Raw genomic sequence first — 230,686 nt, forward strand, 5'->3', positions numbered from 1 at the left:
TTGCGTCTTTTGTAGACTGCGCGTCCGGCCTCGGTCTTCAACTTATGTTGCATTTGTTCTCGTGCCGTTGCATCTGACGGGGCTTCACCACAGGCTATCTCCGTTGGATCACTATGTTTGTCGCGGCCTGTGGCGATGTATAAGTCGATTTCAGCTACCGTTGCGTCGGTCACATTTGCTTCGCTGAAGTAGCCGGTATCAGCGCTGACTTTCTCGGGCTTTTGGGCAAGATTCTTTTCGATCTGTGCCACCATCGGCAGTAATTGTTTTTTGTCGTTCGTCTCCTGCGTAACCGCGGCGGCCACGATTACCTGCGCGATGGAATCGACCGCGATCTGCGCATTATAAGCCTGTAAAAAGCTGCCTTTATTGGCGCCATCCGGCATGATGCGGCTCTCCGGATCCGTGAAGTTGCGCTGATCCTTGTCTGCGGGTTTTGCCTTGTCCGGATCAGGGGGATTCGACTTGCGACCACGTTTCTTTTTGCCCGCGCGACGATCTTCTTCCTCGTCAGCCTGTTTCTTTTCTGCTTCAGCAAGTTTCTGCTCAGCCTTCTCGCGGGCCTCGTCTTCGAGTGCCTGCTTCGCTTCGCGAATCTTCTGCAACCGGCTCTCGCGTCGCTGTAACTCGTCGGGAAGTTCTTCGCCGTTCCGATCCTTGCCGTACTGCGCGTCCTCGTCGGCATCCGCTTTTTCCGCAGCAGCCAACAGAGCGTTGATTTCCTGCTTCAGGCGCGCCTCGCTCTCGGTCATGCGCTGGTAGCTCATCGCCTTGTGCTTGCTGGCGTTCGCCCTGATCTTTGTTCCATCGATCGACACATGACCCAGCTTAACCAGACCGGCTTTTGCGCACAGCAACAAGGCCTGCGTGAACAGTTCGGACAGCGCAGCCAGATGCCGTTTGCGAAACTCGGCCAGCGTGGCGTGGTCCGGATGCTGGTCGCCGGAAAGATAGCGAAATGCCACGTCTTCCCAGGTATGCTTCTCAAGCCTGCGTGAGCTGTAAACGCCCGTGGCATAACCGTACAAAAGAAGGCGAACCATCATCTCCGGAGCATAAGCCGACTGGCCGCGACCATCCTTCTCGCGATACGAAGCATAGATCGATTCAAGATCCAATGCCGAAACCACATCCACGACAAAACGAGCCAAATGGCCGTCAGGTAGCCAGTCGTGAAGGCTGGGTGGAAACAGAAGCGTCTGGTTGACCGTGTCTGGAAGGAAGTTCTGGCCCATAACAAAATCGTAATCTGCTGGGCCTGGTCTGGACCAGGACCTCGGGCAATTCTATGGGCGACAGACTCCTAGAGCAAAAGGAGCAGGCAATGCCGATCAAGAATCCGCCCCACCCGGGAGATTTCGTCCGTACGGAACTGGTGGAAGCCATGGGGCTGACCATGACGGCAGCAGCAGTTGCTCTGGGTGTTTCGCGGCCTGCACTTTCGAGTTTGCTGAATGGAAAAGCAGATTTGTCTGGTGAGATGGCCCTGCGCTTGGAAAAGGCTTTTGGGGTAAAGATGGATACGCTGATGCGGATGCAGAGTGCCTACGACATTGCCCAGATCCGCAAGCGAGCGCCGCTGATCGATGTGGAGCGCATTGCCGCCCAACCGGCCCGCTGAGGGGCCGGTTTTTTGTGGACGGTCAGGCAGAATCGTTACACAGCCAGTTCGGCGCGGATGGCGTCGGCAATGGCGTCGGCGTGGCGGCGCATGGCCTCTTCGCTTTCGGCTTCAATCATCACGCGGGCCAGCGGCTCAGTGCCGGAGTAGCGAATGACCACGCGGCCCGAGTCCTTCAGCTCTTCCTCGGCGGCCTGAATAGAGGCCACAACTGCGGGGAAATTTTCGAGCGGCTGCTTTTCGCGCACCTTCACGTTGACGATTACCTGCGGAAAGACCTTCAAGTCGCTGGTCAACTCGTCGAGTGAGCGGCCGCTGCGGGCTACCAGATCGAGCACCACCAGGGCCGTCAGCAGGCCATCGCCGGTGGTGGCCAGGTGCGGTAGCAGAATATGGCCGGACTGTTCGCCGCCCAGCGCTGCATCGTGCTGCAGCATCTGTTCGAGCACGTAGCGGTCGCCCACCGAAGCGCGCAGCATGCAAATGCCGCTGCGCTTGAGCGCAGCTTCCAGGCCCATGTTGGACATGGTGGTGGCCACTACCAGATCACCCGTCAGCAGGCCGCGCGCCTTCAAATCGCGGGCGGCAATGAGCAGAATCGCATCGCCATTCACCACATTGTTGTTGGCGCCTGCAAGCATGCAGCGGTCAGCGTCGCCGTCGAAGGTCAGGCCGATCTGCGCGCCGTGCTGCTGGGTTATGGCAGCCACGCGCTTCGGATGCAGAGCACCGCAGTCGGCGTTGATATTGCGGCCGTCGGGCGCGGTGTGCAGCAGTTCGATGGTGGCTTCGCCGGTGGGATCCAGGCGGCGGAAGAGCTCGGGCGCGATGGTTGCGGCCGCGCCATTGGCGCAGTCGGCCACAATGTGCAGGCCAGCAAGCGAGAGGCCGGGAACGCTGGCGATCAGGAAGTCGATGTAGTCGCTGGCGTAGTGGGCATTGTCTGCAATTGTGGGCAGAGTGGCTGGGTCGGGCGCGTCGATCAGCGCGGCATGGCGCAAAATCTCCTCTTCCATGGCCAGTTCCAGTGCATCGGCCAGCTTGAAGCCGTCGCCGCCAAAGAGCTTGATGCCGTTATCCTGCCAGGGATTGTGCGAGGCCGAGACGACTACACCGGCCTGGAACCCGTGTTTGCGGACGAGAAAGGCCACGGCAGGCGTGGGAAGAATTCCAGCGCTCTCCACTTCGGCTCCGCCAGCCTTGAGTCCGGCGGCGAGCGTGGCCGTGATCCATGGACCCGACTCACGTGTGTCGCGGCCAATCAGTACGCGGGGCGCGCTGCTGGTGGGGGCGAGCGAGTGGGCCAGCGCCAGACCTACAGCGTAGATGGTGGTGGCGTCGAGCGGCGGCTGGCCGGCGATGGCGCGAATGCCATCGGTGCCAAAAAGCTTGCGTGCGGTTGAACTCAATTTTTTCCTCGTTTGGGTTGAGAGCTTTGTATGGATTCCACGCGGCTGGTAATGGCTCCGTCGGCCAGTCGCGTTGTTAGATGATCGCCGGGCGTAAGCTGCGTGGCTGAGCGCACTACCGCGCCATCTGCGGCCAGCACCAGGGCGTAGCCGCGATCAAGCACGGCCAGCGGCGAAAGCGAGTGCAGGCGGGCATCGAGCGCGGTCAGCCGCGCAGAGTAGCTCTGCAAGCGGCGCTCCAGCACGTGGGCCAGTTGTTGGCGCAGCGCGGCCAGCTTGCCCTGGGCTTCGGCCAAACTCTGGCGCGGGTCGGAGTTCAGCACGGCGGTGGCAAGTTCGGCCAGATGGGTGCGGTGCTGGCGCAGCGCTGCGTGTACCGCCGCTTCCATGCGGAAGCCCAGTTCGTCCAGACGCTGGGCCTGCCGGTGGAGGTGCGCGGAAACGCGGGCCTCCACGCGGCTGACCTCCAGCCGTGCCAGCCGCTGGCGGGCCTGCAAAAGTTGATAGCGCGCCGCCCGTTCCAGACGATGATCGAGCCGCGCCAGCCGGTCGGCAATGGTGTGCTGCGCCTCGGTGATCAGCTCGGCTGCGGCGGAAGGCGTGGGGGCGCGCAGGTCAGCAACAAAATCGGCAATGGTGAAGTCGGTTTCATGCCCGACCGCGCTTACCACCGGCAGATGGCTGGCGGCAATCGCCCGCGCTACACGTTCGCTGTTGAAGGCGGCCAGGTCTTCGAGCGATCCACCACCCCGTGCCACCACAATCAGGTCAGCAAAATTAGGGCTGGCCTTGACGGCGGCGTTGATCGCTTCGAGAGCGCTGGAAATTTCCGCGGGAGCCTGATCGCCCTGCACCGAAACCGGGTAGAGCAGCACGCTCAAGCCCGCATGGCGACGGCCTGCCACGTTCAAAAAGTCGCGGATTACAGCGCCGGTGGGCGAGGTAATGATGGCTACGGTGCGCGGAAAGGCAGGCAGCGGACGCTTGCGCTCCGGCTCGAAGAGTCCTTCAGCCTTGAGCTTGGCCTTGAGCTGCTCAAAGGCCATCTGCAACGAACCTGCGCCAACAGGCTCCATGGTTTCCGCTACCAACTGCATCTGGCCGCGCTGTTCGTAGACGGTAACGCGCCCACGCACGAGCACATGCAGGCCGTCTTCCGGACGGAAGCGCAGCAACTGGGCCTGACGGCGGAAGAGCACGATGGGCAGCTGCGCGCCCGCATCTTTGAGTGTGAAATAAACGTGACCGCTGGGCGCTGGGCGGTAGTTGGAGATTTCACCCTCCACCCAGACGTCGCCGTATTCGTTTTCCACCAGATTGCGTACCTGGGCAACCAGATCGCCAACCGGCCAGACGCGGCGGCTCGAACGCGGTTCCTCAAAGTTCAGACCGAGTTGTGGCTCGTAGGGATCGAACAGGGCCATTGCACTTATGAGTTTAATCGTTTGGGTGCGGGCGTGGGGAGCGGCGTGGCAGAAAGCCTTGCAGATGGGAAGGGCGTACGGAAGAGGGAAGCAGGAATCCAGGCAGCAATGGCGTTTTTCTGCGCAGGGAGGACAGAGCTTCCGCTCAGTAGAGCGGCCAATGCTTCGCCGCGCCGTGCAGCAGAGGAGGAAGGTTCTCCAGTCGGAAGGCATCCCGTTCACTGGAGGGGGCTGACTTCGCCCGCACCTGCGCTTCATCCCCGCTGCCCGGGGCTTGCTCTTATTAGAGCATCTCTCCTGATGCTGTGAAGTGGCAAAAGTCTTGCCAAGTTGCCGCTCCCTGGGGGTTCGCGTCAACGATGCAGCATCGACTCGCTCTATACCTTCAGGAGAGATGCTCTAGATGGCGCTGGTAATCAGTTCGTCGATGGTGGGGGGAGGAACAACCTCAGGCAGTGGCGCATGGACCGGGTTTCCCTTGGCCACATCGGCGAAGACCCTGTTGACCGTATCTTCCGTGCGGGTGGCTGGAACGTGGAGCTTTTTGGTCGCACGCATCACGGTGGAAGCCAGCAGGAAGCGGTTCACAATTTTATCTCCGGCATCAAATACCAGTGTCGATCGCATAATTTCCCTCGATTCTAGAATTGTGGGACGATTGGACAAGAAATCGAGGTGTCTCTGCTTCCTTGCGGTACTAGAGCCCAAATTCTTGTTTCTTCGGATGAAGAATATGGTGCGGGACGTTGGCGGAGGCTTTGGTAGGGTCTCCGTAACGGAAGAAGGATGGAATCCTCCTCTATTGAGCATACGCTGATTGAGTCGATCCTCCTAATTCTGCCCTATTTAGATACAGGGGGGATTCCTTTCCGGATGAGTTTGAGTCAGGGCAGGACGTCATGAGTCTGGGTGCGACTTCAGTCGTACCGTAAGTGCTGTGAAATGAGCGGAGGCTTTACAGGGTGCGAGTTTTTCAGCAGTCCTGAAAGCAGTTCTCGCAAAAAAAAAGCAAGGCAGATGCTCCATTTGTTTCTACCTGTGCTATTCTCTGTTCAGGTCGTTGAATCTGACTTGGTGTTATTTGCCTGTTCTGCTTTTTGCTTGACACGCAATCAATTCCACATTGAGTTCTGCGATAGATCAAGTAAAGAGGGACATGTTATGGAACAGGGTACTGTGAAGTGGTTTAACGATGCCAAGGGTTTTGGTTTTATCAGCCGTTCGAATGGCGAAGATGTCTTCGTGCATTTCTCGGCGATTCAGTCGGGCGGCTTCCGTTCGCTCCAGGAAGGTCAGACGGTCCAGTTCAATGTGACCAAGGGACCGAAGGGCTGGCAGGCAGAGAACGTTCAGCCTGTTTAGTTCGGAATCCTGACTGGACAATCAGTTTTTTCCTCCCTTGCTTTGCAAGTCGGATGGAACGCAAAATCCAGTTTGGTAAAAGGAGCTGCTTCGGCAGCTCCTTTTACGTTTTGCCCCGCTTTTTATGGCTCATGTTTCTTGCCCATCGGGCCTGTTGGGATCAAGCGAACAATCTGACGTTTATGTTTCGCCTTACTTTGCGGGGATTTGTAGCAGAACCGCTAGATATTGCCGTACTTTAGAGACCAGAAACTCTGGAGCTTTGGAATGGAACTCCGCTCTGCGCCCGACCCAATCGAGGCTCTTTACCTGGTCAACCAATACAGCGCCGTCCACCTTGCCAACCGTCACGGGCAGGGTGAATGGATAAGGTTTGACCTTTGAAGTGAGTGGGCAGACAATCGCCAGACCGCTTGCCCGGTTGTAACGTAAATCCGTTAAAACCAGAGCGGGACGTCTTTTGGCCTGTTCCCGGCCAATTTGAGGGCCAAAATCAAGAAAGACAATGTCCCCCGTGTCTGGGACGTAAGAGGCTACCATTCAACCACTTCCATTCCAGTTTCCGGTCCGGATGACACTTCGGAGTATCTGTTTTCCGGGGTGATCTGCGCCACGAGTTCGGCGAGTGTGGGCACATCGCTGATCCGATGCAACTGCACAACGCCATCGGCATTGATGGCAATTTCCAGAGGATCCCCTAGCTGCAAACGAGCGCTCTCTGCCACGGGTCTGGGAATTCTGACCGCTAAACTATTACCCCATTTCAATACTTGCGCCTGCATGAGTCCCTCCTGTATCTACAATGTATCACCGTTCGAAGGCCAAAGACGTCTTCGTGGATTTCCCGGCGATTCAGTCGGGTGGCTATCGCTCGCTGCAGGAAGGGACAGACGGTCCAGTTCAATGGGACCAAGGGAGCGAAGGGCAGGTAGAGAATGTTCAGCCTATTTCGTTCGGAATCCTGACGGGGTAATCAGTTTTTCCTCCCTTGCTTTGCAAGTGGGACGGAACGCAAAATCCAGTTTGGTAAAAGGAGCTGCCGAAGCAGCTCCTTTTACGTTTTGCCCCGCTTTTTATGGCTCATGTTTCTTGCCCATCGGGCCTGTTGGGATCAAGCGAACAAAAGATCGGATCAGGAGAAGCCGCAGGAAATCGAGCCCGCATCCCGCGAAGAGCTCTTCCTGTCGATCAGCCGCTTATAACAAGCAAACCAAGCTTGATGAGCGCATTGGGCTGTTAACCGGCCAATCTCTGCCCATTTTCATTCAGTCTGTGTGAAGTTTGCGTATTTCGGCGAGGATCTTGGTGAGGCGGTTTGAGAGCCGGTCGAGGCGTGAGCGCTCGTTGTCAATCGGAAGTGATCGACGGAACATCTCCATGACATGTTGGGTAGCGAGCAAGGAATCGATGAGGCCATCAAGGCCGTTGCGCGCAGGTGCGGAGGAGGTTTTTGGCTTAGGAGCCAGATGCCTTGGTTTGAAGCGGAGCAAGACCGTTCAGGCGGGCTGTCGCCAATCGAAGGCCACGGTGCCTCGTTGCGGCGGCGTTGGTGGTGTTCTGTTTCAGAGCGCTCCTGTTTCTTGTCCCAGATTTGTTCTGCAACAAAATACATTTTCATTTCTTTCTGGGCGAATTTTTCAATGCGGGGTGAAATGGAGTAAGCCATTCTGGGTGTGGGATATGCCCAAACGTCGTGTTACAAAAGAAGCAGGAAAATGAAAAAACAAATGATGAAGATTTCCAGAAAGACGTTGCCCATGCGGGCCTTGAACGTGTGTTTGTGGGGCCTGTTCGGCGTGAGTGTTATGAGTGCATCCGCCTTCGCGCAAGACAGGAGCACGGCAAAGAACCATGCAGTGGATGCAACCAGTCCAGAAGCCGGGCAGGCATCGAGCGCCGCGCGGATGACGGCGCTGCTGGATGCGCTCGAGAAAAAGGGCGTGCTAGCGCCTGCGGAAGCTAGTTCGATCCGCAGCGCATCCCCTGACGCCGGATTGCAGCTTCTGGTGGACGTGCTCACGCGCAAGGGTGTACTGAGCGCAATGGATCTGTCTGCTCCTGCGGCTCCTGCCGTTCAGGCTGCAGCGCCTGTGCCGGTTGTGCCGGTGCAGAAGGTACAGACCAAGATTGCTCCGGTTGCTCCGGCTGCCCTGGCTGTGGCTCCGGCGGCTGCGCCGTCGCGCGCCCTGGCCATTGATTCGCCCAAGCCGGGTGGTTTGGTGGGCATCAAGATTGGCGCAATCACCTACTCTCCCTTTGGCTTTATCAAGGGAACCGCGGTGCAGGACAGCAGCTCGCCGAATGGCGATGACTTTCCCATTCCGGCGGGTCTTATGTTGCTGCCGGGTAGCAACACCGGTCCTAATGCCGATCCTGAGTTCCACATGAGGGCGCGTCAGAGCCGCATCGGCATCAACCTGGAGTGGCCTGCGCTTTCGGGCAGGATGGTTCTTACCGGGCGCATGGAAGCCGACTTTGAAGGCAACTTCAACGAGTCCGACAACGCCGACGTTACTTCGATTCGCAATCCCAATTTGCGTATGCGTTTGGCCTATGTGCGCATGGATTACCGCGCCACCGACCGCACCAGCCTGTTCTTTGTTGGCGGTCAGGATTGGACGCTCTTCGGCTCGAAGGCGCTGCCCAATATGCTGGACACCACATGGAACGCGGCCAGCTACGGTGCCATTTACAACCGCTCGCCCCAGTTCCGCTTTGGCGTTGCGCAGCGGGTTGGCCACTCGGATCGCGACTTCAAGATTGTGCCCGAATTTGCTCTCATGATGCCTAGCTCCGGTCAGGTGGAAAAGCTCACCTTCTGCTCGCTGGCCGGGGTGGATTGCGTCAATGGCGCTTCCTCTGCGTCTGGCTTCATGGGTCAGGTGGGTGAGGCTGAGCGCGAGGGCGCTGACTCGGACCGTCCCGAGCTGAATGGCGGTCTGACGCTGCAGTTCCAGCTTGACAAGGCTGCGGCTGTTCCTCCCGCGCAGATCTTCTGGACGGGTATGTACGGCAAGCGCCGTTCGATTGTAGGCAACAACGCGGAAGATCTGGAAGACAATGCGTACCCCACTGCTTTGCTTGCAGGCACCTCGCTGGCCAAGGGCTTTACCGCCAGCAGCGCCATGTATGGCAATCAGGTGGCCGTGCAACTGCCCACCCGTTGGGCCACGCTGGTGGTCAGCGGCTATCGCGGCGCGGATCTGCGCCAGATTCTGGGCGGTGAGCTGACGACCAACTACACCGATACGACAGGCCTCTACAAGATTCCGCTGACCAATGCCGACAGTGGCGATAGCGTCAAGTCGTACTACATGGGCACGGGTATTGATAACGTCGCCGGCACGCTCTCCGGTTTTGCTCTGCTGGGCTGCAAGACCAACCCCGGCAGCGGAAGCTGTGCGGGCAGCAACGTTGTTGTAGCGCCCGAGCATGGCGTGCGCGTCTATGGCGGATTCGTTGAAGTCGGCCTGCCGCTCTCCCGTTGGTTCAACGCCAACCCGAAGGGCTACAACGCTGGCTGGCAGCTCTATCTGCATGCGGGCAAGGATCAGCTTGTACACCGCGATGCGGCCATGCAGCTTGGTCTGCTTGATGCTGCTGGTCCTAACCAGAACGGCCAGGGCCTGGGCATTCCCATGATCGGCAGCGAGTTCATCGGTGCCACCCTGAACTACAAGATCAACCCCTGGTGCACCTTCAGCTTTGAGCAGACGCACTACGGCTCCCGCGCGGTTCCGGAGCTGGGCAAGTTCTGGACGATTGCCGGAACGCCCTCCCGCATCTGGCAGGATCAGCGCTCGGAATTTGGTCCGGTCTTCAACTTCTAACTTATTCACTGACCGCGTAGCAGCGGTCTACAACCAAGATGGAAAATGCCCTTGAGCGCTCAAGGGCATTTTTCTTGGGCGCATACTTTTCCGAAGGGGCTTTCAGTCCGCAGCAAACGCAAGAAATCTTCTATTGGATGCGGTGATTCGTAACGCACAGGCGGCCATTTGCATGTGCCTCGCGGCAGAATGCAGCAGGCTTTCCTCTTTTTGACCAGGCGGCCGTACGAAGGTTTTTTACCCGTGTGTTGCACTGGGCAAATGCGGAAATGCTGCTGCTTGTGCCCAGTGGCTCTCGATAAGCGCGCGCAATTCGGCAACCAGCTTGGCGAGCTGCTCGGCGTCATCGGCGATGGGCGGATCGAAGGCGGAAAAAAGTATCTCCAGATCGTGGGCCAGAACGGTGCCGCGGGTCAGGCCGAAGGTGCCGAGAGAACCGGCCAGCTTGTGGGCTGCATCGTGGGCCTGCTGGCACTGGCGGTAGCTGAGCCGGTTCTGGGCGCAGGCCTGCGCGGAAGTCTCAAGCGACTCAAGCCGTTCCTGGATCTGGGGCAGAAATTTGATCCAGAGTTGGTTGAGCGCGGAGGAGAAACCGGGATGTGTGGCTGTGTTCATAGTGTTGGCCCAATGCGAATCGTGTAACATGCTACCGCAGTCGGGCGGGGCGGAGAAAGGCCAGAGTAAAATTACTGGCGTTGCCCGGCGGAGAGCGGAGAGCGTAGCCTTATTTCCAGCCGAGCACGGTGGCGATCTGGGTGGAGAGCGTCATGGGGTCAAAGGGCTTGGAGAGCACGGCGCGCACTCCCAAACCGGCAAAGCGCTGCCGGTCGCTGGTTTGAACCTTGGCGGTGAGCAGCAGGACGGGAATGCTGGCTGTGGCCGGGTTGTTTTGCAGTGCGCGGAAGGTGGCTGGACCGTCCATTCCCGGCATCATCACATCGAGCAGGATGGCGTCCGGTTGTTCTGTAAGGGCGGTATCAATGCCTTTATGGCCGCTTCCGGCGGTGTAGACCTCCCAGCCCGCAATGCTTTCCAGGCTGAGTGCGGCCACTTCGCGAATGTCTTCCTCATCGTCGATGATCAGAACTTTGCGGGGCACGGGAACCTCCCGGTTCAGCGCCGGAAAGTAGCCGGCGTCAGAAATTTGTAACGATTCTATTCGCTCAGAGCAGAGAAAAACAGAGGAATCTCTCTCCGAGGCATGACTTGAAAAGACGGCTCAACCCGGAGTCGACCGCTCATAAAAGGAGGGGTACTTTGGTTTGTAGCCGTGAGGAAAAAATCAGGCGCTAGAGCAACATCAGGAAAGGTCGCTCCAGAAAAATCGTGCAAGGTTGCCGTTCCCTGAGGGTCACGGCAACTTTTGACCTGTGGCTTGCTGGTACAGCATCCCTGATTTTGCTCTAGCCGGAAGTGTTCTGCTGTTTTGTAAATGCTAGGGAGCGGGTTGAAGCGGAAGCGAGAGGTGAAGACAGGAACCGTGCCCGGCATTGCGCTCGGCCCAGATGCGGCCGCCATGCTGCACGACGATGGTGCGGCAGATGGTAAGGCCGAGTCCGCTGCCGCCTTTTTGGCGGGCATCGGTGCTTTCCACCTGCTGGAAGCGGTCGAAAATACTCTCCAGTTTGTCGGTGGGAATACCACGGCCTTCATCGAGAACAGAGATTTGGACCTCTTCCGGGCCGGCGGCGGCGCGTATGGTTACAACACCGTTTTCTGGCGAGAATTTGACGGCGTTGGAGAGCAGGTTGGTGAGCACTTGCAGGAGGCGGTCGGGGTCAGCGACAAGCTGGACCGGCGGGCATTCCGAAAGGAGCCGGACGTGGACGCTGTCGGCTACCGGGGTAATGCCGTCGATAGCCTGACGAACCAGATCTTCCAACTGCATGGGGCGGAAGTCGAGCGGTTCGCGGCCGTTCTGCATGCGTTCCAGGTCGAGAATGTCGTTGATGATGCGCAGCAGGCGTTCGGAGTTGTTGAGGGCAATGAGCAGCAGCTTTGTGGCCTTTTCGCTGAGTGGGCCGAGCATGCCGCTGGACAAAAGCCCGAGAGCGCCGTGAATGCTGGTGAGTGGCGTGCGCAGCTCGTGGCTGACGGTAGCCACCATGGCGCTGCTCTTCTTCAGATCGGAAACTTCCCCCGATGTTTCGGCCGGGGATGGGTTCGGCTTCAGGGGTGTGGATGTGGCCATCAAGCCGCGTGCCGAGCCGTCTTCATCGCGTATGGCGGAGATGCGTAGCTCTGCCCTGATTCTTGCGCCGTCCTTGCATCGCAGGTGGACGATAAATGCAGGCAACTGGCTGGGGGGCAGGGTGCGAACACAGTTCAGGTAGGCCTGAGCGCGGCGCAGTGCTCCGGTGAATTCTCCGGGCGGATGGCCGCAGATCTCTTCCATCTCGGCAACAATGCGCTGGCCTTCTTCCACGGAGAGCAACTCGGGCTCACCCCATGGTCCCATCAGTTCTACGGCGGAGTAGCCGAGCATGTGTTCGGCTGCCTCGTTGACGTAAAAAACATTTCCTTTTTCATTGATGGCCAGAATGGCGGGCGCGGCGGAGTTGAGCAGCAGCTTGTAGAACTCATTGGATGCGGAGTGGAACGTCTCATTGCGCAGGTCGGCGTATCGCGTCAGATGCAGGCTTATTCCCAGGATGGCCAATCCCGTGGCGGCGATCAGCAGGGTGTCAGCGTCCGGGCCAAAGACCATGCGTGCGGCCAGCGCGATGGCGCACACGACCAAAACTACAGCGGAAAAAATCAGCTGGTGGCTGTGCCGTCCAGTGAAGCTTGCTTTGCTGCGTGCGCCTTTGCGTTTGCGCAACCGTGAATCGTTCATGCCACGGCCTTCTCTTGCAGGGATTGTTGCGGGGGAGTGTCGCGAGTTTGCAGGTAGTATAAGCCTGCGGATGGGACTCCTGTCTCCGTGCCGTATCCACAAAGGTACGGGGGAAGGCGTTGGTGTTGGGAATACGGCAGAAGATCCAGCCGATCGGAACCGTATCTAAGGTACGGCTTCCGTCTTATACTGAACCCATGCGAATTTCCCTTGCTTTTTTCCGTTCTGTTTCTGCCGCTGGAGTTGCGGCGCTTGCTCTTGCCCTGGCCCCGGTTGCAGCGCATGCCTGGGGGAACGAAGGGCACAGAATGATCAACCGCCTGGGTGCGGCCACGCTGCCGGCGGATGTGCCGGCCTTTCTGCATACCGAACAGGCACTGAACGAGATTGAGTATCTGGGGCCCGAGCCGGATCGCTGGCGTTCGCCGAGCGAGCCGGAACTGGTGGCGGCGCAGGCTCCCGAGCACTTCATCGACATGGAACTGGCTGATGCGCTGGGGCCGTTGCCGCGCAAGCGTCTGGATTTTGAGGCCAAGGTCTTTGCCGCTGGTCAGCGTCCGGAGAAGATCGGCCTGCAGCCCTGGCAGGCCACCGAAGTCTGGGAGCGGCTGAAGTCCTCCCTGCGTGAGTACCGCGTGCTCTCAGCCCAGCATGCCGACACCAAGCCGGTGGAGCAGGCGATTCTGTTTTACGTGGGCTGGCTGGGGCATTATGTGGGCGATGCTTCGCAGCCGCTGCACACCAGCATCCAGTACAACGGATGGACCGGACCGAATCCCCACGGCTACACCACGGAGCACAAGATTCACTGGCAGTTTGAAGGCCCGTTTGTGGGCGCCAACATCAAGCCTTCCGAGGTGCAGGCCAAGATGACCCCGCTCAAGCCGGTTGCGGGCGACATCTTTGACCAGTACGTGGCTTACCTGCGCACGACCAACACTTACGTCGAGAAGGTCTACCAGTTGGAGAAGGCGGGCGGCTTTGTGAATGCAGGCACGCCGGAGTCGCGGGCTTTCACCGCCGAGCGTCTGGCCGCTGGCGCCAGCATGCTGCGGGACATGGTTTATACGGCCTGGCTCGACAGCGCCAAGCCGGTCGACAATCCCTATGCTGGGAAGTGATTTTCCTTCATGGGACAACAGAAAAGCCCTACGATCTTCGTGGGGCTCTCTGCGTGGAGGGGAATGTATTTTGCGGTGGGGCAGCCACGCCGATGTTGATTTTCCAGGTACAGGATGCTTCCTGCTTGGCACAGTTTGATCGTGACAAGGGGGGGTGAGAAAACAGTATGATCTCGAAGACTCGTCTATACCGTCCTCCTTGCTGTTAAGAGCGGGCAAGGAGGGAGTTCCACAGCTTCTTTGGAGGAAGAGTGGGGCACTTGACGTGAGAAGCGGCATCGGGCCACTTTAGAGCAAAATCAGGAAAGGTAGCCCCAGAAAAATGGTGCAAGGTTGCCGTTCCCTGGTGGTCACGGCAACTTTGGAGCTGTGGCTTGCGGGCACAGCATCCCTGATTTTGCTATAGAGCATTTTTGGAATACACGTAGACGCCAGCTTTCGGTCTACAGCAATTCCGAAAATGCTATCGGCCGAGAAAGGCACAGAGAGATGAAATACATCGTTACGCTCGAAGAAGCATCCGCATTGATCCTGAGCGGCAAGCGGCTCTTTGTGGCTGGAGATGAAAGCCTGCTCGCAGCCTTACCGCGTGGTCAATGGATTGGTGGAACGATTCCCTACTTCATGAGTGAAGAGGGAGGCCTATGCACCAACGCCAAAATTGGAGTGGCTCCTCTGCCTGAATTTGTTACCGGCGCGGAAACTCGCTTCTACTCAATCGACGATCTGGAAAAGATTCCAGACGGTTATAAACGCAATGGCTTTACGCGTCTGATTCTTCCTGCCGGGACAAATATTCATCAACAGTTTGCGCGGAATTGCGCGCACATACCAGGCATCCTTGGTCAGCCGCTCATCGGTTGGATTGCGGGTGTCAATCTGACGGATTTGGGCAGGATCCAGCCCAAGGTTTTTGATGGAAGTACCGGTAAATCCTCCGCGGAAGATGCCGTTGCCATGCATGTGGAACTTCCCGAAACCATCGTGGCCAAGGCAAACATCCTGAACATCTTTCAACGCGGGGCAGGTGATCCGATTCTCTTTCTCGAGGAAGGCTTTACCGCTACCGATTGTCTGGTGAATGGGGAAAAGAAGAATTTTGCCGCTTATGTGAAAGAGAAACAGATTGATACCAAGCTGCCCCTGGTTGCCGAATATGGGGGAACCAGAGTGAATGTCAGCTTCCAGAATGTCGATGAGGAGCAGGGAATCGTTTCTTTTTATGCGCCTGTTTTCCCGGGCGTGGAGTACAAAGTGGCTGCCCCGGTGGAGGACTACGAAGCCGCATTTAAAAGAGAACTTTCTTCTGGCAAGGCACAAGCTTACTTCACCTGCAACTGCATTTTGAACTACATGTATGGTGGACTGGAAGGCAAACATACAGGCAACGTGGTTGGTCCCATCACCTTTGGTGAAATTGCCAATATGCTGTTGAATCAGACCATGGTTTATCTGACGTTTGAAAGCTATGCCAGCTAGGAGTCTGTCGCTCATAGCGTTTGCGATTTTTGCAGGAGATGTCGGCCTGGCTGCGCAGTACTGGATTTGTCTGTTGCTGTCAGTTTTTCTCTACCGCACCGTATCTTTGAGGCGCGACTCTGATTCGGATTCTGATCTTTCGTTGTTTTTACGCGTTTTGCAGTGCCCATCCGGAGCGAAAGAGCTTCAACAGATTGCTGACCGCGCACACCAGCCTCCACTCTCCGCTCACATTCTGTTTGCCGCGCATGCTGAAGCGACGAAAACCGCGGCACTCCTTGATTTGTCCAAAGACCGGTTCCACGATCGCCTTGCGTCTTTTGTAGACTGCGCGTCCGGCCTCGGTCTTCAACTTATGTTGCATTTGTTCTCGTGCCGTTGCATCTGACGGGGCTTCACCACAGGCTATCTCCGTTGGATCACTATGTTTGTCGCGGCCTGTGGCGATGTATAAGTCGATTTCAGCTACCGTTGCGTCGGTCACATTTGCTTCGCTGAAGTAGCCGGTATCAGCGCTGACTTTCTCGGGCTTTTGGGCAAGATTCTTTTCGATCTGTGCCACCATCGGCAGTAATTGTTTTTTGTCGTTCGTCTCCTGCGTAACCGCGGCGGCCACGATTACCTGCGCGATGGAATCGACCGCGATCTGCGCATTATAAGCCTGTAAAAAGCTGCCTTTATTGGCGCCATCCGGCATGATGCGGCTCTCCGGATCCGTGAAGTTGCGCTGATCCTTGTCTGCGGGTTTTGCCTTGTCCGGATCAGGGGGATTCGACTTGCGACCACGTTTCTTTTTGCCCGCGCGACGATCTTCTTCCTCGTCAGCCTGTTTCTTTTCTGCTTCAGCAAGTTTCTGCTCAGCCTTCTCGCGGGCCTCGTCTTCGAGTGCCTGCTTCGCTTCGCGAATCTTCTGCAACCGGCTCTCGCGTCGCTGTAACTCGTCGGGAAGTTCTTCGCCGTTCCGATCCTTGCCGTACTGCGCGTCCTCGTCGGCATCCGCTTTTTCCGCAGCAGCCAACAGAGCGTTGATTTCCTGCTTCAGGCGCGCCTCGCTCTCGGTCATGCGCTGGTAGCTCATCGCCTTGTGCTTGCTGGCGTTCGCCCTGATCTTTGTTCCATCGATCGACACATGACCCAGCTTAACCAGACCGGCTTTTGCGCACAGCAACAAGGCCTGCGTGAACAGTTCGGACAGCGCAGCCAGATGCCGTTTGCGAAACTCGGCCAGCGTGGCGTGGTCCGGATGCTGGTCGCCGGAAAGATAGCGAAATGCCACGTCTTCCCAGGTATGCTTCTCAAGCCTGCGTGAGCTGTAAACGCCCGTGGCATAACCGTACAAAAGAAGGCGAACCATCATCTCCGGAGCATAAGCCGACTGGCCGCGACCATCCTTCTCGCGATACGAAGCATAGATCGATTCAAGATCCAATGCCGAAACCACATCCACGACAAAACGAGCCAAATGGCCGTCAGGTAGCCAGTCGTGAAGGCTGGGTGGAAACAGAAGCGTCTGGTTGACCGTGTCTGGAAGGAAGTTCTGGCCCATAACAAAATCGTAATCTGCTGGGCCTGGTCTGGACCAGGACCTCGGGCAATTCTATGGGCGACAGACTCCTAGAGCGGTTCTCCAATATGTGTAGCCCCTGTCAGACTGTGCAGGGTGCCTTTTTCTTGAGGAAAAAGCCACTCAGCGGCAGTGGCTTCGGTGTACAGCAATTGGAGAACCGCTATAGACCGCATTAAGTTGTACCTTGGTTCGTGCTTTCCCAGGTCCCAAAAGCGGGACCTGGGGCACCCAGAGTGGGTACAAATTCAAACAGTCAAAGCTCTAGCTGGCCGATTCCTGGGCCGCGACCACGGGAATGCGGCGCAGCATGGGCGTCAGGCACAGGGTCAACAGTACGACGGCGGGAATGGCAAAGACCAGCCAGGCCAGCAGCGCTTGCAGGGCTATACCGCCCATTTGGGTGGCGATGGTGAAGGGCGAGCCGTGCAGCAGGGCCGAGGCGGAAGCCGTAGCATGGTGTGAGCGCGAAAAGAGCACGCCGCCCAGCCGGACAAAGGGAACCACCAGCAGCAGTTGGGCAGGCATGGCCGCATAGTTGGCGGCCTGAATGGCAGGCTGATTCAGCCCCAGCGCCAGCGCCAGCCCGGCGCAAAGCATCGTGGGAAGGCCCACCAGGGGAATGCAGCCGACTGCCCCGCCCAGTGCCAGCGTAAGGGCCAGGCGGCGGGGAGAGATTCCCTGAAGAAGCCAGGGGCGAATCTTCTGCATCATCGAGGCGCGTGTCATGGGGGGAAACCTGCTTTCACCACCATTATGGCGTGAAACCAAATTCTCTGGTTGCGTGGCGATGAATTTTTCCTGCGAAATCGTAACAGGCAAGAGAACTCCATGTGCAAAGTTCTGGCTGCTAAGGCGCGCTATTGCTTGATTCTGCCTATATTTCCCCATGCGGTACACTGAGACGCAATGCGAATCTTTGGTGTAGATTGTGGTACGGAAATTACCGGCTTTGGGGTGGTGGAAAGCGATGAGAGCCGTCGTGGGCTCGTTTGTCTGGCGAAGGGGGCCATCTTGCTGAGCAAGAAAAAGTCGCTGCCGGTACGGTTGGAGCAGGTTTTTCTTGAACTTAGCGAGCAGATGGCGCGTTGGCAGCCGGATACGGTGGCCATTGAAGAGGTGTTTTATTCGGTCAATGCCAAGTCAGCGCTGAAGTTGGGGCAGGTGCGCGGCGTGGCTCTGCTGGCGGCCGCCTGCCAGAAGCTGCCGGTGGCTGAATATGCGCCACTCAAGATCAAATCCAGCGTGGTGGGCTACGGACTAGCCAAAAAAGAGCAGGTTCAGTTCATGGTGGCGCGGTTGTTGGGGCTGAGCGAACTACCGGAACCGGCCGATGTTGCCGATGCATTAGCTATTGCCATCTGTCATATACACACGGCACAGACTGAACTGGCGCAAAAACGTTGATTCTTTGCATGGCCAGCAACTTTCCGGCGTCTGTCAGGGGTGATGCAGGATAGGCAGCCGTGCCGCAGGAAAGGCCTGGGGCAGAAGCAGGGAAGGAATGAATCAATGAAGAGAAGAGCGGAAGCAGGCAGAGGTTCTGGACGCGGGCTGGCGTGGCTGGCGGCGTTCCTGCTGCTCTTCGGTCCGGCGCTGCTGCGGGCGAGCGGTGTGGTGTTGGGGGCCCCGGCTGCTCGGTTAAGTCAGGTGATGGGCGCGGTGCAGGTTCTGGAGGATGGCCAGACCGTGCTGGACCACGCAATCGCCAACCTGCCGATGACAGAAGGCACTGAAATTAGAACCGGCGAGGATGGGCAGGCCGAGGTTCAACTGGAAGATGGCAGCATCGCGCGCATTGCGCCCAACAGCACACTGCTGCTGGCGTCTTTGAAGGGGCCGAGCGGAGCGGATCTGGTGCTGGGGCGCGGTCTGGCTTACTTTGAGTTGCAGAACGACCAGAGCTGCGTGCACTTTGGTACAAGTCAGGTGATTCCACAGGGTTTTACAGTCTTGCGCATCCGCATGGATGCGCCGCCGGGAGAGCTGGCCGTGTTTTCTGGCGCAGCGCAACTGGCGTATGGCGATAAATACAACCTTGAAGTGGAGGCCGGCGAGAGCGTCGTGATGAATAAAACCGATCTGGGCCACTATTTTCTTGCTCCGACGATTGATCCTGACTCCTGGGATGGATGGAACAGCGATCGCGATCTGGCCCTGAATGGTCAGATGGACAATCAGACGCAGGTGGCCAATGGCTATGAGAGCAGCGATGCGCCTAGCCCTGCCTGGAGCGATCTGGACGCCTACGGTAGCTGGTTCGATCTTCCCGGGCAGGGCTACGTGTGGTCGCCCATCGTGGCCGCTGATCCGGACTGGCAGCCCTACGGCTGCGGCCGCTGGCTGTGGACGCCGCAGTGGGGCTACATCTGGGTTTCCTGCGAGAGCTGGGGCTTTCTTCCCTACATGTGCGGCAACTGGAACTATTACGACAGCTTCGGCTGGGGGTGGTCACCGGCTCTTGGTTGCGGCTTCGGCTGGGGAATGCGCAGCTTTGCCTCGGTGCGGATTGGCAATGTGCCGCGAGACTTTGTGCCGGTGCGGCGTCCGCTGCCTGGCCCCCGTCTACCGGGCAAACCCCGGCCTAAATCGATCCTTGTAGACAGAACGAATGTAGGCAACTCCATGGTGGGCAGGCAGAATCTGCTCCGGGCGGATTCAGCGTATGTTGAGCAGCCTCCACTGGCGCGGCGTCAGGTGGTGACGGTGGGGGGCGCGAGGTTGCAGGCGCTGCGGCCAGAACCTGTTGCCCATGGAACTTTTGGAGGAGAAAGAAGCCTGTCGGTAGGCGTTGCCGGCAATCAGTCGCGCCCGACCGGCGGAGTTGGAGAGCCTCGATCCAGCGGTGTGACCCGCTATGGCGATAACGTGCGCATGAAGTCTGAGGGCATGCCGAATCAGACGCAGAATCGGGCAGCTAGGTTAGGCTATATGCCGCGTGTGTCGCAGGGCTCAATCTTGCCGCCGGGTACAACGGTTCCAGGCCAACCGGGGCGTGGTTCCTGGCAGAGAGCTCAGCCGCCGCATGCGGAGGGTGGAAACAGCGAGCGCCAGAGTGGGCCGCATGTCAGCAACAGCGGCGGTGGAGAAGCCGGGCCATCGCACTCCAGCGGCAATGGTAGAGAAGGCTCACGCCCCAGCAGTGGAGGCAGCAGCGGAGTCAGTCCGTCCACCACACGCAAATAGAAAAACGCGGCGATGAACTCGCCGCGTTTTTCTTTTTAGCTTCCAGCTTCCAGCTCAGATGTACTTGGAGCTTGGAGCTAGAGGCTGGTACTTAAATCTCCCAGCGCAGCAGGGTAGCTCCGACTGAGAAGCCAGCGCCTACGGCTGCCAGCAGGACCAGATCGCCCTTTTTCAGCTTGCCTTGTTCGACGGCGGTTTCCATGGCTAGCGGAATGGTTCCTGCCGAGGTGTTTCCGTACTTTTCAATGTTGATGATCACGCGATCTTCCGGCATGCCCAGGCGGTCCGCCGTGGCCGTGATGATGCGCTTGTTGGCCTGATGGGGAATGAAGCAACCCAGATCAGCGCCGGTCACGTTGTTGCGCTCCAGCAGGCGGGTGGTGGCTTCAGCCATCTTGCGGACGGCGAACTTATATACAGCCGGGCCGTCCTGATAGATGTAGTGCATGTGCTTGTCGATGGTCTCGTGGCTGGCCGGATTCAGGCTGCCGCCGGCCTTCAGGTTCAGGCTTACGCCGCCTGCGCCGTCCACTTCGTGCACAAAGTCGATAAAGCCGATCTCGTCCCCTTCGGCGGGTTCCAGAAGCACCGCGCCGCAACCGTCGCCAAAGAGCACGCAGGTGGTGCGGTCGGTGTAGTCGGTCATGCGGGAGTTGGCGTCGCCGCCGCAAACCAGCACCTTTTTGTGCGCGCCGCTCTCAATCATCTTCACGCCGGCCTGCAGGGCATACACAAAGCCGGAGCAGCCACCGGAAACGTCAAAGCCCCAAGCTCCGACTGCACCAATCTTGTTCTGCACCAGGCAGGCGGTGGAGGGGAACATCATGTCGGGCGTAACCGTGCCCACAATGATGCACTCGATCTCGCTTGGCTGAATGCCGCGCTGGGCGATCACTTTTTTGGCCGCCTCGGTGCACATGTCGCTGACGCCCTTGCCCTTTTCCAGAATGTGGCGGGTCTTGATGCCGGTACGTTCCACGATCCACTGATCGTTGGTTTCAACCAGCTTTTCCAGATCCTGGTTGGTCAGCACTTGCGGCGGAACATAGGTGCCAAGCGCCGTGATTTTGGCGCGGGTGCCCACAATGGGACGAACGGTCAGACTCAATGCAGATCTCCTTAAATGTCTTCCCCTTGCTGGCACGCGACCAAACCAAGAAAAAGACCCACGAGGGCAATCATAAAACGTTGGGGCGGGGAGCGCGAACGCGCGGTGTGAAGACAGCAAAAAAAGCGCAGAAAAACAAAAAAGCGCCTCGAAGGCGCCTTTCAATGATTAGTACCGGGTGACCTACTGCGCCCGTACTAGCCCGTTACCGTTGCTTCCTTCCGGACCTGGCGGGGTTGGCGGGATTACGTCGCGTAGGACCCGGCACTTCTTGATTTTAACATCAGCTTCGGGTTGCTTGTCGAATGGGTGGCTGAGGAAAAGTCATAACCCCAGGAGAGTTACGCCCTCTGCCTTGGCTGCAGTGCGTAATTCCGCATCAAGCGTGGCCAGCGACAGTCCGCGACGTAGCGCAAGTTCCAGATAGGCAGCATCGTAGAGTGTGAGTCTGTGGCGGGTGGCAAGCTGGAGCGTAGCAGTCCAGGCCTGCGCATCGGTTTCACCGTCGGTACGAATATTGAGCAGAGCCAGATCGGCCAGGGTTGCGTCACGAAACTCTGCCGTGGTTCGGCCACGGCGCACGCCCATCTCCAGTACGTTGGCCACTTCCAGTCGCCAGAGCGCGGGAACCCATGCGCCACGGGTAAGAATGCCTTCGAAGACGTCGTGTGCGGTAGCAGTTGTCTCTTCGCTATAGACCCATGCCAAGGCCATGGAACTGTCAAGAACGAGACTCATGGACGGTCCCCGTCACGGTCGGCCTTGAGTGCGGCCCAGTCAAAGCCACCAGCAGTGCGGGCGCGTGCCAGTATGCGTCCGGCTGCGGCACGGGCTAGGGCATGGCTGGGAGCGGAATCGTTGGGGATAAGCCGGGCCACGGGGCGACCATGGCGCGTTACCAGCACTTCTTCGCCTTGTTCCACCCAGTCAAGTAGGGTGCCGAAGGTGTTTTTGGCTTCAAAAGCTCCGACGGTGCGCATGATGCCTCCTGATATAAGCTAGCTTAAGCTAGTTTGATCCTGTTCTGTACTTCTTAAGGCAGGAAATCAACTTCCCGGTAAAATAAGAGAGTGAAAAAGTCTTCCCCCAAGCAGAACCCCACGGTGGGTTTCGTTTCTCTGGGCTGTCCGAAGAACCTCGTTGATTCCGAGGTGATGATGGGCATGCTCGACTCGGCTGGTGCGCGGCTGATTACCCGGCCGGAAGAGGCTGAGGTGCTAGTCGTTAACACCTGTTCGTTCATCGATACGGCCAAGCAGGAGTCGATTGACACGATTCTGGAGATGGCGCGCCACAAGACCGAGGGCCGCGCCAAAAAACTGATCGTGGCTGGCTGCCTGGTGGAACGCTATCGCGACGAGATCATGAAGAGCATTCCCGAGGTGGACGCGGTGGTGGGCACCGGTGAGCTGGAGTCGATTCTGGCCGCCTGCGGTGTGCAGCCGAAGCCGGCCTCGCCCTTCAACATTCTGGGCGGAGACGCCTCGGCGGTGGTGCAGGCCAGTGTGGAATCGCAGTCCGGCACGCATAAGCATGGGCATGAGCCAGTGCCGGGCCGCGCAGAGGGCCTCGTCCGCGAAAAGCAGGGCCGCTTCAAGCGCGATGACTGGGACGGCGCAACCCACGAGTTGCCCACCTACCTTTACGACGAAACTACGCCCCGTCTGCTGGCCACCGGCCGCACCTCGGCCTACATCAAAATTGCCGAGGGTTGCGATCATCCCTGCACCTTCTGCGTGATTCCCAACCTGCGTGGTCGCTTCCGCTCGCGCCGTCCGGAGAGTGTTCTGGCCGAGGCGCGGCAACTGGTGGCGCAGGGCGTGCGTGAAATTACCCTGATCGGGCAGGATACGACCTGCTACGGCGAGGATCTGGGGCTGAAGGACGGCTTGGCCATGCTGCTCGATGAAGTAGCGCAGATCGAGGGCTTGCGCTGGCTGCGCTTCCTCTACGCCTACCCCAACCGCGTGACGACCAAGCTGCTGGAGACGATCGCCAAGCACGAAAACATCTGCAAATATCTGGATGTGCCGTTGCAGCATGCGGCTCCCGAGGTGCTGAAGCGCATGAAGCGTGGCGGCTCGCCCGACATCTTCCTGAAGATGCTCAAAAAGGCCCGCAAAATCATCCCCGGCGTGGTGCTGCGCACGAGCTTTATTGTGGGCTTTCCCGGTGAATCGGTCGAAGATCTGGAGATTTTGGAGCAGTTCATCACCGACGCGCAATTTGATTGGCTGGGCGTCTTTAACTACTCCGACGAAGAGGGCAGCGGTGCCTTTGCGCTGGAGCTGAAGGTGCCCAAGCGCTCGATTGAGGCGCGGCGCAAGCGGGTGATGAAGCTGCAGCAGAAAATTTCGAAGAAGGCCAAGCAGCAGTGGGTGGGCCGAGAAGTTCTGCTGCTGGTGGAAGGCCCCAGCGAAGAAACCGAGCTGCTGTGGGAAGGCCGCACCCAGTTCCATGCCCCCGAGATCGACGGCAAGGTCTACATCAACGACTTTGGCGATCTGGAAGCACTGGAGCCGGGCCGCTTCTACCGGGCCGAAATCACCGAAGCGCATGAGTATGATCTGGTGGCTAGGATTCTGGAATAGTAAAGCGTGATGGAGAGAACAAAAGCGATCTTTTGTTCTCTCAGAAACTGGAAAGTAGCTCTAAAATTGTAAGTTATAGTAAGCCCCACGACAGGAGCCTCACATCATGTTGGAGTATATGAAGCTGGAACAGGTCGGACTCGCGCCCGAACTGAGAGTGGATTGGGCGAAACGAATTAATCTGATTGCTGGGGATAATGGCCTGGGCAAAAGCTTTTTGCTGGATATTGCCTGGTGGGCACTTACAAGAACATGGGCAGGGCCAGCAGCCTTGCCCGACTCCAAATTCAAAAAGCCGGTCATTGAGTATTGCATTCAAGGAAAGACCAAGAAATCTCCTCCTGTTATTGCACCTTTTCGCCGTGCAGATCAGTCTTGGCACATTCCACCTTCCAGGCCCAACATGCCGGGCATTGTTATTTATATCCGAATCGATGGAGGTTTTTCTGTATGGGATCCGGCACGGAATTATTGGCGCAATGATCCTGGACGGCCGTCTGCATATCATTTTGATGCGAAAGATGTCTGGGACGGTCTAGACATAGATGGCAAACGCGTTTGCGAGGGGCTGGAAAGGGATTGGGTAAACTGGCAGGGGGGGAAAAAGAAGCAATTCAATGCACTTGAAGCGGTTCTGAAGGTATTGTCTCCGCCCCAGGAACAGCTTCGAGCCGGACCGCCCCAAAGGCTGTTTCTAGGGGAAGGGCGAGAGCGTCCGACTCTAATGCTCGGGTCGCAGACGATCCCTGTGGCGTTGGCTTCTGCGGGGGTGCGTCGCATTTTGGCCCTTGTGTACTTCCTGGTGTGGGCTTGGTATGAACATCGCGCAGCTGCAGAGTTGCTTGGCAAAGCTCCAGAGGAGCGAATGGTGCTGCTCTTTGATGAACCGGAGACCCATCTACATCCCCGTTGGCAGCGTACAGTGATTCCCAGCCTGATGGAGGCTTTGGATGTACTGCGCGGAACCAGTAAAAAAACTCAGTTTCCTCAAATGATGATCGCCACGCACTCGCCTCTCGTAGCAGCGTCTATCGAGCCTGTTTTTGATGCAGAGTTGGATGATCTCATTCACCTGACGGTCAATGCCAGTGGAACGGTTGCTATTGAGCAAGGAGGGTGGGCCACGCAGGGCGATGCCACGAGCTGGCTGACCTCTCAAACCTTTGGTCTGGAACAAGCTCGTTCGGTAGAGGCAGAAAAGGCGATTGAAGCTGCAGATGCTTTGATGCGCGGAGAAAGACCTATCCAAGCGGGGCTCAGGAGCAAGACGGAGATTGACAAGGCGCTTAGACGATTGTTGCCTGCAAGTGATCCTTTTTGGCCACGATGGGTAATTCGAACGAGGATGCCTAAGCGGGGCACTGGAGAGAAAAAATGATTCCAGTGCAAAAGGTTAAGAAGCCTGTTGTGTTTGAACGCGAGGTCGGTATTCCAGGAAGTGCATGGCTCAGCAGGAATCGCAGCTCAAAAAGTAGGCCGCCTGCGCATTGGAATAAGGTTAAGTCCGAGTTAAAAAAAGGATTTGATGATCTTTGTGCCTATGCAGCGATGTACGTGTCCAATGATGGGACCGTCGATCATTATTTGAGTTGCAATACGCATCGAGATCTGGTTTACGTATGGGATAACTACCGATTTGCCTCCGGAGAGATGAACTCCTGTAAGCAAAATGCGGATGACTCGATTTTAGATCCCTACGAGGTGGAGCAAGGGTGGTTTGAAATACTGCTCCCATCTTTGCAAATGCGCGTAACGGAGGCTGTCCCGGAAGATTTTCGCAAGAGAGCGAAATATACCCTCAAGCGGTTAAAGCTTGAAAATGGTGCGCAGGTCATCCGATGGCGTCGGTCCTGGTATGCAATGTACGAAAGTGGAGAGTTGACTTTGCAGGGTTTACAACGCGTAGCGCCATTGATTGCAGAGGCCGTGAAGAAGGAATCCAAAAAGCATAAATAAAGTTTGTAGGCGTGACTGAAAAGGGGACTTTGAAGGCAAACAATGGCTACGAAGAAAAAATCGAAGAAGGTGTTGCACTGCCCGAGCTGTGGCATGTTGGTGCAGATCTCGGACGAGGATTTTCCGTTCTGCTCAGACCGTTGCCGCAAGATCGACTTGGGCAAGTGGGCGATGGGTGTGTACAAGATCAGCTCGCCGGTGCTCGACCCGGAGGTGCTGGAAGACCTGGGCGGCGCGGGAACCACGCAAAGGACGCAGGAATATGAGTCATAACACCAACAAGAAGGCCACCTGGCGCGATGTGAAGACGACCTGGGCCTTTCTTGTTTCCACCTTTTTTGGCGCAGGCTGTGGCAAGCCGGGGCCGGGCACATGGGGCTCGGTGGCGGCGATGCTGCTTTGGGCGCTCTACGCCTATTTTGCGCACCCTTCGGCCATGGCGCTGCTGGTTGCGCTTGCCATCGGCATTGTGCTGAGCATCGTGCTGGGCGTGCCGGCTTCTACTATTGCCGCGCGCGAGGCGGGTTCGGAAGATCCCAGCTTTGTGGTGGTGGACGAAGTGGCCGGCCAGTGGATTGCCCTGCTCTGGTGCCCTTTTGACTGGAAGCACGGCCTGCTGGCGCTGTTTCTCTTCCGTCTTTTCGACATCACGAAGCCGTGGCCGATTCGCAAGTTTGAAGAGTTGCCCGAGGGTTGGGGCGTGATCTTCGACGATGTGGCGGCGGGGTTGTATGCTTTGGCCATAGGATCGCTTGCACGGTTGTGGTTCTAAAAGCTAGGGTTGAGCATCCAACACGATGATGGCTGAAAACAAAGATAATCCGGAAACAACGGCAGCGCCCGCGCCGCGCATCGACGATGTGTGGCCCGCGGCGGCAATGGTGGGCGGCGAGGTGGAGCTGAAGGGTGCGTCCCTGGGGCCGAACGATGTGGGTCCGCCTGAAGTGCTGGTGGACGGCAAGGGGGCGCATGTGACCATGAGCCGCGCTTCCCGGCTGGCCTTTCGGGTGCCAGAGGCGGCGGAGACGGGGCTGGTGCTGGTCCACGGCCAGGGCGGAGCATCGAATGCGGTGCCGCTGCGTGTGGCGCGGATGCTCTCCGATGGTTTGCATCCGGTGACCAGTCCGGCGGTCGGTCCGTCGGGCAATGTTTATGCCACCATCTCGGGTTCCCGTGGCAAGCTGACGCCGGTTTCAGTGGTGCGCGTCAGCCCGGGCGGTCAGGGTGCGACGTTTGTGGAAGGCATTCTGAACGCGACGGGGCTGGCCTTTTCACCCGAGGGTGAGCTGTACGTGACCTCGCGGGCCGAGGGAACCGTCTACCGCGTGGATGCGGGCGGCGAGTACGAAACCTACGTGGAAGGCATGGGCACGGCCACCGGCGCATGCTTTGACGCCGACGGCAACCTCTACGTGGGCGACCGCAGCGGAACCGTCTTCAAGATCGACAGCAAACGACAGATCTTTGTACATGCCACCTTGCCGCCATCGCCCGCGGCCTATCACATGGCGGTGAATGCACAGGGCACGCTCTTTGTGACTGCGCCATCGCTCAGTTCCAATGAGTCGATCTGGGCGGTGGAACCGAATGGCGACGCCTATGCGTGGTTCCGTGGCCTGGGGCGTCCGCAGGGGTTGGCGCTGGCCGACGATGGCAGTGTGTATGTGGCTGCTTGCCTGCACGGGCGGCGCGGTCTGGTGCGCATCTCTCCGCAGCATGAAGCCGAACTGGTGCTGGCCGGCAACAATCTGGTGGGCGTGGCTTTTTCTCCGCTGGGCACCACCATCCTGAGCACTAGTGAAGCTGTGTACGCGGTGGACCTGGGCGTGGAAGGGCTGCGTTTGTTTTAAGCTAGGCAAGAGGGAAATAGAAAGAATGAAATCCGAGATCATCGCCATCGGTTCCGAGATGTTGACTCCCCACCGTCAGGACACCAACTCACTGTATCTGACTGACAAGCTGAACTCGATTGGCGTGACGGTACACTTCAAGACGATCGTCGGCGACCGGCGCAAGGATCTGGTGAATGCCATCCGCATCGCGCTCGGCCGTGTGGATGTGCTGATGATCATGGGCGGACTGGGGCCCACCGAGGACGATCTGACGCGGGAGGCCGTGTCTGAGGCGCTGGATTTGACCATGCAGCGCGATCCTGGACTGATTGAGGCGCTGAAGATACGCGCGACCACCTGGCGGATACCGCTGCCGGAAAACAACCTGAAGCAGGCCGACGTGATTGAGGGCGCAGTGGTGCTGCCGAACCCCAACGGCAGCGCCGTAGGCCAGTGGCTGGACGTGATTTACAAGGACTACCGCAAGCTGATCGCGCTGTTGCCCGGGCCGCCGCATGAGTGCAAGCCGCTCTTTGACGCCGAGTGCCTGCCGCGCCTGAAGGCTTCCGTGCCCACTCGCTCGATTGCCAAGCGTACCCTGCGTGCCGCCATGATTCCCGAATCACAGGCCGACAAGTTGCTGGCACCTATCTACACGCAGTACGCCGATGTGGAGACGACGATTCTGGCCCACGCAGGCGACATTCAGTTGACCATGGAGTGTGCCAAGGCCGACGGCAGTGAGGCGCGGCAGCGGGTGGATGAGCTGACGAGCAAACTGGAAGAGGCGCTCGATGAGTGGCTGTACTCCTCGGAGGGCGATTCGCTCGAACAGATTGTGCTTTACTTCCTGGGCTTCCGGCAGGCTACGCTGGCCGTGGCCGAAAGCTGCACGGGGGGCATGATTGCCGAACGCATCAGCGCGATTCCGGGGGCTTCGCGCTCCTTTCTGGGGGGAGCCGTGGTCTACTCCGACGCCTTGAAGACCAGCTTTGCCGCTGTGCCGGCGGAGCTGATTGCCGCCTATGGCGCGGTTTCGCCCGAGGTGGCTGCGGCGATGGCCGAGGGCATTTGCGCCCGCACTGGCGCAACGCTGGGGCTGGGCGTAACCGGCATTGCTGGACCTACGGGCGGCACCGAAACCAAGCCGGTGGGTCTTGTTTACATTGCGCTGTCTGACCAGAATAAAACTGAAGTCATGGAAAAAACCTTCCGTGGCGACCGGCAGCGGGTGCGGGAGTGGACGTCGCAGCAGGCGCTCGACCTGATCCGCCGCCGTTTGGTACAGATGGGCTGAATGTCGTCGCAGGTTCTGCGGAAATCAAAGAAAAATATGTGAATTGCGGAGAGACAGTCCTCTGCCGCAAAAGAACAGGCCCGGCGTAAAGCTGGGCCTGTTCTTTTGCGGTGCGTTCAGAGGAAGGGGTTCGGGAAGGGGGATTTTCCCGCTTTGTAGTGCGCTGGTGTGGCTTGGCAGGTGAGAAGAAAGATTCTCCTGTTTTTCACTTGACCAGCTTTGGCCTATACTGTGCTTCTCCACCCCGGCTTTCTTTCGCCGGTTCGAGGTTCCGGCGTCGGGGGCTGTGGAGACGGTGGAACGCGCCTTGGTCTGGTGCGTTCGGGACTGGTGCTCACCATGAGTCTTCAGTCTGACTAGATTCGAGCATCAGGAGTGCAGCAGAAAACTGCGTCTGGCTGAGCTGAATACCGTCCAGCCGTGGCGCAACGCGGAGGCTGACCATGGAAGTGGAGTTCACCGCCCGTCAAGGAAAGATCTCTAAGGCTTTGCGTACGCAGGCAGAAGAGGGCTTGGAACGGATTGGCAAGTTTCTTGGCAAAACTGCTCATGCAAGTGTGACCTTTAGTATTCAGCGCCATCTTCAGATTGTGGAGTTGACCGTGCAAGCGCGGGCGCAGAAGTTTGCGGCCGCAGGCAAGGCCGACAGTCAGGAAGCGGCGCTTCGGCAGGCCATAGAGCATGCTGAGAATCAGGTGCGGCGCGCTCGGGACCGGAAGATGGGCAAGAAGCGACTGCCCACAGAGGAAAAGGTGCTGACTGCGCTCCCCGTAGCGCGGCCCAAGACCCGAGCGTCCCAGCCGGCCGAAGAGGGATCAGCGCCCAAGTCCACCAAGAAGGCCCGCGCGTCGATCGCCGTTCATTCCTTCCCGGCGAAGGCCACCGTGGTTGAGCCGCACATCGTCAAAAACGGCGATTCTGTCGCCCTCAAGCCCTTGACCATCGAGGAAGCGGTGAAAGATACCGAGTTCCGCGATCGCGACCTGCTCATCTTTCAGACCCCTGCCGGAGAGCGCTATGTGTTGCACCGTCGCCGGGATGGTCAGATGGAGCTGGTTGAACTGCCGTAGCCAGACCTGATCCGGCCGAGGCCCGGAAGATCTGTGAATTTGCAAAGGGGACGGGCTTAGAGCATTTCTCCGATACACGTGCCGTGTCGAATTGCGTGCAAGGTGGCGTTTTCTCAAGGAAAAAGCCACTCGGCATCCAGCTTTCGCTCTACAGCAATTGGAGAAATGCTATAGCCTGTCCCCTTTGTTGTGTTGCGCAAGCAACAAAAGACGGCCACAGAAAATTCAGAATTGCTGTAGAGGGAGTTGATGGATCAAGGTGCCGTTTTCCGCAAGAAAACGGCACCTTGCACACTCTTTCAGACTCCACGATCATTCTGAATTTGCTCTAGGATGGCCCTGGAAGTACGCAAAGGCAACATTCCTTAAGGAAAACGTTGTAGCATGAAGGCCATGACGACGAAGAAGAGAGCCGCTCAAACGGCCGCCCCGGTCCGGCGCAAAGTCTCCGCCGTGGGCAGACATGAACCGAAAGAATTGGTCATCGTGACTGGAATCTCCGGCGCGGGCAAAGCCTCGGCGCTGAAGGCATTTGAAGACCTTGGTTACCACTGCGTGGACAACCTGCCGCTGGAGCTGTTGCCTGACTTTGCCAACCTGGTGAGCAAGTCGGCTGGAATGGAGCGGGCGGCCATCGTGGTGGATGTGCGCGAAGGAGCCACGCTTGACCGCCTGCCAGAGATTCTTAAGGGCGTGCGCCAGTTGCTGGCAACGCGTGTCGTCTTCCTCGACGCGCAGGATGCCGCGCTGGTGCGCCGCTACTCCGAGACCCGCAGACCACACCCGCTCGGCAGTCAGGAGACGGTCTCGCGTTCCATCGTTGAAGAGCGCCAGTTGCTGGACCCGATCCGCAACGTAGCCGATACGCTGATCGACACGTCCAACTTCAATGTGCATGAGTTGCGCGCACACATTCAGAGCCGTTTCAGCCAGGACGACCGCTCCAAGCATCTGCTGGTCAGCTGCCTCAGCTTCGGCTTCAAGAATGGTGTGCCGCTCGACGCTGATCTGGTCTTTGACGTACGCTTTCTGCCCAATCCCCACTTTGTGCCCGAGTTCCGCAAGCAGACCGGGCTGGACCCCAAGGTGGCCGCCTATGTGCGCAAGTTCGCCCAGACCCGCGAATTTCTCGACAAGGTTACGGACATGATCCTTTACCTGTTGCCGCACTATGTGAGCGAGGGCAAAAGCTATCTGACCATTGCCTTTGGCTGTACCGGCGGTCAGCATCGCAGCGTGATGATGGCTGAAGACGCAGCCAAACGCCTGAAGAAGTCCGGCTATCACGTCAAGGCGGTGCACCGGGATATTCCGAGGAGCGGTGGCCAGAGAGCAGAGAACAGAGAACAGAGGACAGAGGGCAAAGCGCAGAAGACGGTGCGCAGAGTAGGCAGTCGAGCCAAGCAGAGCTGACGGGCTGGATTGCACCGGGAAAGATTAAAAAAGCAACGAGCAGAGCGCAGGCCAGAGAGCCTGCGCTTTTTTTGTGCGCAACTGTAGAAGTTCAGTCCTCAGCTTTCAGCTCTCATCCCTCTGCTTTCATCCCTCTGTCCTCTGCTCTCTGTTTACTGTCCTCCGTCCTCATTGCCCAAAACATGCAGCATTTAGGCTCAAAAAGCAGGAAAAAGGGCTCCATTCCGGGAAAACAGGCGGCAAAGAGATTTTTGGGGCGAGTTTGTCTGGAGAGTGGCCCGGGGGGATATTGGAATGGCTTTTTTCTATTTCATTTAAGTTCCGCAAAATGAGGGCGCAAGGTGCTAAATTCGCCGCGGATAGAGTGCCCGCTCAGGCCGCGGCCTGCCCGATTCTTTAAGCCCTTCCAATGATTTCTCCTCAAAAAACTCAAGGTAATTGCACGTTGGAGGTCGATAACAGCTGGGTCAACACCTTGGTCCTGATCGGGCCGCAGCGGGGCGTGTGGCCAGAGTCCGGAGGCTTCAAAACTTGACCATGGAAATCCATAAGGGCGATGGGATGGAAGCAATTCGGCTGGAGGGCGCGGTGGATATTGCCGTGGCCTCGGAACTGCGGCAGGCGCTGCTGGACGGCCTGGAGCATGGTGGCCTGCGGCTGACGCTGGCTGCCGGGACAGCGCTGGATGTGACGGCGGTGCAGTTGCTCTGCGCCGCTGGCAGTCAGGCGCGGAGCATGGGACGGCGCTGCGAACTGGTGGGGACTCTGCCGGAGGCGCTTCGGCTGCAGCTGGTTGCCGATGGCTTTGACGTGGAGCAGGTCTTTGCCGACTACGCTTTGGCGGAGCCGGAGGCTGCGGCCTGGGCAGAGGCGGCTCCGGCGGAAGAAGCGTCCATGGGCAAAGGCGGAAAGAACCCCCGGCAAAAGCGGGAAGGCGGCCACAAAATGGCAGCCAGAGCGGAGAAGCGGGTACATTGACCATGCAAAAAACGATGCTGGGCGGAAATGAGCAGTTCAAACAGAGCTTTCGCGAAGAGGCACGCGAGATTCTGGTCGATCTGGAATCGGCGCTGCTGGAGCTGAATACGGCAGGCGGAGACATGGAACTAGTGGGCCGGGTTTTTCGTGGCCTGCACACCATCAAGGGTTCGGGGTCAATGTTTGGCTTTGAGGAACTGGCCAGCTTTACCCACAATCTGGAGAGCGCCTTTGACCGGGTACGCAACGGCGAACTGGCGGTGACGCCGCCCCTGGTGGATCTGACGCTGGGCGCGCTTGACCAGATGAAGGCCATGCTTGAAGAGGAGCCGGAGGCAGCGCACAATCCGGCGACCACGCAGGTGCTCGAACAACTGCGCGCATTGATTGGTTTGAGCAGTGCGGCAGAGGGAAACCCCGCCGTAACCCCACCCGGAAAACCGGCAGAAAAGCCCGCCGAAGCGCCGCCCGCGGCCTCCGCAACCGAATCGGTCGCACTGCGGGAGTGGAAGGTTGTTTTTACGCCGGGTGCCGAGCTGATGCTGAACGGCACCAATCCGGCGTTGCTGGTGCGGGAGTTGGCGGGCCTTGGTGAATCGAGCGTGCAGGCCAGTCTGGCGCAGGTGCCGCCGTTGGTCGAGATCAATCCGGAGCGTTGCTACGTCAGCTGGGAGGTGCAGCTCAGGACTCCGCTCGGACGGGAGGCGATCCGCGATGTTTTCATCTTCGTGGAGGATTGCTGCGATCTGCAGATTGAAGCGGCGGTGGAGGCGTCCTCTGTTGCCGATGCCTCTTGCGTGGCCGATCTGGTAGCCCGGGGTCTGGAGGATCAGCGTGCGTCGAGCGGTGGGCGGCGCAATCATGACAAGCCCGACAACGCTTCCAGCCTGCGTGTGCCGGCTGTCAAGCTGGATCAGTTCGTGGATCTGGTGGGCGAGCTGGTGACGGTGCAGGCGCGGCTGAGCGAGCTGGCAGGCAAGCGCGACGATCCGGAGATCAGCGCGGTCTCGGAAGAGATTGAGCGGTTGAGCGGTGCCCTGCGTGAGAACTCGATGAACATCCGCATGACGCCCATCCGCAGCACCTTTGAGAAGTTTCGCCGTCTGGTGCATGATCTGGCCCGCACGCTGAACAAGGACGTGGAGCTGACGATCGAGGGCGCCGAGACGGAGCTGGACAAGACGGTGATCGATCAGCTGGGTGACCCGCTGATGCATCTGATCCGCAACAGCATGGACCACGGCATCGAGTCAGTGGGTGAACGTGCGACGGAGGGCAAAAGCAGCGTGGCGCAGATTCACCTTTCGGCGCGTTACTCGGGCGCCAGTGTGTTGATTGGCGTCTCGGACGATGGCCGCGGCATCAACGCCGGGGCGGTGCGGCAGAAGGCCATCGAACGGGGGCTGATTAACCCCGAAGCGCAGCTGAGCGAGTCGGAAACCTATCAGCTGATCTTCCAGCCCGGCTTTTCGACCGCGGCCCAGGTGACGGACCTGAGCGGGCGCGGCGTGGGCATGGACGTGGTGCGGCAGAAGGTGGAGAGTCTGCGTGGCTCGATCGACGTACTCAGTCGTCCGGGCGAGGGGACCAGCGTGACGCTGCGTCTGCCCCTGACGCTGGCGATCATCGACGGACTGCTGGTGAGCGTGGGCGATGCGCTGTATGTGTTGCCGCTCAACTCGATACTCGAGTGCATCGAGCTGACCGAAAACGATGTTCAATTAGCCAACGGCAAACGGGTGGTGAATGTGCGCGGCTCGATTGTGCCTTACATCCGCCTGCGCGAATACTTCCGTGTGGCTGGCGAGCGCCCGGTCATCGAACAGATCATGGTGGTTGAGTCCGAAGATAGCCGCTATGGTTTTGCCGTCGATCAGGTGCTCGGCGATTGCCAGACCGTGATCAAGAACCTGGGGCGCTTCTATCGCCATGTGCAGGTAGTGAGTGGCGCGACCATCCTGGGCGACGGCACGGTGGCGCTGATTCTGGACCCGCAACGGTTGGTGCAGGAGGCTCTGCGCTCGGCCGCACAACACCAGCGGGCACGTCCGCTGGCTGCCCTGCGCGAGCCGGCCCGAGCGGCTCCAACGGCCTAGCACCAGTTGCACATTGAGGGCTCGCTCCTTCTGCTCAAGCCCACGCTCGGACGAATTCTTTTTCTGTTCACCGAAGATTGGCAGGCGTTGCCGCAAAGCGCCGAAGGAGAAACCTGGTTATGAGCCATGCAATATTGACACCTGTTCACGAGCCCGGCGGTCGACGTCATCGTGCCACCAGCCAGACACGGCCGAGCGTGGGGCCATCGCCGCATCTCTTTCAGAGAGCGCTCGACAGCGTTCCGTTCAACGTCATGATGGCCAACAAGGATTTTGAGATTGTGTATCTGAATCCGGCCTCGCTGCACACCCTTGAGAAGATAGAAAAACATCTTCCCGTGAGTGCCGCCAAGGTGCTTGGTTCGAATATTGATGTCTTTCACAAGTTCCCGCTGCAGGTGCGCAGAATTCTGATGGATCCACGCAATCTGCCGCACACGGCGCATATCAGGATCGGCGAAGAGGACGCGGTTCTGAACATCGAAGCGCTGATGGATAACGGCGAGTACGTGGGCCCGATCGTGACCTGGGATCTGGTGACCGAGAAGCTGAAGCTGGAGGCGGCCGACAAGGAAAATTCCGCCACCATTGCCGCCTTCAAGACCTTCATCGCGGATCTGAACCACATGTCGAGCGAACATAATCGCGGCGATCATGATGTGGTGATTCCTCCCGAGAAGTACGACGGCGATCTGCGTCTGGTGGCGGAGAGCGTGAATGCCATGGTGGGAAGCCACATCTCCGGCATTCTGAAAATCCTCACATGTCTTGGAGAGTTTGGCAAAGGCAACTTTGATGCCCCGCTCGAACAGTATCCGGGCAAGAAGGCGGTGGTCAATGAGGTGGTGGAGAAGCTGCGTTCGAATCTGAAGAATTTCATCGCCGCCATGAAGCATATGTCGGAGGAGCACAATCTGGGCGACATCGATGTAGCGATTCCGGTGGAGAAGTTCGAGGGCTCGTTCAGTGCCATGGCCGAAGGCGTGAACAGCATGGTAAGCGGGCACATTGCGGTGAAGAAGAAGGCGATGGCCTGCCTCGCGGAGTTTGGACGGGGCAACTTCGATGCGCCGCTCGAGCAGTTCCCCGGCAAGAAGGCCTTCATCAACGATACGATCGAGCAGGTACGGGCGCACCTGAAGGCGCTGATTGCCGACATGAGTCTGTTGTCGGAGGCGGCCGTCGAAGGTCGGCTGTCAACGCGTGCCGATGCCAGCAAACATCAGGGCGACTTCAGTCGCATTGTCAAGGGTGTCAACGATACGCTCGATGCGGTGATCGGCCCCTTGAACGTCTCAGCGGACTACGTGGACCGGATTGCGAAGGGTGAAATTCCGGCCAAGATCACCGACACCTACCGTGGCGATTTCAACACCATCAAGAACAATTTGAATGCCTGCATCGACGGCCTGGGTGGATTGGTGGAGGCCAACCGGATTCTGCAGAAGCTGGCCGTCAATGACTGCTCGATCAAGGTCGAGGGCAGCTACCTGGGCATTTTCGACGAGGTGGCCAAAGCCACCAACGGGGCGCAGGACCGCTTCCGTCACGCCATCAGCGTGGTGGAGATGATCGGTGCGGGCGACTTCCGTCAGGAGATGGCCTCGCTTGAAAAAACCGGCAAGCGCTCGGAGAATGACATTCTGGTTCCGGCCCTGGTTCGTACCATGCGCTCGATCGATACCCTGGTCAATGACATGACCCTGTTGTCGAATGCGGGCGTGGAAGGCAAGCTGGCGACGCGCGCCGATGCCAGCAAACATCAGGGTGACTATCGCCGCATTGTGGAAGGCGTGAATGCGACGCTGGACGCGGTGATCGGGCCTTTGAACGTCTCTGCCGATTATGTAGACAAGATCGCCAAGGGCGAGATCCCCGCGAAGATTACCGACACCTACAACGGTGACTTCAACACCATCAAGAACAACCTGAACACCTGCATCGATGTGGTGAATGCTCTGGTGGCGGATGCGTTGATGTTGTCGAAGGCGGCAACGGAAGGCAAGCTTGCGACGCGCGCCGACGCGAGCCGGCATCATGGCGACTACCGCCGGATCGTGGAAGGCGTGAACGATACGCTGGACGCGGTGATCGGCCCGCTGAATGTGGCGGCTGACTACGTGGCCCGCATCTCGAAGGGCGATGTGCCGGAGAAGATCACCGACACCTACAACGGCGAATTCAACGCCATCAAGAACAATCTGAATACGCTGATCGGGGCGATGAACGAGATTACTCACGCCGCCGAGCAGATTGCGGGAGGCAATCTGACGGTGGAGATTCGCGAGCGTTCGCCCGAGGACAAGTTGATGAAGGCCCTCGGTGCCATGATCAACGGCCTGACCCAGACGGTGGTCGACATTCGCTCCATCGCCGGTGAGGTCTCCGGGGCCAGCCAGTCGATTTCGACAGCCTCGGTTCAGGTCTCAAAGGGCGCCAGCAGTCAGGCGGCGGCGGCCGAAGAGGCGTCCAGCTCGATGGAAGAGATGGTCTCGAACATCAAGCAGAACGCCGACAACGCACAGCAGACCGACAAGATTGCCACCAAGAGCGCGAAAGATGCGCAGGAGAGTGGCAAGAGCGTGGTCGAGGCGGTTTCGGCGATGAAGGAGATCGCCGACAAGATCTCCATCATTGAGGAGATTGCGCGGCAGACCAATCTGCTGGCTCTGAATGCAGCGATCGAGGCGGCCCGCGCCGGGGAACACGGCAAGGGCTTTGCGGTGGTGGCGGCTGAGGTGCGCAAGCTGGCCGAGCGCAGTCAGAAGGCGGCCGGCGAGATCAATCAGCTTTCCTCCACAACCCTGCGGGTGAGCGAGAAGTCGGGCGAGATGCTGGATAAACTGGTGCCCGACATTCAGCGTACCGCCGAGTTGGTGCAGGAGATTACCGCGGCCAGCAAGGAGCAGGACACCGGAGCCGAGCAGATCAACAAGGCGCTGCAGCAACTGGAGCAGGTGATTCAGCAGAATGCTTCGGCAGCCGAGGAGATGGCTTCGACTACCGAGGAACTGACCAGCCAGAGCGATCAACTGCTGAGTGCGCTCAGCTTCTTCCAGACAGGTGAGGAGCGCAACAGTCGCTCGCTGCACAAGCTGGCGCGTCCACTGGTAACGACCTCGTCGCGTTCTGAAAAGCTGGTGGAGGCAGCGGTGGCGGCCAGGCCGAGCGCGAAGGGCAGTGGTGTGCGGCTGCGCTTGAGTGAGAAGCACGACGATTCGGACAGCGAGTTCGAGCGCTACTAGAGCATTTTCGGAATACACGTAGACTTTTTAAGGGGCTTTCAAGGTGCCTTTTTCTTGAGGAAAAGGCACCTTGCATCCTGCTTTCGGTCTACAGCAATTCCGAAAATGCTATAGGCCTTTGACCGCATAAAGTTATACCTTGGTCCGTGCTTTCCCAGGTCCCAAAATCGGGACCGGGGGCACCCAGCATTGGTACAAATTCAAACGGTCAAAGATCTAGAAGTTGGAATGAGCGCGGCTTCCCCGGCGGATGTGGCCGGTCCCGGAGTGTAGCGAGCTGAACCACGGGACCCAGGCCGCATCCGTAAGCCGCAGAACCAGAGGAGGCAAACGATGAGCGTAGTAGAGATCACGGAGACGCGCCAGTACCTGACCTTCAAGCTTGGCAACGAGGTTTTTGCGACCGATGTGGCCCAGGTGCGGGAGGTGATGGATCTGACGTCGATTACCGAGATACCGCGCACGCCTGAGTTCATGGCCGGAGTGATCAATCTGCGTGGCAGTGTGGTGCCGGTGGTTGATCTTCGCCTGTGCTTTGAGATGAGTAAAACGGAGAGCACACGCAACACCTGCATCGTGGTGGTGGAGGTGATGCTGGATGGCGAATCGACGGTGATAGGCGCGCTGGCCGATTCGGTGGAAGAGGTGATCGATCTGGAGCCGGAGCAGATTCAGCCTGCGCCGAAGATCGGTACGCAGATCCGCACCGACTTCATCAAGGGCATGGGCAAGCGGGAGAGTGGATTCATCATGATACTGGATATTGACCGCGTCTTTTCGGCCGAGGAACTGGCCGTGGCACGCGGCGTGGAACAGAAGGTTCTGGCCGAAGTGGCCGCATAAATCCGCAATCGGAATAGAGTCGGCCGGAGCAGTGCAGATGCGGCTCCGGCCCTTTCTTCCTCGTGGAATCTCTTCTTGCGCCATGAAGGTGCGGAAGGTTTTTTCGGGCTGACGCCCGCGTTTTTTGACGGATGATTATGCCAGCAAGCAGTGAGACGATTACATCCCGCGATTTTCAACGGTTACGTGTGCTGATCTACGAAAAGATCGGCATCAAACTGGGAGACGACAAGCGCACCATGCTTGAGGTGCGCATCAAGCGGCGGCTGCGTGAACTGGGCCATGCCAGCTACAACGAGTACTGCGACTATCTGTTCAGTCACACCGGGCAGATTGAGGAACTTGAGCACCTGTTCAATGTGGTGACGACCAACAAGACGGATTTCTTCCGCGAGCCGCGTCACTTCGATTTTCTGCGGGAGCAGGCCTTGCCGGAGTTTGAGGCCAGGGTATTGGGAAGGCCGTTTCTGATCTGGAGCGCGGCCTGCAGTTCGGGCGAAGAGCCCTACACCATGGCCATTGTGCTCAGCGAGTACGCGGCGCAACATCCGGGTTTTCGCTTCCGGATTCATGCCACGGATATTTCCACTACCGTGCTTGAGAAGGCACAGTCAGGCATCTATACCAGCGAGATTATTGCGCCGGTGGAGGAACCGCTTAAGCGGAGATACTTTTTGCGCAGCCGCGACCGGGGATCGGACCGGGTGCGGGTGGTGCCGGAGCTGCGTCAGGCGGTTGACTTCCGGCGGCTGAACTTCATGGACGAAGACTACGGGATGATGGAGAAAGTGGATGCGATCTTTTGCCGCAATGTGCTGATCTACTTTGACCGGCCCACCCAGCAAAAGATTCTCTCCCGTCTCTGCCGCTATCTGCATCCGGGTTGTTATCTGTTTGTGGGCCACGCCGAGGCGCTGCACGATCTGCGTCTGCCGGTGACGCCGGTGGCTCCGGCGCTTTACAGGAGAGTAGATGCAGGCGTTTGACGGCCAGCTTCCGGAGATTTTTGTGCAGCCAGGCGAGTCGCATCTGGTCGAGGAGCCAACGGTGCTGCGCACGGTTCTGGGGTCTTGCGTGGGCGTGGCCTTCTGGCTTCCGCAGCAGAGCATTGGCGCGCTCTGCCATCCGATGCTGCCGCAGCTGCCGGTCAAGAGTCGCACGCCGCATCCTCATCACGAGCACAAAGAGCGCTATGTGGACTTTGCCATTCGCGATTTGGCCAGAAGGCTGGATAACTACGGGTTGGCCCGCAACAAGATTCATGTGAAGCTGTTTGGCGGAGCCGATGTGCTGCTGGTCAGCGATGACCGGGTGCGGCCCACGGTAGGACAGATGAATTGTCAGATGGCCATAGAGGTGCTCGAAGAGCAGGGCTTCAACGTTACGGCCTCCAGCCTGGGAGGGACGCATGGGGTGAACATTTTCTTTCATACCGGAACCGGTGAGGTGTTGTTGCGGCGTTTGTGCTAGAGAGCATGAAAAGGAGAAGAGCGTGAAGAATGGCAAGATCCGAGTGCTGGTGGTGGACGATTCTGCCGTGGTGCGGCAGACGCTGAACGAGATTCTGAACTCGGACGACGAGATCGAAGTGATTGCTACGGCAGGCGATCCATTTGTTGCCTCGGATCGTATTGCCGAAGAAGTGCCCGACGTGATCACGCTCGACATTGAGATGCCGCGCATGGACGGTCTGACCTTTCTGAAGAAGATCATGAGCCAGTACCCGATTCCGGTGGTGATCTGTTCCAGTCTGGCCGGCGATGGCACCGAGAGCGCTTTCAAGGCCCTGGAATACGGCGCGGTGGACATTATCACCAAGCCGAAGATGGGCACCAAGCAGTTTCTGGAAGAATCGCAGATAGAAATCTGCGATGCGGTGAAGGCAGCAGCGCGGTCGCGTCCAAGTCGAGCCAAGCCCAAGCCGAGCATGCTGGTGCAGCCCAAGCTGACGGCGGATGTGATTTTGTCCGCGGCCTCGACGCAGGCCATGGTTGAAACCACTGAAAGAGTTGTGGTGATTGGGGCCAGCACCGGTGGCACCGAGGCGCTCAAGACCTTGCTTGAAGCGTTGCCGGCCGATACGCCGGGGATCGTGATTGTGCAGCATATGCCGGAGCTGTTTACCCGCGCTTTTGCTGAGCGGCTCGACGGACTGTGCAACATCACGGTCAAGGAGGCGGCCAATAACGATACGGTGCTGCGTGGCCGTGCGCTGATTGCGCCCGGTAATCATCATCTGCTGCTCAAGCGCAGCGGCGCGCGCTATTACGTAGAGGTCAAGGACGGGCCGCTGGTCTGCAGGCACCGGCCTTCGGTGGACGTGCTCTTCCGTTCGGCGGCGCGCTATGCGGGGCGCAATGCCCAGGGCGTAATTTTGACCGGAATGGGCGACGACGGCGCGCGCGGCATGCTCGAAATGAAGCAGGCCGGAGCCAGGACCATCGCGCAGGATGAGGAGACGTGCGTGGTTTTTGGCATGCCCAAGGAGGCGATCAAGCTGGGCGGCGTGGACAAGATCCTGCCTCTGGGGGCGATTGCGCCGACAATTCTATAGAGCGGATCTCCAATAGAGGTAGCCCTTTCGAGACAGTGCAAGGTGGCTTTTTCTTGAGAAAAAAGCCACACCGCTGCAGGGGGTTCGTTTTAGAGCAATTGGAGAACCGCTCTAAAACGATGGAGAGGCTGGGGCTGGGGGAGGGAATTGCTGGCTTTCTGAAAATTTGCCCAGGGGAAGCGGCGCGATTTGTGCGATCGCGCCGTCTGTTCAGGCAACAGGGAAGCTGCGTATTTATGAGATGTCCGAAGTGGACTGAAGGATTCCTAAATCTTCATAGATTGGGCGAATTTCGCGACGAACCCCCCGGAGCTGCGTAAAGAACCATAACGCCCCCAGAACCACCACCGAGCCGTTGAGGGCAACCGTCAGCGGTGCGCCCATCCGGTGGGCCATGGCTCCGGCTAGCAGGCTGCCAAAGGGAGCCATGCCGACGAAGGCGATGGTGTAGTAGCTCATGACGCGCCCCCGCATCTCTTCGTTCACAATTGTCTGGATAATGGTGTTGCTGCCGGCCATGCCCTGCATCATGCCCATGCCGGCAATCAGAACACTTATCAGCGAGAGCCACAGGGTGTGCGAAAGGCCAAAGCCGATCAGCCCGAGCCCGAAGGTGAGCGAGGCAAAGGGAATCATGCCGACCAAGCCGCGCACCGACTTGCGGGCGGCCAGCGACAGAGCCGAAATCAGCGCTCCCACGCCCATGGCACCCATCAGAAAACCGAGCGTATGCGCGCCGCCATGCAGCACCTGGGCGGCAAAGATCGGCATTAGCACCACGAAGGGCATTCCCATCAGGCTGCAGACGGCAAACATCAGCAGAATGGTGCGGACGGGCACGAAGCCTGCCACGTAGCTCCAGCCCTCGCGCAGGGCGGTGAGGGTGCTGCTGGGTTTGCGTCCGCCTTGCTGTTGCGCAATGTGCATGGCCAGTAGCGAAACCAGCACGGCACTGTAGCTGATGCCGTCGATCAGAAAGCACCATCCCTCGTTGGTGGCGGCAATCACCAGTCCGGCGATGGAGGGGCCGATCAGCCGGGAGAGATTGACCATCGAGGAGTTGATGGCGATGGCGTTGCTCAGGTCAGTGCGGTCATTCACCATTTGGATCATGAACGACTGGCGAGCCGGCATATCGAAGGCATTGACGACGCCCTGCACCAGACTGAGCCCGAGCAGCACCGGAATGTTGATGTGGTGTGTCAGCGTGAGCCCGGCCAGAACCAGCGCCTGCACCATGGCAATGGCCTGCGTCCAGAGCAGCACCTGACGGCGTTCCAACCGGTCCACCCACACGCCGGCGAAGGGCGCGAAGAGGAATGTGGGAATTTGGCCGCAGAAGCTGACGGTGCCCAGCATGAGCGCTGAGCCGGTCAGCCGGTAGACCAGCCAACTGGTTGCCACGCGGGTCATCCAGGTGCCCACCAGCGAGATCGTCTGCCCGGCAAAGAAGAGCCGGAAGTTGCGATGGCGCAGGGCTCGCCAGGCGTGCGAAATGCTGCTGCCTGGGGTCTTTGTTGCCTGATCCGCAGGGGCGGATGAGGAGAAGTTGGCTTGAACTTCGGGAACGGAACGATTGCTGCCGGGGGAATTTGATGGGTTCACAATAGGCTGCCTACAGTCTAAGATATTTGGCAGTGAAAGATGGACGCAATTATGTACGTGTAAATTTATTCTGAGCACGGCGAACAGATTTTTAGGCTTAGGCAAAGATCCAGGTAAATTCGAGTGTTTCAAATGGCTTTTTAGTAATTTTTATCAATTTAGTTTCCATCGATTCGTAGAGTCGCCACGTGGCGATATTCAAAATAGAGGAGATTGCATTGTCTATTTCCTATAGAGATGAAGTATCCGCAGGACCAAAGAAAAAATCTTCCAGAATCGCAGGAATGGACAGCGTGCGTTTTGTGAGCGCCAGCGTGGTCGTGCTTGGCCACTTTGGCCTTCTGGTTGGATTGTCGCCCGCGCACAGCATGATGACGCGCGTACTTTACAGCCTGATGTACTGCCTGTTCAACGGTCCTGCAGCGGTTATCGTGTTTTTTGTGGTCAGCGGTTTTTGCATTCACTTTCCCTTTCGCAAAGCCGAACAAATCAATCTGGCCGAGTACGTTACGCGCCGCATTGTCAGGATTGCGCCTCCTTGCGCAGTGTTTGTCCTGTATTTCCGACTGGTTCTGCAGGATGCGGGGCCGATGGGGAAGACCGTGTTGTGGAGCGTTCTGTGCGAGGGCATCTATTACCTGCTCTATCCGGCCTTGCTGGTTGGCCGTCGCAGGTTTGGCTGGGGCAGGCAGATTGTGGCAACCGCTGCAATCGCGGTCATGATTGCATTTTTCTGCGCGGCAGAGCTGGTTGAGTACAGGAATTCCTATGAGGCGTTGGGGATCAGTCGGACCTGGCTGATCGGCCTGCCATGCTGGATCGGTGGTTGCTTGCTTGCCGAGCAGTTTGAGAAGTTCAAGGCGCTGAGCACGGAGCGGATCTGGCTTTTGCGTGGCGCAGTCTTTGCGGCCAGCGTGATTTTGCGGCTGGTGAAGTTCCATGTGGAGGTCTTCTGGGCCAGCAATTGCTTTACGCTGAACCTCTTCGCTGTTCTGGTTTACTTTTGGCTGGGATATGAGCTGGTGTATTTTGCACAATGCAGAAAACCCTGGCTGGATGGGGCGGGAAAGTGGAGCTACTCACTTTATCTGGTTCACACCCTGTTTGCGGGCACCATCGGCTTGCTTGGGTGGGGGGCGGCGGTGGATGGCTCATTACCGTGGCACTTTGTTTTCCTGCTGGGGGTTTATCTTGCCTCCTATATCTTCTATTTCCTTGTGGAGCGGCCTTCGCACCGTCTGGCGATGTTTGCAGGCAGAAAGATCAAAGCCCTTCTTCCGTCGACGCTGAAGCTGCGTACAGAACAGGTGCAATTGGTTGGATGAAGTGGGTGTTTTACGGGGTGATCGGATTGCTTGCCGCCGTAGATAGAACAAATAGCGGCTTTGCCTTCAAGGGGCGCTTCAGGTGTTGCCGCGCTGCTGCGTGCGCGTGACCCCGCCCGGATTGATAGAGTGGTAGAGGAGCGTTCGCGCTCCAACTTGACCACAAAGCCTCCCACGTTGAAGAAAATCTCCCATTCCGATCCCTTGCTTGACCTCTTGCAGTCTGTCTTTGGCTTTCCCGGCTTTCGTCCCGGGCAGGAGGTGGTCTGCCGCGCTGCCGTCGAGGGCCGCGACCTGCTGCTGGTGATGCCCACTGGTGCGGGCAAAAGCCTTTGCTACCAACTTCCGGCGCTGGCGCGGGGCGGAACGGCGCTGGTGATTTCGCCGCTGATTGCGCTGATGGACGATCAGGCAGCCAAGCTGGCCGCGCTGGGGCTGAAGGTGGCGCGCATTCACTCCGGGTTGGACCGCTCGGTGGCTCGTCAGGCCTGCGTGGACTATCTACGGGGCGACTTGCAGTTTATGTTCATTGCTCCGGAGCGGCTGCGGGTTCCGGGTTTTCCGGAGATGCTGGCCAAGAAGAAGCTGGCTCTGGTGGCCATTGACGAGGCGCATTGCATCTCGCAGTGGGGCCACGACTTCCGCCCAGATTACAGAATGCTGGGCCAGTACTTGCCGGGGCTGCGTGGCGAGGGCGATCCGACCCCCGTGGTGGCCATGACGGCTACGGCCACACCCAGCGTGCAGGCCGACATTCTTTCGCAGTTGGAGATGGTGCAGCCGGCCCAGTTCATTCACGGCTTCCGGCGCAACAATCTGGGCATTGAGGTGGTGGAGCTGCCGGTGCCGGAGCGGGCTGAGGCGATTTGCAGCCTGCTGGCGGAAAAGGATCGGCGACCGGCCATTGTTTACGCCACATCGCGCAAGCAGGCGGAAAAGCTGGCCGAGGAGTTGGCGCTGCGACTGCGTGCGGCGGCCTACCATGCGGGCATGGATCCAGAGTCCCGTGAGCGTGTGCAGACGGCTTTTCTGGGCGGTGAACTGGAGGTGATCGTGGCTACGATTGCCTTTGGTATGGGCATTGATAAAGCCAATATCCGCACCGTGATTCATGCCGGACTTCCGGCAACCCTTGAAGGCTATTACCAGGAGATTGGCCGCGCCGGACGCGATGGAGCGCCCAGCCGCACCTACCTGATGCACAGCTATGCCGACCAGCGCACGCACGACTTCTTCCTGAACCGCGACTATCCGCCCATCGAGCATCTGAATCAGGTCTTCAAGGCGCTGGACGAAGAACCGCAGGCCTTTGAGCAGCTCTGCGAAGAGTCGGATCTGGATGCGGAAGCCTTCGAGAAGGCGCTGGAAAAGTTGCAGATTCATGGCGGAGCGCAGGTGGACTTTGGCGGCATGGTCACGCGCGGCGGTCTGGGCTGGCGCAAAACCTATACGGTGCAGGCCAAACACCGCGCTGAGCAGTTTGAGAAGGTGGTGCGTTTTACCGAGTCGAATGAGTGCCGCATGGGTGCTTTGGTGCGCCACTTTGGCGACAAAAGCGACGCCAACCGTCCCTGCGGTCAGTGCGACGTCTGCGACCCGGGAGGCGCCGTTCTGCGGCAGTTCCGGCGGGTCAGCAGCTACGAGCGCGAGCTGGTGCAGGAGATCATCGACGACCTGCGTCCGGTGGACTACAAGGCCACCGGAACGCTGCAGCGGTCGATTGCCAGCCTGAGCGGGCTCAGCCGCGAAATCTACGACGATCTGCTGCACGCCATGGTGCGGGGCGGGCTGATCGAGATGGAAGACGCCGAGTACGAGAAGGATGGCGAAACCAGACGCTACCGCAAGGTGCGCTTGACCGAGTACGGGCTGGAAGTGCGCGGGAATACGCCGCTGGATCTGCTGCTGAACGACGGTATTGTGGCCGAGTTCGGCGGTGGAGGCGGGAAGAAGACAGCCCGCAAACGCAGCTCATCGGCTTCGGGTGCAACGTCTGGGCGGAAGGCTGCTATGGAAGAGCCGCTGAAGCTGAACGCCGCAGGCGAGACGCTGGCCAGCAAACTCCGCGAATGGCGCTCGGCCGAGGCCAAAAAGCTGGGCATTCCGGCCTTCATGGTGCTGCACGATCGCACCCTGAACGGCATTGCCGCCATGCGCCCCAAGACCCCCAACCAGTTGCTGGCAGTCAGCGGTATGGGGCAGACCAAGGTGGACCGCTTTGGCGCGGCGCTGCTGGCCGTTTGCGTTGGCTGAGTTGCTATAGTCGCCGACTGTGCGGGATCAAGTATGAGCGGAAAAAGCTTTTGAGAGCCTGTTGGCTCTCAGAAGCTTTTTCCTGTTGGGAAGGTATCTAGAAGCGGAAGAGGTGGCTGATCTTGAAGAAGATCTGCTGGTCGGTTGAGGTGGAAGGGTCGGTGATTCGCCGGAAGGAGGGGGTGGCCTCAGCATCCCAGCTTATGTTTTCGAAGGCATTCGAGTACCCAAGGTAAATCGCTGTTCCTGGGTGTGGCAAGTAGGTGAACAGCAGCGTTGAGTCTGCAATTTTGGCGTAGTTGTCGGTAATCAGGGCGGCGTTGGGCAGGTTGGCGGTGTAGTCCAGAATGGCGCGGAAGGAGTAGTCGCGCGTGAACTGGTAGTTGATTTTGGAGCGGATCAGGTGGTTGGTATAGACCACGCTGTTGGCTGAGCCGCTCTGCCGTGTCTGTGCCTGGTCGGCGGCCAGGCGTGTGTAGTAGTAAATGTTGTCCATACGCAGATTGTGGCGGGCGTAGAGCGTGAGCGTGGTGTAGCCGTAGTTGTATTTACCGACGAACGGGCTGAGCGGGCTGGCAGCGTCGTAGTTGGGCTGGCGGCCCCAGGAGTAGGTGCTGTAAAGCTCCATCCACTTGGACCAGGAACCATCCACTACCACGCTGTTGAGGCTCTCGCTCAGGTCGGTGTTGTTGTAGCGTTCATAGGCGTATGTGTTGCTGAGTCCGATGTAGGTTTGGCGCGGCAGGGTAAAAGAGAATCCAGGTGAGATCAGCCAGTTCTGCAGGATGTGGTTGTGGTCATAGATCCGCTGGGTGTCGATGCCCGGCCCAAAGGCCAGCAGCGCGCAGTGCCGGGGCTTCCACTGGTAGTTGGCATACTCTTCCCAGGTGCGGATGTTGTTGCGGTCCAGATAACCGAGGCTGGCCACCATGCCAGGACTGCGGTCAGTGTAGTAGCTGCCGAAGGTCAGATGATTATCGTTCTTGATCAGGCTGGCAAAGTAGCCGGGGCCGGCTTGATAGCCGCTGAGCTTGTTCCGGTACTGTGTGGTGGTCGCTTGCCCCTTGAAGGCCCAATTTTTGGCAAAGAGCAGGCGGCTGTCGAGCGAAGCCACGCGGTTGTAATCGCTCTCGTACGACGTGTTGCTCAGCAACAGGCCCACGTGTTGCTGGCTGCCGAATTCGTGCTCGATGCGTGCCAGCTGATCGTGGGCGTGGTCACCGCTTTTGTACACGCCATCGGTGGTGGTTTCGCCCGGGGCACGGTCGTTGGCTACAAGAGCGCCCAGGCTCCAGCGGTCCTTGCTGCCGGTCAGCTTCAGGCCATACTGTGGATCGATGATGCGGCGCGACAGAAAGAGCGTTTCTGGCGTGAGAAAGGCTGAGGCGTTTTCGAGGAAGAAGGTTCGGCTTTCCGGGTAAACAACTTCATAGCGTTGGTTGACGGTGACCTTGGGATCGTCGGAGCCGATTTCACTGAAGTCCGGGTTGAGTGTGCCGTCCAGTGTGAAGGCCCCACCCAGCACCATCTTGCCGTCCAGGCCGGGATGATGTTCGTACTGCTGCTGGAAGCCGGAGCTGGGGTCGAGATAGTGTTCACTCGAAGCGAGACCGTAGGGAATCATCTGCAGATTGTGGCCGGGCACAATGTCGTCGTCAATCTCAATGGGCGCAAACTGGCCCACGAATTGTGGCAGTCGATTGTGGGTCATGGCTGGCCAGAACGACATTTCGTTGGAGCGCATGATGAAGCGGCCCAACATGATGTTCCATACCTGATGTCGACCGTGTGGAAAGCGCAGGGTGCGGAAGGGAATGGTTTCAAGTACTACATAGCCGTCGGAAACAATGCGGCCTTCGGTGTACCAGAGGCCTTCCCAACTGTTGTCATCGCCGATGCCGTCGGTTGTGCGGCCGTCGAATTGCACACCGTAGGGATTCACGTCGAACCAGTAGGCGTGTTTGCGGTCCTGAAAGGTATCGATGTTGATTGTCACACGATCGTCGGTGTCAATCTTCTTGCGTGGAGCAATACGGGCGCGGATCAGTGTCGGATCATCCTTGCAGATCCAGCCAACGTAGAGGTTGAGGCGGTCATAGGAGAGATAGGCTGTGGTGGGGCGGCTGGCAGGCGTGCCGTCATGTGGATCGAATTGCGTAAAGGTTGCGACAGCAACTTCCGCCTCGCGCGGACGGCCCAGAAGAAAATCCTCCAGACGCGGAGCGCGGGACACACGCGGAATCCTCAGCGGAGTGGGCTCCGCCGACAGTTTTTCCGTACAGAACCAAGGCAAAATGGCCAGACAAACACTAAAAAATAGTATGTGTCGGCCAGAAAAAGTACCCAGCATGAAAAGCCTCTTTTTTGTAGTAGCCGAAGTGTAGCGCAGGGTGCCAAGTGGTGACCATCGGCCGGAAGTCGGAGGCAGGAAGTTTTTGTGGCATACAAAAAGCCCCGGCCTAAGCCGGGGCTTTTCTTTCAACTTGAGCCAGAAAACTAGGCGACGCGCTCGATGACCAGCGTCTCGATGGAAATTTCCTTGCGAGGCTTGTCCATGGCGGCGGTGGGAGCCTTGGAGATCTTGTCGGCCACGTCCTGACCCTCGACAACTTCGCCGAAGATGGTGTGGTTACCGGTCAGCCACGGTGTGGCGGCCACGGTGATGAAGAACTGGCAGCCATTGGTGCCGGGGCCGGAGTTGGCCATGGCCAGCTTGCCTGCCTTGTCGAACTTGTAGGGTGAGCCCTTGGTCTCATCCTCAAAGCGGTAGCCCGGGCCGCCCATGCCGGTGCCCGTCGGGTCGCCGCCCTGGATCATGAAGTCGGGAATCACGCGATGGAAGATGGTGCCGTCGTAGAGCTTGTCGGTGGTCTTGGCGCGAGAGACGGGGTTCGTCCACTCCTTGCTGCCTTCAGCCAGCTCGATGAAGTTCTTGACGGTGATGGGGGCTTCCGTCTCGAAGAGACGAACAGTGATCTTGCCTTCGGTGGTGTTGAAGACAGCGTAGGTGCCTGCGGCCAGTGCCATGAGAAAACTCCTGAATGCGTTTGGCCGGGGACGTCTGCCGGGGCCAGGGTCTATTGTTTCATACTCCAGAGAACAGAAAGCCCCGGAGCAGGCGGGTGGTCCATGTCTGGATTTTCAGAACTGGGATACCTCACAGCTGGAGTTCATGTTCTCCCAGGTTTCAAAAGCGAGACCAGAGGCTCCCACTTATTTTGGGTTGGTCAGAGATGGACCTGCTTAGTTGACCTTGGGCAAGGGTGGAAGCGGCTTGCCTTCGGGGACGATGGTCACCTTGTCGAGCAGGACGGGTGACTTGGGCTTGTCTTCGCTGTCACGGTCTACGCGGGCGATGGCCTTTACCACGTCCACGCTGGCGTCGTCGCACTGGCCAAAGAGCGTGTAGTGCTGGTTGAGCGAGTCGTAGGCCTGCTCGGTGATGAAGAACTGGCTGCCGTTGGTGTTGGGGCCGGAGTTGGCCATGGCCAGCTTGCCGGGCTTGTCAAAGTTCAGCGCCGGGTCAATCTCGTCGTCGAACTCGTAGCCGGGACCGCCGGTGCCAGTGGCCGTCGGGTCGCCACCCTGAATCATGAACTCGGGAATGACGCGGTGGAAGGCGGTGCCGTTGTAAAAGGGCTTGCCGTGTACCTTCTTGTTGGTCTTGGGGTCAACGTAGTCCTTGGTGCCGGTGGCTAGCTGGATGAAGTTCTCCACTGCACGCGGAGCCTGCTTCTGGTAGAACTGGCAGGTGATGCGGCCCATGGACGTATCCATGACAACGATAGGGCCATTGGGCACGGTGAGCGCGGCGGCGGTGGCCATGGGCGCGTCGGGCAGGTCGTCCATCGAGACGGGCTTTTGCGCCGGAGCCGAGGATTGCTGGGCCAAGGCCGGTACTGCGGCCATGGCCGCCATCAGAGCGGAAAGAAGTGCTGCGTCCTTGAGTTTCATGACGATTCGAGGTTAAACCAAGGGGCGGGGGCGCTGCCAGTGGATTCCTTGCAAAGGCCGGGCATGAAGATTGGAATGGCAGACGAGGTAAGCGCGGTTTTGAAAGGGCATGGCTTTACAGGCAGACATCCAAAGTAGGAAGTAGAAGAAATAGCCCGCGCCTAAAGGTGATACTGGATGCATCCACTCTTCGGGGGCCTGAAGGCCCCCGCTCCCTCCGCAGATATAAACCCATACCGCTACGAGTTTTTCTGCAGCCACGTCCTAGAAGCCCCTGAGGGATGTTTTTGAAGTAATTGATTCGGTCCGAAAAGAGTTTTCTTGCTTTCCCACCCTAGCCGCAAAAACAAAGGCGTGGCGAGGGGCACCCGAAGTTTCACTGGATTCTTTTATTCCCCGCTGATTCCTCAGCAATTATGCTGAAGTACATGAAAGCTTCCCGTCTTTCCCGTGTTTCCAGCGTGCTTTGCCTTGCCCTGCTTGGCGGTGTTGCTGCCACCAGCCTTGTGGCCCAGCCCGATAAGCCTCCCGCTGCGCCCGACAAGCCCGCAGCCGACAACAAACCGGCATTTCCGCCGCTGCCCGCCGAGGCGCATACCGCGCAGTCGATCCAGTTGAACGGCAAAGCTCTGCACTACACCGTGACTGTGGGCGCGCTTCCCGTGCGCGACAAGGACGGCAAGGAAGCCGGTCAGGTGGTGGTGACGGCCTATACCGTCGAGGGCGAAAACCGTCCCGTCACCTTCGCGCTGAATGGCGGACCGGGCGCGTCGAGCGTATATCTGAACCTGGGCGCCATCGGCCCCAAGCACATGAACGCCGGCAATGACGGCGACAGCCCGTCGGATGCGCCGGTGATGACCGACAATCCGGGCACATGGCTGGACTTTACCGATCTGGTTTTCATCGATCCCGTCGGCACCGGCTTCAGCCGCGCCACGGTTCCCGAGGATCAGGCCAAAAAACTGTTTTTCTCCACCAACGCCGACATCGACTACCTGTCGCGGGTGATCTATGACTGGCTGGTGAAGAACGGCCGCATGGGATCGCGCAAATATTATGTGGGCGAAAGCTATGGCGGTTTCCGTGGTCCGCGCATTACATACACGCTGCAGTCGGAGCTGGGTGTGGCGCTGAATGGCGTGGTGCTGGTTTCGCCGTATCTGAATCCCTTCGCCTATGAAGAGGGCGATCTGTCGCCGCTGCCGTGGATGCTCTCCCTGCCGTCGATTACGGCGGCCAATCTGGAGCGCAAGGGCAAGCTGACCCCCGAGGCAATGGCCGACGTGGTGGCCTACACCCGTGGCGAGTACGCGACCACCCTGCTGAAGGGCCGCAGCGATCAGCCTGCCACCGACAAGATGATTGCCCGTGTGACGGAAATGACGGGGCTCGATCCGGCCTTTGTGAAGTACTCAGGCGGACGCATCGACACGGAGGCGTACCTGCGTGAGGTGCATCGCGAAGAGGGCAAGCTGGGCTCGGTCTACGACTCCAACGTGACGGCCGTCGATCCGTTTCCGTTCTCTCCCGACCAGCGCTCCAGCGATCCGATGCTGGCCAGCATTGTGGCTCCGTTGACCACCGCCATGGTGGACTTTGTGACCCGCACGGTGGGCTGGAAGGTAGATGCCCGCTACAACGCGCTCAGCTATGATGTGAACCGCATGTGGGATCGTGGCGAGGCGGAACGCGAGGGCTCGGTTCCGGAGCTGCGCAAGGCCGTTTCGGCCGACCCCAAGCTGCGGGTGCTGATTGTGCATGGATGGAATGACCTGTCGTGCCCGTTCATGAGCTCGATTCTGAGCGTGGATCAGATGCCGGTGATGGGCGACCCGAGCCGCGTTGCGGTGCGCGAGTACTCCGGCGGCCACATGTTCTATACCCGCGAAGCCAGCCGCCTGGCCCTGCGCAAGGACGTGCAGGAGATGTACGAGAAGCACTAAAAGCAGCTGCTAGCTTCCAGCCTCTGGCTTTCAGCTGTCAGTAAAAACGAAAGGCCATGCGGGACGAAGACGTCGCGCATGGCCTTTTTGGGGCGTATGTGGTGCTTTACTCGCAGCCTTTTTTACAGCGGGCCATGATGGCCGAGTGCAGGCGGTCGCGCAGGCTTGAGGGCAATTCGTACAGTTGGTTAGAGCGATAGATTTCAATCGTCTTGCGCGTGGTGTTGTAGACCACCTCGCAGTGGCTGCAGTCGCGCAAATGTGTTTCCAGTTCGGCTCGCGTATTGCTCGTGACCGTGTTGTCAATCAGATCATCGAGGCGGGCCATAAACTCCGTGCAGGTCATTGCTCAACCTCCGCATCGGATTGACCCTCAGACTTGTGCCCCATCGTAGCTTTCCCCTTTTTATGGCGGAAGTAGCGGCTAAGCCGCTCACGCAACTGAAGACGCGCTCGCAAAAGCCGCGATTTGACCGCCGGCACGCTCAGGCCGAGTGCCTCGGCGGTGTCTTCGGTCGAAAGGCCCTGTACGTCGCGCAACTCGAAGACGATGCGGAAGCCCGGAGGCAGTCCCTTGATCGTTTTTTCGAGAATGCCAGCCAGCTCAGACTGCGAGTAGTTTTGCTCCGGGTCGGGGGACCAGTCGGCAACATCGCGTGGCACCGAACCATCTTCGGTCTCCACGTCCTCGTCGATTGAAACCATCTTGCCGGTACGCCGCTTGCGCAGCCGCATCAGGCTTTCGTTCACCGTGATCCGGACCAACCACGTGTAAAACTTCGAGTTTCCCTGGAACTGATCCAGCTTTTCGAAGGCCTTGAGGAAGGCGTCCTGCATCACATCCTCGGCGTCTTCGCGGTTTTGCGTCACGTGCTGCGCAATCCGGAAGATCTGGCGTTCGTACTTGCGGACCAGCGTGTCATAGGCCGAGATGTCTCCGCTGCGTACCTGTGCTACCAGGGCCACGTCGGGGTGTTGCTCGATCTCGCCTTCTACGGATTGGATGGTCGTCATTGGAGTTGGTTGCGAAAAATCCTCGCCTTTCTTCAAAGCTGGAATTTCGGGGTTAACCAGATTGTAAATGAGGGGAGCTGACTGCACCAAACCAAATCGGAATCCTCGGGCCGGTGTTTGAGGGGATGGGCATGCGAGGTTACAGCGTTGGTTCCTCAGGGCAGCCGTCTGCACGCAAAGCGGGCTAAAGTGGAAATATGAAGTCCTTTTCGGTGTTGCAACGCTCTGTTTCCTTGTCGATTCATGCCGTATGGTTGATCTGTCTTCTTCTGCCGCTGGTGGTGCCGTCCATCAGCATGGCGGCGGTGCAGGACGATGCGACGGGCCAGCCGCAAACGGCAAAACATGCGAAGAAAAGCGCGGCAAAAAAGAAGGCGAAGAGTGCCGCGAGCAGCGAGAAGGATTCTGCGGCACCGGCCAAGGGCGCGAGTAAGGCCGCGAGTAAGACCGCGAACAAGACCGGGAGCAAGGCTGCGCCGAAAGATGAACCTTCCGCGAAGGGAAAGCACGCGCCCAAAGAGGCGTCTGCAGAGAAAACAAAGACGGAGGAAGACGCGCGCAATACCGCGCCCGTCAGGGGGAAAGCCGCAGGCAGAGGCCGAAGGAGCCACAAGCCGGTGAGTCGTCACGCGCCTGCCAGCAAAGAGGTGCGCACAGCGCAGACGGCAGCGATTCGCAAGGCGTTTACAGCTTCTGCCGAGTTGCGGCCGATGGCCCAGCAACTGGCCACGTTGCGCACGCCGGAGGGCTATGCAGGCGTGGCAGCCTATGCCCGCAACCACACGGGCGATGCGGCAGCGGCGGCCTATCTGGCGCTGGGCAATGCCTATCTGCTGGACCGGCGCTTTGCCGAGGCCGAATCAAATCTGCGGCAGAGTAAAGAAGCTGGCAGCCAGCTAGCCGATTATGTAGATTTTTTGAGCGCGCAGGCCGCGCATGCGGCAGGCAATAACGAGGCAGCCGAGGCATTGTTGCACGGCTTTACCGAGCGCTACCCCGACAGCATCTTTGCCGCTGAAACCCCTGAGCTGGAGGCCAATGTGCTGCTGGCGCTGAACAATGCCACGGCGGCGCAGAAGGTGCTCTCCGATGCGCATGGTCTGGCGGCCGAAGATCGTACCGGCTTTCAGCTGGCCAGTGCCGAAGTGGCCTATGCGCTGGGGCAGCGGGATGAGGCGGAACGGCTCTACAAACAGATTTTGATCACGCATCCGCTCTCCGGCGAGACGCAGTCGGCGCGCACACGGCTGGCGCAGTTGGGTGTGGAGTCGAGTTTGAGCGTGGCTGAGCGGCGCAGTTTGGCTGATGCCTACTTCAACGGTAAGCGCTTTGGCGATGCGGCGGAGCAGTACCGCCTGCTGGCTCGCTCGCCGGAAGTGGGCGATGCGGAGCGCAACCTTTTTCTGGCGACGGCAGCCGAATGCGACTGGAAGCTGAAGCGGCTGAACCGCACCGAGGCCGAGGCGCTGGCCAACAGCGATGACGATGCCGGTGCTCTGCGCATGTATTTGCTGATGGAGCTGGCCCGCGACCGCGAGAGCGAGAACGATCAGCACCAGATTGTGGCGGAGATGGAGACGCGTTTTCCGCGCAGTTCGTGGCTGGCCGAGGCCTTGTTTTCGAGCGGCAACATGTACCTGCTCAAGCGCGATTATCCTTCGGCCATCGAGTATTACAGCACCATGGCGGAGCGCTTTCCGAATGCCAAAAACGGTTCGCTGGCCCACTGGAAGGCAGCCTGGCTGAGCTACCGGCAAGGGCTTTTCGACGAGGCTGCCAAGCTGATGGAAGCGCAGATCCGGCTCTATCCCTCGGCTCCTGAGACGGTATCGGCGCTTTACTGGCGCGGTCGTTTGTATGAACTGCGGGATCATAATCCGGCGCAGGCGGCGGCGAATTATCGCGCCCTGTTGCGCAGCTATCCGCACTACTTTTATGCGCAGATGGCCCGTCAGCGGCTGGAGGCGCTGGGCAATCAGCCTGCGGCCAGTGATGCGAAGCTGGACGGCTTTCAGCCGCACCAGGAGCCGAATCTGATTGAAAGCTTTCCCGAGGCCAGTCCGCACCTGGCCAAGGCGCGGCTGCTGGCCAATGCTGGCCTGAACGATTACGTGGCGCGCGAGATCAATGCCGATCCTGACTTTGCCAATATGGGCGATCTGGCAGCAGCGCGCATCTACGCCTCCTATGGGGAGACCTTCCGCGCCCTGCGCATGGCCAAGCGGGCGCTTTCCTACTCGGCCTCGGCTTCCATGCAGTCGATTCCGCTGGCTTACTGGCAGATTCTCTATCCGCAACCCTACTGGGCCACGATCAAGGCTGAAGCCGCCAAGAAGAATCTGGACCCCTATCTTGTGGCCTCGCTGATCCGCCAGGAGTCGGAGTTCAGCCCTTCCGTGATCTCCTATGCCAACGCCTATGGTCTGATGCAGTTGCTGCCCACGACCGGCAAGATGATGGCCCGCGAGGAGGGCATTGGCGCAGTGCAGCCCTATCAACTGCTGGATCCGGAGACCAACATCAAGCTGGGCACGCGCTACCTGCACCAGTTGCTGGAGAAATTCGGCGGGGTGCAGGAGTACGCGCTGGCCGCCTACAACGCCGGCGATGGGCGCGTAGTGGATTGGGAGGCCGCCGGACCCTATCGCGGCATGGACGAGTTTGTGGAGTCGATTCCGTTCACCCAGACCCGCGAATATGTTGAGGCGATTCTGCGTAACGAGGAGATGTACCGGTTGGTGGATGCGATGGCCAACGGTCGTCTCCAGCCCAATTCGGAAGAGACACATTAATCCTGTGTTTCACGCTGCAATTTGGCCCGGTTTTTGATTGACATGCAGGGCCGAAGCGGAAAACACTGTCAGAGAGCATGGTTCTTCCCATGTTCGCCATTCGCAGCCTGCTGTTGTTCGACCCTGCCGGAAGTTTCGGCAAGGAAGCATCACCCATGGAGGGCACGATGTCAGCCGACTTGCAGTTTCTGGGAGAATGGATTCCCGAAAGAATGGACCCTGGCACAATCTTTGTTTTAGAGAATCAGGCCAAGATGGGGCAGGAGCAGAATCCGTACGTTGCGGTGATGTCCTGTCCGCGTTGTGGCACCATGGGCCTGATTACGCGGCGGCAGATCAACGGTGCTGAGGCGATGATCTGTGGCGGCGATGAGTGCTCGGCCGAGTTTCAACTGGATGGAGAACGCATCTGCTTTCGAGCCGCGCAATAGCTCCGCATGAGAACTGCGGACGATTCCAGTAGCTGTTTTGTAGAAAACCCCGAATTTCTCCTGCGTCTGACACAGGAGAAATTCGGGGTTTGTTTTTTGAGTCACCCCACTGGGGCGATGCGATGGGTCAAAGCTGTTTTTTGCAGGATTTCACAGCGCCCCTCGGGGGCGCTCCATCTCTCAGAGGCAGCAAACCCCGGGTTTCCCCTTCGACTTCGCTCAGGGTCCACCCGGGGTTATTTTCGCTTTACCCCTCCCGGGGTGAAAAATGATCGGTACGACCATCGCCGTGAACGTCAACAGCCCCTAAGAAGGCGGGCCACAGCGGAAGACGTGCTCTAAAGCCTCAGGCGCAGCCGGTTACTGCATCTTGGCGGCCACGGCCACCGGATTCCAGTGGTCGGTGCCGGCCAAAAAGTTCTGCGGTTCAAAGCTCTTGGCTTCGGCAGCGGTCAGCTTGTGCGCCCACGGAACGCGGCCTGCCGGATCGGCTCCCGCGCCGGTGTTCTCGTACTCACCGTAGAAGATGTTCTTGGTGTCCTTGTCCCAGTCGTTCCAGCCACGTGGATCAATCGCGGCGGGCAGATCGGTGTGGATGAAGACGGTCAGCGCATAGGGACGCCAGGCGCGGCCCAACAGGATCTTGCGGGGATCGTTGCCACTGTCGGCCGTCACACGGGAGTTCAGAATCACGTAGCCGGTTTTCTGCTGCGGACTGGTGCGGGCCTGGGCGGTCAAAAAGCCGCCGCGCGTGGAGTGAATCTCGCTCTTGTCAAAGACCGCGGCGGCATTGCCGAAGATGAAGTCCACGGCGCCCTCGATGTAGGAGTCCACATAGTACTGGCGGCCGTACTCGGCATAGACCGTGTCTTGAAAGCCGATGAAGCGGCAATGCTTGAAGATGGCGCGGTCGGCGGTGACGGTAATGGCCAGCGCCTGTCCGGTATTGCCCGCGGCGTTCTCAAAGGTCAGATTGTCGGCCTGGAAGTCTTCGGCCAGAATCTCCGCCGTCTCGCTGAAGAAGGTGCTCTGCGCTGTTTTGACGTTCTGCGCGGCGGTAATTACCACCTTGGAAGGATCGCTGCCCATGCCCAGCAGCGTGGTGCGCGGACGGAAGTTGGAAACACTGATGCGCTCACTGTAGGTGCCGGGGGCAATATGAATGTAAAGGCGGTCGCCCGGGGCCACGTCCGGCGCATGATCGAGCGCGTTCTGGATGGTAGGAAAGTGGAAGCTGTCGCTCGCGCTCATTTTGTATTGCGGCGAAACCTGTACGTGAACATCCTCAGCCTGACCGGCGGCAACACCTGCCACTGCCAGACCCAACAGAACGGTAGAAAGACGCATTTTCATGGCATGTACTCCAGGATATTTATTTTAAACGCACAAAATTGCCCTCGGCTGTGGCCTGCTTCACCGCTGGAGCAGAGAGACGGAGCGCCCTGGAGGGGCGCAGCGAAATCCTGCGGAAAACAGTATTGATCCACTGCATCGCACCGCCCCTCCGGGGCGGATTTCTATGCCTGCAAGCCTACCCAGGGTTCCCCCTTCGACTTCGCTCAGGGTCCACCACCCTGGGCTATTTTCGTTCTGCCCCTTGCGGGGCATTCCGCAGGCCTGTGCCTTTTATGCTGAAGTGACTCAATGTGCTTTTTCATGCGGGAAGTTGAAAGCTCATTCCGCGATTCAAGCACAGAATCCAATTTTCGATACAGCTTAGTGCAGATGTAGCCGCCAGAGCGTGTAGCTAATCATCTCGTGGGTGATGCGGCTGAACTGGACAGTGTCACCGCCCACCAGCACACTGGGGCGGGGCGAGGTGAGCACGTTCAGCCCTTCGGCCTGGCAGAGGTCGTGGATGCGGAAGAGGTGGGTGCCGTCGCTGACGATGATCAGCCGCCGCAGAGCGTTGGCGCGGGCAATCACGGCCACGCGCTCGGCGGACTCCTCGGTGTTGCGGCTCTCGGTTTCGGCAATAATGGCGTCTTCTGGAACGCCTGCACCCATCAGGTAGCTCCGTCCCACCGAGCCTTCGCTGTGGTCGTCGCCACCGTTGCCACCGAGCGTAATCACGAGCGGAGCCAGATTGCGATGGTAGAGCGCCAGGGCATGGTCCAGACGGGCACGCAAGACGGGCGAGGGGTGACCGTCGTATTCAGCCGCGCCAAAGACCACAATGGCGTCGGCGGGGGCAGCTTCATCGTGGGTGGCGTAGTGCTGGATTTGGCCGTAGACCCAGTGGCCCCAGGCGAACGTGAGCACTGTCGCAGCCAGCCCCAAGGCCAGCGCGACACCCAGCAGCAACCTGCGCACACAGGGATGCAAACGGCTCATGGGCTCCATCTTAACTCTAAGACTATAAAAACGCAGTGTATTGTGGAAGGCTATTTTAAAGCAATGCTCTTATGCTCGTGGAGTTACTGAGCCTGTTCCATGTGCCATTTCTTGAGAAAAACGGCACTCAACCGCTGTGGCTCACGCTACACCGAGAGGAGAGATGTTCCAGAGCATCTCTCCTGATGCTGTGAAGTGGCAAAAGTCTTGCCGGGTTGCCGCTCCCTGGGGGTCGCGTCAACGATGCAGCATCGACTCGCTCTATACCTTCAGGAGAGATGCTCTAGCGTTCCAGCACCATGACAATTTCGTGGGTGGGAATGGCTCCCTCGCGCACAATCTCCCAGCGCGTTGGCCCCAGAGACAGGTCGACGATGGTGGTGGGCTGAGCCCGGCCGGTCGGTCCGCCGTCGATGATGAGCGGAATGCGGTCGCCGATCTGGTCGCGCACGGCTCCGGCATGGGTACACTCGGGCGCACCCTGCAGATTGGCCGAGGTGGCGGTGATGGGCAACCCGAAGCGCTCAACCACGGCGCGGGAAATGGCCGCATCGGGGACGCGCAGGGCCACGTTGCCGGTGTTGGCGGTGGAGCGCAGCGGCAGTTTTGAGCCGGCCCGCACAATGATGGTCAACGGACCGGGCCAGAACTTTTCCGCCAGCTTGTCGAGCCGTGGATCGCTGTCGCGGGCCAGCGTATAGGCCTGGGCCAGACTGGCAATCAGCAGAGAAAGCGGCTTGTGCTTCTGGCGCGTTTTGATCTGGTAGATTTGTTCGACCGCATGCAGATTCACCGGGTCCACGGCCAGACCGTAGAACGTGTCGGTGGGCAGTGCGACAACATCACCCTTCTGCAGGCAGGAGACGATATAGTCGATCCGGTCCGGCTGGGGTTCATCGGGATGGACGCGTAAAATCTCCGCGGACAAAAAGAGCTACCTCGGTATGGATGTGAGACGCTTTAAGTTCGGAAACTATCATAGCCCCTTTCTTGGTGCAAGTCCGGACTTGCACCAGAGCCCATTCCAGGGAGGGTATTCTTCCCGCACAGGGAATTTTTCTTGCCGATAGGCTGTCGCGGGATTCCGCCGGTTTCGTAGGCGGAGGCGGATTCGCACAGGCCGCTTTTTGCCAGAAAGCTTAAAATGAAGCTGGCAGGACAGGAAAAACAGTGAAGACGCGCAGCATTGAAAGCAAACAGAATCCGCGGCTCAAGCAGCTGCGCCGGGCGCTTACGCATCCGGCCCAACGGCCGGGCGAACTGGCTGGCATTGAGGGGCCGAATCTGGTGGAAGAGGCCCTGCACGCAGGCTTGCGTGTCGATTCCATCTTTGTTGCCGATGGCCATGAAGCTCTGCTGGAGCCTCTGCCGCTGGACCCGGAGACGGAAGTGCTGTTGCTGGACCGCGCCCTGCTGAACTCGGCGCTGACCACAGAAGCTCCGCAGCCGATTGCCGCGCTGGTAGAGCCGCCCTTTTTTGGCTGGGAAGATCTGCTGCCTGCGGGCAAAACGCCGTTGCTGCTGGTGCTGGCCGGTGTGCAAGACCCCGGCAATCTGGGCACGATTCTGCGTTCGGCCGAGGCCTTTGGCGCCACCGGCGTGGTGGCTTTGCCGGGAACCGTCAGCCCCTGGAACACCAAGTCGATTCGCGCTTCCGCAGGCAGTTTCTTCCGTCTGCCGTTTTTGACCTGCTCCGTAGTGGAATGCTTTGCCAAGTTGAATGCTGCTGGTGTGCACATCTGGACGACCGACGTGCGGGAGGCGCAGCCCGCGCCTGCTGCCGATCTGGCCCAGCCCACCGCCATCCTGATTGGCAACGAGGGCAACGGTGTGCCTGCCGCGATTGCCGCCCGCGCCCATGCGGCGCTCACCATTCCGTGCCCCGGACCGGTGGAGAGCCTGAACGCCGCCGTGGCGGCCAGCATCCTGCTCTACGAAGCCAGTTGCCAGCGCGCCACAGGCAAAAAGAAGGGCGCGCGATGAACCTCTTCGACGATCCCTCCGCAGAACCGCAGAACTCCTCTAAAATTTTGTCCCGCGCAGTGGCAGCCCCGCTGGCGGAGCGCATGCGGCCCCGCACCCTCGACGAGATGAGCGGGCAGGAGCATCTGGTGGGGCCCGGCAAGCCGCTGCGGGTGCAGATCGAGCAGGATGATGCCAGCTCGATGATCTTCTGGGGTCCTCCCGGGGTGGGCAAAACCACCCTCGCCAAGATTGTGGCCGAGCATACCCAGGCCAGTTTCATCGAGTTTTCAGCCGTCATCAGCGGCATGAAAGAGATCAAGCAGGTGATGGTGGATGCGGCCCGCGCGGCGGAGATGAGTTCGCGCACCATCCTGTTCATTGATGAAATTCACCGCTTCAACAAGGCCCAGCAGGATGCGTTTCTGCCTTACGTGGAGCGCGGCACTATCCGCTTGATCGGCGCCACCACGGAGAATCCCAGTTTTGAGATCATCTCCGCGCTGCTCTCCCGCTGCCGGGTTTATGTGCTTCAGCCTTTGAGCGAGGAGCAGATTGTCGGGCTGCTGCAGCATGCGCTGGTGGACGAGGAACGCGGTTTGGGCGCGATGAAGCTGGAGGCGGAAGACGAGGTTCTGCAGATCATCGCCAGCTACTCCAGCGGCGATTGCCGTTCGGCCTACAACACGCTGGAGGTGGCGGCCAAGCTGGCTTCGGCTACCCAGCGCCCGCTCAACCTGGAAGTGGCTGCCGAGGCCGTGCAGCAGCGCGTGTTGCAGTACGACAAACAGGGCGAGGAGCACTACAACCTGATTTCGGCGCTGCACAAGAGCGTGCGCAACTCCGACCCCGACGCCGCGCTCTACTGGCTGGGCCGCATGTTTGCCGCGGGCGAAGACCCCATGTACCTGGCCCGACGCGTGGTGCGCATGGCCTTTGAAGACATTGGACTGGCTGCGCCCGAGGCCCTGAACCTCTGCCTGAGCGCCAAGCAGGCGATGGAATTTCTGGGCCCGCCGGAGGGCGATCTGGCGCTGGCTCAGGCGGTCGTCTACCTCTGCCTTGCGCCCAAGTCGAACTCGGTTTATACGGCCTTCAATCAGGTGCGCTCCGATGTGGAACACAGCCGCCAGGAGCCGGTGCCGCTGCATCTGCGCAACGCTCCCACCAAGCTGATGAAGGAACTGGGCTACCACAAGGGCTACCGCTATGCCCACGACGAGGAAGACAAGATCTCCGACATGCAGTGCCTGCCCGACGCGCTCCGGAATCGCGTTTACTACCAGCCCACGCAGGAGGGTAGGGAAAAGCAGCTCGCCCAGCGCTTCGAAGAGATTAAGCGCATTAAGACGGCCAAGCACGGCGGGTGATAAAGAAAAGGAATGTTTTCAGGAGGGAGTATGCGGAAGAGCAAACCGATTTCCGTCGAAGAGCGAAACAATTCCAACTTCTTGCCTGAGGAGTTGAATCAAGGGGGACAGTCCGTTGCTGAACTGGAAGCTTGGCGCGCGCAGACCGCCAAGACTCTAACATTCGATCAGAGTGTAGCGGCAACAGGTCTTACGGATGAGCAAGTGAACCGCTTGGTGCATGAACTTCGCGGAAGAAGTTGAATCCTGAGTGGTAGGATTTTTGGACTGTAGCTGGGGTGCAGGCAGTACGAAAGTTTTCTGCATGCGGGCAAGTGTCCATTTTTGCGACAGAAAACTGTCCAGAAACAAGACAGACTGCTATTTTCTGCATCATTCCAGCGAAGATTCTCCACAGGTGTGCGGGAACGAGACAGCAAGTGTCGCTAAACAGGGCAGAAGTGTACTTTGTTGCGACAGTCGCTCAAGTTTTTAGTTTTCCACAATGCGGTAGGTTCGTGCCCCTCCTGTACGACCGCACCCCACTGCTATAGGCTGGTAACGGCATGAGTGTTTGTTCAATTTGCGATGGCGTCGGCTTGGTGCGGGTGATGGATGAGGCAGGCAGGTGGGTTTCGCGGCCCTGCCAGTGTCAGTTGCAGCAGCGTGAGGAGCGCCGTTTCCGTTCGGCTCGCATTCCTGAGCGTTGCCGCTACTATTCTTTGGACGGCTACGATCCGAGTTTTCCCGGGGCTGATCCGTCGCTAGCCAAGGCGCACCTGACTGCCCGCCGCTTTGTCGAGGAGTATCCGCACGACACGGGCGGCAAGGGGCTGCTGTTTGTGGGCTCGATTGGCGTGGGAAAAACCCATCTGGCAGTGGGTGTGCTGCGTCGCCTGATTCAGGACAAGGGCGTGCGCGGCCTCTTCTGCGACTATCGGGAGCTGCTCAAAAACATCCAGAACAGCTACAACCCGCAGGTGCATACCACCGAACTGGAGCTGCTGAAGCCGGTTTTTGCCGCCGAAGTGCTGGTGATTGACGATCTGGGAGCGCAGAAGCCCAACGAATGGGTCTGGGATACGGTGGCTCTGATCCTGAATACCCGGTACAACGACCGGCAGACTACCATCATCACCACCAACTATGCCGACTTGCCTGCCGGCAACGGCAATATGAACGACGCCCAGCGCTCGGCCCGGGAGCAGACGCTCGGTGACCGCATTGGCGACCGCATGCGTTCGCGTCTGGCGGAGATGTGCGTTCGCGTTGAGGTGACTGGCAAGGACTTCCGCCAGAGCGTCAAGCGTGCCAGCTTCGGTTGATTTTTCTGTTTTTGGGTGTTTCTGCGAGGGGCATCCAGTTTGAAGCAAAAAAAGGCGCGTGAAAGGGGGATCTTTCACGCGCCTGTCAGAGGATGGATTTCTTTGCTCATTGCTTCTTGTTTGTTGTTGGTTGGAACCGGATCGGACGGCATCCGGTCAGGGGAAGAGCGGACCTGAAATCTGGTGGTGAAGCTGCTGGTGAGTCGGGTGGACTGCTCTAGTAGGCCCAGAGGGAGAGCAGAAGGCCGATCATTGCGGCCAGCGTCAGTCCTTCATAGGCGAGCCCTGCCGAGGCCCGTGCTGGGCCCGGAACGGAAAGACCAGAGGAGAGAGTCTCGGGGGAAGTCTGCATCGTTTGCCTGCCTTTAAAGCCCATTGGGCCAATTCTGCAACGCTTACCTGGAGTACGTACTCGACGACGGTTTTGTTCTGTCTGCGTGGTTGATCAGCGTTCAATTCATTGGATGCCAGTCACGTCTGAGTGGTTCCAAAGGAAACAAGAATTGTTCTGCACAAGCCAACTGAGGACAGCGTAGGTCAACTTGCCTGTGGAAAGTATGAATTTGGTGACCGGAGAAGATTCCTTCGGTAATGGAATGGTAAAATTTCGGTCGTGAGTACTGGTCCCGAACTGATTCGTCCTGAAGTTCCTGAGGAGCGCAACTGGCTTCCTCTGCTGATTGCCGTTGCGGTGGTCGTGGCGGTGGCTGGAGTGGCCCTCTTTGTGATGAGCCGTGGCAAACACGGCCAGGAAGTAGCTGCGCCGAATGCGCCGTTGGCAGCCTATGCCTCCAGTCTGACCGTCAGCGATCTGGCCATGAGCCAGTCCTCGAACATGGCCGGCAGCCAGCTGCTTTATGTAGAAGGCCGCATCCGCAATACCGGTTCGAGCACGGTGACGGCGATTGGGGTGCAGGTGCTTTTCCGCAACTATGCCCATGAGGTTGCGCAGAACGTCGCGCAGCCGCTGTTGCTGATTCGCACCCGTGAGCCGTACGTGGACGTGCAGCCGGTTTCGGCCGCGCCCATCCAGCCCGGCGAGGTGCGCGCCTTCCGCCTGACCTTCGACGGTGTAACTCCCAACTGGGACGGGGCTTTCCCGGAGATTCGTATTCTTACGGTGGAGAGGAAGTGACAGCTTCCAGTTGCCAGCTTCCAGCCTTTAGCTTCCAGCTTGTAGATAAAAAGCCTGTCAGGATTTGTGGTGCAAAAAAAGGGACTGTTCACAGCAAAGTGAACAGCCCTTTTTTGCGTTTAGTGTCGGCGCTGCAGTTCGTTCCAGCATGAGCAGCTGGAAGCTAGAGGCTGGTGGCTGCCCTTACAATGCCCCCGCCACGCCCGCGATGATTGAGGAGGCGAAGAGCAGGGCTAGTCCCGCGGTCAGCAGGGAACGGGTTTTTTTGCCGGTGCCCTTCCACTCTCCCATGAAAATGCCGAGCAACTGGCTGAAGAGGATGGAGGCGGCCATCAGTACGGCCCAGCCGATGTAGGCGGTTTTGCCCATGGAGGGTTCGCCCGTCTTCAGGCAGACGAACTGCATGCACCAGATGGCTCCGGCGAGGGCGGCAAAGAAGAAGTTGCCGGAGATCGGTGTGGAGCGGTCCACATAGTTGCCCATGGTGCGGTTTTTGAAGTTGAGCACCAGACACCAGCCGCCGTTCACGATGAATCCGCCCAGCAGAACCACCACCAGCACGGGCATTCCGGCCCAGGTGACGGGTGTGACGGGGGCGGTGGTCAGGGCCAGCTTTTCGAGGCTGGGGCCGCCCTGCAGGCCGATGTTCATGGCCGAGCTCATCAGGCCAGTGAAGAGAGCGGCAATCACGCCCTTGCGGAAGTCGAATTCGGCGACGACCTTTTTCTTCTCCTCTTCGGGCAGTTCGGATTCCTTGGAGTGGCCGGCAAGACCCACGCAGATGATGCCGAAGAGCGAAACCAGAGCCGCCACCACCGAGACCTTGCCGCCCGAGGTGGCCAGCATGGCGGCGATGGCTTCCCGGCCCTTGAGGATGGGAGGAATGAGCGTGCCGGCAGCCGAGGTGAGTCCCACGCCCATGGCCAGACCGAGTCCCACGCCCAGGTAGCGAACCATCAGGCCGAAGGTGAGTCCGCCAAAGCCCCAGAAAGCGCCGGCGATGAGGCAATAGAGCAGCTCATGGCGCGGTGCGGCAGCCAGCACGGCAACGGTGTTGGGCGAGGTGATGAGGGCCAGAATGCAGGGCACCAGCACCAGGCCGACCAGCGCGTAGACCAGCCAGTAGCTCTCCCACGCCCACTTTTTAACGCGCGAGAAGGGCAGGTAAAAGACGGCGCCAGCGAGTCCGCCCAGCATAAAGATGATGATGCCCAGAACGGGGTTGGGGGTCATGACTGCATTCATTCAGAAGCTCCTTGAGCGTTCAATTTGTCGGAGGCGGCGCGGTGCTCTTTGCCGCCTCTGTTGGTCTTTGTTGCAGAGCTATTGCGCCAGTCTGCTTTCCAGCGTGTAGGCGCCGGGCGCTAGCGTCAGGCCGGGTTGGTCGTCGAGTGGATGTGAGGCAAGCTTGGCCGTGCTGAGAGGTTTGCCGTTGAGCTTGAATTCGGTGGCGCGTTGGGCGCTGATCCAGCCAGTTGTATTGGCGGGAATCGTGATGCGCCACTCTACGGCGGAACCCCTTACCACCCACTCGCTGTGGATGGCTCCGTAGGCCGAGTCGTAGGTGAACGAGAGGCTGCCCAGACGCGCATCAAAGTGGGGGTTCAGCACGATGGTGTGGAAGCCGGGATCTTCGCTGCTGGTGTCAATGCCGGCGGCATAGCGATAGATCCAGTCGGCCACCGCGCCATAGGCGTAGTGGTTGTAGGAGTTCATGGAGGGGTCGCTGATCATCTGATCGCCATTCCAGCGCTCCCACATGGTGGTTGCGCCGTGCTCCACCATGTAGCCCCAGGATGGGTAGCCGGTGTTAAGCAGCAGCTTGTAGGCCAGATCCTTGTCGCCAGCCTTGGTCAGCTCTTCCAGCAGGTAGGGCGTGCCCAGAAAGCCGGTGGCCAGCAGGTCGTGATTGGCGTGAATCTTGTCTGCCAGCCGCTTTGCGGCCAGCGGGCGCAGTTCCTCTGGCAGCAGGTTCATGTGCAGCGCCAGCACGTAGGCGGTTTGCGTATCGCCGCCCTTGCTTTTGGCGTTGGGGTTGTTGATCTGGCCGAAGATGGAGGCGGAATTATCGGCGCTGGCAATAAAGCCGTCGCTGCGCACGAACTTCTTCTGAAAGGCGGAGCGAATCTTCGCGAAGAGGGCGGCGTATTTCTGTTCGTCTTCTGTGTGGCCGAGGGCGTGGGCCATGCGGCGCATCAGGGTTGCATCCCAGGCCCAACTGGCGGTGGCAATCAGCACGTAGTCGGTTTTGCCCTCGGGGGAAAGCCAGTCGCCGAAGGGAATGCCGGCCTCGTTCTTCCAGAGCCCGTCGGAATTGGCGGCGGAGATGGCGTTCATGTAGCGCTGCATGGCCGTCCAGTTTTCTTCGAGGATGCTGGAGTCGCCCGTCTGCAGCCAACTGGTGTAGGGAATGATGACGCCAGCATCGCTCCAGCCCGCGCCAGAGCCGGAAACCGGTTGAATGGTGCCGGGAGCAAAGATGCCGTAATAGGGCGTACCGGATTGCGTGGAGCGCATGTCGGCGGCAAACTTGCGGCTGAAGGCGGCCAGATCCATGTTGTAGCCGGCGGTGCGCCAGAAGACCTGCGCATCGGCCATCCAGCCCAGGCGCTCATCGCGCTGCGGGCAGTCGGTGGGCAGGCCAAGGAAGTTGGAGCGCTGGCCCCATGTGATGTTGCTCCACAACTGGTTGACCATGGCGTTGCCCGTCACCAGACGCGCGGTAAAAGCCGCGTCGGTGTGGATTACGCTGACGGTCAGCGTGCTCTTCAGCGGGGTTTCTGCAAGTCCCGTAAGCTCCACGTAACGGAAGCCGTGGAAGGTGAAGTGGGGGGTGAACTCTTCGGTCTCTTTGCCGTCGTCTTTGCCGGCCAGAATGAAGTGGTCAGTGGCTTTGGCGGTGCGCAGATTTTCAGTGTAAACGGTGCCGTCGGGGTTGAGGACTTCGGCAAAGCGCAGGCGCACGTCGGTGCCTGCCGGGCCATTTGCACGCAGCGTGGCAAAGCCGCTCAGGTTCTGGCCAAAGTCGAAGACCCACACGCCCGGCTTGGGCTCGGTCACGGCTTTGGGCTTGAGGGTGCGCTCTACGCGAATGGGCGGAAACTGCTCCGCCACAATCTTGACCGGCGCGGGATGAATCAGCAGCGCGGGCTGCCAGGTTTTTTCCTGGTCTTCGGCGAGATTCCAGGTTGGGTCAAAGATGCGCCCGTCCTGCGTCTCGCCGTCATAAATCTCACTCGATAGAATCCACGAGGGCTGGGCCTGCCACTGTGCGTCGGTGGCAATCCACTCTACCGAGCCGTCGGTGTGTTCCAAGCGTAGCTGAGCCCGCAAGGCAGGCGGCGTCAGGCCGTAGTTGTTGGGCTGCTGGAACCACTCCAGCGGCGAGGCGTACCAGCCTGCGCCCAGCAGAGCGGCCATGGCATTCTGGCCGGGCTGGAGCAGCGCCGTTACGTCGTAGCTCTGGGAGTGGACAAACTGGCGATAGTCGGTCCAGCCGGGGGCCAGTACGTCCTCGCCCACGCGCTTGCCGTTCAGATAGAACTCATATGCGCCGAGGGCCGTGGCGTAGAGGCGTGCCGACTGAATGGGAGAACTCACGGCAAAGGTGCGGCGTACTTCCTTGACCGTGCCCGGCAGCCAGGGCTTGCCGAGCGGCTCGCTGAGCATTTTGCCCTCGGTTACAGCGGGAACGGCGGTCTTCCAGTGGGCATCGTCAAAATGCGGGGCCGTCCAGCCAGCGGGGGCGTGCGTGGCGGTCTTCCATGTGGGGGTTGAACTGAAACTGGTCCAACTGCCGTCGGCGTATTCCACCACCAGCGTGGCCATCATGGGCGGCGGTGCGCCGGTGGCCATGCCGTTGGGATTTTCAACATAGTGCAGCACTTCCACGGCCAGCGTGTTGGCGCCCGGTTGCAGGGCGGCGGTCACGTCGGCAGCCATGAACTTCTTCCATGGCATCTGCTTGCAGGCCAGCAGCGGCTGCTCGGCGAGTGCGGCGTTGCCGTTGACCCAGGCGGCCACCGTGTCTTGCCCGGTGGCGTAGAGCGTGGCGTGGCGCACGGGGCCGCGGAGCGTAATGCTGGCCCGATAGGCGTAGCGCTCTTCCTTTTGCTTTTGGGCGATCAGGGCGCTCGCGTCGGGGTTGGTTACCCACTCTGCCGCAGCCTCACGCACGGCTTTTTCTTCCGGCGTCAGAAAACCGATCCAGTCGGACTTCCACGCATCCAGCAGACCGGTTTCAAAGCGGCTGATCGCGCTGGGCGCGTAGGCTTTTCCGGCGGCGTCCCAGAGCTTGACCCGCCAGACGTAGGCCGTTGTGGCTTGAAGCGCGGGGCCCTGATAGCGAATGCCAAGGTTGGCCGAGGAGCTGACGCGGCCACTCTCCCAGACGTCGGGCTGGTCTTGCTGTAGTCGTTCGGGGCTGCTGGCCACCTGAAGCTCGTAGGCTGACTGCTTGGCCCCAGTGGATAGGTCATTGAGCTGCCAGGAAAAGCGCGGAGCCGGGTCGTCGACTCCAAGGGGGGCAGCAAGATCGTTGACGCGCAGACGAACCGGTCCGGGGGCCGCGTTCAATTGCGTGCCAGCGAGAAGAATCAAGGCAACTGCCATGGCAGTGGGACGAAACAAATGGGAAAACATGCCGCAGATCTCTCCTGTTTTGCAAACGACTTATTGTGCGACGCGGGCGGCGGAAAGGAAACCACAACTTGCACTGTGCCGGGAATGCGTCCAGGGAAGCGCGTTGTTCAGGTGGTTCCCAGCAGAAAATCCGGGTTGTAATTTCTCAGTTGAAATTGTTTTCATAGAACCATAAGCAGCCCGGATAACGCTTGTCAATGCGCGGGAACAAGTACCAGGGTCTGTTGACGTTCCTCAGGCCCCGGCCCGAAGGGTTGCGGCGCAAACCGGGCCATACTGCGTTGTCGTCGTTGCTTTGGGTTGACCAAAGCTGCCTCCTCCGCCTTGTCTGGCCCGGTTTTCGCTCGCAACGCCATCCACCTGCGGAACGTTAACAGACCCTAGGACCGGGAACTTGCCTAAAGGTATGCTGCCCTGCGGGATGCGGTGTTTTTCCGCCCCGCGGGCCTTACACTGGAAGCATGATTCAGCCTTTGGGAGTCCGACTTTTTGCCGCCACCACCAATCAGGGAAAACTGCGGGATTTCCGCACTGCGGGGGAGGCCTTTCAGGTAGCGATTGAACCACTGCCGGGGCTGAAGGAGATTCCCGCACCCGACGAGGACGGCATGACCTTCGAAGCCAATGCCACGCTCAAGGCCATTTACTATTCGCGTTTTGCTCCGGGAGAGCTGGTTGTGGCCGATGATTCCGGTCTGGAAGTGGATGCTCTCGGCGGCGCTCCCGGCGTGCGCTCGGCCCGTTTTGCCGCCGATCAGGGTCTGACCGATTCGCCTGACGCCAACGACAACACCGACGTCTGGAACAACGTGGTGCTGATGCAGAAGCTGGCCTCGGTGCCCGCTGCGCAGCGCTCGGCGCGCTACCGCTGCGTGCTGGTGGCGGCCCGCGATGGCCAGTTGGTGGCTGCGGCCCAGGGTGCGGTGGAGGGCAGCATTCTGGAGGCTCCGCGCGGCACCGGCGGCTTTGGCTACGACCCGCTCTTTTTCCTGCCGGATCTCAATCAGACGATGGCCGAGATCAGCCTGGAGACCAAGTTGGGGCTGAGCCATCGCGGGCGGGCCTTTGCGGCGCTGCTGGAGCGGCTGAAACAGTCGTAATGGGCTAGTTGCGCTATGGGTCAGCTTTGCGGAGGGAGGCGAGGGTTTTAACCCTCGCAAAAGTCCAGGTCATGAGTGAGGGCTTTAGAGCAAATCCAGAGTTTCCGTGGGGGCGCGAAGAAGGTGCCAGGTGCAGTTTTCTTGAGGAAAACTGCGCTGAAAAGCATCGACTCGCATTACACCAACTCTGAACACCAACTCTGAATTTGCTTTAGCCCCGGAGAATAATTTTCATAGCCTGTTTTGCCGCGGACATTTTGTGTTCAGGGAAATACCCGTGCCTGAAGGCACGTTCTTGGGTTTGCGTCCTTCGGGGGCATGAATGCCCCCGCTCCCTCTCCTTCCCTCCTTCCTCCGCAAGGAGTTTTCCCGCAGTCTGCTCCGCAGCGAATCCCGCTTTTCCGTCTTCCGAAACGAAAAAATGCCCGACACAGTACCGTTGTGCATCGGCAAATGCCTCCAGACAAAAAACTTCTTGCCATGGATCTTTCGAATGGCAGTAGGATAGTGCCGTGTTGTGAGCGGGCGCACAAACCCCGTGCGCACTCGTCCGCAAAAACTAAGGAGCGGCTTCCCTGTGGCAGAAAATTCCCTCTCTGTGACTGACAATCGTACCGGGCGCACCTTCACCTTCCCCATCGAAGATGGAACCGTACGCGCTTCCGAGTTCCGGCAGATCAAAACCAGCGACGAAGACTTTGGTCTGATGCTCTACGATCCGGCCTTCATGAATACAGCCTCCTGCCGCAGCGCGATCACATACATCGATGGCGACCGTGGCATTCTGGAGTATCGCGGCTACCCCATCGCCGACTTGGCCGAGCACTGCACCTTTCTGGAGGTGGCCTATCTGGTGCTTTTTGGCGAGTTGCCCACCCCGCCCGAGCTCGATCACTGGGTATACGAGATTACCCACCACACCATGCTGCATGAAACCACCAAAAAGTTCATGGAGGGTTTCCGCTACGATGCGCACCCGATGACGATGCTGATTTCGACCGTCTCGGCGCTTTCCACCATCTACTACCCCAAGGCCCGTCAGGTGCACGATGCCGATAACCGCCTGCTGCAGATCAAGCGGATGATCGGCAAAATGCCTTCGATTGCGGCCATGTCGTACCGGCACAATGTGGGCTTCCCGTACGTCTACCCGGACAACGAGCTGAGCTACACCGAAAACTTCATGAACATGCTCTGGAAAGTGGTTGAGCCGAAGTATGCGGCCAACCCGGTGCTGGCCCATGCGCTGGATGTGCTCTTCATTCTGCATATTGACCATGAGCAGAACTGCGGCACGCACACCATGCGTTCGGTGGGCAGTGCGCAGACCGATCCGTATCTGGCCGTAGCCTCGGCGGCGTCGGCCTTGTCGGGTCCGCTGCATGGCGGTGCCAATGAAGAAGTGATTCGCATGCTCGACGAGATCGGTTCGCTGGCCAATGTGCCGGCACACATCGAAAAGGTGAAGGCGGGCAAGGGTAAGCTGATGGGCTTTGGCCACCGCGTCTACAAGAACTACGATCCGCGGGCGGCGCTGATCAAGAAGATTGCCGATCAGGTTTTCAAGGTGACCGGCCACAACCAGAAACTGGAGATTGCGCTGGAACTCGAACGCATCGCCCTCAGCGACGAGTACTTCATCAAGCGCAAGCTTTATCCGAACGTCGATTTCTACTCCGGGATGATCTATCAGGCCATCGGCTTCAAGCCGGAGATGTTTACCGTGCTCTTCGCCATTCCGCGCACGGTGGGCTGGCTCACCCAGTGGCAGGAACTGATCACCGATCCCGAGCAGAAGATTGCCCGGCCGCGGCAGATTTATACCGGCCAGCGGGGCCGGAAGGTTGTGCCGCTGGCGGAACGTACCGTGGGCGCAGGCCTGCGCTGAGCGCTTTTCTGCCACCTTCCGTTCGGGACGACAGGACTCGGGACGGGGCTCTGGACGGAAGGTGGCGGACCAATATTCGCCAATGTTTTTTGCTAAACTCTTGACGGATTTGCATTCTTCTTCCAAGATTGCAGTTGAACTGGAGCGGTTTTTCCGGTCTTAACAGGCGCCCTTCCCCAAGGAACAGCCAGGAGCCGATACCGTATGAGCACCGCACAATCGTCTGCCGCGCCGGAAGTCCGTCGCGGAGTCCCCGCACTTCGCGCTGGCCAGGGCTCTAGCTTCCTCTGGCGCAAGCTGCATTCGCTCCTGGGCATTGTGCCCATTGGCGCATTCCTCATCGAACATCTGCTGTCGAACTTTGAAGCCCTGAAGGGCCCGGTGGCCTACGGCGAGCAGGTGCGCTTCCTGAACAGTCTGCCGCTGGTGCGCGTGCTGGAGTGGACGTTTATCTTCCTGCCCATTCTCTACCACGCCTTCTACGGGCTCTACATCTGGGTACGGGGCAAGTCGAATCTTGTTTACTACCCGTTTGCGGGCAATTGGCTCTATGGCGCACAGCGCTGCACGGGCCTGATCGCCTTCTTCTACATTGGCTACCATGTGGCCACGCAGCGCTTTCTGGGCGTGAGCCTGCCGGAGAATCCGGCCTACGCCTTCACCAAGGTCCACAATGAGCTGCAGAACCCCATCGTGCTGGCTGTTTACGCCATTGCCATGGTGGCCGTTTGCTGGCATTTTGCCTACGGCGTCTGGCTCTTTGCAGCCAAGTGGGGCATTACCCCCGGCGTGACGGCCCGCAAGCGCTTCGGCTATGTATGCCTGGCCCTGGGCGTGGGACTGGCCGTGCTCGGGCTGGTGAGTCTGGCAGCGTTTGTTTAAGCAGCTTCCAGCCTCCAGCCTCTAGCTTCCAGCTTTATGAAGTTTGGGTGGGGTGGCACTGTTGCAGCAACAATCTTTCGCTAGAAGCTAGAAGCTAGAAGCTAGAAGCTGCATCCAAGAAAGGATTCGATTCATGGCAAGCCCTCGCATCATCGTGGTAGGCGGCGGACTGGCGGGTCTGGCCGCTGTGATCAAGATCGCCGAGGCCGGCGGGCAGGTCGATCTGTTTTCGATCGTCCCGGTCAAGCGTTCGCATTCGGTTTGTGCGCAGGGCGGCATCAATGCCGCCAAGAATCTGAAGGGCGAGGGCGATACCACCGCCAAGCACTTCGACGATACGATTTATGGCGGCGATTTTCTGGCCAATCAAACGCCGGTCAAGGCCATGTGCGAGGCCGCGCCCGCCATCATCGATCTGCTGGACCGCATGGGAGTGCCCTTCAATCGCACCCCCGAGGGCCTGCTCGACTTCCGCCGTTTTGGCGGCACGCTTTACAACCGCACCGCCTTTGCCGGAGCCACTACCGGCCAGCAGTTGCTGTACGCGCTCGACGAGCAGGTGCGCCGCTTCGAATCCGAGGGCAAGGTCAAAAAGTACGAGGGCTGGGAGTTTCTATCGGCCATTCTCGACGAAAAGGGTGTGACGCGCGGCATTACCGCCATGAGCCTGCGCTCGATGGAGTTGCACGCCTTCCCGGCCGATGCGGTGATTCTGGCGACCGGTGGCATTGGCGCAATTTTTGGCAAAAGCACCAACTCGGTGGTCTGTACCGGCTCAGCGCAGTCGGCAGTCTTCCAGCAGGGCGCCTACTACGCCAATGCTGAGTTCATTCAGGTGCATCCGAGCACCATTCCCGGCGAAGACAAGCTGCGGCTGATGTCGGAGTCTGCACGCGGCGAGGGTGGCCGCGTGTGGGTTCCGCGCACGCCGGGTGACAAGCGCGACTTCAAGTCGATCCCCGAGTCGGAGCGCTTTTACTTCCTGGAGGAGTGGTACCCGAAGTACGGCAATCTGGTGCCGCGCGATGTGGCTACGCGGGCCATTCACAAAATTGTGTACCAGATGGGCCTGGGCATTGACGGGCAGCCGATGGTCTATCTGGACCTGACCCACATCGACCGTGCCACGCTCAATCGCAAGCTGGAAGGCATACTCGAAATCTACGAAAAATTCGTCGGCGTGGATCCCCGCGATCATCCGATGAAGATCTTCCCCGGCATGCACTACACCATGGGTGGTCTGTGGGTGGACTTCGAGCAGCGCACCAATATTCCCGGCCTCTTTGCCTGTGGTGAGTGCGAGTACCAGTACCACGGCGCCAATCGTCTGGGCGCGAACTCGCTGCTGAGCTGCATCTATGGTGGCTTCCAGGCAGGCCCCAACGCGCTGCTCTATGCCAAGAACCTGCCCGCAGCGGAGGGCGATGGTGGAGCGGCGGCTGAGCTCAAGCGGCAGGCGGAGATCAATCAGGCGCTGCTCACCAATGAGGGCACGGAAAATCCCTTCAAGCTGTGGCGTGAGCTGGGCGAGACGATGACCGAGCACGTGACGGTTTCGCGCTTCAATGAAGGCCTGAAGAAGGCCGATGCCAAGATTGTCGAGCTGATCGATCGCTACAAGAACATCAATCTGAGCGACCGCAGCCAGTGGGCCAACACCAGCTTTGCCTTTGCCCGCCAGCTCAAGAACATGCTGGAACTGGCCCGGCCCATCGCCCTTGGCGCGCTTTTGCGCGATGAGTCGCGTGGCGCGCACTACAAGCCTGACTTCCCGGAGCGCAACGACGAGAAGTTCCTGAAGACCACCAAGGCGACCTTCACCGGAGCGGCTGAGGGGCCGAAGCTCGAACTCGAAGACGTGGACACGCAGCACATTCCGCCGCGCCCACGCCGCTACTGACCACCACCTGCGGTGGGGCTAACTGCCTTCGGCGTGGCTGAGCCGAGTGCGGTGGCAGGATGAGCTGAAAGCTGAAAGCTGCTTTAATGTTTACGCGGCGGTCCCACGGGATCGCAACTGGAGAAACAGGCCGATGGCAGACAAGACGGTTCTATTCGAGATCAAGCGGCAGGCCAGCCCGGACGAGCCGGCGCGGTGGGAAAAGTTCGAGCTGCCCTGGCGGCCGGGGATGAACGTGATCTCGGCCTTCATGGAGATTGCGGGCAATCCTACCACCTGCGATGGCAAATGCACTACGCCGGTGGCCTATGATTCCAGCTGCCTGGAAGAGATTTGCGGCAGTTGCGCCATGCGCATCAACGGCAAGGCCCGTATGGCCTGCTCGGCGCTGGTGGATAATCTGGAGCAGCCCATCAAGATTGAGCCGCTCAGCAAATTTCCGCTGGTGCGCGATCTGCAGGTGGACCGCTCGGTGCTGTTTGAGAATCTGAAGGCGGTCAAGGCCTGGGTGCCCATTGATGGCACCTACGACCTGGGCTCCGGCCCGCGCCAGTTGCCGCAGCAGCAGGAAGTGAACTACCCGCTCTCCAACTGCATCAGCTGTACCTGTTGTATGGAGGTCTGTCCGCAGTTCAACGAGGAGACGGGCTTTGTGGGCGCGGCCACCATTGCGCAGGTCAAGCTGTTCAACAACAATCCCATCGGCAAGGTGCTCAAGGAAGAGCGTCTGCGGGCGCTGGCGGGCGACGGCGGCATTCAGGAGTGCGGCTTTGCGCAGAATTGCGTCGAGGTCTGCCCCAAGCAGCTGCCGCTGACCACGGCCATCAGCGACGTGAGTCGCGATGTGATTGTGCAGAAGGTGAAGGACCTGCTTAGAGGGTAGAAGAACAGGGAACAGAGAAGGCCGCTCGGGGAGCGGCCTTTTTTTTGTGGGCTCAATCAGGTTTGTGCTAGCGGTTCTCCAATAGATGTAGCCCTTTGTAGATCGTGCAAGGTGGATTTTTCCAACCCTGCCAACTTACTGACTTACTGACTCGCTGACTTGCTAACCCCGCTTAGTCGAGGTGGAAGACTTCGGCCAGCGGGATCATGCTCTCATCGGCGGCTGCACCCGAGAGGCTTTCGAAGAAGGGCGTCATTTCTTTTTGCCAGACCGCATTGATGGGCTCCAGTTGCATGTCGTCGCAGCACTTTTTGAAGTCTTCGCACTCCAGATAGCCAATCATCAGTCCGTCGTGGCGTGCGAAGAGAGAGTAGTTCTTCCAGCCGGTGCGGCGCAGGGCATCGAGCATCTCTGGCCATACGGCGGCATGGCGGCGTTTGTACTCTTCCAGCATGTTTTCCCGGACTTTTAGCAAAAAACTGACGCGCATTGTTTTTCCTCGGTTCTTTCTTTTCTGCTGCAGATGCACAAAGAGTCTGGCCTGTGTTCCTGGCCTGAAGTTGAAGCAGTTTTGGGGGTGCTGTAGACCCAAAAAGCTCTAGTGTTTGCCGCCTGGGGCTGGATCCCGATGGGGCTGGCCAGGCAAGTTCAGGAAATTGCTTAACGGCAGATGCGAGAGCAGGATGGAACGCACCACCAGTCCTGCGTTCATCTCCGCGCCCTGCGCGCTGGTGTGGGTATGGTCGACGGGGAAGAGCAGAGCCGCCGTTTGGGGGCCGATCTTTTCCAGCTCGTTGGCCTCCAGCGTGCTCATGTCCAGCAGGGGCACTTTTTCCGTAGCCGCAATCTGGCGCAGGCCCTCGCTGTAGCCCATGTCGCGCTCCACGTGTTTTCTGCCATCGGGTCCGTTGGTCCAGATGTTGCGCACGGTGAGCGTGAGCAGAATGGGCGTGGCGTTTTTGGCGCGCGTATCGGCAATGTACTTGCGGATGTACCAGCCGTAGGTGTGCACCACTTCCTTGCTGCCGTCCGCCAGCGTTACTTCCTTGGATTCCTCGCCCACACCCTTCAGCGTGCCGCGTGGTTTGGCACCGTCGATGGCTCCGCCGTCGTTGTGGCCAAGCTGGATCAGCACAAAGTCGCCGGGCTTGATTTCGGCCAGGGTTTTGCCCCAGGCCTCGTTCATATAGGTGCGGGTGCTGCGGCCGGCAATGGCGCGGTTGGCCACGTTGATGCGGCTCTGGTCAAAGTAGTGTGCCAGATGGTCGCCCCAGCCCAGATCGGCCTGATTGCGGCAGGTGGAGTCGCCCACCAGAAAGACCGAGGGCAAGGCCGGATTCAGCGGCGCATCCTTGGCGTGCGTAACCTGTTCAGGGGTGGGCAGCGGGGTCACGCCGGCAGGAGCCTGCGCGATGGCTTGCAGAGAGAATGCCAGGAAAAGAGCCGATGCGAAGCGGAGGATGCGGAGGCGCTGGTTCACGTTCAAAAGGCCTTCCTTTCAGGCGGATCAGTGAATAAAAAACCTTCAACGGTTCCGGTAGAGGATTGTATTTCCTATCGAAACGATTTGCCAGAGAAAAATTCGCCCTTTTGTTACTTCCTGATACTTTTCTACGCTTTTTTGTTGTTGCCGTTCCTGAAAGCCCTGGGCAAGCTCTGTTATTGTGGCTGCGCGGAGGTTTTTCTGATGAAAGCATTCGGTTTGCGGGCGTGGATGGCCTGCTTTTTACTGGTAGCAGCAGCGCTGGCTGCGGCAGAACCTGCATTGTTGGTAAAAACCCGTCAGGGCGAGGCGCATGGTAAATGGTTGGCGGAGGGTAAAGTTAAGGCCTATCTGGGGCTGCCCTACGCCGCTCCGCCGGTGGGCGAACTGCGCTGGCGTGCTCCGCAGACGGCTGCGGCCTGGAAGGGCGTGCGCGACGCCACACGCTTTGCGCCGCATTGCAGCCAGGGCCGCGTCTTTGCCGACATGATTTTTCAAGACGGTGAAGCTAGCGAGGATTGCCTCTATCTGAACGTCTACGCGCCTGCCGATGCGCGGCCCGGCAGTCGGCTGCCAGTGATGTTCTGGATTCACGGCGGCGGCTATGCGGGCGGAGCCAGCAGCGAGCCCCGCCACAATGGAGACGCTCTGCCGCAGAAGGGCGTGGTGCTGGTGACCATTAATTACCGGATGGGCGTGCTGGGATTTTTGGCGGCCAACGATCTGGTGCAGGAGGGGAAGGGGCACGCCGGCAACTACGGCCTGATGGACATGGTCGAGGCTCTGCGCTGGGTGCGGGGCAACATCGCTGGTTTTGGCGGCGACGCGGGCAATGTGACCATCTTTGGCGAGAGCGCCGGCTCGTTTGCCGTGAGCACGTTGATGGCTTCGCCGGAGGCACGTGGCCTTTTTCATCGCGCCATTGGTGAAAGCGGCGCGGACTTTGGCACTACGCTGGTGACTAGCACGCTGGCCGAGCGCGGCAAACACGACCAGCAATTTCTGGACGGATTGGGCGTAAAAACGCTGGCCGAAGCTCGCGCTCTGTCTGCTGACAGGTTGACGGAAGCAGCAGGCAAACTTGGCATGGTGCGCTTTACACCGGTCATTGATAGCCAGTTCCTGACGGAAAGCGTGCCTGAAACCTATGCTGCCGGTCGTCAGGCGCATGTGCCGCTGCTGGCTGGCTGGAACCGCGATGAAAATGCCGCGCTGGCTAGCAGCATGACCGCGGCGAAGTGGCAGGCTTTTGCCCGGGAGCACTTTGGAGCGCAGGCAGGCGCGTTTTTAAAGGCGTATCCCGCAGCTAGCGACGAAGAGGCCGTGCGTTCGGCCGTTGCATTCGGCAGTGATTCCTTCATCGCCTTCGGCACATGGAAGTGGATAGAGGCGCAGGTGAAGACGGGGCAGTCGCCGGTCTACCGCTATCACTTTGAATTGGCCGCCCCACCCAGTAAATTCCACCAAGGCTCGTGGGCCTTCCACTCCGACGACATTGAGTATGTTTTTGGCACGCTCGATACACGCCCCGGCGCCGTCTGGCGGTCGGAAGACCGCCTTCTGAGTGAGCAGATGATGGGCTACTGGACGAACTTTGCCCGCACCGGCGACCCCAACGGCAAGGGCCTGCCAAAGTGGCCGCGGTATGACGCGGAAAAGCAGATTCTGCATCTGGACAGCACGATTAGCGCAACGCCCGATGCCACCCGCCCGCAGTACGAATTTCTGCTTAGTCAGCCGAGCGGGAAGTGAGGTGCTCCCCGCTCGGCTGACTAAGCAAGCGTCCTCAGATCTGCGGCACCTTGGTGACGTCGCCGTCCTTGGGGGGAATGGGCGTGAACGGCAGGCTGAAGGTGGCAGGATCGTCCGGGTGCTTCGGATCGAAGTTTTTATTCGGATCAATCAGGAACCTGGTGAGGGGCAGGTTGGCTTCCCGCATGCCGCGCCCGATGCACTCGGCCAGTAGGTAAGCGCCGTAGCCGTTGAAGTGGGTGTCGTCGAGGATGGCCTCGGTCTGGCCGGGAAAGCTGTTGGCTTCATAGTGCATGAAAGCCTTTTTCGTGCCTTCGGGGCCGAGCGCTTCCCAGAGCGTACGGCTCATGGCGTTCAGGTCGATGAGCGTCACGTTTTGCTCTTTGGCGATCTGGCGCATTCTGTCGGGATAGCCGGCCATCGTGTCCTTGACGGTGCCGTCGGGCAGGAAGTTGCGGCGGAGCATGCTGGTGACCAGCACCGGCGTCGCACCGGCCGCGCGGGTCCGGGCAATGGCCTGAGTCAGCAGTTCCTGATAGAGGTCGAGGGAGACTTTGCTGTCTGGCTTCTGATCGTTGTGGCCAAACTGCAGGAAGAGATAATCGCCGGGTTTGATCGTGGAAAAGATCTTTTCGAAGCGCTTTTCGCCCCCGAAGCTGCGCACGGTTTCGCCGGACTCGGCCTGATTGCTGACGACGATGCCGGGAGCAAGGAAGCGGGGCAGAATCTGTCCCCAGGCGGTCCAGGGTTCCACGTCCTGATCGACGACCGTGGAGTCACCGGCCAGATAAATCACCGGTTCGCTGGCAGGATTGGGGATCAGCTCAATGCGGACGGAGCGAAAGCCCGGGCGCAGGCCGTTGAACTCCAGTGTCAGCTTGTGGTCCCAGTCGGCATTGCCCACTTCGCGGGGCTTGAGTTTCACCTGAGTTTTCTCGTCGCTGCCTATCTGTGGGGTGCGCACACTGACGTCGAAGGTGCGGGTGGTGGTTTTGCCTGCGGTTGTCGCGACTTTTTCCAGCATCAGGCGGCGAGCCTCGGCGCGCACCGTGGTGACGGAGTCGGCAGGCGAGCCCAGCTCGACCGTGACGCGATAGTTGCCCTCGGCCACGGGGATGGAGAGGAAGAAGGGTTTGTCGCTGGAGCAGAAGCCGGCGGCGCTCTGCGGCGTGCTGTGCAGGTCAAAGCCGGCAGTGGTGGCGGAGTAAGTTGAGGTGCCGTTGAGCGCAACCGCGCCGTTTTTTGCGGGTGCGCAGGTATAGGTTTGCGCGCAGAGCGGGAGCGAAGTGGCGAAGAGCGAAGGACCAAGGAGGAGTGCGGCAATCGTCAAAGATTTCATGGGATCTTTCCTGTGTGGCCGGAGGGCCGGGCGAAAAAACGGGTGCGGAAATTTCAGAATTGAAATTATTTCAAAAACTTTAGCACTTCGGCCCGGGATGTGGAAAGGCGTCAAGGAAAACGCCTTTGAATCTTCACAATTTCTTCCATTCCGCGCCTGAAGGCGATATTTGACGCATCCACATTTCAGGGGCCTGAAGGCCCCTGCTCCCTCCGCAAATAAATGCCAAGACCTTGATCAGAGCTTTTCTGAAACTGGTTTTTACTACAGCCGGCAGATCAGCAGCTCACGCTCGAAGATCATCTCCTTGGGCAGGTGGTCGTGCAGGGCCAGAAACAGTTCTTCGTGTCCGATGACCTCGCGTCGCCACTCTGTGCGGTCGATGGTTTGCAACTCGTCGAAGGCCTGGCGGTCGAAGTCGAGGCCGGTCCACTCGATGTCTTCGTAATAAGGCGTCCAGCCGATAGGGGTTTCTCGGCCCAGGGCGCGGCCGTGCACGCGGTCCACAATCCACTTGAGCACACGCATGTTTTCGCCGTAGCCGGGCCACAGAAACTTGCCTTCGGGTGATTTACGGAACCAGTTCACGTGGAAGACGCGCGGCGTTCTGGTGAGCGTGCGCTGCATCTTGATCCAGTGCCGGAAGTAGTCCCCCATGTGGTAGCCGCAGAAGGGCAGCATGGCCATGGGGTCGCGGCGGACGATGCCGGTGGCTCCGGCGGCGGCTGCCGTAGTCTCCGAGCCCATGGTCGCGCCAATGTAAACGCCGCTGGACCAGTTGAAGGACTGGAAGACCAGCGGCAGCGTCGTGGGCCTACGACCGCCGAAGAGGAAGGCCGAGATGGGCACGCCTTCGGGCGACTCCCATTCAGGATCGATGGAAGGGCACTGGTGGGCGGGGGCGGTAAAGCGGCCATTGGGGTGGGCGGCGGTGCGGCCAGTTTCTTTGGCAATTTGCGGCGTCCACGGCTGGCCGCGCCAGTCCAGGCATTCGGCAGGCGGCTCGTCCGTCATGCCTTCCCACCAGACGCCGCCCTCGGGCGTGAGTCCCACGTTGGTAAAGAGGGTGTTGTGGCTGAGCGTCGTCATTGCATTGGGGTTGGTTTTGGCGCTGGTGCCGGGAGCCACGCCAAAAAAGCCCGCCTCGGGATTGATGGCGCGCAGTTGGCCGCTGGCGTCGGGCTTGATCCAGGCAATGTCGTCGCCGACGGTGCGAATCTTCCAGCCCTCAAAGCCTGCGGGCGGAATCAGCATGGCCAGATTGGTTTTGCCGCAACTGGATGGAAAGGCGGCGGCGATGTAGGTCTTTTCCCCTTGCGGAGACTCGATGCCGACGACGAGCATGTGCTCGGCCATCCAGCCCTCGTCGCGGGCAATGTTGGAGGCGATGCGCAGGGCAAAGCACTTTTTGCCGAGCAGCGCATTGCCGCCGTAGCCGGAGCCGTAGCTCCAGATTTCGCGGGTTTCGGGAAAGTGGACGATGTATTTTTCCGGATTGCAGGGCCAAGCCACGTCCTGCTGAGCGGCCGCGAGTGGCGCGCCCACCGAATGTATGCAGGGCACCACGCGCTTTTCTTCCTTTTCGATCTCCCGCAGCACGGGAGCCCCGATGCGGGCCATGATGCGCATGTTGATCACGACGTAGGGTGAGTCGGTCAGCTCCACGCCCAGTTGCGCCATCGGCGAGCCGAGGGGGCCCATCGAGAAGGGAAGCACGTAGAGGGTGCGTCCCCGCATGCAGCCGCTGAAAAGCCGTTTGAGCTTGCGGCGCATGGTGAAGGGGTCTTCCCAGTTGTTGGTGGGCCCGGCATTGTCTTTGGAGAGCGAGCAGATGTAGGTGCGGTCTTCCACGCGGGCCACGTCGTTCGGGTCGGTGCGGGCGTAAAAGCAGCCCGGCCACAGCTCTGGATTGAGCCGGGTAAAGGTGCCGGAGGCCACTAGCTGATCGCAGAGCGCGTCGTACTCCTGCTGGCTGCCATCCACCCAGTGAATGGAGTCAGGCTCGGTGAGGGCAGCGATTTTTTCCACCCAGCGGATCAGGTTTTTGTTGGTGGTGGCGGGGGGTGCGTTGCGAACACTCATGCGGTCCTCCGGTACGGGTAGCTGTGGGGGGCGGACGTGTGGGGGCTCTCCCAGGCGCTCATGGAGGAGCGCTTTGTTCAGCAGTCCGGGGGGCAGTTTTGTGCCGGAGCCCAGAGTGTTGCGGACAGATTGAGCCATAAATCGCCCACATTCTATGCCGATGAACGTACGTTTGGCTTGCGATTTCTTTCCTTTTTTCGAGAGGATGCCGTGGGGGCAGGGATGGGGTCGGGTGAGCCTGCCAAAAGCTGCGGGTGGCCCCACCCTTGCCGCGTCCTTGTTTTGCGGCTAGTGCCCTGAGTCTGAAATCCTCATCAAACTTCAGCCTGTCCTCCTGAGCGACCGCAGGGAGTCGAAAGCCTGCCCTGAGCGCAGAGCCGAGGGGACCTGCGGTTGCTTTTTGCTTCTGCGTCCATGAACTTTGGCTCCAAAGATACATCAACTTCCGCGAAAGATCCTTGAAGAACAACCGCAGGTCTTTCGACTACGTTTGGCCAAAAGCCTGCCAAACTCCGCCCAAGATGACAGAACAATGTACGAAGCAAACTTGGACTCAGGATAGGGTAGGGAATCGCAAATTCGCCTTTGATTTTGCATCCAGATCAGGAAGAAAATTGCATCCGGCATGGAGCTCAAGACTCCGCAGGCGCTTTCCCGTGATTCCTCTTTCGTCCGGCGGCGATGGATCGCGTAGAATCATGGAGGGCCAACTTTGCCTTCGGGCTGGGCCTGGGATACTGATGAGCGAACAGCAGACAGAGAGCATTGCGGCGACTTCGCCCGCATGGATCAGAATTGAACGGGCGCGTCATCCGCAGCGACCTTATCCTATGGACTTCATCGAGCGGATCTTTACCGATTTCAGCGAGATTCACGGCGACCGCGCCTTTGCCGACGACGAGGCAATCGTCTGCGGCATGGCCCGGCTGGCAGGCCAAGAGGTCATGGTGATTGGCAACCGCAAGGGCGGCACGACGAAAGAGCGCATCCGGCGCAACTTCGGCATGCCCAACCCGGAGGGCTATCGCAAGGCCCTGCGCTGCATGAAGATTGCCGAAAAGTTCAACCGGCCGGTGATCAGCTTTATTGATCTGCCGGGCGCTTACCCCGGTCTGGGTGCGGAAGAGCGCGGCCAGGGCGAGGCCATTGCCCGCAACATCCTGGAGATGTCGCGCCTGAAGGTGCCGACGATCTCGGTGATTACGGGCGAAGGCGGATCGGGCGGCGCTTTGGCGCTGGCCGTGGCGGACCGCGTACTGATCCTCGAAAACGCGCTCTACTTCGTCATTACGCCGGAGTCTTGTGCGGCGATTATGTGGCGTGATGCAGCCAACAAGCAGCTGGCCGCCGAGGCCATGCGCATTGCCGCGCCGGAAGTGAAGGCCATGGGCTGCGTGGACGAGATTGTGCCCGAGCCGCCGGAGGGTATTCACACCGACCGCGAGGCAGGCATTGCCGCATTGACCGAGGCGCTCACGCGCAATCTGGCCGAGCTGCAAGCCATGACGGTGGCCGCGATGGTGACTACGCGCCAGAAGAAATTCCGCAACATGGCGCAGTTCTACACGGAAGTGCAGAACTGACGGAGAGAGCCCCCGTTCCGGCGGGGGCTCAAAATTTGCTCTGCAATCCTTTTTGTCCCTCCAACATCTAAAACCCTGGAGGTTGAATTGATTTCCAGTTGCCTACAGCACGCTGCTCCGGGGAGGTATAGATGAGAAGCCTCATCTCCGGCAGCCGCTTGCGCGCTTATTTTGAATTTCTGCTAGCGGCATTCTTCTTTATGGCTGCCCGCTATATGGCCGCCAAGGGCGCGGACGCATGGGCTAGCGAAGCCTTTCAGCCGTTAGCCGAACAGTTTTTGATGGTCGTGTTTTTGCTCATTGGCTTTGCCGTGCTTGGCTGGCGCTTTGATTCTCAGGCGCATCCCATCAGCGGGCAGGGTTTGCCGCTGCGTCCGGGCTGGCAGCGCGAGGCCGGGCTGGGAATGGTCACGGGCTGGGGCATGGCGGTGGTCTGCATGCTTCCGCTGGTTCTGTTGGGGGGCGTGGCCGTCAGCGTGACGGCGCATCTGGCCAACTGGGGCTGGCTGCTGGTTGAGATCGCCTTCTTTGCCCTGTTGGCGCTGGCCGAAGAGATTGCCTTTCGCGGTTACGCCTTCCAGCGCTTTGCTGCTTCGGCAGGCAATACCGGCGCAGCCATTGCCTTCGCCATCTTCTACGCCATGTTGCAGGCGGTTCTGCCAGGAGCCAGCCACACGGCCTTCTGGGTGGGTATTGTCTTCAGCCTGCTGCTTTCCACGGCCTACCTGCGCACCCATGCGCTGTGGGTAAGCTGGGGCGTGAACTTTGGCTGGAAGGCCAGCCGTGCTCTGCTTTTCGGGCTGGCGGTGAATGGCGTCAATAGCCATTCGCCGATTGTGCAGGGCGATCCGCTGGGCTCTTTTTGGCTCTCAGGTGGCGCGTTTGGACTGGATGCGAGCTGGCTGGCTTTTTTTGTCCTGCTGCTGGCTTTTCCGGCACTGCTGGCGCTTACCAGCGAACTGAACGATCTTTACAACCCACTGGTCATTGAGCCGGGCGGTGTTGCCGTGGATCTGGATGCGATTCAGCGCGCTCAGCACGAAGCTGCTTCCACGCCTGTCGCGCCGCCTTTGGTGCAGATTCTGCCTGCGGCCCCTGCGCCGCCTTTGGTGCAGCTGCCAACAGCGTTGACGCCTCCACCTGGGGAAGAAGCTCCATCACCGCAGGAGTAAGCTAGGGCCCGGATTTCGGAAACGGAATCCGGGCCTTTGAGCGTATGGGGGGAGTTTTTTGGGTGGAAGAAAAAGCCCGCGGCTAAAGGCGATATTCAATGCATCGACGCTTCAAAGGCCTGAAGGCCCTTGCTCCCTCCGTAAATCCGCAAAGACAAACCCGCGCCAGAACGAGTTTTTTGAAGCTAGTCGTTCAACTGCTCGTCGATCAGGCGATCCACGAGTGGGAGTAGGGCTTCGCCGGTTTTGGGCAGCACAAATCCGCTCTCCTGCTCACTCCAGTCGAGCTTGAAGCTGGTGGTTCGCGCTGAAATCCAGATCTGCTGCACCGGCGCATTGGCGGTGAGTACGAATTTGGCCGGCGGTTCTTCAAAAATGACCTGCAGCACGCCGCCCTGTTCCTCGGTTTCGAATGCGCCGCTTTCGTCCTCGCGCTTAAAAAGGTGCTGTTTGAGCGTGTTCAGCGCGGCCTCGGCGAGATTGCGGAAATCCTGTTCACCCATCATGGTCCCAGTGTAGCAAGACGGGATCGCGTTCGACAGTTCACGGGAATTCTTCGTGTTGTCTGTTTTTAGGGCAGCATTTTTACATCAAAGATTAAAGGTCAGGACGCTCATGCCGATAAATGGACCATCACGGTTCGACGAGGAGCGTCTATGGAAATCGCGCCCATCTCCGGGATTCGCATCATGCCTGTCGCAAAGGTTTCCCAGGCCAGTTCAAAGCTGCTGGCTGTCTTTGACATCAACGCACTGGCGCTGTCTGGGGAAGACTCCTACAAAGGAGACGGACGTAGCGCTTCCGGCGGACAGGACAATGAAAACGAAGACGATTTGTTTGAGGAAGACGAGCAGGAATACGCGACCGCCAGAAGGCGTGCCGGTGGTGGAATCAACATCATCGTTTAGAGTCCTGAGTCTGAAATCCTCATCAGACTTCAGCCTGTCCTCCTGAGCGACCGCAGGGAGTCGAAAGCCTTCCCTGAGTGCAGTAGAAGGGGATTTGCGGCTGCTTTTTGCCTCCGCATCCATGATTCTTTGGCTCCAAAGATGCATCAACTTCCGCGAAAGATCCTTGAAGAACAACCGCAGGTATTTCGACTCCGTTTGGCCAAAAAACGGCCAAACTCCGCTCAAGATGACAGGACAATTACGTAGAGCGCGCAGATGTAGAGGGGATCGACAAACAAACATTCAACCCTACCCATACGCAGAAAAAGGAGCGCGGTAACTTCCGCGCTCCTTCTGTTTTTTGCCTGCAGCAAAACACGTCCTACATGGTGCGCTTGAAGAGTGGCGTGGCAATCAGCAGGGTACTCACGCCAAAGATCAGCAGAAACGCCAGGTCATACTCGATGGAGGCAAAACCGCCATCCTTGAGGATGATCATCTTGAACCCGTGAATCGCATAGGTGAATGGATCAATCACCGAGAGCGCCCGCAGCCACTTGGGAAAAGCGAAGATCGGATACATTGCGCCCGATGGATAGAAGAGCAGCAGGTTGAGAATGCCAAACATGGCGCGCGGCACCAGCGGATCGTCCACGCGCACCATCAGCAGAAACATCATGCCGTTGAAGGCGATGGAAGTGACGAGGATCAGGCAGAGAATCTGCAGCATCTGCACGGGATGGAAGATGAGCCCGAGGCCCGACATCAGCGATCCGATTACGGTGAGCGAAATGCCTGAGAGCACGGCCTTGACTGCGCCCGCGACGTTCAGGCCCAGCACCAGTTCCAGCCGCGTGATGGGCGTAACCAGATAGCCTTCATGCACGCCCCGTGCCTTGTCGTCGATGTAGAGCATGCCGCCGCCAATCATCACCGAAACAAACATGGCCAGTGCAATGCAGGCCGGCAGCAGGTACTTCATGTAGCCCACGTAGGGGTACAGCTCCACGGTGTGCAGGGCGATGGTCTGCGTCAGACGCGCCTGAATCGTATTCGCGGTGATCCCGTCGATCAGCGCCTGCATCTCGTTTTCCACGCTGGAGGAGGTGAACTGGTCAGTGTTGTCCACCACCAGTCCAATGCGCGGCGCATCCTTGGCTGCTACGCGGCGCGAGTACTGCTTGGGAATGATCACTGCCGCATCGACCTTGCCCATGCGCACATCTTCGCGCGCTTGCACTTCGTCGCTGTAGTCGGTGGTGGTAAAGGTTTTGATGTTGGAGGCAATCGCGTCAAAGCCCTCTTGCAGCTTGACCGCTTCGGGGCCGTGATCGTAATCCACCACGGCCACGCGTGCTCCCACGATTTTTCCGCCGAAGGCGTTGCCCATGATGATCAGTTGCAGGGTAGGCATCATCAGCGACATGATCATCAGCGTGGGCGAGCGGAAGAACTTGCGCATCTCGCGTTCCACAATTGCGAACATTCGGTTCATGGGCGTTCTCCCGGACGCGGCGGCAGGGTGAATGCCGCGGGTTTAACCTGCTCGTCGCGGAGCTGACGGCCAGTGTAGTGAACAAATACATCGTCCAGCGTGGTGTTCTGCACGCTGAGCGAGGTGATGGTTTCGCCGAGCGCAGCCGCCAGTTCCACCAACTGCAGGGTGGTGCGCGATCCCGAACTGGTAAGCAGACGATAGAAGCCACCACTCTCAGCCTGCACGCTGGTTACCTCCTCCAACGTCTCAAGGCGCTTTGCCCACTCCGGAGATTCGTTCTCTACGCGCAGCTCCACTACGTTTGCTCCCGGAACGCTGTGCTTGAGTTCGAGCGGTGTGCCGAGCGCGACCAGCGTGCCATGATCGACAATGGCGATGCGGTCGCAGAGCTTGTCGGCCTCTTCCATGTAGTGCGTGGTCAGCAGGATGGTGAGGTTGCGCGTCTGGCGCAGTTTGTCCAGCATCTCCCAGACGGCAATGCGCGAAACCGGATCAAGGCCGGTGGTGGGCTCATCCAGAAAGAAGATGCGCGGATTATGGATGAGGCCGCGTGCGATCTCCACGCGTCGCCGCATGCCGCCGGAGAGCGTCTTCACCTGCGCATCGCGCCACTTCAGCAGATCCACGGCCTCCAGAACTTCCACAATGTTCTTTTTGCGCTCGGCGCGGGGCACGTTGTAGAGCTTGGCGTAGATGCTCAGGTTTTCTTCCACGGTAAGATCAGGATCGCTGGTGAGCGCCTGCGGAATCACGCCGATGGCGCAGCGCACTGCATCGGGATCCTCCGCCACATTGCTGCCTGCCACATGCACGCGGCCAGAGGTGATGGGGATCAGCGTGGTCATCATGCGGATGGTCGTGCTTTTGCCCGCGCCATTGGGGCCGAGCAGCCCGAAGATCTCGCCTTCCTTCACATTGAAGCTGACGCCCTTGACTGCCTCGAAGCTGCCGTAACGCTTGACCACGTTATCAACTTCAATAGCGTATTTACTGGTGTTTTGTGGCGTGGTTGCAGCGCTCATTGCTTCACCAGTTTGTTCTTGGGGATGTAGATCTCTGCCGTCATGCCGGGCACATACTTTTCTCCCGGATTGTCGATGAGCAGCTTGAGCTGAATGGTCTTGATGTCGCGTTTGCGTGCGCCCACATCACGTTGCGTGGCAAAGTCGGCCTCGGTGGCCTTGTTGATTACCTTGCCCCAGAGCGTACCGCCCGAGGGCATGACCACGCGCAGGCTGTCGCCCAACTGCACGGCATCGGCCTGCGTTTCAGGCAGCGGCGCATAGACCCAGGTTTGGGTCAGATCGATGATGGTGACGATGGCCGTGCCGGAGGAAACCACTTCTCCCTGACGCATGGCCCACACGTTTACGCGGCCGCTTACCGGCGCGTAGATTTTGGAATAACTCTCCTGTGCATGCGCCTGCTCGGCCAGTGCCTTGGCGTTGGCCACCTCGTTGCGTGTGGCAGCCACGGTGTGGGCTGAGACGGAAGCCAGCAACTCGTGCGAATGCGCCTCCCGCAGGCTGGCCTGGGCCGCGGCAAGGGTGTGGCTGGCGGAGTCTACCGCGGCGGCGTAGGCATGTAGGCTGGTGACGGCCTCATCGCGCGACTGCGCGCTCATGATGCCTTGCGCGGCCAGCGCTACGGTGCGATCGGTGTCGGCCTTTTGATGCTCCAGTTGTGCACGCGCCTGGGCCAGCGAGGCTTCCGCCACGCGTACCTGTGCTTCGGCATTGATGGTTGCGCTGGAGGTTTCGCCACGATTCTGCTGCTCGGTGGTCATGGCTTCCTGCAGCTTGCCCTTTTGGCTGCTGGCAGTGGCTTCGGCGGCGCGGGTTGCGGCGTCCAGATCGTCACTCTCAATGACTGCGATCAGATCGCCGGCCTTTACCTGCTGACCTTCGGTGACCAGCAACTGCTGGATGCGGCCGCTGATGCGCGCGCTCACCTGCACTTCATTGGCGTCCACTGTGCCGATCATTTGCAGGTCAGAAGACGGACGGACGGTGACGAAGTACCAGATGAGCGAACCAAACGCCAGAAGTCCAAGAATAAGAAAAACCCGATTGCGTGCACTCACTTGTGCTTCTCCTCAAAACCGTGATGGAACCGCCAGTGGTCCAGATTGTTGCTGGCGGGCATGGGCGTGGAATCGAGCACTGTTTTTGCCACTCTCGATCCATGCGCGCGGTTGCAGAACAATGTTTTTCCCAGATATTCAATGGCCGCTACGCGTTGCTTGCTCAACTCTTTGCGGCTGAGCAGATCGCGGCCCGTTGCCATGCCGACGACCGGCGCCGACAAAAAGTAAAACGTGTTGGCACCGAGTGCGGCGTTCATGATCTGCCACGGGCTGGCCTCGATGAGTTCGCCCTTCTGCTGGCCTTCCACAATCAACTCGCCCACCTGTTTGGTCATGGGGCGAAAGAGCTTTTCCGCAATGGTGGACGCGGAGGTTTTTTCTCCACGCTTGGCCCGCACCATCTCCTGATGGAGGAGGCTATGGAAGGTTTGCCGCGCGTGCAGGCGATCAAAATGGTTCAGGGTAAAACGCACCAGTCGTTCGCCGGCGGTTTCACCCTGCCGAAGGATGCTTGCGACTTTTTCAATGGCTTCGCTGGCCACCTGTTCGAGGGCGGCATCGTAGAGCCCCTGTTTGCTCTTGAAGTAGTAGTAGAGCAGGGCTTTGTTCACTTGCGCGGCTTCGGCAATCTGCTCGGTGCGTGCGCCAGCCAGACCCTTTTCGCTGAAGAGGACGAGGGCCGCTTCAAGAATGCGCGCCCGCGTCTGGTCAGCGCGTTCGGCCTGGGTGCGGATTGGGGGACGTCTTGTCATGATTGCAAAATTAACTAACTGGTTAGTAAAGTACCGCGTCTGCGGATCTTACGCAATGGGGATCTAGAAGGATTTACTTTCTAAAGTACTTACGCAGCTTCTAGCTGCTAGCCTCCAGCCCCTAGCACCTAGAACCAGTTGCTCACCCCTTGCGCGTTTTTTCCGCAATCTCCAGCAGGGCTGTGGCCATCTGGTTGAGCGGGGTGGCAATGCCGTGCTTGGCACCTTTGCGCACTACGGCTCCATTGCGCACGTCGTATTCCATGCGGCGGCCGGCCAGACGGTCGGCAAGCAGGGAATTGACCGAGTCGGCGGGATGGCAGCGGTAGAGGTTGATGACCTCGTCGATGACCGATTCATCCAACTGAGCGCCTTCCGCGCGGGCCACGGCCAGACACTCGGCCACCAGTGCGCGTTCGATGGGAATGAGCGAGTCTTCCCAGAGCACACGGCCCGGTTCGAGGGTGAGCGCATTGAGCGCGCCCACCACGTTGATGCACAGCTTCCACCATGCGGCGGTGGTGAAGTCTTCAGTGAGTACGCAGTGGGCGGAACTGCCTTCGAAGAGCTCCAGAAAGCTGCGCCCCATGGGCGAATCCTCGGTCTTCATCAGCACGCTGCCGCGCACGTTTACCACACCCTCGGGGGTGCGTTCCACGGGGCAGTCAATCACCACCGGCAGAAGTCTGGATGCGCGAATCCACGGGCTGAAGCGTTCACGATGCTCTACGCCATTCTGCACGATGGCGATGGGTGCGCCGTTCGTGCCGAGCCCGGCAAACCAGCTGGCCGCACCCTCGGCGTCGTAGGCTTTGGTGGAAACGATGATCCAGTCCACCGGTTCGGTGTGCAGGGTGCTGGTCAGGTTCAGTGCTTCCACGTGCTGCTCGCCCTCGGGCATGCGTACGGTCAGCTCCGGGAGTGGGCGGCGGGTGCAGAGAATCAGTTGATGTTTTCCGGTGCTGTGCAGAAGCCCTGTCAGGGCTCCTCCAATTGCGCCTACGCCGATCAGTGCGATGCGTGCCATACGGCCTCCCGTTGCAAGCCCGTGGGAAAGTGCGGGTTTACCAATATGTAAGCTGCCACAAAGTGGGTGTAGAAAAAAGTACCTGCGGCGATTCCCCCATGTGGGACGCGGCAGGTAAACAGGCTGCGGAAAAACTCACACCAGAGTGGATTGGTATTTGCGGAGGGAGCAGGGGCCTTCAGGCCTCTGGAGCATGGAAGCCGCGAATATCGCCTTTAGGCGCGGGCTTTTTCTTACTTTGGAGGCGAACTTCGGAAAGACTTCCGGGGCTGAAGCCCCCGCTCATTTTGCAGATTTTTGCAGGGGTTAAAACCCCTGCCTCCCTCCGCCACCAGTTTTTCCGGAGCCTGTAAAGCCCACGTATTTTGCAGCGTTTGTGGCACGACTGAAGTCGTGCCCTATCAAAAGAGTTGAAATTCAGACTCTCAACGTTCAAGCCAGGTCAGGAGGATCAGGCCGGGGGCAGAGCATCGATGACGGTCACGCCTGTGGGGGCCGTGAACTGAAAGGCTCCGGCGGGAGCGGACGCATTGACCTGCTCGCCTGAGAAGGTGAAGCGGGTGGTTGAGCCGTCGTTCTCATCGGCTTCAATGGCCAGAATCGTGCCCTCAGCCGTGACGGTGAGCGCCATGCGCGGGCAGCGCTGCTCCTGACCCCTGGGCTTGCCGGTCAGCGTGAATGTGCCGCCGGGGCCAGATGCCAGCGTCAGGCCCACCAGCTCTTTTTCCAGTTGCGTGTGGCCCAGCAGAAAGCGCAGCGGCGAGCGCAGGTCATCGAGTTGTTTGGCGGGAATGCGCTGTGCCTGGGGCTGGCCTTTGGTATAGAACCAGGCGTATTTGCCGTCCAGCAGAAAGAGCTTGCCGGCGGGCGAGCTGTAGTCCCAGCGCATGCGGCCGGGTTTGGAGAGCAGCAGGGTTCCGCTTTCGGTGCGGCGGCGGCCCATGCCGGCATACGTCTCGCTGAAGCCAGCCTTGAGAGAGTGCAGCTGGTTGTAGTGGCGATCCACGCGGGCGGCCACATCGTGCACCGAGGGCGAGGCGGCCTGCTGGGCGTGCAGGCGGGCCACGCCGGGCAGCAGCATCAAGGCAAGAAGAACGGCGGCCGTTTTGAGTCGGCCGCCGCTGGGTAGGGTTTTCACACTCACTATTGTAAAAGCTGGGTGCAGTTGCTGCCACCGGCAGGATCATATTTGATCACGCCCGACTCGTCGCTGCAGAAGCCGGAGTCGCCCGTTTTGCCCACGGTCTGCGGCACGGCCGTAACCACGTAGCTGGTGGCGCGGTCCTGGCCATTCACCGTGATCTTGTTCTTGCAGGTGATGGTGAAGATGTAGCCGGCCTTGTAGCCGCTGGTGATGTCGCCGGAGAGGATCTGTGCGCCGTTCGGATTGGGTGCGCCCGCATTGGGATCGCCGCCCAACTGCGAGAGCGAGCAGGCAAAACCCGAGGCCGGGTAGTCGGAACTGTACTGCACTTCGGCCTTGTTGACGGTCTGCAGCGAGTTGATCGCCGAGGTGCGGTGGGCGCTCTTCCTGAGGCTGCCAATGGTGGGAATCGCCATGAGCATGAGGATGAGGATGATGGCAATAACGATCAGCAGTTCCATCAGCGTAAAGCCATTGGATGGCGTGGCCGCATGGTGGCGGCGTTCAGGCAGGTTCGTACAATTCATATTCAGCGCCTCGTCGAAACGGCTCGTAGTCACAGGCCGACTCCTTGAAATGCTACAACGTACAGACGGGAATGGGAAAGATTTCGCTCATGGAAGCAGTGTGCAAGCTGCTACGGGAGCTGGGTTCTTCTGCGCGAGGTGAGTTTTTTCGCAGATACGGGGGGATTGCCGTGGAGAATCGTAAAAAGAGGAATCTGGCCGTAAATTGCCGCTGCGGCCAGATTTTCTGTTCTAGGAGTCTGTCGCCCATAGAATTGCCCGAGGTCCTGGTCCAGACCAGGCCCAGCAGATTACGATTTTGTTATGGGCCAGAACTTCCTTCCAGACACGGTCAACCAGACGCTTCTGTTTCCACCCAGCCTTCACGACTGGCTACCTGACGGCCATTTGGCTCGTTTTGTCGTGGATGTGGTTTCGGCATTGGATCTTGAATCGATCTATGCTTCGTATCGCGAGAAGGATGGTCGCGGCCAGTCGGCTTATGCTCCGGAGATGATGGTTCGCCTTCTTTTGTACGGTTATGCCACGGGCGTTTACAGCTCACGCAGGCTTGAGAAGCATACCTGGGAAGACGTGGCATTTCGCTATCTTTCCGGCGACCAGCATCCGGACCACGCCACGCTGGCCGAGTTTCGCAAACGGCATCTGGCTGCGCTGTCCGAACTGTTCACGCAGGCCTTGTTGCTGTGCGCAAAAGCCGGTCTGGTTAAGCTGGGTCATGTGTCGATCGATGGAACAAAGATCAGGGCGAACGCCAGCAAGCACAAGGCGATGAGCTACCAGCGCATGACCGAGAGCGAGGCGCGCCTGAAGCAGGAAATCAACGCTCTGTTGGCTGCTGCGGAAAAAGCGGATGCCGACGAGGACGCGCAGTACGGCAAGGATCGGAACGGCGAAGAACTTCCCGACGAGTTACAGCGACGCGAGAGCCGGTTGCAGAAGATTCGCGAAGCGAAGCAGGCACTCGAAGACGAGGCCCGCGAGAAGGCTGAGCAGAAACTTGCTGAAGCAGAAAAGAAACAGGCTGACGAGGAAGAAGATCGTCGCGCGGGCAAAAAGAAACGTGGTCGCAAGTCGAATCCCCCTGATCCGGACAAGGCAAAACCCGCAGACAAGGATCAGCGCAACTTCACGGATCCGGAGAGCCGCATCATGCCGGATGGCGCCAATAAAGGCAGCTTTTTACAGGCTTATAATGCGCAGATCGCGGTCGATTCCATCGCGCAGGTAATCGTGGCCGCCGCGGTTACGCAGGAGACGAACGACAAAAAACAATTACTGCCGATGGTGGCACAGATCGAAAAGAATCTTGCCCAAAAGCCCGAGAAAGTCAGCGCTGATACCGGCTACTTCAGCGAAGCAAATGTGACCGACGCAACGGTAGCTGAAATCGACTTATACATCGCCACAGGCCGCGACAAACATAGTGATCCAACGGAGATAGCCTGTGGTGAAGCCCCGTCAGATGCAACGGCACGAGAACAAATGCAACATAAGTTGAAGACCGAGGCCGGACGCGCAGTCTACAAAAGACGCAAGGCGATCGTGGAACCGGTCTTTGGACAAATCAAGGAGTGCCGCGGTTTTCGTCGCTTCAGCATGCGCGGCAAACAGAATGTGAGCGGAGAGTGGAGGCTGGTGTGCGCGGTCAGCAATCTGTTGAAGCTCTTTCGCTCCGGATGGGCACTGCAAAACGCGTAAAAACAACGAAAGATCAGAATCCGAATCAGAGTCGCGCCTCAAAGATACGGTGCGGTAGAGAAAAACTGACAGCAACAGACAAATCCAGTACTGCGCAGCCAGGCCGACATCTCCTGCAAAAATCGCAAACGCTATGAGCGACAGACTCCTAGAGGCTTACTTCGTCAGCGGTTCCTGGTTGATCCAGTGGCCGATGGCCTCCATGGACTGCGGACGGCCTAGGAAGTCGTGCACCAGCTCGGTGGCTGGCTTGCTGCCGCCCGGCTCCAGCACCGTGTGGCGATAGCGCATGGCGGTTGGCCCGTCCAGCAGGTTGTTGGGGTCAAACTGCGCGTAGAAGTCGATGGCAATCACCTTGTCCAGCAGGTAGGTGTAGTAGTTCGACGCGTAGCCGGTGAGGTGGGTGAACGAGGCGAAGGTGTGCTCGCCCGCAATCGGCGCAAAGGGCGAGAAGCGGGTGTTCATGGCCGTCCACTGGGCGTCAAAGTCCAGCTTTTCCGGGGCCTGATTGTGCAGGGTGAGCGAGTAGCTGCTGTAGAGCAACTGGTGCTCTACCCAGGTGCCGCGGCCCCAGGCGCTGGCGGCGTTCATGCGGTCCACAAGCGCTGAGGGAATCGGCTCACCGGTCTGGTAATGATGGCCGAAGGACTGCAGAATCGTGGCCGAGTGGAAGAACTCCTCCAGCATCTGCGAGGGGCTCTCCACAAAGTCGCCTTCCACGCTGAATCCGCCCTCGGCGGACCACTCACCCTGGCTGCCGAGAATGTTGTGCATCAGGTGTCCGAATTCGTGGAAGAAGGTGACCACTTCGTCGTACTGCATCAGGCCCGGTTCGCCCGGCTTGCCGCCGCTGAAGTTGCACACCAGCATGCCTTCAGGCAGTTGGCGGCCGCGAATGCCGGGAATGACCGGCGACGAGGAGAACCACTTGTCCTTGCCCTCGCGCGGGTGCATATCCAGATAAATTCTGCCGAGCTTGCGGTTCTTTGCGCCATCGGCAGCGTCGTAGACGTCGAATACGTCCACGGAGCTATCCCACACGGCGGCGTCCTTGACCTGCTTGAAGCTCACGTGGAAGAGCCGCGCGGCGGTCTTCAGAATGCCGTCCTGCACCTGGGCGTAGGGGAAGTAGGGACGCACGCTCTGCGCATCAAAGTTGAACTGGCTGCGGCGGAACTGTTCGCGCCAGTAGGCGTTGTCGGAGACCGTAATCTCCTTCAGCCCGGGCTCTGACTTCTGCGCCAGCGCAAGCAACTGGCCGTACTCGCGGTTGGCGGCGGGCCGCGCAATCTTGTCCAGATCGTCCACCAGCTTGGTCACGTTGGCGGGCGAACCAATCATCTGATCCACCGTGGCGTAGTCGGCGTAGTGCGCATAGCCAAGCGTGGTGGCTAACTGCTGGCGCGCAATCAGGAGGTTGCGCAGCACGGCGTCGTTCTTGGGCCAGGCGCGGTCGGTGTAGGCCAGAAACATCCGCTTGCGCAGCTCGGCGCTGCTGGCAAAGCTCATTACCGGGCCGTGGTCGGGCTCATCGGTGCTCAGTGTGACCAGACCGTCGGCGTCGGGCTTGTGGGCAGACAGAAAGTCAGCCGGCAGTCCGGCCAGCTCTTCGGGCTTGGCCTTGAAGTGGCCCGTGCCATCGGCGACGTTGCGGGAAAACTCCAGCGTCAGGTCGGTGATTTTGTCCTGCAGAGCGTGAATCTGCTTGCGGGTGGCCTCGTCGCGGTCTACGCCCGACAAGTGGTATTCCAGCAGCGTGTGCTCCAGATAGTGGCGGGTGGCTGGGTCGGCAGGCTGGGCCACGGCGGCCAGAGCCTTGTAGACCTGCGTGTCGAGGCTCAGATCGGTTTGCACGCTGCCGATCTTGGCGGCCATCTCCTGGCCCTTGTCGCGCAGCGCGGCCGTGTCCGCCAGCGAGTAGAGCAGGTAGGCGTTGTTGCCGGCAATGGTCAGCTCATTGACCGCGTCATCGTAGGGGCGCAGCGCGTTTTCCACTGTGCGCGGTCCCTGCACAGCTTCAAGCTTGGCCAGATCGGCCTTTTCAGCCGTCAGCCGCTCATTGATCCAGGCCTCAAAGGCTGCGGGAGAACGGGCGGCGAGCCAGCCATGCAATGGATCAGCGGGAGCGACGCTCTGCGCGGCCACGGGAAGGCTGGCACAGGCAAGTGCGAGAGAAGCAAGAAAAACCTTCATGGCAGGAGTATGGCATAAAAGCAGCTTCCAGCTGCTAGCTGAGGGCTAGAAGCTAGAGGCTGGGAGCTGATAGCCGCATCTCGTACACTAGAACCTGCCCCATGAACTCCTACTGCGAAGTCGCCCTGCCTGTCCCCCTTGATCGAAGCTTTACCTACGCCTTGCGTGCCGGGCAGAGTGTGAGCCGGGGTGTGCGGGTGATTGCGCCCTTCCGCAACGAAAAGCTGATTGGCGTGGTGACGGCGGCCAGCGTCGAGGCCCCGCCTGACGTGGAGATTCGCCAGCTGGAAGCCGTGCTCGATGAGGAGCCGTTGCTCAGTGAAGAGCTGCTCTCCTTGGCCAGCTGGATCGCGCAGTATTATCTGGCCCCGCTTGGCGAGGTGCTGCGTGGCATGCTGCCGCTGATGGCCGAAGTGCGTCGCACCGTCTACTACCGCATCACCGATCAGGGCCGCGACGTGCTGGCCACGGCGATGGAAGACGAAGACGATGAGATGGGCGGTCCCTGCGGCCTGTTTGGACACTTCAAACCCCGGCGTCGCTCTCATCTTTCCAGTGAAGAGAACGATCTTACCCGCCGCGTGCTGGACCGGCTGGCTTCCGGCGAGGCGGTCAAGGTTTCCACGCTGCGCACGGCCACAGCGGCCTCGTTGCCGGTGCTGGCTTTGCTGGTGCGCCGCAAGTGGATTGTCCGCGAAACGGCGGCTGTGGAGCGCGATGCGCGGCGCATGGAGCGCTTTGCCGTGCTCACCGAAGAGCAGCGCCTGCCTAAACTGACCGAAAAACAGCAGGCGATTCTGGCCGAACTGGCTGCTGCCGGTGGAGAACTGTCGCTGGCCGAGTTGCGCAAACGCGCTCTGCCTTCCTCCACGCTGCAGACGCTGGTACGCAAGAGTCTGGTGCGCATTGAAGAGCGCCCCATGGTCTTTCGCATGGGTGGGCTGCGGCCGGAAACTGCCGTCTTCGTGCTGAATCCCACGCAGCAGCAGGCGCACGACAAAATTACCGCCGCGCTGGGTGGATTCAAGTCTTTTCTGCTGCATGGCGTCACTGGCTCGGGCAAGACGGCGGTCTACATTGCCGCCATGCGCAAGGCCCTCGAACTGGGCTATTCCACGATTCTACTGGTGCCTGAAATCGGCTTGACCCCGCAGACGGTGGGCCTGATGGATGCGGCCTTCGGAGAGCGCGTGGCCCTGCTGCACTCCGCGCTTACGCCGGAAGAACGCAGCGAGCAATGGCGGCGCATTCGCCGGGGTGAGGCCACGGTGGTGGTGGGCACGCGCTCGGCCATCTTTGCCCCTGCGCCCAACCTGGGCCTGATCCTGATTGACGAAGAGCACGACCAGAGCTACAAGCAGGAAGAAACGCCGCGCTACAACGCCCGCGACGTGGCCGTGGTGCGCGCCCGCCAGAATAACGCCGTGGTTGTGCTGGGCTCAGCCACGCCCTCGCTGGAAAGCTGGCAGAATGCCCAGCAGGGCCGCTACGAGCGCATTACGATGAGTGAGCGCGTGGCCCATCGTCCGCTGCCTTCGGTGGAACTGATCGACATGCGGCAGGAGTTCCGCGAAACCGGCAAGGAACTGCTCTTTTCCCGCACGCTGATTGACGAAACGCAGGCCGCGCTGGATCGCGGTGAGCAGGCCATTATTCTGCTCAACCGCCGTGGCTACTCGTTTGCTGTAATGTGCCGTGCCTGCGGAGCAAAGCTGGAGTGCGAGAACTGCGCCATTGCCCTCACCCATCACAAGGCCATGGCCGAAGACGATCCTGGACAGGCCCGCGAAGGCCAGCGGCTGGAGTGCCACTATTGCGGCTTCCGGCGCAAGGTTCCGGCCCGTTGCCCCAAGTGCGAGAGCGAACACCTCTACTATCTGGGCGCGGGTTCGCAGCAGGGCGAAGAGCGCTTGCAGGAGATCTTTCCCGGAGCCCGCATCGGCCGCATGGATCGCGACACCGTGCGGGGTCGCTACGATCTGGAACGGCTGCTTGCGCGCTTGCATGCAGGCGAAATCAACCTGCTGGTGGGCACGCAGATGATTGCCAAGGGACACGACATTCACGGCGTCACGCTGGTGGGCGTGGTCGGTTGCGATCACTCGCTCTCCATGCCGGACTTCCGTGCCGCCGAGCGCGTTTTTCAGCTGATGACGCAGGTTTCCGGTCGCGCTGGCCGTGGCGAGCTGCCCGGGCGAGTGGTGGTGCAAACCTACTACCCCGACCACTACGCGATTCTGGCCGCCAGCACCCACGATTACCCCGGCTTTGCCACCCGCGAGCTGAAGTACCGCCAGTGGATGCACTATCCGCCCTTCGGATCGTTGGCCAACATTCTGGTGCAGTCGCCCAAGCTGGAAGAGGCGGCGGGCTGGTCGGCGGAACTGGGCAAATGGCTGCAGGCCAATAAGCCCGAGAACGTGCGTCTGCTGGGCCCCTGCACCGCGCCCATCGCGCGCATCAAAAACGTCTACCGCTTTCACATGATTCTGAAGTCAAGCTCGCGCAGCGCACTCAATGCCGCCCTGCGCGGCCTGTTGGCCCATGCCGATGCCGCTGATGTGCCCCGGCGCAATCTGGTGGTGGACGTGGACGCGGTGCGTCTGCTGTAAGCCTGCGTGGCAGCAAGAAAAGCCCGGCAGGCAGATCCGTTGGAAGCAAGCAAAACCACCCCTTCCAAAATTGTTGGCGCAGAGCGCGGAAACAATTTTGGAAGGGGTGGTTCTGCGTATGTTCTTTGGATGCCTGCTTTAGGCCTTGGCTGCCTCGGCGGCTTCAAGCGAATGCAATTCCTTGCCGGGCTTGAAGCGGACCGCCTTGCCCGGCGCAATGCTGACTTCGGTGCCGGTACGCGGGTTACGGCCAATGCCGGTTTTGCGGGCACGGACGCTGAATACGCCGAACCCGCGCAATTCGATGCGCTCACCGGCAGCAAGGGCCTGTTTGAGGCCTTCGAATACCGTGTCTACAGCGGCTTCCGCCTTGGTGCGGGGAAGTCCCGTGCGCTCGATTACGTGATGCACGATGTCCTGTTTAATCAAAGATCGACCTCGCTGGCTTGACTCGGTAGAGCGTGTTGGCACCCTACTCTGCTGATATTACAGATTTTGCCACGAATCGGGAAATGCGGAAAGCATCTCTTTGCGTTTCTGACCGCAAATTTTGCTTTCTGTCCCACTTCGTTCCTGGGATTTTCCGCCCAGACCATTTCCGCCTGTTCCTGCCTGCTGCATTGTTAGACGTAGTTCTGCTGCGCTTCCGGCAACGGCAGAAGCGATTTTCTCAGGGTTTACCGCCGTTCCAACCGCGAAGCAGCTATGGAAAGTAGGCGGTATTTTTGCCGTGGGCCTTTTTAGAGGCAGATAAATATTTCAGGCACCTCAGTTTTTGCTTTTTTTACTGTGTCCGCGGCTATTGTCACAATACCTGAAGTCTGCAACAATCCTTTTTCCGCTTGAATGTGTTCGGCGAGACATCGTTCTGTTGATCGCTTGGGCAAAGATAAAAAGTTGTGAATGAATTTTCCGGTTGCGTGGGCGCGACCGAGCAAGGGAACAGGAGCGGAATTTATCCGGAATCGTAGCGTGGGCCGCAGCTTGTAGTCCATTTCCGGTACCGCTTCTGGCTTCTGACGCGAGGCAAACAATGGGTGCAGAAAAAATAATTCTCATCGGTTTGTGGGCTGAAGAGCCGATGAGGCTTGAAGGTCTGATCAGCATCTTTGATCAGCAGGCCGACGAGGGCAAGCCCAGGCTGATGCCGGTTCCGGGAGATCTTCTGGAACTGCTCAAGCATCGTAATCTGCAATATATTGTGCTGGACCTGAACAGCCTGCCGGGCTCTACCGAGACCCTGGAGATGATCCGCCGCGAACGTGCTGACCTGCGTCTGATCGTCCTCGGTCCCGATGGCGATGACGAGCTGATCATGAAATCGATTGTGGCTGGAGCGCGGGCCTATCTTGGCTTGAACGCCGATACCGGGATGGTGCGTAAAGCCATCGACGTGGTCACGGACGGTTCCATTTGGGCTCCACGCCATCTGCTTTCCCGGCTGATTGACCGCTTGCTCAAGAATCAGGACACCAGTTTGACCGTCAGCCAACCGCAGATGACCGAGCGGGAGCGCCAGGTTCTGGAACTGATCCTGATGGCCCGCTCCAATCGCGAGATTGCCCAACAGTTGGGGATAGAGGAACGGACTGTGAAGGCGTATGTTGCCCGTTTGATGCGCAAGGCGGGAGCAGACAATCGCATCAAGTTGTCCATGTCGTCCCTGGGTCTTTCGCTGCGTTCGCCACAGTCTGAGGGTGTTTCCATGCGGCGGAAGGACGATTTTGTCCGGTTACCAATTGATTAACATGATATGTTACTTAGGCCCATTGGCCTTAAGTACTCTTGTGCGATTAACATGTTTTCCACACACTTATTAACAGAAACAACGCAGATCTGGGGAAAGGAGTTCCCAGGCTGCATGGCAACATGAAGCCTGGGAACTCCTCTTTTTTCCTTTTCTTCTTCCTCTGTTCTCTTTCTCTTTCACTCTATTTAGAACTTGCAGCCCTCCCAGCACTCTCAATGCACAGCCTCCTGTGCAGTTTCTGAGATAATTTTCATTTTTCACGCTCAAAAGCCGCGCTGAGCGTGATGTTCTGTGCCAAATTTCAATCTTCTGACATTAATTTGTGTTTTTGGTAAATTATTTCGTATCAAGAAACACGGTAGCCCTGCCCCCATGTTGGCCGTTCTCCGCGTTTCTGGCAGCAAGCTTGCTGTTGCTATATTTTCATTGGGAGTTGATTTCCGCCCGTGGGATTCAGCGATACTGTTTTTGCTATAGGCTGATGGAGTCGTTATCTACGGCATGCATGCACGAGCTTTTCTTCTGATTTCATTTCTAGCGAGGCAGCTTTTTTTTACTTGCCCGCGTCCAATTCAGGCAGGAAGCGCCCGCTCCGGTGGGAAGGACTTCTAGCCGTCAACCATGAAAGGAACCAGAGATGAAGAAACTTGTTCTTTCCCTCTGCCTCTGTCTGTTTCTGCAGTCCTCGGCCTTTGCGGCGTCTTCGCGTGAAGATCTGCAGATGCGTCTCGATTCCGCCAAGCTGGTTTTGGACCAGATCATGAATGCGCAGGACAACAGCATTCCGTTGAACATTCTGCAGCAGGCCACCTGCGTGGCGGTGGTGCCCGGCATGATGAAAGGTGCGTTCATCTACGGAATGCAGTACGGGCAGGGGGTGGTGACCTGCCGCACCGGCCATGGCTGGAGTGCTCCGGTTTTCATCCGCATGGCGGGTGGATCGTTTGGCTTCCAGATCGGCGGCCAGTCCACGGATCTGGTGCTGGTGGCTGTGAATGAACGTGGCTTTCAGGATCTGCTCAAGAGCAAGTTCAAGATTGGCGGCGATGCGGCGGCTACGGCTGGCCCGGTGGGCCGCAACGGGCAGGCTGCCACCGACTGGCGCATGAACGCCGAGCTGCTCACCTACTCGCGCAGCAAGGGCCTGTTTGCCGGCATTGATCTGGATGGAACCAGCGTGAGCCAGAATCGCGAAGACACGGAGCTGTATTTTGGAACGTCGCACAACTTCGGTTCCGTGCTGCATGGCGATGTGCCGGTGCCTGCCGGCGCGGTGCCGTTCGTCAAATCCGTGGCGCACTACTTTGTGGAAGCCAAAAAACAGAGGTAAGTTGCAAAAAGGTATGTTTTACGCAGGGCGATCTGGCTTGGTCCGGGTCGCCCTGCGGTGTTTTCCTTGCTCCTGCGCGGCGCATCAGTCTCCAATGCCCTACACTAACTGAGTTGCTTTTTTCGCCGATTTATTTTCATGATGCTCAGACGACTTGAATACTTGCTGGTGTTGGTGGTGACGCGTGTGCTTGGGCGCTTGCCGCGTTGGTTGGCGCGTTGGGGTGCGGCCCTGATCGTCTCTGCGATCTATCGTTTGCACAAGCGGCTGCGGCAGGTGGGCTTGCGCAATCTGGAGCTGGCCATGCCGGAGCTGGGTCAGGCGGAGCACGAGCGTATTCTGCGCGGCGTTTATCGCCACCTTGGCTGGCAGCTGGTGGAGTTTTGCCGCATGCCGCGCTACACGCTTGAGAATCTACGCAACTGGGTGAGTACCGAAGGCCATGAGCACTACGAGGCTGCGGCCGCCCGGGGCAAGGGCGTGCTGGTGATTACCGGCCACATGGGCGCATGGGAGCTCTCCAGCTTCTATCACTCGCTGATGGGCCATCCGATGGGCATGGTCATTCGCCGACTCGACAATCGCCTGCTGGACAGCTACGTGAACGGCATTCGCTGCATGCATGGCAATCAGGTGTTGCACAAGGACGATTTTGGTCGCGGCCTTCTGACGGCCATGCGCGCCGGTCGTACGGTGGGCATTCTGATGGACACGAACATGACTCCGCCGCAGGGCGAGTTCGTTGATTTTTTTGGCCGCCAGGCTTGTACCGCGACGGGCCTCGCTCACATTGCCCGCAAGACCGGCGCGGCCGTGCTGCCGGGCTTCATGCTCTGGGAGAAAGAGCAAAAGAAGTACGTGCTGCACTTCGGGCCGGAGGTCGAGATCCCTCACACGGACGATGTGGCAGCCGACATTGTGGAAGGCACGCAGCGCTCGACGGCGGCCATCGAGCACTGGATTCGCAGCTACCCCGATCAGTGGCTCTGGATTCATCGCCGTTGGAAGACGCGGCCTGCCGGGGAAGCATCGCTTTATTGAGAGGAACGAATGACTCTAGGCGAACTGATCGAAAAATTGGGCGGGGAACTGAAGCAGGGCAGTGCGGAGGTTGTGGTTTTGGGCGTGAATCGCGCCGAAGAGGCTACGGCGAGCCAGATTGTGTTTGCCGAGGACGCTGCCACCGCAGAAACCATCCTGAAGAGCCGTGCGGGTGTGCTGGTGCTCAAGCCGGGGCTTGCGGGTGGGCCAACCGCCGCCGCGGTCGTGGAAGCGCGTGTACCCCGCCTGTGGTTCGCTCAAGCGGCAAAACTCTTGTCCAGAAGTTTGTCCCCCGCAGGGGTCCATCCTTCCGCCGAGGTGGATGCGACGGCCGAGCTGGCCGAAAACGTGACCGTGGCGGCCTGCGCCGTGGTCGGTGCGGCAGCGGTGATTGGCTCGGGTTCGCGCATTGAGGCGGGCGCGGTGGTGGGCGAGGGCGTGCGCATCGGCAGGGACTGCCGCATTCACCCGCGCGCCGTGCTGCAGACGGGCGTAACGCTGGGCGACCGGGTGGTGGTGCATCCTGGCGCGGTGCTGGGTGCGGACGGTTTTGGCTATGTGCGCGACTACGCTACCGGCCGCTACACGCAATTTCCCCAGCAGGGCACGCTGGTGCTGGAAGACGACGTGGAGATTGGTGCCAACTCCACCATTGATCGCGGAGCGCTGGAAGAGACGCGCATTGGCCGCGGCACCAAGATCGACAATCTGGTGCATGTGGGGCACAACTGCAAGATTGGCGCGGATGTGATTCTGGTGGCATTGACGGGAATCAGCGGGTCAAGCACGGTGGGCGATGGGGCGATTATTGCCGGGCAGGTGGGCATTGGCGACCATGCGCATGTGGGGCCGGGCGTGATTTTGGGCGGGCAGTCGGGCGTCTTTAACGGCAAGACCGTGACCAACGACGGCCTGAAGCCGGGAACCGTGCTCTTTGGTACGCCGGCCCGGCCGCTGCGGCAGGTGATGCGCGAGCAGGCTGTGTTGGCAAGGCTGGCAAAGAAGCAGAAGGGGAGCTGCTAGCTTCCAGCCTCTAGCTTCTAGCTTCCAGCTCTAAAACTGCTGTTAGCTCGTCCTGCGAACTGAGTCTGCATCTCTAAAGTGTGAAGCCCTCGGCAATGGCCGAGGGCTTCGTGGTTCTTGGTGAGGAAGGCAGAAAGTACTCTCCCATTTCCACCCCTGAGCAGCTTTCAGCTATCGCACTCGCTTGCTGGGCTGGTCGGAGAAGATCTGGCCGTCGCGGATGTGGACGACGCGGTGGGCGAACTCGGCAATGTCGGGCTCATGGGTGACCAGAACGATGGTGTTGCCCTTGGCGTGCAACTCGTCGAACAGGGCCATGATCTCGTCGCCGGTCTTCGAGTCCAGGTTGCCGGTGGGCTCGTCGGCCAGGATGATCGAGGGGCGGTTGACGAGGGCGCGGGCGATGGCCACGCGCTGGCGCTGTCCGCCGGAGAGCTCGTTGGGCTTGTGTTGAACGCGATCCCCCAGTCCGACGTTGGCCAAGGCCTGTTGGGCGCGTTCCAGCCGCTCGGCAGCGGGCGTGCCGTTGTAGATCATGGGCAGCTCAACGTTATGCAGCGAGCTGGCGCGGGCCAGCAGGTTGAAGGTCTGGAAGACGAAGCCAATTTCCTTGTTGCGGATGCGGGCGAGCTGATCGTCGTCCAGCTCGCTGACCAGCTGGCCATTGAGCCAGTAGCGGCCCTGCGAGGGCGTATCCAGACAGCCGATCAGGTTCATCAGTGTGGATTTGCCCGAGCCCGACGGCCCCATGATGGCCACGTATTCGTTGTGCTTGATGTGCAGCGAAACCCCGCGCAGGGCATGCACCTGCTGCTCACTGCCCATGTCGTAGGTGCGCCACAGATTGTCGACGACGATGACCTCGTCGGCCAGAGGAGCCATGGCGTCCTGTACTGCTTCGCTGCTGGTGCTGTTCGTAGCCATCCGAATCTTTTTCCTTCTCGATGTTGGGAATCCGCGCAGGAATTCCTCGCCCCTCAGGGCTAAAGCCCAATCTCATTTTGTGGCACTTGTGGTCCGCCTAAAACCGGGCCCTGTTACAAGGTCCACTTTGATAGGGCATTGGCGCATCGTTTGAAGCTCTGCCCATGCAAATTCCAGGTTCCTGACGGCGCGATTCCCAGGTTGCTAGGAACCGCTGCCGGAGTTCAGGGTCACCTTCAGAGTATCGCGTTTGAGCAGGGCATTGTTCTTGAGCGCTCGCAGAGTTTTGTAGGGGCCGGTGACGATTTCCATCCCCTCGGTCAGTCCGCTGAGCACTTCAATGTCGGTAGTGCCGGTAATGCCGGTGGTTACGGGAACGAATTTGGAGCGGAGTTTGCCCTTGGCGTCCTTGTCCACCACGAAGACGCCCTGAACCGGAGCGGTTTTGGACTGTGAGGTGGCAGCTTGCACGCTGTCCTTGTCCTTCTGCGCGTCGTCGGCCTTCGGGTCGTAGAGCGTGAGCGCCTGGATGGGCAGCGACAGTACGCCGGGCTTGTGGGCCGTGGTTACCTTGGCGGTGCAGGAAAGCCCTGGGCGTAGCTCGTCGTTGGGGTTGTCGAGCGTGACCACGACCTTGAAGTCCTTGGCCTCTTCGGTGCCGGAGGTCGACTGCGAGGTGGCAATGCCGGAGGAGCGCAGCAGAGCCTGATCGCCAACCAGGGTTACACGGCCCTTGAAGACCCTGCCGGGCAGGGCGTCGACGGTAATGTCGGCCGTCTGGCCAATCAGGATGTTGATGATGTCGGTTTCGTCCACCTTGACCTCGGCCGTGACCACGCTCATGTCGGCCAGGGTCATGAAGGTCGAGCCCTCGGTGTTCTGAATGCCTTCCACAACGGTTTCGCCCTCGCGTACTGGTTCGTTGGTCACAATGCCGTCGAACGGGGCCAGGGCGATGGTTTTGTCCAGCAGATCCTGATTGGCACGCAGGGTGGCTTCCTGGGTATGCAGGTGGCCACGGGCCGAATCGGTCTGGGCTCTGGCCTGGTTGTACTGCGCCTGGGCCTGATTCACGCTGGCCACATCGGTTTCGTACGACGCTTTGGCGGAGTCATAGGTAGCCTTGGAGTCAACGCCAGCCGTGTAGAGTCCCTGGGCGCGCTCCCAGTCCAGCTTTTTCTGCACCAGATCGGCCTTGGCGTGCTCCAGATTGGCTTCCTGGGTCTTTTCATTGGCAATATCGCTGGAAATGTCGGTGCGGGCGGCGTCAATGGCGGCCTGCTGGCCGTTCACATTGGCTTCCTGCTGTACATGTTCCACCGAGGCCACGGTCTGGCCCTTCTTCACATGGTCGCCCTCCTTGACGTACAGGTGGGTAATGCGGCCCATGGCGGTTGCGCCCAGGTTGACGTAGGTCTTGGGCTTGATCTGGCCCGTACCGCTGACCACGGTGGCCAGATCCTGACGGGCGATTTTGGCGGTCAATACCTTGGTATAACCCGATTGCTGCTTGACGATCATGGCGACAATCAAGCCGGCGGCAACCAGGACGCCGAGCACGATCAGAAGTATTTTCTTCATGGATAAGGGCTCCGAATCAGTCTCAAACAGTGTACGCAAGGAAGTTCAATCTGGTTCCACGAAGAAAGTCAAAGTGTGAATTTGCCTCAGACGGAGCCGGGGAATGGACGGCTGTGCGGGCCGGAGGGTAGGCTGAAGCCAGCATACTTTCGGAATTTCGGATGGATGGGCTGGCTTTTCGTTGACCTTGCCTGCCTGGAGGCGTCCAAGGGGCAGCCGGCTTGGCGGCTGGCGGTTGCCCCGCCCTATCCGGACCCGTAGAATAAGGGATCGCAGGAGTTTTTCTAAGGCTAATGATGCTCAACGGACGCAAGTTTCTTTTCCTCGTGCTGGGTAGCGGTCTGGTTTTGATCCCGGCTGCAACCCAAAAGTCGCTGGCCCAGGCCGCGACGCAGGCTCAGCCTCAGGCTCAACAGCAGGGTGGATCGTCCAGTGGCCAGGAGAGCCCGGATAAGGATGTTGATCCGCGCAGACGCCAGCGCTCCGACAAGGAACGCTACAAGGCGCAAAAGGATCTGCGCGCCGAGTTGAAGGGCACTTACAAAACCTGGTTGAGCCAGGACGTGACCTACATCATCAGCGATGAAGAGCGTAAAGCCTTCATGAGTCTCTCCAACGACGAAGAACGCGATGCCTTTATCGAAAACTTCTGGCTGCGGCGCAACCCCAATCCCGATTCGCCGGAGAACGAGTTCCGCGAAGAGCACTACCGCCGCATTGCCTATGCCAACGAGCACTTTGCCGCCGGCAAGCCGGGCTGGAAGACGGATCGTGGCCGCATCTACATCAGCTGGGGCAAGCCCGACAACATTGATTCGCATCCCTCGGGCGGCACCTATGAGCGCACCCCGGAAGAGGGCGGCGGTTCCACCTCGACCTTCCCGTTTGAAACCTGGCATTACCGCTATCTGGAAGGCGTGGGCGAAAACATCGATCTGGAATTCGTCGATACCTGCCAGTGCGGCGACTACCACTACACCCTTGACCGCAGTGAAAAGGATGCCCTGCTCAACGTACCCGGTGCCGGCCTGACCCAGTACGAAGAGATGAACCACAAGGACAAGACCGATCGCTTCAAGGGTGGTGGTCTGGAGCGTTTGGGCAATGGCCCGATGGGTGACAGCGAATCCGGCAAGGAATTCGACCGCATCGAACTGGGCGCCAAGCTTTTTGCACCGCCGCCGGTCAAGTTCAAGGATCTTGAGGCCTTTGTCAGTGAGCACAAGGTGCTGAGCGGCCCCATCTTCCCGTTTGATGTGCGCACCGACTTCGTCAAGGTGACCGAAAGCATGGATACCGTGCCGATCACCGTGCAGATGCGCGTACGCGACATCACCTTCGTGACCAAGGACGGCGTTTCCCGTGGCACGGTCAACATTCTGGGCAAGGTGACGACGCTCTCCCACAAGACGGTGCAGACCTTCGAAGATACGGTTTCAGTGGATGAGCCTTCTGAGCTGCTGGAAAAGGTGCTCGACAACCAGCGCGTCTACTGGAAGTCTCTGCCGCTGCAGCCCGGACTCTACCGTCTGGACATTGCCATCAAGGACGTGAACAACCCCGACCACGTGGGTGTTTACGGTCGCGGCATTGATGTTCCCGCCTTCCACGATGAAAAGCTGGGCACCTCGTCGCTGATTCTGGCCGACCAGTTGCACACCGTTTCTTCGCGTGAAATCGGCAACGGCAACTTCATTCTGGGCAACACCTTTGTACGTCCCCGCGTGAGCGCCAATCCGGCCACACCGGTGATTTTCCACCGCAATCAGGACCTGAACTTCTGGATGCAGGTCTACAATCTTGGTATTGACGACGCGACCAAAAGCAATCAGGCCAAGCTGACCTATCAGGTGACCGATGCGGTTACGGGCGTTGTATTGCTGGAGAATACGGCGGATTCCAAGGACCTGGGAGCGCACAGCGATGAGCTGACCTTCTTCAAGAGCTTGCCTCTGGCGGGTCTGCAGCCGGGCAAGTACAAGGTAACCATCAAGGTGAACGATGCAATTTCCAAGCAGGAGATTGCGCAATCGGCACCTTTTGTAGTGGAATAATACAATCAACCCGCGCGGGATCCAGCTGGACGTTGAGATTCGGCAAACCGCGCGGGTTCCATTGATTTGCAATACCTTCGCCAGGGTAGACGCCGGATCACACAAGTGATGATGCGCAAAACCCATTTCGACCTATTTGCAATACTGACTGTGCTCATGTGCGCCAGCGCCTGCTGGGCCGCGCCTGCCACGGTCTCCGGCGTGGTGCGCAATACGGCGGATGAACCGCAGATGGGCGCGCAGGTTGAGTTGCTGCGCGCTGACCTCAGCGTGGCCGCCATCGTAATCACCGACCGCAAAGGCCATTTCCAGATAGATTCCGTTCTGCCCGGCCGCTACTCGGTCAAGGCGGTCTGCCAGTCCTACCTGCCCAGCATGCGGGAAGACGTGCGGGTGCGTACCGGCACGGTCGTCAATCTGACCCTGAACACCCTCTACGAAGCCATGCAGTGGTTGCCCGCCCAGCCCAAAAGCCCCGATTCGCCGCAGGATGACTGGGCCTGGACCCTGCGTTCAGCCGCCAATCGCCCGCTGTTGCGCTGGCTTGAAGATGGCCCGCTGGTGATGGTGGACGAAGGTAAAGGCCGTCAGCCGCACCTGAAAGCACGCCTGATGGCTACTGGACAAGAAGGCACTTTTGGCGAGAGCGGAGAACGCTTTTCGGTGACCGTCGAAGATACTCCGGCTGGATCCAGTGAGTTGCTGGCCCGCGTTGACTTTGCTCCCGAAACCGATGCCGGCATGGAGTCCATGCTTGGCTTCCGGCAGGATCTGGGCATCGTCGGCTCAGTCCAGTCCATCGCCAGCATTGAAGTGCGGCCGGATGTGGAAGGTCCGCTGGGCTCTGGCCTGGATGAAGCCGGCATCAGCGGCTGGGAGTCGATCCACCTGGGCGATCTGGCCGAGATCGAAGCCGGTTCCACCGTCGTGGCTGGCCGCCTGACCGGATCCGGAAGCACCTCCGCCCTGCTGCCTTTTGTAGATGTGCGCGTGAAGGACGAAAACTCCAGTCTGGATTACCGTCTGTCTAGCTTTGTTCCGCACAAGTTTCTGGGCGATTCCTTCAGCCCCACGCTGCCGCCGCTGGTGGTGCGCAATGGTCACATCCAGGTGGAGCACGGAATCCATCAGCAGTTGGGCTGGGAGCGCCGCACCGATGCTTCTGACCTGAGCGTGACTGTTTTTACAGACCACCTGCATCATCCAGTCATTGATTCCTCGTCTTCGTCCCTGCCGCTGACAGCCACCAGCAACAGCCTGCTGGATCCATCGAGCGGCATGATGCGCGCCGTAGGAGCGGATTATTCTTCCACCGGCATTGAAGCTGCGGTGGAGCGCAGGATCATGGGGCAGAATCGCATCCGCCTGGCCTATGCGGACGGCAATGCGCTGGTGATTCCCACCGAGACCAACACCGTGCCTGCAGGCCAGTTGCTGACCACCACCCGGCCGCGCCGCACCCAGACCTATTCACTGACGCTCAGCGGCACTCTGGAAGGCACGGGGACCCGCTGGCGGGCCAGCTATCGCTGGCAGCCGGAAGATACCGTCACTCCGGTCGCGCCCTTTGCCGTGGAAGCCAGTGCTCCTTATCTGGGCCTGCACCTGCGCCAGCCTATCCATCTCGGCTCCGCCAGCTTCCAGACTTTCGTGGATGTGCAGAACCTATTGGCCCAGGGCTACCGTTCCTATGTGCTTGGCGATGGCTCTCTGCTGCTCTTTGCCCAGGATCCGCGTGCCGTGCGCGGGGGGCTGGAGTTCAGCTTCTAGAGTTCTGAGTTTGAAATCCTCATCAAACTTCAGCCTGTCCTCCTGAGCGACCGCAGGGAGTCGAAGGATCTGCGGTTGCTTTTTGCCTCTGTATGCATAAATTTGGGCTTCAAAGACAAACAACTTCGGCGCAAGATCCTTGAAGAACAACCGCCGATCTTTCGACTTCGTTTGGCCCCAAAACGGCCAAACTCCGCTCAAGATGACAGCGCAACGCTGAAAGCCCCCGCACCTTCCGGTGCGGGGGCTTTCAGCGTTCATGAACCTGCCAACGCTCTAGTTGTTCAGGTCCAACAGTCCTTTGGGTAGGGCCATCTCCACGCGAAGGTTTGCCGTGTCGAGTGTGCGCAGGAAGACTTTGGCAAAGGGCACCAGAACCTCGCCACGCTCGCTTTGGACAACGAGCAGAGCCACGGGGCCAGCCGAGCGGTCCACGTCCTGGATGATGCCCACAGCGGTAGGTTCGGCGCTGCTCACATCGATGAGCGTGCAACCGACCAGATCGCTGATGTAGACCTCATCTTCACCAAGGGCCTCGCGCTGGTCTGCGGGAATAGCCACAATCAGGCCGCACAATGGCTCGGCAGCCGAAATGGAGTCGACGCCTTTGAAGTGCAGCACAATGCCGTCTTTGTGCATCCAGTGATTTTGGAGCACAACTTCGCGTTTGCCTGCAGGCTTGATTGCCGCAGACCTGTTGCCGGAATCCCCGTCGGCCAATAGCCAGAGCTGAGAGCGCTCGGCGAATTTCTGAGGAAAGTCTGTCAGAATCTCTGCGAAGATCTCACCTTTACGACCTTGGGTCTTGCGCAGACGTGCTAACCATGCCCATGAATCGAACCGTTCGGGTGCGGTTCTTTCTTCCGGTTCTGGGGAAACGCCGGAAGGAGGAAGTTCGCCCATTTAGGCTTCTTCGTCTTCTTCCAGGATGTCGAGCGTGTAGCGGTGGTGCAGCTTCATGCTTACGGCTCCAAGAATAGTGCGTACGGAACGGGCCGTACGGCCCTGCTTCCCTATGACTTTACCTACGTCCTGAGGTGCAACCCGAAGCTTCAGGACAGTGTTTTCGTCTTTGTTTACGGAGTCCACTTCGACAGAAGTTGGATCGTCCACCAAAGCCCGCGCAATTTCGCGAACCAATTCGTCGACTGCGATCATATCGTTTTGGGTCATGCCCTTGCCCCTGATATCAGCATTAGAATTCGGCAATGCAATTCCTGATGGCGAATACTAGCAGAAAGATTCGCCATTAGGCAGTAAATTCTGTGCGGGACCCTTGCGGGCCCGCACCAAATCAATCAGGGTAGGGGATGGGCTTAGACTACGGCAGGTGCCGGAGCAGGGTTGTTGGCAACCAGCTTGGCAACAATGGGGGTCATCTGGGCGCCGACGCCCTTCCAGTAGGCCACGCGCTCGTGCTTGAGCTCAACCGAGGCGGGGTCGGTGCGAGGATTGTAGGTGCCGACGACCTCGATCGAACGGCCATTGCGGGCGCGGTCCTTCTCGATGACCACGATACGATAGTAGGGCTGCTTGCGGGCGCCGACGCGCGCCAATCGAATCATTACCACGGCGAATCTGTTCCTTTCGAAAACCAGTGCTTTGTTGCGTTCTTCCGGAGTTTCCAGCGGACGGAGGCGCGGGTCGCAGATGGACCTGACACCAGGATCTAGGCCGAAGCAAGATGCTCGGCCGATAGCCCCGCGGACCTGAAGCAGTCCGTGGAGACGCCGTTTCGCTCAATACACAACAACTAAGTATCGCCGAAACGGCGGTCGGGAGCAAGTTTCCTATCTTGTGGGTGCTCAACAGACTTCTGTTCCGGGCTGAAAGGGATCAAGATGGGGCGGTTTTCCCGCCGGATTGTTCAGTTTTTTGGGCGCATTGGCGCTCGGCAAGCGGTGAGGTGGCGTATCGGGTACGCTTTGCCTCCATTCACGCAAAAGCCTGCTAAATTAGCAGGCAAACGTATTTCTTCCGCGGAAACAGATGGGGTGAAGCTTTGATTCGCGACTATCACAAATGGCGCTCAAGCCGACTCGACCGGGAGATGGAGCTACTCATCTTCGGCGCGGGCGGGGCGCCGGTTGTGGTCTTTCCCACCTCGGGCGGACGCTTTTTCGACTTTGAGGACCGGGGCATGGTGGCAGCTCTGGCGGAGCGCATTGAGAGTGGCAACCTGCAGCTTTTCTGCCTGGATTCGGTGGACAGCGAGAGCTGGTACAACCATCAGGCCCCGGGCCGCTCGCGCATCGCCCGCCATTTGCAGTACGAGGAGTACGTCCTCGACGAGGTGCTGCCGCTGGTGCGTTTCAGCTCTGGCGACCATCGGCCGCTGGCCCTGGGATGCAGCTTTGGTGGCTACCATGCGGCGAACATTGTCCTGCGCCATCCCGACCTCTTCCGTGGCTTTGTTTCGCTCAGCGGCGTCTACGATTTGGCCGGATTTCTGGATGGCTACTATGACGAGGACTGCTTCTGGAATCTGCCCACCCACTATCTGCCCCGGCTGGAGGACAGAAAGTGGCTGGCGCAGTTGCGGCAGGCGCACTGCATTCTGGTCTCTGGATGGGACGATCCGTGTCTGGAAGAGAATCGCAAGCTGGATGATGTGCTGAGCCAGCAGGGCATTGAGCACCAGTTTCATGTGTGGAATGGGCCGCATGTGCATGATTGGCCCACCTGGCAGCAGATGGTTCGCGAATATCTTTAATCCAATATTTTTCATCGGTTCTGGCTGAAAGTTCAAGAAAAGGTTGAAGTAAAACCTTCAGTTTGCAAGCAGCGGGTTGCGGGAACCGGACACTCGTGCCGGATCTTGTCGTAAAAACATCCACTCGCACTGCAAAGAATGCTTGTGCGCGCGGCAAAGTGGTGCCACAATCGCGGGCATGAAGGGACATGCGGAAGTTATTGCAAAGCTGAATCAGGCGCTCCGCGAGGAGCTAACGGCCATCAACCAGTACTTTCTTCACGCCGAAATGTGTGAGAACTGGGGCTATGAAAAGCTGGCCAAATTCATCAAAAAGCAGTCCATTGGCGAGATGAAACACGCCGAAACGCTGATGGAACGGATTCTCTTCCTGGACGCAACCCCCAGCATGGAGCCGCTGGAGCTTTCCATTGGCAAGAATGTCAAGGAGATGCTGCTGGCGGACTTGGCTCTGGAAGTTGCTGCGGTGGGCATGTACAACGACGCGGTGCAGTTGGCCACGGAGAAAAAGGACCATGGTTCGCGGGACCTGTTCGTCCAGCTATTGAAGGACGAGGAAGAACACGCTGACTGGCTGGAAGTGCAGTTGCATCAGATCGAAGAGATCGGCTACGAGCGCTATCTTCTGGCCCAGACGGTCGACGGATAAGGTCTTCCGGCCTGCAAAGAAACCAATCCTGCCCTGTTTCTACGGGACAAGCAGGCGCTCACGGAAGTGTATTTTCAGCAAAGGCGGCAGTTGTGGACTCTGTATGTTCGCAACTGCCGCCTTTTTTCTATTTGTGCTTCTTGCCAGAGGCCTGCGCCTGGGGCTGCGGTTCCTGTTTGCCGTGATGGCGGTTGTGGTGGGCAAGGGCCTTGGCGATCTCTTCCTGGCTCAGTTGGCTTTTGTGATCGCCCTGTAGAACGTCGCTGACAGAAGGGGCGCTGAGTGGAGTGGGTGTGGTCTGCATAGATTCCTCCCTGGAATAGATAGAAGGACCGGCCTGCATTCCTGTGGAGTGCAGAGGAGGTCGCTCGGTTGGCGGGGCAGGGGCGGCGCGGGCACGGGCTCAGAATAAGCCGGAGCGAAGGGTCGCCGGGTAGACGGGCCACCCGGAGCAGGCAGCCGTTGGCCGACTTGCCCTGTATCAAGCATAGTCCTGCCGTTTGGGGTGGGAGGATTTTCTTCTGGTGCGGGAACCATTTCAGTGGATGCGGGGTCCAAGCAGATAGTATTTCTGACGCAAGAGCTTTGGGGTCTTCCGTTTCCTGGCCGTGGAAGGTTGGGCGGCTTTCTCACGCAAGCAAGGAGGGGTTCATGAGGTTTATTTCCATTGTTCTGGTAGCTCTTCTGGGAGGCGCAGGATGGGCGCAGCCCCCAGTCAAACCGAGCGCAACATCCGGCGCAACTAGAGCCGCAGCAACTGGGGCCATTCAGGACCTGCCGGTGCGCAAGGTGGTGCTTTACAAGAACGGCGTGGGCTACTTTGAACATGCCGGAACCGTCAGCGGTACGCAGAAGGTGGGGGTGGACTTTACCTCGGCGCAACTGAACGACGTGCTGCAATCGCTGACGGTGCTGGACGAGGGCGGTGGAAGAATCGGCGGCGTGAATTACAACTCCACCACGCCGATGGATGTGCAGTTGAAGTCGATTGGTCTGGGCTTGAAGGACTATCCCGCAACCGCTGCGGTTTACCAGGCATTTCGCGGGCAGCGGGTGGAAGTCACCGGGGCAGGCGCGGCATTTTCAGGCCGTTTGGTGAACATCGAGTTTCGCAAGCTGACGGACAAGAGTGGCGCAACCACAGAGGATCATTATTTTCTGATTGTGGCTACCGACGGCGGCGCGCTGCGTACTGCGGAGCTGACGGATTCCGTCTCCGTGCGCATGCTGGATGTGGCGATGCAGAAGCAACTCAGCGATTATCTGCGGGTGATTGGCTCGGCCGCCGAGCAGCAGGCCCGCCATCTGACCTTTACCGACGCGGGCCAGGGGCAGCGCGAGCTGCGGGTGAGCTACATCAGCGAGGTTCCGGTGTGGAAGGCAACCTACCGGATGGTTTTTCCGCGCGAGGCTAATGGCAAGGCCACGATGCAGGGCTGGGCGGTGGTGGATAACACCGTCGGCTCCGACTGGGAGAATGTGCAGCTGGCTCTGGTGGCGGGTGCGCCGCAGAGCTTTCTTCAGCCGCTCAGCCAGCCGCTCTACGTTCAGAGGCCAGAGATTGCCATCCGCACCGAGGGCCAGCGCATGCCGGAGACGCATGAGGCTGCCGAGCACGTTGTACATGTGCAGTCCGAGATGATGAACCGCGAGCTGATTGCTCCGACACGGGTACCGCGCAACATTCAAAGGGTGACTTCGGAAGAAGCAACGCCACGGAGCTTTGGTGTAGCGGGTATGGAAGGCGTGGCCGGTAGCATTGGTTCCGGTTCAGGGAATGGCTACGGTGAGGGGATGGGCGGCGGTGTTTATCGCGCGTCCGACGCCATGCAAGAGGGCGACGTGGCCACCAAGGCCTTTGACGACTACTTTGAGTACGCGCTCAGCCAGCCGGTGACGATCCACAAAAATGAGTCGGCCATGGTGCCCATTCTGCAGCAGGATCTGCCGGCCGAGCATGTGACGCTGTGGAACGAGCATTCGTCTGCACCGCTGCGGGCCGTGTGGTTGACCAACGCTTCGCAGCTGACGCTCGACCGGGGTAGTTTTTCAATCTATGAAGGCGGCGAGTTTGCGGGTGAGGGTCTGCTGGACCCGATCCATCCCGGCGAGCGGCGGCTGCTGAGCTATGCGGCGGATCAGGCCGTGGCGGTGCGTGTGCTGGACCGGCAGCAGGCCCACAAGCTGCATCACGTGAGCCTGCAAAAGGGCGTGCTGACCGAGACGCAGATGGATGAATCGTCCGTGACCTATTCCGTGACCAACTCGGCGGACGTGGACCGGGAGGTTCTGGTCGAGTCGCCCCGGCAGAGCGGCTGGACGCTGGAGGATGGCGTGCAGGCCGACGAGACTGCAGCCGACGTCTTCCGCTTCAAGCGGATGGTGAAGGCGCATGAAAACACCAAGCTCGAAGTGCGCCAGCATGGACCCAGCAAGACCTGGGTGCAGCTTGATCCCCATCAGAACCAGAGTGAGTTTCTGCTGAAGCTGGCCAACGACGCGCCCGAGACGCTGGCCGCGCTCAAGCCGGTAATCGATGCGCAGACCGACGTTGCCAAACTGGATGGGAAGATTCAGGAGTCGAAGGCGGCGGAGAATGCGGCGTCGAAGGACGAGGGTCGCATGCGCGACAATCTGACCGCGCTCAAATCGAGCGATGCTGCCAGCCGACGCTTTGTGGACGAGCTGAACAAGGCCGAAGACACGCTGCAGGCTGCTGAGAAGCAGACCCATGAGCTGGAGCAGCAGAAGAACGACGCGCTCGAAAAGCTGCAGGCGCTGATCGGCGGTCTGAGCGATGAGTGGGATGTGAAGTAGGACAGCTTCCAGCCGCTAGCCTCCAGCTTCTAGCTCCCAGCTGTCAGCTTTCAGCTCGGCTTGCGAACCGAATCCGCATGGACATTTCATGCAGCGGCAAACATGCAGCAGCGAAAAGCCCGCGCCGTAGGCGCAGAGCGAAGCGATCGGCCCCACCGCAGGTGGCGCAAACACAGGTTTCTGCAAGCCACAGCCCCTTCCCACTGCAAATACAAGCTGACGGCTGAAAGCTAGCGGCTAGCGGCTGTTTTCCTACTCCACCGTCAGCGTCATGGTGCTGGTAATGCCGCTGTAGCTGCCGGTGATGCTGGTGATGGTGATGGTGTAGGTGCCGCTGGTGGTGGGGGTGGCGTTGCTTTTTGGGGAACTGCTGCCGCCGCAGGCTGTCAGTCCGCCGCCCAGCGCGAGGGCCAGAAGCAGCAGGTCCAGAAGGCTGCGCCACGTGCGGCGTCGGCCGGGAATGCCCAGGAAGATTAGCCCGGCCAGCACGGCTCCTCCAGCCGGTGCGTACCGCTGCCAGGGCGTGGCGGGCGCATGGTTGCTGGCCGAGCTTGCCGCCGTGGTGGTGATCGTTAGCCTCGCGGTTGCCGCGCTTGTACTGCTGATGCTCAGCGGTGAAGTGGAACCGAAGCTGAGTGTGGGTGTGCCCACGGCATTCGATGGCGCGCTGGAGATGGCCGCCGTAAGCGTCACCGTGTCTTCAAAGCCGTACTGGGGCGCGACGGTGATGGTGGAGGTGTTGCCGGTGGTTGCTCCCTTGCTCAGGCTGACGTTGCTGGCCGTCAGGGTGTAGGTGGTGATGGTGACGGCAGCGGAGTTGCTGCTGGTGCTGAAGATTCCGGAACTGCTGCTATCAGGGGAGTAGGTGGCCAGAAGTGTGTCGGCTCCGGCGGCCAGCGCGGCGGCGGGAATGGTGAAGACCACACTGCCGCCGGAGAGAGTGCCGGTGCCGGAGTAGCTGCCGCTGCTCAGCGTGACGCTGCCGGTGGGCGTGAGCGCATCATTGCCGACCCGGATGGTTACCCCCAGCGCCGAGCCCAGGAAGATGGAGTTGGTGGCTGGTGTGACCGTGACGGCGGGGGTGGGCGTGGAAACTGTCACCGTGTTGCTTCCCACCGCGCCCTGATAGGTGCCCAGACTGGCGCTGTCGGGCGTGTAGGTTGCCGTCAGCGTATTGCTGCCCGGCGACAGGGTTCCGGCGGCAAGGGTGGTGCTGATAGCGCCAGAGCTGAGCGAGGCGCTGTAGCTATAGCTGCCGCTGGTCAGCTTGACCGTGCCGGTGGGCGTTCCGTAGTTGCTGGTTACGTCGATGCTGATCTGGTCGGACGCGGTGGTGTTGATGCTGCTGCTGCTGGGCGTGATGGTGACCGTGGGCAGGGTGTAGTTGGTGTAGTGGGCGACGAATTCGGCAACGTCAAGCGAGCCCAGCCCAGTGACTTCGTCGTAGCCGGTAGCCAGCGCATAGCCCTGCTGCACCGCGCCGCCGGTGGAGGAGTAGACGCTGTTGTTGCACATGCTGGGTGTGCTCAGCGTGCAGGAGCTGACGGCGCTGCTGGCCGGTGTGGCGTCGTGGAAGGCGGCGGCGTATATCGTTGCGGATTCTGCCATGCCGTACAGACTGGGGTTCAGATTGCCCTGGCTGCTGCCCATCTTCTGGTCCAGCAGCGCCGCCACGCCGGCCATGGACGGGGCTGCTGCCGAGGTGCCATAGACGCTGCCGAGTGCGCCCGCGCCGCAATCGCTGGCAGCGGCCGCCATGCAGAAAAGATAGGCATCGTGGCCGGCGGCGGAAAAGGCAACGTCGGGGCTGTAGCGGCCGGCCGCCGCCGCGAGTACGCTGTTGCCCGTCTGCCAGCTGGGCGTGCCGATGTGGGTGCTGTAGCCGCCGCCCGAACCCTCCACCTCGGAGGTGCTCGACTCGTTCCAGCCGCCCTCGGGAATGTAGCCGAGGGCCGATGCGTAGTCCGCGCTGTTGGAGGTGCTCCAGTAGGTGCTGTAGGAGGAATCGGCAAACTCCGTGCCGCCCACGCAGGTTGCATAGCTGGAAGCGCAGATGTCGTTGGGACTGTCGCCGTAGCTGCTGCTGCCAGGCGAGCTGAAGGCCGTGTCGCATCCGGCGGCGGCGGAGTCGCCCGAGGCTACAAAGACGCTGATGCCTTTGCCTGCCGCCGTCTGAAAGAGCGTATTCCAGAAGCTGACGTCGCTGCTGGTGGCCTCGGCCTCGCAGGCTCCAAAGCTGATGGAAAGGATGTTGGCGGAGCTGGACTCCGCCAGATAAGCAGTGTCGGCGCCAATGCCGTCGTCGCTACCGGCCGCCGAGGAGGCCACCAGCAGCAGCGCTGCGCCGGGGGCCGTGCTGCCCGCGCGCTCCACATCGAGGGTGGCTTCTTCCTGACCGTTCAGTTCGGAGGTGTTGCATGTGGAATTATTTTCGACTGCGCCGGGCTCGACGCCGCCGTAGGCCGTAGGAATCACCTCGGTGGGCGCGGCAAAAGTGACTCCGAAGATACTCTGAAAGTTGCTCAGATCCTCGCCGCACACTCTGGACCAGCTGACGATGCCGATGGTGTAGCCCGCGCCGGTGTAGCTGCTGGTGGGAACGTCGTAGATCGTGTCAAAGTCCAGCGGCGAGAGGTAGTGGATGGAACCGCTGGAGTAGAGCGGCGCGAGTGCGCCCGACGAAGCATTCCGTGCCACGGGCGAGGCGGTATGCAGCAAGGGACGCTCGGCTGGCGTATGCAGCCCGCGCACATGGCGCACCAGCCCGGCCAGCGCTGCCGGAATCGTCGGATCGGTGGCCGGAGCCATTCTGGTTTCGCCAAGGATCGTTCCGCCGTGAATCGTGTAGTTGCGCAGATCCGTGCCAAAGGCCGCGCCAATCGCACCGGCTGTTCCGCCAAAGCGCAGAATCATGCGGTCGGGGCTGAGCTGGTTCACGTGCAGACCCTGGCTGGTCAGCCAGTTGGTTACGGCCTGAATGTCGCTTTCGGAGGGGCCAAACTCCGCGCCGATCTGGGCCGCCGTCCGCCAGTGATGATACTGCGGCGATGGCGGGTCAAGCTGCTCCTGCAGCAGCTCCTCGAAGGCCGTTTGCTGCTCCTCCGGACGGGCAAGCACCATCTTCATCTGCTCAAAGTTCTGCTCTGCATCGACCGCCGTGGAGGCGTTGGAGGCATTGGCCCACGCCGGATGGTGGCCAGCCAGTGGGACCACCTGCCCGGGGTCAACTGCCGTAGTGACCAGATTGCGTCCCTGAGCCCCCAGCGGCGCAATTCCGCCTGCAAGCAGAAGAATCCAGAAGATGGATCTGCCGACGAGCAGCATTGCGCTTGCGGTGCGGCGTTGAGACACGGGTTTCCCTCCATGGGTGTGCAGTTCTAGTCACAATGGAGTGACCGGCCCATGGCTACTTTCTCGCGGAATTTGGCTGTAGTGGGAAAATTGTCGCCAGAATATGTACGAAAGCAAGACAAATGGGAAAGGAGTGAAGCTCTTCCCTCAGGAAATCGGAACGGTCTGTAAATAAAGAAAAGAACTTCCGCAACTACAGACTGAGAGGAGTCTGGACCACCGGCTGGGTCGGGGGCAGACAGCCATGTGAGCGGAATGGATCATATTTCAAAGAGCTCTTTTTTGTCGCTTTTCCGGATTTTAGCCACTGTCTCCTGCCTTTTATTGCTCCTGGGCCTGGGACAAAGGCAGGCACACGCTTCGTGCAGTAGCAGTTCGGCGACCACCGCCAATATTCATGCCATCTCGGTCGATTTGCCCGCTTCGCCTTACCTGAACTGCGAGGTGACCACCACCGGTATTGTGATTGCCGTGCTCACCGATGGCTTTTACATTGAAAACGCCAGCGGCTGGGACTCGAACACCTGTAGTTCCGAGGGCATTTACGTCTATACCGGTTCCACAACTCCCACCAGTCTGGGCATCGTGCCGCAGCAAAGCGTCACTGTGACCGGACTGGTGGAGGCTTCCAACAGCTCGGTCTACGCGGGCATCCAGATTTACATTGCCTCCCCGGTTGTAGGCAGCAGCGGAAATATCGTCATCAACTCCACCGGCAACGCTCTACCATCGACGGTGGGATCCAGCACACTGACTGCGGCTACGGATGGAACCTGCACCGACTACGGTGACGATTCCTTCGGGCAGTGGCTGCCGTTTGAGGGCATGCGGGTCAACATTCCATCCAGCTCCACGCTTTTGGTCACGCAGGGCACGGGCGGCACGGTTACGCCCTCGGCACAGACCGCCGTAACCAACGGCCAGTTCTGGGCAGTGCTGACGACCACTCGGCCCATGCGCTCTGCTGGCATGAACATTCTCGATCCGGTTCACGCCACGGCGATTGCCGACAAATCGACGATCGAGACATGGAATGGCAATCCGCAACTGCTGTTTGTGGACAGCACGGCGCTGGGCGGCACGGCGCTGGATGCTTCTGCCACGACGGAATATACCGGCAGCGATAACTTGATCGGCATTGTGGATTATCACCTGAGTTCGGCAGGGTACACCGGTCTGCTACTCACCTCCGCTTCGGTTTCCGCCTTGGCGGCCGAAACCACCGGTGCCTCGCCGACAGTAGCCACCACCCGTGGCTCAAGCGAGGTCACCATTGCCACCCAGGACCTGAACAGCCTGACCGCAGCGGAGACCAACCGCATCACCAAGCTGGCCTATGCCGTGGTGGACTACCTCAAATCCCCCGACATTCTGGCCGTGCAAGGGGCGACAGACGGTGCGCTGAATGCTCTGATCAGCGCCATCAGCACGGCGGGTGGTCCAAGCTATACGCTGGCGGGCGAATCCACGGCCGATTCCAGCAGCCTGTTGAATGCCTTTCTGGTGAATGCCAGCATGTTTGACGGCACGCCCACCGCTTCCCAGATTCTTGCTTCCGACACCTACACCAGCACCTCGTCCACGACCTCCGATCTGTTTGCGCGTTCGCCCCTGCTGCTGACGGCCAGCATTGCCCGCAGCAGCAGCAGCGATTACGCCATGAACATCGTGAACACCACCCTGCTGGCCCGCTCCGGATTGAGCGCGACCAGCACCACGACCGACACCCAGTTGCAGCGCGAACAACAGGCCGAAGCGCTGGCCGCCTATGTTGCCTCACTGCAGACGGCAGGCGACAACGTGATGGTGTTGGGTGGCTTTGACAGCTTTGAGTTTGCCGACGGCTACGTTGACACGCTGGGCATTCTGGATGGACTGGAAGCCAGCAACACCGACGATGGCGCTTATGTGTGGACTTACTATGGATCGTCGGCCAGCTCGCTGGTGGATACCACCACGACGTCGCCCAATCTGACCGCTACAGCCGCGGCGGGAACGTCCACGGTTACGCCCACCACCAGCCGCTACACCTACGTGGAAAATGGATCGGCCGAGCAGCCCGATCACATCCTCATCAGCTCCGGGATGAGCAGCCTGACTTCGATTGACTATGCCCGCTTTGGGGCGGATTTCCCCGACAGCCTGACGTATACAACCTCAACTTCTTCCACGGCCAGCATGGTAGAACGCGCTTCCACGCATGATGGCGTCGTTGCCTACGTCACGATTCCTTACGCAACTTCGCAGACGCTGAGCTGTTCACCGACGCTGGCCGAGTCGGGCACGTCGGTGTACTGCACGGATCTGGTGACCTCTTCCTATACCGGAAGCAAAGTTTCCGGAACCATCACCTACTACGACGGCAGCACGGCGCTCGGTACGGCCACGGTTACCAGCGGCTCGGCCAGCTTTACGCTCTCTTCTCTGGCCGTTGGCGTACATACCATCACTGCCCAGTTCGCCACCAACAATCCATTCCAGGCCAGTACGTCCAACACGCAGACCGTCACGATTCTTTCCACCTTTGCCCTGAGCCTTTCGCCAACGTCCAAGACCCTCTACACCGGCGAAACAGCCACCTATACGCTGACCGTGACTCCGGGCACCGGTTTCACGCTGGATGTGGCGCTGATCTGCAGTGGCGTTCCTGACAATGCCAGTTGTACCGTCTCGCCTGCCACGGTGACAGGCGGTTCAGGCACGGCAACCATCACGATTCTGACGAAGGCTCCTCATCAGGAGACGACCACTGCAAAACTGGAGCGCGGTGGACTGGAGCGCGGCAGGCTGGAGCGTGGCGGCGGCGGTGTGTTTCTGGCTGGATTGCTGCTCTTCCTGCTACCCCGGCGCAAGCGGGCCAGTTGGCTGGCGCTGTTGCTGGTTGGTTTTTTGCTTACGGCGCTGACGGCCTGCAATCAAGCGGGTTCACTCACCGGGGGCACACCTGCCGGCAGCTACACCATTACGGTCACCGGTACCGCCAGTTCTGGCTCCATCACCATTACGGAAACCGCAACGACAGTGCTGACAGTGAAGTCACTTTTCTGAGCTTGAGGACGAGGACAGGAATATGAGCAGGATTTTGACGAGAAGTGGCCGCTTTGTGCAGCTTGTGCCGCAGTTGATGGTTGCATTCTGCCTTCTGGGCACGGGGCTGTTGCATGCTCAGACGGCCATCGATGGAACCAACGGGGAGGCCTCGCTGTGGGCTGGTGCGGAGTATGCCAACTTCAAGGCCGGCTTCCCAGTGGACAGCAACGTGCGCCTGGGCGGCATGGGCGTCTTCCTCAACTACAACCGGACCCGCCACTACGCCGTGGAAGCCCACATGCGCATGCTCAACCAGGGCAGTTGGTATGGCGAGACGCAGCAGGACTGGCTCATCGGCCCGCGTTACACCTTTCTGCGCGGCGAAAAACTGCGTCCCTACGCCTACTTTCTGGTGGGCATGGTGCATATGCAATACCCCTTCGAGATGGGCGCGAGCAACAGCTTTACCATGGCCCCGGGCGGCGGCGTGGAGTACCGTTTGAGCCGCAATCTGAGCGTGCGTGGCGGCTATGAGTTCCAGTCGCTGGCAACCTCGTCCAACTTTTCCAACGAACCCGGGTATAGCCTGAAACCCAATGGCTTTACCATGGGCGTGGCCTACCGCATCTTCAGCAAGAGGTGAGGGGAGCGGGTCAGCGAGTCGGCAAGTCAGCACGTTGCTGATTCGGCAAAGAAGGTGTGCTTTTGTGCTCCCCACCCTGGCGGAAAAATCAATGCCACTCCCGTTCGGGTGCCCTACCCTCGCCGCGTTTTAGCTTTCAGCCTCCAGCTGAGAGCTAGAGGTTAGAAGCTGCTTCTACCTACTCACCCTTTCCCGGTCGCAGCATCAGGTCGCGGATGGCCTCATGCGGGTCCTTGCCTTCGTGCAGAATCTTTTCCATCTGCTCGGTGATGGGCATTTCCACGCCGTGCTTGCGGGCCAAGCCTAGCGCCGCTTCGCAGGTGAGCACGCCTTCAGCCACCTTGCCGCCCAGGCTTTCCAGAATCTCTGGCAGCTTGCGGCCCTGGCCGAGGGCATGGCCTACGGTGCGGTTGCGGCTGAGGGAGCCGGTGCAGGTGAGCACCAGATCGCCCACGCCGGAGAGGCCGGCCAGGGTTTCGCGCTGACCTCCGCAGGCCACGGCCAGACGGGTGATTTCGGCTATGCCGCGGGTGATCAGTCCCGCCGCCGAGTTGTAGCCGAGCCCCATGCCGGAGGCCACGCCAGCGGCAATGGCAATCACGTTCTTGAGCGCTCCGCCCAGTTCCACGCCCACCAGATCGGTGGAGGTGTAAAGGCGCAGCGTCTCCGAGGAGAACTCGCTCTGGACGCGCTCTGCCACGGAGCGCTGGCTGAAGGCCACGGTCACGGTGGTGGGCTGGCCCTCGGCCACTTCCTTGGCAAAGCTGGGGCCGCTGAATGCGCCAATCTGCACGTCAATCCCGTCGAGCGTCTGGCGGATCACCTCGCTCATGCGCAGATGAGTGCGGCGCTCCACGCCCTTGGTGGCGCTCACAATTACCTGACCGGCATGGAAGTGCGGCTTGAGCCGGGCGATGGTCGGGCGCAGAAATTCACTGGGAATTACGCTGACCACGATCTCGGCTTCGGCGATTGCAGCGTCGTCGCCGGTAATGGCGAGGTCGGCGGGCAGCTTGAAGCCGGGCAGGAAGAGGGTGTTTTCACCGGCGGCGGCAATGGCGCTGGCCTCGTCGGCCCGGTGGGACCACAGGCTGATCTGGTGGCCGCCGTGGCGGTGCAGTGCGAGCGCGATGGCGGTTCCCCATGCGCCGGAACCCAGTACGACGATGCGGCTCATGCGGACTTCTTCTTTCCGAGGCGGTTTTCCGTGCCATTCAGCAGGCGACGGATGTTCTGATGATGCTTGACGATGATCAGCGTGGCCACGATCAGCTGCGCGGCCAGAAAGGCCGGTGGCCGGTCACCCTTGACCAGGAACCAGGCAAAGACCGGGAAGCTGAGCGCGCCCAGAATCGAAGCCAGCGAGACGTATTTGCTGAGGTAGAGCACCACGATGAAGACCGTGATGGCCGCCAGTGCCGCCCACGGCGAGGCCACCAGAAAGACGCCAAAGGCCGTGGCCACGCCCTTGCCGCCCTTGAAGCGCAGCCAGACCGTGAAGACGTGCCCCAGAACGGCAAAGAGTGCCGCAATGGCCTGAGCCGTGCGGAATGGTTCGCCCGGCATCAGCAGGGAACCCAGGAACCCGCCCAGCCATACCGCAGAGCAGCCTTTGAGTACGTCCAGCAGGAAGGTGGCCAAGCCTAGCCCCTTGCCGCCGGAGCGTAGAACGTTGGTAGCGCCGATGTTCCCGCTGCCTGTTGAGCGGATGTCTTCATGGCGGAAGATGCGGATGAGCAGATAGCCTGTGGGAATGGACCCAAGCAGGTACGCCGCCGCTGCAATCAGTACTGAGGCAAACAACATATCGAGCTTGAGTTTAACAGGGAAGGAAAGGCAGCTTCCAGTTGCCAGCTTCCAGCTTCCAACTGCTAGCTGCTAGCTGCTAGCTGAAAGGCACCAGTCACCAGCCGTCAGCCCTCCGCTTTTTCTTGTTGGCTTCAGCCGCGGATGTTTTTCGAAGATTTGCATCCGAAGCAGAGGCTAAACAGGCTGCGGAAAAACTCGTAGCGGAGGGAGGCAGGGGTTTTAGATAAAGGCGATATTCAACGCATTGGTTCTTCAAGGGCCTGAAGGCCCTTGCTCCCTCCGTAAAGACAAATCCACTCGGAGATGAGTTTTCGGCAGCTTGTAAAGCCCCTGCTCTCTGCCCCCTGTCCTCTGACCTCTGTTCTCTGTGGAAGTGCTAGCATCTAAGATGGAAACCAATCACCATGTCTGATTCGATCATTGCCCCCACCGCTCCCCGTGTTCGTTTTGCCCCGTCGCCCACTGGCTACCTGCACGTTGGCAGCGCGCGCACCTTCATCTTCAACTGGCTTTATGCCCGCCACACCGGCGGCACCATGGTCTTTCGCCTCGACGACACTGATACCGAGCGCAACTCCGACCAGAGCGTGCAGTCCATCTTCGAGGGCCTGAAGTGGCTCGGTATGGACTGGGATGAGGAGTATCAGCAATCGGAGCGGATTGATCTGCACCGCAAGGCGGCCTGGTCGATCTTTGAAAAGGGTCTGGCCTACCGCGACTTCACGCCTGCCCATGCAGGCGACGATGCGCCGTCGAGCGCACAGGGCGCGTGGCTCTTCAATCCCGGCATGCGCGAACTGAGCCCGGAGGAGAGCGACCGCCGCGCCGCCGCGGGTGAGCCGTATGCCCTGCGCTATCGCGTACCCCGTGGCGAAGGCCGGATCGTGAGCTTTGTCGATAACGTCTACGGTGAGCAGTCCAAGGCTGCCGACGAGATTGAAGACTTCGCTCTGCTGCGCTCCGACGGCAATCCGACCTACCATCTGGCCTCCTGTTTTGACGACGCGGATCTGCGCATTACCCAGATCATCCGCGGGCAGGATCACCTGACCAACACCTTCAAGCATGTGCTGATCTTTGAGGGCCTCGGTGCCGTTGCTCCCAAGTTCGCCCACCTGCCGCTGCTGGTTGCCCCTGACGGAGCCAAGCTCAGCAAGCGCAAGCACGGCCCGGTGGTCAGCGTGACCACTTACCGCGATGCTGGCTTCCTGCCCCAGGCCTTCATCAACTTCCTCTGCCTGCTGGGCTGGTCGCCCAAGAACGATCAGGATTTTCTGCCGCTGGATACTATTCGCAGCCTGTTCACGCTGGAAAACGTGAACCGCGCCAACGCGGTGGTCAACTTCAGCGAAGAGGAGCCCTTCGACCCCAAGGCTCTGTGGCTGAATGCCGAGCATCTGCGGGCCCTATCGGTCGAGAAGCTGGCCGCCGAGCTTGAGCCCTTCTTTGCCAAGGCTGGCTTGGTGGCTTCGGCGGAAGGCATTGCCGCTGTCACGCCGCTCATCCGGGAGCGCATCAAGCTGCTGGGCGAGGCCCCGGCTGCGGCGGATTTCTTCTTCCAGAAGGAACTGGTGCCCTACGATCCGGCCGAGCTGATTCCGCCCAAGGGTGGTGATGCGGCCATGGCCAAGAAGGTCCTCGGTTATGCCCTTCAGGTGCTCGCTTCTGTCGAATTTACCCACGACGTGCTGGAGCAGACGATGCGTGCCGCTGCCAACGAGCTTGGTCTGAAGGCTGGGCCGATGTTCCAGCCGGTGCGTGTGGCTGTCTGCGGCCGCAAGAACGCCCCGCCGCTTTTTGAAACCATGGCCGTGCTCGGTAAAGAAGTTTGCCTTGACCGCATCCGCAAGGCGGAAGCACTGCTTTAGTCAACCGCCGCGATGCGGTTTGGATTGAATTTACCCCCGTTGCCGTTGTAGAAAGAACCAGGACCCCCAGTGATGACCAACGAGAATCCGGAAAGCCAGGGCGCAGTTTCCAACTTCCTTCGTGACCAGATGGCCGAAGATGTGCGGACCAAAAAGTACGGCGACGCCGTCGTGCAGACGCGTTTTCCTCCCGAGCCCAACGGCTACCTGCACATTGGCCACGCCAAGGCCATCTGCATCGACTTTGGCCTGGCCGACGAGTTTGGCGGCAAGACCAATCTGCGCTTTGATGACACCAACCCATCCAAGGAAGAGCAGGAGTACGTCGACTCCATTCAGGCCGACGTGCGCTGGCTGGGCTTTGAGTGGGATCGCCTCTGCTACGCCAGCGACTACTTCGATCAGCTTTACGCCTGGGCCACGCAGCTCATCCAGGCGGGCAAGGCCTATGTAGATGATCAGACGGCCGAGGAGATTCGCAAGCATCGTGGCACGCTTACCGAACCCGGTGCGCCGAGCCCCTTCCGTGACCGCAGCATCGAAGAGAATCTTGACCTTTTCGCGCGCATGAAGGCCGGCGAATTTCCCGACGGCAGCCGCGTGCTGCGCGCCAAGATCGACATGGCCTCGCCCAACCTGAATATGCGCGATCCGGTGATGTATCGCATCCTGCATGCCGAGCATCACCGCACCGGCAACACGTGGTCCATCTATCCGATGTACGACTTTGCCCACGGCCAGTCGGACTCGCTGGAGAAGGTTACCCACTCCATGTGTACGCTGGAGTTTACCGATCATCAGCCGCTTTATCGCTGGTACATCGAGCAGTTGGGCATCTTCCCCACGCAGCAGATCGAGTTTGACCGCCTGAACCTGACCTACACGCTGCTCAGCAAGCGCAAACTGCTGCAACTGGTGCAGGAAAATCACGTAAACGGCTGGGACGATCCGCGCATGCCTACTCTGAGCGGCATTCGCCGTCGCGGCTTCACGCCCGAGGCCATGCGTACCTTCTGCGGCTCTATCGGCGCATCGCGCACCAATGGCACCACCGACATTGAGGTGCTGGAGCACTTCCAGCGCGATGATTTGAACCACCGCGCCGCCCGCGCCATGGCTGTCTTACGGCCATTGAAGCTGATTATCGACAACTACCCAGCCGATCAGGTGGAGCACTTCGAAGTGGCCAACAATCCCGAGGATCCCACCGCCGGAACGCGTCTGGTGCCTTTTGGCCGCGAGATTTACATCGAGCAGGAGGACTTCCGCGAGGTTCCTCCGCCCAAGTATTTCCGCCTGTCGCCGGGCAAGGAAGTTCGCCTGCGCGCGGCCTACTTTGTGACGGCGCAGAGCATCGTCAAGGATGAGGCAGGCAACGTGGTGGAGGTGCATTGCACCTACGATCCGGCCAGCAAGGGCGGCAATTCTCCCGATGGCCGCAAGGTCAAGTCGACGATCCACTGGGTCTCGGCTGCCCATGCGCTGACGGCGGAAGTGCGCGTCTATGACAAGCTCTTCACCAAGCCCGACCCTAGCGATGTGCCCGAGGGCGGCAGCTTCCTCGACAACCTGAATCCGAACTCGCTGGAAGTGATTGCCGACGCCAAACTGGAACCATCGTTGGCCGAAGCCAAGCTCGAAGCGCACTACCAGTTCGAGCGGGTGGGGTATTTCTGTTTGGACCGGGACTCAGCGCCCAGCAAGCTGGTGTTTAATCGCACGCTGCCCTTGAAGGACGGCTGGGCGAAGATCGAGAAGAAGGCTGGGGCGTAGGGACCAGGGACGTAGGACCAGGGACTTGCGCACGGTCGTGCAGCTGCTGATGGAAAAGCCGGACCTTCGGGTCCGGCTTTTCTGTGGGCATGAAGAAGGCGTTGTTTTTTCGTCCATCAATGGAGGGAGCCGGGGCCTTCAGGCCCCGGAAAAGAGGCCAGCCCATAGGATTGCGGTTTTAGCCGCAGATTTTGCTGGAGATTGCTTTGGCAAAGCCCGGGCCTGAAGGCCTGTTCATCGTGCGGCTCCGCTTTCATGAGCCTGAAGGCCCATGCTCCCTCCGTCTGACCGACCCACGCATGCGGGTGGATTTACTTACCCGAAGAACTCACTATGCGATCCGAGTCGAGCAAGCCAAAGAGTTCCTTCGTTTGAATGCGGTGGATCGCTCAATCGTCCGCATGGAGGTCGCCCATCAAGGCTTTGACGCTCTTGAATTGCTTCCCCTTGCCTGCTTCCAGTTCTGCCATTGCCCGGCGTGTGGTTTTGTTGGGAACCCGGACCTCGAAAGGCAGGCGTTTTTCGTCGGCGATGCGCAACATCAGCAGCCGGATCGCATCCGAAATCGAGAGTCCCATCGACTCCAGCGCGTCCGCTGCCAGTTCCTTGGTGCCGGAATCGATGCGTGCGCGTACGTAGGTGTCTGCCGTGGCCATGGAATTCCTCTGCCTGAATTGTAGTCACAATGTAGTCTCGTTGCAATCAGAAAAGCTGCAACGCGACTACAATCAAACACAGCATGAATTGGAATGAATTGATTGCCGAAGTCAGCGCGGTTGGCTCGGGCGGAAGCTCGGACGTAACCATTACCGGAATTGAGTACGACTCGCGCAAAGTGCGCAAGGGCAGCGTCTTTGTGGCCATGCAGGGCGGCAGCAACGACGGCAACCGCTTTGTGGAAAAGGCCATTCGCTCGGGTGCGGTCGGCATTCTGACCGACAACCCGAATACCGTTGACCATTTGACGGTCTATGAGCCGGGCGTGGGCGTGCTGGAAGTTGAGCATGGCCGCCGCGCGCTGGCCGAAGCCTCGGCCGCATTTTTCGGCCATCCGGAAAAGAAGCTGGCCTCTATCGGCATTACCGGCACCAACGGCAAAACCACCACGGCCTTCTTGATTGAGGCTCTGCTGAACGCGGCGGAGCGCAAGACGGTGCTGGTGGGAACCATCGAGTACCACGTCTGCGGTGAGGTGCGGCCCTCCGTACACACCACGCCCGAATCGCGCGATCTGTACGAGTTGATGGCCGAGGGCGCAGACAAGGGCGCAACCGAGTTGATCAGCGAAGTCAGCAGCCATGCGCTCGATCAGGGCCGGGCCATTGGCGTGGACTTCGACGTGGCCGTCTTCACCAACCTGACGCGCGACCATCTGGACTATCACAAGACGATGGAGCGCTACTTTGCCGCCAAGAAGCTGCTCTTTGATGGCATGCGCTATGCCGCGCCGCGTGTGGCCGTGATCAATGCGCACGACGAGCGGGCCAGACCGTTGGCGAATGCCGCCAAGGGCGCGGGAGCCGAGGTGCGCACCTACGGCATTGGCAAGGGCGAGTGGCAGGCCACCGGCTACACGCTTACGCCAGCCGGAGCCACCATTCAGTTGGAAACGCCTGTTGGCAAGGCGGAGTTGCACTCCCATCTGGCGGGCGAAGTGAACATCCTGAACCTGCTGGCAGCTTTTGCGGCAGCGCATGCGCGGGGCGTTGCTTTTGATGCTCTGGTGAAGAGCGTGGAGCAGCTCCAGCCGGTTCCGGGCCGCTTCCAGACGGTGCATGCAGGCCAACCCTTTACGGTGATTGTGGACTACGCGCACACCGACGATGCGTTGATCAACCTGACGGCGCTGGCGCGGCAGATGACCGAGAAAGACGGCAAGCGCGTGATTACGCTCTTTGGCTGTGGCGGTGATCGCGACCGCACCAAGCGGCCCAAGATGGGCGTGGCGGCGGGCCGTGGCTCGGACTTTGTGGTGGCCACCAGCGACAATCCGCGCTCGGAAGATCCGGCGGCAATTCTGGCCGAGATTGAACCCGGATTGAAGGAAACCGGCGTCCAATATACCGTGGAACCGGACCGCACTACGGCGATTCGTCTGGCGCTCAAAAGCGCGCAGTCGGGCGATGTGGTGCTGCTGGCCGGTAAGGGCCACGAGAAGGAACAGATCCTGAAGGATGGCACGATCCCCTTCGACGATGCGGAGGTTGCGCTTTCGTCCCTGCGGGAGATGGGCTATGGGGAAGGCCGATGATTCTGACACTTGCAGATGCCGCCATCGGCGCTGGCGCCGTACTGGAGGTTCCTACGGTAGCCGCCAACGCCGGTGAGCTGACGGTTTCTGGCTACTCGATTGACTCGCGCACGGTACAGCCGGGCGAACTGTTTTTTGCCGTGCGCGGTGACCGTTTTGACGGCCACGATTTTGTGGCTGCCGCGGCTGGGCGCGGTGCTGCGGCGGCCGTGGTCAGCCGGAATCGCGTGGCCACGCTGTCTGACGCGGCGCTTTCCATTCCGCTGCTGCTGGTGGACGATCCGCTGACGGCACTGCAGCAACTGGCCGCGCATGTGCGCCGCCGCTGGGGTAAGCGTGTGGTGGCTGTAACCGGCTCAGCCGGCAAAACCACCACCAAAGAGGCGATTGCCGTCGCGCTCGGCGCAAAGTTTCGCGTGCTGAAGACGCAGGGCAATCTGAACAACGCCTTCGGCCTGCCCTTGCAATTGCTGCGCCTGGAGCCGGAAGACGAGATTGCCGTCATTGAGATGGGCATGAATCATGCCGGAGAGATCGCCGCGCTGGCCCGCATCGCTTCGCCCGATTGGGGCGTCATCACCAACGTGGGCACGGCGCACATTGAGAACTTTGCCGACGGGCAGGACGGTATTGCCCGCGCCAAGTTTGAGCTGATTGCCGCGCTGCCGACTGCGGGAGTGGCGTTTTTGAGCGCCGCCGACCCCTATGTGGCGCAGTTCGGCCGCGGATTTCAGGGCAAGACCGTTTACTTTGGCGATGGTCCCTGTGCCGATCCGCGTCTGCAGGCGGTCCGTGAGGATCAGGACGGCTTGCACGTGCAGTTCGTCTCGCATGAAACCAGAGGGGAATTCACTTTGGGCATGCTGGGCAGGCACAATGCGACCAATGCTCTGGCCGGGTTGGCCGTGGCGCTGGAAGCTGGTGTGGATCTGCATGCCGCCTTGGCCGCACTGGGTACGCTGAGCGCGGGAGACAAGCGCGGCGAGATTCTTGTGCTGGGCGCTGTGACCGTGCTCAACGATTGCTACAACTCCAACCCCGAGGCTTTGCGTTCGATGATTGCCACGCTGGCGGCGCGGAGTGCCCGGGGCAGGCGCGTTCTGGTGGCGGGCGAGATGCTGGAGATGGGCGCGCACGGACCAGAGCTGCATGCAGCTTGTGGACGGGCGGCGGCTGAGGCGGGAATCGATCTGGTGATTGGCGTCGGCGGCAATGCGTCGCATCTGGCGGCGGCGGCCTGCTCGGGCGGTGTGGCGGCGGTCTTTCTGCCCGATGCCGAAGCGGCAGGCAAATACATGGCAGGCCACGTGCGAGCGGGCGATCTGGTACTGCTGAAGGGCTCGCGTGGCGTGCATCTGGAGCGGGCTCTGGAAATCTATAAAAACTCGCTAGACGCCGCAACTGTGGCGGGCTGAAGCGTGGATACAACAGGCAAAGGCCGCACCAAACAGGTGCGGCCTTTTTCTTTTGAAGCAGGGGGCAAGCATCAGAGGTTGCGGTTGACCTGATGGGAGCGGCGGCACACTTCCATCTTTGCTCCGTCGGGCAGTTTGAACTCGGAGAGGCGTCCCTGCATCTGTGTGCTCAGGTCGCCAAGTTCGTCGCATGCGGTATTGGATTCGCGCGCGATCTCGGCCGAGCGTATGCTCAGTTGCGAAATCTCCACCACGTTGCGGGTCAGTTCCTCGGTTCCGGCCAGTTGTTCGCGGGTAGCGGTGGCAATCCGGGCCATCAGGCTGTCGACTGTGCCCACCGATTCGCGGATCAGGCTGAAGGAGGAGCGAATCTTATCATTCAGCGCTGCGCCTTCGGCAATATGCTTGCTCTCCGCCTGGGTTTTTTCCAGCACGTTGCGGGCTTTTTCCTGAATGCCTCCCACCATGCTTTCGATCTCGGCGGTGGCGGAGCCGGTCTGCTCGGCCAGTCGGCGCACTTCACCGGCGACGACCGCGAATCCCTTGCCGTGTACGCCGGCGCGGGCAGCTTCAATGGCGGCATTCAGGGCCAGAAGGTTGGTTTGCGAGGCAATCTCCTGAATCAGGCTGGCCGCCCGGCCGATCCCCTCCGATTGCTGTACCAGTTCGGTAATGCTGGTCGAGACGACGGCCGCCTGACTGGTGATTTCTTCCATCTTGGCTGAAGCCTGAACGACCGCGCCGTCGCCCTGACGCACGGATTCGGTGGCGTGGCTGGCCGACTCTGAGGCCACCGTGGAATGCTGCGCCACCTCGCTCACCGAGTGGGACATTTCAGCCAGCGTGGAAGCCACCTGATCCGTCTGGCGGCTCTGCGCGTCGGCACTTTTCGAGGTGCTCTGCGCCGCGCCAGCCAACTGGGTAGAAGTCGTGGAAACATGGGAGCCAATCTCTTCCATCTCGCAGAGCATGTTCACCAGTGTCCGCTTCATGGCGTTGGTAGAGTTCTGTATCCTGCCCAGAGCATCGTCGGTGCCCACCTCCGCGTCGTCGATGGATAGATCGCGGGCGGCAATGGATTCCAGTTGTTTGCATACATGGCTGATGCGTTCGTTGACGATGCGAATCGTGGCAAGGCCACAGACGATGGCCAGCACAAAGGCCACTCCGCCACAGAGGAAAGAGAATAGTAGAGAGCGGCTTTCGATCTGGTGCTGCTCCGCGCGTCGGGTGGTCACGGTCTTATCTACATAGGCAAGGTAGTTGCCAAGGGAGGTTTGAATCTTCTTGCTCAGAGCCACGGAGGTCGGCAATTCGGCCAGCATGGCTTCGGTCTGGCCACTGCGGCCCATGTCGAACATTTTTTTGGTTTCTGCTTCGCCCTTGCTCCAACTGGAGCGCATGGCGGCCAGATCCTGGCTTGCCTCGGGTGTTACCGCTGTACGGTCCAGCTGGTCAAGCGTAGCGGCAAACTGTTTGGCGGCTTCGGCACAGCGCTCGTCGCCATGCTCCTTGGGGAGCAAAAAGTAGGCGCGAGAGGTGGCCTGTTCCCGCTGCTGCAGCATGGAGAGCCTTTGGGCAAGAAGCGCATGCTCTGTTTCTTTGGCAGCGACATCACCAGCCTGACGGGAAGCCAACTGGCCCAGTGTGGTGATGAGGCCTGCGGCCAAGGCCATGAGAAGCACTAGAGCAAAACCGCCGGCCAGAAGCTGCCCGAATCCAAGTCGTTTGATCATTGCTTGTCCCTGTCGAATTGTGTGGCTGCGGCGGGGGGAACGGAATCGGGCGGGACCGCGCAGGATGGAGTTCAACAGACAAGTTATCGGCGGTTTCGCAGGGGCCGTGAGTAACCGAGGTTTGCTGAAATCCTCTTTTTCCCCATGCAGCGTTCGGCTTTGGACAGATTCCGCCCTATGACTTTTGTACCGGACAGCGATGGCTGCGGCAGAGGCTTTCTGTGACACTAATCACATTTCTAAAAGAAAATCAATGAAAGGATACTTACAGGGCCATCAGTAGCCCACCTGCTCTAGTTTTTGTATTTTTTTTCTCGGAGCATCCCATGCAACTTGATTCTACTGCGTTTTTAGCTGGAGCTGATCTGATTCAGGCGCTTTCCAGCAGCGCCACTGCGCTTGACTGTACTCAGGAACGGCAATTATTCCATCAGGGCGATGTAGCCAACGGCCTTTACATCCTGCACGCGGGCTCGGCAACCGTTTCCATGGCCAGCGAGGAAGGGATTCAGATCCTTTGCTTTCAGGCCGGTAGCGGATCGCTGCTGGGTTTGCCGGGACTGATCGGCAACCATCCCTACTCGCTGACGGTGAGTGCCAATGCCGGTTCCAGAGTGGACTTTCTCTCGCAAGAGAAATTTACCGCGCTGATGGTTTCTGATCCACAGCTTTCGCTCAAGATTCTGCAGGTTTTGGCCGCTGAAGTGCGCACGGCGCGCATGGCTCTGACCTTGTAGCTTCCTGATCCGCTATGAAAAAGCCCATAAAACGCCCGCATCGATTGCAACCGGTGCGGGCATTCCTGTCGTGCGCAGAAGAATTCTACGTAATATCATCGGTGTCGTAGAGCGGAGCAACGCCGCGCTTTTTCGGCACGCCATGTACCGAGCTGAGCAGGTCTTCCACCACATCTTCCAGCTGATGCTGCGACTCGATCACATCGCTGATGTGCTTCAGTTCTTCGTGATTGTGGATGCGTTCCACCAGAGCGACGGCGTGGCACTGGGCCACATGGTCCAGGTTCAGCCCCTCGGGGGTTTTGGCCTTGATGCTGACTCGGTCCAGCGGCACGTCCAGCAACTCCGCCACGCGGGCGCGCAGTTCGGCGGCGATTGGACTGATCTTGGGGCGGGCCAGAATCAGCGTAATGTCGGTATTTACCAGCTGGTAACCGGCGTTGGAGAGCTCTTCCATGGCCAGATTGAGGAAGATGGCCGAGTCGGCACCTTTCCAGCGCGGATCACTGGGCGGAAAGAACGTGCCAATATCGCCGGCCGCAACCGCGCCCAGAATGGCGTCGGTCAGGGCGTGCAGCAGCACATCGCCGTCGGAGTGTCCGGCCAGGCCTTCGGGGTGGTCCAGAGCAATGCCGCCAATGCGGAGCGGCACTCCGGGCTTGAAAACGTGCGAGTCGTAACCAAATCCGATGCGTGTATTCATGGTCATCCTGAGGAACTGCGCTGGACGATATGACGACCTCTCGATGACGACCTCTCATTGACCAGTGCGTGTCATAGACCAGTGCGTGGGCAAATCATTGCTTTGTTCCAGTTTTTGATTTTCTCATGAGACGGCGCTTTTGGCGGGGCGATTGTGTGCAGGGCAGCTGTATAGGGAAACTTCTGATTGGATTTGTTACACAGGAGTTGAGCGGAAGAGAAGTTATGGGACTGCGGCGAGAGCGAAGTTGATCAAGTGTAAAAAACAAAACGTCGCAGCTTGCGCCGGGACGTTACGTACGTTCATCAAGCCCGATTTATCGGGAACGCTCCAGTCTTACCCTATCCTTTGGCCTGCGTCAATTTTGTTTTTCGGTATTTTCTTTCGGTTGCGGCGCTAGTTTTGGGCCAGGTCTTCCGAGCGCATGCCATACCGCGGTTTGAACATCTGCAATGTCTTCTTCGCCAAGCATCGGCGAACACCATTGATTGCCGTCTCTTACGCGGTCAAGTCTGGCATCTTACGCGGTCAAGTCCGGCAAAGGATACGTGCGTAATCATGTCCGCCTTAACCCAGATGTCTGTGTCTGGCCGGAAAAAAGAATAGCGGCCGGCTGGGATTTTGTAATGGAAGGGTTCAATCGGGTCGGGGGCAACCGTGCTGAAAGGTACAACAACACACGTCCGATAATCCCTTCTATGGCGAGGAGACATCACCACGACGTGACGCGTTTTCTGCATTTCAGGAGGAATCATCCCCTGAAAGTCACACATCAGCACCATTCCTAATTTTGGTCGGAATGAAATCACGCGATAAGAGTACCGTGAAAATTGAAGAACGGTAAAGCATTATGAATGTTTGTGTCTTGTCTGTTTGCTCGAAAGTAGTCCACAAAAAGCCCGGCCCCGGAGAGCTTCCGGGGCCGGGCTTGGTGTAAAGAAGGTTGAAATCTTAAGCCTTGGCGGAGCGCTGCTTCAGAAAGAACTCGGCCAGTTCCAGATCGCCCGGCTGGGTAATCTTCATGTTGCGCTGCGAACCAGGAACGACGGCCACCGGCTGACCGGCGCGCTCGACGAGCGAGGCTTCGTCTGTGCCCACAAAGCCATCGGCTTCAGCCTCGGCAAAGGCCTTCTGCAGCAAGCCGTAGCGGAAGCCCTGCGGTGTCTGGGCCAGCACCACGTACTCGCGGGGAATGGTGGAGGTGATCAACGCGCCATGGGCGGTGCGTTCCACCTGCTTGATGGTGTCGACGGCAGGCATGCCGACGATGGCCGCGCCATGCAACTCGACCGCGTCAATGGTGCGCTCGATGGTGGCGGAATCAATCAGCGGACGCACGGCATCGTGTACCAATACGATGTCGTCATCCTGGGCGGGGAGGGAAGCGAGGGCGTTGGCCACCGATTCCTGGCGTTTTTCTCCGCCTTCCACCACATGCGCACGGCCCGACAGACCGTACTCGCCGATCTGTGCCTGCGTGCGTTCCATCTCACTGGCGCGCACCGCCACAAAAATCGTACTGATGCGCTCGACCGAGGCAAAGGCGCGCAACGAATGAATCAGGATCGGCACGCCATCCAGGGTAAGAAACTGCTTGGGCTGCGGCCCGGCCATACGCGTGCCGAGTCCTGCGGCGGGTAAAATCGCGAATACCTGCATAACTCGTGGAGTATAGCATTGTGCGGGTACGGTAGGCATGAATTCTGCAATACGATGAAGAGGATGAGTAAAGCAAAGAGGACTGGGAGCATTGCGCAGCCTGTAGCTGCGGCCACGGAATTGCATTTGGATCTGAGCTTGTTGCGGCCGGGTATGCGGCTGGGCGTGGGCGTCTCCGGCGGCGCGGATTCCGTGGCGCTTTTACGGGCGCTCCATGCACGCAAGACCGAGCTGGGGCTGGTGCTGCATGTGGCCCATCTGCATCATGGCCTGCGCGGCGCCGAGGCCGACGGCGATTTGGAGTTTGTGCGTTCGCTCAGCGCGGAACTGGGCCTGGAGTTTCACTCCGCCCAGGTGGACGTGGCTGCCGAGGTCCAGCGTACCGGCGAGACGACGGAAGAAGCTGCGCGGCGTTTGCGCTACGACTGGTTTGGCACGCTCATGTCCAAAGATGTGCCCCACGCTGTGGCGCTCGATGCCGTGGCCACGGCGCATACGCGGGACGATCAGGCCGAGACGGTGCTGGCCAAGCTGCTGCGCGGCGCATGGACGGAGGGACTTTCCGGCATTCATCCGCGGGTGGAGGGTAGGGAAGGCGCGACTCCGGGGGCGGCGATTCCGGGTTTCCTGATTCTGCGGCCCCTGCTGCATGGGACGCGGGTTGAGGTCGAGGCTTATCTGAAGAGCATCGGGCAGAGTTGGCGGGAAGACGGTTCGAATCGTTCGCTGGAGTACACCCGCAACCGCATTCGGCATGAACTTTTGCCGCAGCTGGAAAAGTGGAATCCAAAACTGAAGGAAAAGCTGGCGCAGATGGCCGAGCTGGCCCGCGAGGAAGAGCTTTGGTGGGCGGCCGAGGTTGAGCGGGTGGCGGGGCAGCTTTTGTTGCGTGGCCGGGCAGTTCGGGGTGGCGGTCGGGCAGCGGGTGAAACGTTGGCCATGGATGTGACGCGGCTGGCGGCTCTGCCGGTAGCGCTCGAACGGCGGCTGCTGCGTTATGCCGTGGCGCAGTTGGGTGTGCAAGCGGACTTTGCCGGAACCGAAGCGCTACGGCGTTTGGGCCGCGAGGGCCGCGCCGGGCAAAAGCTGGAGCTGGCCGGTGGTTTGCGGGCCGAACGCACGCCTCGGGAGCTGCAATTCTTTCTGGCGGCAGCCGACGCCGGCTCTGCCGAAGCCAAGCTGGAGGTTAGCGGGAGGCTGCCCTGCCAACTGGAGGATCCGGCCACGGGGCTGAAGCTTCGCATCGAGCTGGAAGGCGGCGTGGAGGGCGAACTGGCTGGAAAAACAGCCACTTTGCGCGGCTGGAAGGCGGGAGACCGGGTGCGGATGCGTTATAGTTCTGGCGAGCGTAAGGTGAAGGAAGTGCTGGAACGAATGAAGATCAGCGGCAGCCAGAGGGTGGGTTGGCCGGTGCTGGAGCTGGCTGGACGCATCGTCTGGATGCGCGGCGTGGAACTGGAGCCGGAGCCGGGATTGCGGGTTGCAGCGGAGAAAGAACAGCCTTGAGCGGAATCCCGCCGGGCCGGCGCAGATTGTTGATGTAAAAGGGAATAAGTAGGGTCGTTAGGAAGTTACTTCGAGCCGTTGAAAGTTCTTCGATTTCGTCTGGCTGCGGAGTACAATCGAGTGGACTGCTGTTCCAGCGGAAGGGGAAGGGTGTCTTCCGCGACCATTTTGTTTTTTCTGTGACTTCACGGAAGCGGCGTGCGTCTAAGGTATAGCAGGCGGTGATGGGGTAGGTCCTCCATCGCCGGGAAAGAGGAGTTCTGGTGAATTCTAGCGTCAAAACGGTGTTGTTCTGGGTCTTCATCCTGGCCCTTCTGGTGCTCTTGTGGGGTGTGGTACAGCGTGGCGCCAGTCTGGGTGGCAAGGATACGGAGGTTTCCTACTCCGATCTCTTCGATAAGATACAGAACCAGCAGGTGCAGGACGCAGTAGTGCAGGGTAACGAACTGCGCGGTCATCTGAAGTCCTCCCCGAAGGATCAGTTCCATACGACGCTGCCGGGCAATTGGGATGAGCTGGACAAGGCTCTGCGCGCCGCCAAGGTCAACTTCTCGATCAAGGAGCAGAGCAGCAACCTGCCGCTGCAACTTCTGATCAACATTGGCCCCTTTGTGCTGCTGATCGCTATCTGGTTCTTCATGCTGCGGCAGATGCAGTCGGGCGGCAACAAGGCCCTGAGCTTTGGCAAAAGCCGCGCCCGTCTGCTCTCGATGCAGCAGAAGAAGGTCACATTCAAGGATGTGGCCGGTGTGGACGAAGCCAAGGAAGAGCTGAAGGAAATCATCGAATATCTGCGTGAGCCGCAGAAGTTCCAGAAGCTCGGCGGTCGCATTCCCAAGGGCGTGCTGCTCGTCGGACCTCCAGGAACCGGCAAAACTTTGCTGGCTCGTGCTGTAGCCGGTGAGGCCAACGTGCCGTTCTTCTCTATCTCCGGCTCTGACTTCGTTGAGATGTTCGTGGGCGTGGGCGCAAGCCGCGTGCGTGACCTCTTCGAGCAGGGCAAGAAGAATGCTCCTTGCATCATCTTTATTGATGAAATCGACGCTGTGGGCCGCCATCGTGGTGCGGGTCTGGGCGGTGGTCACGACGAGCGTGAACAGACGCTCAACCAGTTGCTCGTTGAAATGGATGGTTTTGAGTCCAACGACGGCGTGATTCTGGTGGCTGCCACCAACCGCCCCGACGTACTCGATCCGGCGCTGCTGCGTCCGGGCCGTTTTGATCGCCGTGTGGTTGTGGGCTTGCCCGATGTGCGTGGCCGCGAAGAGATTTTGCGCGTGCACATCAAGAAGGTTCCCACCTCCGACGATACCAATCTGAACGTGCTTTCGCGTGGTACACCGGGCTTCAGCGGCGCTGATTTGGCCAACATGGTCAATGAGGCTGCGTTGAACGCTGCCCGCATGAATCGCAAGCAGGTCACCATGTACGACTTCGAGCTGGCCAAGGACAAGGTCCTGATGGGTGCCGAGCGCAAGTCGATGTTGCTGACCGATGGCGAGAAGCGGGTAACGGCCTATCACGAGGCTGGTCACGCGCTGGTTGCCTATCTGCGCGAGGATTCCGATCCTATTCATAAGGTGACGATCATTCCCCGTGGCATGGCTCTGGGCGTTACGGTTTATCTGCCCGATGATCGCCACAACTACACCCGCGAGTACCTTGAATCGAAGCTGGCCATGCTCTACGGTGGCCGCGTCGCTGAAGAGGTCTTCCTGAACCAGATGTCGACCGGCGCAGGCAATGACATTGAGCGGGCCACTGAGATGGCGCGTTCCATGGTCTGCGAGTACGGCATGAGCCGCCTTGGTCCGCTGACCTTCGGCAAGAAGGAAGAGCAGATCTTCCTGGGCCGTGAGATTGCCCAGCACCGCGACTTCTCGGAAGAGACGGCGCGGCAGATCGATCAGGAAGTTCGCCGGATGATCGATGAAGGCTATCAGGCTGCCCGTCTTCTGATTGAAGGCCACGCCGATGCGATGCACCGCATTGCACAGGCGCTGCTGGATCGCGAGACGATCGATGCTGAAGAAGTTCGTCTGCTGATTGAAGGCAAGGAACTGCCGCCGATGCGTTCCGTGCTGGCTTCGCCCTCTGACAAGGGCACGCCAGAGCCGTCGCAGAAGCCGGAGAGCACCAACTCGGGCTTCCCGGAAGGCGCTCCTTCGCCGGCATAACGTCGCACAATCTACTACCGCAAACGGGCTGCTCCATGGAGCAGCCCGTTTGCTTTGTGCGGCGACCGGTGTACGGGATTCCCTGCGCGTGGGATTCATCGCCTGTTGAAGTGCTGCAAGTAAAATCGCGAAGAGAGTTTTTGACTGTAGTGGATGAGGAGTTTTACGTTGGCGAAAAAGATGCTTCGCAAGGCGTTGGTTTGTGGTGTGCTTTCCTGTAGCCTGGGCGTGCTGAGTGCGCAGTCCGCGCCGGTGCAGCCTGCTTCAATGCATGCTGTTTCAGTGCAAGTCGTTCCTGTCTTGATGATTTCTATCGATGGCATGAAGCCCGAGTACGTGACCAAGGCCGACGAGCATGGGCTGAAGCTGCCTGCCTTGCGCACGATGATGCGCTCGGGCAGCTACGCCGAGGGCGTGGTCGGCGTCTGGCCTACGGTTACCTATCCCAGCCACACCACGCTGATCACCGGCGTGCCTCCGGCCGAGCACGGCATCTCTACCAACTTTCAGTTCGACCCGCTGCAGTGCCACGATGGCGCATGGTACTGGTATGCAAGTGACATCAAGGTTCCCACTCTGTGGAGTGCAGCGCACAAGGCCGGTTTGAAGACGGCAAGCATCGGCTGGCCGGTGAGCGTGGGCGCACGCGATGTGGACGATCTGATTCCCGAATTCTGGCGCTACTACAGTGCCACCACGCAGCCGAATCCCGCGGACCGCAAGATGATTCAGGCCATGTCGCGGCCCGAGTCGCTCTTCGACGAGATTGAGCCGGCCGCCGGCCCCTACATGATGGGCAACGACACGAGCGTAGAGGGCGATGAGGCCAAGACGCGCTTTGCCATCGAGATTCTCAAGCGCCACAAGCCCGGTCTGATGACCCTGCATTTGAGCGCACTGGACGAGGCCGAGCATATGTCCGGGCCCTTCAGCACCGAGTCCGATCAGACCATCGAGGCGATCGACGGCATGGTGGCGCGGCTGGAAGCGGCGGCACTGGCCAGCAATCCGAATGCGGTGGTGGTGGTGGTCAGCGACCATGGTTTCGAGCCGATCACGCATCAGGTGAATCTGGCGATTCCTTTTCTGAAGGCCGGTCTGGTGCAGGGCAGCGAGAATCCGCAGAGCCACATGCCGGAAGTGAAGAGCTGGCAGGCTGAGCCCTGGATGTCGGGCGGCATGGCGGCGGTCATGGTGCAGGATCCGTCGGATGCCGCGACGATGCAGAAGGTGCGTACGCTGCTGGACGGGCTCAAGAACGATCCGCAGAGCGGCGTGGCTCAGGTACTCGATAAAACCGAGCTGGCCAAGCGTGGCAGCTTCCCGGAGGCGCAGTTCCTGATCGTGCTCAAGGCGGGCTACTACACCGGCAATGCGCTTACGGGCGATCTGGTGATGCCGATCAAGGGTTCGCGTGGTTCACATGGATTTTCACCGGAAGATCCGCAGATGCGCGCTTCCTTCTTTGCCGTGGGCAAGGGAATTGCCGCAGGACGCGATCTGGGCGTCATTGACATGCGTCAGATTGCACCCACCGTGGCCGGAATTCTGGGCGTTGAACTGCCCACCGCCAAGGCCCAGCCGTTGAACGTGAAGTAATCGCTATAGACGTGCAAAAAAAGAGGCTCCCCACGGGAGCCTCTTTTTTGCACGTCTATAGCTGTTTTTAGAAGATCTTGTAGGAGACGCCGATGCTGCCCACGTATGGGTGCAGGGTCGGGTTCACACGCCAGCGCTGGTACTCAAAGTCGCCGCGCACGCTTAGCCTTTTGGTCAGTCTGTAGTCTGCGCCGCCACCGTAGGCGATGTTGGTGGCACTACCGTTTAGAAATTTGCCCGACCCGGTGCCGATGAGCACCTTGCCGTAGGGGGTAAGTTTGCCGAAGGTGTGAATGGGTTCGCGCAGACCAATCAGGTAGTTATTTTCGTTGATGTCTTCGTATTTGTTGTAGTTCAGCCAGCGGGCTTCGGCTTCCAACTGCAGCCAGCGGCTGGCGCGGTAGTCCACAAATGCTCCGTAGCCAAAGAGCTTGTAGGGGCTGCTTTCGGCAATTCCTCTGCCGGCATAGTCGGGCTGGCCGACGGAGGCCATGCCGCCCACGGACAGAGAATTACGGCGGCCAGTGGCCGAGGGATCCGACTGGGCATTGGCCGTCAGGCTGAAGCTCATGAGTGCGATCAGTGCGAAAAATAAGATCGTTCGTTTCATCGTCAATCCATCTTGCAGTGCAGGGTCACTGCGATGCTGCCATCAAGGCGCTCCGGGAGCGCGATCCAAACAGCCGGCGAAGCTTCGAGCTTCGCCGGAAGCGAGAGTGCCGTCCGCCTACAGTCCCTGCGCGGGGCCAGTAGCGGGTTGCTGCTGGTCATTGGGCGGGGTTGCTGACTGAGGGGCCGGCTGGGCCGGTTGTTGTTGCTCGGGCTGCGTCGCAGGCTGGGCTTCCGGCTGTGTTGCCGGTTGGGCCGCAGGCTGCTCTGCCGGAGTTGCTGCCGGGGCATTGGCCACTTCGTAGCGTTGCAGCTTGTAGAAGATCGGCGTCACCTCGAAGGGCATCTTGTCGCGGGCGTTCATCGGAGCGTAGCGCTTGGCGGTCAGCATGTGCACCTTGTCGTCCCAGGGGTCGGTCTTCAGCCAGCTCCCCAAGGGCAGCGCGGCGGTCTGGGTCAGGTCGTCCCAGTCCAGCTTGGGAGACATGCGCCACAGTTCGGCCATCCAGGGCGTGCCGTCCTGCTTCAGCAGGGAGTCGCCCAGTTTGGGCGAGTTCAACTGCTTCAGCACCTTGGCGCGGTCCACCAACTGCGCGTAATAAAGCGCGGCGCTCGGCAGCTTGTCCTTGTACATCGAGGCGTTCAGGTACTCCAGCGCCTTTTTGGCGGCCTCGGTGTTGTCGTGGTCGCTGTGGTACATGTCGATGCGCTGGAAGCTGGACTCGTCCGGGAAGAGCAGGCGGTCGTTGAAGGCGTAACGGGTGTCGATGTGGTGGCCGAGGGCGATGTGGGCCAGTTCCATGGCCAGCACCGAGGCAATCGCCTCCTCGCTCGGCAGGGAGTCGATCAGGCCCTTGCTGAGCAGGATGGTGTTGCCGACCGTGGTCACTTCCACCGTGTCGGTGAGCAGAACCCGGGTGCGGATCTGGTCGGTGAAGGCCAGATTATTGGGCACGATCAGGTTGACGACGATCTGGTCCAGCACCTTGGTCTCGTAGCCGGTCTGGTTCAAGGGAGCCACCAGGCCCGCCTCGACCAGACGATCGATGACGTTGTTTTCCGCCTGCGTCACCCACATGCGGGAGGCTTGCAGCGGGCCTACGTCGGCCGAGTCGTCGCTTTTATCCTCGGCGTCGTCCACCTTGACGCTGACGTTTTCGCTGTCGTGGGTGGGCAACTTGAGGCTATAGCCCCAGAAGTGGGTCTGGGCCTTCAGGCCAACCGACTTCCTGCCCTCGGTACGCTGGGTCTCCTCCACATAAACGGCCACCGGCAGCCAGACGCCGGGCTGCACGTTCATGCGCCAGCTGTCGAAGTGGAAGTAATACTTGGAGCTGTCGGCGGTGGTGGGGCCGGTGTAGGTGCCGTTGAAGCGGACCACGTTGCCGTCCTGATCTTCCACCCAGATGCGGCCATAGAAGCGGCCCATGCCCTTGGTCTCCGGCTTGGGATGCACGTCGTAGACCCAGGTGCGCACCGAGCCGAGGAACTCCCGGCGGACGAAGCTGAAGACGTAATGCTGCTGGTCGAAGCTGGTCGGGTCCAGAAACATCATCTGCATGAAGCCGGTGGGCGAGTAGGTGAACTTTTCCAGGCCAAGCAGCTTGGTCAGCCCGGTAATGGAGTTGAGTGAGCCCTTGAACCAGCCCTGCTTTTCGCCACGGGCCGCTGCCGAACGGGGTTCGTAGGTCTTGTCGAAGAAGGTTTTGGAAAAGTCGACGCGGCTGAGGGTGTAGCTGTCGGAAACCGGCACCTGATAGAGGTGGACGTCGGGCCGGGTGTCCTGAATATAGGTTTCCACCAGCGGGGTGCGCTGTTGGATGTTCTTGATGAGCACCTTTTCACGGGTGGCGGCGCGCTGGATCAGTGCCGCCTGCTCGGCGGTCAGCTGGTGGGCCTGCCCATACTTGCCGTATTTGCCGTACTTCGGCTGCTTCTTGGCTTCAGCGTGTGGTACCCCCAGTGCCAGGATAAGCAAAAATAGAATCAGGGGTATCTTCCGAAACTTCATGGAAAGCTCCTCAGTGGGTTCGTTCTGCAGCTTCAGCGACCACCCGGTTCGCCGGTCTGTTCCTGGCTCGATGTTACGCCAACTGGAAGGTGATCGTGATGTTAGTCGTCATGTCCACCGGTTGTCCGTTACGCGTGGCGGGACGAAAATGCATCTGCTGTGCCACTCTGCGCGCTTCTTCGTCCAAACCATGACCGAGGCCCCGGACGACGCTCTGGACGAGCACCTGTCCGCTGGCGGTAAAGGTAACGCGCAGAACCACATCGCCCTGCACATGCAATTGACGGGCCTCACTGGTGTATTGCACCGAAGGCTTGGACAAAATCTGCAAGCTGGTGGCGGAAACCTGGGCGACGCTGGGCTGCACGGCCACCGCCTGGGTGGCGCGCGGAATGCCGGCCGAGGCCACATGGCCCTGCACCATGCTGTTGCCGGCCGTGGCTCCGGGAATGCCCGCAGATGCAACCCGGCCCACCATGCCGGCGTTCGAGCCGGACTTTAAACCGTTGCCAATGCCAGTGGAACCGACTACGCCGTGGGGCGCAACCGCCGGACCCTGATGGCCGCCGTAAGGGTTGCCGATGGCTGCTACCGTGGCGGCGCGCGTGGCGTTGGGGTTGGGTGTTACGCCAAAGGTCTGGCCCAGATGTACCGGCGCGGTGGAGGCCTTGACGCTGGCGTTCTGCGCGGGCATGGCGGCCGAGAGCGCGGCCTTGGGCTGGGGCGCAAGCACGATGTTGGGCTTGGCCTGCTTGATTGCGGGCGCCTCCAGCTTGGCCTCCATCTGAATGGGTTTGGGCTCGGGCTTGGGCGGCACCGGAGCCACGATCTTGGGCGCTTCGTACTCAACGTGCGGCACCACGGGCGGCGCGGGCATGGGCGGCGGAGGCGGCAGCTTGACCTTGGGCTTGGGCGGCTCGCTGACCGGCACAATCAGCTGCGTCTGCTCAAAGCGATGCACCTGGATCATGTGATGCGCCATGGTGCCCACATAAAGAACGATCAAAAGGATCGCCCCGTTGATGGCCGCGCTGGTCACCATCGACCCCGCGTTCCGCTCCGGCTCTGGCAACAGGCCAAAGCGCGCTGCGCTTGTCTGCTTGTTCGGTATATTGCTAGCCATATTGATCGCCATGCTGTTCGTCATGCTTGTTCCTCGTGTGCTTCCGCCAGTGCGGTACAGGTATGAAAAATTAGAAAGAGAACCTGCGTGGAGCGCCCCACGTCTCAGGCGTTCCAGCGCACAACCTGATGGGATGATCGGCGGATCAGTGCCAGGCATGAACCGGAATGGAACTATCCCGGAGCGGGAAACGGTAGTTTTCCGGCTCTTTCCGCATTTTTGATGCGTAGATGACTTTGGTCAGGACGAGGGGGACGATGCCGCGAAAGCCAAATTGTCTGCCTATGGGACAACAGGCACTCCTGGCTCTGTACGACAGGCGAAAAGGCACTCCTGACGGGGTGTTGTCGCATTCTGCGCAGTGCGGAGGGGAAATCTGTGCGACCTTCCATGTCTTGTAGGGCAGTTGTAACTCACATCCACACAGCGTGTTAGACAGATGTCCTACCGCCGTCCTGCGTGCAATCTTCGTCCTTGGGAACGAAAATTCAAGGACTGGACAGGGGGTGTTCGGTCAAAATACAGTTAGAGCCGGAGTGCAGCGCACAGGTTTGCGTCGTTCCTGGCAGTTGCAGGCGGAGTCGTCGAACTTCAAGGAAGAAAGGACAGCATTTTTGTGAAGATACTGGTCTCAGGTGGAGCTGGATATATAGGAGGCACTGTCGCCGGGCTGTTGGCGTCGAAGGGCCATGAGGCGGTGGTATACGACAATCTGAGCCATGGGCGGCGGGATCTTTTGCCTACCGGGGTGAGGTTTGAGCATGGTGAGCTGGCTGACCGGTGCCGAATTGAAAGCCTTTTCAATCAGGCCAAAGCCGAAGGCAAGCCCTTTGACGGCGTTCTGCACTTTGCTGCCCTGATCGAAGCTGGCGAGTCGATGAAGGTGCCCGAGACCTTCTTCCGCAACAACACGGCCTCGACCCTCTCTCTGCTGGAAGCCATGCTGAACTGCGGCGTGAACAAGCTGGTATTTTCTTCCACGGCGGCCGTTTACGGTGAGCCTGAAGAGGTTCCCATCAAGGAAACCGCCAAGCTGCTGCCTACCAACGCCTACGGCGAGTCGAAGCTGCTGGTGGAGCACATGCTGGGCTGGATGAACCGGATTCACGGCCTGCGTTGCGCTTCGCTGCGCTACTTCAACGTGGCCGGTGCGCCGGAAGGCCCTGGCGGCATTACCCGTGGTGAGGCTCACGAGCCCGAATCGCATCTGATTCCGCTGGTGCTGGATGTGGCGCTCGGCCGTCGGCAGTCGATCAAAATTTTTGGCGAGGACTATCCGACGGCGGATGGAACCTGCATTCGTGACTACATTCATGTGTCGGATTTGGCCGATGCCCACCTGCTGGCCCTGGAAGCGCTGGACCGCGAGAGCCGCCTGATCTACAACCTGGGCAATGGCAAGGGCTTCAGCGTGCGGGAGGTGATTGAGTCGGCCCGCCGCGTGACCGGCCATGCGATTCCGGCTGAAGTTTGTCCGCGCCGGCCCGGCGATCCTGCCGTCTTGGTGGCCAGTAGCGAAAAGGCGATCAAGGAACTGGGCTGGAAGCCGCGCTACACCGAGTTGGACGAGATCGTGCGTACGGCCTGGGTCTGGCACCAGAAGCGCCACGCCAAGTAGAGAATTTTCAGCAAAAAGAAAACCCTCCATCCGGGCTGTTGTGCCGGGCGGAGGGTTTTTCTTTTGCGCATTTAAACGGTTGCCGTTTCCTGTTTCTTGCTCTGCTCCAGCAGGAAGGGCATGCCGAATTTGTAGAGCACATGGCGGACCGGGCCGGTGAAGTGGCGGGCGGAAATTTTCCGGTAATCCACATCCTGCTGCCAATAAAACTGGCGGTGATTGCTGATGATATAGCGACTTTCCGGCAAGGGACGCGCCTGCGCCGCCTGCATCAAAATGCTCAGGATGGTTTGTTCCGTGAACCAGGAACGAACCGGCGGTTTCCAGTCTCGCAAAAGATCCACCGCCAATGCAACCGACAAAGCACCTTGGGGAATATAAAGAACTCCCGAATTGAAGTTGGGAAGATAGTTCGCGCCAAGGGTTTGAGCGCGTTTTACTATTTCTGCATCGCGCGTATCGTCCTTGTCTTCGAGGAAGAAGCATGGTTCGTTCCTGGCAATACAGTCTAGCAACTCCACGGGTGGATGGAAGGCAAGCACGTCATGATCGGAGTAGAGAAGCGGGCTTTGCTGCGAGAGCGCCAGTAAAAAACCGAGTTTCTTGCCGAGCGGGTGATCGCGGAAAAACCCTCCCAGCACGGGTTCTTCCTGGCCTAGCTTTTCCACGAGTTGGGCTGCTTCATCGATCCGAACTTCGGGGAAAAGCCGCTTCGCATCTGCTTCGGTTTGCGCAGATAGTTTGCCGTCCACCACAAACTGCAATTGGAATTTGTTGTTCTTTAAAAAACGGTACCAGCTCCAGGCGGCCCACAGTGCGTCGGGCAAAGCGGCTGGCGTGGTGAGCACCACAAGGCGCGCACTGGAGGGGGTGACTGCGATGGGAGGAAGCTCTGTATAACGCTGGCGGATCGGGTACTCCCGCTTCCGCTCCCAATACCAGACAGGCTTGGTAAGCAATTTTTTCAGCATAAGACCTCTATTGAGATACGTATCGTGGATGAACTATTTATTTCCTGGCTAAAGTTGCGATGGTTCCGGGGCCATCTTTTATTGAAGATCAGAAAGCTAAAAAGTGTAGATGGCTCCATCTTACACGCAGAGGTCCGCGCGAGTTCTGAAGAGAAGTGGTGCGGACGGATAAAATCAAGCAAGGATCTCAGCTGGAACGTTGCCAGGCAATCGACAGAACACGGGATCGGAAGCTAACGCAAATTCAGAATTGGTGTAGAGGGAGTTGATAAGGCAGCGTGCCGTTTTTCTCAAGAAAACGGCACCTGGCACACTCTTTCAGACGGCACGATCATTCTGAATTTGCTTCTAGGAGTGGGAATGAAGAAGATCTATCTGCTTTCGACAGGCGGAACCATTGAAAAGGTGTATTCAGAGCAGCGCGGCGTGGTGGAGAACCGGGGGAGCAAGCTGGACCGCTACCTGCTGAAACTGCGTCTGCCGGAAAGCGAGATCGAGTCGATTTCCCTGATGAACAAAGACAGTCTGGAGATGACCGACGAAGACCGCGCGCTGGTGACGGACAAGGTGAGGGAACTGGCGCCGGAGGGCTTGCCCATCCTGATTACCCACGGCACCGACACGATGGTGGAGACGGGCCGGGTGATTGAAGCAGCCTGCCCCGGGCTGACCTCGCCCGTGGTGCTGACCGGTGCCATGACGCCGCTGGGCTTTGAGGGCAGCGACGGCCTGCAGAACCTGACGGAAAGCCTGATGGCCGCGCAGTTGCTTGGTCCGGGCGTCTTCGTGGTGATTCATGGGCAGGTTTTTCCCGTGAGCAAGGTGCGCAAGGACAAGGACAAGGCGACCTTCGTCTGGGTGTAAATTTTTTGAGTGCTTGGGTCAGTTGCTAGAATCAAAACAATATGTCGCTGACCCGAGCACAGGCTCTCGACTACTTCCGTTCCCCCGACTTGCTTGGCCTTGGTTTTGAGGCCGATGCAGTGCGCCATCGCCTTCACCCCGAGGGCGTGGTTTCTTACATCATTGATCGCAACATCAACTACACCAACTTCTGCACCGAGTACTGCAGCTTTTGCGCTTTCTACAGGCCGCTGAAGGGCGCACGCTCGGAAGAAGGCTACGTCCTGGACTTCGAGACGATCTACCAGAAGATCGCCGAAACCGAAGAGATGGGCGGCACTGGCGTGTTGATGCAGGGCGGAGTCCATCCCGACCTGAAGATCGAATGGTTCGAACAGCTTTTCCGTGGAATTAGAGAGCGCTTCCCGAAGATCTGGCTGCACTGCCTGACTTCAAGCGAGGTGCTGGCCATTGCCCATTACTCCGGTATTAGTCTGCGCGATACGCTCATCCGCCTGCGCGATGCGGGGCTCGACTCCATCCCTGGGGGCGGCGCGGAGATTTTGGACGACGACGTCCGCCGCCGCGTGGCACGCATCAAATGCAGCACCGAAGACTGGCTGAGCGTGCATCGTCTGGCGCATAGTCTGGGCATGCGCACTACTGCCACCATGATGTTTGGCATGGGCGAAAGCTTTGAGCAGCGCATCAATCACTTCGAGGTGATCCGCCAACTGCAGGAAGAGACCGGTGGATTCACGGCCTTCATTCCGTGGAGCTTTCAGCCGAAGAATACAGCCCTCGGTGGCCGCGGATGGGAAGAGACCACCAGCGTCGAATACCTGAAAACACTGGCGATTGCGCGCTTGTATCTGGACAACATCCTGAACGTGCAGGCCAGTTGGGTGACGCAGGGGCTGAAGGTGCTGGAGCTGGGGCTGCACTTTGGCGGCAATGACGTGGGTTCGGTGATGCTGGAAGAAAACGTGGTCCGCGCGGCTGGCACCTCCAACTGCACGACGGAAGAGGAGCTGCGCCGCATCATCCGCGACGCCGGCTTCAAGCCCGTGCAGCGCGATACGCTCTACCGGACGCTGTTTTTGAATTAGCACGCAATGGAAGTTTCTGGAGCTTCTTGCAGTATTGCTTTGCGGAGGGAGCAAGGGCCTTCAGGCCCTTGAAGAATTGATGCATTGAATATCGCCTTTAGGCGCGGGCTTTTTCTTACCCTACCTACTTTGGATTCCTGCCGGTGAAAAGACTTCCGGGGCTGAAGCCCGTGTTCTTTTTGCCTGCTTTTTGCAGGGGTTAAAACCCCTGCCTCCCTCCGCCACGAGTTTTTCTGCAACCTGTAAAGCCCTATCTGTTTTGAGGTTTTTGCGGCGACTCAAGTCATGCCCAGACACGGTTCTCCGTCTCAATCGGATTTTGCAAGGGGCACTCTTCGTTGGAATAAGGATTATGCTGCGTGTAGCTTTTATGCTACACGTAGGCCGTGATCGAGGTCGTAGTCTATCGGCAAGGGGACGGAGATTGTCCCTTCAACGATTGGTTTCACGGTCTACGGGACAAGCGTGCCCAGAGCCGGGTTCTGCTGTGCGTCCATAACGTCGAAGCGGGTAACTTCGGCGATTGTGCTTCTGTTGGCGAAGGGGTCATCGAACTGAGAGTTCATATGGGTGCAGGCGACAGGGTCTACTGCGGCCGGTCAGGCAATCATCTGGTCATTCTTCTTTGTGGAGGAGACAAATCCAGACAAAGCAGAGCATGGGCTTCAAGGACGAAGCCTATGCTCTGCTTTTGTTTTACGGTGCATTGCGTGGGCAATCCCACGAACCACTTTAGTGGATGGCGTTCACAATCACTGAGGTGATTACGCCCGAGGCAATGGCTGCCAGAACGTAGTTTCCATCAACCTCGCGCCATTCGCAGCCCGGAGGCGGCGGATCCAGATGGTAGGCGCGATAGTCAAGCCGATGGCCGCGCTTCCAATCGCCACCCTTCATGCGGGATCCCTGACGCCACTCGTCATGACGCACGAAGTGCGGTGCTGGAGCACCGTGATCATTATGGCGTGCAGGACCGTTGTGATCATCCTGCTGGTCGTCTCTATGGTCTTGCGGGCCTTGTGCAATGGCAGGGGCAATCGTTCCGGCAAGAAGCAGGGGAAGTACGATGCCTGCAGCGAATTTATTGATTTTCACAGAATCTCTCCAATCGGACGACCGCATCGCGCCGCAAGAACTTCCGCTCTTATCCTGCCGATGCAGCATCCTTCTCGATTCAACACGCTTTCCATGAAAAAGATGCGCATTGATCGTCTACTACATTGTAGAAGGTATGGGTGGTGCACCAAAAACGCATTCGGTTATGCTGGAGCCACGATGTGTGGTCGATACGCGCGAAAATCTGCACCCAGACTTTTGGCCGAATGGTTTGAGATGGAGCTGGAAGAGTTGCGCCACGCTGTTTCTAGTTGGAACGTGACGCCGCAGAGTTTTCAGCCTGTAGTGCGGCTGAATCCGGAGACAGGTCGCCGTGAGGCTCCGTTGCTGCGCTGGGGATTGGTTCCGGCTTGGGCGCGGGATGAGCGCATGGGGCTGAGCGCCATCAACGCCCGCTCAGAAGAGGCTGCCGCCAAGCCGGCCTTCCGTGAGGCGCTCAAAAAACGCCGCTGTCTGGTTCCGGCCGACGCCTATTACGAGTGGCAGAAGACGGGCCCAAAGTCTCGCCAGCCTTTCGCCATTGCGCCAGCGAATGGTTCTCCGATGGCCTTTGCCGGTCTGTGGGAGAGCTGGCTTGCGCCCACCGGCAGGCCGCTGGAGAGCTTTACGATTCTGACCACCGCGGCCAACGAAAAACTGCAGGCGATTCATGAGCGCATGCCGGTGATTGTGGAGCGCGAGGACTACACAAGCTGGCTGGTAGATGAGAAGGCCGCGGCTGACCTGCTGCGGCCGCTGGCTGCGGACCGCGTGACAAGCTGGCCGGTGAGCAGCCGCGTGGGCAATGTGCGCAACAACGATGCGGCGTTGCTGGATCCCTGCCAGCCTGAAGAAAGCCGGCAGGGATCTCTTTTTTAGAGCAACTCCGGAAATGCTTTAGTTCTGCTCCAGCAGTGCGGCCAGTCCCTTCAGGTTACGCACTACAATCTGCCGCGCATCTACTTCGATCAATCCTTCGGCGGCCAGGCGCATCAGGTTGCGGGAGATCAGCTCGCGCACCGTGCCCAGTTGATTGGCCAGCTCCTGATGGGTGCCGGGTAGCAGGAACTCGATGCCGCGTTCGCTCTGCCGGCCTTCGTTCTGCGCCAGTTTAACCAGTACGGCAATCAGCCGCTGGCGGATGGTGGTGAACGAAAGCTCTTCGATGATGCCGACCAGCCGCCGCAGGCGCGCGCCCACCACCGAGAGCACCTTCAGCGCGACTTCCGGGTGCTCGATGCAGAAGGCATTGAAGTCACGGCGGGAGATGAAGGCGATCTCGGCAGGTTCAATGGCCATGGCCGAGGCTGGATAGTTGCCACCATCAAAAACCGGTAGCTCGGCCACCGATTCACCGGGCACATTGACGGCCAGCACCTGCTCGCGTCCGTTGGCCGAGGTTTTGAAGATGCGTACCTTGCCCTGCGTGATGATGTGCAGGCCGCTGCAGGCGTCGCCTTCGCTGAAGAGCAGTTCGCCGGTCTGGTAGCGTTTGCGGGCGGTGCGCTGGGCAAGCTGCTTCAGTTCGGCGGGTGACAGCCCCGAGAGCAGCGCGGTCTTTTCAAGCACGAGGGTGAGGTCCGGTGAAGTGTGCACGCTGGCATTGTAGAGGATTTCAGGCCTGAGCAAAATCAGGGATTCTATACCCGCAAGCCACAGGTCCAAAGTTGCCGTGACCATCAGGGAACGGCAACCTTGCACGATTTTTCTGGGAGCCAGCGCTGTTGATAAACTGCCTTCCCGGGGGCTTGCGCACGAGGTTAAAACTTCTGTTACACTAAGCAAGTTGCCGGGCGCTGTGTTGAGCTTCCGGAGGTCGAGCAGGCCGGGAACCAGCCCGTGCAGCCATCCGGCCAGGAGCTTCTACAGGCAGCCGAAAGTCTTCCACAGGAACACTTTACGAAACACTTTCGGATCGGTTACAATCAAGAAGTAGTTAAGCAGTGGGGACGTAGCTCAGTTGGTTAGAGCGCTGCCCTGTCACGGCAGAGGTCGCGGGTTCGAGCCCCGTCGTCCCCGCCATCTTAAAGATGGCATGTGACATTCACCCCTCCTCATCCGACCGGATGCTGGAGGGTTTTGAGTTTCTGGGCTGATCCAGAGAGAAGGCCAGAAGAGAAGTGCTTTTGGCCGCCGGATTTTACGGAAAGCCTTCCGATCAGGTAGAATTGGAAAGTAGTCAAGCAGTGGGGACGTAGCTCAGTTGGTTAGAGCGCTGCCCTGTCACGGCAGAGGTCGCGGGTTCGAGCCCCGTCGTCCCCGCCATCATAAAGATGGCATGTGACATTCACCCTCCTCATCCAACCGGATGCTGGAGGGTTTTGAGTTTCTGGCTGTTGGACGAAATCTTTCCGCATTTTCCCGCCACGAACACTCTGCCTCTTCCTTTCAATCCGGCAGAAGGGAAGAAATGGCCCGCGCCTGAAGGCCCACCCGTAGGTTGCTGCATTCAGGGGCCTGAAAGCCCCTGCTCCTTCCGACCGCAAAAGGGCTTCTTCGAGCGGTTCTCCAATATGTGTAGCCCTTGTGAGGCTGTGCAGGGTGGCTTTTTCTTGAGAAAAAGCCACTGCGGTGGCTTCGGTGTACAGCAATTGGAGAACCGCTATAGGCTGCTGTTTTCAGGTGCATAGAAAAGCGGCCCGGCCAAAATCGACCGGACCGCAAAGATGATCAGATCCAGACCCCGGAGTGACTATTTCCGGAATCTGGATCAGGTACGAGGAGGTTGATTTAGAAGCTGATGCGGCCGGCGAGCTGTGCTTCGCGCGGGTTATAGGCGGAGGACATGCCCGTGACGGTGCAGAAGCTCGACGTGGAGCCGGCCTGCACGGTGCAGCTGGGCACGCCGTAGGTGGCGTGGTTGGCAACGTTCGAAACATCGGCTTCCAGTGACAGCTTCCAGGTGTTGTGGATCGGGAAGCTGCGCTTGAGGGCCATGTCAACGTTGACGTACTTCTGCGAGAACATGTTCATCGGAGCTACGCGGGGGGCATTGCCGTAGGCGTAATCCTCAGGTCCGTCGCAGACGTAGTAGGCCTGGCCATTGTAGGTGTGGTAGGCACCGGTGGGGGTGGCCGTGGTGTTGGATGCGTTGCAGTTACCAGCAGCAAGGACGGTGAATGCGTTCGGGTTGACGTAGTTGACGGAACCAATGTAGTTGGAGTTGCTGCTGTCCCAGCTGACGTTCTTGCCGCTGGCGCTCTTGCCCCAGCTATACTGGCGGCCCTTCTGGCCAGCCACGAGGCTGGGCATGCACGTGTTCAGGATGCTGGAGCCGGCGCAACCGCTGCCGGTGACGATGATCGGCTGACCGGAACGAACCGTGCCGATGCCGGAGAGTGACCAGTCGCTGGTGATGCTGCGATAGATCATGTTGTTGCCAAAGGTGTGGCCCTTGCCGAGCGGCAAGCGCCAGACGCCCGTGATGGTGAGGTTCTGCGGCTGGCTGGCCGCGGAAAGCGAGCGATCCAGACGCGCGTTGTCGTAGACGCGGTAGGTGCCCAGGTCATCGATGTTCTTTGAGAAGGTGTAGCTGGCCATCCAGCTGAAGCCATGCGACATACGCTGCTTGGCCACGACCTGCAGGGCGTGATAGTTGGTGTTGCCCACAAAGCTGGTGCCCGCGCTGACGCCCGAGTACTGCGGGAACGCCGCGTAGTAGGCACCCACCGTGTTGCTCGTGTAATAGCCGCCACCGCCGGTGAAGGCGTTCTGCGGCGTAAAGCCCAGACCCGACGCTACGGTGAGACCATTGGTGCTGTTCAGGTTGGCCTTGTTGCTCAGCAACGGGTAGGAGCAGCTGAGGCCGCTGCAGGCCGAGTAGGTGGTGCCGGTCGAACTGGCCAGCGAGTAGCCGGCCATGGCGGCGTAGCCTTCGCCCAGCTTGTTATTCCAGTAGGTTCCGGTGGAGCCGCTGGTCTTGATGAAGTGACCTTCGCTACCTACGTAGCTGATCGAGATGGAGGTATCCCGGTTGAGCTGACGTTCGATGCCGAGCGACCAGTTTTCGTATTCAGGAGCACGCGAGCCATAATACGAATCCCAGTACATGAGGCTGGCGGCATTGCTGGCCTTCATGTTGGCGGTTTCATAGGCGCCGTAGGCGGCCATGGAGCTGACGCCGGTAGGCAGGGTGGCGGAGGGTGTTAAAACCGATCCGGTATAGCCGCAGGCCGTCAGGCCGTCGCCGGCCAGGTTGCTGGCGCTGTGCGTGCTGTTGGTCGAGCTGCAGGCCGTGCCGTCCCAGTAGAAGGCCGGTTCGTTGGAGCCAAAGGCGTAACCGCCGGGCGTCGTCGAAGAGGTGACGTCGCTGGAGAGCAGGCCGGTGGTCGAGGGTGAACCGGACTGGCCGGGATCGGCGACCCAGTTGCCGCGGGCAAAGGAAAGTCCCCAGCTGGCGCGAACGACGGTCTTGCTGTTTACTGAATAGGCAAGGCCGAGGCGCGGCGAGACGTTCTTCCACCACATGCTGGAAGGAATGCTTTTGCCGGTATGATAGCCGTCGCTGGAGTTGCCGCCGGCTGCTGAAAACGCACCCAGGTTGCCGGTGTAGGGGTTGGTGGCCGTCGGATTCAGCCAGGAGATGTAGTTGTTCTTTTCGTGGACGGCGGGCCAGACGTCCCAGCGCAGACCACCATTGAGGGTCAGCTTGGACGAGAGCTTGTAGTTGTCCTGCAGCCAGAACGAGGGATCCTTCCAGCGCGGGCTCAGTTCAGGCGTTGCCACCGAGAGCGAACCGCTGTAGGCCGCGCCCAGCAGGAAGCTGGCATAGGCAGCGCCGGAGTTGCTGATCGATTTGCCGCTCGAGTAGCCGAGCGTCTGTGCCGTTTCGAAGGTAAATGTGGCCGGGCTAGAGTACGTGGTCGGGCTCTGAATGTTGAACTGCATCAATGTGAACTGACCGCCCAGCGTCAGGCTGTGCTTGCCCCGATCCCACTGCAGGTTGTCAGTGGCCGTGTAGGTGTCGTTGCCCTTGTTGTTGGCGGAGTATCCGCCCCAAGTGCCTGGAACGTAGCCGGATGCGCCCGACCACTTGATCGCGGGAAAGTAGCTGGCCTGTCCGGCAGGCATGTTCAGAATGCCGATCGTCGAGGCGGAGTACTGCGACTGTGTGTTGGTGGAGGTTGAGTCACTGACGTAACGCGAGGCGGCGATGGAAACCTGGTTGACCATATGCGAGTTGATCGTCCAGGTGTCCTTCAGAATGTCGACGTTGGTGTCGGGGTGATAGGTTTGCGTGGTGTTGAAGGGAGCCGGCAGCGTGCCACCCGAGTAAATGCCGGTGGAGGACTGGCGGCCAAAGGCGACGATCAGGCTGATCTGATGCGCCGGGTTGAGGTTGTAGTCCAGGCGGCCGGTCTGGTACCAGTTCGACAAGCCAGACTTGGTGCCGTAGGCAACGTTGTTGGTGTACAGCGCCTGGTTGGTGGAGCCTTCCAGAGGCATCAGATAGTTGCTGTCGATGTATTGCGAGGCCGCCGAGAAGCGTGCCTGCGGAATATGGTCACTGGCGAAGGCAGTACGCGAACAGGTGGTGGAGCAGGCTGCCTGGGTCTGCGTGGCCGGGTCATAGATGGCCGCAGCAGTGCTGGTTCCGGCAATGGCCGTCTGGTAGCCAGTGTAATCGGCATAGCTCTGCGAGTTGCCATTGCTGTCATAGCCCATCATGTTGTAGGTGGGCAGGGTCTGCAGCGTCGGGCTGGGACCCTTCTGATAGCGGTACTGGCCGTAGTTGTAGAAGAGGAAGAGCTTGTTCTTGATGATCGGACCGCTCAACACGATACCGTACTCGTTCATGACCTCTTGCGGCTTTACACCCTCAAGTTTGCACCATGCGGTGTCGGCGGTCAGGGTTGAGCTGCTGCACTTGCTGCCGGAGGGAACAATGCCGGTTGCGGTGGGCGTCTTGTTGTTTGTGCCCCATGCATCCAGGAACTTGTTGCGCAGATATTCATAGGCGGATCCGTGAAACTGGTTGCCGGCCTGCTTGATGGAGTAGTTCTGCACGCCCTGGCCGGCATACTGCGCGCTGTAGCCAATGGTCTGCACCTGGAACTGGTCGATGGAGTCCATGCCGAAGGCCGACCATGTCGGGCGTGGGTCGCCGACGCCGAGTGCGCTGGGCAGATCCGTGCCGTCAATGTAGAGTTCCTGCGTGCCGCCGGCAGGATTCGATCCGTTGACGCCGCCAGTGGCGTCGGTGGCGTTGGCTGAGCTGCCGTTGGTGTAAGTGTTCTGCACGCCGGGCATCAGCGCGGCAAAGTCAGTGGCGCGGCGCTGGTCGGCATTGCCGCCGGCGCCCATCAAAAGCGGAAGGCTGGAGTACATTTCGTTATCCATGACGGCACCCAGCGTGGCATCGCTGGTTTCCAGCACCGGAGGCGCTTCGGTCACGGTAATGGTCTGCTCGGCCCCGCCCACAGTGAGCTTGACGCTCAGAGGCACGGTCTGCAGGGCGTTCACGGTGATGTTTTCCTGCAGAAAGGTCTCAAAACCCTTGGCGGTGACGACGAGTGTGTAGTCGCCCGGTGACAGCGGGGAGACGTTGTAATCGCCGCTGGCCGTGGTGGAACGCACGGTTTTGGTGTTCTGCGAGGTAAGGGTGGCCGTGATGGTTGCGCCCTTGATGACCGCACCCGATGGGTCGACGACAGTGCCGGCGATGGCGCCATAACCTGCCATCTGCGCCTGTGCCACACCAGTCAACAGAATGGCAAGCACAAAAAGCCAGAATGGGAGCGCCAGGCGATGCTGTAGGCCTTGTATGACCTTTTTTGATGCCTGCGCCTCATGGATTGAACAACTCATGTAAAGCCTCCTTGATGAGCCGTGAAGGATTTACCGCAAGGGGAGAGAGAAGCGAAGAATCGCAAGGCCATCCTCAAAGGTAAATCGGTTCACGGCGGGCAATTGTCGGAGAGTCTTCCATGCCTTGTCAACGCAGATTTGCTAGTAAAAGAAGGCCTTTGGGGCGGTTTGAAGGAAAAAAAGAGCGTGCTTTAGTCAAAATTCTTTGTTTAGAATAGATTGTGGTCATACCACTTCCTTCTTCGAGCCTGAAGAAAGACTTTTGGTGGATTTGGAATGTGCAGATTCTATGTGTGTAGTCCGCAGTTCGGAATATTGGCTATATGACACCGTCATTATTCCCTTGTTTTTCGCCTCTGGTGGCGCAAGCTTTGCTGCTATTGCTTGTTTGCAGGTATTCTTCCTTTCGGTCTGACCTCTTGGTAGGAAGCAGGATGGTTACTTTAGTCGAATGCAGGTGTGGAAATGGTGATGGTACTTCCAGAGGGGAAACAGTGTTTTTTGCTCTACAAGTCGCACGGAATTTGGTAAAAACTAGGGTCAAGTAATCATTCGGCTGTGCTGATGAAACCAAATTTCAGGTTACCGATGCCCGGCCAGAGGAACTAAATGGTACTTCCAATCATCCAATTCGTCGTGGTCACGGCAATTGGCCTCTACATCTTCTGCTGGAAGATGTCCCTCCACCGCCGCGAGGCGAAGTCCTGGGATGTGTTGTTGGCGCGCTTAAGAATGGACTGGAGCGCGCGCGAGCTCAATGAGCGATTCCTCTGGAAAGAGGAGCTGGACGCTACGCCGCAGGATGTTTGGCAGCGCATGGAGGGCCCCAAGGGGCTTTGGGTGATGTACCAGAACGCCATGGTCATGCAGGAGATGGCAGATTACGTCGTCAAGCACTACGAGGGCGTGGATCTGCAGATGGTTGAAAATCTGCAAAGCGGATGTATGCAGGTGCGCTTGTGTGTTTTGGTGACTCTGACGCAGTACGGCCTGGCCAAAGCCGGAGATGGCGTGCGGATGAACGCCTACCGCGCCGCGTCCATGTACTCGGCAATGGCCGCGCGCATGACCAGACTTCTGCAGGAGCATGCAGCGGCGCAGATTCCAGACTTTGTAGCAGCTATGTGACGGCTTCCCCTTATCATCCTGAACGAATAGCATCCTGGACGAATGTGACCATCTTTACCCCGGCTTATGCCGGGGTAAAGATGTGCGCGGTAGAGTGCGAAATTGGTTCTGGCATTTGACGAAGACGCTGTTATAAAAAAACTACTTTTTGCGGTTTTGCAATAGACCAAGATTGCCGTGTGCCGTTTCTGCCAAGCTCCGCATGAGATTTTGCATGTGCGGGGAGAACTGTTCACGTACTGCCTCTGGCTGCGCAAAACATACCACCCAATATCCCAGCACAAACTCATAGGAAAGAGAATTGAAGAAATCAAGCCAGTGATAATTTATGCCTACAGATTGGTGGGAATGAATAAATGAAACAGTGAGTGCAATAAGGGAATAGGCGCCAAATCCTGTGGCAATCTGCAATTCACGATGCTTCCAGTTCATACGGAGCAGATGGCTGCAGGCGGTCAAGACTACAAAAACAAAGACTCGCAAAATTGCCATGGTCTGTTCCAAACGAAAAAGGAATATGCCTAAGACGTTCAATTTTCCTGGAAGTATAAGCTGAGAAAATGGCCAAAAACAGAGACCTAAAAGGCCAATCAGGATTGCGGACAGAATCAATGAGTATTTGGAAAGTGAGGCGTGAATCGGACGCAGAGTGCCCCATACGATCTCGAGCATGATCAGAAAGATCATTGAGGAATCGATTGAAAGTTGAATCAAATAGATTTTCAGAAAGAGTGGAGGTGAGACGTGCTTTGATATCCACCAAATGCATGAATCACTGAGCAAACTCCAGAAGCTATAAGCAAAAAATATGGGGAGTGATTTGTAGGAGCGCTTTTTTATCTGCAACAGAACCAAAATCAGTTCAAGCGGGATTCCGATATAAAAAGACAGCGCATCCAGATCCACCCCCCGCACCTCTTTAGAGCGCGGCCATGATCGGAATCGCTTTCTGTCAGATCATGGCCACTACGAACTTCGCAACGCTTCTAAGCGCTATTAGAACACGTGCTCTGCAAGGTTTGGCAGAGTAGGCGGTAGAGGCGATACGACGACGGGGCTGGCTGCAAGGTTTGGCAGAGTAGGCGGTAGAGGCGATACGACGACGGGGCTGGCTGCCATGGCGGCCTGAGAGAGTAGGGCGGAGGCGAAAACAGCGGCGGCAATTCTGGAAAATTGAATGGTCATGGTTTTATCTCCAAGCGAAGAAGTATTGAATTTCGCAGCGTAAAGTACACTGCACCGAGAGCGTAGTCCGCTGGGGAGGAAGGAGGAATAACCGAGGTAATGAGTGTGCCTCATTTTGATGTAAAGTTGGAAACCTTAGCGAGATTTTTCTGTAGAGTGCCAGCAAGTAAAAATATTTTGGTCTTTATTCTCTTCCGAAACAGGGGTTGCTTTCGATTGAAGACTTAATGTGTAGAAAATGAAAGGTTTCCTGATTGATACCCCGTGCAAACCCAGAGCATGGCAGGGGGAACTCCGGGAGGCGCTGCACGGTGGGGATTTTGGTGTGGGTCTTATGCTCCGGAGGGCCGCAGGGGCATTTGGCCTTGCGATGCCCGGGCGGAGTACCTTTTCGGGCTCTGATTACCATGTGGAAAACTTTGGTTCCACAGGAAATAGACGCAAATTTGGTACAGTGGGTCTGACAATGTTGTGCCTGAGGAGAGTTTGATGAACGATGTCAAGGCAGTTTCTTCCTTCGTATCCGGGTTTGCGTTGCCAAGCAGCGGGCACAAGGAAGTGCGCTGTGCGGTCCGTTTCCCACTCTCTTTGCCGGTAGTGGTTCTGATCGATGGGGAGGAAATGCCTGCTGTCTCCCGTAATGTGAGCGCCAGCGGTGTCTTGTTTGAGATCGGGCAGACTGTTCCGGTGGGCAGTGCAATTCAATTTACACTCCGGATGCCGGGGCAGATTTTGGGCACAAAACACGATGTTCTGGTTCATTGCGCAGGACGTGTGGTACGCTGCTCTTTAAGCCAGAATCTGTATCTTGCTGCTTCCACAATTGATGAGTATCGTTTTGCGGAGCAGTAAGCAGGCGGAAATGTGCGCTGGCGCTAGCTGACATATGGACATACTGGACGAAAATCCTGACGGCGAGATTTACGAATCAGCGGCCACACCGGGCGCAATTCGCATTATTCTTGCTGATTCCCAGGCAATCTACCGGGTCGGTATACGGAAGATTTTTGCACTGGAAGATGATCTGCGGGTGGTTGCACAAGCAGAGTCGCTGGAGAATCTGCGCGCCGCAATCGAACGCTATCCATCAGATATTGTGATTCTTGAAGGCAGTCTGCTGGCCGGAACCGCCAATGCGATTCCAGAGCTTTTGCGTCTGGCTCCTGATGTGAAGCTGATTGTGCAGGCTGTGGCCACGGATGAAAACTACACGGTGGAGCTTTACCGGCGTGGCGTGCGCGGAATCGTCTCTCGTTCCATCTCGCCCGACTTGCTGGTGCGCTGTGTGCGGCGCATTGCCGCTGGAGAAACCTGGATCGACAACCAGTCGGTGAATTGGGTGATTGAGGCTTATCGCTCGCAGGCCGCTGCTCTGGTGAGTCCGCGCAACCAACCCAGGCTTTCGCCCAAAGAGCTGTCGATCATCACCTGCATCACGCAAGGCAAGCGCAACAAGGAGATCGCCTTCCAGCTGGGCACCACTGAGCAGGTCATCAAGAACTACCTGCGCAAGATCTATGACAAGCTGGGGGTCAGCGATCGCCTGGAACTGGCGCTCTACTGCCTGCACAACAAGATTATCCAGGCTGATTCGGATGAGGAGTCTTTAGCCCAAAAGTTGGGTTGAGGCTGAATTCTATACAAAACAAAGAACGTGCCGGAGAATCCGGCACGTTCTTTGTTTTTGCTCTTGAAGTTTATGAGGCGGAAGGGCAGCTTGCCTCTGTCTGTGGGTTGGCGCTCGAACGACGCGCCAGCTCCAGCAGCCGGATCAGGGTCTGCAGCTCGTCCTTATCCAGGTGACCAAGCAGCTCGACGGGCAATTTCTGGATCGTTGGCTCCATGGACTGGAGCAGTTCCAGACCCTTGTGGGTAATACGGGTCCAAACGATGCGACGGTCCTGCTGGTCGCGCTCCTGTTCAATCAGTTCGAGCACCTTCAGACGGGCCAGCAGACGGGTAATGTCGGGCTCAGCTGTGATCATGCGTGAACCGATGGCGGCACAGGTCAGACCATGCGGGAGAGCGCCACGCAGAATCCGCAACACGTTGTACTGCGTAGAGGTCAGACCCCAGGTGCGGGTTTTGCGGTGAAAGATCCGCTCCAGACAGTCCGCCGTGCGCAGCAGGTTCAGGAAACCCTCTTCTTCCAGACTAAAGAAGGGAGGATCCTGGATGATTTCAAGTTTCAGGCCAGCCATTGTGTACTCCTGCTGCTCGTGGAAAGGATGGGGAGGCGGTGGGGAAGTTTCCGCCTCACGCCATTTTGACTAAGCTTATTGTTTGGCAACGTCCAGATCGATGGTCAGCTTGACATCGTCGCCGACCATGGCCGCCGGAAACTTGCTTCCGATGCCAAAGGCGGAGCGGCTGATCGTCGTGGTAGCGCTGAAGCCGGCATGCTGCTTGTGATCCATGCCCTCGACGGGGCCGGCAGGGCCTTCGACGGTGAGCGTGACGGGCTTGGTGACGCCGTGCAGGGTCAGAGCGCCGTTCACAATCAGGTTGTTGCCGCTCTTGCTGACGGCCGTGCTCACAAAAGTCGCGGTGGGGAAGCTGGTGGTGTCGAAGAAGTCGGGAGTCTTCAGGTGGTTGTCGCGGCCGTCTTCACCGGTTTTCACCGTGCTGACGTCGATGGTGGCTTTGACCGAAGAGCTGGCGATGTGAGCGGCGTCGTACACCACCGTGGCTTGTACCTTGCCGAAGCGGCCGTTGACCTTGGAGATGGACAGGTGGGTGACGCTGAAGTCGACCTCGGAGTGAGCCGTGTCAGAGACCCAGGTGGAGGACTGCGCAAGAGCAAGCGGGGCGGCCAGAGCCAGCAGGCCGGCAAGTGAGATGAAATGCTTCATAGTGAAACTCCTTTCGGTGCAGGCCGGCGGAGCGCCGGGCCGTTACAAGGGAAGAGCGAAAGGCTCTTGAGATGGATTCGGTGGTCCGAGCAGGACCAATCCAATGCTGTTAAGGATAGGATGCAGGAAGGAGGTATTTGTTGCAACAAATATATTTTATTTTTCGGGTGGAAAGGGTTGGAGCGGGAAATCCTTGCAGGGCAAAAAAGGCCGTCCCTATCTAGGACGGCTTTTTTTTTGCTTGTAATGCGTGGCTTATGGCATTTCGCGGCAGGTTGTAGCCGACGCCGGAGTCAATAGGCTCGGCGGCAGGTTGCAGGGCAGGCCGTAACCCGGTGTGCGGCTCGTGTAGTTGATGTTTCCACTCGAACCATTCTGCGTGGTGGTGCGAACATCCACCACCTCACCGTCGACCAGAATCGTCGTGTCCACCACATCGGTGCTGGTACCCGTAGACTTGAGCACCGTCAGGTAGTCGCTGTCGGGCGAGGACGCGTAGATCTTGGTGTACTCCGAGTTCTGAGTAGAGACCACCGTGCGCGGATGACCGACGACTTCGAGGGTCTTTTCCACGGTATAGCTGCTCAGGTTTACCACAGTAACCGTGCCGTTGCCATCGCCGCTGTCATCGCCCTGGTTGGCAGTGTAGGCCTTGGTGCCGTCGTAGAGTACCGTAAGGCTGGCCGGATAGGGGCTAGTGGTGATGCTGGTGTTAGTGGCCTGACGACCCACTTTGATGGTGTGTACGCTGCCAAAGCCACCGGTGAGCGTGCAGGATCCTGTACTGGTGCAGCTGCTATAGGTGTTCGAGTCGTTGCCGTACTCGTCGAGGGGCACGTCGATCACGCTGATGGTGCCGCCCACATAGTCCGACACAATCAACTGCTGGGTGGTGGAGTTGTACTCGGCAAAGACCGGCTCGGCGCTGGTAGGCATAGCTGCGCAGGCCGTATCGGAGGCCGACGCGCAGTTGGGCGGCACAACGCTGGTGGCTGTCAGTGCATTCTGCGACAGCGGAATGGTCGGATGGCAGGTTACCCACTGGCCAGCCACATTCTCATAGGGCGTGCAGGAATCCAGAGCGTTGCTTACCGTGTTGATGACGGTAATGGTGTCACTGCCGCGATTGACTACGAACAGGCGCTTCAGGTTCGGGGTCTGCACTGCGAAGACCGGGCAAGTTCCAACTTTTATGGGCGTATCCGCCGTATAGGTTGAAATCTCGATCGGAGTGGCGTAGCCATCGGAGGCTTCGCTCGTCGCGCTGGTATTGCAAGTAACGCCGGTCGAATCCGTAAAGCCCTGCGAAATCGCATACTCACGCTGGCCGCTGGTGGTCGGCGCGCCGGCAATGAAGACCGGTGAGGTTTCAGAGGTGGGAATGGACTCCTTGAAAGCTTCGGGAGAACCGGAGAAGATGTCGACGACGTTGCTCGTCAGATCAGCGGCCCACAGGCCGGTTGACGGCGCCATCCAATTAATGGGAACCGCGCCGGTGGAGAGCGTGGAGTACAGGACATTTTTGGCCTGCAGTGAGGTGCTGATGGGGAAGTTGGTCAACGTACCGTCGCGATTGTAGGTGTAGCCTTCAGAGCCCAGTTCGTCGAGGGTAAAGTTGTACGGCCCCGAATCGATGCTGGCATAGGCCATCACGGTATCGCCTGAGTAGTCGATGATTGTGGCCACGCCGGTGCTGCTGGAAGGAGCCGAGACGGCTACAGCATACGAAGTCACCTGAGCAGCCGCGCCGCTCGACGTAACGGGCGTTACCACAGACTTGTAATTGCTGCCGCAACCCGCCACCAGAGCAACAGCCGTCAAGGCTGCCCCCGCCTGAACCAAACGCGCCAGCGCCCGGCTTGATTTCATTGAATAAAGCCTCATTCAGAACTTTCCTGCTTACCCCGTGATTGTAAATCAGAGACCGGGTCCTGGGCAGCTATGCCCGCCCGCGCAAAATGTTTCTTCTTAGTTTGGACGCGCCAGAAGCCTTCCGGTGATGAGAAAACGTGATTTTTCTTTCACTTTCCCCACGGAAAAGGCAGAGGCGAACTCCTGTTGGGACTCATCCTTCGACGGTGCGCTTGAGTTGGCCACAGGCGGCGTAGATGTCGCGGCCGCGCGGGCGGCGCAGGTAGGCTGGAACGCCCTCTGCGATCAGCAGCGCATGAAAACGCTCCGGAGCGCCGCTTTCCGGCATCTTGTAGGGCACATCCGGGCCAGGATTCCACACGATCAGATTGACCTTGACGGGCAGACCGGTGCGGCGGATGAAGCGGGCCACCTGGCGGGCGTGGTCGGGCTGGTCGGTGACGTCGCCCAGCAGCACATATTCAAAGGTGAGCCGTTCGCGGGGGCGCAGTCGCACCGTGCGCAGCGCCGCCACCACCTGGTCGAGTGGCCATTTGCGGTTGATCGGCATCACTTCAGCGCGGACGGCATCATCGGGCGCATTCAGGCTGAGCGCCAGCTTGGGGCGCAGGGCAGGGGGCTCGGCGGCGAACTGCTCGATGCCGGGCACAATGCCGGAGGTGGAAACCGTCATGCGTTGCGGGCTCAGGCCTACCTCTTCCACCAGAATCCGCACCGCTGCCATGAAGTTGTCGTAGTTCAGAAACGGCTCGCCCATGCCCATGAAGACCAGATTCACGCGGTCCCGGCCGACTTCGACCTGATGGCGGTTGAGCACCGCGATGACCTGCCCGGCGATTTCGCCCGGCGTCAGATTGCGCTCAAAGCCGAGCTTGGCGGTCAGGCAGAACTGGCAGTTGACGGCGCAGCCGATCTGGCTGGAGACGCAGATGGTGGCGCGTTGGACAGTTTCTTTCGGGTCGGCGGAAGCTACAGGGGAATCCTCGCTGCCGTCGCCGCTTTCGCCGTCGTCGCCTTCCGGCATCCAGACGGTTTCCACCGTGCGGCCGTCGTTGGTCTCAACCAGGTAGCGCTCGGTGCCGTCCACGGAAGAAAAGACCTGGGCGATACTGGGCCGGGCCACGGCGTAGCCCGCGGACTCGATCTGCTCTCGCAGGGATTTGGAGAGGGTGGAGACTTCCGCAATGGATTCGACCCGCTGGCGATAGAGCGCCTCGGCCAACTGGTTGGCGCGGAAGGCGGGCTGGCCCCAGTCGGCCACCAGCGCCTGCAACTGGGCGCGGTTCAGGCCAAAGAGGGGTTTTGCGGCGGGCTGCGGGGGAAGAATCGGCAATGGGGAGGCTTTACGCACGGCCTTTTCAGAATAGAGCATTTTTGGCGCGGTTAGCGTGGTTGGTGGCGTTGGCTGGGTTAGAAAGCTGGTCCTGTAGCCGGATCTGAGCATTCAGTATTCTCTGGGTGCCCCTGGTCCGGATTTTCGGACCAGGGAAAGGATGATTTCACCTTCGGATCGATTTGTGGTTTGCTGGATCTGGTTCGCAGTCTTCCCATGTCCCAGAAGCGGGACCTGGGGCACCCACTTCTGTTTGCAGCTTCCATCATCCGCAGGGCTAATCGCGCCAACTCCGCCAACTCCGCTAACTGCGCTAACACCGCTCCTGCGCGTCTTTCCACGATTCGCGTACCCTTTTGGCTCGCGTTCGCCTACAATCAGAGCTTGTCCATGAGCACAGAACGTAATCTTCGCCGTACCGTCCTGCCCAACGGCCTGACCATCCTGACCGAACGCATGGAGCATCTGCGCTCGGTGGCCATGGGTGTCTGGATCAAATCCGGTTCCCGTTGCGAACCGGCAGAAATCAACGGAATCTCGCACTTTGTGGAGCACATGCTCTTCAAGGGGACGGGAACACGCTCGGCCCAGGCCATTGCCCGCGAAATGGATTCGATCGGCGGCAATCTGGATGCGTTTACCGGCAAGGAAACCATCTGCTTCAACGTCAAGTCCCTGGCTGAACATGTGCCGGTGGCGCTCGATGTGCTCTCCGATCTGGTGCTGAACCCGATTTTTGCGCCTGACGATATTGAGCGCGAGCGCGGCGTCATTCTGGAAGAGATCAAGATCGACGAAGACAATCCCGACGTGCTGGTCCACGAGCTGTTCACGCAGAACTTCTGGAAGGGGCATCCGCTGGGCAAGCCGATTCTGGGCACCACCGATACGGTGCGCGGTCTGGATCGCAACAAGCTGGCTGGCTATCACGGCGACCGCTTTCATGGCGGCAACATGATTCTGTCAGCGGCCGGGCAGCTGCACCACGATGAGTTCGTGGAGGCTGTGACTGCGCGCTTCGGCTCCATGCCCGGCGGCGCAACCCTAAATGAGGAACCCGCGCCCGACGCCAGCGCCCGCATTCTGTTGCGTAACAAGAAATCGCTGGAACAGGTGCAGATCTGCCTGGGCGTGCCCTCGCCGCCGATCACTTCCAAGGAGCGTTACACGGCTCTGATCCTGAATACGGTGCTGGGTGGCGGCATGAGCTCGCGACTCTTTCAGACGATCCGCGAAGAGCGCGGCATGGCCTATTCGGTGTACTCCGACCTGAGCCCGTACCGCGACACCGGCACGCTCTGCGTCTTTGCCGGCACCTCGGCGTCGAAGGCGCTCGATGTGGTGGATCTGATTCTGGCCGAGTTCCGCGCCATCAAAACAGCTCCGCTGGAAGCCGAAGAGCTGAAGCGCGCCAAGGATCAGCTGAAGGGCAACATCCTGCTGGGCATGGAAAGCTCGAATGCGCGCATGGCCAACATCGCACGGCAGGAGATGTATTTCCACAGCTTTGTCGGCTCGGAAGAAGTGATTCGCCGCATCGAGGCCGTCAGCGCCGAAGACGTGCAGCAACTGGCGGCAAGCCTCTTCCATGGTGAACGGATTGCGGTTACGCTGCTCGGCCGACTGGACGGCGTAAAGCTGACCCGCGAACGGCTGGCTTGCTGAGGTAAAACCGGAAGAATTGCTCGGCGCGGTTTTTGCCGCTGCAAAAAACTCTACATGCAAGGGCTTCCGCCCCGGAACTTTCGGGCCGGAAGCCCTCGCTGTTTGTGCATGCGAACCGGTATAGCATTTTCGGAATTGCTGTAGATCGAAAGCGGGATGCTAAGTGCCTTTTTTCTCAAGAAAAAGGCACCTTGTGAGCTCCTTAAAAAGTCTACGTGTATTCCGAAAATGCTCTAGCATTAAAGCGATGCGCAATACGATCTTTTGGCAATCGAAGCTGGTGCTGCTGGCCGTTCTTCCTGCGGCGGCTGCCGATCTGTTTCTGGAAACACACTGGTGGGCCACTCAGATGCCCATGGTGGCTCTGGAGGTGCTGGGCACCAGCCTGTTGCTGGGGCTGGTCAGCTGGAGGCTGGGCGCAGCCACGCCCGGAGCTGCAGCGGCAGGTGTGGCCATTACCGCCAGCCTGATCTACTCCACCGAAAGCTGGCCCTACCAGCCGTGGCGCACGGCGCTGGTGCCGGTGCTGCTGGTGGCCTTGCTGGCCCACTTGGCTACGCGGCTGGGCCGGGGACGCAAGCAGCGTCTGGGGCTGGCCGAGGGCAAACACGGTCGTACTACCTCGCAGATTGCCGCCAATCTGGGCGTGGCCATGCTGGTGGCGCATCCATTTCTGCTGAATTTGCTGGGGGGCGGCACTGGGTTTAACCGGGGGCAGGGAACTCCGATGCCGTTGTTTGCGATTGCCCTGGCCGCTTTTGCCGAGGCTGCTGCCGATACGGTGGCCAGCGAGATTGGGCAGGTTTTTGGCGGTACGCCGCGTCTGCTCACCACACTGCGCCGTGTGCTGCCGGGAACCAATGGGGCCATCAGTCTGCCGGGAACCGCCGCCGGAGCTCTGGCGGCGGCAGTGGTTGCGGCGGCGGGCGCATGGGCAGTGCAGGACGGCCCTTCAACCTTCTGGATTGCGCTGGGGGGCGGAGTTTTCGGGTTCTTTTTCGATAGCCTGCTGGGCGCAACCATCGAGGATCGCGGCTGGCTGAACAATGATGCAGTGAATTTTCTTTCGACGGCTTCGGCCGCGTTGTTTGCCATGCTCTTGCTGGTGGTTCTGTAGCTTTTCAGTGAGAAATGCGAGCTAAAAATACAACGACCGCAGGGGAGAATCCCTGCGGTCGTTGTTGGTATATTTGTGAAGAACTAATCTTTTACGCCTGATCCGGCGGTAAAGCCAGCAATCGTGTTCGACGGGATGCTGTTGAGCGGCGGCGGATCAACGAAGTTGCCGGTCTTGGCATTGATGGCATTGGAGTAGTCGGGGCCGAGGCCGAGCTTTTTGAGGGCGCGCGAGTCGGGCATCAGCTTGGTCTGCCAACCCTGATCGGCCTGGAATTTCTGCATGGCGGCGGCGGTGTCGGAGTCCCAATGGCCGCTGGCTTCACCGGTCAGATAGTGCTCACGGATCAGAGCCTGCTGAATCTGGGTGGCGCGTTCGGGGTCAATGCCCTGCTGGCCGTGCATGCGATGGGTACTGGCTGAAGCCTGCACCACATGAGCACCCTTGGCAGTGGAATGGCTACCGGATTTAGGGGCAGAAGTAGCGGCCGCAGATTTGTGGCTGTGGTGTGACTGACCGCTGGTCGGGGCCTGATGAACCCGAGATGCAAATGCTGGTGATGCTATCAGCGCCGAGGCGAATAGCATGACCACAGAAGATCGCATGGATGACACGTTGAAATCCACCTCAATGAAAATGTTCCAAGGTAATTCGCGACCAGTGTAGCCGTGATAAATGGAAGCATCAAGCACAATTTCGTAATCTGGTCCTGATAACTAAAGTTTTCAGGAGCGATGCCGATAAATTCCTGTTCCGGCACCGCTCCTTTATTTTACCCTACTGCAGACGTCCACCAATAATGTTGATGCCCTGATCGGCATGATGGGGGTCGATGACCTCAAAGACCACGTCGTCGCCGGGGTGCAGCTTGCCGACTACGGCGTTGAGCTGGTCGCGGGTGCTGACCGACTGGCGGTTGATGCGGGTGATGACCAGACCGGGCTCCAGACCCTGCAGGTCAGCAAACGATCCGCTGCGCACGGACTGGATGAGCATTCCGTCGCTGTGGATCTTGCTGACGGTCGACTGCGGGGCGGGGCGCACGACGATTCCCAGCTTGGTTTCGCCAAGGTCGCCCTGATCCTCGTCGGACTCCTGCGGCTGCTGGCCGGTGAGTTCGGCATAGATCTTGTCACGGTCGCCGATGGTCAAGGTCGCGTCTTGCGGCTTGCCGTCGCGCAGGAAGCCGATGCGGGCCGATGAACCGGGGCGGCGTCCGGCCACTTCGTTGATCAGATCGTCTCCATCCTTGATGGGGCGGCCATCAATGTGGGTGATGACGTCGCGCTCCTTGAGGCCGGCCTTGTCTGCCGGACCACCAGGAGTGACGCTCTGCACAATGACGCCATTGCCATAGATGCGCGTGACGGATTCCGACAGGCCCTGCTGGAAGGTAATGCCGATGGAGCCGCGCACCACCTTATGGCTGGGGCTGATCAGGTCATTGTAGATATCGACGACGGTGTTGGAGGGCATGGCAAAGCCCAGGCCCTGGTAGCCGCCCGACTGCGTGTAGATGGCCGTGTTCACACCGATGACTTCGCCGTTCATGTTGAGCAGCGGACCGCCGGAGTTGCCGGGGTTGATGGCGGCGTCGGTCTGGATGAAGTGCTGGAACTGGCCCGAAGCGCCGGGCTGAATCGTGCGGTTCTTGGCCGAGATGATGCCGGCGGTGACGCTCTGCGAGAGCGCGAAGGGACTGCCGATGGCTTCCACCCAGTCGCCCACCTGCGCCTGATCGCTGTTGCCCAGCTTGACGGTGGGCAGCGGGGTACTGGTGTCGATCTTGATGACGGCGAGGTCAGTGGCCTTGTCGGCACCGATCAGCCGCGCGGAGCGGCCACGGTCCTGATTGTCGGGGTCGGTGGCCAGCTTGACGTAGATCTTGTCGGCCTTCTCCACCACATGGTAGTTGGTGATGATGTAGCCCTTGGGATCGACGATGAAGCCGGAACCGAGCGATTCCTGCACGCCCTGGTTGGGATCTTCGCCAGCCCCCGGCATGCCGGGCGCCTGACCGCCGAAGAACTTGTAGAAGAAGTCGGGAATGCCGTTCTGGGCCTGCCCCTGATCGTCGTCATCGTCGCCGTCTTCGGGCGACTGGGAGCGGGGCTGCGCGCGCAGGCGCGGGTTCTGCTTCTTTTTGGTTTCGGCCTGCTTGGGCAGGATCTGCACGTTGATGTTGACCACGGCCGGACCCACCTGCTTGGCGATGCGCACAAAATCATTGGGCGGCAAGGTGGAGTTGACCACCTTGAGAGGCGTGGCGTCGGCGGAGGAGTTCGACTGCACCTGCCCACGCACGCCGTGCGCCGCATATGAACCAACGACAAGAACAACAGACAATGTTGTGAGCACAACGAAAGCTGAAGCCAGACGGCGGCTGCGTAGCCGCTCCAGAAGTGTTTTCATCTTGATCCTTAACCTCGTCAAGCCGGGCGCTGTGGTCCGGGTCATGATTCCAATCCCCTACAGTATAGCCAGTTGCGGTGCGGGTGGCGGGCAACTGGCGAACGAAGGGAGCAAATCGTTCTACGGTGCATCGGAAGGGGGAATTTGGATGGGCGCAAGAATTTCGGGAACCGACGGCGGTGCCGCACTTTCTTCCGCATCCAACCAACGCATCCAACTATGCACTTCTTTCCGCAGGCGCTGTACATTCACTTCGCCCAGTGCCTCGGGGCAGTTTTCCAGACGCTCCAGTGATTTGCGGAGCAGCGCCCGGGTTCCTACGCGATTGCCCCGCTGATGGTGGCACATGGCCACGGCCAGTTGCACCAGAGCCTGCAGCAGGACCCTGTTGCCACCCTCAGCCCGCTTCCAGCAGGCTTCCCAGTACTCGTGCGCCTCAAAGAACTCCGCGCGGCTGTAGCAGGCCAAGCCTTGGGCCAGCGCGCCTGCGCTCCAGTCAAATTCCAACGACCGTCTCCTTTTGCTTGTAGCTCATTTTCAGCAGACGCAGAACGGCCTCCCTGGTGGGGAGGCCGTTCTGCGTCCGTTGTCGATCGCGCTAGCGTTTAGCGGGACCGGAAAGATTTGATGGCTGCGGGAAGACGTTCTTCCAGCAAGCGTGCGCGCTCTGCCGCAATGCCACCCAGGTACATGGGCGCGGAGGTGGTCGTCAGTACCAGAGCCAGAACGATCACCGAGAAAATGAGTCCAGCGATACCGGCCGAAACCAGCATGTGATAGGTGTCCACAATATCCAGGCTGAAGATATTAAAGGCAACATGCTCAAGCGGTTTGATGTGCTTGAGGACGGCCAGAGCGAAGAGAAAGAACACGGCAGAGAGTGAGGTAAGGATCGCCAGCGAAACATCCAGCGTGCGATGGAAGCGCTGCCGCGCGCTGCAGCGGCTGCACTCGACCAAATGCTGTTCATAGTCCTTACGCATGTCGGGCGAGATGCCCGAAATATCATAGCGCCAGCTTGCCAGGATGGCGCCAACCACTCGATCTGTGCATTGAGATTTTGCCATAATTTTCAAGACTCGCTTTGCTATGGATTCATTTCTCTGCATCCCACCAGATTTGATCCAAGTAGCATCACAGGTACTCTGTTGTGAGACGCTTTCGAAACCGAAAACGTTGCGAAGGTTCCTCCGAAATCTGTCGGAGTGCAAGACAAAACCATTGAGGCTTCTGCCTTTCTGCAGTTCAGAGTGTTTCACAAAGCAACACCCTCAAAATACTATTGTAATGGAACAGCACTAGAAAAGAATGGACTGCAAAGGTTCCTGCTGGGAAGCCACCAGTAACTGGTTGGCAAATAGCTGTCCATGGGTGTTCAGAGCCTGCGAGGCCGAGAGGTGTGCCAATTCGGGAAGGTTATTGCTTTCAGATAGATGGGCTAGGATTACTACCTCTGCGCTGCGATCATAGTCCCCTTTCAGGAATTCTGCTACAGAATTATTTGAAAGGTGTCCTACTCGGGACAAAACCCGCTGTTTTACCGCCCACGGGTAGGGGCCGTCGCGCAACATTTCTGGGTCATGGTTCGATTCAAGCAGCAGAAGATTCAGGGATTTGAGCTGTTGCTTGACGTTGGGCGGCATATATCCCAAATCGGTGGCATAACCCATGCGAATCCCCTCGGATTCCAGCACAAAGCCACAGGGGTCGGCGGCGTCATGGGGAGTGGTGAAGGGGTTTACTATTAAGTCACCTATGGAAAACGGTTCACCGGGAGCAAAGTACTCCACCTTAGGCAACCAGACGGGATCCTGTTTGCCGGTGGGCAGGGGAGTGGGGTCTTCGGCGGTGGCCACGGCTACAGAGGTCTCTTCAACCTGTTCTTCGGGCGCAATTTCGCCCTCTTCCGGAGCGGCCGCTTTTTCCTGGCGCATTTTTTCCAGCCACTGCGTATAGCTCATCTGGCGGCGGGGGGTGAGCCAGCGCATCCAGGCGCGGTGGGTGGCCTCGGTAAAGTAGACGGGAATGCCCAGCTTGCGGGCGGTAACCACAATGCCGTTCACGTGATCGGCGTGCTCGTGGGTGATCAGAATGCCCTGCAGCGTCTCCGGATCTTCGCCCACTGCGCGCATGCGGCGGAAGAGCTCGCGGCAGCTCAGTCCGGCGTCGATCAGAATGCGTGTACGGCCGCCGGTGACAACTGTGCTGTTGCCTTTGGAACCCGACGCCAATACCGTGAATCGCACCATACTTTGAGCATAACGCGCAGGCCTGTGCAAGACGCAGCAAGAAATGCTCTGGAGCTATACTGGGCCCATGAAGTTCTCTTTTTTGCCTGCAAGTTTATTGGTTGTTTTTGTCCTGTCGGCTGGCCGTGCTCAGGCGCAGACGCCCGTGCCGCCGCCCAACGAAATCTCTGCGGATCTGGGCAGTTGTTCGGCAGAAATCACCGTACTTACGCCGGATGAGAAGCCGGTTTATGCGGCCAAGATGCAGGCCCGGATTCAGTATGGCCTGATGGGCGTCAAGCGTCTTGATCTGGAGGCCTACACGGACGCGCAGGGGCACCTGAAGATCACCAAGCTGCCTGAAGTCCTGAAGAAGCCGCTCTACATTCACCTGCAGAAGGACGGCAAGGAGCAGATCGTCGCCTTCCGGCCGGAGACGAACTGCCAGGCGAAGCTCAAAGTGGTGTTGTACTAGCCAGGGAAGCTCTGATCAAGTTTCGGCTGGATTGCAGGACCTTCCCTCAGGGGCTAAAGCCCCGTTGATTTTATTGTGTTTATTTGGCACGGCTGAAGCCGTGCCCTTTCAAAACCGAGCCCCAAGAGAGTTTTTCCGCAGCCTGTAAAGCCCTCGCCTTTTCGTGGCATTTGCGGCACGACTAAAGTCGTGCCCTTTCAAAACAACGTATTAATCTGAGATTTCCTAGGGTTCTTCGCTTATTCGGGTTGGGTCAGGCTTGACGGCAGTTCGAGAATGACCGAGGTTCCCCGGCCCGGGCTGCTGATGACCTCAAATTTTGCATATTGACCATAGAGCACTTCCAGGCGTTCGCGCACATTCTTCATGCCGATGCCCATGCCTGGCCGGCGCAGCGTCGGGGCTGTTTTTTCACCCATGCCCACGCCGTCGTCCTCCACTTCAATGCGCAGGATGTCGCCGATCAGTTTGCTGCGCAGGGTGATGGTGCCGCCACCGATGCGCGGCTCCAGGCCGTGCTTGATGCTGTTCTCAATGAGCGGCTGCAGCAGGATGCTGGGCACCTGCGCCTCCAGTGAGGCGGGGTCAATCTCCTTGACCACCTTCAACTTTTCGGTGCCAAAGCGCACCTGCTCAATGTCGAGATAATCGTCGGTAAAGCGCAGCTCCTCGCTGAGCGGCACGTAGGTGTCGTGGTCCTTGAGCAGAGCGCGCAGAATGTTGGCCAGCTTGACGGTCATTTTCCGCGCCATCTCTGGACGGCTGCGCACCAGCGAAGAGATGGCATTGAGGGTGTTGAAGAGGAAGTGGGGATTGATCTGCCGCTGCAGGGCGTCCAGGCGGGCTTCGAGCAGCAGTCTTTTCTGCTCTTCCAGCTTGAGTTCGATGCGCAGCGCATTCCAGACCTTCAGCGTGATGCCCACCACCATGGGGGCGCAGAGCCAGGTGAGCGCCTGCAGCCACCACACGCCGGTATGCAGGGCAAAGAGCCGTCGTGGATAGAGTTGGGAGACTTGCTCGCGCACAATTTCCAGTCCGGCAATCAGGAAGAGCATCAGGATCTGGCGATCCATGCGGGGCTGGCGCAGGTTGCGGCGGATCCAGCGGTAGAGGCTCAGATCGATGAGTGGGGTAAAGGACCAGATCTCTTCCCACTCGACGAAGTGGCCGAATGTGCCCGCGGCCAGACCCAGCACGGCGTTGAAGAGGGGGGCCAGATACTCTCCATGCAGCAGCGCGGGCGTGGAGAGCACCAGTCCACCCAGCAGCGCCCAGCCGGGCCCGACGAGCAGACCGAGCAGAATCACGGCTTCAAAGGAGATGTCGGCGGCTAGAAAGTTGGGGACCGTGGTGCGTACCCAGACGCCCAGGGTGAGCGGGACCAGAAAAAAGGCCAGCAAAGCCGCGGTTTGGCGATGGCGGCGATGCTCGATAAAGAGCAGGCGCTGGAAGGTGCGTGCCCGGGCCAGCGCGCTGGCCACCGCGGCAGCCACGCCCAGTTTGACCAGCAGTGTGATCAGAATTAGCTTGTCGTCCACCACGCTTTCACTCTATCGCGTTCCGGGGGTGGCATCCAATCGTCGGTTTGTGCATCCAAAGTGAAACGAGGGTAGAGTCAATCCCGGATCATGGAGAGACGGCCGTTTACCCGGCCAAGTAAAATAGGAAGATGGCACTTGAGAGCGTGAAAAAGGTTGCCGATGCGGACTTTCCCAGCCGCTGGGGGCACTTCAGAATTCAGGGATTTGAACGGACCGTTTCCGGCGTGAACGGCAAGCCCGACGAGGTCGAGGGGCTGGTGGCTCTGGTGATGGGCGATGTGAAGAGCGCGCCGCCGCTGGTACGCATCCACTCCCAATGTTTGACCGGCGATGTTTTTGGCTCGCTGCGCTGCGATTGCCGCTTGCAACTGGAGCTGGCTCTGAACAGGATCGGCAAGGAAGGCGCGGGCATTCTGCTCTATGAGCAGAAAGAAGGCCGTGGCATTGGCCTGATGAACAAGCTGAAAGCCTATGCTCTACAGGATAACGGACTGGATACGGTGGAGGCCAACGTCGAGCTGGGCTTTGCCCCCGACTGTCGCGATTACGCAATGCCTGTGTCTGTTCTGCAATTGTTGGGAATCAAGAGCATTCGCCTGATGACCAACAATCCGGAAAAAGTGGCTGCCGTTGAGGCGGCGGGCATTCAGGTGGCGGAGCGGGTTTCGGCCGAGGTTGTGCCGCTGGATACCTTCAGCGACTATGTGCGCACCAAGCAGGAAAAGATGGGCCACATCGTCGACGATCCGATGATTTAGCAAGCTTCTTTACAGGACATGGATGGGGGATGGGCTTTGCCCATCTGCCATAATCCTGACAGATGAAACTGCGAGCTTCCTTGCTGATGCTGGCCGTGGTTGCGGTCTGGGGGGCGACGTTTGTCGTCGTCAAGGCGGCGCTGGCCGATGCTACGCCTGCCGCCTTCAACCTTGTTCGTATGACGCTGGCTTTTGCCGTGCTGGCTGTGGCCTACCACCGCTACTGGCGCACGATCAATCGTCGTCAGATTGCCTATGGCGCGGTCGTGGGCCTCTGTCTGGCCTTTGGCTACCAGTTTCAGACCATCGGTCTGGTGCGCACCACACCCTCCAAATCGGCTTTTATTACCGGCCTGCTGGTGGTGCTGGTTCCTTTTTTCTCTGCGATTCGCTGGCTGCGGCCGCCGGGAGCGCATGCGCCGCGCTGGAATGCCTTTGCGGGTGCGTTTCTGGCTTTTGTGGGTATTCTTTTGCTGACCGTGCCGGCGGAAGCTCATTCCAGCGGTTCTCTGCTGCTGGGGCTGTTGCCCGATCTGGCCACCATCAACCTCGGTGACCTGCTTACCCTTGGCTGCGCGGTTGGATTTGCCCTGCACTGTATTGCTCTGGCCCATGCGTCGCCCAAAGTCGATTTTCGGCCACTAGCGATGCTGCAGGTAGGCTTTTGCGCCCTCTTTATGGCTCTGAGTCTGCCGCTGGTCGAGCATCCGCAGATCCACTGGAGCGCTCGCCTGATTACCGCTCTGCTGGTGGCTGCGGTACTGGCCACCTCTGCTGCTTTCTCCGTGCAAAGCTGGGTGCAGTCGGTGCTGCCGCCTACCCACACCGCGCTGCTGCTGACCATGGAGCCGGTTTTTGCCTGGATGACTTCGTTTCTGGTGCTGGGGGAGCGGCTGGGAGTGCGTCCGGCCTGTGGCGCGGGGCTGATTCTGGTTGGAATTCTGCTGACTGAGATGGTTTCTGCTCCGCATACGCCTTCGGCTCACGAAGCGTGAGCCGAAGGCGTTGCAGTCCTGCCGATTATGCTATGGTTTGCCGCTGGCTCCTACGTTCTCATCCGGTGCGGCGGTGGACTGGCGGGTGGGCGCATCGAGGACCGGCTGGGCCAGTCCGGCCAGATGCGGCGCATGATCGCGGCGCAGCAGGTCGAGCACAACCACTTCGTTGCGGCCCGTGTGCAGCCATACGCCGGGTACGTAGAGCGTGCGCTGTGGACCTACATTCCAGATGCGGCCAAGCGGATGGCCGTTCAGCCAGACTTCACCTTTGCCGAGGTCGGCAGCGTCGAGGAATGTGTCGGGAATAGGCTTGTTTGCAGGCAGATCGAGCGTGAAGGCGCCGCGATAAAACGCCGGAGCCATTGCTGATTTTGCTGCGGTGGTCGATTTTGCGGTAGCCGTGAAGTTGGCTTCGGCGGGCAGACCGGGCGCGTCGAAGATGGAGTCGGGCTTCATCGGCAGGCAGTAGATGGCCCAGCCGGTGAGCGGCTTATCGGCCAGCGTGGCGGCGCTGATTCCCTTGCTCTCTTTGCGGATTTCGCGGGTGGAGTTGATGCGGCCGGAGTTTTCTACCAGAATGTCGAGCCGTGCGCCGGGTTTGTCGCTGTCGATGCGCAGGCGGTCCTGCTGGTTGCTGCGATCGAGCGCGCCCAACAGGCGGCCATCCAGATAGACCAGCGCGTAGTCGTTCAGATCGGAGAGCACGAGGTCGGCGTGGGCAGGCTCATCCAGTGTTTTGCGGTAGAGGATGAAGCCGTAGGACTGGCCGAGTTCCTCCATGCGTTTGGGTGTATTCGATTGCACCGGCGCGGGCAGGCCAACCCACAGCGAACTGGACTCGGTGAGCGTGAATGCGGGCACGGCCATGGAAGGCGGCGCGGGCGGGACCGGAGGCGGCTCTACGCCGGTGGCCTTGGCGATGGCGGTGCGATAGGCGAAGTATTTGGCGGTGGGGCGGCCAGCTTCGTCGAGCGGCGCATCGTAGTCGTAGCTGGTGACGTCGGGCCGGAATTTGTTTTCAATCCAACTGGAGCCGGCCATTTTGCCAAAGCTGGTTCCACCATGGAACATGTAGATGTTTACGCCGGATTTGTGGCCCAGAATGTAGCCGAGATCGGCAATCTGCGGATCGGTGGTGCGGGTCTGGTGCGGCTCTCCCCAATGATCGAACCAGCCGGGCCAGTATTCGGCAGCAAAGAGCGGTGCGCCGGGACGAAGCTGGGCGAGCGCATTCAGACCCACGTCGGCGTGGCCGATGCCGAAGTTGACGGCGGCAAAGACGCCGGGAATCGAGCCCTTGGCGATGGTGCGTGAGGGGTTGGCCGTGTAGAGCAGGCAGTCGTTGAAGCCGACCTTGAGGAAGATCTGGCGCAGGTGCTCCATGTAGGCGGCGTCGGAGCCGAAGTTGCCGTACTCATTCTCAATCTGGGCGGCAATTACCGGGCCACCACGGCCGATCTGCAGGGGGCCGACCTCTTGCGCCAGCCGCTTGAGCCACTTTTCAGCAGGTTCGGTGAAGGCTGGATCATTGGAGCGCAGGGTGAGGCCGTTTTTGGGGTCCTGCAGCAGCCAGGCTGGGAAACCGCCAAACTCCCATTCGGCGCAGGAATAGGGGCCGACGCGCAGCATCATGTACAGACCTTCCTGCTGGGCTTCGCGCAGGAACTCGGCCAGATCGGCGTTGCCACTGAAGTCGAATTTGCCCGGTTCGGGCTCGTGGACGTTCCAGAAGACGTAGGTGGCAATGGTGTTCAGACCCATGGCTCGGGCCATTCTGAGCCGTGCCCGCCAGTATTCGCGGGGAATGCGCTCATAGTGCATTTCGCCGGAGACGATCTGAAAAGGTTTACCGTTCAGCTCCAGGTGGTCGCCGTTTACTGTAAAACTCGGCTTTTCTGGTTGCTTAGTGTGGGCGTGGGCAGCAGGAGTGCCGAGGGCCAGGCAGGCTAGACCAAGGGCGGCAGGCAACAGAAGACGACGCAAAGCAGACATGGCGAAGTTTCCTTTTTGAAATAAGCTCAATACGGGCACAACCATCCTAAAACAGTGGATGGAGGTCTGGCTTGAGAAAAGGAAGATTTGCCGGGGAAAGTGTGAAGTGGAAGGCGATGGAGCTGGTGAGTGTTTCGTGCTTGCGGTTGCTTTTTGCTTCTGCCGAAAGGAACTCTGGCTCTAAAGACACACAACTTCTGCGGAAGATCCTTGAAGGACAACCGCAGATCTTTCGACTCCGTTTGGTCAAAAAAACGGCCAAACTCCGCTCAAGAGGACAGAACAATCAGGATGCGCGGGCTTTTTTGCGCGGGGCGCGACGGGGCAGTATCTGCGCGGGCGTGGTGGGCTTCCAGGCAAAGGCCGAGCCCAGAATCAGCGAGGTGTTGGTGGCCGTGTAGGGCATCATGGCGTCGATCACCTCTTCCAGATGCTGGGTGTCGCGGACCGAAACCTTGACCAGGTACGATTCGCTGCCGGTAATACGGTGACAGCTGAGCACCTCGGGAATCCGTCGCGCCTGCTCGGCAAAGAGCGCGATGCGGCTGCCATCGACGGTGATGCGCACGGTGGCGTTTACGCTCAGGCCCACGGCGGCGGGGTTGATCTGCGCATGGTAGCCGAGGATGATCTGCGCCTCTTCGAGCTTCTGCACCCGTTCAATGGTGGCCGGTGTGGAAAGGCCGATCTGGCGGCCGAGTTCGGCAAAGGAAATACGTGCATTGGCCTGTAGTCGGGCGATGATCTCGCAGTCTTTCGCGTCCAGTTCCATCAGTCGCCCTCCAGTGGCGTGCGTGCTGCCTTCTAACAAGCCGCCAAGATGGCGGGCTCCCTGCAAGTGACAGGCACTGTTTCATATTCTGCCATAAAACCACCCAGCAGTTGGGGTTGCCGCACGACGTGCAGTCCGCCGATCAGGCTTGCGCGGGCGCAAACGTTCCGCACACATTCGGCCACGTAGTCCAGATGGCGGCGGCTGTAGACGCGATTGGGAATAGCCAGCCGCAGCATCTCCAGCCTCTGGCCCGCGTAAGGTCCGTTTTGCGGCTGCATGCAGATGCGCGCCGAGCGAATGCCGCCCTCGCGATAGAGCTCCACGGCCAGCGCCTGACCGGGATTCTGACTGGCCGGCAGATGCGGCAAAACCTGTTGGGCAAGCATATAGACGGCGTGGCCGCCCGAGGGTGCGATGAGCGGAACGCCGCCTTCCAGCAACTGTGTGTGCAGGGCGTGAGTGGTTTCCATGCGGCTATTCAGATGCGCTTGATCCATGCCTTCCACCAGTCCGGTGGCGATGGCTTCCATGTCGCGGCCGGTCATGCCGCCGTAGGTGAGGTAGCCCTCGGCCAGCAGCATGCGCTGGCGGGCAGCATGGGCTGCTTCGGCGTCGCGCAAGGCCAGAAAGCCTCCAATCTGGCCCATGGCGTCCTTTTTGGCGGAGGCATAGCAGCCATCGGAGAGCGAGAAAATTTCGGCCGCGATGGAGGCGATGGATCGCTGGTCAAAGCCGGGCTCAAAGCGCTGGATGTACCAGGCATTCTGGGCGAAGCGGCAGGCGTCCAGATAGAGCGGTTTGCCGTACTGGTGCGCCAGTTGGCTTGTTTCCCGCAGATTGCGCATGGAAACCGGCAAGTCAGCGCAGACGTTGTTGGTGATGGTGAGCAGAACGAAGGGAACGCGGACGGCTGCGGGGCTCTGCAGCAGGGCCTCCAGCGCGGTGCAATCGATGTTGCCCTTGAAGGGATCGGCGGAAGCGAAGTCCCAGAAGGCGGGCGTGGGCAGATCGACGGCTTCCATGCCCAGATCGAGGGCGTTGGCGCGGGTGGTGTCAAAGAGCGTATTCGAGGGCAGCAGGGAGCCGGTGGGCGCGAGGGTTTGCAGCAGCAGGCGCTCGGCTGCGCGACCCTGATGGGTGGGCAGAATGTGCTCGAAGCCGAAGATCTGCTGGATCACGGCTTCCATGCGGCGGAAGCTCTGGCTGCCTGCGTAGGACTCGTCGCCGCGCATCATCTCGGCCATCTGATTGCTGCTGACGGCGCAGGTTCCGCTGTCGGTGAGCAGGTCAATGAGTACATCGCAGGAAGAGAGCGCGTACAGGTTATAGCGGGCCTGTTCGAGAGCGGTTTCGCGCTCTTCGGCCGTCGTCCAGCGCAGTGTTTCCACTACGCGTACTTTGTAAGGCTCCATCCGGTTCTGCCACTCTGCCATCTGCAATGCCATGGTTCAAGGATAGGAAGAAGTGGGTGGATCGGGAAGGTCCTTCTTTAGGCGTAAAGTTCATTACTCATGAGAAAGTAAGGATAAATTATAAAAACTTGAATAAATACATGGGAAATATGGCAAAACACCTTAGTGTTGCAGATTCTCGAAGGGTGGATTCGGTTTTGCGCATAGATAATTCCGCTTTTTATGTTGGGCCGTGCGCATTCCCGCTGTGGTCAGGCTGGCTGGCAGAAAGGAAAACGGCCTGTCCTGTTTCATGCGATGCGGCGTAAGATCTTTTGCATCCGTAGGCTACGGGCAGTCTTCTAATAGGCAAACAAGAGGGCACGCATGCGGCTTCGAAGGAATGTGATTGGGTGTGTACTGGCGGTTCTGGCGCTGGTGTTGGCGGGCTGCAAGCCAAAGCAGGAGGCCCCCGCGCCGGTGCATGTGCTGAATGGCGTGGCGCGCTACGCGCTGCACGGCGTGGTGCTGGGCGTGAGTGCGGAGGCTGGCGAGTTGACCGTGCGCCACGACGAGATTCACGGCGTGATGCCGGCCATGACCATGAACTACAAGGTCAAGGACGCGGCTGTGCTGAAGGGGCTGCAGGCGGGCGACGAGATCAACGCCCAGTTGCTGGTGCCCGAGGGCAATGCCGATTATGCGCTGGAGGCGATCACTGTGCTGCGGCACGCGGCTGTGGCGAAGGATACACTGCCTGCGCATACGTTGCTTCCGGGTGAGCCGGTGCCCGATATTTCCATGGTCAATCAGGATGGGCAGAAGATTCATCTGCGCGGATTGGCGGGCAAGGCCGTGCTGCTCACCTTTGTTTACACGCGCTGCCCCATGCCGACGGCCTGCCCGATGATTTCCAGCCACATGGCGCAGGTGCACAAACTGTTGGCAGCCGATGCGAAGGCCTATGCGGGCAGCCGTTTGATCAGCGTGACGCTGGACCCGGCCTACGATGCGCCCGAGGTGCTGCGGCGCTACGGGTTGGCGTATCTTGCTGACGATCCGGCGGGCTTTGCCCACTGGGAGTTTGCGCGCACCACTCCGCAGGACTTGCAGACCTTGGCCGGAGCCTTTGGACTGGCCTATCGCGCCGAGAATAACCAGATCACGCACTCCATGCGCACGGTGTTGCTGGGCGCGGATGGCAAGGTTGTACAGGTGTGGGAGGGCAGTGCGTGGAAGCCCGAGGATGTGGCCGAGGCAGTGAAGCAGGCAACCAGCAAGGCAAAGAGGTAAGATGCAGTCGAGAAAGTGTTTTCTGGTAGGGGTTCTGATGCTGTGCGGCGGAGTGCTGACGGGTTGCAAACATCCACTGACGGCCGACGAAATGCAGGGCATGCGGCTCTACACGGCGCACTGTGCTGACTGCCATGAGCAGACGCATGAGGGCCTGTTGAAGACGCCGCCACGGCTGAACGGAATCTTTAGGGCGCAGACGCTGCCCGATGGTGTGCCGGTCAGCGATGAGGCCGTGCAGGCCGTGATTCGCGATGGATTGCGTACCATGCCCGCCTTCAACGGGCGGCTCAACGACAAAGAGATTGCGCAGATCCTCGCTTACCTGCATACAAGGCAGTAGACAGTTGACAGAGAACAGAGAACAGAGTGCTGATAGCTGAGAGCTGACGGTCGATTCCAGAGAGCAGGCAGAAGGTGGCAGACGATTTTTCGGTAGCGGTTCTGCAGTCGTGGACCATCTCCTTCTGGCCCACGTTCTTCATGCTGCTGACTGCCGGGATGTATTGCCGGGGCTGGCGACTGGCCTCTGCGCTGCGGCCACGGGAGCTGCCGGTGTGGCGCATGCTCTGCTTCCTGCTTGGCCTTGCGGTGCTGTGGCTGGCGATCAGTTCGCCGCTCGATGCGCTTGGCCAGTTCCTGCTGGTGGCGCACATGACGCAGCATCTGCTGCTGATGTCGGTGGTGCCGCCGCTGATTCTGCTGGGCGCGCCCACGGTGCCGCTTTTGCGGGGGGTGCCGCGTTTTTGCGTGCAGGAGGTTTTTGCCACCTGGGTCGGCTTTGCCCCTTTCCGCGTGCTGGGCAAGCTCATTACGCATCCGGTTTTTGGCTGGCTGGCGATGAACGTGGCCTACATGGGCTGGCACGTTCCGGCCATGTACGAGCTGGCGCTGCGCTCGAACGACTGGCACTATGTGGAGCACGCCTGCTTCCTCTTCGGTTCGCTGCTCTTCTGGTCGCATGTGATTGAGCCCTGGCCGAGCAAAAGCACGTGGTCGCGCTGGCTGATTATTCCCTACATCATCACCGGCGACATCGTGAACAGCGTCGTCTCGGCCTCGCTGGCCTTTGCCGCGCATGTGGTTTATCCCACTTATGCGACGGTGCCGCGCATCTTTGAGATCAGTGCGCTCGATGACCAGTTGGCTGCAGGCGCTGAGATGTGGGTGCTCAGCTCGATGATCTCTTTTGTGCCGCTGGTGGCCACCGTGATGCAACTGCTGGAAACGCGCAAGCAGCGTGCGGGAAGCGCGGAAATTGCGTCTGCGGCAAAGCAGACGCCTGCGTCCCCTGCACCCTTCGATCTGCTGCGTCTGCCGCTGGTCGGTCGCTTGCTGCGTGCGCGGGGGGGAAGGCTTGCATTGCAGGCGATCAGCTTCGGCGGTTTGCTGTGCATGGTAGCTCATGGCCTGGTGGGAACGCCGCTCAGTCCGCTGAATATCTCTGGAGGTTTTTTGTGGACCATCGCGCGGCCCTTACTGTTTTTGTTGGTGCTGGTGGTGGGCAACGTCTTTTGCATGGCCTGTCCCTTCACCTTTCCACGCGAACTGCTGCGTAAATTCTGGACGCCACGCTGGCGTTGGCCAGCAAGGTTGCGCGGCAAATGGATTGCGCTTGCACTCACCGGTGTCTTCTTCTGGAGCTATCTGAAATTTGACTTGTGGAACTGGCCGAGCGCCACGGCATGGTTGCTGGTGGCTTATGTTGGCTGCGCCTTTCTGATCGATGCGCTCTTTGCGGGGGCGAGCTTCTGCAAATATGTATGCCCGATTGGCCAGTTCAACTTTGCTACCTCGCTGCTGGCTCCGTTGGAGGTGCGCGCGAAGACTCTGTCGGTCTGCGCATCGTGCGAGGGCAAGGATTGCATCCACGGAAATCCGCAGCAGCGCGGCTGTGAACTGCAGCTTTACATGCCGCAGAAGATGGGGAACATGGATTGCACGCTCTGCATGGACTGCGTGCAGGCCTGCCCGCATGACAATATTCAGATTGCCGCTCATGCGCCCCTGCGCGATCTGACCAGCGAGGGCTACCGTTCCTCGATTGGCCGCTATGCGCAGCGCGTGGATGTGGCGGCGCTCTTCCATGTGCTGGTGCTGTTTGCGCTGGTGAATGCAGCGGCCATGACGGCACCGGTTTTGCAAGCATCTACTGCTCTGACGCAACGCTTTCCTGTGCTGGCCGCGCCGTTGGTTTCTCTGCTGCTGTGTGGGCTGTTGACGGCTGCATTTCTGCTGCTGATGGCGGCTGTGAGTTGGCTGTTGCGCGGTTTTACGCCAGAAAAAAGCAGCCGCGCAGTCTTTGGACGCATGGCGTTGGTGCTGCTGCCTGTGGGGCTGGCCATGTGGGCCGCGCATCTGCTCTTCCATCTGACGACGGCGGGCGATAATCTTCTGCCGGCGCTTGATCAGTTCCTGCTGGACTTTGGTGTGCGTGCTCAACTACACACCGCAGCCAGTGCGAATGCGGCGATGGGCGCAATGTGCTCACCGCAGATGCTGATGCTGACCGCAGGCGGTGGCGGTACCAATTTATTGAGCCTGCAGATCTGGATTCTGGATGTGGGTCTGCTGCTTGGGCTTTACGTGGCGTGGCGCATGCTGCGGCCCATAGCCTCTTCCCGCAGTGCAAAGCTGCTTCTGCTGCTTGTTGCAACGTTGCTGGCGGCCACGTATTACGCGGCTGCGGTGTGGGTCTTCAACCAGCCGATGCAGATGCTGGGCATGGGGGGCGGCCAATGAGGATTCTGGTCCTGGTTTTGGTGGGAATTTTTGCCGGGAGCGTACCGTTGATGGCGGATGGCGGCCGCATTCGCATGCACGAAAAGTCCGGTCCATTCCTCATCACGCTTTTCACCACGCCGGATCCGCTTGTTGCTGGGCCAGCCGACTTCAGCGTAGCGGTGGAACGTGCTGATCGCGCCGGCGTTGTGGAAGATGCCGAGGTGACGCTGCTTCTGACCCGGCCCGATGGAACGCATCTGGCGCTGCAGGCCACGCATGGTGCGGCCACCAGCCGTTTCCTTTATGCCGCTAACCTTTCCTTGCCCGTGAGCGGCGCATGGCGCGTGAAGGCGATTGTGAGCAAGGGCGATTTGGTTGGCGAGAGTGAAACACGCGTGGATGTGCTGCCCCTTACATCCTTCGGCGATCAGACACACTGGCAAATTGCGGCGGTTCCGATTTCCGTGCTGTTGTTTTTTCTGCATCAGATGCGTAGACGCCGATTGGCCGGGCGGCGCAGGCGTCTTTGAAGATCAGACGGCTTCTGAAAAACAACATCACGCGGTATGAATGAATCCTTGGTGACGTGTTCTGTGTTTAGGCCTGCTCGTTGCTGTCCAGAATTTGGCGCACCTGTGTCAGAAGCTCTTCCGGGCGGAAGGGCTTTTGCAGAAGGATTGTCTGTGGGCCGAGGCTGGTTTCGTCGTTGAGTGAGTCGTCAGTGAAGCCGGAAATGAAGATCACCTTCAGATCTGGTGAGAGGATCCGGCCTTGCGCGGCCAGCTCCGGTCCGCTCATTTTGGGCATGATGACGTCGCTGATCAGAAGGTCGAGGGAAGGCCTTCGGTCGCGGATCACTTCGAGTGCCGCTTGTCCGTTGGCAGCTTCAAGTACGGTGTATCCGCGCGTCTGCAATATGCTGGCCAGCAAGGTGCGCACTGTATCTTCATCATCCACTAGCAGGATGGTTTCCGAACCTTTGGCGACGAATTTTGTCGTGGGAGTTGCGTCGCAAACTGCTTTTTGTCCTGAGCCAGCGGGAAGGCTCAGAAGAAAGGTTGTGCCGCTGCCCGGTTCGCTCTTCACTTCAATCAGGCCGTTGCTCTGCTGCACGATTCCGTAGAGGATCGACAGGCCCAGACCAGTTCCTCGTCCGGCTTCCTTGGTGGTGAAAAAAGGCTCGAAGATGCGCTCAATAGTGGCCTTGTCCATACCGCAACCGGTGTCGGTGACAACCAGACGAACGCAGGGGCCAGGCTTGAGGGGAGGATGCATGGCGGCTTGCTCGGCGCTGATTTCGCCGTTCTCGGTGTGGAGTGTGAGCGTACCTCCGCGGGGCATGGCGTCGCGGGCGTTTACCGCCAGATTCATCAGGACCTGCTCCATCTGTCCCTGATCGGCCAGAATGGTGTGCAGATGTGGAGCGCATTCCAGTTGCAGGCGCACATCGGCGCCGATCAATCGTTGCAGCATCTCGTGCATGCCGCGGATTACATCGTTTAGATGGAGGGATTCGCGCAGCGGCTTCTGCTTGCGGCTGAAGGTGAGCAACTGCCTTGTCAGTACGGTTGCGCGCTGTTGCGCCTGTAGAATCTGTTGTACGTATTTGCTGCCGAGTTCGTCTTCTTGCATATGCTCTTCGAGCATTTCACCATAGCCTAGAATGACGCCGAGCAGGTTGTTGAAGTCGTGGGCCACGCCGCCGGCCAGTAGGCCAATGGCTTCCATCTTTTGCACCTGCATGAGTTGTTCGCGGGTTTCGCGCAGGGTGTTTTCGGCGGTCCAGCGCTCGGTAATGTCCTGGAATTTTACGAAGGCCATTCGTTTGCCGCTTTCGTAGGCGGCAATAGCCCCGGAGAAGCTGAAGAGGAACTCCGCACCATCCTGCGAGCGGCGGATTTTATAGAGCGCATCCTGGAGGGATTCGCCGTGCAGGATGCGCTGCATGGGCGTTTGATCAGGATGGACCTGGGTGCCATCCAAGTCAAAAATGCAGATGGTTTTGAGAAAATCATTGACGCAGAAATCAGGATATTGGTCCAGCGAGAATCCCAAGATACGCGTGACTGTGGGGTTCCAGCGGATCAGATGACCGTCCATGTCGGTAATCATCAGACCTTCGTGGAGCGAATCGACGACGGTTTCAAAGCGGGCCTGACTTTCGCGCAGGGCGGCTTCGGCCTGTTTGCGCGCTTCGATGTTGCGCATGACGTAGTAATACAGACGCTCGCCGTTCCAGCCGGTGGGAGTTACGCCCACTTCAACATCGTGTATGCTTCCATCCAAACTGCGTATGCGGGCTTCGAAGGTCAGTGGGGTATTGTTGCGGGACGGAAAGTGAGCGACCACTGCTTCGCGTGTTGTGAAGTCGTTGTCCCAGTTCCATGGATGGAGTCCTAAAACCTGTTCGAGCGGACGACCGAGCAATGCGGCAAAGCTAGCGTTGGCCTCCACCACCTGATCCTGATCGTCGAGCAGGAACATGGGGTCTGTAGCCTGTTCAAAGAGTAGACGTGTATGTTCGGATGCAGCTGCCAGGGCCAGTGCCGTCCGTTTTTGTTCGGTAATATCCTCACTGAAGACGATGATGCCGCCAATGCGTCCGCTGGCATCGCGCCAGGGACGATCTTCCCAGCGCAACCAGTGGGTAGTGCCATCGGTATGCTCATACTGTTCTTCCTGCATCCGTACGGTTTCGCCGCTCAGGGCGCGTTGGTCGGCCTCGCGCCAGTGGGGCAGAGCCTGAGGGTTGACCTCGTAGCGATGGCGGCCGATCAGTGGCACGTCGCCCAGATCTCCATCTTCGCGCCAGCGTCGGTTGGCGCTCAGGTAGCAGAGGTCGCGGTCGAACATGGCCAGCGCCACGGGAGCGTCTTCAACAAAAATCTGCAGAAACTCTTCGCTGCGTCGCCGGGCGTCTTCTGCTTTTTTATGCTTGGTAATGTCTTCGGTCAGAAGCACGATGCCGCCAATCTGACCATCGCCGGTCATCCATGGCCGCAGGGTACGGCTCAGCCATCGCAACTGGCCATCGCGGCGCACGTAGCAATCTTCTGACGAAAGGATGGTTTCGCCAGCCAGTGCGCGGGCCTGCTCCTCCTGCCAGCGCTGCGGAGTGCCGGGGTCCAGTTCTTGATGGATTCGACCGATGATGTCCATGCCGGTTAGGGCGCGGTCCTCTTTCCAACGTTTGCTGCAGGCCAGAATGCGCATTTCGCGGTCCAGCATGGCCAGCCCTGCCGGGGCTTCCTGAATCATGATTTGCAGCAGGCCGTTACTTTCACGCAAGGCACTCAGCATGGCATTGTGCTCGGATATGTCGCGTACGATGGCGCTGACACCGCTGACCATTCCTTGTGCGTCATGAATGGGAGAAAAAGTGCAGGAAACCGGAATGCGCTTTTCGTTGTGGCCGAGTAACTCGGTTTCATGGGCTATGGATTCCCCGCAGGCGATGCGCGTCAGCATGCTCTCACGCAGTGCATCATTACGCTCCGGGACTAACAACGAAAAGTTGCGCCCCACCACATCTTCGGCCTGGTAGCCGAAGATCTTTTCCGCACCGGAATTCCATGTCTGGATGCGGCCATCGAGGGACGAGCTGATGATGGCGTCGCTGCTGGACTGCACGATGGCGGCCAACTGGCGGGCGGCGGCTTCGGCTGTGCGCCGCATTTCTTCGCGGGAAAAATTGTCCAGAGCGAAGGACAGATCTCCGGCAGCCTCTTCCAGCAATTGAATTTCCTTCTCCTGAAAGTAGCCTGTTTCTCCTGCATACAGAACAAACACACCGCAGGCTTTCTGATTGAGTGTGATGGGAAAGGTACAACTGGAACGGAAGCCATGCCTGCCGGCGGCCGCGTGCCAGAAGCTGGTGGCTGGGTCGTTGAGGAAGTCGTTGCAGATATAAGGGCGTCGTCTGCGGAGGGTTTGGCCGGTGGGCCCCATGCCTTCGGACCGCTCATCGGCGTACATGGGAGCCTGCTGCAGATACTCGGTGTGAGGACCGTACATTGCCGCGGGAATCACCTGTTGGGTCTGCTCATTCACCAGACCAATGAAGGCCAGAAGAAAACCACCCATCTCGACGGCAACTTCGCAGATGCGGTCAAAGAGTTGCTGGCGATTGTCGCTGTGCACAATGGCCTGATTGATCTGACTCAGGGCATTGTAGAGCCGGTTCATGTGCTCCAGTTCTGCTTTGTAGTGGCCGGAATGAACTTCTTCGTCCAATGTGCCCTCCAGACAAAACGGAATCGCAGATTGAATCACACCATCTTCAGATTATGAACTTGCAGTAAAACGCAGGATCATGCTTCGATGCGCAGGCAGGAACCATCATAGCGCTGGAGTCGGATTTGCGGTAGAAATCTCGCCAAAGAGAGGGAAATATCCCGGAAAGATGGTACAGAAAAAAGCAGCAGGAAATGGAAACGGGCTCTGCATGCGGCAGAGCCCGTGGGAAGGGAGGGGGTTACTTTTGTGTTGCTGGAGAGGTCTGAACGGCGCGTTTTTAGCTGCTGTAGCGCGTGACCCAGTGTGCATAAGGCGCAGGCAGAGTCGCCCAGCTGGGCCTGTCGATGCCAAGTGTCTTTGCCGCGTGGAAGGGCCAGTGCGGCTCAACCAAAAACTGCCGGGCAAGTGTGTATAGATCCAGTTTGCCGGCGCGCACAATCGCATCGGCCTCGGCCGGATCGGTGGAGAGGAACCAGGCTGTTGAGCCCGGCAGACCGGTGGCAGAAAGCACCTTTTCGGCAGTAGGAAGCAGGAAGTTCTTGCCCCAGGGAATCTGTGCTTCGGGAGTGTTAAAGCCGATGGAAATATCGGCAAAGTCCAGCCCTTCGGCCTTCAATTGCTGCAGCAGCGCGATGGATTCGTTGAGCATGGCTGCATCGTCGCCGGCAAACTCCACTACGCTCAGGCGCATGGCCAGGGGAAGATGCTCAGGCCACACTTTGCGTACGGCGCGGAAGGTTTCCAGCAGATAGCGTGCACGGTTTTCCGCACTGCCACCATACTCGTCGGTGCGTTGGTTGGAAAATGGCGAGTAGAAGTTTTGCGCCAGATAGCCGTGAGCAAAATGCAGCTGCAGCCACTCAAAGCCAGCGTCGCGGGCGCGCTCCGCGGTGCGCACAGTGTCGGCCTGCACGCGGTGAATTTCTTCGATGGTCATGGCGTGGGGAAGACGCGGCAGATTTTTGCCGAAGGCGATGGCCGAGGGTGCGATGGTCTGCCAGGAATTGGGCTGGCCGAGGGGAATGTGGTCGTCGCCCTCCCAGGGACGGTTGGCCGAAGCCTTGCGCCCGGCGTGCCCAATCTGAATGCCCGGGACTGCGCCTCCATCCTTGATGCCTTTGGCAATCCCGGCCAGAGCGCTGGCCTGCTCGTCGTTCCATAGGCCAAGATCGGCCCAACTGATGCGGCCTTCGGGCGAAACTGCCGTGGCTTCCACCGTCACCAGACCAGCACCGCCACGCGCCAGCGACGCATAGTGAACCTTGTGCCAGTCGTTGGCAACTCCATCGGTGGCCATGTACTGGCACATGGGCGCTACCGCAATGCGGTTGCGCAGTGTTACGCCCTTCAGCGTGTAGGAATCAAACAAACCTGGCATGATTTCTCTCCTGGGATGAATCTTTGCGATGCGCGAACAGACAAGTGGGTGGCGGGGAAGAACTGCCGCACGCTTCATCCGACTTGGTGGAACGGATTTACAAAACCATTTTACTTGCACGCGCTCTCTATTTGCAAGCGCTGTATATTTGCGCAAGCGTTATAAATTAGAACGAAACAATCGTACAATCGTGAAAGGAGAATGAATTGATGCCCCCCGCCCACAATCCGCAGACCGCTCTGGCGCAGGGATGGTGCGTGCTGTCGGTGCTGCATGAGCGTATTCAGGCGCACATTGAGCGGGCACTGGTGGAAAAGCATGGTCTGACGGTGCGCGAGTACTCATTGTTGAACGTGCTCAGTCGCCAGAACAGCGGTCCTGGCGGGCACTTGCAGATGAAGCAGGTGGCCGATGCTGTGGTTCTGAGCCAGAGCGCTACCACGCGGCTGGTGACGCGGCTGGAAGAACGCGGCCTGCTGGCGCGTTGCTTCTGTCCTACGGACAGGCGCGGCATTTATACCAATGTGACGCCCGAGGGGCAGGCGTTGCTGAAGGCCGCGCGGCCGACGAATCATGCTGCGTTGCACGAGGCGCTGGCCGAGGCCAGCCGCGATCCGCAGCTTAAGCCTCTGGTCAAGGCTCTGGAAGCATTGGGCGCGGCCTCGTAATCCTCTACAAAATTTTGCATAAGCAAAGGGCGCTTCTCGCAGTGGAAGCGCCCTTTGTTTTGCCGTAGAACGACTGCATCAGCGCAGATAAATCAGAGTCGCGCGTTTGCTTCCGGCGGCAATCCGCACGAGCGTGACAGCGCCGAAGCGGTCGGAGGTGCTCTCCCAGCTCCCCAAGGTCAAGGATTTTTCTGCAGGCAGCACCTTGCCGTTGAGCGCAACGCTCTTTGCCGCAGTGTGAATGCGCAGCAGGTAGCTGTGCAACGGGCTTGCGTAACTGCCCGTGGCGGCGGCTAGCGTCAGTTGTACGCCTTGGGTGGTTTGCCGTGCAGTGACCAGTTGGCGCAGATACTCGCCTTTCTCGTAGTTGTAGCTCTTTCCATCGTCGTCGTAGACGAGGAAGCTGGCGGCGGTTTTGGCCGGGAAGACGTCGAGGGTGATTTCGGCGATGGGTTTTTCATCTACCCAAAGCTGGGGTGCTTGCGTGGCCAGAATCGAACCACTGCGCACGAAGAGGGGAATGTCTTGCCAGCTTTTTGCATCGATGGGCAGCGTAATGGTCTGGCCGCCTTCGTAGCGCTTGCCGCTAGCGTAGTCGAACCACGCACCGGAGGGCAAATAGACACTCTGTGAGGTTGCTCCTTGCGTCACGACGGGGGCGACCAGCAACGCATCGCCAAACATCCACTCGGAGTCGATGCTGGCGGTCTTCTGGTCGGTAGGGAACTGCCAGAAGAGCGGGCGCACCAGTCCTGCGCCGCCTTCACTCAGTTGCCGCTCATAGGAGTAGAGGGTGGGCAACAGACTGTAGCGCAGTTCGAGCGCATGGCGGGCTGCGGCTTCGGCTACTGGCCCGTAGAGCCACGGCTGGCGCTTCTCGTCCAGGTCGCCATGTACGCGCAGGATGGGCACAAAGGCGGCAAACTCCATCCAGCGGGCGTAGTTTTCATTCGACGGATGGCCGTGGAAGCCGCCCGTGTCCATGCTCCAGTGGAACTCGCCGGTGTTGAGCGCGGAGAGCATGCGGCGGCGTTGCAGGGCCATGGAGTCGAAGCCGGTTTGGATGTCGCCTGACCAGCCTGCATAGCCGTAGCGGCTGGCTCCCAGATAGAAGTTGCGATTGATGCTCCAGACGCGCTGATTGGCCGTGGCGCGTTGCCCGTCATAGAGCATGCGGCCCATATTCAGGAACTGAAAATTGTTGAAGACGGTTTGGCCGGAGATGTCGGCTTCATCGTTCCACCAGCCTTCCATACCGGCGCGGAAGGCTGGCTCAAGATGCTGCCAGTACCAGCGGCGGGTTTCCGCCTGGTTGAAGTCCAAGTCGAGCGCCGGACGATGGGAAAAATAGTCGGGCATGGTGGGCTCGTTCGGATACCACAGACCGTGCGCGGTAGCGTCGGCGGCGGCTTCCGTCGGATGCTTGATGAAGCCTGCCGTGGTGGTCAGAATGCGGGGCTTGAGTATGCCGGCCAGATGCACGCCCTGCGCGTTGAGGTCGCGGGCAAATGCGCCGCTTGTGCCATTGGGGTATTTGTTGGCGGCAACTGCGCCCGCGCCCGAGGTGCTGTTCCAGCGGAACTCGCCGTAGTTGTCTTCGCCCCAGGCCTTCCAGTCAAAGTCGAGGATGAAGCCGTCGAGGGGCAGGTTGCGCGCGCGGTAGGTTGCGACGATCTTTCTGACTTCGTTTTCTGTTGAACCCCACTGGCTATTCAGCAGGCCGAGCGTCCATTTGGGCGGAAGCGGCGGCGTGCCCACCAGACGCGAGAGCGTGGCCATCGTTTCGAGCGGTGGGCCTGCCAGCACGAAGTACTCCACGTCGGGCCGGGAACTGTGATCGAAGCGGAGGCGCTGCTGTGCCGTGGAGAATTGGCCTCCATCGGAGTCAATGAGCAGACCGTAGCGCGGGGTGAAGACCAAGGGCGCGCCGCTGTTGCCCTGCACGCCGGCCGCGACCTTGCCGCCTGCGTTGCGGATGAGTGTGCCGCCGGACTCATTCATGTCGAGCCCGTGCATGCCGTAGAGGTTTTCGCCCGCGTCGTGAGCGAAGCTTACGCTGCCTGCGGCTTCGTCCAGAGGCGCGTCTTCACGCAGAATCTGTCTGCCGTGCGCATCGAGGAAGGTGAGTGTGTAGGGCTTGGACTCCAACACGCGCACGGTGATGCCTTTGGCTGCGAGCGTAACAACGCCATGCGCTACGGAGCGTGCAACGGTGGCAGGTGTGTGCAGCGCAGGATGCGGGCTGAGCACCAGCGTGCGTTCGCTGGGCTGCGCGGTGTGCAGTGTGTGCACATCAACGATGCCCGCTTCCACGATACGTACCTCGACCCGTGTTGCACCGTTGTTGAGGACGAAGCCATCGCGTAACTGCTCAACACGGGTCTGGTTTGGGGAGGCAGTGATCTGAGGAAAAGAAAGTGGAGAGAAAAATACGAGCGCCGCAACGGACGGAAGAAGAGGCGCGAGTAGTCTGACTGCCGGTTTCCAGTGCAAGGCGGGCTCCTTTTGTGGAACTCCTATTTAACGCACAACAAACACAGTCATGCTTTCAGGTCTCTCTTCCATGCGTAAAGAGCCTTTTTCAAGGGTGGGTGAAGTTGCTGGCGTCATGGCTGCGGCCGCGAACTGTGTGCAGCCGTCGAGGGCCGTGTTTTTGAGCGGCAGGGTGAGGGTTTTTTCTTGTGTGGCGCGGTTCACCACGATGAGCAGCCGCTCGCGGGTGTGCTGCGCGTTGCAGCCGTTGGCGTCCGGTGTGCGGACGAAGGCGAAGCTGTCGGCGTCGGTGGCAAGATTCTGCTCCAGACCCGTTTGCAACTCGGTGTGCGTGGCGCGGAAGGCGAGCAGTTGCGCGGTCCAGGTGTAGAGATCCTGCTCGGTTGCGGTGCGATCAGCGGCCAGGAAGGCGTTGCGTTTGTCGCCAGCGAATCCGCCGGGAAAATCATGGCGGTTGTCCGGGTCTTCGCCGCCGTTCATGGCGATCTCGTCGCCGCTGTACAGCATGGGCATGCCGCGCAGCGTGGCCAGCAGGCCCAGCACGAGTTTGGTGCGGGGTGTTGAGCTGCCGAGTTCTGTGAACAGGCGCGTGGTGTCGTGGTTTCCGGCAAAGGTCACCAGCCGCTCCGGGTGAGGGTAAAGCGCGTCCTGACGCAGTATGGCTGTTAGATTCGTCATGGGCCCGGCATGGCCGAAGACGTCGCGCAGGGCAAAGTAGAGCGGGAAGTCAAAGGGTGTGTCGAGCCCGGTATCGATGCCTGCATGCGTCTTTCCTCCGGCAAAATAGGAGGTTACTGCGGGATCGCGGTGGAAGATTTCTCCCACCGTGGTCAGGCTGGGTTCAACGCTGTGCAGAGTGGCGTGAAAGTCGCGCCAGAAGCCGCGATCCACATACGGAAATGTGTCGAGCCGTATGCCGTCGAGGCCGACCGTTTCCACCCACCACAGGGTGTTCTGCGTAAAGTAGCGGGCCACCAGCGGATTGCTCTGGTTCAGGTCGGGCATGGCGCTGGTGAACCAGCCATCGGTGATGGGCAGGGTGGCTTGCTTGGCGGCATGCGGATCAACGAGCTGATAGAAGTCGTGCTGGACTTCTATATGGTTGGCTGCGGTGCCGTGGAACCACTCCGGAGCAGGTGGATCTCTGACCCAGGGGTGCAGGATGCTGACGTGATTCGGCACCAGATCGATGACCAGCTTCATCTGTCGCTGGTGCAGCGCGTCAGCCAGATGGCGATAGTCGTCGAGCGTACCGAAGTGGGGATCGATGGCGTAAAGATCGGTGGCGGCGTAGCCGTGATAGCTTTCGGGGGAGCTTCCGTTCGAGGCTACGGGCGTGGTCCAGAGCGTAGTGACGCCGAGCGCTTGCAGGTAGCCCAGATGCTGCGTGATGCCAGCCAGTGTGCCGCCATGCCAGCCGCGTGGCGCAGTGCGATCATCGCCTGCAGGCGCAGGGCGGCCGCCATCTGAAAAGCGGTCGGTCATGATGAGGTACAGTACATCGGAAGCGCTGAAGCCCGCAGGCTTTGCGGTGCGCTTCTGCAGCACGTAGGCCGACTGCGTTGAACCGGATTCATTGGTTGCGGTAATGCCGAGCGTCTGCGCTGCGGCCTGGTCGGTGTTCAGCCATAGAAAGGCCCAATGGCCGCTCGCGGAAATCTGCGTGCGTTCCAGTGCAACCTGGTTGCCCGTGAGCGTGAAATGGGCGCCTTGCAGATTCAGTCCATGCACCAGCAGCATGGGGCTGGGTAGATCGACCCACCAGTCGGGCGGGTCGATCTGGTCGATGCGGGGAAGGGCTGAGTGAGAGGGTGGAATTGCCGGGCCAATTGCCGGCCCCTGCGCCACGACGGGTCGCAGGAAACAACTGGCGCAGACAAGAATGCATGCCAGAAAAGCAGAGCAGAACGAACGCATATGCAACTCCCGCCAAACGTACAGGACTGCCTTCCGCATGATGGTGAGAGCTTGGCGGTCAGCAATCAAAACTGTGGAAAAAACTTCCCCGTGTTGCTGAGGCTATAGGCAACACAGGGAAGAAAGAGTCAGTTATAGTATTTTCGGAATTGCTGTAGACCGAAAGCAGGATGCTAAGTGCCTTTTTCCTCAAGAAAAAGGCACCTTGCAAGCCCCTTAAAAAGGCTACGTGTATTCCAAAAATGCTCTAGAAGGTGAAACGGGCAGCTAACTGAACTTGGCGGTTGCTGTAGACTTCGGTGGATTCGATCTGGCCGAAGGTGGAGCTGCTCATGCTGGATGTCGGATTGGTGAACTCCGCCGTGTTGAAGAGGTTGAAGGCGTCGCCATGCAGTTCGAGCGTGTACTTGTCATTCAGGTGCAGGTTCTTCTGCAGGCTTAGATTGACGGCGCGATAGCTGGGACCGTAGATCTGGTTGCGGCCGAGCGTGCCCAGACGGCTGTAAACCGTGGTGCCGTCGGAGGCGGTGATGGTGGGAATGTTGGCCGAGAAAGCATTGGGGTTGAACCAGTATTTGCTGATGCTCTTCGGATAGCTGACGCTGGCTACCTTGTCAGGGCGGTTGCCCGGGTTGTCAGCGCCGGTGGAAAGATCCACCGGTGTACCGGACTGCAGCAGGGCAATCACGCTCGACTGCCAGCCGCCGATCAGCCAGTCCAGGGGGCGCGAAACCGTGCCGCCAAAGCGCTTGCCGCGACCGAAGGGGAGCTGATAGAGCAGCGAGGTGCTGAAGACTTCACGCTGGTCCTGGCTGGAGTTGCCGTAGCCGGCCATCGGGTCGTAGTAGAGAGCGGTGGTCTGGCTTTCGAATGCGCCCGGTGAATCGTCAAGCGTGTGCGACCATGCGTAGGAAACCGTGCCTACCAGGCCGTTGGGCGAGCGATGCTCGGCATGAATCTGCAGGCCGTCGTAGTTGGAGATGCCGTTGTAGTTGTTGTAGGTGATGGAGCCCATGGTGGAGAAGTTCTGCTTACCCGTACCGAACTGATAAAGGTTATAGGGATAGTAGGTGGACAGACTGCTGCCACGCGTACCCACATAGGCGACGTTCAGTACGTTGTCGGAACCGATCTGGCGTTCGATCTGCAGGTTCCACTCCTGCACCATGCTGTTGTTGTTGTCACGGTTGACGGCAACCATGGTGGTGCCTTGCGGCGGACTGTTGGGGTTGAAGTTCGCGTAGCCGCGCGAGGGCAGAGCCGTGGTTACCGCGCTGGGGCTGGTGTAGCCCGCGCAGTTGTAGGAGCCGGTGTGGCTGGAAAGCTGACCGGTAAAGGTGGTGCAATAGCCCTGGCTGGCCAGATAGCTGTTGCTGCCGCCAAAGGGAGCCTGCTCGCCCAACTGATTGTCGATGCCGCCGTAGTCAAGGAAGTAGAAGAGGCCGTAGCCACCGCGTACCACGGTTTTGCCGTCGCCATTCAGGTCATAGGCAAAGCCAAAGCGCGGGCCAAAGGCATGGTGGTCCTGGTTCAGGATGGAACGCGAGACGCCGTTCACGTTTGCTTCGAGCACGTGACCGGTAGCGATGTCGAACGAGGACTGCTGATTGTGCTTTTCATAGGGATGCGACAGGTAATCCCAGCGCAGGCCCATGTTCAGGGTCAGGCGGCGGTTGAAACGCCAGCTATCCTGCGCGAAGAGGCCATCTTCCTGTCCTTCATTGGCAAAGTAGCCGGCCTGTGCGCCGATCTGATAGTTGTACATACCACCGGCCAGCAGTTCGGAGACTTCGTAACCGGTGTACAGCACCGTGCCGTTATCGATCCAGAAGTAGCCTTTGCCCTCCTGCGGGTTGAAGAAGGCCACTTCGCGGCGCATCAGCGTGCCGCCGAATTTGAAGGAATGGGTTCCGCGGTTCCAGCTGACCGAATCCGTGAACTCATAGGTGTTTTGCGGCACAGCATACAGGCCGTAGTCGCCGGTGTACTCCAGTTCACCCGCCCAGCCGCCAATCAGCGCGCCGCCGGTGGTTTCCTGGTTGATGTTGGCGTTCACAATGCCCAGGTTCTTGGAAACGTAGTTGCCATACATCGGCGGAGTGTAGCCGTAGTTGTCGCGGTTGTAGGCAATGCGGGCTTCATTCACCAGACTCTGCGAGAAAGTGTGCGTGTAGCCCAGAACGTAGCCGCGGGCGTGCGTGGGGTTGGTGCCCGTGCCGCCACCGGCCGGTAGATTGGCGAATTCGCTGGTCTTGCTGTTCACCGAATTGTCGTAGCTGAAGCGGAAGAAGGCCAGATTCTTGGCGTTGGCATTCCAGTCAAAGCGCAGGTCGTAGGTGTTGTAGTTGTTCTTTTCCGACTGGTTGTCGAGGTAGTTGTTCAGGTAGCGATCCGAGCGCGAAGGCGTCGGGAAGGCGTTCAGGTAGTTGACGGCGGCCGAGTTCAGACGGCCACTGGAAATGATATTGCCGCTGAAGGGCGTGCAGGTGGTGGGATCGTAGATGTACCCCGGGCTGGTTTTGCCGGCCAGGGTAGATCCTGCGCAGACCGGATAGACGGTCTTGTAGGCTCCGCCATTGGCGTTGGTGTTCTGTCCGGAATCTTCCAGCTCGGTAAAGATGCCCTGGCGCATCAACTTGGTGGGCACCGTCAGGTAGTGCGACGAAACCGCGATGAGTTCACGCAGGGCCTGATAGTCGCCAAAGCCGAAGAGCTTGTTCTTGATGATGGGGCCACCAACTGAGAAGCCCGGCTGATTGCGCAGAAAGCCGCCGGCTGGAGTGGCTGTGGCGTCATTGAAGCGGTAGTTCGGGTTGGAGTCGAAGCTGCGATCACGATAAAACTCGAAGATCGATCCGTGGTACTGGTTGGTGCCGCTCTTGATGGAGCTGATGACGATGGCGCCACCGGCACGGCCATACTCGGCCGGCGCGATGTTGGTGTTCACCTGGAACTCCTGGGTGGCGTCGATGTTCGGAAAGAAGAGAATCGTTCCTACCATGCCATCGTTGTTGTCCACGCCGTCCAGCAGGTAGTTGTTGGCCTGGGGCCGCAGACCGTTGACCGCCAGACCAGCGCTGCCGCTTTCGTTGTTGCGCATGGTCTCGGTGTTGTTGCTGGAGCCGCCGCCGCTGGCCGCGTCGCCATAAGCGCCGCGGGTTACGCCGGGGGTGAGCAGGGCCAGATTGGAGAAGTTGCGACCGTTCAGGGGAAGTTCGCTGACCTGTGCGCCCTGAATGGTGGCGCCGATGGTGGCATCGCTGACGTTGACCAGCGGAATAGCCTCGGTGACTTCAATGGTTGCCGAGGTGCCGGCTGGCTGCAGCTTCAGCGGTACATTCTGTTTGCTGGCCACCAGGATGGTGACCAGGGCGTTGGCGGTCGAAAATCCAGCGGCCTTGGCGGTGACTTTATAGTTGCCGCGGGGCACGGCCAGAATGTTGTACTCGCCAACGCCGTTGGCCTCGGCGCTTAGTTTCAGGCCGTTTTCGGTATTAGTGGCCGTAATCTGGGCTCCGCCGATTACAGCTCCTGTCGGATCGGTTACGGTGCCTGTAATTACGCCAGTATCCGTCTGGGCTAGAAGGCCTACGGCTGAAAACAGCAGAAAAGCTGCCAGCGTAAGAACCGTTCCTGCCAGCGTTCCGAAGTTTGCGGAATGGCATTTTTTTATTTGGATCATCACATCGTCCTCCCAAAGTTTGGAAAACGGCTGAGGGGAAAATTGCATCATCCCCGGAGCGTTCTCCCACGAACAGGGACGAGGAAACGCCCGACGCCAAGATAAAGTCAATTCAACAGGTCCCTATTTGCAGTCAATTGGCAATCTTTTGTGGTTCTCCGGCGATCTTGTTGAATCGCATGAATGTTACGCCATCTTCTCTCCCGCTGGCCAGGGTCGTTTGAAAACCCTTTGCGGCATTTTTTACCTCAGGAGACGAAAGAATTCTGCCAGCCATGCCTACTTCCCCTTAAACTGTCTGGCAGGAATTTACAGGGTCGAATGTTGGACGTAAAAGACAGAAAAGACGAAAAACCTGTTCGTGGCCAGCTTCGCTTTGGCCTTTTCGAGGCCGATCTGGAAGCTGGGGAGTTGCGTCGCTCCGGTTTGCGGGTCCGGTTGCAGAGCCAACCCTTTCGCATGCTCAAGGTGTTGCTTGAGCATCCCGGCGAGGTGGTTAGCCGTGAGACGCTGCAGCGTGAGCTGTGGGGAACCGACACAACCGTTGACTTCGACCATGGTCTGGGCATTGCGGTCAATAAGCTGCGGGAGGCTCTGGGGGACTCAGCCGAGAATCCGCGCTTTGTAGAGACGCTGGCCCGGCGCGGCTATCGTTTGATTGCTCCGGTGCAGGTGGTTGAGCCTGAAGGAGCTGTGGCTGTTCCGGCAATTGTGACTTCGCCCCGCAAGCCGATTCCAGGGCATTGGTGGCTGGTAGGAGCTCTGGCGGTGCTCAGCCTGGTTCTGCTGGTTCTCCTGCTTGCCGGCAAGGGGGACCGTAGCCCCTATCAGGTGGCGCAGATTACCTATAGCGGCCATGTGCTGGCCAGCGACCTGGTCGTGGAGAGCTTTTCCGGCTCGGCCAGCGACGGTGCCCGCATCTATTTTTCGCACGTGGACAATGGTACGCCGGTGCTGGCCGTGGCGCTGATCGCCAATGGCGAGATCAGCCGCATTCATCTGCCCTCGGCTATTGGTGCGCCGCTGCTTTGTGGCCTCTCGCCTGACGGCTCGAATCTATTGGTGCGTAGCCATCTGCAGACCGAACCGGAGCAGCCGTTGTGGATTGTTCCTACACTGGGCGGCGATGCCCGGCGCATACCAAATATAGAAGCGCATGATGCCACCTGGATGCCCGATGGCAAACGCCTGCTGGTGGCCAGCCGCAACGATCTGCTGGTGGTGAACCCCGACGGCAGTGACGTGCATAAGCTGCTGAGCTCACCGGGGCTGGCTTTTTGGCTGCGCTGGTCGCCGGATGGTCGTCATTTGCGCTTCACCTTGCGCGATCCCAAACGGCAGACCTCGGAGCTATGGGAGGCGGCGGCTGACGGCTCGCATCTGCATGCGCTTTTGCCCGGCTGGAGCAAGCCGGCTTCGGAGTGTTGCGGCAACTGGACGGCCGATGGCCGGCAATATGTTTTCCAGTCCACACACAGCGGGCGCAGCAATCTGTGGGCGTTGGCGGAGCACGCCTGGTGGCCGTTCGCGAGTGCGCCGCGGCAGATTACCAACGGCCCGCTGGAGTATGCCGCGCCCAGCACCGGTCCTACGGGGGAGCGGGTCTTCTTTATAGGCAATACGGCGCAGTTCGAGCTATTGCGCGCCATGCCGCACAGTTCGGCTTTTACCGAGCTGGATCCGAACCTGAGCGCAGCGGCCCTGGCGCAGTACTCGCCCGACGGCCAGTGGTTGGCGTGGCTGAACAACTCCGACCTTTCGCTGTGGCGCAGTCGCGTGGACGGCAGCGAACGCATTGAGCTGACCAGCCCTCCGCTGCACATCTTCAACATGAAGTGGTCGCCTGACAACCGTAGGCTGGCGCTGATGGCCTATGAGCCGGGCAAGCCCTGGCGGATCTATCTGATCGACGCCGACGGTGGCAATCTGAAGGCACTGCTGAACGAGGATCTGAACGAGGCTGACCCCAGTTGGTCGCCCGACGGCCGGTCCATCGTCTTTGGCCGTCCGCCGGAGCGTATGGCTAATGGCCAGCCTCGGGCCATCTATATTCTGGACCTGGAGACGCGCAAGGCGAGCGAAATTCCGGGTTCGACCGGGTTGTTCAGTCCGCGCCTCTCGCCCGATGGCCGCTATCTGGTGGCTCTGCCCATTGATCAGCATGCGCTGATGCTGCTGGACCGCTCGACGGGCCGCTGGAGCACACTCACGACCCATGGCGCGGGCGATCCTACCTGGTCTGCGGACAGCCACGCGGTCTACTTTCAGGATTTTCTGGAGCCGGGCAAGCCGATTTATCGCGTCTCGGTGCCCGACGGCAAGCTGCAACAGGTGGCTACCATTACGAATCTGCTGCCGGTGGCCGCAACCGACTACCGCCTGATAGGCCTTGCGCCGGGTGATTTGCCGGTGGTTACGGCCAGAACGCCGGCGGTGGACTTTTATCAGCTGGACCTGAATGAGAGGTAATGCTGGCCGGGAGGTCTTCGCCGCGGGCTTTCTCACAGGCGTGGCGAACGTCCTGGCTGGCGGCGTTGTTGTTTTGCACCTTTTGGCAGGCGTGTAGAATCCTATCCATGGAGCGTGATCGTAAGCGCTCCAGCCAAAAGATCATGCTAGAGAAGCGAGTAGACGACCAGGCCAGTGAGTTTCGCCAGACGCTGGGCGAGGCACAAAAGATTCTGCAGGAACATCTGACGCGCCTGGGGCTGAAGCGCAGCACCCAGCGGGAGCTGATTCTGCGCGTTTTTTTGAAGAGCCGTGAGCACCTTTCCACCGAGGAACTGCATGCCCTGGTCAAACGGCAGGACCCGACCGTGGGCTATACCACCGTCTATCGCACGCTCAAGCTGCTGAATGAGTGCGGGCTGGCCGCTGAGGTCGAGTTCCACGACGGCGTGGCACGCTATGAGCATCGCCTGAACCGCCGCAATCATCACCACATGATCTGCACCGGCTGCAGCGATTCGGTGGAGTTCTTTTCGCCGGAGATCGAAGAGATCGAGCACCGCATCGGCGCAAGCTTCCACTATGCCACCAGCCGCCACAGCTTCCAGATCTATGGCCTGTGCGAGGCCTGCCAGGAGAAGGCGAAAAAGCCTGTCCACCGCAAAAAAAAACAGCTTCAATCCTGAAGCTGTAGCGGTGTGGATACTTTACCGGTAGGCAGGTTTCAGCAAAGTTTCCCCGGATATAGAACAAGAGAGTGGCAGAATATGACTTTGTTTTGTGCGTGCAATAGCTCAGTATCAAAGATGCTGCAATGAGACTCTGATCATTCAGTTATTTTGGCCGATGGGGAACACATGCTCTTCAGTGCTGCGTGATTCTTCGCTGACCAGCGGTTATAGCATTTTCGGAATTGCTGTAGACCGAAAGCTGGATGCTAGAGAAAATCAGGAAAGGTAGTCCCAGAAAAATGGTGCAAGGTTGCCGCTCCCTGATGGTCAGGGCAACTTTGGACCTGCGGCTTGCGGGTACAGTATCCCTGATTTTGCTATCAATGCCTTTTTCCTCAAGAAGAAGGTACCTTGCAAGGCCCCTAAAAAGTCTACGTGTATGCCGAAAGTGCTCTAAGGATGGAAGAACGTGTCGTCGGGCTTTACTGCCCTGGAACTAGCGTTGACCAACCGCATCAAGAAATGAGCATCTCTCCTTGAATTCAAAACAGACAGTATCCACACCAGAAGTGGATGCGGACGCGAAGGCACTGAAGTCCCAAGCCTTTGCCGAGCATCCTTTGTTTACGCGCTTTTCCGCAAATCCTATTCTTAGCCATGAGCACTGGCCCTATCCGATCAACAGTGTGATGAATGCTGGTGTTGTCTTGTTGCCAGACGGAGATACGCTGCTTTTGTGCCGTGTAGAAGACCGGAGCGGCTTGTCACATCTTTGTGCCGCACGCTCCTCGAATGGTGTCGATCATTGGAGGATAGATCCGAAGCCCACATTGGTGGCGAATGCCCGGGAATATCCGGAAGAGATCTGGGGCATTGAGGATCCACGCATTACATACATCCCGGAACTGGAACAGTATGCAGTGGCATACACTTCTTTTGCGCGGGGTGGTCCCGGAGTCTCTCTTGCCCTGACCAGGGATTTTAAGAGCTTTGAGCGCTTCGGCGTGGTTATGCCTCCCGAGGATAAGGACGCAGCCTTATTGCCGCGCAGAATCGGTGGGCGCTGGGCTCTGATTCATCGTCCGATGACGGCGCTTGGCGCGCATATGTGGATATCCTATTCTCCGGACTTGCGGCACTGGGGTAGTCACAAAATCATTCTGGAAGCCAGACGCGGCGGATGGTGGGATGCGAACAAGATTGGCCTCTGTTCTCCGCCGATTGAAACCGACAAGGGATGGCTGATGATCTACCACGGCGTTCGCCAGACGGCGTCGGGAAGCATTTATCGTCTTGGCGTAGCGCTTTTTGATCTGGAGAATCCGGAGATTTGTTTGCAGCGTGGTAGTTCCTGGATCTTCGGTCCTGAAGCCAACTATGAGCGTTGTGGAGATGTCAAGGACGTGGTGTTTCCGTGCGGTCAGACGATCGGCGCAGACGGCGATACCATCAACATGTATTACGGTGCCGCCGATTCCTGTATTGCTCTGGCAACAGGCAGCATTCGTGGCCTGCTCTCCTGGCTGGATTCGAATCCGAGTTTAATGGAGAATTCGAATTCTGAGAGAGCTTGAGTGTGAGACAAAGACAGCTAGGGGCTGTTGACGTTCTCCATCCACTTGAGGAACGTCAACAGACCCTAGCTGACATCTGTACGGCTAAGCGGGACTGAGCCTTCAATGCGCAAGCAGTATGGCATCTGCGCTGCAGTTGCACTCGCTTCCGTGGGTAGAGTAACTACAAGGGCCTCGTGAGTCTGAACGAACTTCAGTGAGGATTCCAGACCGAGCAGCGTCACTCGTTCCACCTTGGCCTTTTCTGCGGCAAGGGAAGTGATGCGCACCTGTTGCTGCGTGCGTTGGTAGCCAAAGGCATAGAGCGCCCTGGGTCCCACGGTGAAGCGGAAATCAGCTTCCGTCGGAGCGAGGGCAGCGCGGCGTGCGAGCTTCGGTCCTGGCTGGTCCGTTGATCCGCCCTTCCAGTCTCCCGGAGCTTCTTTCGGCATCATCGGACCTTCGCCAAAACGGGTCCATGCGCATGTGCCGTAGATCGCTTCTCCATGGATGCGCAGCCAATCGCCGATGGCAAGCAGCGAACGTTGTTGCTCCTCGGGAATCATGCCATCGCCGCGCGGAGAAATGTTCAACAGCAGGTTGCCGCCGGTGCTTGCCGTCTCGAATAACTCCCGAATAACACTCTGCGCCGTGCGCACCGTCATGCCGTCGGTGTATCCCCACGTGCTGCCGATTGCATCATCAACCTGCCATCCGGCGGCGGGATAAATCCACTTGGGTGCGCGCGTTTGTTTTTCAAAGTCCTGCACCGTGCCGAAGAGATACGCCACATCCTTGGTGGCAAGCGTCGCCTGTTTGCCCCACTGCGCCGCACGGTTGTAGTAGTAGGCTGCCGCGCGCAGTTTCACGTCGTCATAACTGCGCGGATTGACACCGTTGTCGAAGTAGATCATCTGCGGCTGGTACTTATCTATCTGCTCCTGCACCCGTGCCAGCCAATCTTCTTGAAAGGGCTTCGATGCGTTCCCCTCATTCATTTCGCCTGGAATGGGTGGGCCGTAGAAACCAGCGTAGCGCGGATCGAACTGATCATTCGGAACGCCCGTGGCCGGATAGGCGAAGTCGTGGTGCTCCATGCGATGGTTGGAAAGACCAAAGATCAGATTGCGCTGACGAATTGCAGCTGCAAGCTCTCCAATCAGGTCCCGCTTGGGCCCCATCTTGCCTGCGCACCAAGGCGTCAAATCCGAATCCCACATCGCAAAGCCGTCGTGGTGCTCCGCCACAGGAATCACATAGCGTGCGCCGGATTGCGCGAAGAGGTCGGCCCAGGCATGCGGGTCAAATTTTTCTGCCTTGAAGAGCGGAATGAAGTCTTTGTACCCAAATTGATTGGGCGGGCCGTAGTGCTTCGTGTGCCACTCCACGTCGGTCGTATACATGTGGCGGATGTACCACTCGTTGACGTGCGCCGGAATGGAGTACAAACCCCAGTGAATAAAAAATTCCGAACTTGGCCTGATTGAACCACTCCGGCACACGATATTGATCGCGCAGAGACTCCCATGAAGGCGAGAACGGACCGGACGGCAGTGGCTTGGGGATTGCGTAGACGTCCGCAGAACCCATGGGCGCACCCGTCTGGGCGTGCAGTGCGCCAGCCAGAGCAGTGCTGACGATGGTACTTCCCGTGGCGATGCAGGCCGAATGCAGAAAATCACGTCGCGAAAGCGTCATTACTCACCGAAACCATTTCTATGGAGAAACAGAATTTTACCACTTGCAGCGTACGTTCAGGAATGCTGCGTATGCAGAGGAACGTCAACAGCCCTTAGAGCAGTTCTCCAGTAGGCGTAGTCCTATTTTTGATTTGCTCAGAATCCTGCGTTGGTATACTCTTTAACTGCGACTCATCGTGTCGGAGTTAACGTGTCTTTCATCAGCAACGGTGTGGAATACGCATTGCACTGTCTTCTCTACCTTGTTGCCCCGGAGGGTGAAAGAGTGGAGGCGAACGTGCGCGATCTGGCTCTTTTGCAGGGCGTTTCTGTGGAGTATTTGGCCAAAATCTTCACTCGGCTCTCCAAAGCCGGTTTGGTTACCGCTGCCGAAGGTGCGCGGGGCGGATATGCTCTGGCAAGAACTGCGGAAGAGATCAGCTTTCTTGATGTTGTCCATGCCATCGACGGGCCGAAAGAACTTTTCGAATGTCGCGAAATCCGTTCGCGCTGTGCCGTGTTTGGCTCGGAAGCGCCTGCCTGGGCAATCTCCGGCAGGTGTTCCATTCATACCGTGATGCTGATGGCAGAGGACCGCATGCGCATGGAACTTGCTGAGCATTCTTTGGCGGAACTTGCCGGGCAGGTTGCAAAGAAGGCACCGACCGACTTTGCTTTGCAGATCGGGAGTTGGTTCGATGATCGCAAGCCAACGCGCAGGGGCAACTAGATTGCTTCTCCAGAAGCTATTCAACACAGGCCGTGCTGCCAAGTTGATTTTTCTTCAAAAAAGCAGTGTTACTCCCGAGGGGGATGATTTTTGAAAGGAATAAACCATGAAACAACGTTTTGATTTGACCGAGGTAGCGGCTGCTGGATACAAAGCCCTGCTGGGCGTTCACGGCTATGTTCAAAAGAGCGGACTCGACTTGGGCCTGCTGGAACTGGTCAAGATACGGGCCTCACAGATCAACGGATGCGCCTTTTGTTTGGCCATGCATGCACCCCTGGCACGTCAGCATGGTGTCAGCGAGGACCAGTTGAACCTGTTGGTTGCCTGGCGTGAAGCCCCAGTCTTCAGCCCTCGTGAACGGGCAGCGCTGGCCTGGACCGAGAGCATGACGCTTTTGAAAGATGGCGACGTTCCAGACTCCATCTATGAGCCGCTTTGCCAGCAGTTTTCCACCAAAGAGATTGCAGACCTCTCGTTTGCCGTTGCTGAAATCAATGCCTGGAATCGCCTGATGGTTTGCTCGCGGACTCCTCCAGTAGTAGCCGCCATTTAACGTTGACAGGAGTCCATCCAGGAAACTCCGCGCGTGAGCCGCCAAACTCACATCAAGCTCGCATCAAGGAGAAACTGGATGGACCGATTTGAGCGTTTATAGCAAATATAGCCGTGTGCTGTATCTAAGAGATCGAGACCAGTGACCATCTCTACTGTTTCTTCCTGTCCTGATATTCGCTCGCAATCGATTTTTCAAGAAGCTCGTTGGGGGTGATTGTTTGCGTCCCCTCCAGTAGTTGCGACTGCATCCATTCGAGCATCTTTCCGTTGGTGCTGACCTTCTCACTGTACTCTTTGCTGTCGTGATACTCGACAATCTGTGCGATGCCCGATGAGGCGTCTTCGATCTGCTTGCGAACTGCATCTGGAATGGCCAGATTGAAGAGATTTTCCTGCAAACGGAGCTGTCTTCCCTTCAATTGCGGTATCAATCGCACGGGATCAAACGGTGCAACTTTGGCCAGAAATTCCGGCTTCAGGTAATTGGACCTTTCCTTTTCGGGGATCTGCGGTGATTTGAGCAGCCAGTCGGGCCAGTCTCCCCAGGGGTCCATCACGTCTACTGATTGGATGCGTGGATCGATGGTCGCCGCAAGAAGAGCAATCGTTCCGCCGGAACCCTGTCCAAAGATGCCCACGCGGTTCATGTCGAGGTCGCCGCGCGTTGCAAGATAATTGAGGACCATCTGTGTGTCATGAACAGACGTAGCAAGAGATTCCTGAAGCTCGCTGATGAACCATTCCTTCATCGGACGGTCGTGGTATCGCTGCCCTGTAAGTGCGGAAACGAAGCCAACCGCAGCGAAGCCGTGCCTGACAACGTTTTGGCACCAGGCATCGTTGCGGAATTTGTCAGCATCGGTGGGGTAACCATAGAGAAAAAGAACCACGGGCGGTTTGGCAACATCCTTCGGACGAATCACGTAAAGGTCAATGGGGTCGTTCAGCCGCCATTGCACACTCAGCAACTCGCGCGTGAAGGTGGGCAACGTATCCTTTTCACCAATCATCGCCGGAAGTGCATGAAGGCTATTTCCTGCGAGCGGAAGAACATCCCAGTGTTCTACGGTTTGTGAAGGAACAGACGCCGGTGTCGTCTTGGCGGAGTCGGATGCGACCTCTCCGGATGAGGGATGAGGAGCTGGCTGCTGGCTCCATGCCGTCAATGAAATGCCAGGTAAAAGAAACAGAGCCAGAAGCATATTCATGGTTCTGCCATCGGTCTTCCATGCTTTTTCCATCGTCAGAGTCTTCATAGAGAGTCCCCTACAAAACCAGAGGCAAGCGGATGGCATGGGAATGCCGTCCGCTTGCGATGCGTTATTCAATCGTTACCGTCAAGGGAACCGTTGCGGTGACTGCGCCGCTTCCCGAGGGTGTTGTCCCGTTTCCACTGATGGTGATGGTTTGGGTACCGGTGGCCGCGGCTGTATTCATTGATCCGCCGCACGACGTAATTGCGAGCATTCCTGCGCCAAACATGAGCAGAGCGCACAGACTCCAGATCATGCTGATCTTGCTAACCCGCTTGCGCGCGAAGACAAGGAATAATCCGGTAAGCGCACCTGGAATCATCAGACCTGCCAGACGCAAATTGGATTTTTGCGATGAGTTGGCGCCGACCACCGTGGTGGCCGCCGTGTTGATGGTGATGGTTCCCTGTTGTGCATACTCGTAGCTTGTGGTGCCGCTGCTGGAAGTTACTGTTGTGTAGCCAGTAAAGGTGTAAGTAGAGGGGCTGACGGTACAGCTTACATTGGCGGGTAATGTGCCGCAAGTCAGCGTAATTGTTCCCTGGTATCCGTTCGAGGGTGTGATGGTGATTGTCGATTGCCCGCTCAATCCTCGTTGAATGGTGAGCGAGGATGGGTTCGCTGTAATCGCATAGGTGCCCGGCTGCGTCACTGTCAGCGTGCCGTTGACCGGGGCGAAGTAATAGTTCGTCGAAGTCATTGCACTTGTATCGACCACAATCGAGTAAGTCCCCGGCAAGGAAGTTTGGGTTGCTGTTGTGGTTAGTGTGGGCAAGCCCGCAAGCACCGAAGGAATGTCGATGTCGCCATTTTGAAAGCCTCCAACTGCGCCGGAAGTTGATGTGCCAACTGTGTACAAGAGGGTCGGATTCGTCGCGCCCTCTTCCCGTGTGTAGCTGGTGGCAGTTATATCCAGTGGCGCCTGAGCGATGGTGAAGCTTAAAACGATTGGTGTCGCAGCTGCATAATCTGTGGTGCCTGCCTGGGTCAGCGTGATGGTTGCCGTACCGACCCCCGTGGCATTCCATTCAAGCGTGTAGTCCTTGGAACTGGGATAGGTTACGCTTTGGATGGCGGTCAGCGGTCCGGTGGTGGTTCCGGTAACCGGAAGTCCCGAGCTGGCGGTAGCCGTGATGGTTGGGTCATTGCCGTACTGCACGTTCGTCAGCGATGATACATAGCTGATCGTCTGGCTGGCCTTGGTGATGGTAATGTGGCCTGAAACAAAGTTGGTAAAGGTGTAATTTGCGGCTATTGCCGAGGGCGCGGCCAACGTCCCTTGTGCTACCGAAAGGGTGTAGCTTCCAGGGTCTGAGGTGCTGGTGGCGCTGGTGGTGTATGCGGGGCTGCCGCTCACCGTCGGCGTACTGTCGGTGTTCACCCAGCCTGTGATGGTTGGCGAGTCGGAGGCAAGAGCCGCTGTGATGTTTGTTCCGTAGGAGTAAGTTGGCGAAGGCGCGGTCACGGTCAGGGGCGCGGGATTCACGATCAGCGTATAGGTCACCGCGGAAGAGGCTGCATAGGTGCAGCTACCATTCTGGATCGCCTGGACATTGATGGTTCCGGCGCCAGTGATGGTGAGCGTTGAACCGGAGACCGTTCCCGGCCCGCTGAGCAGGGTCCAGGTCACCGCACCTCCCGAACCAGATGTCGCGCTGAGTGGCACGGAGGTGGTTTTTCCGTAGGTGACCGTGGAAGGCAGGGACGAAGACAAAGTAACACTTTGCGTCGTGGTACCGGTCACGGTGAGTGTTCCGGCAACGAAGTTGGGAAAGTCGTAGTTTGTCGAGGTCAGTGTGCCAAGCGAGGGTGTGATGGGATACGAAACACCGCAGGAGGCGGCGGAGGTAGCGGTGGTGCTGAAGGTAGGAGCGCCAGAGTAAGCCGAAGCCGTATCTCCGTTCACAAGGCCGCTGATCGTTGCGGAGAAGCCAGTTGAAAAATTGAAAGTTGCAAGCTGCGTCGGGGTCAGATTCACGTTATTGGCAGTGACCGTCAGCGGTGCCTGATCGGCGGTGATCGTCTGGGTGACGTCCTCGGCTGCGGTGGTAGGTGCGTAATAGGTAGTTGTGCCGGAAGCCGATGTGACCGAGCCGCCAGCCTGTTCGGCGGTGACGGCGATGCTGCCGAGTCCTGTGACCGTCAGCGTGGAGCCGGAGACGCTGCCACTCGCTGTCGGAGAGACAGTGTAGCTTGCGACAAGACCGGAGTTGGCGGTAGCGCCCAAGGTAATCTGGCTTCCATAGGTTACCGGGCTGGTGAGCGAGGGAAAGGTGATTTCCTGTGCCGTCGCCGCCGCCACCTGCCAGACCACGTCGTTGCCGTCCGTGATGTAGAGATTGCTTTGCGTGGAATCGAAGGCAATCGATGTTGGATGATAGAGTATTGCACTGGTAGCTGCGGTTCCGTCGGCGGTCGGGGTGGTGGGCTTCGCGGTTGGAGAAAGAGGCGTGTCCACTCCGGTGATCGTTGAGATATATCCCGAGGTGTCGATTTTGCGGATGGCGTTATCGCCACGATCGGCGATGTACACATTGCCCGCCGAATCGGCAAGCATATTGTAAGGTGTTTTGAAGGTGGCGGCGGTTGCGAGTCCGCCGTCGCCGCAACCTGCTGCGGTGCAAGCGGTAAACCCTCCGCTCTGCTTGAAAGTTCCCGCGACCACATAGATGTCGCCGATTGTGGGGGTGGTAAATCCTGCGGCGGCCAACACCGGAGGAACGGCTCCGTTTACTTCGCCCACGTAAAGGATGCGAACCAAATCCTGGTAATAGTCCGTAATATAAATATTCCCTACGGAATCGATAAATAGAGAATATGGCTCAGCAAAGGTCGTGGTTGTTGCTGGACCGTATTGTGCACAAGGGAGTGAAGTTGTGGCGAGGCAATAACTTTGTACCTTGCCGGCGACGACATAGATGTCGCCTTGTTCCGGAGTTACACCTTCAGCAGTCAGTGCCGGAGGAGCAGCCGTCGCATTCGATGTGTAGATAACATAGACCGCATAGTTATAGGAGTCTGCAATGTAGACATTTCCGTAGGAATCGGTCTTGACATCGAAAATACCACTACTCAGCTTGATGCTGGTAGGCGATGCACCGTTAATCGTGGAGTTTCCATTGGCGGCGGTATAGCTGCTCGCTGTGCCCGTGCCCGCAATAACGTTGTAGGTCGCTGTAGCGTGGTCAATCTCGCTAACCTTATAGCAATTTGTATCCGCGATATACAGGTTGTCGCTGCCATCGAACCACATTCCGGAAATGGACTTGAATTTAGCCGCAGCCGCGGTTATACCCGAGGCGGAGCAATTACCACTACTATTTGTTCCAGTAACCAAATAGACATCTCCCGCGATGGGCGTCACGGGCGTGCTGGCGTTCGTGGTAACAGCGGCCAGAATGGGAGGAATCGTTCCTCCCGCGTAGACCATCCCCACGACCTCGTTCTGTGCAGCGAAGAACACATCTCCCTCGCTGTCCACGGCAACGACGCTGGAACCGCCGATGCCTCCGGATGTGGGCAAAGAGCCGCTGGTGAGGGTGAAGGAAGCCGAGCCGTTTCCGGCAAATTGATTGATGGCTCCGGGAAAGAAGCCCGAAGGAGCATCGGTTTGGGCTGCGGCATCGCCAACCAATCCGAGCAGTAACAGCACAAAGAGCAACCAGATACGGTTGCTCGTGAAACACCGAAGACAGATCAAAGCATTGCTAGTTGATTTCATGGAGCCTTCCTGAAGTTAGAATCAAAGACACTTTTTTCTTATAAAAGTTCCCATCAGGCGGCCCGAAGGCCTCCTGATGGGAGATGCGTTGTAGCTTCCTGTTTTACTCAGATTTCAATGATTGGTGCTCTGCGTGTAGCCGGGGGGTGTGAGCGAAGCACCAGTGCTGTTGACGACGATAGTTCCGCCTACATCGCCGCCAGCTTCCGTGTTCTCGCCTGTTGAATCCACGCCGCCCAGGGTGAGCGAGGGGAGTGTGTAGGAAGAAAGGCCACTCGCGCAGCTGACGGAGGCGCCAACCGGGCCGTCATTGGCAGTGATGCTGATGGTGTTGGGGGTGGTTGTGATGGTGCTGGGTACGTAGTGTTCACGGTAGACCGCCAGACCGGGCTCATCCGTTGCGTTACTTGAACTTGCGCATACCGGGGTGAAGGGAACGAAGTCCGGAATGGTTGAGTTGACCAGCGTTTGTGCTTCGGAGACAAGTGTCTGTGCATTTGCTTCGCCGGTGCTGTCGGTAATCAGGCGATAAACCGACCACGCCGGATAGCTGCCGTCGCGCAGGTGCGGGAAGGAGCTGCCGCCGCTAATCGGGCAGTTGAGGTATCCGGCAGACGTGCTGCAGGTTGGCAGCGCGCCCGCGGAGTAGCTGGAGTTGATGGGGTCTACCCCACCGAGGGTCAGGTAGTGATAGGGGTAGCTGCTGCTTGGGGCGGTCGATTCATAGCTGAAGAAGGCATAACCGACCGCGTTGGCGACGGCTGAACCGCCCCCTTGCAAGCCGCTGCTCACATTTTCCCCACCCTGTGTGGCCTTGACTTCGTCGCCGGTGCCAATGGCGCGATAGCGATAGCCGTTACCCGCCGTACACTTCTGTTGCAGCGGGTTGATGCCGGTGTTCGTGGAGGCCCCTGGGGCTGCATTGCCGTCGTTGATATTGTTTTCCTGGTCGTAGGCAGACCAGAACACGGAGTACTGCACGGTATTCATGGTTCCGGAAAGTGGTTCGCGAAGAATGGGGTTGAGCGGCGTACCGGATGTGAGTCCGAGCATGCTGCTATCGCAATTGGTGCCGCTGAAGAGTTCGCCGGCGTTGGCGGTGGTGATGTTGGTTGCGGAGGCCGTGACATTGCCGGTGGAGGCATTGGCCAGGAAGACAATTGGAGCCGCGCCAATGGGAATCGTGACGGAAGTGGGAACCGCATCGCCACTGAAGGGATCGGTGCCGGAGAGAGTAAAGGAGACCGGATTTGCGGTGCTGGGGCTGGAGCCGAAGGCGCTCTCGATTCCGTAGCCGATCAGGTACTGGCCGGTATGGCCAGAACGCGTATCGGCGACAGAGCCGTAGCCGAGTGTGTTGAGGGCGCGGTTCGTGGCGAATAGCGCGTCTTCGGGACGGATGTCAGTATTGGCAGCCGTGATAGCCGTACCTTTCAGCGCGCTATAGACTGTGGAAGTAAGCGCCGTGTCCGCTGTGCTATCGCTCCAATACAGGTAATTTGAAGTCGAACTTACCGGCAAAGAGGATAGGGTAGCAAGACCCAGAGTTGCGCGGGGGGTGGCTTGGAATGCGCGCACGCCAACCGTAGAGTCGACGCTGAGGTATGCCCAGATGCCGTTTGAACTCCAGACTACCCAGAGGTTGCCGGGCTCGTTGGCGATGCTTGAGCTGCGGGAATCTCCGAGATAGGCATAGCAGGTAGTGGAGCCAGAGGCACAGCTTCCGGATTTTACGGTGTAGTGATACGCGGTTGCACTGTTGGCCGTGGCCAGCGCATAAGCTGCAACTGCGAAGGGACCAAATTGTGCGGAGGATCCCGCAGTGAGTACCTGCAGAGTTTGCGCAGGCAGAACTGTCGCCAAAGCCGCCGTTGCCGCGAGTGCCAAGACTCGGGTGATTCCTTTCGTGAATCTCATGAGGACATCTCCATTTTGGTGTAACAGCGTTGAGGTTGCTCCCATTTGAAGAGGGGGAGTGAATTCATGGAACGGCGTCTCAGTCTGTTTAGGCTGCTACGCTGTTCGATGAATTAGGACACTAGCAACGCATCTTTCACATGTATGCGAGATGAGCAGTTGTCGTGACAAGCTCGTTCGAAATTCCTGGAACCTGAGTATGCGTCTTGCTATGGCGGTTCCTCTATGCTGAGTGAGAAAGTAGCCCCGCGGAAACCATGAAATCATTAAATCGAGATGAACTTCGCGTCAATTACAGTTGAAATAATTGAAGGTAAACAGTTCGTTAATCTGAGAGAGATGGAGCGTTTTTTCGGCGGGTATATAAAAGAGGCGCAATGCATCTGGTTAATCCACGCGAGAGCTCCAAGGCGACGCTTGATAGCGCGTTCGCTGCCAAATACCCATGGCTACTGCAGTGGGCAATGTACTTTGTGCAAAATGATCGCGCTGCCGCAGAAGATCTGGTTCAGGATACTTTCTTGCGAATTCTCAGCCTTCGCGATGAAGTGTCGAATCTGGAGGACATTGAGCCTCTGCTCTATACGCACCTGCGATTTGCTTATTTGACAGAGCGTCGACGAGGCTTGAGCCATACCTTTCTTGGTTTGGGCGCAGTCGATTTCGACACGTTTGCAATCAGCTTGCGTAGATCGATTTCGACGTCGTTCGATCAAATTGAATCTCAGAACGAATTACGCAAGATCCTCATCTTCTTTTTATGGCGAAGGCGTTCAGCAAAGTTTGCAAGCATCTTCCTCCTCCGCTTCTTTCATGGCTTTTCCCCGGAGGAAATTGCTTCCATTTGCCTGATTTCCAGGCACTCTGTTGATCTTGCCCTGGGGTATGCGAGGGAAGAATTGAAGACATATCTTGTCGATCCTTCCAAGCTGCACGTACTACGCCGTGGATCAGCGCCAGAATACAAACCTCTCAAAGTTGCAGTTCCTTCAGGCGATTTTGCAAATTTTCTTATGCAAAGTATTTTCGACTCATCGTGCGGTCTTTGCCCGGGGAACGCAACGCTTGAGCGCTACTATCAAACTCTGAATTTGCGGCCACTGGAAAGCGATCTTCTGGCACATATCGTGAGCTGTAAAGTTTGCCTCTACAAAGTCATTAGGTTGTGTGGGGCACCGCCGCCCCCCGGTCGTTTGATGGAGGACTCTTTGAAGCCAACCCGCACTACGGGAAAATCGAAGCGGTCAGACTCATCGGATAAAGATGCTTTTGAACGAATCTTTGCCGGTGCGCAAGAAAGAGTGCGCGAGGTTTTCGAGCATCGCCCATCGGGACTGGTCATTGCACTGAATGCCGAGGTTGTAGCGGTGCGTAACATCGGTTCCTCCTGCGCAATTCTCAAGGTGGAAACCCGTTCCATCGAAAATGTCGACATGATTGAGGTCTTCAGCGAACAAGGGATGTTGATGCTCTCGCTTGAAATCCTCCATCGGCCGCCTCAAGCCCCGCCGGAACTACGACGTGAGATTGCATTAAGTGATGACAGAATATTGACAGTCGCTGTCCGATTTACGGCGGATGGAGCCGTGATTGAGGCAATCTACATCGATCCTCATTTCGTCACCGTTTCCAAGAAAGACGAAGAATTTGATGACCTGCATTCTGTTTCCATGTTCGGAGCGGATGACGTAGAAGCAGGGCGAGAAGAAACGAAGAATGGTTTCATTGCTGGAGCCGTACAGCCAAATGCAGCGAGGGCGTGGTGGAATAGTTTGGCCCATGGGATGACCTCGTTACTGCAAACCAAACCGTTTGTGCCGATCACTGCCGCGGTTTTGGTCCTGGCTAGCAGCACCCTGTTGTGGGTGGCAGATAGTCATCAAAGGGATCAGCTCCGCGCCCTGACTCTCATCAACGAAAGTGTAAGTTCAGAAAGAAATCAACGCATTGCACATGGTCCGGGAGCTGTCCATCAGAGGGTAACGATTCATTTCGCGGGGCGTGCTTTACAACGGGAGATCTATCGTGACATCGATGGCCGCCGTCGTCCAAAGGCACAGCCTGCCGACAAGGATGAGCGCCTGCTAAAAGCAAAGCTGGAAGAGGCTGGCCTTGACTGGAATGATCCACTGTCGTCTGCCAGCTTCCAGGCATGGCATGATCATGCGATTGGCGAACGCGACCGCATTGAGAAGACGGAAAGCAACCTGCTGACTGTTACCACTACAACAACTGTGGGACCAGTGCTGAGTGAATCGTTGACCGTGAGGTTGAGCGATCTTCACCCTGTCGCGAGGTCTCTGCGCTTCCGTGACCAGCGCAATGTTGAAATTGCAGAGCTCTCCTATGATGTAGTGCCGTGGGGACCGGTAAGTGAGGGCTGGTTTGAACAAGAGGCGAGTGCGCTAAGCTCCAGTCGCCCGCGTTCATTCTCTCTTCCGCAATTGTCCGGCCCGGCGCACCCAAGCGAGTCCGACATTGACATCGCCAGATTGGGTGTCTTGCTGGCGCTGCAAGAATTGCATGCGGATACCGAGAGGTTGCAAATTTCTCAAACAGAAAGCGGAATCAGTGTAACCGGTATTGTCGAAGACCAAAGACGCAAGCAAGAAATTTCCGATCGGTTACGGATGATACCAAACGTAACTGCGGAGATTCTCAGCTACCGGGATTTTGCATCAAAGCCGGGAAACGCGCGGGGGGAATCGACGATCAAGGCCATGTCGGTTGTGGATGGGGAAAGCCCGCTGGATAGTTATTGTGAAAGTCAGCGGGTATTGCGAGACCGCTGTCAGCAATTTGCCTTTTTGCTTCTGAGTTCTTCGGCAACTTTGGTCCGTGAAAACAACCGCCTTGGCGATCTACAGCATCAATATCCTTCCACCAAGCCTTTGTCACCAGCAGCGCGTGTTCTGCTGAATGAACTCATGCGCCAACACATCAATCATCTCGCCAGCGCAGTTAAGGATCAGGAAGATATATTTCCGGCCTTGGGCATAGGTCGCCCGCGCGGTGCGGATATGTCTGCAAGCGATCCAGCAGCTATGGAGGATGCTGTGCAGCATAATCTTCTCCTCGCAAAAGAGCTTGTCTATGCGGGAGATGAACACTCAAGATCCGCGCCGCTTATTCTTCACGACCTGGTAGTGTCCACCACAGAGGTACGCACTGCCATCTCCCGTATACCTGTACCCGCTACAGATCACGCAATTATCTCCTCCAGCACTTTAACGCCCCATCACAACTAGGCAGGGACATGAAAATGTATGCACAGTTCAGGAAGCGTATCGGCGTAATTTTGCCTTTATTACTCTTCATTCTTGCCGCAACTTCCAGTTATGCGCAGAATGCTAGATTCGTCGGTCAAGTGACCGATCAGCAGAATAGTGCAATAGGCCACGCCGCAATTGAAATCACCAACCAGGACACCGGAGTGCAACTGCACACGGAAACCGACGCATCCGGATCGTATACCATTCCCTACCTTACGGCTGGGCGCTACCGGATCGTTGTAGAAGCGCCGGGGTTTAACGTCTCCGCGCATGATGTTTCTCTCGCCATGGGACAAGCATTTGTTTTTAATGTGCAACTCACGGTGGGCGGAGCACAATCAACCGTTACGGTCGAAGGCGGATCCGCATCTGTCGCAGAACTGAATACCGAGAATGCCGAGGTCAGCGGTACCATCACCGGCAAAGAAGTCCAGGGCATTCAGCTTAACGGTCGCAACTTCTCACAACTTATTGCACTGGCTCCTGGCGTTAGCAACCAGACACAGCAGGATGAAGCTCGCGTCGGCATGGCGGGTAGTGTTGCATATTCCGTGAACGGCGGTCGCACGGAATACAACAGTTTCCAGGTAGATGGTTCCGAAACGCTCAACGTCGGCATCAATAAGGATCACAGCACGTTGATCGTTACGCCCAGCATCGACGCCATTCAAGAGATCAAAGTTCTGACCTCGAACTACGGAGCGCAGTACCCCAGCACCGGCAACGGCACTACGATTGTCACAACCAAATCTGGCACAGACCAGTACCACGGCAGCGTCTATGAATTCTTTCGCAATGAAGACTTCAACGCCAAAGGGTACTTTGATGTGGGCAACAGCGCTCCTCTCTATCGTCGTAACGATTTTGGCGGAGCCATCGGTGGTCCGCTTTCCATTCCTCACGTCTACAATGCCAAAGGAAAAACGCACTTCTTCTTCTCGGAAGAAGCGCGCATAGAGAAAGATCCTTACGCATACCGGCAGGCGGTTCCGTCTTTGGCAGAGCGCAATGGGGACTTCAGCGACGTATGTCCGGCGGCAACGAATACTGGATATGGAGTTTCTTTTAGTCGAACAGCGTATCCAGACTGTCCGACAGACAGTAGTACATCCTCTGTTACTTTTCCCAACAATCAACTGACCGGCTATGACAATGGCAAATATGAACAGGTTGTGCTGAACCAGAATGCGGTGGCTCTGGAGGGAAACGGCATCTTTCCTTTACCAAACGCTACCAGCGGCTGCAACTCCACGGGCACAGCCTGCTTCAATGGCGATGTTTCTTTGCCGACTTACTGGCGCGAGGAACTCTTCCGCATCGACCATGTGATCAATGATAAATGGCAGACAGGTTTCCGCTACATTCACGATGAATGGGACGAGACAACGCCGGTTCCGCAGTATGCCACCACTCAAAATAGTTATCCGACGATTCAAAACAGATTTTATGCTCCGGGCATGAGCTACGTAGCACGTCTGACTGGAGCGATTTCGCCTACGTTCCTCAATGAATTTATCGCCAGCTATACGAATTCGCACATCACTCTTGCTGATGTTGCTGGTTCGGGAGTGAGCCTGACTCGCCCCGCCGTCCTCAACGACTCTTGTGCCTCCTCTGCCAATATGCAGTGTGGAATGACGACCATCTTCGACAACAACAGCGCAGGAACCGATGGCGTAGCGAAGATGCCGGGGATCTCCATTGCAGGCAACAATGCCGAGTACGGAGGTTATGGTTTTGCCGTGGATCCCAGCTATATGCCGTGGGAGCACAGCAGCCCTACCTACAGCTTTGCCGACAACCTGACCAAAACCTGGAGGCAGCACAACTTTCAATTCGGCGCACAGTGGGTCATCTTCCAGCGGAACCAGATCAATGGTCCGATCGGCGCTGCTACCGGAGATACGCAGGGGCTTCTGACCTTCAGCAATCTTAAAAGTGGCACCGGCAATTCATTTGCCGATTATCTCTATGACTACCTTGACGCATACACACCGGGTGGAGCGGGGCGTATTTCCACCTACCAGCAGGACAGCGGGCAGGGAAGATATCGCCAGCGTTACCAAATTGTCGAGCCGTATTTTCAGGATGACTGGAAGATGACGCCGCGGCTCACGGTCAATCTGGGCCTGCGCTTGAGCCTGTTCGGAACCTTCCATGAATTGAAGAATAATGCTTATAACTGGGAGTCATCTGCCTTCAATACAACTACGGCAAGCGGGGTTACGGTCGACAGCCAGGGAGGGTTGAGGGTTGCCAGCAGCAACAATTCTATTCCAATTTACGAAAGCGACGGCAGCGTCAACCCGCAGATCACAAATGGCATTGTTCAATGCGGCAAGAATGGCATCCCTTCGGGCTGCATGTCTGGCCACCTCTTCAATCCGGCACCGCGTGTAGGTTTTGCCTGGGATCCTACAGGTGGCGGCAAGACAGTTTTGCGCGGCGGTTATGGAATTTTCTTCGAACATGGAACAGCGGATGAAGCAAACACCGGCTCACTGGAGGGTGGCGCGCCCATCGTGCTCAGCATGACCCAGATCAATCCGGCGGGCTGGGGCACGATCGGTGAAGATGACGGCCAATACAACAATATTTTTCAAAGCACTGCCTTTCCGATCAATGTGACAGCTGTTCCCACCAAGGCCGTCTGGTCGTATGTGCAGCAGTGGAGCGCAAGCATCGAACACGAACTGCCTGGAAACGCGCTGGTCATGTTCGCTTATGTAGGCAGTAAGGGAACGCACCTGACCGCGGAGCTTGAAACCAATCAGCTGACTCCGACCAGTAGCAATCCCTATGGTGCGCATGAACCTATGATGACCAAGGGAGCGAATCCGGAATATACAGGAGATGTCGGCGATTGCACCGCAACATCCGCAGTTTCTACGAATACGTCCACCTTTTATTTGAGGAACGGAACGGTCGTTGTACCTGGAGATGCGGGTTATAACAACCTGGTTGCCGCATGTTATGCCTCATCTTCCAGCAGCCCCTCGTCGCCGAACGGTTTGCGCACCTATGCGCCCGGCATCGGCGAGATTTACTCCCTTCAGAATGTTGCCAATTCCAGCTATAACGCCTTTCAGGCTACGCTGCGCAAAGTGCAAGGTCCTCTCACGCTGGGTGTGGCATATACCTACAGCCACTCGCTCGATAACGCTTCTGACAGGTCGGATGCTACCTTCGTTAATTCCTTCAACCTGAAGGGAAACCGCGCCAGCTCTAACTTTGACCAGCGGCACCTGTTGCACGTCAGCTACATCTATGATCTGCCGTTGCTGAAGTTCTTTGATGCTTTTCTGCACTCGGTTGACGATGCCAATACGCCGGAATTTCGTGCCGCTTGGCAGAACTCCCATGTCATTAAAGCGGTATTGGATGGCTGGCAGCTTAGTGGCCTTACGATCTTCGAAACCGGCATACCCTTCACGGTGGTGAACAATGGTAGCCCGACCGGCGTCAGCGCGCTCGATAACGCGGGCGTTGCCAATGGTGTCGGGTCGGGCTCTTACCCTGACCTCTCCGGCATCTCAGCCCATTCGCGCCGACCTGCCGGCGGTAACAATAGCAAGAGTGTGGGCCCGTTGTTGCTCAACCCCGCAGCCTTCATCGCTCCGCGTGGGCTGACCTTCGGTAACGCAGGGCGCAACGACCTGAATAATCCGAGTCGCTGGAACTCCGACATGGCCGTACTGAAACGCTTTCCTGTTTACGCGCGGGTAAATGCGGAGTTTCGCGCCGAGGCATTCAACGTCTTCAACACTACGCAGTTTCGCATCTACGATCCTACGCTGGGCAATCAGGCGGAAAACGAAGTCAGTTGCTACGGAGGCGATGTTGCATACTATAGCGCCGCCGGTGGCGATGGCACGGACTGCCTGACTGGCAGTTCCTTCTTGCATCCGGTTGATGCGCACCGTCCACGCACCATCCAGTTCGCACTTAAATTGATCTTCTGAGAAAGGTGACTTACGAACATGCGCAGCTCACAAAACGGAAGTTCACCCTCAATACGGAGAAAGAATAGGATGAGATTTCTTCATAGTATTTACTCTTCTGCACTCATGGCTTTGATGCTCGCGGCAGTTGTCGTTTTGGCTGGTTGCGGCAGCGGCAAAACTGCGTTGGTTGTTCCCGATCCCTCTGCGACCACAGGCTTGCCGACGCCCGCGACGGCGGGTACGGTCAATACCTACACGGGCCCGCAGACTCCAGGAAAGTGGAGCTTCACCCTCGACAACACGAATGATGTTTTCAGCTATCAGCCGGTCACCTATTCAGCCACTGCGACTACCGGCACAACCACAACGGTGAACGGATTTACAGCACTGAGCAATGGCGGTTATGCGCTGGAGATCGAGGGACGGGCAGCCATCTTGCGGCCGGGAGATTCAACCAACGCACCCGTCTTCGGCGTCCCGCAGACCGAGTGCTATCCCATCACCGGCAAACTCCGCTTCCAATATCTGGACACACGCGGTGGTGGGTACGGAAGCATTGTTGCCAGCACTGATACCACGGGTGCCTCATGGGCTTTTGAGGATCTGGAAGGCATTGGCACTGGTCCGGCATCCTTTACCGCCACATGCAGTACCAGCAGCAATCTTTCCACCATCGGATTCACGGCAGCAGAGACACTACTGGACGACGATTGGTATAGCTTTGACAGCTCCCCCTCGGCACAACAAGAAGCCAATGCGCAGAAGAATATCTGGATCGGACCTACCGGATTCTTTGTAGCCGACCAGAGCGATCCCACGGGAATCATTAACGGAACTACAACGATTACTCCCACTGGTTCTTCTGTGGTTGGCGTGGCGGAGCCGACTTCGGCCTTGTCGGCATCCGATATTGCATCAAAATCCTATCGTGGGTTTCTCTATGAACCAGGTATTTTCGATGAAATCAGTTATCAGTTGAAGGCCGCGGCTCCGACGATCACTGTCCCGGTTTCCTTTACGGGCTTGACTGGTGAGGCTTACCTCAACAACGACGTTACGCAGGCGCTTGATTCCACCACTACCACTATTATCAGCCTGGGAACGCAGGATTCAACCTATAACGGGTTATATCAATCCGTCTCCATTACCGTACTCGACCCTTCTTCAAATTGCGTCACGGCAGTATCTGTAGGCACAACGGGAATTACCACAGGCGTCAACTCTGGCGGCTACATCACCTGCACATTTTCGGGGACAGCGATCGTCGGCAACCCCGGAGGCAAGTATGCCATCTTCGTCACTGCCGATGATTGGGCAACGTATGAGCAATCCCAGGGCGGTGCCTATCACATGCAGCTCTACCTTTTTCAGCAGTAACCACGGCCCGTAGCTATACCAGAAGACAGTGCTGTTTTGTTCGAAGAAAAGAAGGAGAGGCATCAGAATGTATGCAGGAAAAATGATATTCGTCGTGGTACTGCTGTCCGCATGTTATGCCGTCGCACAGGTGCCCACAAAACATGCGAAGCCCAAGACGCAAGAAAAGACTGCCGAGCAGGTGCAGGTGGAGCAAATGAATCAGCAACTGCTCAACAATATGCAGAAGATTCAAGACCAGATGAATGAGATGCAAAAGCAGTTGCAGCAGGCACGCCAGGATGCGGCGGACGCGAAGGCACAGGCTGCCGAAGCCAGCCGCAAAGCCGAAGGTATTGAAGAGGCTACAACTGCGAACACGGGCGCGGTGAACACGCTACAGAGTGCTGTGACCGATATGAAGGGCAACACAGTTTCGCTGGTGCAGACCATTCAGGACAACCAGAAGCAGACCAGGGCCTCTATCGAACATCCAGACATTCTGCACTACAAGGGCATTACTCTCTCCCCGGCAGGGAGCTTCACGGCGGCTGAAACTGTAGATCGCAACCACGCCACCGGCGGCGATATTCCGACGGCGTGGACCTCGATTCCGTTGACAGGCTCGGACATGGCGAAGGTCAGCGAGTTCTTCGGCACCGGTCGCCAGTCGCGTCTTGCACTGCTTGCCGAAAGCAAGGGCGCGCACAATGCCTTCCGTGGCTACTTTGAGATGGACTTTCTCGGCACGGGAACCAGTTCGAATAACAATCAGTCGAATAGCTACGTCATGCGTCAACGGCAGATCTGGGGACAACTGGAAACCGTTGCCGGATGGTCCTTCGCTGGCGGCCAGATGTGGTCTTTGGCGACGGAATACAAGAGTGGTTTGACGCTACGCACGGAGGCTACGCCGCAAAGCATCGACCCGAATTACGTGCCGGGCTTTGTTTGGGAACGGCAGTATGGATTTCGCATCACCAAGCAAGTTAATCCGCATCTTTGGACTGCGGTCTCGCTCGAAAATCCGCAAACGCTTTCGCCGGTCGTGAACGGAGATGTAACCGGCTTGCCGCTGATCCTGTGGGCTAGCCCCGGTGCCAATGGTGGCAACTATAACGCAGCAGCCAACACTTCGAACGGCTCGACACCTGGCTTGATCACAACTTATTCCATGAACGCTGTGCCCGACTTTATTGCCAAGATTGCCTACGAACCAACGTGGGGCGGCCACTACGAACTCTTCGGAGTCTCGCGCTTCTTCCGTGCACGTCTCTATCCGAACGCAACCAAGGCGGAAATCGCAGCAGGCACGGCAACGAGCGTGGGTGCTTACAACGACACTGAATCGGGCGGCGGCATTGGCGCAAGCGCGCGCCGCGCGGTGTTGAACAAGCGCCTGGATTTAGGTCTGAAAGGCTTGTGGGGCACGGGCATGGGACGCTACGGAACCTCGACTATCGCCGACGTGACAGTGCGTCCTGACGGCAAGCTGTCGCCGTTGCATACCTGGTCCGCGCTCTCGACTGTTGAGTGGCACGCCACGCCGCGTTTCGATGTCTACGCCAACTATGGTGGCGATTACGTGAAGCGCACCAACTACACGAACCTCACAACGGGCAATCCGCTGGGTTATGGTGTGGGCACAATCAGCAGCTATACGAACGCCGGTTGCAATACTGAACCTGTGCCGACCGGGACAGGTGGCACGACCAATTATCCGACCACGCCAAGCTCCTGCTCGGCAACTAACCGTGACATTCAGGAGTTTACCGTGGGCTACTGGTACGACTTCTACAAGGGCACGCGAGGACGTTTCCGCCAGGGTATTCAGTACGGCTACGCCCAGCGCAAAACCTGGGCCGACCTGAACGGCCTTGCTCCAGAGGGCCTCGACAATATTTTCGAGACTTCGTTTCGCTATTATCTGCCGTAGGCGGATGCTTCTGGAGGGGTGCAAAGAAATACGGGTTGGTTCGCTATAGCAAAGTGGCTGACGGGAAGATGCGGATTAGGCCTTTTCCTGTCAGCATTTCAACTGTATTTGTCTTGATGTTCAGCTGTCCTCAACTTGTGCCTGCGTTGTTTGTGCTTACCTTGTTGTGGCACATTGCACCGCGGGAAGGGAAGCACGCAGTATCAAAGGAGAGGCGGCAGGATCATTGAACAGAATTTGCAGAGGATTCAACTTATCTTAGCGTGATATTGAAGACAGTACACAGATGATGCAAGCATGAAAAAGCAGACCTTTTCATCGCTCCTTCTCAAGTTTGTTCTCACTGCGCTGACGGTGATTCTTCCATGCAGCGCTACAGCCCAAAGCAGCATTCAGTGGACTACGGCAATCAAGTACGGCAATCTGATAAAGATTGCCGCCAGTGTGGATCCCAGCAGCGATTACTCCACCACAGACAAGGAAAACATCTCCGCTCTCGGCTACACGTACCTGACCACCATTTACGGCAACGACTTTACTGCGACCTACGATCCGAGTCTTACCGACACGGTCAGTTATGGCTTCATTGGAGTCTCTCCTGCCGGAGAACTGGTCACCGTATTGCGTGGCAGCGATACGATTCTGGAATGGGTCGATGACGCCGAGTTCTACTTTGTGGTCAATCCGGTGAGCAACTCGTACGGCTATACGGAAGAGGGATTTTCATCGATTTACAAGTCGCTGCGCGTAGGCACGTCGCAGAGTGCATTGAGCGTGCGCAAGGCCCTTGCCAGCTATATTTCCAAAGGAACCGGCAGCAGTGTCACGCTCGCCGGTCACAGCCTGGGCGGCGCGCTGGCTGAGCTGGGTGGTCTGGACGTTGCGCTGAACACCAGCGCCAAGCCAACCATTTATACCTTCGCCAGCCCCAAGGTGGGTGAATACCTTTGGGTGTACGATTACGACGACCATCTGTCCAGCAGCTACCGGGTCTACAACAGTTCCGATGTTGTGCCAGATCTTCCCCTGTGGCCTTTTGAGCAGGTAAAAACAGGCTTCAAGCTGACCCCCAACACCAGCGTTGTGAGCACCTCGATTGCCTGCTCACACCATCTGACGACCTATATTTACCTGATGGGTCAAGCGGCCGGTGTCAATGCAGGAAGTCTGGATTCAGACTGCGTAGCGAATTAGAGCATTTTCGGAATACATGTAGACTTTTTAAGGGGCGTGCCAGGTGCCTTTTTCTTGAGGAAAAGGCACCTTGGCATCCAGCTTTTGGTCTACACCTTAAAAAGGGCGAGGATAATCCCCGCCCTTTCTCATGCATTATGATATTGACGGCAATGGGATCAACAACGGCGCAAACGCTTACCGGCAGGAGGATGGACGGAATCGCTCAGAATTGAGTAGACGTGAGAAAATCGGTCAAGGATGCAAATGTTGAAATCCATGGACCTGTATACCCTGCAGTATTCTCCATCAAAGTCAGTCCGCACTTCTATGGGGTACACACTCGCTTCGTGCTGGGAGGATTAACAAAGTGCGGAAAGGGTTCACAAGAAGACCAGCGCCGGACGCCCCGGCAGTCTACGCCAAAAACTATATAACACCGGGCGGCCTGGAGCGTCTCAAAGACGAGCGCCAGTTTCTGCTCACCAAAGATCGTCCTGCCGTGACAGAGGTGGTAGCCTGGGCTGCCGGCAACGGAGATCGCAGTGAAAACGCAGACTACCAGTACGGTAAGCGGCGGCTGCGGCAGATTGATGGGCGCATTCGCTTTCTCTCCAAGCGTATTGAAGCCGCGGAAGTGGTGGACCCGGAAACTCCGCGATCAGCGCAGGCGACGGCAAAGGCATATTTCGGGGCGACCGTGCTCTACGCCAATGCCGCCGGAAGTGAGCGAGAGGTGTGCATCGTAGGCACAGATGAGGTGGACCTCGGCCGTAACCACATCAGTTGGGTCTCCCCGCTGGGGCGCGCCTTGCTGAAGTCGACAGAAGGAGACACCGTGCTGCTTCACGCACCGAGCGGCACAGAAGAGCTGACGATCCTGGAAGTGCGCTACGAACGCATTGCTGTAGAACCGTTCCGTGAGCCACCTGGTTCTGTGGCTTCGACCAAGGAACCATCTCAGCGACGCTCATAAGCAACGAGGGATGCGCTGGCCGCAAAAAGCGGGAGGCTCGTCGGCCACGGTGATTTCTTCCAGTTTCTTTACCTGCAGACGAGCACACAGACGCGAGCACACAGACGGTAAGGACTGTTTGGTCAGCCAAGAAGCAGATGCAAGAGATCAATGGCGCCATGGCGACTTTTGAGGACTTATCCGTTTTCGCTAAGCGCATAGAGCTTTCACTAGGCGAGATTCTGGCTGCTGAGCAACCATCGCTGGGTTGTCCTTGTCGAGTGACTGAAGAGCACGCGCCAACTGACCATTCCCTTGCTCACTCTGAGTCTTACGGGAAGGAATCGTGCAATTCTTGACAGCAGACTGTCAGTGTGACATTATGCTGTCATGATGAGGGCATATGAAAAGAACTGCGGGTGGCGACCAATTTACACAGATCGTATTGAGTACCTTCCGTTTGCACGGCACGGTAGTCGCTGCTGGTGACCGAATGGTCGAAGATCTTGGTCTGAGCACTGCCAGATGGCAGGTTTTAGGGATGATCGTCGACCAACTACTCACTGTCTCAGCTATTGCCCGGCGCATGGGATTAACACGGCAAAGTGTGCAGAGAATCGCTGACAGGTTAGTAGCTGAAGGTTTTGCTTCCGCCATCGCTAATCCGGATCATCAATCTGCAAAGCTCTACATTCTTTCAGCGATGGGGAAGCAGGTTATGGCTCAAGTAGAAAAGCGGCAGGCGGCATGGGCCAATCGAATCTCTGACGGCCTAGCTCTCTCCGACTTATCAATCGCTGGAGATTTGTTGCAAACGCTCATAAACCGTCTGGAATCAGACAACGTGGGAGGCTAGACCATGACCATGACACTAACAACGTTCTGTGGAGCAATGGGAATCACTACAGCTCCAGTCGCAGTCTACGATGCCCCAGACGCAACACCTTTCACTCCGGTAATTCCGCTTAAGCAATGCATCTTCGACCATTACCAGGACTTCCAATCAGGCGCCACGATGATTCTGAATCAATCCTCCAAGGGGTGCCCTGGATGCGGTCACTGGATGCTGGGCAAAGGTCGCTTCCCAAGCAAAGATGTAATGATTTCATTCTTGACCGACAAAGAGGGGCTGCGTGAAAACGCGCAACTCACCGAGGCTTGGTTGAACGCTCATCCAACGTTCACACCGCAAAACGGCAATATCTTCATTGGCCCCATCCGGAACGAGCTAAGTAAATATCTCCGGACCATCACATTCTTCGTGAATCCCGATCAGCTCAGTTTTCTTATTTATGCTGCTCACTATCACGCCCATCCGGATGATCCGGAACCTGTCCTCGCTTCGTTTGGCTCAGGGTGTGGACTAATGTACAGTATGTTTCCTGATCTTTCACGCCCTCAGGCAATGGTTGGGGCAACTGACATTGCCATGCGGCCACATTTGCCGCCCGACATTCTCGGCTTTACGGTCACCGTTCCGATGCTCACTCGATTGCTGAGCTTGGATGACGGACATAGCTTCTTGGATAAGCCCTTCCTTAAGCGGCTCAACACCGCCCGCGCTGAATGACTTACCTTCTTGCCGGGAGCCCCTCGATTTTGATACCTGGGAATCTGCCGAATACCGTCAGTCATGATTGCAGTGGCAATTAACTTTCAAGAACGAACCAATGCTCTTATTCAGCTCGGGTTACTTGCCAATGGTCGGATTAGTATTGAAAAACGCCGTTTCCTTCAGCGATACTCCTCAATTTATCGAACCAACTATCTGGCTTGAGGCCCCAACAGCCACCACTACAGCCACTGGCAATAAAAAGGCCACCCGAGTGGGTGGCGGCGGTGTTTCTTGGTTTCTTTAAGCCAATGTTTCTAAAAGCTATATGGCGGAGAGGGGGAGATTCGGGCACGCCGGTTTTTCCAACTTATTTGCCATCAAC

181 protein-coding genes, 2 tRNA genes and 1 other RNA gene (1 of these 184 only partly in view) are annotated in these 230,686 nt (G+C 58.8%); 97 read left to right on the plus strand and 87 right to left on the minus strand.

All coding sequences use genetic code 11. From position 1 onward, the window contains the following. On the minus strand, positions 1-1,235 hold the 5' portion of the coding sequence (locus ACOBR2_RS07650; RefSeq protein ID WP_420236173.1) for an IS1182 family transposase. It extends 163 nt beyond the left edge of the window; 1,235 of the gene's 1,398 nt are visible here — the first part of the coding sequence; its start codon is at positions 1,233-1,235; the stop codon falls past the left edge of the window. A gap of 89 nt (positions 1,236-1,324) precedes the next feature. On the opposite strand from ACOBR2_RS07650, the gene ACOBR2_RS07655 reads away from it, so the two are divergent. After that, the gene (locus ACOBR2_RS07655; protein ID WP_420239434.1) at positions 1,325-1,621 is read left to right on the plus strand and encodes a HigA family addiction module antitoxin; all 297 of its coding nucleotides are present in this window, start codon (positions 1,325-1,327) and stop codon (positions 1,619-1,621) included. Between the two features lie 35 nt (positions 1,622-1,656). On the opposite strand, the gene glmM is transcribed toward ACOBR2_RS07655, so the two are convergent. From glmM to ACOBR2_RS07670, 3 genes are all read right to left on the minus strand, one after another. Then, the gene (gene glmM, locus ACOBR2_RS07660; RefSeq protein WP_420239435.1) at positions 1,657-3,030 is read right to left on the minus strand and encodes a phosphoglucosamine mutase; all 1,374 of its coding nucleotides are present in this window, start codon (positions 3,028-3,030) and stop codon (positions 1,657-1,659) included. Then, positions 3,027-4,454 (minus strand): exodeoxyribonuclease VII large subunit, encoded by a 1,428-nt coding sequence (gene xseA / locus ACOBR2_RS07665; RefSeq protein ID WP_420239436.1) that lies wholly within the window; start codon positions 4,452-4,454, stop codon positions 3,027-3,029. Before xseA ends, glmM begins: the two co-directional genes overlap by 4 nt. A 399-nt stretch (positions 4,455-4,853) precedes the next feature. Beyond that, positions 4,854-5,081: a hypothetical protein gene (locus ACOBR2_RS07670; RefSeq protein WP_420239437.1), complete on the minus strand. Its 228-nt coding sequence runs from the start codon at positions 5,079-5,081 to the stop codon at positions 4,854-4,856. Between the two features lie 534 nt (positions 5,082-5,615). Between ACOBR2_RS07670 and ACOBR2_RS07675 the strand changes: the two genes are divergently transcribed. Then, positions 5,616-5,816 (plus strand): cold-shock protein, encoded by a 201-nt coding sequence (locus ACOBR2_RS07675; RefSeq protein WP_420239438.1) that lies wholly within the window; start codon positions 5,616-5,618, stop codon positions 5,814-5,816. Positions 5,817-6,008: 192 nt separating this feature from the next. Here the strand turns inward: ACOBR2_RS07675 and ACOBR2_RS07680 are convergent, their stop codons facing one another. Together ACOBR2_RS07680 and ACOBR2_RS07685 are read right to left on the minus strand one after the other, a co-directional pair. Beyond that, entirely contained in the window at positions 6,009-6,356 is a 348-nt protein-coding gene (locus tag ACOBR2_RS07680; RefSeq protein WP_420239439.1) for a type II toxin-antitoxin system PemK/MazF family toxin, read from the minus strand. After that, positions 6,350-6,598: an AbrB/MazE/SpoVT family DNA-binding domain-containing protein gene (locus ACOBR2_RS07685; RefSeq protein ID WP_420239440.1), complete on the minus strand. Its 249-nt coding sequence runs from the start codon at positions 6,596-6,598 to the stop codon at positions 6,350-6,352. The genes ACOBR2_RS07680 and ACOBR2_RS07685 overlap by 7 nt, the downstream gene beginning before the upstream one ends. Before the next feature lie 945 nt (positions 6,599-7,543). On the opposite strand from ACOBR2_RS07685, the gene ACOBR2_RS07690 reads away from it, so the two are divergent. After that, positions 7,544-9,646, plus strand: coding sequence for a hypothetical protein (locus tag ACOBR2_RS07690; protein WP_420239441.1), 2,103 nt, complete (start codon positions 7,544-7,546; stop codon positions 9,644-9,646). 237 nt (positions 9,647-9,883) lie between these two features. Here the strand turns inward: ACOBR2_RS07690 and ACOBR2_RS07695 are convergent, their stop codons facing one another. The 3 genes from ACOBR2_RS07695 to ACOBR2_RS07705 form a co-directional block, all read right to left on the minus strand. Continuing rightward, positions 9,884-10,261 carry an Hpt domain-containing protein gene (locus ACOBR2_RS07695; protein WP_420239442.1) on the minus strand — a complete coding sequence of 126 codons (378 nt, stop codon included), beginning with the start codon at positions 10,259-10,261 and terminating at the stop codon, positions 9,884-9,886. Between the two features lie 109 nt (positions 10,262-10,370). Then, a complete protein-coding gene (locus ACOBR2_RS07700) occupies positions 10,371-10,745 on the minus strand; it encodes a response regulator (protein WP_420239443.1) in 375 nt (124 codons plus the stop codon). Positions 10,746-11,081: 336 nt separating this feature from the next. Further along, positions 11,082-12,482, minus strand: coding sequence for an ATP-binding protein (locus ACOBR2_RS07705; protein WP_420239444.1), 1,401 nt, complete (start codon positions 12,480-12,482; stop codon positions 11,082-11,084). A 197-nt stretch (positions 12,483-12,679) separates the two neighbouring features. Between ACOBR2_RS07705 and ACOBR2_RS07710 the strand changes: the two genes are divergently transcribed. Further along, positions 12,680-13,603, plus strand: a complete 924-nt coding sequence (locus tag ACOBR2_RS07710) for a S1/P1 nuclease (RefSeq protein ID WP_420239445.1) — start codon at positions 12,680-12,682, stop codon at positions 13,601-13,603. A gap of 333 nt (positions 13,604-13,936) precedes the next feature. Next, positions 13,937-15,082 carry a DUF6976 family protein gene (locus ACOBR2_RS07715; protein WP_420239446.1) on the plus strand — a complete coding sequence of 382 codons (1,146 nt, stop codon included), beginning with the start codon at positions 13,937-13,939 and terminating at the stop codon, positions 15,080-15,082. A 148-nt stretch (positions 15,083-15,230) separates the two neighbouring features. Here ACOBR2_RS07715 and ACOBR2_RS07720 read toward each other — a convergent pair whose 3' ends face one another. Both ACOBR2_RS07720 and ACOBR2_RS07725 read right to left on the minus strand, forming a co-directional pair. Next, on the minus strand, positions 15,231-16,628 hold the full coding sequence (locus tag ACOBR2_RS07720; protein ID WP_420236173.1) for an IS1182 family transposase: 1,398 nt from the start codon (positions 16,626-16,628) through the stop codon (positions 15,231-15,233). Positions 16,629-16,910: 282 nt separating this feature from the next. Next, the gene (locus ACOBR2_RS07725; RefSeq protein WP_420239447.1) at positions 16,911-17,375 is read right to left on the minus strand and encodes a DUF2062 domain-containing protein; all 465 of its coding nucleotides are present in this window, start codon (positions 17,373-17,375) and stop codon (positions 16,911-16,913) included. A 180-nt stretch (positions 17,376-17,555) separates the two neighbouring features. Here ACOBR2_RS07725 and ruvC point away from each other — a divergent pair, with 180 nt between their 5' ends. Further along, positions 17,556-18,053 (plus strand): crossover junction endodeoxyribonuclease RuvC, encoded by a 498-nt coding sequence (gene ruvC / locus ACOBR2_RS07730; RefSeq protein ID WP_420239448.1) that lies wholly within the window; start codon positions 17,556-17,558, stop codon positions 18,051-18,053. 105 nt (positions 18,054-18,158) lie between these two features. After that, positions 18,159-19,832, plus strand: a complete 1,674-nt coding sequence (locus tag ACOBR2_RS07735) for a DUF6600 domain-containing protein (RefSeq protein ID WP_420239449.1) — start codon at positions 18,159-18,161, stop codon at positions 19,830-19,832. 91 nt (positions 19,833-19,923) lie between these two features. On the opposite strand, the gene ACOBR2_RS07740 is transcribed toward ACOBR2_RS07735, so the two are convergent. The 4 genes from ACOBR2_RS07740 to ACOBR2_RS07755 form a co-directional block, all read right to left on the minus strand. Then, positions 19,924-20,940, minus strand: a complete 1,017-nt coding sequence (locus tag ACOBR2_RS07740) for a beta-ketoacyl-ACP synthase III (RefSeq protein WP_420239450.1) — start codon at positions 20,938-20,940, stop codon at positions 19,924-19,926. 169 nt (positions 20,941-21,109) lie between these two features. Further along, an RNA gene (gene ffs, locus ACOBR2_RS07745) (signal recognition particle sRNA small type) lies at positions 21,110-21,207 on the minus strand. Positions 21,208-21,264: 57 nt separating this feature from the next. After that, complete coding sequence (locus ACOBR2_RS07750; RefSeq protein WP_420239451.1) at positions 21,265-21,678, minus strand: type II toxin-antitoxin system VapC family toxin; 414 nt, start codon at positions 21,676-21,678, stop codon at positions 21,265-21,267. Beyond that, positions 21,675-21,920 (minus strand): type II toxin-antitoxin system Phd/YefM family antitoxin, encoded by a 246-nt coding sequence (locus ACOBR2_RS07755; protein ID WP_420239452.1) that lies wholly within the window; start codon positions 21,918-21,920, stop codon positions 21,675-21,677. The genes ACOBR2_RS07750 and ACOBR2_RS07755 overlap by 4 nt, the downstream gene beginning before the upstream one ends. 174 nt (positions 21,921-22,094) lie before the next feature. On the opposite strand from ACOBR2_RS07755, the gene rimO reads away from it, so the two are divergent. The 16 genes from rimO to ACOBR2_RS07835 all read left to right on the plus strand — a co-directional run bounded on the left by rimO (position 22,095) and on the right by ACOBR2_RS07835 (position 40,815). Then, a complete protein-coding gene (gene rimO / locus ACOBR2_RS07760) occupies positions 22,095-23,531 on the plus strand; it encodes a 30S ribosomal protein S12 methylthiotransferase RimO (protein ID WP_420239991.1) in 1,437 nt (478 codons plus the stop codon). Between the two features lie 106 nt (positions 23,532-23,637). Continuing rightward, positions 23,638-24,909, plus strand: coding sequence for an AAA family ATPase (locus ACOBR2_RS07765; protein ID WP_420239453.1), 1,272 nt, complete (start codon positions 23,638-23,640; stop codon positions 24,907-24,909). Continuing rightward, positions 24,906-25,487 (plus strand): hypothetical protein, encoded by a 582-nt coding sequence (locus tag ACOBR2_RS07770; protein WP_420239454.1) that lies wholly within the window; start codon positions 24,906-24,908, stop codon positions 25,485-25,487. The genes ACOBR2_RS07765 and ACOBR2_RS07770 overlap by 4 nt, the downstream gene beginning before the upstream one ends. A gap of 42 nt (positions 25,488-25,529) precedes the next feature. Continuing rightward, entirely contained in the window at positions 25,530-25,760 is a 231-nt protein-coding gene (locus ACOBR2_RS07775) for a DNA gyrase inhibitor YacG (protein ID WP_420239455.1), read from the plus strand. Continuing rightward, positions 25,750-26,259: a phosphatidylglycerophosphatase A gene (locus ACOBR2_RS07780; protein WP_420239456.1), complete on the plus strand. Its 510-nt coding sequence runs from the start codon at positions 25,750-25,752 to the stop codon at positions 26,257-26,259. Before ACOBR2_RS07775 ends, ACOBR2_RS07780 begins: the two co-directional genes overlap by 11 nt. Positions 26,260-26,284: 25 nt before the next feature. Continuing rightward, positions 26,285-27,337, plus strand: a complete 1,053-nt coding sequence (locus ACOBR2_RS07785; RefSeq protein ID WP_420239457.1) for an SMP-30/gluconolactonase/LRE family protein — start codon at positions 26,285-26,287, stop codon at positions 27,335-27,337. A gap of 25 nt (positions 27,338-27,362) precedes the next feature. Next, positions 27,363-28,616 (plus strand): competence/damage-inducible protein A, encoded by a 1,254-nt coding sequence (locus tag ACOBR2_RS07790; protein ID WP_420239458.1) that lies wholly within the window; start codon positions 27,363-27,365, stop codon positions 28,614-28,616. Between the two features lie 443 nt (positions 28,617-29,059). After that, positions 29,060-29,686: an HPF/RaiA family ribosome-associated protein gene (locus ACOBR2_RS07795; protein WP_420239459.1), complete on the plus strand. Its 627-nt coding sequence runs from the start codon at positions 29,060-29,062 to the stop codon at positions 29,684-29,686. A gap of 393 nt (positions 29,687-30,079) precedes the next feature. Further along, positions 30,080-31,099, plus strand: coding sequence for an RNase adapter RapZ (rapZ, locus tag ACOBR2_RS07800; protein ID WP_420239460.1), 1,020 nt, complete (start codon positions 30,080-30,082; stop codon positions 31,097-31,099). A 537-nt stretch (positions 31,100-31,636) separates the two neighbouring features. Continuing rightward, entirely contained in the window at positions 31,637-32,077 is a 441-nt protein-coding gene (locus ACOBR2_RS07805; protein ID WP_420239992.1) for an STAS domain-containing protein, read from the plus strand. Between the two features lie 2 nt (positions 32,078-32,079). Continuing rightward, entirely contained in the window at positions 32,080-34,173 is a 2,094-nt protein-coding gene (locus tag ACOBR2_RS07810) for a chemotaxis protein CheA (RefSeq protein WP_420239993.1), read from the plus strand. Positions 34,174-34,292: 119 nt separating this feature from the next. Then, positions 34,293-37,418: a methyl-accepting chemotaxis protein gene (locus ACOBR2_RS07815; RefSeq protein WP_420239461.1), complete on the plus strand. Its 3,126-nt coding sequence runs from the start codon at positions 34,293-34,295 to the stop codon at positions 37,416-37,418. Positions 37,419-37,751: 333 nt separating this feature from the next. Then, the gene (locus ACOBR2_RS07820; RefSeq protein ID WP_420239462.1) at positions 37,752-38,261 is read left to right on the plus strand and encodes a chemotaxis protein CheW; all 510 of its coding nucleotides are present in this window, start codon (positions 37,752-37,754) and stop codon (positions 38,259-38,261) included. 137 nt (positions 38,262-38,398) lie between these two features. After that, positions 38,399-39,247 (plus strand): CheR family methyltransferase, encoded by an 849-nt coding sequence (locus tag ACOBR2_RS07825; RefSeq protein ID WP_420239463.1) that lies wholly within the window; start codon positions 38,399-38,401, stop codon positions 39,245-39,247. Beyond that, positions 39,234-39,731 (plus strand): chemotaxis protein CheD, encoded by a 498-nt coding sequence (locus ACOBR2_RS07830; RefSeq protein ID WP_420239464.1) that lies wholly within the window; start codon positions 39,234-39,236, stop codon positions 39,729-39,731. Before ACOBR2_RS07825 ends, ACOBR2_RS07830 begins: the two co-directional genes overlap by 14 nt. A 22-nt stretch (positions 39,732-39,753) precedes the next feature. Beyond that, a complete protein-coding gene (locus ACOBR2_RS07835) occupies positions 39,754-40,815 on the plus strand; it encodes a protein-glutamate methylesterase/protein-glutamine glutaminase (protein WP_420239465.1) in 1,062 nt (353 codons plus the stop codon). A 234-nt stretch (positions 40,816-41,049) separates the two neighbouring features. Here the strand turns inward: ACOBR2_RS07835 and ACOBR2_RS07840 are convergent, their stop codons facing one another. Further along, a complete protein-coding gene (locus tag ACOBR2_RS07840) occupies positions 41,050-42,420 on the minus strand; it encodes an MFS transporter (RefSeq protein WP_420239466.1) in 1,371 nt (456 codons plus the stop codon). A 284-nt stretch (positions 42,421-42,704) separates the two neighbouring features. Between ACOBR2_RS07840 and ACOBR2_RS07845 the strand changes: the two genes are divergently transcribed. Together ACOBR2_RS07845 and ACOBR2_RS07850 are read left to right on the plus strand one after the other, a co-directional pair. Next, on the plus strand, positions 42,705-43,745 hold the full coding sequence (locus ACOBR2_RS07845; RefSeq protein ID WP_420239467.1) for an acyltransferase family protein: 1,041 nt from the start codon (positions 42,705-42,707) through the stop codon (positions 43,743-43,745). A 156-nt stretch (positions 43,746-43,901) separates the two neighbouring features. Next, positions 43,902-45,998 (plus strand): RecQ family ATP-dependent DNA helicase, encoded by a 2,097-nt coding sequence (locus ACOBR2_RS07850; RefSeq protein ID WP_420239468.1) that lies wholly within the window; start codon positions 43,902-43,904, stop codon positions 45,996-45,998. Between the two features lie 97 nt (positions 45,999-46,095). Here the strand turns inward: ACOBR2_RS07850 and ACOBR2_RS07855 are convergent, their stop codons facing one another. The 3 genes from ACOBR2_RS07855 to ACOBR2_RS07865 form a co-directional block, all read right to left on the minus strand. After that, positions 46,096-48,231 (minus strand): DUF5916 domain-containing protein, encoded by a 2,136-nt coding sequence (locus ACOBR2_RS07855; RefSeq protein ID WP_420239469.1) that lies wholly within the window; start codon positions 48,229-48,231, stop codon positions 46,096-46,098. A 263-nt stretch (positions 48,232-48,494) separates the two neighbouring features. Then, positions 48,495-49,025, minus strand: a complete 531-nt coding sequence (locus tag ACOBR2_RS07860) for a peptidylprolyl isomerase (protein WP_420239470.1) — start codon at positions 49,023-49,025, stop codon at positions 48,495-48,497. Positions 49,026-49,241: 216 nt separating this feature from the next. Next, positions 49,242-49,952 (minus strand): peptidylprolyl isomerase, encoded by a 711-nt coding sequence (locus tag ACOBR2_RS07865; RefSeq protein WP_420239471.1) that lies wholly within the window; start codon positions 49,950-49,952, stop codon positions 49,242-49,244. 428 nt (positions 49,953-50,380) lie between these two features. Here ACOBR2_RS07865 and ACOBR2_RS07870 point away from each other — a divergent pair, with 428 nt between their 5' ends. Next, positions 50,381-51,898 (plus strand): S10 family peptidase, encoded by a 1,518-nt coding sequence (locus tag ACOBR2_RS07870; RefSeq protein WP_420239472.1) that lies wholly within the window; start codon positions 50,381-50,383, stop codon positions 51,896-51,898. A 106-nt stretch (positions 51,899-52,004) separates the two neighbouring features. Here ACOBR2_RS07870 and ACOBR2_RS07875 read toward each other — a convergent pair whose 3' ends face one another. Together ACOBR2_RS07875 and ACOBR2_RS07880 are read right to left on the minus strand one after the other, a co-directional pair. Further along, positions 52,005-52,244 carry an anti-sigma factor family protein gene (locus ACOBR2_RS07875; protein ID WP_420239473.1) on the minus strand — a complete coding sequence of 80 codons (240 nt, stop codon included), beginning with the start codon at positions 52,242-52,244 and terminating at the stop codon, positions 52,005-52,007. Continuing rightward, a complete protein-coding gene (locus tag ACOBR2_RS07880) occupies positions 52,241-52,912 on the minus strand; it encodes a sigma-70 family RNA polymerase sigma factor (RefSeq protein WP_420239474.1) in 672 nt (223 codons plus the stop codon). The genes ACOBR2_RS07875 and ACOBR2_RS07880 overlap by 4 nt, the downstream gene beginning before the upstream one ends. 197 nt (positions 52,913-53,109) lie before the next feature. Between ACOBR2_RS07880 and ACOBR2_RS07885 the strand changes: the two genes are divergently transcribed. Both ACOBR2_RS07885 and ACOBR2_RS07890 read left to right on the plus strand, forming a co-directional pair. Further along, complete coding sequence (locus ACOBR2_RS07885; protein WP_420239475.1) at positions 53,110-55,704, plus strand: transglycosylase SLT domain-containing protein; 2,595 nt, start codon at positions 53,110-53,112, stop codon at positions 55,702-55,704. Positions 55,705-55,781: 77 nt separating this feature from the next. Next, positions 55,782-56,135: a hypothetical protein gene (locus ACOBR2_RS07890; protein ID WP_420239476.1), complete on the plus strand. Its 354-nt coding sequence runs from the start codon at positions 55,782-55,784 to the stop codon at positions 56,133-56,135. Between the two features lie 360 nt (positions 56,136-56,495). Here ACOBR2_RS07890 and ACOBR2_RS07895 read toward each other — a convergent pair whose 3' ends face one another. The 3 genes from ACOBR2_RS07895 to ACOBR2_RS07905 all read right to left on the minus strand — a co-directional run bounded on the left by ACOBR2_RS07895 (position 56,496) and on the right by ACOBR2_RS07905 (position 59,397). Then, positions 56,496-57,488: a pectinesterase family protein gene (locus ACOBR2_RS07895; protein WP_420239477.1), complete on the minus strand. Its 993-nt coding sequence runs from the start codon at positions 57,486-57,488 to the stop codon at positions 56,496-56,498. A 363-nt stretch (positions 57,489-57,851) separates the two neighbouring features. Then, positions 57,852-58,469, minus strand: a complete 618-nt coding sequence (locus tag ACOBR2_RS07900) for a YdcF family protein (RefSeq protein WP_420239478.1) — start codon at positions 58,467-58,469, stop codon at positions 57,852-57,854. Between the two features lie 283 nt (positions 58,470-58,752). Beyond that, on the minus strand, positions 58,753-59,397 hold the full coding sequence (locus ACOBR2_RS07905) for an L-threonylcarbamoyladenylate synthase (RefSeq protein WP_420239479.1): 645 nt from the start codon (positions 59,395-59,397) through the stop codon (positions 58,753-58,755). A 242-nt stretch (positions 59,398-59,639) separates the two neighbouring features. Between ACOBR2_RS07905 and ACOBR2_RS07910 the strand changes: the two genes are divergently transcribed. The 4 genes from ACOBR2_RS07910 to ACOBR2_RS07925 all read left to right on the plus strand — a co-directional run bounded on the left by ACOBR2_RS07910 (position 59,640) and on the right by ACOBR2_RS07925 (position 63,105). After that, the gene (locus ACOBR2_RS07910; protein WP_420239480.1) at positions 59,640-60,452 is read left to right on the plus strand and encodes a TrmH family RNA methyltransferase; all 813 of its coding nucleotides are present in this window, start codon (positions 59,640-59,642) and stop codon (positions 60,450-60,452) included. After that, positions 60,449-61,801 (plus strand): replication-associated recombination protein A, encoded by a 1,353-nt coding sequence (locus tag ACOBR2_RS07915; RefSeq protein WP_420239481.1) that lies wholly within the window; start codon positions 60,449-60,451, stop codon positions 61,799-61,801. Before ACOBR2_RS07910 ends, ACOBR2_RS07915 begins: the two co-directional genes overlap by 4 nt. Before the next feature lie 30 nt (positions 61,802-61,831). Beyond that, the gene (locus ACOBR2_RS07920) at positions 61,832-62,044 is read left to right on the plus strand and encodes a hypothetical protein (protein WP_420239482.1); all 213 of its coding nucleotides are present in this window, start codon (positions 61,832-61,834) and stop codon (positions 62,042-62,044) included. Positions 62,045-62,346: 302 nt separating this feature from the next. Continuing rightward, positions 62,347-63,105 carry an ATP-binding protein gene (locus tag ACOBR2_RS07925; protein ID WP_420239483.1) on the plus strand — a complete coding sequence of 253 codons (759 nt, stop codon included), beginning with the start codon at positions 62,347-62,349 and terminating at the stop codon, positions 63,103-63,105. A gap of 217 nt (positions 63,106-63,322) precedes the next feature. Here the strand turns inward: ACOBR2_RS07925 and ACOBR2_RS07930 are convergent, their stop codons facing one another. Further along, a complete protein-coding gene (locus tag ACOBR2_RS07930; protein ID WP_420239484.1) occupies positions 63,323-63,457 on the minus strand; it encodes a hypothetical protein in 135 nt (44 codons plus the stop codon). A 261-nt stretch (positions 63,458-63,718) separates the two neighbouring features. Between ACOBR2_RS07930 and ACOBR2_RS07935 the strand changes: the two genes are divergently transcribed. Then, on the plus strand, positions 63,719-64,240 hold the full coding sequence (locus ACOBR2_RS07935) for a DUF2393 family protein (protein ID WP_420239485.1): 522 nt from the start codon (positions 63,719-63,721) through the stop codon (positions 64,238-64,240). A gap of 183 nt (positions 64,241-64,423) precedes the next feature. Here the strand turns inward: ACOBR2_RS07935 and ACOBR2_RS07940 are convergent, their stop codons facing one another. After that, positions 64,424-65,485 carry an L-rhamnose/proton symporter RhaT gene (locus ACOBR2_RS07940; protein ID WP_420239486.1) on the minus strand — a complete coding sequence of 354 codons (1,062 nt, stop codon included), beginning with the start codon at positions 65,483-65,485 and terminating at the stop codon, positions 64,424-64,426. A gap of 78 nt (positions 65,486-65,563) precedes the next feature. Then, positions 65,564-68,881 carry a family 78 glycoside hydrolase catalytic domain gene (locus ACOBR2_RS07945; RefSeq protein WP_420239487.1) on the minus strand — a complete coding sequence of 1,106 codons (3,318 nt, stop codon included), beginning with the start codon at positions 68,879-68,881 and terminating at the stop codon, positions 65,564-65,566. Positions 68,882-69,342: 461 nt separating this feature from the next. Here ACOBR2_RS07945 and ACOBR2_RS07950 point away from each other — a divergent pair, with 461 nt between their 5' ends. The 5 genes from ACOBR2_RS07950 to sdhB all read left to right on the plus strand — a co-directional run bounded on the left by ACOBR2_RS07950 (position 69,343) and on the right by sdhB (position 75,534). Beyond that, entirely contained in the window at positions 69,343-69,981 is a 639-nt protein-coding gene (locus tag ACOBR2_RS07950; protein WP_420239488.1) for a non-canonical purine NTP pyrophosphatase, read from the plus strand. Positions 69,982-70,558: 577 nt separating this feature from the next. After that, positions 70,559-71,869: a citrate synthase gene (locus ACOBR2_RS07955; RefSeq protein WP_420239489.1), complete on the plus strand. Its 1,311-nt coding sequence runs from the start codon at positions 70,559-70,561 to the stop codon at positions 71,867-71,869. 204 nt (positions 71,870-72,073) lie between these two features. Beyond that, positions 72,074-72,751, plus strand: coding sequence for a succinate dehydrogenase (locus ACOBR2_RS07960; RefSeq protein ID WP_420239490.1), 678 nt, complete (start codon positions 72,074-72,076; stop codon positions 72,749-72,751). Positions 72,752-72,884: 133 nt separating this feature from the next. Further along, positions 72,885-74,651 carry a succinate dehydrogenase flavoprotein subunit gene (gene sdhA, locus ACOBR2_RS07965; RefSeq protein ID WP_420239491.1) on the plus strand — a complete coding sequence of 589 codons (1,767 nt, stop codon included), beginning with the start codon at positions 72,885-72,887 and terminating at the stop codon, positions 74,649-74,651. Between the two features lie 133 nt (positions 74,652-74,784). Continuing rightward, positions 74,785-75,534, plus strand: a complete 750-nt coding sequence (gene sdhB / locus ACOBR2_RS07970) for a succinate dehydrogenase iron-sulfur subunit (protein WP_420239492.1) — start codon at positions 74,785-74,787, stop codon at positions 75,532-75,534. 172 nt (positions 75,535-75,706) lie between these two features. Here sdhB and ACOBR2_RS07975 read toward each other — a convergent pair whose 3' ends face one another. Continuing rightward, on the minus strand, positions 75,707-76,024 hold the full coding sequence (locus tag ACOBR2_RS07975) for an L-rhamnose mutarotase (RefSeq protein WP_420239493.1): 318 nt from the start codon (positions 76,022-76,024) through the stop codon (positions 75,707-75,709). Positions 76,025-76,132: 108 nt separating this feature from the next. After that, on the minus strand, positions 76,133-77,014 hold the full coding sequence (locus ACOBR2_RS07980; RefSeq protein ID WP_420239494.1) for a rhamnogalacturonan acetylesterase: 882 nt from the start codon (positions 77,012-77,014) through the stop codon (positions 76,133-76,135). A 207-nt stretch (positions 77,015-77,221) separates the two neighbouring features. Between ACOBR2_RS07980 and ACOBR2_RS07985 the strand changes: the two genes are divergently transcribed. Next, a complete protein-coding gene (locus ACOBR2_RS07985) occupies positions 77,222-78,769 on the plus strand; it encodes a carboxylesterase/lipase family protein (protein WP_420239495.1) in 1,548 nt (515 codons plus the stop codon). Positions 78,770-78,803: 34 nt separating this feature from the next. On the opposite strand, the gene ACOBR2_RS07990 is transcribed toward ACOBR2_RS07985, so the two are convergent. Then, positions 78,804-80,108 carry a rhamnogalacturonan acetylesterase gene (locus ACOBR2_RS07990; RefSeq protein WP_420239496.1) on the minus strand — a complete coding sequence of 435 codons (1,305 nt, stop codon included), beginning with the start codon at positions 80,106-80,108 and terminating at the stop codon, positions 78,804-78,806. A gap of 264 nt (positions 80,109-80,372) precedes the next feature. Continuing rightward, positions 80,373-82,190 (minus strand): phosphoenolpyruvate carboxykinase (GTP), encoded by a 1,818-nt coding sequence (locus ACOBR2_RS07995; protein ID WP_420239497.1) that lies wholly within the window; start codon positions 82,188-82,190, stop codon positions 80,373-80,375. Between the two features lie 740 nt (positions 82,191-82,930). Here ACOBR2_RS07995 and ACOBR2_RS08000 point away from each other — a divergent pair. Together ACOBR2_RS08000 and ACOBR2_RS08005 are read left to right on the plus strand one after the other, a co-directional pair. Beyond that, a complete protein-coding gene (locus ACOBR2_RS08000; RefSeq protein ID WP_420239498.1) occupies positions 82,931-83,773 on the plus strand; it encodes an acetyl-CoA carboxylase carboxyltransferase subunit alpha in 843 nt (280 codons plus the stop codon). 131 nt (positions 83,774-83,904) lie between these two features. Further along, on the plus strand, positions 83,905-84,945 hold the full coding sequence (locus tag ACOBR2_RS08005; RefSeq protein ID WP_420239499.1) for a type II CAAX prenyl endopeptidase Rce1 family protein: 1,041 nt from the start codon (positions 83,905-83,907) through the stop codon (positions 84,943-84,945). Positions 84,946-85,130: 185 nt separating this feature from the next. Here ACOBR2_RS08005 and cyaY read toward each other — a convergent pair whose 3' ends face one another. Beyond that, positions 85,131-85,451, minus strand: a complete 321-nt coding sequence (cyaY, locus tag ACOBR2_RS08010) for an iron donor protein CyaY (RefSeq protein ID WP_420239500.1) — start codon at positions 85,449-85,451, stop codon at positions 85,131-85,133. Between the two features lie 150 nt (positions 85,452-85,601). Here cyaY and ACOBR2_RS08015 point away from each other — a divergent pair, with 150 nt between their 5' ends. Beyond that, positions 85,602-85,853: a hypothetical protein gene (locus tag ACOBR2_RS08015; protein WP_420239501.1), complete on the plus strand. Its 252-nt coding sequence runs from the start codon at positions 85,602-85,604 to the stop codon at positions 85,851-85,853. A gap of 364 nt (positions 85,854-86,217) precedes the next feature. On the opposite strand, the gene ACOBR2_RS08020 is transcribed toward ACOBR2_RS08015, so the two are convergent. The 7 genes from ACOBR2_RS08020 to ACOBR2_RS08050 form a co-directional block, all read right to left on the minus strand. Then, positions 86,218-87,330: an ABC transporter permease gene (locus ACOBR2_RS08020; RefSeq protein WP_420239502.1), complete on the minus strand. Its 1,113-nt coding sequence runs from the start codon at positions 87,328-87,330 to the stop codon at positions 86,218-86,220. Then, on the minus strand, positions 87,327-88,355 hold the full coding sequence (locus ACOBR2_RS08025; RefSeq protein WP_420239503.1) for an ATP-binding cassette domain-containing protein: 1,029 nt from the start codon (positions 88,353-88,355) through the stop codon (positions 87,327-87,329). The genes ACOBR2_RS08020 and ACOBR2_RS08025 overlap by 4 nt, the downstream gene beginning before the upstream one ends. Continuing rightward, entirely contained in the window at positions 88,352-89,416 is a 1,065-nt protein-coding gene (locus ACOBR2_RS08030) for an HlyD family secretion protein (RefSeq protein ID WP_420239504.1), read from the minus strand. Before ACOBR2_RS08030 ends, ACOBR2_RS08025 begins: the two co-directional genes overlap by 4 nt. Beyond that, the gene (locus tag ACOBR2_RS08035; RefSeq protein ID WP_420239505.1) at positions 89,413-90,171 is read right to left on the minus strand and encodes a TetR/AcrR family transcriptional regulator; all 759 of its coding nucleotides are present in this window, start codon (positions 90,169-90,171) and stop codon (positions 89,413-89,415) included. The genes ACOBR2_RS08030 and ACOBR2_RS08035 overlap by 4 nt, the downstream gene beginning before the upstream one ends. A 142-nt stretch (positions 90,172-90,313) precedes the next feature. Next, complete coding sequence (locus tag ACOBR2_RS08040; protein ID WP_420239506.1) at positions 90,314-91,198, minus strand: 2-dehydropantoate 2-reductase; 885 nt, start codon at positions 91,196-91,198, stop codon at positions 90,314-90,316. A gap of 451 nt (positions 91,199-91,649) precedes the next feature. Further along, complete coding sequence (locus ACOBR2_RS08045; RefSeq protein WP_420239507.1) at positions 91,650-92,336, minus strand: LolA family protein; 687 nt, start codon at positions 92,334-92,336, stop codon at positions 91,650-91,652. A 5-nt stretch (positions 92,337-92,341) separates the two neighbouring features. Then, positions 92,342-92,902, minus strand: a complete 561-nt coding sequence (locus ACOBR2_RS08050) for a prepilin-type N-terminal cleavage/methylation domain-containing protein (protein WP_420239508.1) — start codon at positions 92,900-92,902, stop codon at positions 92,342-92,344. A 270-nt stretch (positions 92,903-93,172) separates the two neighbouring features. Between ACOBR2_RS08050 and ACOBR2_RS08055 the strand changes: the two genes are divergently transcribed. Next, entirely contained in the window at positions 93,173-94,570 is a 1,398-nt protein-coding gene (locus ACOBR2_RS08055) for an IS1182 family transposase (RefSeq protein ID WP_420236173.1), read from the plus strand. A 156-nt stretch (positions 94,571-94,726) separates the two neighbouring features. Here the strand turns inward: ACOBR2_RS08055 and ACOBR2_RS08060 are convergent, their stop codons facing one another. After that, positions 94,727-96,763, minus strand: coding sequence for a M3 family metallopeptidase (locus ACOBR2_RS08060; protein WP_420239509.1), 2,037 nt, complete (start codon positions 96,761-96,763; stop codon positions 94,727-94,729). A 101-nt stretch (positions 96,764-96,864) separates the two neighbouring features. Here ACOBR2_RS08060 and priA point away from each other — a divergent pair, with 101 nt between their 5' ends. Further along, complete coding sequence (gene priA, locus ACOBR2_RS08065) at positions 96,865-99,375, plus strand: replication restart helicase PriA (RefSeq protein ID WP_420239510.1); 2,511 nt, start codon at positions 96,865-96,867, stop codon at positions 99,373-99,375. 138 nt (positions 99,376-99,513) lie between these two features. On the opposite strand, the gene ACOBR2_RS08070 is transcribed toward priA, so the two are convergent. Together ACOBR2_RS08070 and ACOBR2_RS08075 are read right to left on the minus strand one after the other, a co-directional pair. After that, complete coding sequence (locus ACOBR2_RS08070) at positions 99,514-99,804, minus strand: HU family DNA-binding protein (protein ID WP_420239511.1); 291 nt, start codon at positions 99,802-99,804, stop codon at positions 99,514-99,516. A gap of 311 nt (positions 99,805-100,115) precedes the next feature. Then, positions 100,116-100,409 (minus strand): hypothetical protein, encoded by a 294-nt coding sequence (locus tag ACOBR2_RS08075; RefSeq protein ID WP_420239512.1) that lies wholly within the window; start codon positions 100,407-100,409, stop codon positions 100,116-100,118. A 47-nt stretch (positions 100,410-100,456) separates the two neighbouring features. On the opposite strand from ACOBR2_RS08075, the gene ACOBR2_RS08080 reads away from it, so the two are divergent. The 4 genes from ACOBR2_RS08080 (at position 100,457) to lpxD (ending at position 104,519) form a co-directional block, all read left to right on the plus strand. After that, entirely contained in the window at positions 100,457-101,122 is a 666-nt protein-coding gene (locus ACOBR2_RS08080) for a LuxR C-terminal-related transcriptional regulator (RefSeq protein ID WP_420239513.1), read from the plus strand. A gap of 640 nt (positions 101,123-101,762) precedes the next feature. Continuing rightward, entirely contained in the window at positions 101,763-102,455 is a 693-nt protein-coding gene (locus ACOBR2_RS08085) for a lipid-binding SYLF domain-containing protein (protein WP_420239514.1), read from the plus strand. A 138-nt stretch (positions 102,456-102,593) separates the two neighbouring features. Then, positions 102,594-103,496 (plus strand): lysophospholipid acyltransferase family protein, encoded by a 903-nt coding sequence (locus ACOBR2_RS08090; RefSeq protein WP_420239515.1) that lies wholly within the window; start codon positions 102,594-102,596, stop codon positions 103,494-103,496. A 9-nt stretch (positions 103,497-103,505) separates the two neighbouring features. Next, positions 103,506-104,519: a UDP-3-O-(3-hydroxymyristoyl)glucosamine N-acyltransferase gene (lpxD, locus tag ACOBR2_RS08095; protein ID WP_420239516.1), complete on the plus strand. Its 1,014-nt coding sequence runs from the start codon at positions 103,506-103,508 to the stop codon at positions 104,517-104,519. Positions 104,520-104,690: 171 nt separating this feature from the next. Here the strand turns inward: lpxD and ACOBR2_RS08100 are convergent, their stop codons facing one another. Both ACOBR2_RS08100 and ACOBR2_RS08105 read right to left on the minus strand, forming a co-directional pair. Next, positions 104,691-105,443 (minus strand): ABC transporter ATP-binding protein, encoded by a 753-nt coding sequence (locus ACOBR2_RS08100; RefSeq protein WP_420239517.1) that lies wholly within the window; start codon positions 105,441-105,443, stop codon positions 104,691-104,693. A gap of 204 nt (positions 105,444-105,647) precedes the next feature. Next, positions 105,648-107,024, minus strand: coding sequence for an efflux RND transporter periplasmic adaptor subunit (locus ACOBR2_RS08105; protein ID WP_420239518.1), 1,377 nt, complete (start codon positions 107,022-107,024; stop codon positions 105,648-105,650). Positions 107,025-107,317: 293 nt separating this feature from the next. On the opposite strand from ACOBR2_RS08105, the gene ACOBR2_RS08110 reads away from it, so the two are divergent. Next, entirely contained in the window at positions 107,318-109,078 is a 1,761-nt protein-coding gene (locus ACOBR2_RS08110) for a GWxTD domain-containing protein (protein WP_420239519.1), read from the plus strand. A gap of 156 nt (positions 109,079-109,234) precedes the next feature. Continuing rightward, positions 109,235-110,848: a TonB-dependent receptor gene (locus ACOBR2_RS08115; RefSeq protein ID WP_420239520.1), complete on the plus strand. Its 1,614-nt coding sequence runs from the start codon at positions 109,235-109,237 to the stop codon at positions 110,846-110,848. A gap of 276 nt (positions 110,849-111,124) precedes the next feature. Here ACOBR2_RS08115 and rimM read toward each other — a convergent pair whose 3' ends face one another. From rimM to rpsP, 3 genes are all read right to left on the minus strand, one after another. Beyond that, positions 111,125-111,751, minus strand: a complete 627-nt coding sequence (gene rimM / locus ACOBR2_RS08120) for a ribosome maturation factor RimM (RefSeq protein ID WP_420239521.1) — start codon at positions 111,749-111,751, stop codon at positions 111,125-111,127. Beyond that, positions 111,752-112,021, minus strand: coding sequence for a KH domain-containing protein (locus tag ACOBR2_RS08125; protein ID WP_420239522.1), 270 nt, complete (start codon positions 112,019-112,021; stop codon positions 111,752-111,754). Positions 112,022-112,164: 143 nt separating this feature from the next. Further along, on the minus strand, positions 112,165-112,413 hold the full coding sequence (gene rpsP / locus ACOBR2_RS08130; RefSeq protein WP_420239994.1) for a 30S ribosomal protein S16: 249 nt from the start codon (positions 112,411-112,413) through the stop codon (positions 112,165-112,167). 437 nt (positions 112,414-112,850) lie between these two features. Between rpsP and ACOBR2_RS08135 the strand changes: the two genes are divergently transcribed. Further along, positions 112,851-113,561 carry an esterase family protein gene (locus ACOBR2_RS08135; RefSeq protein WP_420239523.1) on the plus strand — a complete coding sequence of 237 codons (711 nt, stop codon included), beginning with the start codon at positions 112,851-112,853 and terminating at the stop codon, positions 113,559-113,561. A gap of 178 nt (positions 113,562-113,739) precedes the next feature. Next, positions 113,740-114,210 carry a bacterioferritin gene (bfr, locus tag ACOBR2_RS08140; protein WP_420239524.1) on the plus strand — a complete coding sequence of 157 codons (471 nt, stop codon included), beginning with the start codon at positions 113,740-113,742 and terminating at the stop codon, positions 114,208-114,210. Between the two features lie 127 nt (positions 114,211-114,337). Here the strand turns inward: bfr and ACOBR2_RS08145 are convergent, their stop codons facing one another. Beyond that, on the minus strand, positions 114,338-114,514 hold the full coding sequence (locus tag ACOBR2_RS08145; protein WP_420239525.1) for a hypothetical protein: 177 nt from the start codon (positions 114,512-114,514) through the stop codon (positions 114,338-114,340). 347 nt (positions 114,515-114,861) lie between these two features. On the opposite strand from ACOBR2_RS08145, the gene ACOBR2_RS08150 reads away from it, so the two are divergent. Next, the gene (locus ACOBR2_RS08150) at positions 114,862-117,027 is read left to right on the plus strand and encodes a DUF4139 domain-containing protein (RefSeq protein WP_420239526.1); all 2,166 of its coding nucleotides are present in this window, start codon (positions 114,862-114,864) and stop codon (positions 117,025-117,027) included. A 252-nt stretch (positions 117,028-117,279) separates the two neighbouring features. On the opposite strand, the gene ACOBR2_RS08155 is transcribed toward ACOBR2_RS08150, so the two are convergent. Continuing rightward, complete coding sequence (locus ACOBR2_RS08155) at positions 117,280-120,378, minus strand: protease pro-enzyme activation domain-containing protein (protein ID WP_420239527.1); 3,099 nt, start codon at positions 120,376-120,378, stop codon at positions 117,280-117,282. A 414-nt stretch (positions 120,379-120,792) separates the two neighbouring features. Here ACOBR2_RS08155 and ACOBR2_RS08160 point away from each other — a divergent pair, with 414 nt between their 5' ends. Next, complete coding sequence (locus tag ACOBR2_RS08160) at positions 120,793-123,426, plus strand: Ig-like domain repeat protein (protein WP_420239528.1); 2,634 nt, start codon at positions 120,793-120,795, stop codon at positions 123,424-123,426. Positions 123,427-123,448: 22 nt separating this feature from the next. After that, positions 123,449-124,051, plus strand: a complete 603-nt coding sequence (locus ACOBR2_RS08165; RefSeq protein ID WP_420239529.1) for an outer membrane beta-barrel protein — start codon at positions 123,449-123,451, stop codon at positions 124,049-124,051. A gap of 178 nt (positions 124,052-124,229) precedes the next feature. Here ACOBR2_RS08165 and ACOBR2_RS08170 read toward each other — a convergent pair whose 3' ends face one another. Together ACOBR2_RS08170 and plsY are read right to left on the minus strand one after the other, a co-directional pair. Next, positions 124,230-125,228 carry an NAD(P)H-dependent glycerol-3-phosphate dehydrogenase gene (locus tag ACOBR2_RS08170; RefSeq protein WP_420239530.1) on the minus strand — a complete coding sequence of 333 codons (999 nt, stop codon included), beginning with the start codon at positions 125,226-125,228 and terminating at the stop codon, positions 124,230-124,232. After that, positions 125,225-125,857 (minus strand): glycerol-3-phosphate 1-O-acyltransferase PlsY, encoded by a 633-nt coding sequence (plsY, locus tag ACOBR2_RS08175; RefSeq protein ID WP_420239531.1) that lies wholly within the window; start codon positions 125,855-125,857, stop codon positions 125,225-125,227. Before plsY ends, ACOBR2_RS08170 begins: the two co-directional genes overlap by 4 nt. A 407-nt stretch (positions 125,858-126,264) precedes the next feature. On the opposite strand from plsY, the gene gltX reads away from it, so the two are divergent. Both gltX and ACOBR2_RS08185 read left to right on the plus strand, forming a co-directional pair. Beyond that, positions 126,265-127,728, plus strand: a complete 1,464-nt coding sequence (gene gltX / locus ACOBR2_RS08180; RefSeq protein ID WP_420239532.1) for a glutamate--tRNA ligase — start codon at positions 126,265-126,267, stop codon at positions 127,726-127,728. A 72-nt stretch (positions 127,729-127,800) separates the two neighbouring features. Then, positions 127,801-129,501: a glutamine--tRNA ligase/YqeY domain fusion protein gene (locus tag ACOBR2_RS08185; RefSeq protein WP_420239533.1), complete on the plus strand. Its 1,701-nt coding sequence runs from the start codon at positions 127,801-127,803 to the stop codon at positions 129,499-129,501. 389 nt (positions 129,502-129,890) lie between these two features. Here the strand turns inward: ACOBR2_RS08185 and ACOBR2_RS08190 are convergent, their stop codons facing one another. Next, complete coding sequence (locus ACOBR2_RS08190) at positions 129,891-130,157, minus strand: type II toxin-antitoxin system RelB/DinJ family antitoxin (protein WP_420239534.1); 267 nt, start codon at positions 130,155-130,157, stop codon at positions 129,891-129,893. 83 nt (positions 130,158-130,240) lie between these two features. Here ACOBR2_RS08190 and ACOBR2_RS08195 point away from each other — a divergent pair, with 83 nt between their 5' ends. Next, the gene (locus ACOBR2_RS08195) at positions 130,241-131,752 is read left to right on the plus strand and encodes a UDP-N-acetylmuramoyl-L-alanyl-D-glutamate--2,6-diaminopimelate ligase (protein WP_420239535.1); all 1,512 of its coding nucleotides are present in this window, start codon (positions 130,241-130,243) and stop codon (positions 131,750-131,752) included. Further along, a complete protein-coding gene (locus tag ACOBR2_RS08200; protein ID WP_420239536.1) occupies positions 131,749-133,167 on the plus strand; it encodes a UDP-N-acetylmuramoyl-tripeptide--D-alanyl-D-alanine ligase in 1,419 nt (472 codons plus the stop codon). Before ACOBR2_RS08195 ends, ACOBR2_RS08200 begins: the two co-directional genes overlap by 4 nt. A 71-nt stretch (positions 133,168-133,238) precedes the next feature. On the opposite strand, the gene ACOBR2_RS08205 is transcribed toward ACOBR2_RS08200, so the two are convergent. Then, positions 133,239-134,903, minus strand: coding sequence for a methyl-accepting chemotaxis protein (locus ACOBR2_RS08205; protein WP_420239537.1), 1,665 nt, complete (start codon positions 134,901-134,903; stop codon positions 133,239-133,241). 326 nt (positions 134,904-135,229) lie between these two features. On the opposite strand from ACOBR2_RS08205, the gene ACOBR2_RS08210 reads away from it, so the two are divergent. After that, positions 135,230-135,640 (plus strand): Crp/Fnr family transcriptional regulator, encoded by a 411-nt coding sequence (locus ACOBR2_RS08210; protein WP_420239538.1) that lies wholly within the window; start codon positions 135,230-135,232, stop codon positions 135,638-135,640. Positions 135,641-135,725: 85 nt separating this feature from the next. Here ACOBR2_RS08210 and ispF read toward each other — a convergent pair whose 3' ends face one another. The 3 genes from ispF to ispD form a co-directional block, all read right to left on the minus strand. Then, entirely contained in the window at positions 135,726-136,343 is a 618-nt protein-coding gene (ispF, locus tag ACOBR2_RS08215) for a 2-C-methyl-D-erythritol 2,4-cyclodiphosphate synthase (RefSeq protein ID WP_420239539.1), read from the minus strand. Between the two features lie 506 nt (positions 136,344-136,849). Then, complete coding sequence (locus tag ACOBR2_RS08220; RefSeq protein ID WP_420239995.1) at positions 136,850-137,125, minus strand: type II toxin-antitoxin system PemK/MazF family toxin; 276 nt, start codon at positions 137,123-137,125, stop codon at positions 136,850-136,852. A gap of 169 nt (positions 137,126-137,294) precedes the next feature. Beyond that, positions 137,295-138,002: a 2-C-methyl-D-erythritol 4-phosphate cytidylyltransferase gene (ispD, locus tag ACOBR2_RS08225; RefSeq protein WP_420239540.1), complete on the minus strand. Its 708-nt coding sequence runs from the start codon at positions 138,000-138,002 to the stop codon at positions 137,295-137,297. A gap of 63 nt (positions 138,003-138,065) precedes the next feature. On the opposite strand from ispD, the gene tilS reads away from it, so the two are divergent. The 3 genes from tilS to ACOBR2_RS08240 all read left to right on the plus strand — a co-directional run bounded on the left by tilS (position 138,066) and on the right by ACOBR2_RS08240 (position 143,284). Next, positions 138,066-139,508, plus strand: a complete 1,443-nt coding sequence (gene tilS / locus ACOBR2_RS08230; RefSeq protein WP_420239541.1) for a tRNA lysidine(34) synthetase TilS — start codon at positions 138,066-138,068, stop codon at positions 139,506-139,508. 263 nt (positions 139,509-139,771) lie between these two features. After that, positions 139,772-141,685, plus strand: coding sequence for an ATP-dependent zinc metalloprotease FtsH (gene ftsH, locus ACOBR2_RS08235; RefSeq protein WP_420239542.1), 1,914 nt, complete (start codon positions 139,772-139,774; stop codon positions 141,683-141,685). A gap of 168 nt (positions 141,686-141,853) precedes the next feature. After that, on the plus strand, positions 141,854-143,284 hold the full coding sequence (locus ACOBR2_RS08240; protein ID WP_420239543.1) for an alkaline phosphatase family protein: 1,431 nt from the start codon (positions 141,854-141,856) through the stop codon (positions 143,282-143,284). 67 nt (positions 143,285-143,351) lie between these two features. Here the strand turns inward: ACOBR2_RS08240 and ACOBR2_RS08245 are convergent, their stop codons facing one another. The 3 genes from ACOBR2_RS08245 to ACOBR2_RS08255 form a co-directional block, all read right to left on the minus strand. Further along, positions 143,352-143,894 (minus strand): outer membrane beta-barrel protein, encoded by a 543-nt coding sequence (locus ACOBR2_RS08245; protein ID WP_420239544.1) that lies wholly within the window; start codon positions 143,892-143,894, stop codon positions 143,352-143,354. Between the two features lie 117 nt (positions 143,895-144,011). Further along, on the minus strand, positions 144,012-145,904 hold the full coding sequence (locus tag ACOBR2_RS08250) for a hypothetical protein (RefSeq protein WP_420239545.1): 1,893 nt from the start codon (positions 145,902-145,904) through the stop codon (positions 144,012-144,014). A gap of 73 nt (positions 145,905-145,977) precedes the next feature. Beyond that, the gene (locus ACOBR2_RS08255; RefSeq protein ID WP_420239546.1) at positions 145,978-147,051 is read right to left on the minus strand and encodes an energy transducer TonB; all 1,074 of its coding nucleotides are present in this window, start codon (positions 147,049-147,051) and stop codon (positions 145,978-145,980) included. A gap of 592 nt (positions 147,052-147,643) precedes the next feature. Here ACOBR2_RS08255 and galE point away from each other — a divergent pair. After that, positions 147,644-148,645, plus strand: a complete 1,002-nt coding sequence (galE, locus tag ACOBR2_RS08260; protein ID WP_420239547.1) for a UDP-glucose 4-epimerase GalE — start codon at positions 147,644-147,646, stop codon at positions 148,643-148,645. A 71-nt stretch (positions 148,646-148,716) separates the two neighbouring features. On the opposite strand, the gene ACOBR2_RS08265 is transcribed toward galE, so the two are convergent. Then, on the minus strand, positions 148,717-149,616 hold the full coding sequence (locus ACOBR2_RS08265; RefSeq protein ID WP_420239548.1) for a hypothetical protein: 900 nt from the start codon (positions 149,614-149,616) through the stop codon (positions 148,717-148,719). Between the two features lie 360 nt (positions 149,617-149,976). Here ACOBR2_RS08265 and ACOBR2_RS08270 point away from each other — a divergent pair, with 360 nt between their 5' ends. The 3 genes from ACOBR2_RS08270 (at position 149,977) to ACOBR2_RS08280 (ending at position 152,332) form a co-directional block, all read left to right on the plus strand. Beyond that, a complete protein-coding gene (locus tag ACOBR2_RS08270; RefSeq protein WP_420239549.1) occupies positions 149,977-150,480 on the plus strand; it encodes an asparaginase in 504 nt (167 codons plus the stop codon). 41 nt (positions 150,481-150,521) lie between these two features. Further along, entirely contained in the window at positions 150,522-151,568 is a 1,047-nt protein-coding gene (gene mqnC, locus ACOBR2_RS08275) for a cyclic dehypoxanthinyl futalosine synthase (protein WP_420239550.1), read from the plus strand. 386 nt (positions 151,569-151,954) lie between these two features. Next, positions 151,955-152,332 (plus strand): type II toxin-antitoxin system RelE/ParE family toxin, encoded by a 378-nt coding sequence (locus ACOBR2_RS08280; RefSeq protein WP_420239551.1) that lies wholly within the window; start codon positions 151,955-151,957, stop codon positions 152,330-152,332. Here the strand turns inward: ACOBR2_RS08280 and ACOBR2_RS08285 are convergent. Further along, on the minus strand, positions 152,301-152,663 hold the full coding sequence (locus ACOBR2_RS08285) for an RcnB family protein (RefSeq protein ID WP_420239552.1): 363 nt from the start codon (positions 152,661-152,663) through the stop codon (positions 152,301-152,303). The genes ACOBR2_RS08280 and ACOBR2_RS08285 overlap by 32 nt on opposite strands. A gap of 180 nt (positions 152,664-152,843) precedes the next feature. Here ACOBR2_RS08285 and ACOBR2_RS08290 point away from each other — a divergent pair, with 180 nt between their 5' ends. Next, the gene (locus ACOBR2_RS08290; protein ID WP_420239553.1) at positions 152,844-153,542 is read left to right on the plus strand and encodes an SOS response-associated peptidase; all 699 of its coding nucleotides are present in this window, start codon (positions 152,844-152,846) and stop codon (positions 153,540-153,542) included. Positions 153,543-153,560: 18 nt separating this feature from the next. On the opposite strand, the gene ACOBR2_RS08295 is transcribed toward ACOBR2_RS08290, so the two are convergent. Beyond that, a complete protein-coding gene (locus ACOBR2_RS08295) occupies positions 153,561-154,259 on the minus strand; it encodes a Crp/Fnr family transcriptional regulator (protein WP_420239554.1) in 699 nt (232 codons plus the stop codon). 349 nt (positions 154,260-154,608) lie between these two features. Between ACOBR2_RS08295 and ACOBR2_RS08300 the strand changes: the two genes are divergently transcribed. Together ACOBR2_RS08300 and ACOBR2_RS08305 are read left to right on the plus strand one after the other, a co-directional pair. Then, positions 154,609-154,685 (plus strand) — tRNA-Asp (locus ACOBR2_RS08300). Between the two features lie 166 nt (positions 154,686-154,851). After that, positions 154,852-154,928 (plus strand) — tRNA-Asp (locus ACOBR2_RS08305). A 465-nt stretch (positions 154,929-155,393) separates the two neighbouring features. Here ACOBR2_RS08305 and ACOBR2_RS08310 read toward each other — a convergent pair. Further along, positions 155,394-159,470 (minus strand): carboxypeptidase regulatory-like domain-containing protein, encoded by a 4,077-nt coding sequence (locus ACOBR2_RS08310; protein ID WP_420239555.1) that lies wholly within the window; start codon positions 159,468-159,470, stop codon positions 155,394-155,396. Positions 159,471-159,491: 21 nt separating this feature from the next. On the opposite strand from ACOBR2_RS08310, the gene ACOBR2_RS08315 reads away from it, so the two are divergent. Then, positions 159,492-159,665 (plus strand): hypothetical protein, encoded by a 174-nt coding sequence (locus ACOBR2_RS08315; RefSeq protein ID WP_420239556.1) that lies wholly within the window; start codon positions 159,492-159,494, stop codon positions 159,663-159,665. Between the two features lie 414 nt (positions 159,666-160,079). Further along, positions 160,080-160,598, plus strand: a complete 519-nt coding sequence (locus ACOBR2_RS08320; protein WP_420239557.1) for a hypothetical protein — start codon at positions 160,080-160,082, stop codon at positions 160,596-160,598. Between the two features lie 141 nt (positions 160,599-160,739). Here the strand turns inward: ACOBR2_RS08320 and ACOBR2_RS08325 are convergent, their stop codons facing one another. Further along, positions 160,740-161,504, minus strand: a complete 765-nt coding sequence (locus ACOBR2_RS08325; protein WP_420239558.1) for a hypothetical protein — start codon at positions 161,502-161,504, stop codon at positions 160,740-160,742. A gap of 768 nt (positions 161,505-162,272) precedes the next feature. On the opposite strand from ACOBR2_RS08325, the gene ACOBR2_RS08330 reads away from it, so the two are divergent. Both ACOBR2_RS08330 and ACOBR2_RS08335 read left to right on the plus strand, forming a co-directional pair. Continuing rightward, positions 162,273-162,635: a PilZ domain-containing protein gene (locus ACOBR2_RS08330; RefSeq protein ID WP_420239559.1), complete on the plus strand. Its 363-nt coding sequence runs from the start codon at positions 162,273-162,275 to the stop codon at positions 162,633-162,635. A gap of 34 nt (positions 162,636-162,669) precedes the next feature. After that, complete coding sequence (locus ACOBR2_RS08335) at positions 162,670-163,410, plus strand: LuxR C-terminal-related transcriptional regulator (protein WP_420239560.1); 741 nt, start codon at positions 162,670-162,672, stop codon at positions 163,408-163,410. Positions 163,411-163,480: 70 nt separating this feature from the next. Here ACOBR2_RS08335 and ACOBR2_RS08340 read toward each other — a convergent pair whose 3' ends face one another. The 4 genes from ACOBR2_RS08340 to rlmN all read right to left on the minus strand — a co-directional run bounded on the left by ACOBR2_RS08340 (position 163,481) and on the right by rlmN (position 167,858). Continuing rightward, entirely contained in the window at positions 163,481-163,984 is a 504-nt protein-coding gene (locus ACOBR2_RS08340) for a MarR family winged helix-turn-helix transcriptional regulator (protein ID WP_420239561.1), read from the minus strand. A gap of 75 nt (positions 163,985-164,059) precedes the next feature. Beyond that, the gene (locus ACOBR2_RS08345) at positions 164,060-164,635 is read right to left on the minus strand and encodes a YceI family protein (RefSeq protein WP_420239562.1); all 576 of its coding nucleotides are present in this window, start codon (positions 164,633-164,635) and stop codon (positions 164,060-164,062) included. Between the two features lie 255 nt (positions 164,636-164,890). After that, complete coding sequence (locus ACOBR2_RS08350; RefSeq protein ID WP_420239563.1) at positions 164,891-166,519, minus strand: hypothetical protein; 1,629 nt, start codon at positions 166,517-166,519, stop codon at positions 164,891-164,893. A gap of 181 nt (positions 166,520-166,700) precedes the next feature. Continuing rightward, positions 166,701-167,858, minus strand: a complete 1,158-nt coding sequence (rlmN, locus tag ACOBR2_RS08355) for a 23S rRNA (adenine(2503)-C(2))-methyltransferase RlmN (protein WP_420239564.1) — start codon at positions 167,856-167,858, stop codon at positions 166,701-166,703. A 372-nt stretch (positions 167,859-168,230) separates the two neighbouring features. On the opposite strand from rlmN, the gene ACOBR2_RS08360 reads away from it, so the two are divergent. Together ACOBR2_RS08360 and ACOBR2_RS08365 are read left to right on the plus strand one after the other, a co-directional pair. Further along, positions 168,231-169,505 carry a M16 family metallopeptidase gene (locus ACOBR2_RS08360; protein WP_420239565.1) on the plus strand — a complete coding sequence of 425 codons (1,275 nt, stop codon included), beginning with the start codon at positions 168,231-168,233 and terminating at the stop codon, positions 169,503-169,505. A gap of 247 nt (positions 169,506-169,752) precedes the next feature. Then, entirely contained in the window at positions 169,753-170,622 is an 870-nt protein-coding gene (locus tag ACOBR2_RS08365) for a DUF92 domain-containing protein (protein ID WP_420239566.1), read from the plus strand. An 83-nt stretch (positions 170,623-170,705) separates the two neighbouring features. On the opposite strand, the gene ACOBR2_RS08370 is transcribed toward ACOBR2_RS08365, so the two are convergent. The 5 genes from ACOBR2_RS08370 to ACOBR2_RS08390 form a co-directional block, all read right to left on the minus strand. Continuing rightward, on the minus strand, positions 170,706-171,056 hold the full coding sequence (locus ACOBR2_RS08370) for a peptidoglycan-binding domain-containing protein (protein ID WP_420239567.1): 351 nt from the start codon (positions 171,054-171,056) through the stop codon (positions 170,706-170,708). A 343-nt stretch (positions 171,057-171,399) separates the two neighbouring features. Further along, complete coding sequence (locus tag ACOBR2_RS08375; RefSeq protein ID WP_420239568.1) at positions 171,400-173,034, minus strand: trypsin-like peptidase domain-containing protein; 1,635 nt, start codon at positions 173,032-173,034, stop codon at positions 171,400-171,402. A gap of 120 nt (positions 173,035-173,154) precedes the next feature. Next, on the minus strand, positions 173,155-173,541 hold the full coding sequence (locus tag ACOBR2_RS08380; protein ID WP_420239569.1) for a DUF309 domain-containing protein: 387 nt from the start codon (positions 173,539-173,541) through the stop codon (positions 173,155-173,157). A gap of 98 nt (positions 173,542-173,639) precedes the next feature. Then, the gene (locus ACOBR2_RS08385; RefSeq protein WP_420239570.1) at positions 173,640-174,101 is read right to left on the minus strand and encodes a hypothetical protein; all 462 of its coding nucleotides are present in this window, start codon (positions 174,099-174,101) and stop codon (positions 173,640-173,642) included. A 231-nt stretch (positions 174,102-174,332) separates the two neighbouring features. Next, positions 174,333-175,283: an MBL fold metallo-hydrolase gene (locus ACOBR2_RS08390; protein WP_420239571.1), complete on the minus strand. Its 951-nt coding sequence runs from the start codon at positions 175,281-175,283 to the stop codon at positions 174,333-174,335. A 67-nt stretch (positions 175,284-175,350) separates the two neighbouring features. On the opposite strand from ACOBR2_RS08390, the gene ACOBR2_RS08395 reads away from it, so the two are divergent. After that, positions 175,351-175,737, plus strand: coding sequence for a hypothetical protein (locus ACOBR2_RS08395; RefSeq protein WP_420239572.1), 387 nt, complete (start codon positions 175,351-175,353; stop codon positions 175,735-175,737). 239 nt (positions 175,738-175,976) lie between these two features. On the opposite strand, the gene ACOBR2_RS08400 is transcribed toward ACOBR2_RS08395, so the two are convergent. Continuing rightward, positions 175,977-177,275 (minus strand): sensor histidine kinase, encoded by a 1,299-nt coding sequence (locus ACOBR2_RS08400; protein ID WP_420239573.1) that lies wholly within the window; start codon positions 177,273-177,275, stop codon positions 175,977-175,979. Positions 177,276-177,406: 131 nt separating this feature from the next. On the opposite strand from ACOBR2_RS08400, the gene ribA reads away from it, so the two are divergent. Beyond that, a complete protein-coding gene (gene ribA, locus ACOBR2_RS08405; protein WP_420239574.1) occupies positions 177,407-178,036 on the plus strand; it encodes a GTP cyclohydrolase II in 630 nt (209 codons plus the stop codon). 62 nt (positions 178,037-178,098) lie between these two features. After that, a complete protein-coding gene (locus tag ACOBR2_RS08410; RefSeq protein WP_420239575.1) occupies positions 178,099-179,031 on the plus strand; it encodes a DMT family transporter in 933 nt (310 codons plus the stop codon). Between the two features lie 30 nt (positions 179,032-179,061). On the opposite strand, the gene ACOBR2_RS08415 is transcribed toward ACOBR2_RS08410, so the two are convergent. The 3 genes from ACOBR2_RS08415 to ACOBR2_RS08425 all read right to left on the minus strand — a co-directional run bounded on the left by ACOBR2_RS08415 (position 179,062) and on the right by ACOBR2_RS08425 (position 183,246). Continuing rightward, the gene (locus ACOBR2_RS08415) at positions 179,062-181,026 is read right to left on the minus strand and encodes a glycoside hydrolase family 35 protein (RefSeq protein ID WP_420239576.1); all 1,965 of its coding nucleotides are present in this window, start codon (positions 181,024-181,026) and stop codon (positions 179,062-179,064) included. A 286-nt stretch (positions 181,027-181,312) separates the two neighbouring features. Continuing rightward, positions 181,313-181,798: an Lrp/AsnC family transcriptional regulator gene (locus ACOBR2_RS08420; protein ID WP_420239577.1), complete on the minus strand. Its 486-nt coding sequence runs from the start codon at positions 181,796-181,798 to the stop codon at positions 181,313-181,315. A gap of 32 nt (positions 181,799-181,830) precedes the next feature. Beyond that, positions 181,831-183,246 (minus strand): tryptophanase, encoded by a 1,416-nt coding sequence (locus tag ACOBR2_RS08425; protein WP_420239578.1) that lies wholly within the window; start codon positions 183,244-183,246, stop codon positions 181,831-181,833. 333 nt (positions 183,247-183,579) lie between these two features. Between ACOBR2_RS08425 and ACOBR2_RS08430 the strand changes: the two genes are divergently transcribed. The 4 genes from ACOBR2_RS08430 to ACOBR2_RS08445 all read left to right on the plus strand — a co-directional run bounded on the left by ACOBR2_RS08430 (position 183,580) and on the right by ACOBR2_RS08445 (position 187,739). After that, entirely contained in the window at positions 183,580-184,485 is a 906-nt protein-coding gene (locus ACOBR2_RS08430) for an SCO family protein (RefSeq protein ID WP_420239579.1), read from the plus strand. A gap of 1 nt (position 184,486) precedes the next feature. After that, positions 184,487-184,828: a c-type cytochrome gene (locus ACOBR2_RS08435; RefSeq protein WP_420239580.1), complete on the plus strand. Its 342-nt coding sequence runs from the start codon at positions 184,487-184,489 to the stop codon at positions 184,826-184,828. A 74-nt stretch (positions 184,829-184,902) separates the two neighbouring features. After that, a complete protein-coding gene (locus tag ACOBR2_RS08440; RefSeq protein WP_420239581.1) occupies positions 184,903-187,227 on the plus strand; it encodes a cytochrome c oxidase assembly protein in 2,325 nt (774 codons plus the stop codon). Then, positions 187,224-187,739, plus strand: coding sequence for a hypothetical protein (locus tag ACOBR2_RS08445; RefSeq protein ID WP_420239582.1), 516 nt, complete (start codon positions 187,224-187,226; stop codon positions 187,737-187,739). The genes ACOBR2_RS08440 and ACOBR2_RS08445 overlap by 4 nt, the downstream gene beginning before the upstream one ends. A gap of 67 nt (positions 187,740-187,806) precedes the next feature. On the opposite strand, the gene ACOBR2_RS08450 is transcribed toward ACOBR2_RS08445, so the two are convergent. Further along, positions 187,807-191,442, minus strand: a complete 3,636-nt coding sequence (locus ACOBR2_RS08450; RefSeq protein ID WP_420239583.1) for a PAS domain S-box protein — start codon at positions 191,440-191,442, stop codon at positions 187,807-187,809. A 280-nt stretch (positions 191,443-191,722) separates the two neighbouring features. After that, positions 191,723-192,823, minus strand: coding sequence for an NADH:flavin oxidoreductase/NADH oxidase (locus ACOBR2_RS08455; RefSeq protein ID WP_420239584.1), 1,101 nt, complete (start codon positions 192,821-192,823; stop codon positions 191,723-191,725). A 209-nt stretch (positions 192,824-193,032) separates the two neighbouring features. Between ACOBR2_RS08455 and ACOBR2_RS08460 the strand changes: the two genes are divergently transcribed. Then, the gene (locus ACOBR2_RS08460; RefSeq protein WP_420239585.1) at positions 193,033-193,491 is read left to right on the plus strand and encodes a MarR family winged helix-turn-helix transcriptional regulator; all 459 of its coding nucleotides are present in this window, start codon (positions 193,033-193,035) and stop codon (positions 193,489-193,491) included. Positions 193,492-193,569: 78 nt separating this feature from the next. Here the strand turns inward: ACOBR2_RS08460 and ACOBR2_RS08465 are convergent, their stop codons facing one another. The 4 genes from ACOBR2_RS08465 to ACOBR2_RS08480 form a co-directional block, all read right to left on the minus strand. Then, positions 193,570-195,804, minus strand: a complete 2,235-nt coding sequence (locus ACOBR2_RS08465; RefSeq protein ID WP_420239586.1) for a TIM-barrel domain-containing protein — start codon at positions 195,802-195,804, stop codon at positions 193,570-193,572. Positions 195,805-196,011: 207 nt separating this feature from the next. Beyond that, positions 196,012-197,901, minus strand: coding sequence for an alpha-amylase family glycosyl hydrolase (locus ACOBR2_RS08470; protein WP_420239587.1), 1,890 nt, complete (start codon positions 197,899-197,901; stop codon positions 196,012-196,014). Between the two features lie 247 nt (positions 197,902-198,148). Beyond that, a complete protein-coding gene (locus ACOBR2_RS08475) occupies positions 198,149-201,583 on the minus strand; it encodes a carboxypeptidase regulatory-like domain-containing protein (protein WP_420239588.1) in 3,435 nt (1,144 codons plus the stop codon). A 133-nt stretch (positions 201,584-201,716) separates the two neighbouring features. Continuing rightward, complete coding sequence (locus ACOBR2_RS08480) at positions 201,717-201,860, minus strand: hypothetical protein (RefSeq protein WP_420239589.1); 144 nt, start codon at positions 201,858-201,860, stop codon at positions 201,717-201,719. Positions 201,861-201,904: 44 nt separating this feature from the next. On the opposite strand from ACOBR2_RS08480, the gene ACOBR2_RS08485 reads away from it, so the two are divergent. The 3 genes from ACOBR2_RS08485 to ACOBR2_RS08495 all read left to right on the plus strand — a co-directional run bounded on the left by ACOBR2_RS08485 (position 201,905) and on the right by ACOBR2_RS08495 (position 206,276). Continuing rightward, entirely contained in the window at positions 201,905-204,052 is a 2,148-nt protein-coding gene (locus ACOBR2_RS08485) for a winged helix-turn-helix domain-containing protein (RefSeq protein ID WP_420239590.1), read from the plus strand. Between the two features lie 107 nt (positions 204,053-204,159). Next, a complete protein-coding gene (locus ACOBR2_RS08490) occupies positions 204,160-204,717 on the plus strand; it encodes a Fur family transcriptional regulator (protein WP_420239591.1) in 558 nt (185 codons plus the stop codon). 521 nt (positions 204,718-205,238) lie between these two features. Further along, positions 205,239-206,276, plus strand: a complete 1,038-nt coding sequence (locus tag ACOBR2_RS08495) for a glycosidase (RefSeq protein ID WP_420239592.1) — start codon at positions 205,239-205,241, stop codon at positions 206,274-206,276. A 65-nt stretch (positions 206,277-206,341) separates the two neighbouring features. Here ACOBR2_RS08495 and ACOBR2_RS08500 read toward each other — a convergent pair whose 3' ends face one another. Beyond that, positions 206,342-207,937: an alpha-L-fucosidase gene (locus tag ACOBR2_RS08500; RefSeq protein ID WP_420239593.1), complete on the minus strand. Its 1,596-nt coding sequence runs from the start codon at positions 207,935-207,937 to the stop codon at positions 206,342-206,344. Between the two features lie 229 nt (positions 207,938-208,166). Between ACOBR2_RS08500 and ACOBR2_RS08505 the strand changes: the two genes are divergently transcribed. Together ACOBR2_RS08505 and ACOBR2_RS08510 are read left to right on the plus strand one after the other, a co-directional pair. Beyond that, positions 208,167-208,664, plus strand: a complete 498-nt coding sequence (locus ACOBR2_RS08505) for an RrF2 family transcriptional regulator (protein ID WP_420239996.1) — start codon at positions 208,167-208,169, stop codon at positions 208,662-208,664. 106 nt (positions 208,665-208,770) lie between these two features. Next, positions 208,771-209,220, plus strand: coding sequence for a carboxymuconolactone decarboxylase family protein (locus tag ACOBR2_RS08510; RefSeq protein WP_420239594.1), 450 nt, complete (start codon positions 208,771-208,773; stop codon positions 209,218-209,220). A 151-nt stretch (positions 209,221-209,371) separates the two neighbouring features. Here ACOBR2_RS08510 and ACOBR2_RS08515 read toward each other — a convergent pair whose 3' ends face one another. From ACOBR2_RS08515 to ACOBR2_RS08525, 3 genes are all read right to left on the minus strand, one after another. After that, positions 209,372-210,478 (minus strand): alpha/beta hydrolase family protein, encoded by a 1,107-nt coding sequence (locus tag ACOBR2_RS08515; protein WP_420239595.1) that lies wholly within the window; start codon positions 210,476-210,478, stop codon positions 209,372-209,374. 64 nt (positions 210,479-210,542) lie between these two features. Next, positions 210,543-214,196 (minus strand): MBG domain-containing protein, encoded by a 3,654-nt coding sequence (locus tag ACOBR2_RS08520; RefSeq protein ID WP_420239596.1) that lies wholly within the window; start codon positions 214,194-214,196, stop codon positions 210,543-210,545. 114 nt (positions 214,197-214,310) lie between these two features. Further along, complete coding sequence (locus tag ACOBR2_RS08525; RefSeq protein WP_420239597.1) at positions 214,311-216,113, minus strand: hypothetical protein; 1,803 nt, start codon at positions 216,111-216,113, stop codon at positions 214,311-214,313. A 377-nt stretch (positions 216,114-216,490) separates the two neighbouring features. On the opposite strand from ACOBR2_RS08525, the gene ACOBR2_RS08530 reads away from it, so the two are divergent. The 8 genes from ACOBR2_RS08530 to ACOBR2_RS08565 all read left to right on the plus strand — a co-directional run bounded on the left by ACOBR2_RS08530 (position 216,491) and on the right by ACOBR2_RS08565 (position 230,319). After that, a complete protein-coding gene (locus tag ACOBR2_RS08530; protein WP_420239598.1) occupies positions 216,491-219,361 on the plus strand; it encodes an RNA polymerase sigma factor in 2,871 nt (956 codons plus the stop codon). 8 nt (positions 219,362-219,369) lie between these two features. After that, positions 219,370-223,347 carry a carboxypeptidase regulatory-like domain-containing protein gene (locus ACOBR2_RS08535; protein WP_420239599.1) on the plus strand — a complete coding sequence of 1,326 codons (3,978 nt, stop codon included), beginning with the start codon at positions 219,370-219,372 and terminating at the stop codon, positions 223,345-223,347. Between the two features lie 105 nt (positions 223,348-223,452). Beyond that, positions 223,453-224,706 (plus strand): hypothetical protein, encoded by a 1,254-nt coding sequence (locus ACOBR2_RS08540; RefSeq protein ID WP_420239600.1) that lies wholly within the window; start codon positions 223,453-223,455, stop codon positions 224,704-224,706. A 67-nt stretch (positions 224,707-224,773) separates the two neighbouring features. Then, on the plus strand, positions 224,774-226,621 hold the full coding sequence (locus tag ACOBR2_RS08545) for a hypothetical protein (RefSeq protein WP_420239601.1): 1,848 nt from the start codon (positions 224,774-224,776) through the stop codon (positions 226,619-226,621). A 297-nt stretch (positions 226,622-226,918) separates the two neighbouring features. Then, a complete protein-coding gene (locus tag ACOBR2_RS08550; protein ID WP_420239602.1) occupies positions 226,919-227,815 on the plus strand; it encodes a lipase family protein in 897 nt (298 codons plus the stop codon). Positions 227,816-228,164: 349 nt separating this feature from the next. Continuing rightward, on the plus strand, positions 228,165-228,770 hold the full coding sequence (gene greB / locus ACOBR2_RS08555) for a transcription elongation factor GreB (protein WP_420239603.1): 606 nt from the start codon (positions 228,165-228,167) through the stop codon (positions 228,768-228,770). Between the two features lie 382 nt (positions 228,771-229,152). Then, on the plus strand, positions 229,153-229,605 hold the full coding sequence (locus ACOBR2_RS08560; RefSeq protein WP_420239604.1) for a MarR family winged helix-turn-helix transcriptional regulator: 453 nt from the start codon (positions 229,153-229,155) through the stop codon (positions 229,603-229,605). Between the two features lie 3 nt (positions 229,606-229,608). Then, a complete protein-coding gene (locus ACOBR2_RS08565; RefSeq protein WP_420239605.1) occupies positions 229,609-230,319 on the plus strand; it encodes a DUF169 domain-containing protein in 711 nt (236 codons plus the stop codon). Positions 230,320-230,686: the final 367 nt, after the last annotated feature.

It is taken from the genome of Telmatobacter bradus (genome assembly GCF_048629425.1).
GTDB classification, from domain to species: domain Bacteria; phylum Acidobacteriota; class Terriglobia; order Terriglobales; family Acidobacteriaceae; genus Telmatobacter; species Telmatobacter bradus.

Excerpts from the sequence above, each read along its gene's own strand:
- ACOBR2_RS07655 (WP_420239434.1), top strand. The coding sequence starts at position 1,325 with ATGCCGATCAAGAATCCGCCCCACCCGGGAGATTTCGTCCGTACGGAA.
- xseA (WP_420239436.1), bottom strand. The coding sequence starts at position 4,454 with ATGGCCCTGTTCGATCCCTACGAGCCACAACTCGGTCTGAACTTTGAG.
- ACOBR2_RS07670 (WP_420239437.1), bottom strand. The coding sequence starts at position 5,081 with ATGCGATCGACACTGGTATTTGATGCCGGAGATAAAATTGTGAACCGC.
- ACOBR2_RS07675 (WP_420239438.1), top strand. The coding sequence starts at position 5,616 with ATGGAACAGGGTACTGTGAAGTGGTTTAACGATGCCAAGGGTTTTGGT.
- ACOBR2_RS07680 (WP_420239439.1), bottom strand. The coding sequence starts at position 6,356 with ATGGTAGCCTCTTACGTCCCAGACACGGGGGACATTGTCTTTCTTGAT.
- ACOBR2_RS07685 (WP_420239440.1), bottom strand. The coding sequence starts at position 6,598 with ATGCAGGCGCAAGTATTGAAATGGGGTAATAGTTTAGCGGTCAGAATT.
- ACOBR2_RS07690 (WP_420239441.1), top strand. The coding sequence starts at position 7,544 with ATGATGAAGATTTCCAGAAAGACGTTGCCCATGCGGGCCTTGAACGTG.
- ACOBR2_RS07695 (WP_420239442.1), bottom strand. The coding sequence starts at position 10,261 with ATGAACACAGCCACACATCCCGGTTTCTCCTCCGCGCTCAACCAACTC.
- ACOBR2_RS07705 (WP_420239444.1), bottom strand. The coding sequence starts at position 12,482 with ATGAACGATTCACGGTTGCGCAAACGCAAAGGCGCACGCAGCAAAGCA.
- ACOBR2_RS07710 (WP_420239445.1), top strand. The coding sequence starts at position 12,680 with ATGCGAATTTCCCTTGCTTTTTTCCGTTCTGTTTCTGCCGCTGGAGTT.
- ACOBR2_RS07720 (WP_420236173.1), bottom strand. The coding sequence starts at position 16,628 with ATGGGCCAGAACTTCCTTCCAGACACGGTCAACCAGACGCTTCTGTTT.
- ACOBR2_RS07725 (WP_420239447.1), bottom strand. The coding sequence starts at position 17,375 with ATGACACGCGCCTCGATGATGCAGAAGATTCGCCCCTGGCTTCTTCAG.
- ruvC (WP_420239448.1), top strand. The coding sequence starts at position 17,556 with ATGCGAATCTTTGGTGTAGATTGTGGTACGGAAATTACCGGCTTTGGG.
- ACOBR2_RS07735 (WP_420239449.1), top strand. The coding sequence starts at position 18,159 with ATGAAGAGAAGAGCGGAAGCAGGCAGAGGTTCTGGACGCGGGCTGGCG.
- ACOBR2_RS07750 (WP_420239451.1), bottom strand. The coding sequence starts at position 21,678 with ATGAGTCTCGTTCTTGACAGTTCCATGGCCTTGGCATGGGTCTATAGC.
- ACOBR2_RS07755 (WP_420239452.1), bottom strand. The coding sequence starts at position 21,920 with ATGCGCACCGTCGGAGCTTTTGAAGCCAAAAACACCTTCGGCACCCTA.
- rimO (WP_420239991.1), top strand. The coding sequence starts at position 22,095 with ATGATGGGCATGCTCGACTCGGCTGGTGCGCGGCTGATTACCCGGCCG.
- ACOBR2_RS07765 (WP_420239453.1), top strand. The coding sequence starts at position 23,638 with ATGTTGGAGTATATGAAGCTGGAACAGGTCGGACTCGCGCCCGAACTG.
- ACOBR2_RS07770 (WP_420239454.1), top strand. The coding sequence starts at position 24,906 with ATGATTCCAGTGCAAAAGGTTAAGAAGCCTGTTGTGTTTGAACGCGAG.
- ACOBR2_RS07775 (WP_420239455.1), top strand. The coding sequence starts at position 25,530 with ATGGCTACGAAGAAAAAATCGAAGAAGGTGTTGCACTGCCCGAGCTGT.
- ACOBR2_RS07780 (WP_420239456.1), top strand. The coding sequence starts at position 25,750 with ATGAGTCATAACACCAACAAGAAGGCCACCTGGCGCGATGTGAAGACG.
- ACOBR2_RS07785 (WP_420239457.1), top strand. The coding sequence starts at position 26,285 with ATGATGGCTGAAAACAAAGATAATCCGGAAACAACGGCAGCGCCCGCG.
- ACOBR2_RS07790 (WP_420239458.1), top strand. The coding sequence starts at position 27,363 with ATGAAATCCGAGATCATCGCCATCGGTTCCGAGATGTTGACTCCCCAC.
- ACOBR2_RS07795 (WP_420239459.1), top strand. The coding sequence starts at position 29,060 with ATGGAAGTGGAGTTCACCGCCCGTCAAGGAAAGATCTCTAAGGCTTTG.
- rapZ (WP_420239460.1), top strand. The coding sequence starts at position 30,080 with ATGACGACGAAGAAGAGAGCCGCTCAAACGGCCGCCCCGGTCCGGCGC.
- ACOBR2_RS07805 (WP_420239992.1), top strand. The coding sequence starts at position 31,637 with ATGGAAATCCATAAGGGCGATGGGATGGAAGCAATTCGGCTGGAGGGC.
- ACOBR2_RS07810 (WP_420239993.1), top strand. The coding sequence starts at position 32,080 with ATGCAAAAAACGATGCTGGGCGGAAATGAGCAGTTCAAACAGAGCTTT.
- ACOBR2_RS07815 (WP_420239461.1), top strand. The coding sequence starts at position 34,293 with ATGAGCCATGCAATATTGACACCTGTTCACGAGCCCGGCGGTCGACGT.
- ACOBR2_RS07820 (WP_420239462.1), top strand. The coding sequence starts at position 37,752 with ATGAGCGTAGTAGAGATCACGGAGACGCGCCAGTACCTGACCTTCAAG.
- ACOBR2_RS07825 (WP_420239463.1), top strand. The coding sequence starts at position 38,399 with ATGCCAGCAAGCAGTGAGACGATTACATCCCGCGATTTTCAACGGTTA.
- ACOBR2_RS07830 (WP_420239464.1), top strand. The coding sequence starts at position 39,234 with ATGCAGGCGTTTGACGGCCAGCTTCCGGAGATTTTTGTGCAGCCAGGC.
- ACOBR2_RS07845 (WP_420239467.1), top strand. The coding sequence starts at position 42,705 with ATGGACAGCGTGCGTTTTGTGAGCGCCAGCGTGGTCGTGCTTGGCCAC.
- ACOBR2_RS07860 (WP_420239470.1), bottom strand. The coding sequence starts at position 49,025 with ATGGCACTGGCCGCAGGCACCTACGCTGTCTTCAACACCACCGAAGGC.
- ACOBR2_RS07865 (WP_420239471.1), bottom strand. The coding sequence starts at position 49,952 with ATGAAACTCAAGGACGCAGCACTTCTTTCCGCTCTGATGGCGGCCATG.
- ACOBR2_RS07870 (WP_420239472.1), top strand. The coding sequence starts at position 50,381 with ATGAAAGCTTCCCGTCTTTCCCGTGTTTCCAGCGTGCTTTGCCTTGCC.
- ACOBR2_RS07875 (WP_420239473.1), bottom strand. The coding sequence starts at position 52,244 with ATGACCTGCACGGAGTTTATGGCCCGCCTCGATGATCTGATTGACAAC.
- ACOBR2_RS07880 (WP_420239474.1), bottom strand. The coding sequence starts at position 52,912 with ATGACGACCATCCAATCCGTAGAAGGCGAGATCGAGCAACACCCCGAC.
- ACOBR2_RS07885 (WP_420239475.1), top strand. The coding sequence starts at position 53,110 with ATGAAGTCCTTTTCGGTGTTGCAACGCTCTGTTTCCTTGTCGATTCAT.
- ACOBR2_RS07890 (WP_420239476.1), top strand. The coding sequence starts at position 55,782 with ATGGTTCTTCCCATGTTCGCCATTCGCAGCCTGCTGTTGTTCGACCCT.
- ACOBR2_RS07895 (WP_420239477.1), bottom strand. The coding sequence starts at position 57,488 with ATGAAAATGCGTCTTTCTACCGTTCTGTTGGGTCTGGCAGTGGCAGGT.
- ACOBR2_RS07900 (WP_420239478.1), bottom strand. The coding sequence starts at position 58,469 with ATGAGCCGTTTGCATCCCTGTGTGCGCAGGTTGCTGCTGGGTGTCGCG.
- ACOBR2_RS07915 (WP_420239481.1), top strand. The coding sequence starts at position 60,449 with ATGAACCTCTTCGACGATCCCTCCGCAGAACCGCAGAACTCCTCTAAA.
- ACOBR2_RS07920 (WP_420239482.1), top strand. The coding sequence starts at position 61,832 with ATGCGGAAGAGCAAACCGATTTCCGTCGAAGAGCGAAACAATTCCAAC.
- ACOBR2_RS07925 (WP_420239483.1), top strand. The coding sequence starts at position 62,347 with ATGAGTGTTTGTTCAATTTGCGATGGCGTCGGCTTGGTGCGGGTGATG.
- ACOBR2_RS07930 (WP_420239484.1), bottom strand. The coding sequence starts at position 63,457 with ATGCAGACTTCCCCCGAGACTCTCTCCTCTGGTCTTTCCGTTCCGGGC.
- ACOBR2_RS07940 (WP_420239486.1), bottom strand. The coding sequence starts at position 65,485 with ATGAATGCAGTCATGACCCCCAACCCCGTTCTGGGCATCATCATCTTT.
- ACOBR2_RS07945 (WP_420239487.1), bottom strand. The coding sequence starts at position 68,881 with ATGTTTTCCCATTTGTTTCGTCCCACTGCCATGGCAGTTGCCTTGATT.
- ACOBR2_RS07950 (WP_420239488.1), top strand. The coding sequence starts at position 69,343 with ATGATTCAGCCTTTGGGAGTCCGACTTTTTGCCGCCACCACCAATCAG.
- ACOBR2_RS07960 (WP_420239490.1), top strand. The coding sequence starts at position 72,074 with ATGAGCACCGCACAATCGTCTGCCGCGCCGGAAGTCCGTCGCGGAGTC.
- sdhA (WP_420239491.1), top strand. The coding sequence starts at position 72,885 with ATGGCAAGCCCTCGCATCATCGTGGTAGGCGGCGGACTGGCGGGTCTG.
- sdhB (WP_420239492.1), top strand. The coding sequence starts at position 74,785 with ATGGCAGACAAGACGGTTCTATTCGAGATCAAGCGGCAGGCCAGCCCG.
- ACOBR2_RS07975 (WP_420239493.1), bottom strand. The coding sequence starts at position 76,024 with ATGCGCGTCAGTTTTTTGCTAAAAGTCCGGGAAAACATGCTGGAAGAG.
- ACOBR2_RS07985 (WP_420239495.1), top strand. The coding sequence starts at position 77,222 with ATGAAAGCATTCGGTTTGCGGGCGTGGATGGCCTGCTTTTTACTGGTA.
- ACOBR2_RS07990 (WP_420239496.1), bottom strand. The coding sequence starts at position 80,108 with ATGAAATCTTTGACGATTGCCGCACTCCTCCTTGGTCCTTCGCTCTTC.
- ACOBR2_RS07995 (WP_420239497.1), bottom strand. The coding sequence starts at position 82,190 with ATGAGTGTTCGCAACGCACCCCCCGCCACCACCAACAAAAACCTGATC.
- ACOBR2_RS08000 (WP_420239498.1), top strand. The coding sequence starts at position 82,931 with ATGAGCGAACAGCAGACAGAGAGCATTGCGGCGACTTCGCCCGCATGG.
- ACOBR2_RS08005 (WP_420239499.1), top strand. The coding sequence starts at position 83,905 with ATGAGAAGCCTCATCTCCGGCAGCCGCTTGCGCGCTTATTTTGAATTT.
- cyaY (WP_420239500.1), bottom strand. The coding sequence starts at position 85,451 with ATGATGGGTGAACAGGATTTCCGCAATCTCGCCGAGGCCGCGCTGAAC.
- ACOBR2_RS08015 (WP_420239501.1), top strand. The coding sequence starts at position 85,602 with ATGGAAATCGCGCCCATCTCCGGGATTCGCATCATGCCTGTCGCAAAG.
- ACOBR2_RS08020 (WP_420239502.1), bottom strand. The coding sequence starts at position 87,330 with ATGAACCGAATGTTCGCAATTGTGGAACGCGAGATGCGCAAGTTCTTC.
- ACOBR2_RS08025 (WP_420239503.1), bottom strand. The coding sequence starts at position 88,355 with ATGAGCGCTGCAACCACGCCACAAAACACCAGTAAATACGCTATTGAA.
- ACOBR2_RS08035 (WP_420239505.1), bottom strand. The coding sequence starts at position 90,171 with ATGACAAGACGTCCCCCAATCCGCACCCAGGCCGAACGCGCTGACCAG.
- ACOBR2_RS08040 (WP_420239506.1), bottom strand. The coding sequence starts at position 91,198 with ATGGCACGCATCGCACTGATCGGCGTAGGCGCAATTGGAGGAGCCCTG.
- ACOBR2_RS08055 (WP_420236173.1), top strand. The coding sequence starts at position 93,173 with ATGGGCCAGAACTTCCTTCCAGACACGGTCAACCAGACGCTTCTGTTT.
- ACOBR2_RS08060 (WP_420239509.1), bottom strand. The coding sequence starts at position 96,763 with ATGAAGGTTTTTCTTGCTTCTCTCGCACTTGCCTGTGCCAGCCTTCCC.
- priA (WP_420239510.1), top strand. The coding sequence starts at position 96,865 with ATGAACTCCTACTGCGAAGTCGCCCTGCCTGTCCCCCTTGATCGAAGC.
- ACOBR2_RS08080 (WP_420239513.1), top strand. The coding sequence starts at position 100,457 with ATGAGGCTTGAAGGTCTGATCAGCATCTTTGATCAGCAGGCCGACGAG.
- ACOBR2_RS08085 (WP_420239514.1), top strand. The coding sequence starts at position 101,763 with ATGAAGAAACTTGTTCTTTCCCTCTGCCTCTGTCTGTTTCTGCAGTCC.
- ACOBR2_RS08090 (WP_420239515.1), top strand. The coding sequence starts at position 102,594 with ATGATGCTCAGACGACTTGAATACTTGCTGGTGTTGGTGGTGACGCGT.
- lpxD (WP_420239516.1), top strand. The coding sequence starts at position 103,506 with ATGACTCTAGGCGAACTGATCGAAAAATTGGGCGGGGAACTGAAGCAG.
- ACOBR2_RS08100 (WP_420239517.1), bottom strand. The coding sequence starts at position 105,443 with ATGGCTACGAACAGCACCAGCAGCGAAGCAGTACAGGACGCCATGGCT.
- ACOBR2_RS08105 (WP_420239518.1), bottom strand. The coding sequence starts at position 107,024 with ATGAAGAAAATACTTCTGATCGTGCTCGGCGTCCTGGTTGCCGCCGGC.
- ACOBR2_RS08110 (WP_420239519.1), top strand. The coding sequence starts at position 107,318 with ATGATGCTCAACGGACGCAAGTTTCTTTTCCTCGTGCTGGGTAGCGGT.
- ACOBR2_RS08115 (WP_420239520.1), top strand. The coding sequence starts at position 109,235 with ATGTGCGCCAGCGCCTGCTGGGCCGCGCCTGCCACGGTCTCCGGCGTG.
- rimM (WP_420239521.1), bottom strand. The coding sequence starts at position 111,751 with ATGGGCGAACTTCCTCCTTCCGGCGTTTCCCCAGAACCGGAAGAAAGA.
- ACOBR2_RS08125 (WP_420239522.1), bottom strand. The coding sequence starts at position 112,021 with ATGACCCAAAACGATATGATCGCAGTCGACGAATTGGTTCGCGAAATT.
- rpsP (WP_420239994.1), bottom strand. The coding sequence starts at position 112,413 with ATGATTCGATTGGCGCGCGTCGGCGCCCGCAAGCAGCCCTACTATCGT.
- bfr (WP_420239524.1), top strand. The coding sequence starts at position 113,740 with ATGAAGGGACATGCGGAAGTTATTGCAAAGCTGAATCAGGCGCTCCGC.
- ACOBR2_RS08145 (WP_420239525.1), bottom strand. The coding sequence starts at position 114,514 with ATGCAGACCACACCCACTCCACTCAGCGCCCCTTCTGTCAGCGACGTT.
- ACOBR2_RS08150 (WP_420239526.1), top strand. The coding sequence starts at position 114,862 with ATGAGGTTTATTTCCATTGTTCTGGTAGCTCTTCTGGGAGGCGCAGGA.
- ACOBR2_RS08165 (WP_420239529.1), top strand. The coding sequence starts at position 123,449 with ATGAGCAGGATTTTGACGAGAAGTGGCCGCTTTGTGCAGCTTGTGCCG.
- ACOBR2_RS08170 (WP_420239530.1), bottom strand. The coding sequence starts at position 125,228 with ATGAGCCGCATCGTCGTACTGGGTTCCGGCGCATGGGGAACCGCCATC.
- plsY (WP_420239531.1), bottom strand. The coding sequence starts at position 125,857 with ATGTTGTTTGCCTCAGTACTGATTGCAGCGGCGGCGTACCTGCTTGGG.
- gltX (WP_420239532.1), top strand. The coding sequence starts at position 126,265 with ATGTCTGATTCGATCATTGCCCCCACCGCTCCCCGTGTTCGTTTTGCC.
- ACOBR2_RS08185 (WP_420239533.1), top strand. The coding sequence starts at position 127,801 with ATGACCAACGAGAATCCGGAAAGCCAGGGCGCAGTTTCCAACTTCCTT.
- ACOBR2_RS08190 (WP_420239534.1), bottom strand. The coding sequence starts at position 130,157 with ATGGCCACGGCAGACACCTACGTACGCGCACGCATCGATTCCGGCACC.
- ACOBR2_RS08195 (WP_420239535.1), top strand. The coding sequence starts at position 130,241 with ATGAATTGGAATGAATTGATTGCCGAAGTCAGCGCGGTTGGCTCGGGC.
- ACOBR2_RS08200 (WP_420239536.1), top strand. The coding sequence starts at position 131,749 with ATGATTCTGACACTTGCAGATGCCGCCATCGGCGCTGGCGCCGTACTG.
- ACOBR2_RS08205 (WP_420239537.1), bottom strand. The coding sequence starts at position 134,903 with ATGATCAAACGACTTGGATTCGGGCAGCTTCTGGCCGGCGGTTTTGCT.
- ACOBR2_RS08210 (WP_420239538.1), top strand. The coding sequence starts at position 135,230 with ATGCAACTTGATTCTACTGCGTTTTTAGCTGGAGCTGATCTGATTCAG.
- ispF (WP_420239539.1), bottom strand. The coding sequence starts at position 136,343 with ATGAATACACGCATCGGATTTGGTTACGACTCGCACGTTTTCAAGCCC.
- ACOBR2_RS08220 (WP_420239995.1), bottom strand. The coding sequence starts at position 137,125 with ATGGTGCTGATGTGTGACTTTCAGGGGATGATTCCTCCTGAAATGCAG.
- ispD (WP_420239540.1), bottom strand. The coding sequence starts at position 138,002 with ATGCAGGTATTCGCGATTTTACCCGCCGCAGGACTCGGCACGCGTATG.
- tilS (WP_420239541.1), top strand. The coding sequence starts at position 138,066 with ATGAGTAAAGCAAAGAGGACTGGGAGCATTGCGCAGCCTGTAGCTGCG.
- ACOBR2_RS08245 (WP_420239544.1), bottom strand. The coding sequence starts at position 143,894 with ATGAAACGAACGATCTTATTTTTCGCACTGATCGCACTCATGAGCTTC.
- ACOBR2_RS08250 (WP_420239545.1), bottom strand. The coding sequence starts at position 145,904 with ATGAAGTTTCGGAAGATACCCCTGATTCTATTTTTGCTTATCCTGGCA.
- ACOBR2_RS08255 (WP_420239546.1), bottom strand. The coding sequence starts at position 147,051 with ATGACGAACAGCATGGCGATCAATATGGCTAGCAATATACCGAACAAG.
- ACOBR2_RS08265 (WP_420239548.1), bottom strand. The coding sequence starts at position 149,616 with ATGCTGAAAAAATTGCTTACCAAGCCTGTCTGGTATTGGGAGCGGAAG.
- ACOBR2_RS08270 (WP_420239549.1), top strand. The coding sequence starts at position 149,977 with ATGAAGAAGATCTATCTGCTTTCGACAGGCGGAACCATTGAAAAGGTG.
- mqnC (WP_420239550.1), top strand. The coding sequence starts at position 150,522 with ATGTCGCTGACCCGAGCACAGGCTCTCGACTACTTCCGTTCCCCCGAC.
- ACOBR2_RS08290 (WP_420239553.1), top strand. The coding sequence starts at position 152,844 with ATGTGTGGTCGATACGCGCGAAAATCTGCACCCAGACTTTTGGCCGAA.
- ACOBR2_RS08310 (WP_420239555.1), bottom strand. The coding sequence starts at position 159,470 with ATGAGTTGTTCAATCCATGAGGCGCAGGCATCAAAAAAGGTCATACAA.
- ACOBR2_RS08320 (WP_420239557.1), top strand. The coding sequence starts at position 160,080 with ATGGTACTTCCAATCATCCAATTCGTCGTGGTCACGGCAATTGGCCTC.
- ACOBR2_RS08330 (WP_420239559.1), top strand. The coding sequence starts at position 162,273 with ATGAACGATGTCAAGGCAGTTTCTTCCTTCGTATCCGGGTTTGCGTTG.
- ACOBR2_RS08335 (WP_420239560.1), top strand. The coding sequence starts at position 162,670 with ATGGACATACTGGACGAAAATCCTGACGGCGAGATTTACGAATCAGCG.
- ACOBR2_RS08340 (WP_420239561.1), bottom strand. The coding sequence starts at position 163,984 with ATGGCTGGCCTGAAACTTGAAATCATCCAGGATCCTCCCTTCTTTAGT.
- ACOBR2_RS08345 (WP_420239562.1), bottom strand. The coding sequence starts at position 164,635 with ATGAAGCATTTCATCTCACTTGCCGGCCTGCTGGCTCTGGCCGCCCCG.
- ACOBR2_RS08350 (WP_420239563.1), bottom strand. The coding sequence starts at position 166,519 with ATGAGGCTTTATTCAATGAAATCAAGCCGGGCGCTGGCGCGTTTGGTT.
- ACOBR2_RS08360 (WP_420239565.1), top strand. The coding sequence starts at position 168,231 with ATGAGCACAGAACGTAATCTTCGCCGTACCGTCCTGCCCAACGGCCTG.
- ACOBR2_RS08365 (WP_420239566.1), top strand. The coding sequence starts at position 169,753 with ATGCGCAATACGATCTTTTGGCAATCGAAGCTGGTGCTGCTGGCCGTT.
- ACOBR2_RS08375 (WP_420239568.1), bottom strand. The coding sequence starts at position 173,034 with ATGAAAACACTTCTGGAGCGGCTACGCAGCCGCCGTCTGGCTTCAGCT.
- ACOBR2_RS08385 (WP_420239570.1), bottom strand. The coding sequence starts at position 174,101 with ATGGCAAAATCTCAATGCACAGATCGAGTGGTTGGCGCCATCCTGGCA.
- ACOBR2_RS08390 (WP_420239571.1), bottom strand. The coding sequence starts at position 175,283 with ATGGTGCGATTCACGGTATTGGCGTCGGGTTCCAAAGGCAACAGCACA.
- ACOBR2_RS08395 (WP_420239572.1), top strand. The coding sequence starts at position 175,351 with ATGAAGTTCTCTTTTTTGCCTGCAAGTTTATTGGTTGTTTTTGTCCTG.
- ribA (WP_420239574.1), top strand. The coding sequence starts at position 177,407 with ATGGCACTTGAGAGCGTGAAAAAGGTTGCCGATGCGGACTTTCCCAGC.
- ACOBR2_RS08410 (WP_420239575.1), top strand. The coding sequence starts at position 178,099 with ATGAAACTGCGAGCTTCCTTGCTGATGCTGGCCGTGGTTGCGGTCTGG.
- ACOBR2_RS08415 (WP_420239576.1), bottom strand. The coding sequence starts at position 181,026 with ATGTCTGCTTTGCGTCGTCTTCTGTTGCCTGCCGCCCTTGGTCTAGCC.
- ACOBR2_RS08420 (WP_420239577.1), bottom strand. The coding sequence starts at position 181,798 with ATGGAACTGGACGCGAAAGACTGCGAGATCATCGCCCGACTACAGGCC.
- ACOBR2_RS08425 (WP_420239578.1), bottom strand. The coding sequence starts at position 183,246 with ATGGCATTGCAGATGGCAGAGTGGCAGAACCGGATGGAGCCTTACAAA.
- ACOBR2_RS08430 (WP_420239579.1), top strand. The coding sequence starts at position 183,580 with ATGCGGCTTCGAAGGAATGTGATTGGGTGTGTACTGGCGGTTCTGGCG.
- ACOBR2_RS08435 (WP_420239580.1), top strand. The coding sequence starts at position 184,487 with ATGCAGTCGAGAAAGTGTTTTCTGGTAGGGGTTCTGATGCTGTGCGGC.
- ACOBR2_RS08445 (WP_420239582.1), top strand. The coding sequence starts at position 187,224 with ATGAGGATTCTGGTCCTGGTTTTGGTGGGAATTTTTGCCGGGAGCGTA.
- ACOBR2_RS08455 (WP_420239584.1), bottom strand. The coding sequence starts at position 192,823 with ATGCCAGGTTTGTTTGATTCCTACACGCTGAAGGGCGTAACACTGCGC.
- ACOBR2_RS08460 (WP_420239585.1), top strand. The coding sequence starts at position 193,033 with ATGCCCCCCGCCCACAATCCGCAGACCGCTCTGGCGCAGGGATGGTGC.
- ACOBR2_RS08470 (WP_420239587.1), bottom strand. The coding sequence starts at position 197,901 with ATGCGTTCGTTCTGCTCTGCTTTTCTGGCATGCATTCTTGTCTGCGCC.
- ACOBR2_RS08475 (WP_420239588.1), bottom strand. The coding sequence starts at position 201,583 with ATGATCCAAATAAAAAAATGCCATTCCGCAAACTTCGGAACGCTGGCA.
- ACOBR2_RS08480 (WP_420239589.1), bottom strand. The coding sequence starts at position 201,860 with ATGGCTGGCAGAATTCTTTCGTCTCCTGAGGTAAAAAATGCCGCAAAG.
- ACOBR2_RS08485 (WP_420239590.1), top strand. The coding sequence starts at position 201,905 with ATGTTGGACGTAAAAGACAGAAAAGACGAAAAACCTGTTCGTGGCCAG.
- ACOBR2_RS08490 (WP_420239591.1), top strand. The coding sequence starts at position 204,160 with ATGGAGCGTGATCGTAAGCGCTCCAGCCAAAAGATCATGCTAGAGAAG.
- ACOBR2_RS08510 (WP_420239594.1), top strand. The coding sequence starts at position 208,771 with ATGAAACAACGTTTTGATTTGACCGAGGTAGCGGCTGCTGGATACAAA.
- ACOBR2_RS08515 (WP_420239595.1), bottom strand. The coding sequence starts at position 210,478 with ATGAAGACTCTGACGATGGAAAAAGCATGGAAGACCGATGGCAGAACC.
- ACOBR2_RS08520 (WP_420239596.1), bottom strand. The coding sequence starts at position 214,196 with ATGAAATCAACTAGCAATGCTTTGATCTGTCTTCGGTGTTTCACGAGC.
- ACOBR2_RS08525 (WP_420239597.1), bottom strand. The coding sequence starts at position 216,113 with ATGAGATTCACGAAAGGAATCACCCGAGTCTTGGCACTCGCGGCAACG.
- ACOBR2_RS08530 (WP_420239598.1), top strand. The coding sequence starts at position 216,491 with ATGCATCTGGTTAATCCACGCGAGAGCTCCAAGGCGACGCTTGATAGC.
- ACOBR2_RS08535 (WP_420239599.1), top strand. The coding sequence starts at position 219,370 with ATGAAAATGTATGCACAGTTCAGGAAGCGTATCGGCGTAATTTTGCCT.
- ACOBR2_RS08540 (WP_420239600.1), top strand. The coding sequence starts at position 223,453 with ATGGCTTTGATGCTCGCGGCAGTTGTCGTTTTGGCTGGTTGCGGCAGC.
- ACOBR2_RS08545 (WP_420239601.1), top strand. The coding sequence starts at position 224,774 with ATGTATGCAGGAAAAATGATATTCGTCGTGGTACTGCTGTCCGCATGT.
- ACOBR2_RS08550 (WP_420239602.1), top strand. The coding sequence starts at position 226,919 with ATGAAAAAGCAGACCTTTTCATCGCTCCTTCTCAAGTTTGTTCTCACT.
- ACOBR2_RS08560 (WP_420239604.1), top strand. The coding sequence starts at position 229,153 with ATGAAAAGAACTGCGGGTGGCGACCAATTTACACAGATCGTATTGAGT.
- ACOBR2_RS08565 (WP_420239605.1), top strand. The coding sequence starts at position 229,609 with ATGACCATGACACTAACAACGTTCTGTGGAGCAATGGGAATCACTACA.